Raw genomic sequence first — 219499 nt, forward strand, 5'->3', positions numbered from 1 at the left:
CCTGGCGACAGGGACGGCATGGCAAGCCCCGCCTGGAGCAAGACCGAATAGGGACCCCGCGCCGGCCTCGCGTCGGATAGGCCGTCACTGGCCGAGAGGGTCCGGGTAGGTCGCGAGAGCCGTCCAGCAATGGCCGGCCTAGAGGAATGATCGTCGCCGTCGCTTTCGAGCGGCGGAACAGAACCCGGCTTACAGATCATCTGGTCCCCATCCTCCCCGTCTGGCGGGGAGGCGACAGAGCGCGTTCACGCGCGGCGCATCCGAGTCTTCCTACGCGCGGGGAAAGGCCACGGCGCCTGAAGTTCACATCCAATGGGACGAACTGCGACGGCCCAAGGCGTTTGTGTGGTGAGTTCTGTGTATGTTCTGTTGATTAACTTCCGTGCTCCGTGAAGAAGGCGTGCGACATCTTTGAATTGTCGATGAAATGGCAGTTGGTGTCATTGTCTCCCAGTTCATCCCATGTTAACCCAATTCGCGTCGGGGCGAGGTGGTGGCAGCTCGCCGACCGGCTTGGGCTTGGGCGGGGTTGGCTTCAGTGTTTCTCTCGACGTTCGAGAAACAGCTCGACAGCAAGCGGCGCATCGTTGTGCCGCAGGAATTCCGCGCGGCCGTCTCCGGCCTGTTCGACGGCATCTTCTGCTTCCCCTCGATCGAGGCCGATTGCCTGGAAGCTGGCGGAAAAGCCTTGTTCGATCGTTACTTGGCGGTGATCGAGGAGATGCCGTTCGGAGATCCGACCCGCACCGCGCTGGAGACCAGCGTCCTGGGCGGCATGGCCAAACTGTCTTTTGATACAGCTGGTCGCATTACGCTCCCCGACCAGCTGTGCGAAATGTGCGGCCTCACGGATTGGGTAGCCGTCGTCGGTATGGGTGAGCGTTTTCAGATCTGGTCGCGCGAGGCCTTCCAGGCCCATCGCGCGACGCAGCGTGACTTGGCCAAGGAAGGTCTGGCGGCCCTGCGCGCCCAACAGCGCGTCGCCAAGTTCGGGGCTGCGTCGTGAGCGAAGCGCCGCACATCTCCGTCCTGCTGAATGAAGTGGTCGAGGCCCTGGGCGCGGGTCCGGGCGAGACCATCATCGACGGCACCTTCGGGGCCGGCGGCTATACCCGCGCGATCCTGGCCACGGGCGCGACCGTCGTCGGCTTTGACCGCGACCCGACCGTCCAGAAGTTCACCGAAGGCCTGCCGGCGGATCGCTTCCGCCTGATCCAGGACCGCTTTTCCCGGATGGCCGAGCATTTCGAGCCGCAGTCGGTCGACGGCGTGGTGCTGGATATCGGTGTGTCGTCCATGCAGCTGGACGAGGCCGAGCGCGGCTTTTCGTTCATGCGCGACGGCCCGCTGGACATGCGGATGAGCGATACGGGTCCGACCGCCGCCGACCTCGTCAACGAGCTCGACCACACCGAGCTGGCCCGCATCCTCTATGTCTATGGCGAGGAGCACGCCTCGCGCCGCATCGCCAGCTTCATCGTCAAGCGTCGCGAGGAGCGTCCGTTCGAGCGCACCCTGGACCTGGCGCACGTCATCGAACGCGCCCTGGGCGGCCGCAAGGGCGCCAAGGTCCACCCGGCCACGCGCTCGTTCCAGGGGCTGCGCATCGCGGTCAACGAGGAACTGGCCGAGCTGGAGGCGGGGCTCGCCGCCGCCGAGCGGATCCTGAAGCCGGGCGGCCGGCTGGCGGTGGTGACCTTCCACTCGCTGGAAGACCGCATCGTCAAGAATTACCTAGCCGAGCGGGCCGGGCGCACGCCGGGCGGCTCGCGCCACCTGCCGCAGGCGCCGACCGGCGCGCCGGCCAGCTTCCAACTGATCGCCAACAAGGCCATCGCACCGGGCGAGGCCGAGCTGGCCGTCAATCCGCGCGCGCGCTCGTCGAAGCTGCGCGCCGCCGTGCGCACGGCGGCTCCCGTTTGGGAGGCTTCCGCGTGACCAGCGTCGGCCTGTTCGATCGCCGAATCCGGGGCTTCCGCATCGTCGAGGTCGCGGGCATGGGCGTCCTGCTGACCCTGGTGACCAGCGTCTATCTGGCCAAGACCTTCGCGGGTCGCGAGCGCCAGGAGATCAGCCGCATCGAGCAGGAGATCGTCGACGAGGGCGTCCGCAAGCGTCTGCTGGAAGCCGAGGTCGCCCATCTGGAGCAGCCCCGCCGCATCGAGCAACTGGCGCAGATGATGCAGCTGAAGCCGATCGCGCCGGACCACGAGATCACCGAGGACGCCCTGATCGACGTCGCGCGCCGCCGCGAGCTGCCGCGCGCGCCGATCTCGGCCGCGCCGGTCGCACCCGAGGCCCTGGCCGCCGACGCGCCGGAAGCCGTGCCCGACGACATCCCGCCGCCCCCTCAAGCTGAAGGGGTCCAGCGATGAGCCTCTCCAATCTTGGTCCCGGCGGCTTCCAGTCGCCGCTGTGGCGGTGGCTGATCGAGCGCGTATGGCGGCTGGAGCACGCCTTCGAGCGCTCGCGCGCCGCGGCCAAGCCCGAGGATGACACGCGCATCCGCATCTTCCTGGTCATGGGCTTCTTCAGCCTGTGCTTCGTCGGCGTCGGCCTGGGCGCCGGCTGGGCGGCGCTGTTCTCGCACGCGGGGCAGGGTAACGGCTACGCCCAGGGCGCCGACGGCGCGCGCGGCGATGTGGTCGACCGCAACGGCAAGCTGCTGGCCGTCGACCTGGCTCACTACGCCCTCTATGTCGATCCGCGCGAGGTCTGGGACGCCAAGGAAGTGCGCCGCGCCCTGGGCAAGGCCCTGCCGCAGGTCCCGGCCAAGCGCCTGGACAAGGCCGTGTTCGGCGATCACCGCGCCTTCGTCCTGGGCGGCCTGACACCCGACGAAAAGGACGCCATCTTCAATCTGGGCCTGCCCGGCATCTCGTTCGAGGAGCAGGAGCGGCGGATGTACCCTCTGGGTCCGACGGCCGCGCACCTGATCGGCTTCGTCGACAGCGGCGGCAAGGGCCTGGCCGGCGCCGAGCGCGCCCTGGACGATCCGATCCGCAAGGCCGCCGGCGGGCAGGGCGGCCCGACCCAGCTGTCGATCGACATCCGCGTCCAGGCCGCGCTCGAGGACGAGCTGCGCAAGGCCGCCGCCGAGTTCACGCCCAAGGGCGCGGTGGGCCTGGTCACCAACGTCCACACCGGCGAGATCCTGGGCCTGGCCAGCCTGCCCGACTTCGACCCCAACAAGCCGGGCGAGGCGACCGACGAGCAGCGCCTGAACCGCGCCGCCGCCTCGGTCTACGAGATGGGATCGACCTTCAAGGCGTTCACGGTGGCCATCGGCCTGGATACCGGCGTGGCGACGCCCGCCTCGACCTTCGACGCGCGCGAGCCCTACAAGCTGGGCTATCGCACGATCCACGACTATCACGCCGCCAAGGCGATCCTGACCCTGGTCGAGGTGTTCAAGCACTCGTCGAACATCGGCACCGCCATACTGGCCGAGCGGATCGGCGGCGCGCGGCTCAGCCAGTATTTCACCAACCTGGGCCTCACCAAGCCGGCCAAGGTCGAGCTGATGGAGTCGGCCAGGCCGCTCACGCCGCGCAAGTGGGACGTGGACGCGGTGGCGTCCACCTCGTTCGGCCATGGTATGAACATCAGTCCGCTGGCCCTGGCCCAGGCGATGAACGCCTTGCTGAACGGCGGCGAAATGAGGCCCCTGACCATCCGCAAGCTGCCGTTGGGCGTGCGCCCGGAGGGCAAACGGGTGATCTCGGAAAACACCTCGGCCGAGATGCTGAAGATCATGCGGGCGAACGTCCTTCCCGGCGGCAGCGGCGGCAAGGCCGACGTGCCGGGCCTTTCGGTCGGCGGCAAGACCGGCACCGGCGAGAAATACGACCCCTCGATCCGCGGCTACAACCACCAGCGCCAGGTCTCGTCGTTCGCGGCGGTGTTCCCGACCGATGGCCCGCTGGAGGCGGACCGCTACTTCGTGCTGATCCTGATGGACGAGCCGCACGGTAACGCCAAGTCGTTCGGTTTCTCGACCGGCGGCTGGGTCGGCGCGCCGGCGGCCGGCAAGGTGATCGAACGCATCGCGCCGTTCCTGGGCGTGCAACGCAAGACCGAGCTGGTGACCATCGCCAGCCCCCAGAAGAGCGCCACACCGGAGGCGGGGCTATGACCAGACATCTGTCGGAACTGTTCAACCGTCCGTTCGCCAGTGACCCGGTGATCGCCGGCGTCACCGCCGACAGCCGCAAGGTCACGGCCGGCTGGCTGTTCGCCGCGCTGCCGGGGACCAAGGTCGATGGCCGCGACTTCGCGCCGGGCGCGGTGTCCAAGGGCGCCGCCGCCATCCTGGCGCCCGAAGACGGGCTGGAAGGCCTGGGCGTGCCGGTGGTCCGTTCCGAGGACGCCCGGCGCGCCTACGCCCTGGCCTCGTCCGCCTTCTGGGGTAAGCAGCCGGCCATGTGCGTGGCCGTCACCGGCACCAATGGCAAGACCTCGGTCGCCGGCTTCTGTCGCCAGATCTTCGCCAAGCTGGGCCACAAGGCCGCCAGCATGGGCACCCTGGGCGTCGTCGTGAGTGAAGCGGGCCAACCGGATCAGCAACTGACCCCGCCGGGCCTGACCACGCCGGACGCCGGCGACGTCGCCGAGATGGTCGCGCGTCTGGCCGAGATGGGCGTCACCCACCTGGCCCTGGAGGCCAGCTCGCACGGCGTCGACCAGCGCCGCGTCGACGGCGTCAAGCTGAAGGCCGCCGGCTTCACCAACTTCACCCAGGACCACCTCGACTATCACGGCTCGATGGAAGCCTATCGCGCCGCCAAGCTGCGTCTGTTCGACACGCTTACCCCCGGCGGGGCCATGGCGGTGCTGAACGCCGACAGCGAGGCCTTCCCGAATTTCGCCGCCGCCGCCGTCATCTCGGGCCAGAGCATTTTCTCGGTGGGCGAGGACGGCCAGGGCCTGCGCCTGATCTCGCGCACCCCGACCCCGGCCGGCCAGGACCTGGTGATCGAGGCAGACGACGTCGTCCACCACATCAAGCTGCCGCTGGCCGGCGCCTTCCAGGCCTCGAACGTGCTGGTCGCCGCCGGCCTGTGCGTCGCCGCGGGCGAGGACGTCGCCAAGGTGCTGAAGGCCCTGGAGAGCCTCGAAGGCGCCGCCGGGCGCCTGCAGCGTGTCGGGCGTGGTCCCAAGGGCGGCGAGGCCTATGTCGACTACGCTCACACGCCGGACGGTCTGCAGACCGTGCTGGAAGCCCTGCGCCCGCACACGCGCGGCAAGCTGATCGCCGTGTTCGGCGCGGGCGGCGACCGCGATCGCGGCAAGCGTCCGCTGATGGGCGCGATCGGCGCCAAGCTGGCCGACATCGCCATCGTCACCGATGACAATCCGCGCTCGGAAGACCCGGCCTCGATCCGCGCCGCTATCCTGGAAGCCGCGCCGGGCGCCCGCGAGATCGGCGACCGACGCGCCGCGATCCGCGCCGCCGTCGACCTGATGGGCGATGGCGACGTGCTGGTCATCGCCGGCAAGGGCCACGAGCAGGGCCAGATCGTCGCTGGCGTCGTCCACCCGTTCGACGACGTGGCCGAGGCCCTGGAAGCGTTGGAGGGCGTCGATGCCTGAAGCGCTTTGGACGGCTGACGAGATCGCGCGGGCCGTTGGCGGCGCGGTCGCTGGCGACTTCGCCGTGACCGGCGTCTCGATCGACACCCGCACCGTCGAGGCGGGCGACCTGTTCGTGCCGCTGGTCGGCGCGCGCGACGGCCACGACTTCGTCGCGCAGGCGGTCGCCAACGGCGCGACCGGCGTCCTGGCCGCCAAGGCCGTCGACGCGCCGGCCGTAATGGTCGAAGACACTTTCAAGGCGCTGGAGCGGCTGGGCGTCGCCGCTCGCGAGCGCGCGCCGCAGTGCAAGCGCGGGGCGGTGACCGGCTCGGTCGGCAAGACCAGCGTCACCCGCGCGGTCGAGGCGGGCCTGCGTCTGGCGGGCAAGGCCCACGCGTCGGTGAAGAGCTACAACAACCACATCGGCGTGCCGCTGACCCTGGCCCGGATGCCGCGCGACAGCGAGCGCGCCGTGTTCGAGATCGGCATGAACCACGCCGACGAGATCACGCCCCTGTCGGGCTTTGTCCAGCCGCACGCGGTGGCGATCACCACGGTCGGCCCGGTCCATCTGGAGAACTTCCCCGACGGCGAGCAGGGCGTTGCCCGCGCCAAGGCCGAGATCTTCGCCGGTCTGCGGCCGGGCGGGATCGCGGTTCTGAACGCCGACAACCGCTGGTTCGAGTTTTTGAAGGCCGAGGCCGAGAAGGCCGGCGCGACCGTCTGGAGCTTCGGGTCTTCACCGGACTGCACAGCTCAGCTCGTCTCTTTCTCGTCCGATCTCCCCGGCGAAAGCCGGGGCCCAGATGACAAGGCGACGGGCGCTCCGGATGAATCTGGGTCCCGGCTTTCGCCGGGAAGATCGGTGGCTAAGGCGGTCTTGCGTGGCGAACCCATCGAGATTGCCCTGCTGCAGACCGGGGTCCACTGGGGCCCCAACAGCCTGTGCGTCCTGCTGATGCTGGAAGCCCTTGATGTGCCGCGCGAGACGGCCTTGGCCGCCCTGGCGGCTTTCGCCCCGATCGAAGGTCGCGGGGCCGAGAAGACCGTCCGCATCGACGGCGGGACTTTCACCCTCGTCGACGAGAGCTACAACGCCAATCCGGTCTCGATGCAGGCCGCTCTGAAGACCCTGGGCGCGCGCAAGGTCGCCGGTCGCCGGGTCGTGGCGCTGACCGACATGCTCGAACTGGGCGAGGACAGCGACCGGTTTCACGCCGAGCTTGCAGGCCCGATCGACCATGCAAACGTTGACGTTGTTTTTGTCGCAGGCGTCCACATGAAATCGCTGTGGGAGGCGCTTCCGCCGACTCGGCGAGGCGGCTACGCGGAAGTTACTGAAAAGTTAACGGCGCAGCTGGCGGGGGCGATCCGGCCTGGCGACGTGGTGATGGTGAAGGGGTCGAACGGCTCCAAGGCCGGGGTTCTCGCCCGGGCCCTGGCGGCGCTCGACCTTGGGGAACAGGGCTGATGCTGTACTTCCTGTACGAATGGCTGGCGCGCTCGCAAGAGCATGTCCCGGCGCTGAACCTGTTGAAATACCTGACCTTCCGGTCCGGCATGGCGATGCTGACCGCCTATATCGTCGCCGTGGCCATGGGCTCGCGCTTCATTCGCTGGATGAAGGCCAAGCAGGGCAAGGGCCAGCCGATCCGCACCGATGGCATCGCCCGTCACGTCACCGAGAAGGCCGGCACGCCCACCATGGGCGGCTTCATGATCCTGGCCGGCCTGTTCGTCGGCGCCCTGCTGTGGGCCGACCTGCGCAACATCCACGTCTGGGTCGTGCTGCTGATCACCGGCAGCTACGGCCTGCTGGGCTTCATGGACGACTACGCCAAGGTCACCAAGCAGACCACGGCCGGCCTCTCCAGCGTCCAGAAGCTGGTCGCCCAGTTCGCCGTGGCCATCGTCGCCGCCGTGATCCTGATCCTGTGGGCGCCCAAGTCGCCGATGACACCGGGCATGGAGACCAGCGTGGTCTTCCCGATCTTCAAGGCGCTGGTGATCAATCTGGGCTGGTTCTACGTGGTGTTCGCCGCGGTCACGATCGCCGGCTTCTCCAACGCGGTGAACCTGACCGATGGCCTGGACGGCCTGGCCATCGTGCCGGTGATGTTCGCCGCCTCGACCTTCGGCCTGATCGCCTATCTCGTCGGCAACTACAAGTTCGCGGACTATCTGAACCTGCACTTCGCGCCAGGCGTCGGCGAACTGGCGGTGCTGTGCGGCGCGATCATCGGCGGGGGCATGGGCTTTCTCTGGTACAACGCCCCGCCGGCCAAGATCTTCATGGGCGACACCGGCTCGCTGGCCCTGGGCGGCGCGCTGGGCGCGATCGCTGTCTGCGCCAAGCACGAACTGGTCCTGGGCATTGTCGGCGGCCTGTTCGTGGCCGAGGCGCTGAGCGTCATGATCCAGGTCGCCTACTTCAAGAAGACCGGCAAGCGCGTCTTCCTGATGGCGCCGATCCACCACCATTTCGAGAAGCTGGGCTGGGCTGAATCCACCGTCGTGATCCGGTTCTGGATCGTGGCGATGATGCTGTCCTTCGTCGGCCTCGCCACGCTGAAACTGCGTTAGGGAGCCCGAGTATGATCCCCGTCCGCGGATTCGAGGACAAGACCGTCGCGGTGTTCGGCCTGGGCCGAACCGGACTGACGGCCGCGCGCGCCTTGATCGCGGGTGGGGCGAAGGTCGCCCTCTGGGACGAGAAGCCGGAGAGCCGCGAAGCCGCGGCCGCCGAGGGTTTCCCCGTCGTCGACCTGCAGGCCGCCGACTGGAGCCAGTTCGCCGCCCTGATGCTGTCGCCGGGCGTGCCGCTGACCCATCCCAAGCCGCACTGGACCGTCGGCAAGGCCAAGGCCGCCGGCGTCGAGATCCTGGGTGACGTCGAGCTCTTCGCCCGGACGGTCAACGCCGCGCCAGCGCACAAGCGCCCGAAGATCATCGCCATCACCGGCACCAACGGCAAGTCGACCACCACCGCCCTGATCGGCCATCTGTGCGCCTCGGCCGGCCGCGACACGCGGGTCGGCGGCAATATCGGCCTGGGGGTTCTCGGCCTGGAGGACATGCACGGCGGCGCGGTCTACGTACTGGAGCTGTCGTCCTATCAGCTGGACCTGACCTCGAGCCTGAAGCCCGACGCGGTGGTGCTGCTGAACATCTCGCCCGACCACCTGGATCGCCACGGCGGCATGGACGGCTATATCGCCGCCAAGCGCCGGATCTTCCTGAACCAGGGCAAGGGCGACACCGCGATCATCGGCGTCGACGATCCCTGGTGCCAGCAGATCTGCACCGAGATCACCGCCGCCAACCGCCGCACCATCTGGCCGATCAGCGCCGGCAAGGCGATGGGCCGGGGCGTCTACGCCCTGCAGGGCGTGCTCTACGACGCCACCGGCGAACGCGTGGTCGAGATGGCCGACCTCCTTCGGGCAAGAAGCTTGCCGGGCCGCCACAACTGGCAGAACGCCGCGGCCGCCTACGCCGCCGCCCGCGCCATCGGCATCCCCGCGCACGACGCGGTGGAGGGTCTGATGACCTTCCCGGGCCTGGCGCACCGGATGGAGACCGTCGGCAAGATCGGCAGGGTCCGCTTCGTCAACGACAGCAAGGCCACCAACGCCGACGCCGCCCGCCAGGCGATGTCCAGCTATCCGAAGTTCTACTGGATCGCCGGCGGCGTCGCCAAGGCCGGCGGCATCGACGACCTGAAGGACCTCTTCCCGCGCATCGCCAAGGCCTATCTGATCGGCGAGGCGGCCAACGTCTTCGCCGTGACCCTGGCCGGCAAGGCCGACGTGAAGATGAGCGGCACGCTGGAGAAGGCCGTGCAACAGGCCTATGCCGACGCCGCCGCCAGCGGCGAGGACGCCGTCGTCCTGCTCTCGCCGGCCTGCGCCTCGTTCGACCAGTTCAGCGACTTCGAGGCCCGGGGCGAAGCGTTCCGCGCCGCGGTCAACGGCCTGACGGCGAGCGGCGACAAGTCAGCGGTGGCGTGAAGGCCATCTGGCCGCAAGGCCGCGACTGACGCTCCACGATCTTCACGAGTCGCTCTCAATTCCATCGGGCTTGCCAACGCCCCTCGCCGCCGTCCGCGTGTCGGGCGCGGCGCGGCTGAACTTAGCCGTGCCTTCGGCGTTGAACCGTTCATGCGCCGCTAAGGGAGGTGGCGCGTCGTCTACGGAGCGAGCATGTCTGAAGCCAGGGTCGAGAGAGAAGGCGCCCGTGTCAGCACGGGGGTGTCTGGGCTCGACGACATCCTGGGCGGCGGTCTGACGCGCGATCGCATCTACCTGGTCGAGGGCACGCCGGGTTCCGGCAAGACCACCCTGGCATTGCAGTTCCTGCTGAAGGGGCGCGAACTGGGGGAGACCGGGCTCTACATCACGCTCTCGGAAACCGAGCAGGAACTCAAGGCGGCCGCCGCCAGCCATGGCTGGTCGCTGGACGGAATAGACCTGTTCGAGCTGGTCAGCGAAGAGGGGCTGGACCCCGACAGCGAGCAGTCGGTGCTGCATCCGTCCGATGTCGAGCTTGGCGAGACCACGCGCGGGGTGATGAGGCAGGTCGAGCAGACCAAGCCGCTCCGCGTGGTCTTCGACAGCCTGTCGGAGATGCGGCTGCTGGCCCAGAATCCGCTGCGCCACCGCCGGCAGATCCTGGCGCTGAAGCACTTCTTCGCCGCCCGCCGGTGCACGGTCCTGCTGCTGGACGACCAGACCGCCGAGGATGGCGACCTGCAACTGCACAGCATCGCTCACGGGGTGATCAGCCTACGGCGGATGACCCAGGAATACGGCGCGCAGCGTCGACAACTCGAGGTCGTCAAGATGCGGGGCATCAAGTTCCGAGGCGGCTTTCACGACTTCTCGCTCGACACCGGCGGCATCCAGGTCTTCGAGCGCCTGGTCGCCGCCGACCATCCCGCCACGTTCGTCCAGGAGATGGTGTCCACGGGCGCGCCAGGCCTCGACGCGCTGATGGGCGGCGGGCTGACGCGCGGCGCCAACACCCTGATCAGCGGGCCTTCAGGCGTGGGCAAGACCACCACCTCGGTGCGCTGCGCCCTGACCGCGCTCGAGCGAGGCGAGACGGTCGCCTACTATCTGTTCGATGAGGGCCTGACGACCCTGCTGACGCGCTCGAAGGCGCTGGGCATGGATCTGAAGCCCCATATCGACAACGGCCGATTGATCGTCCGCGCCATCGATCCGGCCGAGCTGTCGCCAGGGGAGTTCGCGTTCCACGTCCGAGACGCGGTGGAGCGCCAGGGCGCGCGGACCATCGTCATCGACAGCCTCAACGCCTATCTGCAGGCCATGCCGGGGCAGAAGTTCCTGCTGCTGCAGATGCACGAACTGCTGACCTATCTCAACCAACAGGGCGTGGTGACTCTGCTGATCCTGGGCCAGCATGGCTTCATCGGCGAAGTTCGCAGCGACATCGATCTCAGCTACCTCAGCGATGGCATCCTGCTATTCCGCTTTTTCGAGGCCGCCGGTTCGGTGCTGACGGCGGTCTCGGCGGTCAAGAGCCGCACGGCCGCGCACGAGAAAACCATCCGCGAGATCCGTCTGACCGGACACGGCATCGAGGTGGGGCAGGCGCTGACCGACTTCCAGGGCGTGATGTCCGGCCTGCCCTCGTACCAGGGCAAGATCGACATGCTGGGCGAGGAGAAGAGTCGGCTGGCGGATGCCTAAGCCGATCCTCATCTTGGCGCCACGAGGGCGGGACGCGGCGGTCATCGCCGAAACCCTGAGCCATGTCGGTCACGCCTCGCAGATCTGTGGCGACCTGGGCGAGCTGAGCCAGGCGCTGGGCGACGAGGCCGGCGCGGCGATCCTGACCGAGGAGGCGCTGGCCCAGGGGGCCTCGGACGCCCTTACGGACTGGCTGGCCCATCAGCCGACCTGGTCGGACTTTCCGTTCATCGTGCTGGTCACCAAACAGCCGGGCAAACGGACCCAGGCCGACGCCGAACGTCTCAAGGGCATCGGCAACATCGTGCTGCTGGAGCGGCCGATCAACGCCGAGACGCTGATCAGCGCGGCGCACTCGGCGATCCGCGCCCGTCATCGCCAATATCTCGCCCGCGATCACCTGCACGCCCAGACCAGGGCCGAGGAGCAGCTTCGCTTCGCCCTTGAAGCCGGCAAGCTGGGCGCCTGGGACCTGGATCTGGACAGCGGCGCGCTGACCACGTCCGCCGCGACGCGCGGCCACTTCGGCCATGCCGCTGACCAGCCGCTGACGCTGGCCGGCGTCGAGGCGGCCGTCCACCCGGAGGACGAGGCGCTGCGCGCCGCCGCGCTGAACGCCTCGATCGGGTGCGCCGAGGACTACGACGTCGAGTACCGGATCTTCTGGCCGGACGGCTCCCTGCACTGGGTGCAGGTGCGTGGGCGGCTCAACCGGATTCGGCCCGACGAGCCGCGAAGGATGTCGGGGATCAGCCTCGACATCACCGGGCGCAAAACGGCCGAGGCGGAACTGCGCCTGCTCAACGAGACGCTTGAACAGCGCATCGCCGACAGCGTCCGTGAGTTGCAGCGCGCCAACGAGCGCCTGCTGACCGAGATCAGCGAGCGCGAGCAGGCCCAGGCCGCCCTGGTCCAGGCTCAGAAGATGGACGCCATCGGCCAACTGACCGGCGGCATCGCCCACGACTTCAACAACCTGCTGACCGCCATCGTCGGCAATATCGACATGATCGAGCGGCGCAGCGACGACGAGCGCGTCAAGCGCATGGCCGCCAACGCCCGCGAGGGTGTCGAGCGCGCCACCAAGCTGACCGCGCAGCTTCTGGCCTTCTCGCGCAGCCAGCAGCTGGATCTGCAGCCCGTGGAGGTCGACGCGTTGATCACCGGCATGGACGACCTGCTGACCCGGACCTTGGGCCACACGGTAGAGGTCCGCATGGCGCTGGCCGCCGGCGCGGCGCGGGCCAAGGCCGACGCCAACCAGTTGGAACTGGCGATGCTAAACCTGGCCATCAACGCCCGCGACGCCATGGGCGATGGCGGCGTGGTGACCATCTCGAGCCGGATTTCCGACGAATGGCGCGAAGGCCTGCAGCCCGGCGACCACGTCGTGATCGCGGTCAGCGATACCGGCCACGGGATTCCCAAGGATCTGCTGCAAAAGGTGTTCGACCCGTTCTTCACGACCAAGAGTGTGGGCAAGGGGACGGGGCTGGGCCTCAGTCAGGTCTATGGCATCGCCACCCAGTCGGGCGGCACGGTGCGGATCGACAGCACCGTCGGCGTCGGGACGACGGTCGAGATCTGGCTGCCGATCACCGAGGCCGGTGATCGCATCCGGCCCAGCGACATTGCGCCGAACGAAACTCCGCTCAGCGAAGGCGAACGCGTCCTGGTGATCGACGACGACCCCAGCGTCCGCCGGTTTCTGGTCCAGTGCCTGCGCTCGCTGGGTTACCGCGTCACCGAGGCGTCGGGCGGGCAGGAGGGGTTGGCGCGCCTGGCCGAGGATCGCCCCGACCTGATGGTCGTCGACTTCGCCATGCCGGGCATGGACGGCGCCCAGGTCGCCAGGCGAGCGCGTCAGGTCATTCCCCAGCTGGGCATGTTGCTGATCACCGGCTACGCCGACGCTGGCGCGATCCGGGAACTGGTCAATTCCGAGGCCGTCCTGCGCAAGCCGTTCAAGGTCAGCGACCTGGCCGTCGCCGTCCGCAAGGCGTTGGGCGAGCGCGCCGCCGCCGTCGGATAGGGAAGCGTCGCCGCTCACTCCAGCGGCATGAAGGCGTCCACCTTGTCCAGCGCCGCCAGTGGCGAGCGGATCGAGCAGCGCAGGCCGTCGGCGCGGTAGTCCAGCGCCACCAGGCCGCCCAGTTCGTTGGGCAAGGCCGTTTCGACGATGCGAGAGCCGAACCCCCGCCGCTCCGGCGGTCGCACCGTGGGGCCGCCGCGTTCGGCCCATTCGATGATCAGCTGGTCGTTCGGATCGACCGACCAGCGGACGTCCACATGGCCGTCGGGGGTGGAGAGGGCGCCGTATTTCAGCGCGTTGATCGCCAACTCGTGGAAGGCCAGGGCCATGACCACGGCCGGTTTTGGCGAAACCTTCAGGTCCTGGCCCGTGATGGTCAGCTGGCCGGGCCTGGCGCTGTAGGGCGTCACCGAGCCGTCGACGATCTGGCGCAGATTGGCCGCCGACCAGTTCTGGTCGGTCAGTACGTTGTGGGTGGCGGCGATGGCCATCAGCCGGCCTTCCAGGGCGTCGCGCACCGTGGCCTCGACGCCGGCGTTGCGCAGCGACTGGTTGGTGATCGATTGGATCGTGGCGAGGGTGTTCTTGACCCGGTGGTTAAGCTCGTTGACCAGCAACTGGCGGTGCGCCTCCGCCCTCCGCTCGCCGGTGACGTCGCGCGAGGTGGCCAGCACACGGATCACCCGGCCGTGCTCCAGGATCGGCGAGACGGTGGTGTCCCACCAGCGCGGCGCGCCCCGCGCCGTGGGGCAGAAGGCGCGGAAGGCGACGGCGTGGCCGCCGAGGGCGGCGCGCAGAGACTGCTCGACGGTTTCGCGGCTTTCCGGCGGCCACAGGTCGGGCCAGTAGCGCTGGCGATTGCGACCGTCGAAATCGTCAATCTCGAACAGCGACTGACCCTGGGCGTTCATGTACTCGACACGGCCGTCGGCGCTGATCACGCGGATGCAGTCCGGGCTGGCCTCGACCACGCTGAGGAAATAAGCCCCGGCGCCTTCCAGAACGGCCTTATCGGATCCTTCGTCGGCCACGCGTCGCCCCTGCCATACGGTCCATGATCACTGGCTGACGGGCGAATTCAAGCAAAGCCTGTGCGACTCGGCGGACCTTCGCGCGTCTTGCGCACAGCGGAGCGTCCAACCATCTGAATTTACTTGAGTGCGCCCGGATGGAACGGCCACGCTTTTCGTGGCTGTTCCGACGTCAGGGCTTGAAGGAGTTTCGATGTCTCAGGTCGTCTGCGTCGCCTGCGGAGCCGGCAATCGCCTTCCGGAGGATCGCGATCCGCTCTCGGCCAAGTGCGGTCGCTGCAAGTCGTTGTTGTTCACCGGCGGTCCGACGGCCGTGACCGGCGCGGAACTGGATCGTCATCGCCGCATGACGAAAGGGACGGCCCTGCTGCTGGATGTCTGGGCGCCTTGGTGCGGGCCGTGCCGGAGCATGGCGCCGGCCTTCGCGGCCGCCGCGCGCCAGCTGGAGCCGGCCGTAAGGTTGCTGAAGCTCGATTCCGAAGCCGAACCTGCCGCCGCGGGCGCGCTGAACGTCAGCAGCATCCCGACCCTGGTGCTCTACAGGGACGGTCAGGTCGTCGCCCGGCAGGCCGGAGCCATGACCGCGCCACAGATCGTCGACTGGACGCGGCGCGCTTTGGTCTAGACTTCGTTCGACGGAGACGGGTCGTCCGAAGCGGGACGCTTGGCGGCGGCTTTCTCGGCGGCCTTGGCCGCCTTCTGGCGCTCGCGTTCCTTGCGCTCGAAATCGTAGTTGGGTTTGCGGGCCACCGGTCTAGTTCCGGGCCTTGCGGGCCGCGTAGCGCTGGTCGCGCTTGGCCTTGGCGTCGGCGGCGGACAGCGCCTTGCGTTCCTTGCGCTCACCGCGCTTGGCGGTCAGGGCCTCGGCGTCCAGAGCGGCTTGCGCCTCGATCCGCGCGGCTTCGGCGTCGGCGGTGGCTTGCTTGACGGCGGCCTTGGCGTCGGCGCGCAGCTTGCGGACCTGTGTCAGTTCCTGGGCGCGCAGCGTTTCACGCTGGGCGAACAACGGGTCGATGCTGGCGGCGCGCGGCTTGAACTTGGCCAGCAGCGCGGCCTTGGCGTCGGCGGCCGTCTTGAGGCGGTCCGAATGGCGGATGTCTAATGGATTCATGGTCGCTTTCGTATCCGGACGCGAAGTCGCGAGCCGGCGGGAAGATGAACGGACGACAGGCCCGGATGATCCATCCGGGCCTGTCTGAATCCTTAGGCGGCGGTCAGCTGACCAGCCGACATCTTGCCGCTGCGCTGGTCGCGCTCGAGTTCGAAGTTGACCTTCTGGCCTTCGTCGAGCGAGCCGAGGCCCGAGCGTTCGACGGCCGAGATGTGGACGAACACGTCAGCGCCGCCGTCGTTGGGTTGAATGAAGCCAAAGCCCTTGGTGGAGTTGAACCACTTCACGGTGCCGGTGGTCATGGATGTATTCCTTGCATGATAGGACGCGCGCGACTCGAGACGAGCCATGCGATCAAATTTTCGGAGAGGATTTGGAGAGGCTCGGGGCTCGATCCGAAGAGCAAGCATGGAGAGCGGCCGAACCAGTTCGATATTCGATGAAATATACCATGCGCCGACAGGCGAAATTCCGCAAGCGGTTTCTGAATATTATTCTACATCAGCCGGTTTCATTCTGTAATAATAGGGCATGTTTTTCAGTCTCATGCTTCGTATTCGATGCCAGTAACCAAGCTCCAGAAGCTTCCTCGCACCGGAAACGGCGTGCTGACGGTCACCCGCCAGGACAGCGCCGTGGCCTTCTCCCTGCTCGTCGCCAGCGGGCCTGCCGGGCGCAAGAGCGGCAAGGGCAGCCTCACGGGCGAGCCTGACATCCTGCGGCAGGCTTTCCGGGCTGGCGAATGCCGCCTGACCCTCGACGACGGCGAGGCGCTGAACATCGCCGTGGTCGCCCATACCGAGGGCGGCGAGGTGGCGTACTTCGAACTGCGCTGATCGCGACCAGCGGTTCGCACGCGCTTTTCGACGCATGTCCACCGGCGTAGAACGGCGCGGCAAGATTTGATTAACCCTGCGGTCCGACTCTCCGGCCATGGCCTCCAACGCGACACATGCCTTCGCCCGCACCGACCGCACCGCGATCGGCATCTGGTGGTGGACGACCGACCGCTGGCTGCTGGGCGCGACGGCCCTGCTGGCCACGCTCGGCATGCTGCTGTCGTTCGCGTCCAGCCCGGCCGCGGCCCAGCGGATCGGCATCGAGGACCAGTTCCATTTCGCCATCCGCATGTGCTTCTTCGCCAGCGCCTCGTCGGTGCTGATGCTGGCCGTATCGATGCTGTCGCCCAAGGGGATCCGGCGGGCGGCCTTCTTCATCTATATCGGCGCGATCGCGATCATGATCGCCCTGCCGTTTATCGGCCACAACGCCAAGGGCGCCACGCGCTGGCTGCAGTTCGGCGGTTTCACGCTCCAGCCCTCCGAGTTCATGAAACCGGCCCTCATCGTGCTGGTCTCGTGGATGTTCGCCGAGGGCCAGAAGGGCGAGGGGGTGCCGGGCGTCTCGATCGCCTTCTTGCTCTACTTCATCGCCGTGGCCCTGCTGCTGATCCAGCCGGACGTCGGCCAGACGGTGCTGATCACCATCGCCTTCGGAGCCGCCTTCTGGATGGCCGGGGTGCCGATCTCGTGGATCATGGGCCTTGGCGTGGTCGCCTTGGCGGGTCTTGCCTCGACCTACTTCCTGTTCGACCACGTGCATGCCCGGGTGCAAAAGTTCCTCAGTCCCGATCAGGCCGACACCCACCAGATCACCCGCGCCGCCGAGGCCATTCGCGCCGGCGGCTTCTTCGGGCGCGGCCCGGGCGAGGGCGTCATGAAGCGCCACGTGCCCGACCTGCACACCGACTTCATCTATTCGGTGGCCGCCGAGGAGTACGGGCTGATCTTCTCCTGGGCGCTGATCGCGATCTTCGCCTTCCTGGTGGTGCGCGGGCTGTACAAGGCCATGAAGCTGAACGACCCGTTCGAGCAGGTCGCGGCCGCCGGTTTGTTCGTGCTGGTGGGGCAACAGGCCATCATCAATATCGCCGTGAACTTGAACATGATCCCGACCAAGGGCATGACGCTTCCGTTCATCAGTTACGGGGGCTCCTCGATGCTCGCGATGGGTTTGACTCTGGGCATGGCCCTGGCCTTGGTGCGCAAGCGCCCCGGCGCCTATGGGGCGAGCGGCGAGTTCGGCCACGACGGCGCTTTCGCCTGAGATGAGCAAGCTGGCTGTCGTCGCCGCCGGAGGAACCGGCGGCCACATGTTCCCCGCCCAGGCGCTCGCCGAGGCCCTGACCGCGCGCGGCTGGCGTGTCGTGCTGGCCACGGACGATCGCGGCGCGCTGTACGCCGACAAGTTTCCGGCCGAAGAGCGGCTGGCGCTGTCGGCCGCCACGGCCAAGTCCAACGACCCGCTGGGCATGATCAAGGCCGGCTTCACGGTCATGCAGGGCGTGCTGCAGGCCCGCGCCGCCTTCAAGCGCCTGGACCCGGCCGTGGTCGTCGGCTTTGGCGGCTATCCCGCCCTGCCGGCCCTGCTGGGCGCGCTGAGCCAGAAGCGCCCGACGGTGATCCACGAGCAGAACGCGGTTCTGGGCCGCGTGAACCGCTTCCTGGCCCCGCGCGTCGACGAGGTCGCCTGCGCCTTCCCGACGCTGCAGATGGCCAAGCCCGCCGTGAAGGCCCGCGCCCATGTCGTCGGCAATCCCGTGCGCCCGCCGGTGCGCGCGCTCTACGACGTGCCCTACATCCCTCCCGAGGTGCAGCTGCGGATCCTGGTGACCGGCGGCAGCCAGGGCGCGCGCCTGCTGTCCGAGCTGATCCCCGAGGCGGTGGCCAAGCTGCCCGAGGACATGCGCTCGCGCCTCAAGGTCTTCCAGCAGGCCCGCGCCGAGAGCATGGAAAACGCCCGCAAGATCTATCGCAACGCCATGGTCGACTGCGAGGTCGCGCCGTTCTTCCGCGACATGGCCGGCTATCTGCGGCAGGCGCACCTGGTGATCGGCCGCTCGGGCGCCTCGACCTGCACCGAGCTGGCGGTCGCCGGCCGGCCGTCGATCCTGATCCCGCTGAAGATCGCCGCCGACGACCATCAGCGCTTCAACGCCAAGCTCCTGGAAGAGGCGGGCGGCGCGGCTGTGTGCCTGGAGGACGAGCTGACGGTCGACGCCATGGCCGGGGCCCTCAACGCCCTGCTCAAGAACCCGGAGCGTCTGGCGCGGATGGCCGAGGGCGCGCGCTCGGTGGCCAAGCCGAACGCGGCTGAGGAACTGGCGGATCTTGTGGAGCGCACGGCGCGGCGCTGACTTGAGCTTGCGCAAAGCTCTCCTGCGCGGACCGGCCTAAGGCGAACGCGCAGCGGCTGTGACCGCTCGCGCAGAGAAGGTTCGCCCATGTTCAGGACGTTGATTTTCGCCGGCGCCGTCGCGGTCGTCGCGCATGCTGGCTTCGCCTCGGCCGCCGAGCTCACGGTCAAGATGCGCAACCAGGGCGCCGAGGGGCCGATGGTGTTCGAACCCTCGACCGCCAGGCTGAAGGTGGGCGACACCATCCGCTTCATTCCCACCGATCCGGGCCACAACGCCGAGTCGATCCCGGAGCTGCTGCCGGCCGGCGTCGCGCCGGTGAGGGGCGTGATGGGCAAGGAAGTGGTGCTGAAGCTTACCAAGCCGGGCGTTTACGGCGTTAAATGCCTGCCGCACTGGAGCATGGGCATGGTGTTCGTCGCCAAGGTGGGCGACGCCAAGCTCGATCCGGCGACATCGAACAAGGTTCTGGCCTCCGCGCCGCCGCTGACCAAGCGCCGTCTCACCGCGGCGTTCAACGCGATCCGGTAGAGGCCGCGCGGCCCTACGGCTCGGCCCCCGTCTCGATCAGGGGGCGGCCGATCGCGACGGCCGCCTCGACGCTGTTCGCCACAGGAACCTTGGCGAAGGGTTTCCAGCCGTCGCAGACCACCTTGGCCACGGCCTCGTCCGTGCTGCCCGCGGGCAGGGGGGCGGCGGAGCGCAGATCGCCGGTCACCGGACCCTCGCGGCCTCTCGTCCGGATGCTGCCGAACCCGGCGTGGGCGATGGTCCGCGCCTTGCAGTCGATGACCTCGTGACGCCAGCCGCCCCAGAACTCTTCCGCGCCGGCCTTGAAGCCGCCCTCGGTGACCTGCAGCACGCGCAGCTTCGCCGTGCGGCCGCTCCACTGGACGCCGCCCATGTCGACGAAGCTCGCGAACCGACCGACATCGGCCAGGCGCAGTTCAAGCGGAGCGGGCGAGGGCTGCTGAGCGAGCGCAGGCGCTGTCCACACTAAGAGGATCAGGAGGACGTTTCGCGGCGCGCGGAATTGGTCTAATCGGCTTTTCATGATCCAGCGTCGACGTCCCGTCCCCTTCGAACTCGGCCCCGTGCACTTCATCGGCATCGGCGGCATTGGCATGTCCGGCATCGCCGAGATCATGCTGCGTATCGGCTACACCGTTCAGGGCAGCGACGCCAAGGCCAGCGCCAATACCGAGCGGCTGGAAAAGCTGGGCGCGCGCATCTTCATCGGCCACGAGGCCAGCCACGTCGAGGGCGCCTCGGCCATCGTCTATTCCACGGCCGTGAAGGCCGACAATCCCGAGATGGTCGCTGGCCGCGACAAGCGCCTGCCTCTGGTTCGCCGCGCCGAGATGCTGGCCGAGCTGATGCGCCTGCAGTTCTCGGTCGCCGTCGGCGGCACGCACGGCAAGACCACCACCACCTCGATGGTCGCGGCCCTGCTGGACGCGGGGGGCTTGGACCCCACCGTGGTCAATGGCGGCATCATCAACGCCTACGGCACCAACGCCAAGGTCGGCGAGGGCGACTGGATCGTCGTCGAGGCCGACGAGAGCGACGGCTCGTTCCTTCGCCTGAAATCGACGGTGGCCATCGTCACCAATATCGACGCCGAGCACCTGGACCACTGGGGCGACTTCGACGCGGTCAAGAAGGGCTTCCAGGACTTCATCCAGAACATCCCCTTCTACGGCTTCGCGGCGGTCTGCATCGACCATCCCGAAGTCCAGGCCCTGACCTCGCGGATCGAGAACCGCCGGCTCGTCACCTATGGGACCAATCCCCAGGCCGAGGTGCGGGTCTCCAACATCGAGATGGGGCCGGAAGGCGCGACCTTCGACATCATCGTCTCGCCGCGCGACGGCGAGGTCGTCCGCTATGACGGCCTGAAGATGCCGATGGCCGGCCACCACAACGTGCTGAACGCCACCGCCGCCGTGGCCGTGGCCCGCGAGCTCGGCGTCGACGCCGAGTCGATCCGCAAGGGCCTGGCCGGCTTCGGCGGGGTCAAGCGCCGCTTCACCACCACGGGCGTCGCCAACGGCGTCCGCGTCGTCGACGACTACGGCCACCACCCGGTCGAGATCGCCGCCGTGCTGAAGGCCGCCCGCGCGGTCTCGACGGGCAAGGTCATCGCCGTGGTCCAGCCGCACCGCTACACTCGCCTGCGCGACCTGATGACCGAGTTCAGCAGCTGTTTCAACGACGCCGACACGGTGATCGTCGCCGACGTCTACTCGGCCGGCGAGCAGCCGATCGAGGGCGTCGACCGCGACCACCTGGTCGAGGGGCTCAAGAAGTTCGGCCATCGCCGCGCCCTGCCGCTGGAGAGCCCCGCGGCCCTTCCGGCCCTGATCGCGGCCGAGGCGACCAGCGGCGATCTCGTCGTCCTGCTGGGCGCGGGCGACATCACCAGCTGGTCCTACGCTCTTCCGGGGCAGCTGGAAGCTTTGGCGAAGTGAAGATCAACCGCTGGATCGCGACCAAGGCCGCGATCGTCGTCGCGGTGATCGCGTACCTGGCTGGAAGCTGGTGGTTCACCAGGCTGCTGACGACCCAGCGTCCCAAGGCGCCCGACGGTCCATTCGTCGTGGCGCTGAAGCAGCCCGGCGGCGTCACCTATGTCACGCCGTTCGAGCACGGGGCGCATATCGGCCTGATCGTCGTCGGCATCCTGCTGGTCCTGGCCTGGTGGACGGTCGAGCACTTTGAGAAACGATCCAGGACGCGCTAGAGCCCCCGCATGAGCTGGAAAACCAATCTCCCGACCGTCCGCGGCAGGCTGCTGATCGACGAGCCCCTGGCGCCGTTCACCTGGTTCCGGGTCGGCGGTTCGGCCGACGTGGTGTTCCTGCCGGCCGACGAGCAGGACCTGTCCGATTTCCTCAAGGCCCTGGACCCGGCCGCGCCCGTGCTGGCGATTGGCGTGGGCTCGAACCTCCTGGTCCGCGACGGCGGCGTCGAGGGCGTGATCATCCGGCTGGGCAAGGGCTTCAACGGCGTCGAGCCGCTGGGCGGCAACCGCATCAGGGCCGGCTCGGCCGTGCCGGACGCCATCCTGGCCCGCAAGGCGGCCGAGGCGGGGATCGCTGGGCTGGAGTTCTATGCCGGCATCCCGGGCACGATCGGCGGCGCGGTGATCATGAACGCCGGCTGCTATGGCTCGGAAACCGTCAATGTCGTCAAGTCCGTCCGGGTGATGGATCGCGCGGGCGTGGCGCGGGAGCTGGCCGTCGAGGACTTGCGCTACACCTATCGCCATAGCGCCCTGCAGGATGGCGAGACCGTGATCGTGCTGGACGCCGTGTTCGAAGGGACCGCCGACGAGCCCGAGGCGATCAAGGCCCGCATGGCCGAGATCACCAGCCGCCGCGAGACCACCCAGCCGATCCGCGAGAAGACCGGCGGCTCGACCTTCAAGAACCCGCCTGGCCACTCGTCGTGGAAGCTGGTCGATGAGGCCGGCTGGCGCGGCAAGCCGTTCGGCGGGGCGATGTTCTCGCCGCTGCACAGCAACTTCCTGATCAACACCGGCGAGGCGACCGCCGCCGACCTGGAGGGCCTGGGCGAAGCGGTCCGCGCTGACGTCAAGGAAAAGACCGGCGTGCAGCTGGACTGGGAGATCAAGCGGATCGGACGCCCGGCTTAGCGGCGCCCGTTGGCTGTGTGACAGTTCAGCGCAATGCTGACTCCCCCCGGCGTGGAGCGGTGCTATGACTCCCGCGCCTTTGGGGAGAATCCTTGCTCATGTATCGTCGCTTACTGGCCGCCACCGCGGCGCTCGCTCTGCTTTCGGGCGCCGCCCACGCTGAATCTTCCAAGTCGGCCAAGGCCGCGGCCGTCGCGCCGAAGCCCGCCGATCCCGTCGCTACGGCCGAGGCCCTGCGCGACAAGGCGCTGCTGGACCGCACCGCCTGGGACGTCACCGAAGACCTGACCACCACCATCGGCCCGCGCCTCGTCGGCTCGCCGGCCATGGAGCGCGCCAAGGACTGGGGCGTGGCCAAGCTGAAGGCGCTGGGCTTCACCGACGTGAAGGTCGAGCAGTTCGCCAAGCCGTCTTGGACGCGTGGCGAGGAAAGCGCCGAGCTGGTCGGCCCTTATCCGATGAAGCTGTCGATCGTCGGCCTGGGCCGCACGGTCCCGACCCCGCCCGAGGGCATCGAGGCCGACGTCGCCCTGTTCCGAACCTTCGCCGAACTGATGGCCGCGCCGGAAAGCGCCGTGAAGGGCAAGATCGTCGTCATCACCCAGCCGATGGTCCGCACCCAGGACGCCTCGGGCTATGGCGTGGCCGGCATTTCGCGTCGCGCGGGCCCGACCGAAGCCGCCAAGCGCGGCGCCGTGGCCGTGCTGATCCGCTCGATCTCGACCTCGGACTCGACCGTCCCGCACACCGGCGTCACCGCCTTTGGCGACGGCGTCTCGACCGTGCCGTCGGCGGCCCTGGGCGTGCCGGAGGCCGAGCAACTGGAGCGCCTGGCCAAGAAGGGCCCGCTGCGCATCAAGCTGAAGCTGGCCTCGACCACCGATCCGAACGATGTCGCCTGGAACATCTCGGGCGAGATCAAGGGCTCGGAGAAGCCGGACGAGGTCATCGTCATCGGCGGCCACCTGGACAGCTGGGACGTCGGCACCGGCGCTCTGGACGACGCGACGGGCATCGGCATCACCACCGCTGTCGGCAAGCTGATCGGCGACCTGCCCAAGCATCCCAAGCGCACGATCCGCGTCGTGATGTGGGGCTCGGAAGAGAGCGGCGGTTCGTCGGAAGCCTACCTGGCCGCGCACAAGGACGAGGTCGCCAAGATCGTCCTGGCCGGCGAGAGCGACGAGGGCGCGGACAACATCTATTCGCTGAAGTTGCCGGCCGGCGCTCAAGGCACGCCGTTCGCGACCACGGTCGCCAACGTGCTGATGCCGCTCAAGATCATCGTCGCGCGCGAGCCCGCCCGCGGTGGCGGCGCCGACATCTCTGGCCTGGAGTCCGCCGGCGTGCCGTCGGTCGAGATGCGCCAGGACGCCAGCCGCTACTTCGACTACCACCACACGGCCGACGACACCCTGAACAAGGTGCGTCCGAACGAGCTGGCGCAGAACGTCGCCGCCTGGGTCAGCCTCATCTACCTGGTGGCCGAGACGGACGTGGATTTCCGCGCCCTGAAGGCCGCTGCGCCGGCCGCTCCGGCGGGGCGTTAAGCATCTAACTCCGCTCTTCCTTCCCCCTTGATGGGGGAAGGGTAGGGATGGGGGTGTTGGCAGGGCCTTTCCGCCTCTCTAGGAAGGGTTTTCAAGGCGTCTGACGCGGCGCCGCACCCCCACCCAACCCTCCCCCATCGAGGGGGAGGGCTCATAGAGCGCCTCCATGACCCAGCCGACTTCCAACGCCCCTTTGGCCGGCCGCCACATCGCCGTCCTGCTCGGCGGCCCTTCGTCGGAACGTGAGGTCAGCCTGGTGTCGGGCCGCGAATGCGCCGATGCGCTGGAGCGGCTGGGGGCCAAGGTCTCGCGCATTGACCCGGGCGTCGACGTCGCCCAGGTGCTGACAGCCACCAAGCCCGACATGGTCTTCAACGCCCTGCACGGCGAATGGGGCGAGGACGGCTGCGTCCAGGGCGTGCTGGAAACCCTGAAGCTGCCCTACACCCACTCGGGCGTCCTGGCCTCCGCGCTGGCCATGGACAAGGCCAAGGCCAAGGCCGTGCTGGCGGCCGCTGGCGTGATCGTTCCGGGCGGCGGGCTTTACAACCGACACGATGTCGCGCGCGACCATGTGTTGCAGCCCCCCTATGTCGTTAAGCCCAATGCCGAGGGTTCATCGGTCGGGGTGTTCCTGGTGTTCGAGGGCGCGAACCGTCCGCCGGAAGAACTTGCCTCTCCTACGTGGACTTTCGGCGAGGAAGTCATGGTCGAACCCTACATCCAGGGGTTGGAATTGGCCGTCGCGGTGCTCGGTGAGTCAAAAGGTCCCAGGGCGCTGGCGGTGACGGATATCCGTGCATCCACAGGTTTCTACGACTACGAAGCCAAGTACTCGGAAGGCGGTTCAATTCACGTCCTACCGGCCCCAATCCCTGATGGCGTAAGGGATCGCGCGATGCGGATGGCCGAGCTGGCCCATACCGCTCTTGGTTGCCAAGGGGTGACCCGGTCCGACTTCCGTTATGACGACATTAACGACATTCTGGTCCTTCTAGAGGTCAACACGCAGCCCGGCATGACGCCGACCTCGCTCGCTCCCGAGCAGGCCGCCCACGTCGGGATCCCGTTTGATCAGTTAGTTCTATGGATCGTGGAGGACGCCTATGCCCGCTGTAGTGCGGGGGGGACCGCCTAAGCCTAGGCGACCCCGGGCCGAAGCGCCCGCAAGTCCGAGCAAAGGCAAGCCGGCGCCCCGGGGGGCGCAGCCGGCCGCGAAGTTGCACGCCGCCAAGGGCGTGGGTTTGTCGCCCACGGTGGCCCTGAGCGTGGCGGGCGCGGCCTTGGGTCTCGGCCTTGTGATCATGCTGGCGACCGGTCATCGGGCCGAGCGCATCGGCGCGTCCATGGTTCATGGCGTCGACAACAGCTTCGCCTCGGCGGGCTTCAAGCTGAAGACGGTTCACATCCGCGGCGCCTCGGCGACCGCGCAAGGCGATATTCTGGCGGCCTCGGGTCTATACCTGAACCAGCCGACGCTGGGCATGGATCTGAACGATGTCCGCGCCCGGGTGCAGGGCGTCGGCTGGGTCAAGGACGCCAAGGTCGTGCGCATGCTGCCCGACACCGTGCTGATCGCGGTGGAAGAGCGGCCGGCCCTTGCCGTCTGGCAGAACCAGGGCCGCATGAAGGTGATCGACGGCGAGGGCCGGGTGATCAGCGAGGCCGATCCGGCCCGCTTCCCCGCGCTGCCGCTGGTGGTGGGGCAGGGCGCCGACCAGGCGGCCGGCCTGATCCTGCCGGCGGTGGCCTCGCGGCCGCGCCTGCGGGATCGTCTCGAAGCGCTGGTGCGCGTCGACGATCGCCGCTGGGACCTGAGACTGAAGGACGGTTCGCTGATCCAGCTGCCGGCCATTGACGAAGAATCCGCGCTGATTCAATTGGATCAGCTCGACCAACGACAGCGAATCCTCGACATGGGTTTTGCGCGGATCGATCTGCGCGACCCCGAAATGGTGGCTGTGAGACCTCGCGACGCGGCGCTGCCTGGGCAGCCCGTGGCCGGCGGGGCGTAACGAGTGATGACTGAGGTGACGATAGCGATGTCGCGATTGGAGGAACGGAAGCAGGCGCGTGAGGGCCTGAAGGCCACGCTCGTGCGCCAGCCCGCCATCGCGGCCGTCGACCTGGGCGCCTCCAAGGTCACCTGCTTCATCATGAAGGCCGATGGCGTCCACCGCGACAACCGCACCCTGACGACCGCGGGCGTGGGCTACGTCCAGTCGCGCGGCGTGCGCGGCGGTGCGATCGTCAACCTGGACGAGGCCGCCCAGGCGATCGCCCAGGCCGTGGAGCGCGCCGAGACCGTGGCCGGCGTCAACGTCCAGGGCGTGTCTGTCTGCACGGCCGGCGGCCAGCTGGGCAGCAACCGCGTCCACACCCAGGTTTCGCTGGGCGCCCGTCCGATCGGCGACGCCGACCTGTCGCGCGCCATCGCCGCGGCCCTGGCGCAGGTCCGTATTCCCGGCCGCAAGCCGATCCACCTTCTGCCGATCGCCTGGTCGGTCGACGGCCAGCGCGGCATCCGCGATCCGCGCGCCATGTTCGGCCGCTCGCTTGGCCTGGAGCTGCTGGTGGTCTCGGTCAACGAGAACATCTTCCACACCCTGGCCCACTGCGTCGAACGCGCTCACCTGTCCTTCGAGGGCGTGGTCGCCGCGCCGTTCGCCTCGGCCCTGGCGGCTCTGGAAGAGGACGAGATGGACCTGGGCGCGGTCTGCATCGACATGGGCGGCGGCTCGACCTCGGTGGCTGTGTTCAACAACGGCGCCCTGTGCCACGTCGACAGCCTGGCCGTCGGCGGCGGACACGTGACGCAGGACATCGCCCGCGGCCTGCAGACCTCGGTGGTCGGCGCCGAGCGCATCAAGACCCTGCACGGTTCGGCGATCGCCTCGGCCAACGAGGACCGCGAGATGATCGAGGCTCCGCCGCGCGGCGACGATCCGGGCGCGGGTCCGGTGATCGCCCCGCGCAGCCTGCTCAAGGGCATCATCCAGCCGCGCGTCGAAGAGACCCTGGAACTGCTGCGCGAGCGCCTGAAGGCCTCGGGCGCGCCGGTCGAGCCGGGCGCGGGCATCGTCCTGACGGGCGGCGCCAGCCAGCTGGCCGGCGTTCGTGAAGTCGCCGTGCGTGTGTTCGACCGTCCGGTCCGCCTGGGTCGTCCGCGCCGGGTGCCGCACCTGGCCGACGCCGCTTCCGGCCCCGCCTTCTGCGCCGCGGCCGGCACGCTGCACCGCACCGCCTTCGGCCCGCGCGAAGCGGTGTCCAGCAAGGCCCTGGCCGGCAACGTGTCGCGCAAGCGACCCCTGGACCCCAACGCCAGCCCGATGGCCAAGGCGGCCGCCTGGCTGAGGGACAACCTCTAACGGCGCCGCTGTTCCGACGCTCGAAGTTTAAAGCGTGAGTAACTCTACAGTTTAACTCTTTGGGCCCGGTCGAATGTCTCGACCGGGCCTTTTGCTTCCCGGCCGCGCCTATATTCGCCAGAATTGTCGTTCAGCGTCGTTCGGTCGCACGCGCCTGTGGATCCCCGGCGGAACCCTTGGTTCGCCAAGAGATTCTGTTGATAGACCACAATTTATCCCACGGTCGCGCTCGACCAGATCACGACTCAGATTATGCAGTTAACTGCCGATTAACGATGGTGGTTGTTCTGTTAACACGATCGTCGAGGCAATCCTGGGCGATCGGGTGTCGCCGAGGTCTAGTTCGACGATTTCGGCGTTAAGGACGCGAGGGTCCCATGGCTATTTCTCTTTCCGCGCCGCGTACGACTGAGCTGAAGCCGCGTATCGTGGTGTTTGGTGTCGGCGGCGCTGGCGGCAACGCTGTGAACAACATGATCGAGGCGGGCCTCGAAGGTGTCGAGTTCGTGGTGGCCAACACCGACGCGCAGCAGCTGCAGTTCGCCAAGACGGACCGTCGCATCCAGCTGGGCGTGCAGATCACCCAGGGCCTGGGCGCCGGCGCGCATCCAGAAGTCGGCATGAGCGCCGCCGAAGAGAGCTTCCCGGAAATCGGCGAGCACCTCGATGGCGCCCACATGGTCTTCATCACCGCCGGCATGGGCGGCGGCACCGGCACCGGCGCGGCGCCGATCATCGCCAAGTGCGCCCGTGAGCGCGGCATCCTGACCGTCGGCGTCGTGACCAAGCCCTTCCACTTCGAAGGTCGTCACCGCATGCGCCTGGCCGACAGCGGCATCCAGGAGCTGCAACGCTACGTCGACACCCTGATCGTCATTCCGAACCAGAACCTGTTCCGCGTCGCCAACGAACGCACGACCTTCGCCGAAGCCTTCGGCATGGCTGACCAGGTGCTGCACTCGGGCGTGCGCTCGATCACCGACCTGATGGTTCTGCCAGGCCTGATCAACCTCGACTTCGCCGACGTCCGCACGGTCATGACCGAGATGGGCAAGGCGATGATGGGCACCGGCGAGGGCGCTGGCGAAGACCGCGCCCTGATGGCCGCTCAGAACGCCATCGCCAACCCGCTGCTGGACGAAGTCTCGCTGAAGGGGGCCAAGGCCGTTCTGGTCAACGTGACCGGCGGTATGGACATGACCCTGCTGGAAGTCGACGAGGCCGCCAACGCGATCTCGGACCAGGTCGATCCTGAAGCCAATATCATCTTCGGCGCGGCCTTCGACCCGTCGCTGGAAGGCGTGATCCGCGTGTCGGTGGTCGCCACCGGCATGGACGGCGCCTCGATCGCCCAGATCGAGCCCAAGCCGGTCTCGCGCAACACCACGACCCAGCCGCTGATCGCCGACACCGCGCGCGCCCCGGCGCCGCAACCGGAACCGGCTCGTCCGACCGCTCGCTACGAAGCCGCCCGCCCGGCCGAGCGTCCGTCGTCGGCCTTCGCGCCCGAGCCCGCTCAGGAGCCTGAGGTCGTGATGTCCTCGCCTCAGGAGCCGGAAGCCGAGCTTTACTACGACGAACCCCGTGTAGCTGAAGAGCCGCGTATCGCCGCGCCCGCGGCCCGGACGGTGACCCGCATCGTCGACCCCATGGTCGATGACGTCGCCGCCGAGGAGCCGCTGTTCCCGGAGAACAACTACTACGAAGAGCGTCGCCCCCAGAAGCAGGGCGGCGGGTTCTTCTCGATGTTCGGCGGTGGCCGTCAGCGCTACGAGCAGCAGGCTTCGTCGGCTCCCCAGCCGCAGGCCCGTTCGGCCCAGAGCGCCCGCCCGCAGCTGCAGCCGATCGAGGCGCCGCAGGTTGACGACGGCGAGGACCTGGAAATCCCGTCCTTCCTGCGCCGACTGGCAAACTGAAAGGCGGCCCCAACAGGGGGACGCAAGACGTGATCGAGAGACGCCCCGGGTCATCCCCGGGGCGTTTTGCTTTAGGAATTTGGCGCACAGCAGAAGGCCGCCCATGACCCAGCGCATGAAGGAGATCGCCGACCAGATTGTCGGCCTCCAGGCGGAGCTCGACCGGGAAATCGAACGCCGCCGCAAGGTGCTGGGCTGGGCGCTCACCAATAAGATCGGCGAGTTTGAAATGGGCGTGGCGGCCGAGCATCGTCGGCTGCGATTGAACCTGGTCAAGTTCTTCGGTCGCACGTCGCCGGCCGTCGTCCTGACCGCGCCGGTGATCTATTCGCTGATCATCCCGCTGGTGATCGTCGACGCCTGGGTGAGCGCCTATCAGGCGATCTGCTTCCGGGCTTACGGCATTCCGCGGGTCCAGCGTCGCGACTACATCGCGTTCGACCGCGGTCGGCTGGGCTATCTCAATGTCATCGAACGTCTCAACTGCGCCTTTTGCGGCTACGCCAACGGGCTGGTCGCCTATGTGCGCGAGGTCTCCAGCAGAACCGAGCAATACTGGTGCCCGATCAAACACGCCGTGAAGGTCTCCGACCCGCACCGGCGCTACTACGAGTTCCTGGAATTCGGCGACGCCGAAGGCTATCGCGCTCGACTGGACGAATTCCGCGCGCGACTGCGCTCGGACCCTCCGACCACCTAGCATCGAGGGCTGCTCGGCGCCGTGAAATTCAGCTATATTGGCGCAATCTGCCAGTCTGAAGCTCGATCAGGTCACGATGAAGCTCACCCGCGCCGATCGGAAGATCCTGCAGATCCTGCAGGAAGACGGAAAGATCTCGAACGTCGATCTGGCTGAACGGGTGGGGCTGTCGCCCAGTCCGTGCCTGCGGCGGGTCAAGCAGCTGGAGGCGTCGGGGCTGATCAGCGGCTATGTCGCGCTGCTGGACCGGCGCAAGGCCCAGCTGGGCGTGCTGGCCTATGTCGAGGTGCAGGTCGACCACACCGAAGGCGCGGCCGAAGCGTTCAAGCAGGCGGTGCTGCGCGAGCCCGAGGTCGTCGGCTGCTACGTGATGACCGGCAGCTACGATTATCTGTTGCGGGTGGTGGCGCCGAACCTCGACGCCTATGGCGATCTGATGATGCAACGCCTGCTGAAGATGCCGGCGGTGAAGGACGTGCGCTCGGCGTTCGTTCTGGACACGGTCAAGGATTCCACGGCCCTGCCGCTGGACTATCTGGGCTGATCACATCTGGCCCGGTAGGGCGATTGGTTGGCATGATGTGACCGAATTGATGTTCATCAAGGTCATCATCGCCACGTTCTGACTTCAGCCTCGCGATAAGCTGCTTTCCGTCGTCCATCCGGAAAGCGCCATGACCTACTCCGTATTCACCGGCCTGACGCCCCAGGCCCCGGACTCCCTGCTGTCGCTGATCGGCCTGTATCGCCGCGATCCGCGCCCCGGGAAGATCGATCTGGGCGTCGGCGTATTCCGCGACGACCACGGCGCGACGCCGGTGCTGGAATGCGTCAAGGCCGCCGAACGGATCCTGCTGAACACGCAAGCCACCAAGTCCTACCTCGGTCCGGAGGGCGACATCGGCTTTCTGGACCTGCTGAAGCCGATCATCTTCGGTGATGCGGTCGACCACGAGGTGTTCGGCGTGCAGACGCCCGGCGGCACCGGCGCGGTGCGCCTGGCCTGCGAACTGCTGAAGGCGGCCAAGCCGGACATCCGCATGTTCATCGGCGCGGCGAGCTGGCCCAACCACACCCAGATCCTGGACCAGCTGGGCGTCGAGACCGTCACCTTCCGCCACTACGACCAGCGCGCCCAGCGCATCGGCTTCGACGACATGATGGCGGCGCTGGAGACGGCGAGGGCCGGCGACGCGGTGCTGCTGCACGCCTGCTGTCACAACCCGTCGGGCGCCGACTACAGCCTGGAGCAATGGGCGGCGATCGCCGAACTGGTGGCGCGCAAGGGGATCGTGCCGCTGATCGACCTGGCCTATCAGGGCCTGGGCCTTGGGCTCGAGGAAGACGCGGCGGGCATGCGCCTCGTTCTGGCGGCGGCCGAGGATGGCCTTCTGGCCTATTCCTGCGACAAGAATTTCGGCCTCTATCGCGAGCGGGTCGGCGCGCTCTACACGCTCACCCGCGATGCGGCGACCCTGGATCTGGCCGCCAGCAACATCCGGGCCCTGGCGCGCACCAACTGGTCGATGCCGCCGGATCATGGCGCCGCCACGGTGCGTATCATCTTGGAATCCGAGGCGCTGACCACGCTCTGGAGGTCCGAACTGGACGCCATGCGTGCCCGCGTCGCCGACCTGCGCCAGCGTCTGGCGACGGCGGTTCCGCTGCTGGCACCGCTGGCCGGACAGCACGGCCTGTTCGCCCTGCTGCCGCTGTCGCCGGCCCAGGTGGCCAGCTTGCGCGAGGACCACGCGATCTACATGGCGAGTTCGGGCCGCATCAATCTGGCCGGCCTGACCGTTGACACCATCGACACATTCGCGCGGGCGCTGAACGCCTGCCTGCAGGGAGAACCGGCATGACCGTGACCCAAGACAATCCCCTGGGCCTGGACGGCTTCGTCTTCGTCGAGTTCACCAGCCCCGAACCGGCCGCCATGAAGCGCCTGTTCGAGCAGATGGGCTTCGTCGCCGCCTCGACCCACCCGACCAAGGCCGTGACCCGCTACAAGCAGGGCCGCATCAACCTGCTGGTCAATGACGAGGCGACCGGCCAGGTGGCCGCGTTCCGCGCCGCCCACGGCCCGTCGGCCAACGGCATGGCGTTCGGCGTCGCCGATGTCGAGCAGGCCTATGCCGAGGCCCTGAAGCGCGGCGCCGTGGCGGCCTACGCCTCGGCCACGGTGCTGGGCGAGGGCGCGCGGGTGTTGGAAGGCATCGGCGGCTCGATGCTGTACCTGGTCGAAGGCGCGGACGCGGTGTTCGCTAGCTGGACCCCGGTGGCCGGCGCGGCGGAAGCGGAAAGCGCCAATAATGTCGGCCTCGACCTGCTCGACCACCTGACACACAACGTCAAGCGCGGCCAGATGCGAACCTGGTCGACCTTCTATCGCGACGTCTTCGGCTTCGAGGAGCAGAAGTATTTCGACATCAAGGGCCAGGCCACGGGTCTGTTCAGCCAGGCGATGATCGCGCCCGACAAGGCCATCCGCATCCCGCTGAACGAGAGCCAGGACGACAAGAGCCAGATCGAGGAGTTCATCCGCCAGTACAATGGCGAGGGCATCCAGCACCTGGCGCTGACCACGGACAATATCTACGACACCGTCGAGAAGCTGCGCGCCCGGGGCGTCAAGCTGCAGGACACCATCGAGACCTATTACGAGCTGGTCGACAAACGCGTGCCCGGCCACGGCGAGGATCTGGAGCGCCTGAAGAAGAACCGTATTCTGCTGGACGGCAATGTCGGCGAGGAAGGCTTGCTGCTGCAGATCTTCACCGAGAACCTGTTTGGCCCGATCTTCTTCGAGATCATCCAGCGCAAGGGCAACCAAGGCTTCGGCAACGGCAACTTCCAGGCCCTGTTCGAGAGCATCGAGCTGGACCAGATCCGCCGTGGGGTGATCACGGTCGACGCTTGAGCCTAGGGCTCGAAATTACCCTTCGTTGTCATCCCGGCCGAAGCGTAGCGTAGAGCCGGGACCCAGGGGCGACCGCAGTGCGCCAGCCCCTGGGTCCCGGATCGCCCTTTCAGGGCGTCCGGGATGACAAGAAAATTGGGTTCGGAACGCACATGGACCTCCGCTACCAAACCGGCTTCGGCGCCCACTTCGCCACCGAGGCCGTGGCCGGCGCGCTGCCGGTAGGCCAGAACTCGCCGCAACGCGTGCCATTCGGGCTCTATGCCGAGCAGTTGTCCGGCACGGCCTTCACCGCGCCGCGCCACGAGAACCGTCGCAGCTGGCTCTACCGTCTGAGGCCTAGCGCCGGGCACGGCCCGTACGCGCCCTACGCCCAGGACAAGCTGGTCTCGGCCTTCCATGGCCCGGTGACGCCCAACCGCCTGCGCTGGGATCCGCTGGAGATCTCCGCCGCGCCGACCGACTTCGTCGATGGCCTGGTCACCCTGGCCGGCAACGCCGACGCGGCGACGTTGAACGGCATCGGCGTTCACCTCTATCTGGCCAACGCGTCGATGAAGAACCGCGTGTTCTACGACGCCGACGGCGAGCTCTTGATCGTGCCGCAGCAGGGCGTGCTGACCCTGGTCACCGAGATGGGCGTGCTGACGGCGGGGCCGGGCCACATCGCGGTGATCCCGCGCGGCGTGCGGTTCCGCGTCGAGGTCGACGGCCCCTCGCGCGGCTATGTCTGCGAGAACTACGGCGCGGCCTTCAAGCTGCCGGACCTGGGGCCGATCGGCTCCAACTGCCTGGCCAATCCACGCGACTTCGAGACGCCCGTGGCGGCGTTCGAGGACGTCGACGAACCGACCCTGGTGATCCAGAAGTTCCAGGGATCGCTGTGGGCCGCCGAGTGGGACCACAGCCCACTGGACGTCGTGGCCTGGCACGGCAATCTCGCGCCCTACCGCTACGACCTGTCGCGCTTCAACACGATCAACACCGTCAGCTTCGACCATCCCGATCCGTCGATCTTCACGGTCCTGACCTCGCCCAGCGACACGCCGGGGACGGCCAATTGCGACTTCGTGATCTTCCCGCCGCGCTGGATGGTGGCCGAGCACACGTTCCGCCCGCCCTGGTTCCACCGCAACGTGATGAGCGAGTTCATGGGCCTTGTCCACGGCGCCTATGACGCCAAGGAGGGCGGCTTCTCGCCTGGCGGTTCGTCCTTGCACAACTGCATGAGCGATCACGGGCCCGACGTCGCCAGCCACAGCAAGGCGACCGAGGCCGAGCTGGGGCCGCACAAGATCGACGGGACCATGGCCTTCATGTTCGAAAGCCGCTGGGTGATCCGGCCGACGAAGTTCGCTCTGGAGACTTCCGCGCTTCAGGGTGACTATGACGCCTGCTGGACGGGCTTCCCCAAGGCCAAGCTGCCTTAGGAACGATGCCTGTCGTAACTAGAAGAAACAAGGAAGCGCCCATGAAGCTCGCGTCTCTCAAGGGCGGCCGTGACGGCCGGCTTGTGGTGGTCTCCAACGACCTGGCCTGGTTCACGGACGCCGGGACCATCGCGCCGACCCTGCAGGCCGCGCTGGACGACTGGGCGCGTTGCGGGCCGATGTTGCAGGGGCTGGCCGATAGCCTCGAGCACGGTTCGGTGCCGAAGGAGCGTTTCCACGAGCACGAAGCGCTGAGCCCGCTGCCGCGCGCGTTCCAGTGGGTCGACGGCTCGGCCTATGTGAACCACGTGCAGCTGGTGCGCCAGGCGCGCGGCGCGGAGATGCCCGAGAGCTTCTGGACCGATCCCCTGATGTACCAGGGCGCGTCGGACGGCTTCCTGGCCCCGCGCGACACCATCCCCCTGGCCGACGCCAGCTGGGGCTGCGACCTGGAAGGCGAGATCGCGGTGATCGTCGACGATGTGCCGCTGGGCGCGACCCGCGAGGAGGCCCTGGCCGCCATCCGCCTGGTCATGCTCTGCAACGACGTCTCGCTACGCAACCTGATCCCGGCCGAACTGGCCAAGGGTTTCGGCTTCGTGCAGTCCAAGCCCGCCAGCGCCTTCTCGCCGGTGGCGGTGTCGCCCGACGCGCTGGGCGAGGCCTGGAAGGACGGCAAGCTGCATGGCGCCCTGCTGGTCGAGCTGGACGGCAAGGACTTTGGCCGCGCCGACGCCGGCGTCGACATGACCTTCGACTTCGGGACCCTGGTCGCCCACGCGGCCAAGACCCGGTCGTTGAGCGCCGGCACGATCGTCGGCTCGGGCACCGTGTCGAACCGTGGCGAGGACGGCGGTCCCGGCAAGCCGATCAGCGAGGGCGGCCTGGGCTATTCGTGCCTCGCCGAACTGCGCACGGTCGAGACCATCCTGACCGGCGCGGCCAAGACGCCGTTCCTGCTGGGCGACGACACCATCCGTATCGAGATGAAGGACGCCAAGGGCCACTCGATCTTCGGCGCCATCGAGCAGACGGTCGAGCGGGTTTGAACGAAGAGACGGCCGCCGCGCCCGTAGGCCGGATCTGGGAAACGCGGGCCGGGATCGATCTCGGCCCGCTGGACCTGATCGCCGATGGGGCGGCGCGAAACTATGTGCTGCAAATTGGCGACAAGCGCTTCCACGGCTTCGTGGTGCGCCGAGGCGAGGCGGTGTTCGGCTATGTCGACCGCTGCCCGCACGCCGGCCTGCCGTTGGCTCAGGCGTTGGACCGCTACCTGACGCCCGGCGGAGACCTGATTATGTGCTCCTGGCACGGGGCGATGTTCACGGTGGAGGAGGGGGCTTGCGTCGGCGGTCCCTGCGTGGGGGCCAAGCTATCGCCCTGGCCGGTCGAAGCGCGCGAGGGACGGATCGTCACGGCCTGAGGGTTAACCCTGTTTGGTCAGGTCCGCTTAAGGCTTGCCGACCAGATTGCCTTCGATCCCGAAAGGAACTCGACGTGCAGGTTTCCGCCACCAACACCGCCCAGTACACGCCGCGTCCGGCGGCTTCGAGCGAAGCCGCCGCGGCGATCGTCGACCTGACCCAGCTGGCGGTGGCGCAGACCAACGCCAAGGCGACCGCTGCGGCCGGCGCGGCGCTGGGCCAGGCCACCGGCGAACTGACGGGCGTGCTGGTCAACATCTCGGCCTGAACCGAGCTTCAGACAAAAGAACGGCCGCCTTCCAGGAGAAGAAGGCGGCCGAGTCATTGGGAGGAAACGCCCGAAAGGGCTGATTTCCATATAGCCGTTTGAAACGCGCTTGACAACGTTGTCACGAAATTAATTTCGCGTAGCGATGAAATTGAAGCGCTCGGCTGGCCCTACTTCTTCTTGGCCGCCTGGACCTCGATCTCGACCAGCATGCCGTCGGCGACCAGCGAGGTGATCTGGCTGGTGATGCGCGAGGGCTTGTTGGGCTGGGTCGCGGTGCCGAAGTAGGTCTTGTAGCCCTCCATCATGCCGGCGAAGTCCATCTTGCCGCCCTTGGCCGGATCGCCGACCAGCAGGACCCGCATCATCACGACGTCGGCCATGGTCGCGCCCTGGGTCTTCAGCGCGGCCTCGATGCGGCCCAGCACGCCCAGGGTCTGGGTCTTGGTGTCGCCGAACTTGGCCACGCCCGTGGCTTTCTCGTCGATGACCGGGGGGGTCATGCCGCTGACATAGATGGTGTCGTAGCCGGCCGGAACGGTGACGACGCTGGCGATGGCCGATTTGGGATCGCCGCCACGGACGATCTCCTGGGCGTGGGCGGCGCCGGCGAGCGCGGCAATGCCGGCGGCGAGGGCGATGAGGCGTTTCATGAGGTCTTCTCCCTGTGGAATTCAAACATTGACGCGTGACGGGCGCCGAAACCGGTACCCACTTTCGGCTGTTACGCTTCGGCTAGTGAGCCTGCAGGCCGCGCGCCTTGGCGGCGGCCTTGGCGGCGTTGCGGGCGGCCACGACCTCGGCGGGCTTGATGGCCGAGGCCTTGTTGCCCCACGAACCGCGGACATAGGTCAGGATGGCCGCCAGGTCGGCGTCTGTCAGGTCGTCCTTGAAGGCCGGCATGCCCGCGCGGCCATTTAGCACCGTGGTTATGACGATCTTCGGATCGCCCTGCACCAGCGGCGAGCCGGCCAGGGCCGGGAAGGCGCCCTTGACGCCCTTGCCGGTCGCCTGGTGGCAGGCCGAGCAGTTGTCCATGAACTGCGATTGCGGCGTGGCGGCCGAGGCGAACGCCGGCGCGGCGATCGTCGCGACCAGCGCCAGGGCGGCGAAGCGGGAAGCTTTGGTCATCATCTTTTCTGGTCTCAGGCTTGCGACACGCGGGCGTGGATCTTGCCGATCTGCTGCCAGGCGGACTCGATGGCCCCGGCCTGCCAACCGCCCAGATAGCTGAGGTGCTCACCGGCCAGGTACAGGCGGCCGTCCGGTTCGCACAACGTCGGATAGCTGTTCTTGCGGCCGCCTTCGCCCCATTCGGCCCAGCCGCCCAGATTGTACTCGGCCAGGTGCCAGCTGAAGGAGAAGGCGTTGTCGAAGTTCTCGGCGTATTCCGGGAAGATCTTCTGGCCGGCCGCCACGGCGAAGGCGGCGCGCTCGGCCGGGGTCTTGGCGCTGATCCGCGCCGCCTCGCCGCCGAAGGCGTAGTAGCCCAGCAGCACGCCCTTCTGCCCCTGCCAGCCGTAGGAGGGCAGGGTGATCGAGTTGATCCCGGCGATGTCGTTGTAGATGTGACCGCCGTAGATGTGGTGGTTGTCCTCCCAGAAGCGGCTCTTCATCTGCAGGCCGATCTTGTTGACCGGCGCATAGGCCACGCCCTCCATCGCCGCCTTGAACGGGGCCGAGGCGTCCAGGTCGATCTGCTTCAGCACGCTGAGCGGGATGGTGCACAGGCAGTAGTCGGCGGTGACCTCGGCCTTCTTGCCGTCGGCGCCCTTGTACGAGACCGTGACGCCGGTGGGCGACTGCTTGATCTTCTCGACGACCGCCCCGTAGCGGATCATCGACCCGACCTGCTTCTCGAAGGCCTTGGCGATCTGGTCCATGCCGCCGATCGGTTGCAGCATGGTGCGCTGCTGCTCGTAGCCAGTGACCGAGCTCAGCACCCGCCAGGCGTTGCTGTCGAGCACATCCTTGAAGGCGAAGGGCGGCAATTCCTTGCCGGGGCCGGGATCGACGCCGGCGCCGGGATGGACGGAGAAGCCGCGCCCTTCGGTGCCCTTGTAGGCGAGGTCCTTGGACAGCCGGCCTTCGGTGACGAGGTAGGAGACGAACTTCTCGCGATCGATGCCGGTCAGCGGCGCGTCGAGCTGGCCCTGGCTTGCGGCCTTGGCGACCAGTTCGGCGGTGTAGCCGCGGATATCGGCGGCGATCTCACCCTTGCGCACCGGCTTGCCGGCCAGAGGCCCCGACGCCTTCTCGAAATAGACATAGGACGCGTCGTTGTCGTTGACGAAGCTCTCCAGCGGCACCCCGAATTTCTTGGTGTAGTGCAGGGTCGAGCGGTGGTGGTACGGGATCCGCCACGGGCCGTGGTTGATATACTGGCCCTCGTCGAACTCGCAGGTCTGCTCGTGACCGATCAGGTCGGTATGTTTGAAACCCTTGCGCGCCGTCTGGCAGCGGCCGCCGGCAAAAGATCGCGCCTCCAGAACCTGCACCTGATAGCCGGCCTTGCTCAGTTCGTAGGCGGCGGTCATGCCCGCCAGGCCCGCGCCCAGGATGACGATCTTGGTGTTCTTGGCCCCGCCGGTCAGCTCGGGCGGCAGCTCAGTGGCCGAGGCCATGCCGTAGCCCAGCGCCTCCATGCCCGATAGAACCAGCGACATGCCGCCGACCGCGGCCAGGCTTTCGAAGAACCGACGACGTGTAAGCACGCCACCCGACGAAGACGCGTCCAATCCACTCATAAACCAACCCCGCCCGTTCGTTATCGGTCGGCGCCCTGGGGCGTCGAACTCGAGGCCGGCGGGCCCTGCCGCGCCGGAACGCCGCCATCTCGAAATTACCGCCTCGCTGGCGCAATCCGTTTTCAGTCGAGACGGAGACTGACATGTTAGTCGCCTCGCCATTGGGCGCCTGAGGCGGTCGATGAGCGATCGGTGGGCGAGGGAACAACATTGTCCGACGTCATGCCGAATCCCTGTTTTCCGAGACCCCGGCCGCGCCGTGATGGAGACGTTATGAATTCGTCCAAACCTAGCCTTCGCCTGCGCCTGGCGCGTCCCGAGGACATGCCGGTCATGTCGGCCCTGATGGACCGCGCGATCGGCGAACTGCTGGGGGCGTTCCTGCCGCCGGAGGGTGTGAAAGCCTCGTTCGAGATCATGGGCCTGGACACCCAGCTGATCGCCGACGGCGCCTATTTCGTCGTGGAGGATGGCGACGCGATCGCCGGTTGCGGCGGCTGGAGCCGGCGCGCCACCCTGTTCGGCGGCGACCACTCGGCGGGGCGCGACGCGGCCTTTCTGGATCCGAAGACCGACGCGGCGCGGGTGCGGGCGATGTACACCCACCCTGACCATACGCGCAAAGGCGTCGGTCGGCTGATCCTTGACGCCTGCGAGGCCGCCGCCCGCGCCGAGGGCTTCAGCCGTGTGGAGATGGCCGCGACCCTGGGCGGCGCGCCCCTGTACCGTGCGTGCGGCTACCATGAGATCGAGCCGTTCGAGGCGGTGACCTCGAACGGCTACCGGGTGCCGCTGATCCGGATGGGGAAGGCGCTGTAGCCTCCCAGGGGTAGGAAAAGCAAAAGGGGCGGACCTCGCGGCCCGCCCCTCGCTTTTCAGTCCTGGCCCCAGCCTTAGAAGGCGTAGGTCAGTCGGCCGTAGTAGTAGCCGCCGTTGATGCCGTAGGGCGAGAAGCCGGGGTACTGGGTCACGCAGCCGCCGCCCGAAGCGATACAGGCGGTCTGGAACGCGGCCGTGAGCTTGTCCGGATACTTGTTGAACAGGTTGTTGGCCCCGATCGCGGCGGTGACGCCGACCGGGAACTTGTACGAGAGCTCGGCGTCGGTGATCGCCGCGCTGCTGGCCACGGTGTTCAGCAGCGGACCGGTGCCCGGGTCGGACAGGGCCGAGGCCTTGCCATAGAAGGTCTCGGTCAGCGACAGCGACAGCTTGCCGAAGGTGTAGAGACCGTTGAGGCCGATCTTGTACTTCGGCGCGGCCTTTTCGAGCAGCGAGGCGGCGTTGCCGGCGAACAGGACCTGGCCCGTCGGGAAGGCGGTGCTGGTGGTCGCCAGGGCGGTCGGGGCGGCCTTGACCTTGGTGATCTTGGTCTTGTTGAAGTTACCCGACAGCGTCCAGTCGATGCGGCCCATGCCGCCCAGGTCGGTCGGATAGGCGACCACGAAGTCGAGGCCCCGGGTGCGGGTGTCCAGACCGTTCGAGAAGATGTTGATGCCGGTGCTGGCCACCGTGCTGTCCAGCACGTTGCCGTTGGCGGCGATCGCGGCGTTGACGTTGGCGTTGACCACGACGCCGTTGCGCAGGCCGTAGACCGAGCTGGAACCGAAGATGCGGTTCTTCAGGTTGATCTGATAGGCGTCGATGGTCGCCGTCATCTTCGGGATCGGGTGAGCCACGATGCCGAGGCTGTAGTTCTTCGACTTCTCGGGCTTCAGCGCGTCGATACCCAGCAGGCGCGCGGCCGCCGAGTTCGGCGCCAGTTGCACGAAGGCGCTGGTCGGCGAGACGTTGGTGGCCGAGTAGTAGGATTCCGCCAGGGTCGGGGCGCGGAAACCGGTCGAGACCGTGCCGCGGATGGCGAACATCTCGCTGAAGTCGTAGCGGCTGGTCAGCTTGGCGACGGTGGTGTCGCCAAAGTCGCTGAACTTCTCGTAGCGGACGGCCGCGTCGATCTTCCACTCCGGAACCGGGGTGGCGGCGACGTCGCCGTACAGCGCCCAGCTGGTGCGGGCGTGGCCGCCGGCGTCGGTCTTCTGGAAGCCCGGATAGGACTGCGAGCCTTCCTTGTAGGTCGAGGCGGCGTCGCCCTGGCCGATGCGGTAGGTGTCGCGACGCTGCTCGTAACCGACGGCGACGTCCACCGGCGCCGACAGGCCGACGTCGAAGCCGCGACGCAGGTCGATGTTGTTGGTCCACTGGGTGGTGCGCCAGCTGCCGGCGTGGAACGAGGTCGGGCTGAAGCCCTTGGTCGTGGCGGTCGAGGTGTCGACATAGAGGCTGGCGTTGGCCGAATCCTCGACGCGAACCTCGATGTCGTCCTTGCCGTAGGTCGACGAGACGTCGAGGTCCCAGCCGGCCAGTTTGCCCGATACGCCCAGGGTCAGGGCGTAGTCGTCCTCGATGATCCGTTCACGCGGGCTGAAACCGTTGGGGAACGGCATGTCGAGGGCCGCGCCCATCTTGCCGATGATGCGGTTGTAGCGGCGGTAGTTCTCGTAGGCCGAGGCGTCCTTGTGGCCGAGGGTGCCGAACGAGTAGATCTCGAAATCGGCCGGCAGCTCGACGCCCGCGTTGAAGGCCAGGTTGTTCAGGCGGTACTCGGCGTCGCCCGAGATCAGGTTCAGGTTCGGATAGCCGGCGATCTTGCTCTCGACGGCGTTGTGGGCGGCCGAATAGCTGGGGCTGGCCGGGTTGGACACGCGCTGATCGGCCAGGCCGCGGTTGGAGAAGCCGTGGTATTTGCTCTCGACCGTCAGGTTCAGATAGCTGTTCTCGGTCGGCGCCATGCCGATATTGATCGAGCCACCGGCCGTCTTACCGCCGCCGTCGAAATATTCGCCGCCCGTGGCCGAGATCGAGCCGCCGCCTGGGTTCTTCTTCAGGATGATGTTGACGACGCCAGCGATGGCGTCGGTGCCGTACTGGGCTGCGGCGCCGTCCGTCAGCACCTCGATGCGGCCGATGCCGGCCATTGGGATGAAGCCCAGGTCCGCCGCGGCGGCGCCTTGATAGACGCCCGACAGAACGGCGAGGTTGCCGGTGGTGTGGCGGCGCTTGCCATTGACCAGCACCAGGGCCTGGTTAGGCGAAAGGCCGCGCAGACGGGCCGAGAGGGTCAGGTTGGCGGTGTCGCCGCCGAACGCCTGGGCGTTGAACGACGGAACCAGATTGGCGAGGCCAAGACGCAGGTCGACCGCGCCGGTGCGCTCCAGCGTGCTGGTGTCGACCACCTGGACGGGGGCGGGACTGTCGATGACGCGCAGGCCCGTCTGGCGCGTGCCGGTGACGATGATGGTGTCGATTTCAGTCTGGTCCGGCGCCTTGTCGGCCGCGTCAGCGGCATATGCCGTTATAGAGTAACCCAAAGTAACCGATAGCGCAGAAATACCCGCCAACAAGGCAGGTTTGAAACGCAGAGTCATTAATAGCCCCCTCTTTGTCTTTATGGACGCGTGATGAATCCCTTCTCCACGACGTTTTTCTCCCCGTTTTTATGATTTTTGACGCGGGTACTAAAAATATATCGGGTACTATCCGATCTATTCATGGGGATCCAAGTTGATGATTTCGGCAATGGCGCGCCGAAATAAATCGGCAACACAAAGGCCGGCGCCCTGTGGGCGCCGTTTTGCGCGGCGGCGGATCACGGATTTTGAGCAGATGGGCGCCGTTTTTCCGCACGCGGAGGCGGTGGAGGGGGCGGACGGCGCGGTCTGGTTCAGGCGACGAGGCGCATCGGCTCGGCCATTTCGTCGGTCTCTTCGGTCTCGAACAGGTCGAAAGCCTCTTCCCAGGCGGACATCCGAGAATCGCGCAGCTCTGCGTCGTCGGTAATGCGGACGATCTGATCCTCGCGATCGTTCCACACCAGGCCGATGTCAGTGACCCGCTCGGCGTCGCGGCCCAGCAGCAGGAAGATGTCGGCCCGCGCCGCGCGCTCATGGCTGATCCGGCGCAGGGTGCGGCCGCCGCCCAGGTCGCGATGGATGTCGGCGAAGTCGAGCACGGCCGAGATCATGGCCTGGTTCACGGGCGCGACGGTCCAAGGGGAGCAAGTAAAGCGCGACATACGAGGTTCCTTTGGGGCTTCTCCAGTCTCGACATCCGCAGAATGTGCGGGCATTGCGACAGAAACGGTCGTAAGTTGCGCGTCTGTTCGAGGAACGCATGAGACACGAAAAAGCGACCCGTCTGCTGGATCTGGCCCGCATGTTGGCGGGCTCGGCCGAGGGGCTGACTCTGGACGAGATGGCCCAGGCGCTGGATGTCGGGCGCCGAACCGCCGAGCGGATGCGCGACGCCGTCTGGGCCGCCTTCCCGCAGATGGAGGCGATCGACGATCCGCCGACCAAGCGCTTTCGCATCCCCTCGGGCCTGGACAGCCTGTTCCAGACTCCGACCGCCGAGGAGTTGGCGGCCCTGCGCACGGCGGCGGACTCATTGCGCGCCTCGGGCGCCGACAGCCGCGCGGCCTCGCTCTACGCCTTGGAGGCCAAGCTGCTGTCGGCCCTGCGCGGCTCGGCCCGCCGGCGGGTGGCCCCCGATGTCGAGGCTCTGGTCCAGGCCGAGATGATCGCGGTCCACGCCGGCCCGCGTCCTTTCGAGGAAGGGTCGGTGCTGGCGACCATCCGCACGGCGATCAAGGGTCTGTCGGCCCTGTCGTTCCGCTACGAGGGCGGCAGCACGCCGGGGCGGACCCGGGAGGTGACGCCGCTGGGCGTCCTGTTCGGCCGCAGCAACTACTTGGTGGCGCTTGAGGGCAAGGGCGGCAAGCCGCGCTCGTGGCGTCTGGACCGGATGAGCGACCTGAAGGCGCTGGACAAGCCCGCTCCGCCGCCCGAGGGCTTCTCCCTGCAGGCCTTCGCCGACGAGAGCTTCGGCATCTATCACGACGAGATCCAGGACGTGGTCCTGCGCATCACGCCAAAGGGGGCCGAGGACGCCCTGCGCTGGCGCTTTCACCCAACGCAGAAGGTGAGCCAGGAAGCGGACGGCTCGGTGACGGTCACCTTCCGCGCCGGCGGCATGCGCGAGCTGGCCTGGCACCTCTTTACCTGGGGCGACACCGTGGAGATCGTCGCGCCGCAGGTGCTGAAGGATAAGATGCTCGAAGAGCTTCGCGAGGCTGGTCGCGCCCACGGGGCGTGGTAGGGACGGGGCCATGAACTACCGCCACGCCTTCCACGCCGGCAACTTCGCCGACCTGCACAAGCACGCGATCCTGCTGGCCATGCTCTCGGCCCTGCAGGGGGAGAGCGAGGTGCTGACGGTGATCGACACCCACGCCGGGGCGGGGGGCTACGACCTCGGCGGCGAGATGGCGCGCCGCTCGGGCGAGGCGCAGGCGGGGATCTTCCGGCTGAAGGCGGCGAGCGACGCCCCGGCGGTGTTCGGCTCCCTGCTGAAGGCGGTCGCGCTCATGAACGGCGGATGCGATGGCGATCTCTATCCCGGCTCGCCGCTGCTGATGGCCCGCGCCCTGCGCAAGGCCGACCGCTATGTCGGCTGCGAGCTGCGGCCCGACGACGTGGCGCTACTGCGCGAGAGCTTGGCGCCCTATGCCAACGCCCAGGCCCTGGAGGCCGATGGCTACGCCGCCGCCGTGAACCAGACCGGCAAGGGCGGGCGCGCCTTCGTGGTCATCGATCCGCCGTTCGAGCGGCCGGACGATTACCAGCGGATCGTGGCGACGACTCGCGACGTCCTGGCTCGCGCCCCCGACGCGGCCCTGGCCATCTGGCTGCCGATCAAGGATTTGGAGACCTTTGACGCCTTCCTGCGCGGGATGGAAACTGTCACGCCAAAAACTGTCATGGGCGACCTGCTAGTGGCGGAACTCCGCCTGCGGCCGCTGACGGATCCCATGAAGATGAACGGCTGCGCGATGGTGATGGTCGGCGCGCCAGTCAGTGTCGAGGGCGCGGCCGGCGAGGCCGGCGACTGGATCGCCGCGCGGCTGGGCGAGGCCGGCGGCCGTTCGCGCGTCTGGCGGACGTGACGCGTAGCCAACCCAGCTTCGCCGAGGCCGTCCGTGTCTGGCTGAAGGTCGGGCTGCTGGGCTTCGGCGGTCCCGCCGGCCAGATCGCTCTGCTGCATCGGGAAGTCGTCGAAACCCGCGACTGGATCGACGACGACGAGTTCGCGCGCGCCTTGAGCTTCTGCATGCTGCTGCCCGGCCCCGAGGCCCAGCAGCTGGCCACCTGGCTGGGCTGGCGGATGCACGGGATTCGCGGCGGCGTGGCGGCGGGCCTGCTGTTCGTGCTGCCCGGACTGGCGGTCATGCTGGGTCTTTCGGCGCTCTATGTCGTCCATGGCCGCTCGGACTGGGCCGGGCCGGTGCTGCTGGGCCTGAAGGCGGCGGTGGTCGCCCTCGTTCTGCAAGCCCTGCTGAAGATCGGCCGGCGCACGATCAAGGACCGCGCCGCCGCCGCCGTCGCCGTCGCGGCCTTCGCGATGATGGCCTTCACGACCCTGCCGTTCCCGCTGGTGATCATCTGCGCCGGCGCCCTGGGCTGGCTGACGGCCAAGGGCGGGGAGGGGGCGGTTCCGCCGCCCGCCGCGCCGCCGAAGGGCCAGGCAAGGACGGCGTTGGCGTGCCTGGCGCTGTGGCTGGCCCCGATCGCTCTGGCTTGGTTGATCGCGCCGGGCTCCGTGCTGGCCTGGATGGGGCTGACCTTTGGCGGCCTGGCGGCGATCAGCTTCGGCGGCGCCTATGCGGCCTTGGCCTATATTGGTCAGACGGCCTCGGCGCTGGGCTGGCTGTCGGCGCCGCAGATGCTGGACGGCCTGGGCCTGGCCGAGACCACGCCGGGACCGCTGATCCTGGTCTTCGTATTCGTCGGCTTCGTCGGCGCCTTCCAGACCGCGCCGGTCGAGTGGGCCTGGGTCCTGGCCGTGCTGGGCGGACTGATGGCCGCCTGGACCACCTTCGCGCCGTCGTTCCTTTGGATCTTCGCCGGCGGGCCCCTGTTCGAGCGCTGGGGCCGGCGGCCCAGGCCCTCCCGCGCGCTCGCCATGATCTCGGCCGCCGCCGTCGGCGTGATCGGCCAGCTGGCCCTGTGGTTCGCCATCCACCTGCTGTTCCGCGGCGGCCAGACCATGGAGGTCGCGGGCCTGCTCAGCGTGATGCTGCCTGATCTCGGGAGCCTGAACGTCGCGGCCGTGGGTCTGACCGTCCTGGCCTTGGCGCTGACCTTCGCCACGCGCCTGCCGATGCTGGCTATGATCGCGGTCATGATCGTGGCGGGCGTGCTCTTGAAGATGGTTGGAGCAAGTTGACCTAAGGTTAGCATTTTTGCGCTTGCGAACGAATTTTCCGTGTTATGCTGCATTGCAATAGATCGTGATTGCCAGCCCAGCGGAGCGCGCCATGGTTTCGATCTTCAATTTCCTTCCCGACTACACGGCCGACAAGGCCGCGCCCGAGACAGCGCCTCGCCTGATGGTCGGCGCGGCCTCGCCGCTCTGGCTGATGTTCGGCGGCGCGGCCGCGGCCGGCGCCACCTATTGGTGGTGGGCCAATCGCTGGCGCGAAGCGGTCAATCTCGAGTCGCTGATGGCTCTGGCGCCCGAGCCCGTCGCCCCGCCGCTGGAGGCCGCGCCTGACGCGCCGCCTGAACCGGTGCTGGAAGCTATCGCCGAGCCCATCGTCGAGGCTGTCGCCCTGGTCGCCGAGACCGCCGAAACCGTCCTCGACGCCACGCAGGAAATCATCGAGGCCGCCGCCGAGCCGATCGTCGAGGCCACGGTCGCCGCCAACGAGGACACCGCCGAGGCGGTATCTGAGCCGGTCGCCGCGGCCGAACCGCTTGTGGCCGAAGCCGCGGACGCCGTCGCCGAAGCCGTGGAGGCGGCGCCCGACGCCGTCGTGGCCCCTCTCGACGACCTGACCAAGCTTGTCGGTGTAGGGCCCAAGCTGGCGGCCTCCCTGGCTGAGCTGGGCGTGACCAAGTTCAGCCAGATCGCCGCCTGGACGCCGGACGAACTGGCCTCGTACGACCAACTGCTGAACCTGAAGGGCCGCGCCGAACGCGAGGCCTGGATCGCCCAGGCCAAGCGCTTCTCGACGGACGCCTAGAGTCCGAACGCGGCCAGCAGCCGGTCCGCCGCCGCCGAGGCCGGAACCTCGCCGGCGCGCACGGCTGTCTCGAGTGCGGGGACCAGGGCCGCGACGGCCGGGTCGGTCTTGAAGGCGTCTTCCAGCCGGTCGCGGACCATGGCCCACATCCAGCGGGCGTCCTGGTCGGCCCGGCGAGCGGCCCGCGCGCCGTTCGCGGTCATGATGTCGCGATGACGCTGGATCTGCCGCCAGAGCACGTCGAGCCCCAGGCCCGTCAGGCCGGAGGCCGTCAGCACGGGCGGCGTCCAGTCCTGGTGGGCGGGCGTAAGAATGTGCAGGGCGTTGCGATAGTCGCGCGCCGAGCGCTCGGCCCGTTCCGGATCGGCGTCGGCCTTGTTGATCAGCAACAGGTCGGCCAACTCGATCAGGCCCTTCTTGATGCCCTGCAGTTCGTCGCCGCCGCCGGGGATCAGGACGGCCAGGAAGATGTCGACCATGTCGGCCACCACCGTCTCGGATTGTCCGACGCCGACGGTCTCGACGATGACGATATCGAAGCCGGCCGCCTCGCACAGCAGCATGGCCTCGCGGGTCTTGCGCGCCACGCCGCCCAGGGCGCCGCCGGACGGGGAGGGGCGGATATAGGCGTTGGGCTGGACGCTGAGCCGTTCCATCCGGGTCTTGTCGCCGAGGATCGAGCCGCCGTGGCGCCCGGACGACGGATCGACCGCCAGCACCGCCACCTTATGTCCGGCCTCGACGAGGTCGCAGCCGAAGCGCTCGATGGTCGTCGACTTGCCCGCGCCCGGCACGCCCGTGACGCCGATCCGCTGGGCGCGGCCGGTCAGGGGCATCAGGCGCGAGAGCAGGGCGCGCGCGGCGACCTGGTGGTCGGACCGGCGGCTCTCCACCAGCGTGATGGCGCGCGCCAGGGCGGCGCGGTCGCCGGCGACCAGGCGCTGTTCCAGCGTGTCGATGTCGAGCTTGGAGGTCACGTCCCGGGATTAGAGGACGACGGCCGTCCCGGAAACCGAAACCATCATCATCTGGGCGTTGGGGCCGACGGTATTGTAGTCGAGGTCCACCGCCAGGATGGCGTTGGCGCCGACCTTCTCGGCTTCCTTGACGAGGGCCTTCATGGCGTCCTCGCGGGCGCGGGCGAGCACGCGTTCGTACGACTTGGAGTGGCCGCCGATGAAGTCGCGGATGGCCGCCATCAGGTCGAGCACGACGTTCGCGCCCAGGATCGACTGGGCGTAGATCGCGCCCTTGTACTCCTGGACAGGGTGGCCCTCGATGAACGGCGTGGTCGTGATCAGCATCCGGGAATCCTGGCGCATCGTAGGGTTAACTTAGGCGCAAACGCCGCCGTTCGCGAGGGGCTCCCCCGAAAAGCGGTGCTTTCCATCACGCTGTTCGCCCGGTGGGGGAATCTGGCGGGTCAGCCCTTCCTGTGCGGCCGGGCTTCGGGCAGATTGCCCGCGTTTACCGCGTCCGGAGCCGCCTGGTGATCTTCGCGAAATCGCATGTCGAACTGCACAACATCCGCAACAACGTGGAGCGGGTGAGGAAGCTGTCCGACAACGTCGTGGGCGTCGGACCCCTGGGGATCGGCCTGGACGGCCTGCTGACCTGGATCCCGGGAGCGGGCGAACTCTACAGCTTGGGCGCGGGCGGCCTTATCGTTTTCGACGCCGTGCGGGCTCGCGCCGCGCCGATGATCGTCATCCAGATCTGCGCCATCATCCTGATCGACACGGTCGCCGGCTCGATCCCCGTGGCGGGCAAGGCGATCGACGTGCTGTTCACCGGCCACAAGTGGTCGGCCGACATGCTGACCAAACATATGGACGACACGATCTATTTCGAGGGCTCGCGCAAGGACGTGCAGGGCACCCAGGAGTACCGGGACCTGCTGGCCCGCATCCAGGCGGGCAAGGAAAAGCGCCGGGTCGTTTTCCTGGGTTAGAAACTCAACACAACCATTGGCGGGACGGAGCGTTCAGGGAAGCATGACCGACGACATCTCCGTCTCTTCCGCCTATGCGGACAGCCATGCGGGCCGCCGCGCCAAGGCCCATCGCGCCTGGCGATCGGCGGAGAGCATCAAGCGCATCTCCGACCGGCTGATCGGCATCGGCCCCATCGGCCTGGGGCTGGACGGCGTGTTGGCCTGGGTGCCGGGCGCGGGCCTGGTCTACGGCCTGGGGGCGGGCGGCCTGTTGATGTTCCACGCCGTCCAGGGGGGCGCGTCGGCGGGGACCTTGCTACGCATGGGCGCCTATCTGGCGATCGACAACGTTTCGGACACCGTGCCGGGTCTGGGCTGGGCGATCGACACCCTGTTCCCCGGCCACCTGATGGCCGCCAAGGCGCTGCAGAAAGACATCGAGGGCCGCCACGGCCTGCCCGAGGAGATCGCCTTCGAGCGCTCACAGAAGCGGCGCGGATTGTTCGGCCACAAGAAGGGCGGCTAGCGGATCGGCGGCAGGTCGGCCAGGCGCAGAGAGACGCTGGGCAGGACCAGGGAGGTCACCGTATCCTCGGCGACATGACGCGCGACGTCACGATAGACGCCGTCGATCGGATCGCGATGGATGGTGATCGTGTCGGTGTTCACGTCCACGACCCAATAGTCCCGCACACCGTGTTCAGCATAGAGCTCGGCCTTGAACGCGAGATCGCTTCGGATCGACGATTGAGCAACCTCGATGACGAGCCCGACATTCGTTCCATCCACGGCCCGTAGCGGAAGATCAGCGTCGTAGAGATAAAGGTCGGGATCCGGTGCATTGGTTGGCGAAAGCCGCAGCGTTGATTCCACCATCACCTGCACGGCCTCTCCGGCCGACAGAATGAAGCGCCTGGCGATCTGCATTTTTACACGTGAATGCAGGTCACCTTCAGAAGCCATCTCGACCAGAGCTCCATCGATCAACTCGACGCGAGCGCTCTCATCGAGGATGCCGGCCTCCTGCATGCGCAGCACATCGTCCAGCGTGAAGCGGTGCTGTTGCGAGGTCTCCAACGCTCGGACGAGGGCGTTCATGAGAGCTAGCGTACCATGCGGGCGACCACCCGCACAGCACTTCGCTAAGCCGCTTCCTGCGTGTAGCCCAGCTGGCGGTTCAACTTGTCCAGCAGCTCGATCGCCGCCTCGGCGATGACGGTGCCGGGCGGGAAGATCGCCGCCGCTCCCGCGTCGCGGAGGGCCTGGAAGTCCTGGGGCGGGATGACGCCGCCCACGACCATCAGGATGTCGTCGCGGCCCTGCTTGGCCAACTCGGCTTTCAGCTCCGGCGCCAGGGTCAGGTGGCCGGCGGCGAGGGAGCTGGCGCCCACGACGTGGACGTCGTTCTCCACCGCCTGGCGGGCGGCTTCGGCGGGGGTCTGGAAGAGGGGCCCGATGTCGACGTCGAAGCCGAGATCGGCGAAGGCCGTGGCGATGACCTTCTGGCCCCGGTCGTGGCCGTCCTGGCCCATCTTGGCGATCAGGATGCGCGGGCGGCGGCCATCGGCCTGCTCGAAGGCCTCGACCATGGCCTTGGCGCGGGCCGTCGTCGGATCGTTTCCGGCCTCCTTCATATAGACCCCTTGGATCGACTTGATCTCGGCGCGGTGGCGGCCGAACACCTTCTCCATCGCCAGGCTGATTTCGCCGACCGTGGCCTTGGCGCGCGCCGCGTCGACGGCCAGCGCCAGCAGGTTGCCGGTCCCGCGCGCGCCGTCCTCCAGCGCCTTCAGGGCCCGCTCGGTCTCGGCCGGATCGCGCTCGGCCTTCAGGCGGGCCAGCTTCTCCAACTGCTGGGCGCGAACCGAGCCGTTGTCGACCTTCAGCATCGGGATGTCGTCGGCGACCTCGGGCTTGTAGCGGTTGACGCCGACCACGCTCTGGCGATTGGCGTCGATGCGGGCCTGGGTCTTGGCGGCGGCTTCCTCGATGCGCAGCTTGGGAATGCCCTGCTCGATGGCCTTGGCCATGCCGCCGGCGGCCTCGACCTCCTCGATGTGGGCCAGCGCCTTCTGGGCCAGTTCATACGTGAGACGTTCGACGTAATAGCTGCCGCCCCACGGATCGGCGACGCGGGTCGTGCCGCTTTCCATCTGCAGGAAAAGCTGGGTGTTGCGGGCGATGCGGGCCGAGAAGTCGGTCGGCAGGGCCAGGGCCTCGTCCAGGGCGTTGGTGTGCAGGCTCTGGGTCTGGCCGTTCACGGCGGCCATGGCCTCGACGCAGGTGCGCGAGACGTTGTTGAACACGTCCTGCGCCGCCAGCGACCAGCCGGAGGTCTGGCTGTGGGTGCGCAGGGAGAGCGAGCGGTCGTCCTTCGGCTCGAACTCCCGCTTCATCAGTCGGGCCCAGAGCAGGCGCGCGGCCCGCATCTTGGCGACCTCCATGAAGTAGTTCATGCCGATCGCCCAGAAGAACGAGAGGCGTGGCGCGAAGGCGTCGACGGACATTCCAGCGGCGACGCCCGCGCGGACATATTCGACGCCGTCGGCCAGGGTGTAGGCCAGTTCCAGGTCGGCCGTCGCGCCGGCTTCCTGCATGTGATAGCCGCTGATCGAGATCGAGTTGAACTTGGGCATGTTCGCCGAGGTGTAGGCGAAGATGTCCGAGATGATCCGCATCGAGGGCGCGGGCGGATAGATGTAGGTGTTCCGCACCATGAACTCTTTGAGGATGTCGTTCTGGATCGTCCCCGACAGCTTGTCGGGCGAGACGCCCTGTTCCTCGGCCGCGACGATATAGAGCGCCAGGATCGGCAGCACCGCGCCGTTCATGGTCATCGACACGCTCATCTTGTCGAGCGGGATGCCGGAAAACAGCGTCCGCATGTCCAGGATCGAGTCGATGGCGACGCCCGCCATGCCGACATCGCCCTTTACCCGCTCGTGGTCGCTGTCATAGCCGCGGTGGGTGGCCAGGTCGAAGGCCACCGACAGGCCCATCTGACCGGCCGCCAGATTGCGGCGGTAGAAGGCGTTGCTGTCCTCGGCGGTCGAGAAGCCGGCGTACTGCCGCACCGTCCACGGGTTCGTCACGTACATGGTCGGGTAGGGACCGCGCACGTAGGGCGCGACGCCCGGATAGCCGCCCAGGAAGTCGAGGCCCGCCACGTCGTCGGCGTCGAACGCCGGGGCGACCGCGACGCCTTCGGGCGTGTTCCAGGCCGCGCCTTCCGGAGCGGGCGCCGAAGCGACCTCGGCGAAGTCGATCGTGGTGAAGTCCGGGAACTTGCTCATGGCTTACGCACCCTCGAACGCGGCGGCGAAGCGCACCGGCTTCAGGGCCGGGCAGTGGCTGTCTGGGCCGGGCAGGCGGACGTCGGGGCCGGCGACGGCGAAGGCGGCCGGATCGGGCGTCTCGACCTCCGGGACCTTGTCGTCGGCGTTGGGGAAGACCGTGACGCCCAGGATCTTGCGGGACTTATCGGCGAAGGCGGCCTCCTGCGCCGCCCGGGTCTTGGCCACCGCTTCGGCGACGAGGCCGTTCTCCAGCGCCTTGATGATCCCGCCGGCGCCCTCGATGGCCTGGAAATAATCCCAGGCGGCGCGGGCCAACTGGTCGGTCAGGCTGTCCAGGTACCACGCTCCCCCGGCCGGGTCGGCGACACGGCCCAGATTGCTCTCTTCCATCAGCACCAGCTGGGTGTTGCGGGCCTGGCGGCGGGCGAAGGCGGTGGGCAGGCCGATGGCGTCGGTGAAGGCGTCCAGCAGGATCGCGTCGGCCCCGCCGACGGCTCCCGCGAAACCGGCCGAGGTCAGGCGCAGCAGGTTGGTCCAGGCGTCGGCCTTGGCCAGCATCCGGCGCGAGGAGCGGGCCTCGATCCTCGGCGCGACGCTGACGCCACACGCGTCGGCCAGGCGCGCCCACATCGCCTTGGCGGCGCGGACCTTGGCGACGCCGGTGAAATATTCCCCGTCGAGGCTGACGCCCAGCACGATCCGACCGAAGGCGTCCTCCAGGGTCAGACCCGAGCGCACCAGGGCCTTGGCGTAGGCCAGGGCGCTGGCGATCATCACGGCCAGTTCCTCGGTGTTCGAGCCGCCAGCCTCATGCGCGGCGCGGCCGGTGGCCAGGAACAGGCTGGCCTTGGCGTAGGTTCCGGCCAGGCGCGAGGCGACCGTGGCGGCGTTGAAGACGTGGCTCTCGATCGGGCCGGGGCTGACGCCGGCGACCGCGAAGGCGGTCAGGGGATCCAGGTGAAAGGCCAGCGGCGCGTTGGGCGCCGCCTTGGCCAGAGCGCCCAGCCAGTCGGCCGCCTTCGGGCCCAGGAAGCCGGCGTCCAGGGCGACGGGGGCCAGGTCCAGCAGCACGCCCGACAGCGCCTTGGCCAGGTCGTCCGCCGAGCCGACGGCGACGCCGTCCACGCCCGCGGGATCGAGCCGCAGCAGCACCGAGGCCGCGCCGCCCTCGAGGTCGACCATGATGTCCTTGGCCGCGCGGGCCGGGTCGGGGTGAGCGGCGCGGGTGCGCAGGTCCCAGGGGCGTTCGGGATCGCGCGCGCGCAGGTCGCGGGCCACGGCGACGCCGTCCTCGGCGGTGTACAGCGGCTGGATCGTCAGGCCGTCGGGCGTCTTGACGGTCAGGGCGTCGTCGAAACTCTGACCTTTCAAGGTCTTTTCGACCAGGGCCATCCAGCGAGCGCGGGTCGCCGCGTCGCCTTGGGCGCCAAATTCCTCGGCCAGGGGCGTCGTCGCGACGGTCAAAGCGTCTGTCTCCTGCGGTGCAGCATTTCTTGTCTTTTGAACGGTGATGCGCTCCTGCCCTTAGGGCCGTCAAGCCATGCGCCAAGTCTTCTCTTCGCCTTGCATCCGAGCCAAACGCGCGTTTAATCTGATCGGTGATCACATATTCGGCGTCTCAAGCCGAACTCCAAAGGGGAGCCTTTCATGGCCTTGCCGCCTATCCTGCGTGACCGTCTGCGCCTGCCGGTCATCGCCTCGCCGCTGTTCATCATCAGCAATCCGGACCTGGTGATCGCCCAGTGCAAGGCCGGCATCGTGGGCTCGTTCCCGTCGCTGAACGCCCGTCCGATCTCGCAACTGGACGAGTGGCTGCACCGCATCACCGAGGAGCTGGCCGCCCACGACAAGGCCCATCCCGAAGCGCCCAGCGCGCCGTTCGCGGTGAACCAGATCGTCCACAAGACCAACAACAGGCTCGAGGAGGACATCGAGCTGTGCGTGAAGCACAAGGTCCCGGTGGTCATCACCTCGCTGGGCGCGCGTGAGGATCTCAACGCGGCGATCCACTCGTACGGCGGCATCACTCTGCACGACGTCATCACCGACCGCTTCGCCCGCAAGGCCATCGAAAAGGGCGCCGACGGTCTGATCCCGGTCGCGGCGGGCGCGGGCGGCCATGCCGGCACCCTGTCGCCGTTCGCCCTGATCCAGGAAATCCGCCAGTGGTTCGACGGGCCGGTGGCGCTGTCGGGCTCCATCGCCTGCGGTCGCTCGATCCTGGCCGCCCAGGCCATGGGCGCGGACCTGGCCTATATCGGCTCGGCCTTCATCGCGACCGAAGAGGCCAACGCCATTGAGGGCTACAAGCAGGGCATCGTCGAGGGCCGCGCCGACGGCATCGTCTATTCGAACCTGTTCACCGGCGTGCATGGCAACTACCTGCGGGCGTCGATCGTCGCCGCGGGCCTGGATCCCGACAACCTGCCGGTCAGCGATCCGTCCAAGATGAGCTTCGGCTCGGGCGGCAACCAGGAAGCCAAGGCCTGGCGTGACATCTGGGGCTCGGGCCAGGGCATCGGCGCGATCGACAAGGTGCTGCCGGCCGCCGAACTCATCGCGCGCTTCGCCGAAGAGTACGAGCAGGCCAAGGCCGAACTGGCGGCCAAGACGGCGCTGACGTCCGGAATTCACTTGGCTTTCGCCGCCGAATAGGCGGGCGAGGCACGGGGACGGAGCCGCTTCCGTCCCCGGCCTTCGCGACGAGGTGATGCTGGGAGCGACTTCAACTCGCTCTCGGAGCCGCCTCATGCCCGATCCTGTTTTCAGCGACGTCACGCCTCGCCTGGGCCTGCCCTATGTGGTGGCCGCCCAGGCTCAGAAACACATCCCGATCAATGAGAGCCTGGCCCGGCTGGATGGCCTTGTGCAGTTGGCCGTCGAGAGCCGGTCGGTTTCGGCCCAGCCAGCCAGTCCGGTCGCTGGCGGCGTCTGGATCGTGCCGGCCAGCGCCACGGGCGCGGCCTGGGCGAGCCAGCCCTCCGGCGTTCTGCTGCGCTTCGAGGCCGGCGCCTGGGAGCCCCTCGCGCCCGCCGAGGGCGTACTGGCCTGGGTCAAGGACGAGAACCAGATGGTCGCCTTCGATGGCGCGGCCTGGACGCCGCTGTCGGCGACGTTTCGCGGCACGACCGCCGCCCAGACGCCTAACCTCGCCAACACCCGCCTGGAGATCCTGGAGCAGGAAGTGACCTTGTCGGGCGCTTCGACCGCGACGGGCATCGCCATCCCCAACCGCGCCATCGTGCTGGCTGTATCGACCCGCACCACGGTCGCGGTGACCGGGGCGGCCTCGTACAACTGTGGCGTCTCGGGCGATGCGAGCAAGTTCGGCGGCTCGCTGGGCGTCGCCAGGAATTCCAGCAACATCGGCGTGGTCGGGCCGACCGCCTACTACGCCGACACCCCGGTGCTGATCAGCGCGGTCGGCGGCAGCTTCGTCACAGGCAAGGTGCGGGTGGCGATCCATGTCTTGCGCTTCGACCCGCCGGCTTCTGTCTAAGCCCTCCCCAGCGAGGGGGAGGGAAGATTGACCGGCCGTCCTCCCTCCGCTACACGCGCCTTACCTTTGGGGAGTAGCCGCCCGCATCTATCAGCGGGCCCCGCCGTCAACACACTTGCTGCTTCGGGAGCATGGCGCGGGGAATGGAAGCGATTTCGAGCTTCCTTGGCGAGACCAATGGCGCCGATTTTCATCCGGGCCGGGTGGACGTCGACGCTATTGGCATGCGCCCGGCCCGGAGGACTATTTTCAGTGGAAGCCCTGCTCGTCTCGACCCTGGTCGTGGCCATCGCCGAGATCGGCGACAAGACCCAATTGCTGGCCATCATCCTGGCCACGCGGTTCAAGAAGCCTGTCCCGATCATTCTTGGCATCCTGGTCGCCACCCTGGCCAACCACGCCCTGGCCGCTACCGCCGGCTACTGGGTGTCGGACTTCCTGAGCGGCGCCTGGTTCAAGTGGGCCATCGCCATCTCGTTCATCGCCATGGCCGCCTGGGCCCTGATCCCCGACAAGGCCGATGACGAGGAAGGGGCGAGCGCCGGTCGCTACGGCGTCTTCGTGACCACGGCCGTCGCCTTCTTCCTGGTCGAGATGGGCGACAAGACCCAGATCGCCACCGTCGCCCTGGGCGCCAAGTTCCACTCGATCTTCTGGGTCGCCGCCGGCACCACCCTCGGCATGATGCTGGCCAACGTCCCGGCCGTCTATCTGGGCGAGGCGGCGACCAAGATCGTGCCGCTGAAGTACGTGCGGATGGGCGCGGCGCTGATCTTCCTGTTGTTGGGTCTCTGGCAGGTGGCGGAGTTGACGGGCGTGCTCAAATAACCCCTAAACCGACTTCCCCGGCGAAGGCCGGGGCCCAGATCGTAAGGCTCCGCGTCGCCAGGCTTGGCGGATGCTCAGGCTGAACCTGGGTCCCGGCTTTCGCCGGTAGGATCGGATTTTGGGGATGTGGATGACCGCTCGCGACTGGGAATTCTGGATCGACCGCGGCGGCACCTTCACCGACATCGTCGCGCGGCGGCCCGACGGCGCGTTGGTCACCCACAAGTTGCTGTCGGAAAATCCCGAGCACTACGCCGACGCCGCCGTGGCGGGCGTGCGGGCGCTACTGCCGGAAGGCGCGGGCGTCGACGCGGTGAAGATGGGCACCACCGTCGCCACCAACGCCCTGCTCGAGCGTAAGGGCGAGCCGACGGTCCTGGCGATCACGGCGGGTCACGCCGACGCCCTGCGCATCGGATACCAGGCGCGGCCCAAGCTGTTCGAGCGCCACATCGTCAAGCCGGAAGCCCTCTACGACCGCGTGGTCGAGATCGACGAGCGGATGAGCGTCGAGGGACAGGTGTTGCGCCCGCTGGACGAGAGCGCCGCACGGGCGAGCCTGCAAGCGGCTTTCGACGAAGGCTTCCGCGCCATCGCCGTCGTGCTGCTGCACGGCTTCCGCTTCACCGACCACGAGGCGCGGGTCGCCGCGATCGCGCGCGAGATCGGCTTCAGCCAGGTGTCGGTCAGTCACGAGGTCAGCCCGCTGATGAAACTGGTCGGGCGCGGCGACACCACCGTGGTCGACGCCTATCTGTCGCCGATCCTGCGGCGCTATGTGGACCAGGTGGCCGACGCGCTGGGTCGCGACACCCGGCTGCTGTTCATGCAGTCGAACGGCGGCCTGACCGATGCACGGGCCTTCCGGGGCAAGGACGCCATCCTGTCCGGCCCGGCCGGCGGCGTGGTCGGCATGGCGCGGACGGCGGGCGAGGCCGGCTTTGATCGTGTCATAGGCTTCGACATGGGCGGCACCTCGACCGACGTCTGCCACTATGCCGGCCAGTACGAGCGGGCGTTCGAGACGGTGGTGGCTGGGGTGCGGATGCGCGCGCCGATGATGAACATCCATACCGTAGCGGCCGGCGGCGGCTCGATCTGCGGCTTCGACGGCGCGCGGCTGCGGGTGGGGCCGGCCTCGGCGGGCGCGGTCCCGGGGCCGGCGGCCTACCGTCGGGGCGGCCCGCTGACGGTCACCGACTGCAATGTCATGCTGGGCAAGCTGCGGCCTGAGTTCTTCCCCAAGGTGTTCGGCCCGAACGCCGACCAGCCGCTGGACGCCGATGCGGTGGCGGGCGGCTTCAGGGCGGTGTCGGCCCAGATCGAAGCCGCGACCGGCAAGGCCATGACCCCGCAGGACGTGGCCGAAGGCTTCGTCACCATCGCCGTCGAGAACATGGCCAAGGCCGTGCGGCAGATCTCGATCCAGCGCGGCTACGACGTCACCCGCTATGTCCTGGCCTGTTTCGGTGGCGCGGGCGGGCAGCACGCTTGTTTGGTGGCCGACGCCCTGGGCATGACCAAGGTCATGATCCACCCGTTCGCCGGGGTGTTGAGCGCCCATGGCATGGGCCTGGCCGACCTGCGCCTGATCCGCGAGGAGACGGTCGAGCGGCCGCTGGACCAGGCGGGCGACCTGGCCGATCGCGCGAAGGTGCTGGCCGCGGAAGCGGAAGCGGCCTTGCGCGCCCAGGACGTGCCGATGGCCTCGGTCGAGACCGTCGCCAGCCTGCGGGTGAAGTACGCCGGCACCGACACGCCCCTGGTCGTGCCGTTCGGGGATACGGTGCGTGAGGACTTCGAGGCGCTGCATCAACGCCGTTTCGGCTTCACCTCGCCGACGACGCCGCTGGTGGTCGAGACCCTGTCGGTCGAGGCGATCGGCCACTCGGACGCCGGTTCGGAACCGGATTTTGAGTCCGGCGCGTCCAAGGGCGAGCCCGAGCCGCTGGCGACGGTCGAAACCCGGATGGCGGGCGTGAGCCATACGACGCCGGTCTTCGACCGCGAGGCCCTGGCCGTCGGCGTCGAGATCCTCGGCCCGGCCATCATTCGCGAAGCCACCGGCACGACGGTCGTCGAGCCCGGCTGGCGCGCGACCGTGGACGCCCGTCTGAACCTGATCCTCGACCGCGTCGTCGCCCTGCCAGCCCGCAAGGCCATCGGGACCGAGGCCGACCCGGTCATGCTGGAGGTGTTCAACAACCTCTTCATGGCCGTGGCCGAGGAGATGGGTTTCGCCCTCCAGAACACCGCCTACTCGGTCAATATCAAGGAGCGGCTGGACTTCTCCTGCGCGCTATTCAGCCGCGACGGCGACCTGATCGCCAACGCGCCGCACATGCCGGTGCACCTGGGCTCGATGGGGGACAGCGTGCGGGCCATCCGTGAGGCGCGCGAGGGCGACGGCCGCGGCATGAAGCCGGGCGACGCCTATATGCTCAATGCCCCCTACAAGGGCGGCACCCACCTGCCGGACGTCACGGTGGTCATGCCGGTGTTCGACGCGGCGGGCGCCTTGCTGTTCTACGTCGCCGCGCGCGGGCACCAGGGCGACATCGGCGGCATCACGCCGGGCTCGATGCCGCCGACCAGCAAGACGGTCGAGGAAGAGGGCGTCTTGATCGAGAACTTCCTGCTGGTCGAGGGCGGCCGGTTCCTGGAGGGCGAGACCCGCGCCCTGCTGGCCTCGGGCAAGTGGCCGGCGAGAAATCCCGACCAGAACATCGGCGACCTCAAGGCTCAGATCGCCGCCTGCGCGCGCGGCGCCGAGGCCCTGACCTCCATGGTCGCCGAATTCGGCCAGGACGTCGTCGAAGCCTATATGGCCCACGTCCAGGACAATGCCGAAGAGGCCGTCCGTCGCGTACTGGCGAAGATGGAAGGCGGATCGTTCGCCTACGAACTGGACGACGGGGCGGTGGTCCGCGTGGCCATCACGGTCGACCGCCAGGCCCGCACCGCCCGCGTGGACTTCACCGGCACCAGCGACCAGGTCCCGACCAATTTCAACGCCCCGGCCTCGATCTGCCGGGCGGCGGCGCTGTATGTCTTCCGCACGCTCGTGGACGACGAGATCCCGATGAACGACGGCTGCCTGCGGCCGGTCGAGCTGGTCATTCCCGAGGGATCGATGCTGCGGCCGCGCTATCCGGCGGCGGTGGTGGCCGGCAATGTCGAGACTAGCCAGGTGGTGGTCGACGCCCTTTATGGCGCGCTGGGCGTGATGGCCGGGGCCCAGGGGACGATGAACAACTTCACCTTCGGCGACGCGCGGCGCCAGTACTACGAGACCATCTGCGGCGGCTCGGGCGCGGGACCGGACTTCGCCGGGACCGACGCCGTCCAGACCCACATGACCAACAGCCGCCTGACCGATCCCGAGGTGCTGGAGACCCGTTATCCGGTGCTGGTCGAGGCGTTCTCGATCCGGCGCGGTTCGGGCGGGGCGGGCGCGCATCGCGGCGGCGACGGCGTGGTGCGCAGGATCGGCTTCCGCGAGCCGATGACCGCGACCTTGCTGTCCAATCGCCGCCGCGTGCCGCCGTTCGGCCTGCGGGGCGGGGGCGCGGGCCAGGTCGGCAAGGCGTGGGTCGAGCGCGCCGACGGAACGGTCCAGCCCATGGCCGCCACCGATCTCGTGGAGGTCGGCGCGGGCGACGCGATCGTCATCGAGACGCCGGGCGGCGGCGGTTGGGGAGAAGCCTGATGGCCAAGGCCAGCGTACTGTTCGTCTGCATGGGCAACATCTGTCGCTCGCCCCTGGCCGAGGGCGCGTTCCGGGCGGAAGCCGATCGGCTGGGCCTGGAGGTCATGGTCGACAGCGCGGGCACTGGCGGCTGGCACAGGGGCGATCCGCCGGACCCCCGCGCCATCGCGGTGGCGCGGCGTAACGGCGTCGACATCGGCGGCCTGAAGGCGCGCCAGGTGAAGCCTGACGACTTCCGGACCTTCACCCACATCTACGCTCTGGACCACGACAACCTGCGCGGCCTGCTGCAGGTCGCGCCGTCCGATGCGACCGCCGAGGTCGGGCTGTTGCTGGATCTGGTCGAGGGGCATCGGGGGCGGGCCGTGGCCGATCCCTACTACGGCGACGACGCCGGGTTCGACGTGACTTGGAGTGACGTCGTGCAGGCGGCCCAGGCGCTGGCGCGGCGGTTGGTGGATGAGGGCTGGTCTCGGGCCTAGTGCAGCGTCGGTCGCCGCGCGTGCGAAACCATCACCTCCGGCTCATCGAACCGCATCGGCAGCGCCATGCCGTCATTGGCCAGGGCCGTGTTCAGGAACCGCGCCATCACCGTGACGCTCTCGGGGGTGATCACCAGGTCCTCGATCAGGCGGCCGGCGATCTCGGGCGAGGCGGGGCAGACGCCGCAGGCGGTGATCAGGCGCTGTTCGTCGTCCGCATAGCCCTCGCAGCAGGGCGCGGAGACGCAGAGCGGACGGCGGACCTGGCCTTCGATGGCGCTCATCATCAGGATGAAGGCGGTGGCCACGCGGGGCGAGACCAGGGCGCCGGCCTTTTTTGACAGGCGCTGACCTGGCTCTTCGCCCAGGACGCGGGCGGTGACCCATTGGCGGAGCATCCAGAGCAGGATCCGCTCGCCGTCGGCCAGGCCGACAGGGCCGCAATGGTTCAGGTGGGTCTCTGAGAAAGGGTCGGGCCGCACGCCGGAAATCTCCTCGCCAAGCAGGGGGCCGACACCCGCCGTGGCGAACCGATCTCGGTGAGCGGCCCGACGCGTTCTTGCGAACACATCGCAACTAGATGGGATGTCTAGTTGCGAGTCAATTGCAAAAGCGCGTCCGTCCGATCTAGCCGCCGAAACCGCCCTTATAGCTGCCGCTGCTGGCATAGCTGCGACCGCCGCCGAAGCCGCCGCGCGAGACCACGGAAGTGCGGGTCTGGACCTTGGGCGGGGCGTTGCGGATCGCGTCGGGCGGGTCGATGCTCTCGCGGCTGATGACCGTGCGGCCGGTGCTGTAGTCGCGGCCCAGGCGCCCCCCCCAGGTCGAATAGTAGCCGCCGCCATAGCGGTCGTCCTGGCGATAGAGGCCGGTGCCGCGATAGCCGCCGCCGTCCAGCATCCGGCCGATCACGAAGCCGGCCAGCAGGGGCGTGAAGAAGTTGCCGCCGTTGTTGTAGCTGCGCGGCACGCAGTTGCCGGCGCCATAGACCTCCTCGCACGAGGCCCGGGCCTCGTAGCGCGGGGCGTCCTTGGCGTCGTCCTTCTGGGCGGCGGCGTAGGAGGTGTCGCACTGGGCGTCGGAGACCTCGTTGGCCGCCTTGCACTCTTCCAGGGTCTTGTAGCTGAAGGCCTCGACCTGCTCGCCCTTGTTGGGATCCCAGCTGGCCTGGCCGGCGGGATCGTCGCACCCGGACAGGGTCAGGGCCGTGGCGCCGGCCAGCATGGTGGTCAGCTTCAGTGAGCTCGAGCGTTTGCGCGGGGTCATCGCTCAGGTCCTCAAGAGGTCATGCAGGCGGCGTTCAACAGGCCGACCGCGATCGAGATGCCGGCCAGATAGATGCCGATCGAGACCTCGTTGGCCTCGATCCGCGCCTTGACGTCGGGCAGGGCGATCAGGCGCACGCCGGTGAACGCGGCGATCTGGATAATCCCCGCCAAGGTCGCCCAGGCGGCGAGCTCCGGCAGGCTGACCGTGTGGCTCAGGGCCGAAGCCAGCGGCAGGGCGTAACCGATCAGCGCGCCGGCCAGGGCGATGGCCGCCGAGGTGTTGCCCGCCCGGATCAGGCTCTTCTCGTTGTAGGGCGTCACCCACTGGTAGATGTACTTAAAGGCGATCGTGAACAGGCCGGCCACGACGAAGGCCAGCAGGAACGCGGTCGCGCCGTCCTGGAAACTGGTGAAGTCGAACATCTGGGTTTGTCCCCTACCTAGGCCCTGAACTCACCCACCGACAGCGGCAGGCCGATCATCGTCTCGTGGCTGACGTCCTTGCTGTCCTCGGGCTCGAGGGTCAGGGCCAGAAGCAGCTCGCGCCCGTCGCCGCCGGCGAGGTCGCGATTGAACAGCATGGTGGTCTGGAAGAGGCGTCGGTCGGGCCGATCGGCGTCGCGGTTGTAATAGACGTCTTCCCAAAGGGTCACCGGATCCTGCTCCGCGGCCTCTTCGCCGAACCACAGGCGGGTATAGGCGGGCAGGCCCTCGGGCTGGAACGCGCGCCCGCGCAGGCGCTGGGCCCACAGGTCGCGATCGGCCCGGTCGGCCGGATATTCGCTGGTCCACGGCATGAAAACGGTGAAGTCGTTGGCCTTCTGGCCCTCGCGGTCGTCCGACACGACCTGGAACAGGATCTCGTCGTCCGTATAGAAGCGATGCACGAACGCGCCGTCGTTCAGCTGGATCAGGCCCTGGGCGGTGATCTCCAGCGTGTCGCGGTCGAGGGCGAACTTGGTCTCGGCTCCGAACCGGCGCCAGGCCAGCGGATCCAGCACCACGGTCCGGCCGATCGTGACATTGCGGATCACGGGCAGGGCGGGCCTGGCCTCGCCGCCTTTGTTGCCGAAAAGCTTTCCGAACATCGCGGTGCGCGTGCCCTCAAAAACCTGCTCGGGCCGCTTATCTGACAAGCGACGCCGAATTGCCCGACGGCGCGCTTGCCCCGGCCTTGTTCAAGGAACAAGGTCCGATCCAAGCGCACTGAGCGTGGCGAGCCACGCTCGGGGGGTGAACTAACTCGCAGGATGACGCCGAACGACGCCTTGTCAAGCGTACATGTTATGCGTACATGTAACGCATGCCTGCCAAACCGACCCGAAGCGCCCAGGCCGCTGAAAGAACCCGAGCGTGGCGCGAAGCCCGCCGGAACGCCGGCTTCGTGAAGATCGAGGTCTGGGCGCCGGCGGCGTGCAAGCCCGACATCCTTTCGGCCGTGCAGGCGATCGTCGTCGAGTCGGTTCGTGGCCCGAACCTGGCAACCAACCCCCATCCCCCCAAGGGCGTCAGACACATGGACTCCGTTATCGATACCGCCTGGACGATCCACTCGCTGCGCGACGCGCTGGTGGAAAGCGCCCTCGTGCGCGACGAAGAGATGACCGCCATCGTCGTCGAGGGCGTCGAGCCCGTGCTGCAGGTCACGATGCACGAGTTCGGCGATCTGCCGATCTATGTCAGCGGCGGCGAGCTGCAACTGGTCGTCTCGACCCTGTTGTGGCCCTGCGACGAGCAGAACGACCGCGCGGCCTTCAACGAGTTCCTGCTCAAGGCCCAGAAGATCGTGCCGCTGTCGAATTTCGGCATCACCAGCGTCGACGGTCGTGACTATTACGAGCTGATGGGCGAGATCTCGTCCAAGACCACCCTGCAGACGCTGATCATCGAGCTGCGCACCCTGGCCGACAACGCCATCGCCGCCGCCAGCGACCTGCGCGACACCTTCGAAAAAAGCCGCGCGTCGGCCGCCTAAGAATTCGGACCTGGAGACTTACTGATGTCGATCTGGAGCAAGCTCTCGGCCCTGTTCCGTGGGACCGCGCATGACGGCGCGCAGACCATCGTGGACGCCAACGCCCTGAGGATCCTGGACCAGGAAATCCGCGACGCCGACAACGCCCAGGGCAAGGCCCGGGACGAGCTGGCCAAGTTGGTCGCTCGCCGCCGTTCGCTGGAGACCGAGGTCGCCCAGCTGACCGACCAGTCGCGCAAGTACGAGTCCTCGGCCCGCGCGGCGATGAACAAGGGCGACCAGGCCCTGGCCCTGGAAGTCGCCCAGCGCATCGCCGACCTCGAGAAGGACGCCGGCCAGAAGGCCACGCAGATGACCGAGCTGCGCACGGCCGAGGACAAGCTGCGCACGATCATCGCCCAGACCGACACCAAGATCGAAGCCCTGCGCCGCGAGATCGAGATCGTGAAGGTCAACGAGAGCGTCCAGAAGGCTCAGGCCGCCGTGATCTCGCGCTCGGGGTCGGCCAGCGGCGTCGTCGGCTCGGCCGCCGACAGCCTCAAGCGCATCAAGGAGCGCCAGTCGGTCCGCGAGGAGCAATTCAAGCTGCACAACGAGTCCGAGGATCGCAAGACCGGCGCGGATCTCGACGCCAAGCTCGCGGCCGCCGGCATCCTGCCGGGCGGTGGCGGCGCCGAGGACGTGCTGGCCCGCCTGATGGCCCCGAAGGACGAGGCGCTGCCCGCTCCGATGCTGGCCATCGAGGACAAGGTGAAAGCCAACAAGGACGGCTCGGACGCCTGATGCGCCGTCTCACCCTGACGCCTCGACCGGACTGGAAGTCCAAGGCCGAGGCGGTCGGCTTCACCTGGCATCACGCGGACGGTCGTCGCTACTGGGACGAACGGGCCGCCTACGCCTTCACGCTGGAGGAGGTCGAGGGCCATCTGGAGCCCGCGACCGAGGCGCTGCACAAGCTGTGTCTCGATCTGGTCGACGACGCGGTGAAGAGCGACGCCCTGATGGCGCGTCTGCAAATCCCCGAAGCGTCTCGCGATCTGGTCGCCGCCTCGTGGGCGGCGCGCGATCCGTCGCTCTATGGCCGCTTCGACTTCTTCTACGACGGGGCGGGACCGCCCAAGCTCTACGAGTACAACGCCGACACCCCGACCAGCATCTATGAGGCCGGCGTGTTCCAGTGGCTGTGGCTGGAGGACCTGATCCAGCAAGGCCTGCTTCCGGAAACCACGGACCAGTTCAACAGTCTGCACGACCAACTGGCCGAGCGCTTCAAGGCGATCTTCCCGAACGGCGGCTTCGTCCATTTCGCCAGCGATCCGGACTTTGTCGAGGATCGCCAGACCGTGCGGTTCCTGGAGGATATGGCCCGGCTCGCGGGCCTGGAGCCGAAGTTCGTGCCGATGACGGCGATCGGCCTCGACGCCGACGGCCGCTTCGTCGACCAGGACAACTACATCGTCGGGGCGATGTTCAAGCTGTACCCCTGGGAGGACATGCTGCGCGAGCCTTACGCGGCCAACATCGCCAGCTCCAAGACCCTGTTCCTGGAGCCGCCGTGGAAGGCGGTGCTGTCGAACAAGGCGCTGCTGCCGCTGCTGTGGGAGCGCCATCCGGGTCACCCGAACCTGCTCGAGACCTATTTCGACGACGATCCCAAGGTGGAGCGGTTGGGTAATAGCTACGCCCGCAAGCCTCTGTTCAGCCGCGAGGGCGCCAATGTCGAGCTCTGGAAGGACGGCCGCAAGGGCCGGGTGCTGGACCAGGGCTATGGCGAGGAAGGCTGGATCCGCCAGGAACTTAAAGCCCCGCCCAAGTTCGGCGTGAACTATCCCGTGGTAGGTTCGTGGGTCATCGGCGACCAGCCGGCCGGGATCGGCGTGCGCGAGGACAGGGGCCGGGTGACGCGGGACCGCTCGCGGTTCATCCCGCACATCATCGAGGGCTGAGGGGCCGGACCTCGACCTGCGACAAGCTCAGGATGAGGACCAAGCGCGGCGCTCGCCATCTGTTTCAGAGGTCGCGGAGAATCCGCGCCGCTTCCGCGACGGCCGCCTCATCCGTGTCCCGCAGCTCCGGCGGCACGAAGCCCATCTCGCTGAGCTTCGATCCCGGAGCCGCTCCCGGAATCTGACCGCTGAACGAGCCGTGCACCTCGCGCACGCCGGTGCGTTTCACCAGTTCGGCCACGTTCGATGGCCGCACGCCAGCGCCGGCCAGGATGCCGATCCGGCCGTCGGCCTGCTGGACCAGCTCGGCGATCCGCTCCGCGCCCGCTTGCGCCGTCAGGGCGCCGCCCGAGGTCAGCACCCGCTCGAAGCCCAGGGCGATGGCCGCCTCCAGGGCCACGGACTGTTCGGGAACGAGGTCGAACGCGCGGTGCAGGCTCAGGCCCAGCCCCTGGCTATGCTCGACCAGCATTTCCAGCACATCCAGATCCAGCTGGCCGTCAGGGAGGTTGGCCCCGATGACCACGCCCGCGAGGCCGTATTCCCGCACCGCGTCGATGTCCCGCCGCATGTGATCCAGGTCGCCGGCGTCATAGCAGAAGTCACCATTCCGGGGACGGATCATCGGATAGATCGGGATGGGCGCGCTGGCCGCCTGGGCCATCAGGCCGGGGGCGGGGGTCAGGCCCTGTAGCGCCAGCACCGCGCAAAGTTCGATCCGATCCGCGCCGCCGGCGATCGCCGCCGCCAGTCCGGCGGGCGTGTCGACACAGACTTCCAGAAGAATGCGGGTGGCGGTCATGGTCCTGCTCCAGGTCGTGCTAGGGATTCGCGCGATCTTGTTGGAGCACACGAGCATGATGAATCGTAGAGGCCTGATCGGCGCCTCCCTGGTCGGATCGGCGATGCTGGGCGCCAAGGCGTCCGCTGCGGAGATCGTCACCAAGCTGGACGGGCCGTGCGTCATCTCCACCTGGGACTTCGGCGTCGCCGCTAACCAGGCCGCCTGGGCGGTGCTGTCCAAGGGCGGTCGGGCGCTGGACGCCGTCGAGGCCGGCGCGCGCGTGCCCGAGCAGGACCTGAAGAACCACAGCGTCGGTCGCGCCGGCTATCCGGATCGCGACGGCCACGTCTCGCTGGACGCCTGCATCATGGACGAGCTGGGCAACTGCGGCGCGGTCGCGGCCCTGGAGCACATCGCCCATCCGATCTCGGTCGCGCGAAAGGTCATGGAGAAGACCCCGCACGTGATGCTGGTCGGAGCCGGCGCCCTGCAGTTCGCGCTGGAGCAGGGCTTCCCGCGCGAGGAACTGCTGACCCCGGAATCCAGGATCGCCTGGGAGGCCTGGAAGAAGGAGGCCAAGTACCAGCCCACGGCCAACAGCGAGGTCGGCGACTACGGCAAGACCTCCGGCCAGTTGGGCACGCCGGGCGGGGCCAACAACCACGACACCATCGGCATGCTGGCCATCGACGCCAAGGGAAACATCGCCGGCGCCTGCACCACCAGCGGCATGGCCTGGAAGATGCGCGGCCGGGTCGGGGACAGCCCGATCATCGGCGCGGGCCTCTATGTCGACAACGAGGTCGGCGGCGCCACCTCGACCGGGGTCGGCGAGGAGGTGATCCGCAATGTCGGCAGCTTCCTGGTCGTGGAGCTGATGCGCCAGGGCCGCTCGCCCGAGGCCGCCTGCCGCGAGGCCGTCGAGCGCATCCTCAAGAAGAAGCCCAACGCCAAGGAATTCCAGGTCGGCTTCCTGGCCGTCAACAAGCGGGGCGAGGTCGGGGCCTGGGCGATCCAGAGCGGCTTCAGCTACGCCCTGTGCGACGGCAGGAAGCAGGACCTGCTGCTGCCCGGCAAGGCGACCTATCAGTTGGGCGCCTAAAGAGGGCCAGCAAGGCGACCCGTGAGGCGCCTTGGAAAGAGGGTATGCGGCAGGAGAACGCGGTTATAGCGTGCCGCTCCCATCATTCGGAGGAGACCGCCATGTGCGATGACGATATCCACCCAGGCCTCGTTCACGACCCCCGCCTTTCGCGCCGCGCCTTCGGCCTGCTGACAGTCGCGGCCACCGGCGTCGCCACGGTCGCCCGCGCCGACGACACGGTCGAGGAGAAGGACGTCGAGGTGAAGACGCCCGACGGCGTGGCGGACGCGGCGCTGTTCTATCCGAAGGCCAAGGGCAAATACCCGGCGGTGCTGCTGTGGCCCGACGTGATGAGCCTGCGTCCGGTGTTCCGCGACATGGGCCGCCGCCTGGCCGCGGCCGGCTATGTCGTGCTGGTCCCCAACCTCTACTATCGGGTCAAGAAGGCGCCGGTGGTCGAGGGAACGTTCAACTTCGCCAATCCCGACGACCGGGCCAAGCTGACGCCGCTGCGCGCCTCGGTGACCACGGAAGGCACGTTCAGGGACGCATCGGCCTATATCGCCTTCCTCGACGCCCAGTCGAAGACCGACAAGGCCAAGAAGGCCGGCGTGCAGGGCTACTGCATGGGCGGTCCGCTGTCGTTCCGCACGGCCGCCGCGGTCCCGGCCAGGATCGGCGCGGTCGCCAGCTTCCACGGCGGCGGTCTGGTCACGGACAAGGAGGACAGCCCGCACCTGCTGATCCCCAAGACCTACGCCAGCTACCTGATCGAGATCGCCGATAACGACGACAAGCAGGACCCGACCGCCAAGGACAAGCTGAAGGCCGGCTTCGAGGCCGCCAAGCGGCCGGCCCAGGTCGAGGTCTTCGCCGGCGCCGCTCACGGTTGGACCGTCAAGGGCAGCCAAGTCTACAACGAGGCCGCCGCCGAGACCGCCTGGAGCAACCTCCTGGCGCTGTACAAGAAGGCGCTGGGCTAAGGCGCTGGCGCCGCGCCTCTCCCCCTCGCTCCGAATGGGGGAGGCGCGGCGCAGCATCGAAATCGAGCAGCCAAACGGCAAGAACTGCTCCTGCCTGAATCGATTGCTCCATAGAGCGCGTCTTCGATGACGTAGAGCTTCAGCAAATCAGATTTGAAGGTCGATAGCGTCCAGTCATGATCCTACGATTGGAACTCCCGACCGCTGGAACCAAGGCCGTGAGACTACTGGCCGCCGTTCTCGCCGCGTTCGCCCTGGCGGGCGGCGCCCATGCGCAGGCTCCTGTCCCGATCAAGGTTAAGGTCTTCGTCGCCGCCATGTTCGAGATCGGCGAGAACACCGGCGACCGCGCGGGCGAGTTTCAGCCCTGGTACGAGCGCTACTGGCGTCAGAGCGCGCCCAGGACCGTGAGGGGGGCTCTCAAGCCCGTCTACTGCAACCCCGACGGGGTCTGCGGCTCGACCTTGGGCATGGGCAAGGTCAATGCGTCGGCCTCTATGCAGGCCATCCTGCTGGACCCGGCCTACGACTTTTCGCAGGCCTATTTCATCCTCAGCGGCGTCGGCGGGACGCCGCCTTCGCGCGGGACGATCGGCGACGTCTCCTGGGCCAGCTGGCTCGTCGACTATGACCTCGGCCATCGCTGGGCGCCGGCGGAGAACACGCCCGGCGCGCCGACCTTCATGCCGCGGGCCGGCTACGAAGAGTACCGCCGCTTCCAGCTCGACCCGACCCTGGTCGGCTGGGCCGTCCGCCTGTCCAAGGGCGCTCCTATGCAGGACAGCGACGACGCCGGCCGCTACCGTATGCGCTATGCCGACGCCCGTGCGCGCGCGGCCCCCTCGATCATGGTCGGCACGCACATGACCGGCGACACCTTCTTCCATGGCCCGGGCCTGTCGAAGGAGGCCCAATCCATCGCCAAGCTCTACGGCGCCGATGACTATGTGATCACCGAGATGGAGGCCGCCGCACTGGCCCTGGTGATCAAGCGCCAGTGGGGAACGGGGCGCATCCTCAGCCTGCGTGGGGCGGTCAATTTCGATCAGGGCGCGCCGGGGGAAACGACCCTGCAGCACCTCGACCCGGCGCCGGGGCAAACAGCCGGCGGCTTCGCCGAGACTGTCGCCAATATCGGCGCGGTCGGATCGCGCATTGTGGACCACATCGTCGCCGACTGGCCGCGCTGGCGGGACGGCCCGCCGCCTCTCTGAGCCCAACTCGCGACGGCTTCTCGGAATTCCCTGCGGCGCTCTTGCGACGGGATAGGTAGGATGCTATCTAATTTAGATAGGAAGCTACCTATTTAATTGACCTTCGTTCCATGACCGCCATTCGCACCCTCGATGAACGCGCCTTCGCCCAAGGCCTGCTGCGCCTGGCGCGGGTCTATCGGCGTGAGGTCAACCGCGCCCTGGCCGCCCACGGCATCTCGGACGCCAAAGCCATGCCGGTGTTGCACATCGCCCGCGCGGGCGGCGGCATGCGCCAGGGCATGCTGGCCGAGGAGATCGGAGTGGAGGGACCGTCCTTGGTCCGGATTCTCGATCAGTTGAGCCAGGCGGGTCTGGTCGAGCGCCGCGATGATCCTTCCGACAAGCGCGCCAAGACCCTGCATCTGACGACCGACGGTCAGGCGCTGGCCGCGGTGGTCGAGGATGCCGTGCAGGTGGTGCGGGCTCAGCTGCTGGCCGACGTCTGCGACGCAGATCTCGCCGCCGCCGTACGGACCTTCACCGCGTTCGAGGCCGCCTTGAACGCGGCTGCCGGGCAGGGGGCGTAGAGCGCTTCCACCATGTTCCCCAAGTTCGATCGGCATACGCTGCTGTTCTCGGCGAACAGCTTCGCGGCGGCGATGCTGGCCCTCTATATCGGCTTCGCCCTGGGCCTGCCGCGTCCGTACTGGGCGATGACCACGGCCTATATCGTCAGCCAGCCGCTGGCCGGGGCCGTGCGCTCCAAGGCGGTTTACCGCGTGCTGGGCACCGTGCTCGGCGCGGCCGCCGCCGTCGCCCTCGTGCCCAATCTCGTTAACGCGCCGGTGCTGCTGTGCCTGGCCCTTGCCCTGTGGGTGGGCGGTTGCCTGACCATCTCGCTGCTGGATCGCACCCCGCGCAGCTACCTCCTGATGCTGTCCGGCTACACGGCCGCGATCATCGGCTTTCCCAGCGTCAACCAGCCCGGCGCGATCTTCGACGTCGCCGTCTCGCGGGTGATCGAGATCGGCCTGGGCATTCTCTGCGCCACCCTGGTTCATAGCCTGGTCTTTCCGCGTCCGGTCGGAACGGTGCTGAAGCAACGCCTCTCCACCTGGCTGGGCGAGGCCGACCACTGGGCGCTGGACGTGCTGCACGGCGAGAACGGCGAGGCCATCGCCCGCGATCGCCGCCACCTGGCCGCCGCCGCCAGCGAGATCCAGATGCTGGCCGTCCATCTGCCGTTCGACACCTCGCGCCTGCGCGAGACCTCCGGCGTCGTCAGCGCTCTGCACGAGCGCATGCTGCTGCTGATCCCGCTGCTGTCGGGCCTGGCCGACCGCATGGAGGCCCTGCGCGAGGTTCGCGACGACCGCGTTCGCGCCGCCCTGAACGCCGTTACGGCCTGGATCGAGGCCGGCTCGCCCCGCGACCGGGGCCTCGACCTGATCGAGCGCCTGGACAGGCTGGCCGCCCATCGTCGCGGCGCGACGTGGTCGGCCCTGTTGATCGAGAGCCTCCTGGCGCGCCTGTCCGCGACCGTTCGGGCGCTGGCCGAAGGCCACGCCCTGATGGCGCGCCTCGAGGATCCGGACGCGCCGTTGTCGCCGGGCCTGGAAGCCTCGACCCGCGTCAAGGCTCAACGCGCGATGCACGCCGACCTGCCGCTGGCCCTGCTGTCGGGCGGGGCGGCGGCGATCGCCATCCTGCTCTCCTGCGCGACCTGGATCCTGGCCGGTTGGGGCGACGGCGCCGCCGCCCCGGTCATGGCGGCCGTGTTCTGCTGCTTCTTCGCGGCGATGGACGATCCGGTTCCGGCCATCAAGAGCTTCGGCGTCTACACCCTGCTCTCCCTGCCGCTGTCGGCGATCTACATGTTCGCCATCTTGCCCGCGATCGACGGCTTTCCGCTGCTGGTCCTGACCATGGCCCCGCCGCTGCTGTTCCTGGGCCTCTACATCCCCGACCCGCGCCGGGCTGGCGCGGCCCTGGCTGTGTTGATGGGCTTCTTCAACGCCCTGGCCCTGCAGGAGACGTTCAGCGCCGACTTCGCGAGCTTCCTGAACGGCAATCTGGGCCAGTTCGTCGGTCTGCTGTTCGCGATCATCGTCACGGCCGGTCTGCGCTCGATGGGCGTGGACGCCAGCGCCCGGCGCCTGCTGGTCCGCACCTGGAGGGGCCTGGCCCGCCTGGCTCGCGCCCGCCAGGCGCCGGAACCGGCCGCCTTCGCCGCCATCCTGGTCGACCGCCTGGGCATACTGACCCCCAAGCTGGCCGACGCCGGCCGGCGCCACGACTTCGTCGGCGTCGACGCCCTGCGCGACCTGCGGGTCGGCATGAACCTGGTCGCCGTCCAGACCGCCCGGCCGGACCTGCCGCCAGAGGGCAAGGACCGGCTGGACGCCGCGCTTGACGGCGTCGGCGACTATTTCGCCGCCCTGGCGGCCGGAGCCGTCCGGAAGCCCAATGATGACCTGCTGGTCCGCATCGACGCGGCCCTGCGCGGCCTGTTGAGCGTCCCGGCCGCCTCGGCGGTGCAGGGCGTGGCTGGCCTGGTCGGCCTTCGCCGCAACCTGTTCCCGGAGGCTCCCGCCTTCGTTCCGGAGATCGCCCGATGATCGGCGAGTTCGCTATCGACGGGGTCTTCCTGTCCTCCGTCCTGGTCTCGGCCGTGATCGCGCTAGTCGCGTCGTTCGTGCTGCGTCGCGTGCTGTCGAAGGTCGGGGCCTATCGCTTGGTCTGGCACCCGGCGTTGTTCGACACCGCCCTGTTCGTCATCCTCTGGGCCGTCGTCGTGGCGGTCCCTTCGCCCCTGAAATTCTGAAGTTCGGACCGCATGCCTCCGTTGAAGACCATTCTACCGACCACAGCCCGCGCCGCCGTCACCGGCGTCGTCGTCATCGCCGCCCTGGTCGGCGGTAAGGCGCTATGGACCCACTACCAGGTCGATCCCTGGACCCGCGACGGGCGTGTCCGGGCCGATGTCGTGCAGGTAGCTCCCGACGTCTCGGGCCTGGTCACCCGCGTCGACGCCGTCAACGACCAGACGGTCAAGGCCGGCCAGCCGCTGTTCTATGTCGACCGCGATCGCTACGCCCTGGCCCTGCGCCAGGCCGACGCCGCCGTCGACGCTCAGCGTGTGACCCTGGCCCAGGCCCGCCGCGAACTGGCGCGCAACCGAACCCTCGGCGAACTGGTCGCCGGCGAGGTCACCGAGCAGAGCCTGTCCAAGGTCGAGCAGAGCCAGGCGGCCCTGTCCCAGGCCCTGGCGGCCCGCGACGTCGCGGCGCTGAACCTGGAACGCACGGTGGTGTTCGCCCCGACCGACGGCTTCCTCTCGGACCTCACCCTGCGCACGGGCGACTACGTCACCGCCGGCAAGCCGGTTCTGGCGCTGATCGACTCCCGCTCGTTCCGGGTCGAGGGCTATTTCGAGGAGACCAAGCTGTCGTCCTTGCGCATCGGCCAGCCGGTGACCGTCAAGGTGATGGGTGACGAGCGACCGCTGAAGGGCCACATCCAGTCTATCGCCGCAGGCATCGAGGATCGCGACCGCGCCGCCAGCGGCAACCTGCTGCCCAACGTCAACCCCACCTTCAGCTGGGTGCGCCTGGCCCAGCGGGTGCCGGTGCGGGTGGCCTTGGACCAGACCCCGCGCGACCTGCGCCTGATCGCCGGCCGCACCGCCACGGTCGCGGTGGTGGGGGCCGGCCGATGAGCCCGCTCAAGGCCCTGGCGCTCGCCGGTTCGCTGCTGGCCCTGGCCGCCTGCACGGCGGTCGGGCCGAACTACAAGCTGCCCGCCGAGGCCAAGATCAACGCCCCGACGGCGCAGGGGCCGTTCCTGGGCGCGGCCTCGAGGGCGGTTAGCCAGGACCCTGTCCCAGCCGGCTGGTGGAAGCTCTATGACGACCCGGTGCTGAACGGCCTGGTCGAGGAGGCCTTGAGGGCCAACACCGACCTGCGCGTCGCCGCCGCCAACCTGGCGCGGTCCCAGGCCATCGCCGGCGAGGCCGACGACGCGGGCGGCTTCAAGCTCGGCGCCTCGGCGGCCGCCATGCATTCGCGGGAGTCCGGCGAGCAGTACCTCCTGACTAAACAGCTGCCGGTCGAGAACCTGGCCGATGTCGGGGTGAAGGTCTCCTACCAGGTCGACCTGGTGGGCCGGATTAAGCGCGCCGCCGAGGCCGCCCATGCCGACGCCGAGGCCAGCCAGGCCGCCCTTGACCTGGCTCGCGTCAGCGTCGCCGCCGACGTCGCCCGCGCCTATGTCGAGGCCTGCGCCAACGGCCACGAACTGGCCGTCGCTCAGCACACCGTCGACCTGCAGTCGCGCGGCCTGGACGTCACCCGCAAGCTGGTGAGGGCAGGCAGGGGCACGGCCGTCGACGTGTCCCGCGCCCAGGCCCAGCTGGATCTCTCCCGGGCCAGCCCGCCGACCTACCAGAGCCGGCGACGCGCGGCGCTCTACAGGCTGGCGACCCTGACCGGAAAGCCGCCGGGCGAGTTTCCCAAGGCGGTCGAGGCCTGCTTCCATCCGCCGATTCTGGCCCAGGCGATCCCGGTCGGCGACGGAGCGGCCCTGCTGAAGCGCCGGCCCGACGTGCGTCAGGCCGAGCGGACCCTGGCCGGCGCCACGGCCCGGATCGGCGTCGCCACGGCCGCGCTCTATCCGAATGTCACCTTGGGCCTCGGCGCGGGCTCGACGGGCCTCCTGGCCGACATCGGCCAGGCGCCGGCCAACCGCTGGGGCCTGACCTCGCTGATCACCTGGACCTTGCCGGGCGAGGCCGAGCGGGCCCGTATCCGTCAGGCCGAAGCCGGCGCCGATGGCGCGTTGGCCCGGTTCGACGGTGTGGTTCTGACCGCGCTGCGCGAGACCGAGACCAGCCTCGACGCCTACGCCCACGACCTGCGGCGCCAAGCCGCTCTGAAGGCGGCCCGCGACCAGGCCGCCCTGGCCGAGACCCAGGCCCAGACCCTCTACCGCGCTGGCCGCAGCCCGTACCTGGCCGGCCTCGACGCCCAGCGCGTCCTGGCCCAGTCGGAGGCGGCTCTGGCGGCGGCCGACAGCCAGGTGGCCGCCGACCAGGTCAACCTGTTCCTGGCTCTGGGCGGCGGCTGGGAACGATAGCGTGGTCTTGCGACTTTGGGCTAAGCATAGCCTTTCCCAAAGTTGAGTTCGTCCGTGCCGCTAGACGCCCCGCCGCCCTCGGTTTCCACGGTCGTCGTCGAGGCGCCGCGGCTGCTCCCGCTGGCCGGGCGGCAGGCCTTCTCCACCGCCTACTATGACGCCGCCGAACTGGGCGCCCAGGCGCGGCTGGACGATGCGCTGAAGACCACGCCCGGGGTCTCGCTGTTCCGCCGCACAGGCAGCGACGCGGCCAACCCGACCATCCAGGGGCTTTCGCTGCGCGCCATCGCCCCCTCGGGCGCGGGCCGGGCGCTGGTGACCCTGGACGGCGCGCCGCAGAACGATCCGTTCGGCGGCTGGGTGATATGGACGTCGCTGCCGGGCGAAGGTCTCTCGGGCGCCACCGTCGTGCGCGGCGCCGGGGCGGGTCCCTATGGCGCCGGCGCCCTGACTGGCGTCGTGGCTCTGCGCGAACGGGCGGCCGGCGGCGGCCTGACCAGCTTCACGGCCGAGGTCCGCGAGCGCGACGGCTGGCGCGCGGCCGGGACCTTCGGGACCGACCACCTGCTGCTGACCGCCAGCGGCTCGCGCACCGACGGCTATCGGCCGGTCAGAGGCTCGGCGGCGGGCGCGGCCGATACGCCGACGACCTTGGAGGATGGTTCGGTCGCCGCCCGGGTCCAGGGCGACCTCGGCGAGGTGCGTTGGGCGATCCGCGCCGGCGCTTATCAGGAGACGCGCGACGCCGGTCTGGTCGGCGCTCGATCGAACGCCACCGGCGCTTCGCTGGCCGCGACCGTGGCGGGCGACGCCTGGAGCGTGCAGGCCTGGCTGCGCAGAAGCGATCTCGAAAACACCTCCGCCGCCGTCGCCGCGGGTCGCGCCGGCGCGACTCCGGCCAACGACCAGTACTCGACCCCGGCCAGCGGCTACGGCCTCAACGCCGCCTGGCAGGGCGCGCTGGGGGAGTGGACGTGGGAACTGGGCGGCGACGCCCGTATGACCGAGGGCAAGACCCACGAGCTCTTTCGCTACATGGCCGGCGCCTTCACCCGCCAGCGCACGGCCGGCGGCCGGACCCTGGTGGGCGGGGTTTATGCCGAGGCCGCCTGGAACCGACCGGACTTCTCCCTGGTCGCCGGGGCGCGGCTGGACGGCTGGCGGTCTTATGACGGTGTCCGGCGCGAGCGGGACGCGGCCACCGGCGCCCTGACTCTGGACGCTCCTCCAGCCAACGCCTCGGGCGCGACGCCGACGGGCCGCATCGGCGTTCGCCAGCGCCTGTCCGGCGAGACCTGGATCCGCGCGGCGGCCTATGCCGGCTTCCGGCCGCCGACGCTCAATGAGCTGCACCGCCCGTTCCGCGTCGGCAACGACGTCACCGAGGCCAACGCCGCCCTGAAACCCGAAACCCTTCATGGCGTCGAGACCGGCATTTCGGGTGACGGCGTCGCGACGTGGAACCTCGGCGTCTTCTACAACCAGGTCCGGGACCCGATCACCAACGTCACGATCGCCATCGGTCCGGGGATCTTTCCGGTCGCCGGCTTCATCCCGGCCGGCGGCGTGCTGCGCCAGCGCCGGAACGCCGGACAGATCAACGCCTATGGCCTGGAGGGCGACGTCGCCGCCGACCTGTCGCCCGCCTGGACCGTGCGCGCGGCCTTTTCGGCGACCCATGCCCGTGTCGACGGCGGCGCGGCGGCCGCCCAGTTGACCGGCAAGCGTCCTGCCCAGGCGGCGGCCCTGACCGTCACCGCCGGCGCGCGCTGGCGGCCGTTGGAGCGCCTCAGCCTCGACGCGGACCTGCGATACGAGAGCAAGCGGTTCGAGGACGACCTGAACCAGCGCGTGCTGAAGCCCGGAACCAGCCTGGACCTGCGCGCCGGCTGGCGGCTATCGCCAGCGAGTGAGGTCTATCTGGCCGCTGACAATGCCCTGAACCCCGATCTGGCCGTCGGTCAGACGGCGGATGGCGTGACCAGTTTCTCGGCGCCGCGCACGGTGTATGTGGGCTTCGCCCTGAGACGTTGAGGCGCCGGGCGCTAGACCTCGCCGCCGATCCGCTCGATCTCGGCGGCCAGGGCAGGCAGGTCGAGGACGTATAGGGTGCGGCCGGTCTGGCGGACGATTTCCAGGCTGGCCAGGCGATTGAGCTCGCGGGTGACCGGCTCGCGCTGGCTGCCCAGCAGGGCGGCGAGCTCGGCGTGGGTAGGGCAGGGGTGGATGACGCCGGTCTGGCCGTCCTCGCTATTGGCCGTGGCGAGGCGCAGAATCTCGATATCGACGCGGCAGGCCACCGAGACGGCGGTCAATTCGAACAAGCGGTCCGTCAGCGAACGGGTCAGTCCGGCCATGTCCTCCAGCAGCGCCCGCATGAAGCGCGGCGAGTCCTCGAACAGGCGTCGGACCAGACTCTGGGGCAGGCGGGCGAGCCGGGAATCCTCGATCGCGACGATATTGGCCGAGCGCGGCAGGCCGTCGACGGCCGAAATCTCGCCGAAATAGCCGCCGGGCGTGATCCGGCGGTAGCCGACCTCGCGCCCCGACCTGGCGTACTGATTGGCCAGCAGCACGCCGTCCAGCAGCAGATAGATGCCGCCGTCCTGGTCGCGGCGTTGCAGGATCATCTCGCCCTTTCCGTAGGACCGATGCTCGATCAACGGCGCCAGCGCCTCGATCTCCTCACGCGACATGTGCCGGAAGATCTTGTTGGCGCGATAGTCTTTGGGCGGTTGCTCGAACATCGTATGGCTGACGGCACGCGGGGGCGATGATGGAATCACGGTCATCGGTTACGCTCCTGCCGTCGAGTGGGGCGACGCATGAACAGCCGACAGCGGTACAAGGCCTTTATCAGCTATAGTCACCGCGACCGCAAAGTCGCCGGGTGGCTGCATCGGACGCTGGAGACCTACCGCGCGCCGCGCGCCCTGGCGAGCGCCGGCCGGTCCTTGCGCCCCATATTCCGCGATCGTGACGAACTGAGCGCCTCGGCCAACCTCAACCAGGTCATTCGCGATGCGCTGGACCTGTCCGACGCCCTGATCGTGTTGTGCTCGTCCGCCTCCGCCGCCTCGCGCTGGGTGGACCAGGAGGTGGCGCACTTCCTGACAGGCGGGGGACCCGAGCGGATCCTCTGCGTGATCACGCCGGACACGCCGCCCACGACCGCGCTGGCCGAGATCCTGCCGCCGTCGCTGCGCGCGGCCCTGCCGGAAGGCGTCGAGCCCCTGGCCGTGGATCTGCGCCCCGACGCCGACGGCAAGCGCCTGGCGCGGCTGAAGATCGCCGCCCGCCTGCTGGGCGTCAGCCTTGACCGGCTGGTGCAGCGCGACGCCCGTCGCCGGCTGCGGGTGATGGCGGTGTTCACGACCGTGGCGATGGCCGTGACCGTGGGCATGGGCGCCATGACCGTGGTGACGCTGAAGTCGCGCCAGATCGCCCGCGAGCAGCGTGACGAGACCGAGGCCCTGGTGGCCTACATGCTGGGCGACCTGCGCCAGCAGCTGGAGCCCGTCGGTCGCCTCGACCTGCTGGACGGGGTCAGCGCCAAGGTGCTGGCCTACTACGGCAAGTCGCGCACCGACCGGCTCGACGACAAGGCCCTGGCCCAGCGCGCCAAGGCCCAGACCCTGCTGGGCACGATCCGCGAGCAGCGCGGCGACCTGGCGGGCGCCCAGGACGCCTTCGGCCAGGCGGCGGCCACCACCCACGCCCTGGCAGAGCGCGATCCCAAGAACGGCGACCGTGTCTTCGACGAGGCTCAGAACGTCTTCTGGCTGGCCTACGTGCAGTGGCGGCGTGGCGACTTCGCGAAGGCCGAACAAGGCCTCAAGCACTACGACGAACTGGCCCAGCGGCTGGTCAAGCTGGACTCCAACCGCGCGGAATGGCGGGTCGAGGTCGGTTACGCCCGCAGCAATCTCGGCACGCTGCTGTTCGAACGGGGGCGGCCCGAGGAAGCCCTGGCGGCCTTCCGGGGCGCCTTGGAGGTGTTCGGCGCGGAACTGGCCCGGGCGCCAAACGATAAAACCCGCATCGCCGACGCGACCAACAGCCAGGCCTGGGCGGCCGACTCCCTGCTGCGCCTGGGCCGGCCTCGCGAGGCCTTCGTCGAGCGTGAGCGAGCCGCCAACCTGCTGGCGCGGGCGGCGGCGGCCGATCCGGCCGACAAGCGCCTGGCGGCTAAGGACGTGACGATGCAGCTGGCGCTGGCGCGGCTAGAAGTGGATCTGGGGCGCTTGGCGCAGGCCCGCGCGCGGTCGGAGGCCAACCTGCGCCGCATCCATACCCTGTCGGCCCTGGACCCCAGCAATGCGCGCTGGCGTGAGTATCTGGTGGTCGGGCAACTGGACGCGGTCGAGATCGCCTGCTGGTCGGGCCGTCTGGCCGAAGCCCGCGCGGCGTACGCCGGGGCGGCGGCCAGCCTCGCCGAGCTGAACGCCAGCAAGAAGGAGAAGGTCTGGCGGGCTGACTTGGAAGGGCGTCTCGCCAGGCAGGCGATCATCCTGGCGCAGGAGAGCGGCGACCCGGGGAGGGCGCGCGACCTGGCGGCGGCGCTCCTGACTGCGCTGAAGGCCGGCAAACCGGAAGAGACCGCGGAGCTGGAAGGCTTCGCGCGGCTGGCGCAGGGGCAGGCCTCGGAGGCGGTGTCCGTGTTGACCCCGAAGCAGGCGTCGATGTCGCTGGCCAGCCGCGACGTACTGGCGCGCGCCTATCTGGCGACGGGCGCGCGCAGCCAAGCCGGAAGCATCCGTGCGCCTACTCAAAAAACAAGGCTACGAACACCCCGCCTTCCTTGCTTTTTGGCGAGATTCGCCTTCAGGTGGAATCTGAAGTCGGGAGAGAGTTAAATGTGCGAATCTGAACCTGAAAAGATCGTCAAACTGGTCATCGGCCTCGACGAACACTACAATTTTATGAATTTCGCCGATCCGGCCATGCCTACTCGGCTGAAACTGGACTTGACCGAGCGCTGCCTGCTCGTGTTTACGCTCAGCGATCAACTGATCAACGCCGGCTGGAGCTTCCAGCGTCGTCCGATCGAGATCGACCGTGACTACGGGGTGAACTTCTCCAGCTTTGTCTGGGTTCCCTACGGCATTGACGGCGAGGACAGCCCGCGCTCGCGCTTCAAGATCATCTACGAGTGCGCGCGGATGGGCGAATATACCTACAGCCTTTTGATGATGGACTCGCATGGCCAGCTGATCAATCTCGATCCGGTCATCGAGAACGGCACGGGCCACATCGAGAGTAGCAAGGCCTGATCGCCGGGGCGATGTTCGACCGGGACCAAGTCGCCGCGCTGATCCGGCGCGGCGAGATCCTGGCCGCCTACGACATCGCCCACGCCGCCCTCGAAGTCGGGGAAAGCTCACGTGAGATCGCCTATACGGCCGTGCTCTGTCTGGCGCGCGCCGGGGCTGTCGATTTCGCACGCGCCGAATATGTCCGCCTTGGCCTGGCCGAGGCGGAGGACCATGCGGACGCCGTCGCCTTGGGCGCGCGCCTTCTGAAGGATGTCGCCCTGGCGGCGCGCGGACCGCGCCGTATCGCTTTCGCCAAGGCCTCGCTCCGCCGCTACGAGGCCTTGTCCCGGCGCTTCGGCGGGCTCTACGGCGCCATTAACGCCGCGACCCTGACCCTGATGGCCGGAGACCGCGCCGGAGCCGCCGCCCGGGCCGCGACCGTGCTGGCGACGCCGCCCACGCCGGGCCTGGAAGGCGAGGGCGCCTACTACGAAGCCGCCAGCCGCGCCGAGGCCTGGTTCCTGGCTGGCGATCAGGACGCCGCGCGCGAGACCCTGGCGGTCGCCGTGGCGTCCGCGCCTCGCGCCTATGCCGCCCATGCCTCGACCCTGCGCCAACTGGAGATACTGTGCCGCGAGACCGGCGCGGATCCTGGCTGGCTGACGCCGTTCCGACCGCCGGTTTGCGCGCACTTCACCGGCCACATCACCAACCTGCCCGAAGATGCGCTGCGCCAGCGGATCGACCAGGTGCTGCGCGAGCAGCGCGTCGGCTTCGCCTATGGCGGCCTGGCGGCGGGGGCGGACATTCTCTTCGCCGAGGCGCTGCTGGACGCTGGCGGCGAGCTGCATGTCGTCCTGCCCGTGAGCCGCGCTTCGTTCGTAGAGGTGTCGGTGGCGCCGTTCGGCGAGGACTGGATCCCGCGCTTCGAACGCTGCCTCTCGCGCGCCACCTCGATCCGCTACGCCTCTCAGGACCCCTATCGCGGCGATGAACAGGTCTTCGCCTATTCCAGTCAGTTCGCCATGGGTTGCGCGGTGCTGCGCGCCGAGACCCTGTCGACCGAGGCGATCCAGCTGGCCGTCTGGGACGGCTACGCCGCGCCAGGCCCGGCCGGCGTCTCGGCCGACATGGCCTATTGGGCGGGCAGCGACCGGCGGCTCGTGGTCATCGAGGTCGAGCGTCCGCCCCCCTGTCCTTCGCGCTGGGCGTCGCCGTCGGCTGGGGCGGAGCGGCGGGCCATGAAGGCGATGCTGTTCGCCGACGTCCAGGGCTTCGGCGCCCTGCGCGACGATCAGATTCCGGCCTTCATTGAAGGTGTGATGGGGCGCATGGCCGATACGGTCGAGGGACTGGCCGAGCGGCCCTGTCACATCGAGACCTGGGGCGACGGCCTGTTCCTGGTCTTCGACCGGCCGATCGACGCGGCCCTGGCGGCGCTGGCGCTGCTGGAGGCCCATCGGTCGCTGGACCTCAAGGCCCTGGGCCTGCCGCGCGGCCTTGGCCTGCGCATCGGCGGTCACTACGGCCCCGTCCATCTGCGGACCAATCCGTTGACCAAGGCTCCGGCCGTGATCGGAGCCCACGTCGTGGTGGCCGCCCGTATCGAGCCAGACGTCGCGCCGGGCTCGGCCTATGTCAGTGAGGCCCTCGCCGGGGCGTTGGCGACCTTTCACGGCGACCGCGTTCGTTGCGGCTATGTCGGCCGCACTCAGGGGCGCAAGGGCTTTTCGGCGACCCCGATCTTCAGCCTGTCGCGCGCGCTCTAGGCGCGCTCGAGTTCAGCCGTTGCCCGCCTAAAGCGCGCCGCGCGCAATTGTAAACCTCCCCGGGAAAAACCGTAATTTTTCCCGATGTGCATATCCGCACATCCAGATCGCCCCCTCGGCGAACATGGTTCAACTGTCGACCGCGACAGGCAGCAACCCATTCCCTGGATCAAGCCTGTCGCCGGCCGCGTGAACCGACTGGGGACCCGGCCACCCGCCGGCTGGGTCCTCTTTTTCGAAGCCTCAACCAGGTCGGAGATCCGACCTCAGAACAGGAGCCGCGCCGTGCATTTCGACGACATCCTTTCCGACGCCCCGTCCAATCCGGAAACCGGCAGAACCTTCCTGCGTCACGCCCTGCGCGTCTGGGCCCGCGAGAACGGCGTGGCCGACGACCAACTGCCCGGCGTGGTCCACAACATCCTGGACTTCGCGGTCGGCTCCCTCCGCGGTCAGTCGCAGCAGGCCCTCGGCGCCTGACCTCCCGCCCGTCGGCGGCGCGACTTTGTCGTTCTCGCTGTGTGGGGCGTCGGGACGACAGGTCGACGGAGGCCCGGGTGTGCGGAACGCATGGGCCACTGTCGCGAAGGGCCCGAGCGGTGCGGCCGCTCGGGTCTTTCTCAACATCTGACCCGCAACTACCGGAGCCGAGACATGCTGGCCTTGCTGAGCCTTTTCGACAGCCCGATCATTCGCCTCCTCGCGGAGATCCTCGCCGTGGCGCTGCTGCCGACAGTGGCGTTCCTGGCCCTGCGGCTGTTGGGCGCCGAGGCGCGCCTGGTCCAGGCGCGTCGGATGGCCGTCGACCTCGCCGCCGACCGTGATCGCGTCCTGGCGGAGCTGGCTCTGAGCCGCGAGCGCCTGACCGAGACCCGCCAGGCGGCGGGCCGCGCCCAGGCCGAGGCCGCCGAGCGCGAAGTGCGGCTCAAGGCTTTGGCCAATGTCCATCGTGAGCTCGGCGAGCGCCGGACGATCGTCTCCAGCTTCCGCGACGCCGGAGCCTGACGCGCGCCAACCCGACGTTAACGCCGCCGGGCGCTATCTATCCGAGAGCGGGGATTGGACCGCGCGGGGGCGGCGGGTTGAACTGTCTTTGGAGCCTGGAACTGGACGGCTGCATTCGGCACATGAATGAGGCTGCGGAACTGTACGCCGGCGCCTCCCTGGCGGAGGCGCGTGGCAAGCCTTGGCGAGACCACTGGCCCGAGCAGAACCGCTTTTCCGTCGACCGGGCCGTGGCCTCGGCCGCCGAGGGACGGATCGCCCGCTTCCGCACCTTCGACGCCCGGCTCGGCGCGGCCCGCACCTATTGCGACACCACGGTCGCTCCGGTCTGCGACGCGGATGGGGCGGTGGCCTCGCTGGTCGCCGTCTCGAACGACGTGACCGCGGAGGTCGAGGCCGAGGCGCTGATGCGCTCGGTCGTCCAGTCGTTGCCGTCGCCGCTCACGGTGGCGTCGGCGCGGAGCCGCCGCTACGTGCTGTGGAACCGCGCGGCCGAAGCCCTTTTCCGCGTCGACGCTGACGACGCGCTGGGCCGCACGCCCGAGGAACTGTTCGATCCCGACCTGGCCAAGGCGGTCACGGTCGACGATCCCGAGGCCCTGCGGACAGGCGAGACCCACATCGCCGCGGGCGTCGTCATGCCGGAAGCCTTGGGCGGCGGGGTGTTCGACATCAAGTCGCTGGCCACCCTCGACGACCAGGGCCCGCGCCACGTCATCTGCCTGGGCGAGGACATCACCGAGCGGCTGGACCAGGCCAAGGCCCTGCGCGCCGCGCTGGACGCCGCCGAACGAGCCAGTCAGGCCAAGAGCGCCTTCCTGGCCAATATGAGCCATGAAGTCCGCACGCCGTTGCACGGCATCGTCGCCGGAGCCGACATGCTGGCCCGCGCCGCCCTCGACCCGAAGGGGCGCGAGTTGGTCGACATGATCCGCGACTCCGGCCGGACGCTGGAACGCCTGCTCGACGATCTGCTGGACGTCGTGCAGATCGAGGGCGACCGCGTCCGCATCGTCGACAGGCCGTTCCATCTGGGGGAACTTCTGCGGTCGATCGGGGCGATGGCGCAGCTGAGCCTGGGGGAGGTCGACGTCAGCTTCTCGATCGTCCTGCCGCCGGAGCTGAACGGCGAGCTGATCGGCGACGGCGTGCGCCTGGGCCAGGTGATCGGGAACCTCGTGCGCAACGCGGTCAAGTTCACCGAGCGCGGCGCGATCACGCTGACGGCGACGGCCGGGACGGGCGATCGGGTCCGCTTCGAGGTCGCCGACACCGGCATCGGCTTCGACGCGGCCGAGAAGGCGCGCCTCTTCGAACGCTTCCAGCAGGCCGACGCCTCGATCACCCGCCAATTCGGCGGCATGGGGCTGGGGTTGTCGATCTCCCGAGACCTCGTGTCGCTGATGGGCGGGGTCCTGGACTGCGAGAGCAGGCCGGGCGGGGGCGCGCGGTTCTGGTTCGAGCTTTCGCTGCCGCCCGCCTTGGACAGTGACGCGCACGGATCGGCGCCAGCGGTCCCGGACCGGGCGCTAAGGGTGCTGGTCGCCGACGACCACCCGGCTAATCGTCGCATCGTGGAGCTGATGTTGGCCGAGGCCGCCGAGGTCACCTGCGTCGAGAACGGCCTCGAGGCCGTGCGCGCCTACCTCGTCGAGCGGCCCGACGTGGTGCTGATGGATATGCAGATGCCGGTCATGGACGGCCTCTCGGCGGTCAGCGAGATCCGTCGCCTGGAAGCCGCCGGCGGCCAGGAACGCCGGCCGATCTTCATGCTGACGGCCAATGTCGGTGACGAGCACGTTCGCGCCAGCCTGGCGGCCGGAGCCGACCGTCACCTGCAGAAGCCGATCACCGCCGCCAGGCTCTTCGGCGCCCTGCAGGCCGTGCTGTAGGTGATCGACGGTCTCACCCCGCGTGGAAAAAAAGCCGCACGTTGCGGACACAATGTCGCAGCTCCAAGGGTTGTCGAGTTTACCCTAAATTAAGCTTGGTGGTTGCACCTTAGATAGTAGGTATAGATCCGTTCTTTTGACGGACTATATTTGTACGCGGGGGCGGCTGTGTCAGGCGAATTGCAAAGTTCAGTTGTCCGGTTTTCGGGCAGCGCCACTATCTCAAATATTTCGGATGCGCACGGTATTTTGCTCGCGGCTCTCGAGCAGAATAATTCCATCACAATTGAAATCGACGACCTCGAAGAAGTGGATCTGACCTTCGTTCAACTGATCGAGTCTGCTCGGCGCTCAGCCGCGGAGGGCGAACACTCGGTCGTGTTGCGAAGGGCCGCGCAAGGCGCGGTCCTGCAGGTCCTGCAGCGAGGCGGCTTCCTGGATCCCGAAGACCGGGACCGGGCGAACTTCTGGCTTCAAGGGGCGACTGAACAATGACCGCGATCCTCACCGTTGATGACTCGGCCTCCATTCGCGCGGCCATCAAGATCGCCCTGACCGGCGAAGGCTACAACGTCAGCGAGGCGGCCCACGGCGCCGAGGGGCTGGACAAGGCCTCGGCCGGCGGCTTCGACCTGATCGTCACCGACCTGAACATGCCGATCATGGATGGTCTGACCATGATCCGCGAGCTGCGCCAGCGGCCGGCCGGCGCGGGCGTCCCGATCCTGTTCCTGACCACCGAATCCGACGCCGACGTGAAGGCCCAGGCCAAGGCGGCCGGCGCCACCGGATGGCTGACAAAGCCCTTCGATCCAGAACAGCTGGTTCGCGTCGTCAAGAAGGTGCTCGCCAAATGAGCGGCCTGGATCCCATCGAGACGTTCCGCCAAGAGGCTCAGGAACTGCTGGAGCAGGTCGAACAGGGCCTGCTCGATCTGGCGCGTCGTCCGGGGGATCGCGCGCTGATCGACACCATCTTCCGGGGTTTGCACACCCTGAAGGGCTCGGGGGCCATGTTCGGCTTCGACGCCCTGGCCGCCTTCACCCACCACTGCGAAACCGCCTTCGACCGCGTCCGCAAGGGCGAGGTGCCGGCTTCGCCAAGCCTGGTCTCGGCCGTGCTGGCCGCCCAGGACCATATGCGCGCCCTGGCTGAGGGCGCCCCCGTCGTCGACGGCGCCGGTGAGGCGCTGCTGGCCGACCTGCAGGCCGCTATCGACGGCGGCGAGACGGCTCCGGTCGCCGCGCCGGCCGAGCCTGGCCTGAACATCTTCAGGATCCGCTTCAGCCTGCCGGCCGACGCCCTGATCAACGGCGCGCGCCCGCTGCCGCTGCTGGACGAGCTGCGCGACCTGGGCGAGGCCCGCGTGCGGGTCATCACCGACGACGTCCCGCCGCTGGACCAACTGGTCCCGGCCGAGTGCCGCCTGGCCTGGGAAGTCGTGCTGACCACCAAGCACGACCGGGACGCCATCGACGACGTCTTCATCTTCGTGATCGATGAGATGACGCTCGAGGTCGAGGACCTCACGGCGGTCGCCGTCGAGCCTGAAGTCACCGCGCCGGTTGTCGCGGCCGACGTCGTTCCGGAAGACCTGCCGGTCGCCGCCAACGCCCCGGCCGAGGCCGGCCGCGCCGGGCCCCAAGATACACGAGGCAAGTCCGGAGACACCGTCCGCGTTCCCGCCGAACGCCTCGACGAGCTGATGGACCGCGTTGGCGAACTGGTCATCGCCCAGTCGCGCCTGAAGCAACTGGCCGCCTCGTCGTCCGACGTCGCCCTGCGCGCCGTGGCCGAGGAAATCGAGCGTCTGGCCGGCGAGATGCGCGACACCATGATGGTCGTCCGCATGGTGCCGATCGCCCAGCTGTTCGGCCGCTTCCGGCGTCTGATCCACGATCTGGAGCGCGACACCGGCAAGCAGATCGAGCTGTCGACCGAAGGCGAGACCACCGAGCTGGACAAGACGGTGATCGAGCGACTGGCCGACCCGTTGATCCACCTGATCCGCAACTCCGCGGACCACGGCCTGGAAGGCGCCGAGCAGCGCGCCGCCGCCGGCAAGCCGACCGTGGGCAAGATCATGCTGGCCGCGCGCCAGTCCGGCGCCGAGGTGGTGATCACCATCACCGACGATGGCCGGGGCGTCGACCGCGACCGCGTCCGCGCCAAGGCCGAGGAGAACGGTCTGATCCAACCGGGTCAGGTGCTGAACGACAACGAACTGCTGCAGCTGATCTTCGCCCCTGGCTTCTCCACCGCGGCGGCGATCACCAACCTGTCGGGACGCGGCGTCGGCATGGATGTGGTCAAGAAGACCATCGAAGGCCTGCGCGGTTCGATCGAGATCAGCAGCACGCCCGGCGAAGGCTCGGTGGTGTCGCTGCGCATACCGCTGACCCTGGCCATCATCGACGGCCTGCTGATCCGTGTCGGCTCGGGCCGCTATGTGATCCCGCTGGCCACGGTCGAGGAATGCGTCGAGCTGACCCCGATCCAGGACCTGCGCTCCGCAGGTCGCAGCCTGATCACGCTTCGCGACGAACTGGTGCCGTTCATCCGACTGCGCGAGCAGTTCGCGACCGGGACCCAGCCCGACCCGCACCAGAAGATCGTCGTGGTTTCGACGGGCCAGGACCGGGTGGGCCTGGTCGTCGATCAGATCCTTGGCGACCACCAGACCGTCATCAAGCCGATGTCGGCCTTCCATGAAGACGTCGGCGCCTTCTCGGGCGCGACGATTATGGGCGACGGCGGCGTGGCCTTGATTCTGGACATCGCCGCCCTGGTCAGCCTGGGCCAACGCCACGACGCGCAAATGCGCGCGGCCGGGTGAGGGGAAAGACGATGACACAAGAAACCATCGAGGCTCTGACCTTCGACCTGCAGGGCGAGACCTTCGCCCTCGAGGCCGGCTATGTGCGCGAGGTCCTGGACCTGCTGCCCGAGACGCCGGTTCCCGGGGCCCCGCCGTTCGTCGGCGCCGTGATCAACTTCCGCGGCCGCGTGATCCCGCTCGTCGATCTGCGCATGGCCTTCGGCATGTCCGTCGGCGAGACCACGATCGACAACCGCATCGTCGTCATCGAGCACCCGCTGGACGGCGAACCGACCCTGATCGGCCTGCGCGCCGACAAGGTGCACGAGGTGACCTCGATCACCGCCGACTCTACCGAAGAGGTTCCGCGCGTCGGCATGCGCTGGCGGGCTGACTTCATCCGCCGCCTGGTGCGCCGCAATGGCGATGTGATCGTGCTGCCGGACCTGGACCAGATCTTCGCCACCCGGGGGCAGTCGGCCCCCGTGACGCCTATCCACACCGCCCAACGTTGATCGCCCGGAGTATCCCATGCGTCTGACCATCAAACTTCAGCTCGGCTTGGCCTTCGGGTTCGTGATCGCCCTGCTGCTCATCGGGAACGTCTTTGGCATCACCAATCTGTCCAAGACGAACAAGGCTCTCAATGACGTGGTGGACGGTCCGGCGATGCGCCTGGAAGCGGCCCAGCAGCTCAACATCCACCTGCTGAACGTCGTGCGCTCCGAAAAGAACATGATCCTCGTCGGCTCTCCCGAGGAGGTGAACAAGCTTGAAACCTCCATCGAAAAGGAGCGCCAGGCGTTCGACGCCCTGCTGACCAAGGCCGAAGGCCTGGCCACGGCCGAGGGCAGGCCGAAGTGGCAGGCTCTGGGCGGGGCCTTTGATCAGATGATGGAGGTCCATAGCCGCGTCCTGTCGATGGCGATCGCCGGCCATGATGTCGAAGCCTCGGCCCTGTCGATGGGCGAAGGTCGTAAGGTCGTGGTCGAGGCGGGCGCCCGCGTGGAGGAACTGGTCGAGCTGTCGCAGGCTCAGCTGGAAACCGCGACCGCCAAGGCCGACGCCGATTTCGCCACCACCCGTAACCTGCTGATCGGCCTGTCGGTTCTCTCGCTGCTCGGCGCGGTCGGCGCGGCGCTCTACATCTCGATGGCGGTCAGTAAGGGCCTTAGCCGCGCCTCGGAAGCCGTGAGGATGGTGGCCGATGGCGACCTGACCAAATCGGTCGAGATCACCACCCGCGACGAGATCGGCGACCTGCTGGGCCATGTGAACATCATGATCGAGCGCCTGCGCGGCGTGGTCGCCGACGCTATCGCCGCTTCCGAGAATGTCTCGGCCGGCAGTCAGGAACTTTCGGCGACCTCTGAGCAGATGAGCCAGGGCGCCACCGAGCAGGCTTCCGCCGCCGAGCAGGCCTCGGCCTCGATGGAAGAAATGGCCGCCAACATCAAGCAGAACGCCGACAACGCCACCCAGACCGAGAAGATCGCCCGCCAGTCGGCGATCGACGCGGAGACTTCGGGCGCCGCCGTCAGCAAGGCCGTCGACGCCATGCAGACGATCGCCGAGAAGATCACCATCGTGCAGGAGATCGCCCGCCAGACCGACCTGCTGGCCCTGAACGCGGCGGTTGAAGCCGCCCGGGCCGGCGAGCATGGCCGTGGCTTCGCGGTCGTCGCCTCGGAAGTGCGCAAGCTCGCAGAACGCAGCCAGACCGCCGCGTCCGAGATCAGCGCCGTGTCGTCCGACACCGTCAAGGCCGCCCAGTCGGCCGGCGAGATGCTGACCAGCCTGGTGCCGAACATCCGCAAGACGGCCGAGCTGGTCGCCGAGATCAGCGCCGCCTGCCGCGAGCAGGACATCGGCTCCTCGCAGATCAACGAGGCCATCCAGCAGCTCGACAAGGTCACCCAGCAGAACGCCAGCGCGTCCGAAGAGATGTCGGCCACCTCGGAAGAGCTCGCCGCCCAGGCCGAGGAGCTGCAGGCCTCGATCTCCTACTTCCGCACCGACATGAACGGCGGCCAGCGCGCCCCGGTCCGCAAGGCCGCCCCGGCTAGGCGCCCGGTCTCGGCCGGCCCGGCCCGCAAGGCGCCCGCCAAGCCGGCCACCCGTCCGGTCGCCGCCCAGCAGGCCCGCGTGGCCGGCTTCGCGCTGGACCTGACCAATGGCGGACCTGACGCCGACGACGCCGATTTCAAGCAATACGCCTGATCCTGGCCTGAACTCATGGACCGGCGGCTTACCGCGCCGGTCACCCTTTTCGATCCCAACCCAGTAAGCGCTTCAACATCTAACGCAGACGATCTCGAACAGACCCAGCGGACCGCGGCCAGTCCTCGGCGACCGTCATATGGATCTTGTCTTTTCAATCCTGAGCCGAAGCGGGGGCTTCTCCATGCGTGCAACTATCAAGATGAAACTGGCTGGCGCCTTCGCCACCGTCTTGCTGATCTTGGCGCTCATGGGCGTCGTCGGCATCATGAAGATGAGCTCGATCAACGAACAGTCGACGGTGATCTCTGAGAACTGGATGCCAAGTATAGATGCAATCCACAGCATCAATACCGCCACATCCGACCTGCGTGTTCAGCAATATGTCCACGTCGCGACGATCGACCCGACGGGTATGGCCAATGTGGACAAGGAAATCAGCGCAACGTTTGAGCTGATCAAGAAAGATCGCGCGCGCTATGAGAAGCTGATTTCCTCGGATAAGGAACGGGAGCTGTATGGGCGGTTTTCCGAAAAGTACGAAAAGTATATTCGCGACTCGGATCGCCTTCTTGTGTTGTCGCGAAGCAATCAGAATGCTGCCGCTGTCCAAGCCTTGAGTGACAGTAAGGCGCTGTACGACGATATGTCGGCGGACCTGCTCAAGCTGGTCAATCTGAACATCGATGGCGGCGCGGCCGCGAGCGCCGAAGGCGATAAGGTGTACGCCGATGCGCGAGCCTTGTTCATCGGACTGGTTGTCCTGGCGCTGGCCATCGGTTCGGTCGCGGCCTTGTGGATCTCCAGGACCGTCACGATGGGCCTGCGCAAGGTCAGCGTGGCCATAGATGCGGTGGCGGTCGGCGACCTGGAAAAGGACGTCACGGTGACGACCAACGATGAGATCAAGGATTTGGTCGATACGGTCAACCGGATGACCGCGAACCTGCGGGAGACCGCAGCGCTGGCGGACAAGGTCGCCGACGGCGATCTGACCGTGCGCCCCAAGCCCCTGTCGGACAAGGACACCCTGGGCATGGCGCTGGAGCGTATGGTGGAGCGTCTGCGCGGCGTGGTCGCCGACGCGGTCGCCGCCTCGGAGAACGTCTCGGCCGGCAGCCAGGAGCTTTCGGCGACCTCGGAGCAGATGAGCCAGGGCGCCACCGAACAGGCCACGGCCGCCGAACAGGCCTCGGCCTCGATGGAAGAGATGTCGGCCAACATCAAGCAGAACGCCGACAACGCCGCTCAGACCGAGAAGATCGCCCGCCAGTCGGCCGTCGACGCCGAGACCTCGGGCGCCGCCGTCAGCAAGGCCGTCGACGCCATGCAGACGATCGCCGAGAAGATCACCATCGTGCAGGAGATCGCCCGCCAGACCGACCTGCTGGCCCTGAACGCCGCCGTCGAGGCCGCCCGCGCCGGCGAACACGGCCGTGGCTTCGCGGTCGTCGCCTCGGAAGTGCGCAAGCTGGCCGAACGCAGCCAGACGGCGGCCTCCGAGATCAGCGCCGTGTCGTCCGACACCGTCAAGGCCGCCCAGTCGGCCGGCGAGATGCTGACCAGCCTGGTGCCGAACATCCGCAAGACCGCCGAACTGGTCTCCGAGATCAGCGCCGCCTGCCGCGAGCAGGACATCGGCTCCTCGCAGATCAACGAGGCCATCCAGCAACTGGACAAGGTCACCCAGCAGAACGCCAGCGCCTCGGAAGAGATGTCGGCGACCTCGGAAGAGCTCGCGGCCCAGGCTGAGGAGCTGCAGGCCTCGATCTCCTACTTCCGCACGGAGACCGCCGACCGTTCGACGCAGCGCCGGCCCGCCCCGCGCCCTGTCGCCGCCAAGCGCACGGCCGCTCCGGCCGCGCGCAAGCCGGCGCGGAATGCGGTGGCCGGCCAGCAGGCCCGCGTCGCCGGCTTCGCCCTCGACCTCACCAACGGCGGTCCCGACGACGCCGACGCCGATTTCAAGGAATATGCCTGATGAGCGGCTCGACCGAACAGTTCGTGACCCTGGGCCTGGGGGCCGAGGTCTTCGCGGTTCCCGTGGCCTATGTCCGCGAGATCCTCGACTACGCCAAGCCGTCCGGCATCCCCGACGGGCCGTCCTATCTGCTGGGCCTGACCGACGTGCGCGGTCGCGGCGCGCCGACCCTGGACCTGCGCCTGAAACTGGGTCTCCCCGCCGTGCCGCCTGATGGCGCGACGCGGATCCTGGTGGTCGACGTGCCGGTAGAGGACCGCATCCTGTCGCTGGGCCTGGTCGCCGACCGGGTGATCGAGGTGATCTCGTTCGCCGAAGGTCAGATCGAGGCCTCGCCCGACATCGGCGTGCCGTGGCGTTCGGACTACATCCGCGGTGTCGTGCGCCGCGACATGGCCTCGGGGAAGGGGGGCTTCGTGGTCATCTTCGACCTCGCCCGCCTGCTGACCAGCCAGGACGCCGCCTACATCGCTCAAGCCGCCTGATCGGATCCCTTAGTGTCGCAAGCCGCGCTCGCCCTCCAACCCGTCACGACCAGCGAACCGCTCAGCGCCCGCAACTTCACGCGGCTGGCCGAGTTCATCCACGGCTACAGCGGCATCAAGATGCCGTCGAACAAGAAGACCATGTTGGAGGGGCGCCTGCGCCGCCGGATGCGGGTCAATCGCATCGACAACGTCAACGACTACTGCCGCTTCCTGTTCGAGGACGGCGGCCTGGAAACCGAGACGATCCACCTGATCGACGCGGTGACCACCAACAAGACCGAGTTCTTCCGCGAGCCGGTGCACTTCGACTTCATGGAAAAGACGGTCCTGCCGCAGCTGGCCAAGACGCGTCGCCACATCAACGTCTGGAGCGCGGCCGCCTCGACCGGGGCGGAGCCCTACACCTTGGCCATGGTGCTGGACGAATTCTGTTCCGCGCGGCGCGGCCTGGACTATTCCATCCTGGGCACGGACATCTGCACCGAGGTGCTGCAGCAGGCGATCGCGGGCCGCTTCGTGGAGTCGATGATCCAGCCGGTCTCGATGCCCCGTCGCCAGCGCTACGTGATGCGGGCCAAGGACGCCTCGCGCGGCGAGGTGCGGATCGTTCCCGAACTGCGCAGCAAGGTCGCGTACGGCCGTCTGAACCTGATGGACGAGCGCTATCCCGTCGAACAGCAGATGGACATCATCTTCTGCCGCAACATCCTGATCTATTTCGATAAGTCGACCCAGGCCAAGGTGCTGGAGCGGCTGTGCCGCCACCTGGCGCCCGACGGCTATCTGTTCCTGGGTCACTCGGAGTCCATCGTGGGCATCGACCTGCCGCTGCGGCAGATCGCCAACACCGTCTTCCAGAAGGGCTAGGCCCTTGGCCGGCAAGATTCGCGTCCTGATCATCGACGATTCCGCCACCGTCCGGCAGACCCTGTCGGCCGTGCTGGAGTCCGACCCGCAGATTGAGGTGATCGGCGTCGCCTCCGACCCGTTCGTCGCCGCCAAGCGGATCCGCGACGATATCCCCGACGTCATCACCCTGGACGTCGAGATGCCGCGCATGGATGGCATCACCTTCCTGCGCAAGCTGATGAGCCAGCATCCGATCCCGGTGGTGATGTGCTCGTCGCTGATCGAGGCCGGCTCGGAGACCCTGCTGCAGGCCCTGGAGGCCGGCGCGGTCGACATCGTGCTGAAGCCGAAGATCGGGGTCGCCGATGCTCTGATGGAGTCGCGGATCCGTATCTGCGACGCGGTGAAGGCCGCCGCCAGCGCCCGCGTGGCTGGCGCTCGTCGCCCGCCCGTGGCCGTGCCGCGTCCGATCCACGAGCCGGAGAAGAAGCTTACCGCGGACGCCATGCTGCCCCCTCCGTCGGGGAGGGCCATGGCCAAGACGACCGAGGCCATCGTCTGCATCGGCGCCTCGACCGGTGGCACCGAGGCCCTGCGCGCGGTGCTGGAAGACCTGCCGCCGGATTCGCCGGGCATCGTCATCGTCCAGCACATGCCCGAGAAGTTCACCGCCTCGTTCGCCAAGCGGCTGGACAGCCTGTGCGCGGTCTCGGTCAAGGAGGCCGAGGACGGCGACACCGTCCTGCGCGGCCGGGTGCTGATCGCCCCGGGCAACAAGCATACGATCCTGGAGCGTAGCGGCGCCCGCTACTACGTCACGGTCAAGGACGGTCCGCTGGTCACTCGCCACCGGCCGTCGGTGGACGTGCTGTTCCGCTCGGCGGCGCGCTCGGCCGGCTCCAACGCCGTGGGCGTGATCATGACCGGCATGGGCGACGACGGCGCGCGCGGCATGAACGAGATGAAGCAGGCCGGCGCCTACACGATCGCCCAGGACGAGGCGACCTCGGTGGTGTTCGGCATGCCCAAGGAAGCCATCGCGCTGGGCTGCGTCGACCGCGTCGCGCCGCTGCACGCGCTGGCCAAGGAAATCCTGAAAGCTTCGAGCCGGTAGCACATAGATTCAGGTCCCCAACTGAACCTATGAACTTCGTCACTCCCACCCTGAAACGAGGGGAACACACCGACACTGGCAAAGGTCGGTCGCCGGCGCCCGGAAGCGGACATGGCGGTCATCTGTTCGGGGTGGAAGTTGGCCCCTATACACGGCGCCTCTACGGTCGTTCCCTGCCAAAGCTGAACAGCCCCAAAGCAGCCCTGACCTCGTTGAGCGTTTCCTGGGTTAGCGCCGCCCCACGCTCAGTGCCGCTTCGAACAAGATCCAAGACAAAGTCGGGCCGCTGGGCGAACGTAGCTCGCCGTTCGCGTATTGGAGCGAACAACGCCTGAAGGCGGGCATCCAGACGCCTCTTGAGGACCATGTCCCCGAGTCCGCCGCGCCGGTAATGCGCCTTTAGGTCCTCAAGCTCGTCGGGGCGGTCATCGAAGGCGTCGAGGTAGGTGAAGACGACGTTGCCCTCGACGCGCCCAGGATCGCTTACCCGTAGATGGTCGGGGTCGGTGAACATCGCCTGGACCGCCGAGCTGATCTCCTCAGGCTTAGCCGAGAGCGGAATGGCGTTGCCGGCGCTTTTGCTCATCTTGGAACGTCCATCGATCCCAGGGAGCCGACCCACGGATGACACGAGCGCCCGCGCCTCGGGCAACACCTCCCGGCCAACCTGGCGATTGACGCGGCGCACGATCTCATTCGTTTGCTCAATCATCGGGAGCTGGTCTTCCCCGACGGGCACCAGGCCCGCCTTGAAGGCGGTGATGTCGGCGGCCTGAGCGACCGGGTAGCAGAGAAAGCCGGCGGGAATGTCCCGCTGGAACCCGCGCTGTACGATCTCCTGCTTCACGGTTGGATTACGTTCCAACCGACTTACCGTGACGTAGTTCATGTAGAGCATCGTCAGTTCCGCGAGCGCCGGGAGACGCGACTGCACGCAGATCACGGACTTCTCAGGGTCTATTCCAACGGCGAGATAGTCGAGCGCGACCTCGATGACATTGCGCCGAATGCGTCCGGGATCATCGGCGTTATCGGTCAGCGCCTGGGCATCAGCAAGCAGCAGGAACTGGCGGTGATCGTCCTGGAGTGCGAGCCGGTTCTTCAGCGAGCCGACATAGTGACCGAGGTGAAGCGGTCCTGTCGTACGATCGCCGGTAAGGACGACAGGGCGGGTGTTGATGGCGGACATGACGGCTCTCCTGGAAAGGGGCGCCGCCAGACGGACCGGATCATCACGCATAACAAAGCGCCTAGGCCGGAAGTCCGGCGGCGCCGCGTGCGATGAAATGCGTGAACGACGGGCCGCTCCTTACGAAAAGGAGCGCCACCAGCAGCAGAAGGCGAGCGAGCGATCGTTCATGCGCGCCACATAGCATCCAGCCGACCAGGACGCTAGGCGGTCTCGCACGCGGTGAGCGTCCGCTCAGGGTCGAAGTTTGCCATAGGCTTCTGGCCCGTATCCGGACCTTCAGATCACCACCGCCAGGATTTGTCGGTCTCGGTGAACTCCCACCCTTGTGGCGGGAACCCCTCTATCCGCCGCAGGTGCGGGAGAGGCGGCTTGCGTCTTGTCGGCTGCGCCAGGGGCCGCCACAGGCGGGAATGACGGGGATTTTGGCGGCGGTGGCGCTCTAGGAGGTCGTCCTAGAACAGCAGGTCGTCGTCCTCGACGGCCTCGGTTTCCGCCGGCGCCTCGATCATCGCCAGGTCCAGCCCTTCCGTCAGCGCGGCGTGGACCTCACGTTCCTGGGCCATGGTGTAGCTGCGAGCCAGGTCGGTCAGCAGCGGCGACAGGGCGCCCATCAGGTCATCGACCTGGACGTCGCCGGACAGGCTCTCCAGCTCGGCGGCGGCCTGGTCGAGGTGGTCGCCGACCTGGCGCTGGAAGTCGAAGCGAGCGGCGGCGCGGCGGAGCATCTCGACGACGTCGGCGCCCTGGCGGGCGGCGTCGACGAGGCCGCCTTCGACGGCGTCGCCGGTCTTGCGGATACGGCCGACGGCCTCGCGCAAGGCGAGGGCTGCGCTGGCCGCGCCGTCCTGGCCGTTGGCTTGCGGCTGGGCGTCGGCCGAGGCCGAGAGCGACTGCAGCGCCGTCAGGGTGCGGGCGGCCGAGGTTTCCAGGTGACCGGCATGGGCGCGCAGCTCGACGGCGATAACGCCCAGCGGCTTGCCGGTCTCGCCGATGCGCGAGCACTTCAGCGTGGTGTTGAGCGCCATCATCTGCACGTCGGCGCGCATGTTCTGGATGCCGTGGATCTGGGCGGCCAGGTCGCGGGCTGAGCTGGCGGCCGAGTGGCTCACATCCGCGGCCTGGCGGGCGCCCGCGTCGATGTCGTCCACGAGCGCGAAGGCCTCGCCGACGCTGGTCTCCAGGCCGCGCAGGAAGCTGGTTTCGCCGTTCGACGAACCGCCCTGGGCATGGTCTCGCAGGCGCAGGATCTCGCTGGCGTCGCTGGCGATGGCGCTGACGCTCTGGCCGATGCGCGAGACGTCGCGGTGGAAGTCGTCGATGGTGGCGGTGAGTTGGGCGGCCAGCAGGCGGTGCACGAAGGCCTCTAGCCGCTCGCGCGCCTGCGCGGAGAGGGCGCGGGCCGGGGCCGAGGTTCGCAGCAGCGTCAGACCCTTCTGGACGTGCTCGATGCGCTGGCGGGTGATGTCGCCGATCTGCAGGGCGGCCAGGGCCGAGCCGATCTTCTTGCGGACGTCGCGGACCAGTTCGGCGACACGGGCGGTGATTTCAGCGATTTTCGCCTGGTGGTCGGCGATGGCGGCGGTCTGCCCGACCAGGGCGTCGGGCACGGCCGGCAGCAGGCCGTCGCAACGGCGGCGCAGCTCGTCCTCGTGGCCCAGGGCCGCGCGCAGGGCGCCGTCCATGCTGGAGAGGTCGTTGCGGAAGGTGTCCAGCTGGGTGCGGCCCAGCTCGATGCAGTCGCAGATCTCCTGGGCGAAGATCGCGAACTCCGGGCCGGCGGCGGCGATGCCGCCCGAGGTGATCTTGATGTTGACGCCGAAGACCCGGAGGTAGGCCAGGTGCTGGCGCATGTCCTCGATACAGGCGGTCAGGGCGTCGCCAGCGCTGACCAAGGCGCCCAGGCGGTCGCGGCGCGCGTGCAGGGCGGCGGGCAATTCCCGCAGCTGGTTGGAGGCTTCGCTCAGCTGGCGGGTCGCGGCGGCGACTTCCTGGCCTTCCAGGCCCTCGCGCATCCGGTCCAGGGCGGTGATCAGGGCGCTGGTCCCGTCCACGACCTGCGAAAGGACTTCGCCCACCTCCACGAAGCGACCTTCGATCGCGCCACGCGCGGTTTCCAGGCGCGCGTGAACCCCGCCGTCACCCGCATGGGAAGCTGAAAACGCCAGGGATGAGAGGGCCATGAGCTCGCCGTGTGAACCGTGGCCGACAAGATCATCCACAATGTGCGAATTTGGCGTAAAGGCCCGCCATGGTGGCGATTTTCCGTCCCCAAAAGAAAGACGGCGGACGGCCCGAAGGTCGCCCGCCGCGCGAGGTAGGAACGGAAACGCCTTACTTAGAAGGCCTTTTTGACGCCCAGTTCGATGGTCCGGCCCAACGGGTTGCCGGTCCACGGGTCGTAGCCGAACTCTTCCTGGGCCGGCGGCGGGTCGCGATCGAAGATGTTCGCGACCGTCGCGGTCAGGGCCATGTCGTCGCCCAGCTGCAGGCGGTAGGTGAAGTCGGTCGTCACCCAGGCCTTGCCGTCCTCGCCGTACTGGACGCCGGCCCGCTCATCCTTGACCGCAGAGACGTAGTTGACGCCCAGGCGGAAGTTCTGGCGGCCGAGGCCATAGTTGACGCCAAGGTTGGCGCGCAGCTTCGGGGCGGCCTGGGCGAACGTGGCGAAGTTCAGCGTGCCCAGCCGATCGTCGCCGGTCGAGATGGTCACGCCATCCAGGGTCGTCGGGCCGGTCTTCAGCTCGGTGACGCGGGTGGCGGTAAAGCTGACGTCTAGGTCACCGGGGCCGACCGGGAGACCGTAGGTCGCTTGAACGTCGAAGCCCTTGGTCGTCTGGCCCGGCCCGTTACCGTAGCGGGTGGAGACGGCGGAGAAGCTCCCGACGCCGCTCATGCCCACCGCGCAGCCGCTATTGAAGGTGATACGGGCCAGCAGGGGCTGCTTGGCGACATCGCAGGTGGTGATCGTGCCGCCGGCGCCGTTGAACACCAGGCTGGCGATCTGGTTCGGGTCGGCGACCTGGCCGATCTGGTCCTTCGTGCGAATGTCGAAGTGGTCGACGATCAGGCGGAACTTGTGATCGTCGAACAGGCCCCGGCTCTGCCAGATCGCGCCGATATTGGCGGTCTTGGCGGTCTCGGGCTTGAGGTCGGCGTCGGTGATGAACTGCGCCGCCAGCCAGTTGCTGGCCGCCACGGTGTAGGTGCGCGCGGCCACCGTGATGGCGCCCGGCGTCACGCCCAGCGGCGGGGTCTGGTAGTTGGTGCCGTACGAGCCGCGCAGGGTCAGGGGACCCCAGACGTTCCACTTGCCCGACACCTTGTAGACGGTGGCGCCGAGGTCATTGGAGAACTTTTCCTTGCGGGCCGCCAGCTGGATGTCGACGGTCGAGAACAGCGGCACCTGCAGCTCACCGAACAGCGAGTACTGGCTCTGGTCGGCCTGGACCGGGAGAGTCGGGGCGAACAGGACGAACGGCCCCGGCGCGTCGGGCGTGCAGCCCCGGAAGTTGGGATCGTTGGTCGCCAGCGGATTGGCCGGCAGGTTCGGCGAGCCCGGACCGTTGGCGCTGGTCGTGCCGGCGGGCCACTCGCACTGGACCGTCCCGTTGTTGAACGGGCTGGAGACGATCTGGCGGCTTTCGAACGAGCGGTACTGGGCGCCGAGCGCCCAACCCACCTCGCCGCCGGGCAGCTTCAGACCCGACAGGCCGTTGAACACCAGGTCAGCGGTGAAGTTGTTGCTCTTGGTCTCCACCGCGCGCGGATCGAACATCCAGAGGGAGAGATCCTCGGGGTTTTCGTGGCCGGCGATGTAGTTCGGGTTGGCCAGGCCGCGCACGGGTTGGCCCTTGAACGAACTGGAGAAGGGGTTCCAGTACTGGCAGCCGTTCTTGCCGGCGGCGGCGGCGTTCTGCGTGCCGAAGCGGGTCGGATCCAGGTCGGTGGCGTGGCAGTTCGAGCCGCCGAAGCCATTGAGGGCTTCCTGCAGGCGATAGCCGATGGTGTCGGCGTGGGTGTTGTAATTGTAGGCGTCGTTATAGGTCAGGGCGAAGTCGTAGCCGACGGCCTTGGCGAACGGCGCGAGGTCGCCCAGGTCGCCAGTGACGCCCGCCGAGACGCGCCAGACCTTGTTGGTGATCTTGTCAGCCACGCCGAAGCCGTCGCCGCCCGAATAGTAGGGATTACCGCCGTGGCCGAACAGTCGGTAGGTGATCGGCGTGAAGCCCGAGGCGCCGACGATGCCGTGGGCGGTGGCGAATTCGGCCGCGAACGGGTTGCTGATCGGCACGTAGAACTGGTTGACGGCGCCCGTCGTCAGGGCCGGGCCGCGCGACACTGGCTGGGCCGGCGAACCCATCACCTGCGGCAGGTCCACCTTGCCGTAGGAGGCGTCGGCGTGGAACTTCATGCTGTCGGTGATCTGCGCCTTCAACTGGGCGTAGAGCCGGTAGGTGTCCTGGTTCTCCACCAGTCGGTAGTACGGGATGTAGTTGTAGGCGCAGGTGTAGACGTTATCCATGCGGCCGCCGACGGCGGCGCAGCTGGCGGCGCTGAAGTCCGAGACGATGCCGCCCAGGTTCGCGCCCCACTCGCCGGTGTCCGTGGCGGTGGGCACGGCGGGCAGGGGACCGCGCGGCTGCCAGCCCGTCAGGTTGGTCAGGGTCGACCAGGGGGCGGGATTGTAGCCGGCTCCCGGCGTCAGCGAGGCCTTGGTGAAGTCGCGCTCCAGCGTGTTCAGGCGCGAGCGATGCTCGTACTCGGCCGAGACCAGCAGATTGACGCGGTCCTCGCCGATGCCGCCCATCACGCCGACCGAATAGTCGCCCTTCGAGCCCTTGATGTGCTTGTACTGGGCCTGGGCCTCCATCCCGACGAACCTGTCACGGGTGATGAAGTTGACGACGCCGCCGGTGGCGTCGGCGCCGTAGATCACCGCCGCGCCGTCCTTGAGAATCTCGGTTCGCGCCAGGGCGATCGAGGGCACGTTGGCGGTGTTCTGGTTCATCCGCCGGCCGTTCAGCAGCACCAGCGTCTTGTCGGCCCCGAGGCCGCGCAGATTGTAGTTCACCGAGCCGACCAGGGTCGGACCGCCGAAATAGTAGGACTCGCCGGTCGTCGGGCCCGAGATGGTCAGGCTCTTGGCGAACTCCAGCGCGGTCGGCGAGCCCTGCTTTTCCAGCTGCTCCTGAGAATAGACCTCCACGGGGAGGGCGGCGTCCAGCGCCGAGCCCCGGATGTTGGAGCCGGTGACGACGATCTCCTCGACCTGGGTGGAGGGATCGTTGGTCGTCTTTTCCTGACCCCTTAGTACTTGACTTTGGGCCGGGGCGCCCAGGCCCGCGATCCCGATCAACAGCGCGACGCCCGACGCGCTCATAAGCCCAATTCTCATGTGGCGAACCCTCCCGTTGAACGAGTCTCTAACGCTCATTCTCACAAGAGTGAGTATTGTAGCCTCACCGCGATGGCGTCAATGATCATTGTTCGACGACCTTGGAGCGCGGCTCTGACACGGCGATTGCCGTTAGGGGAACGATTGACAGGGGCGCGCCGGGCCGACTACGCGGCGGACGGTAGGACCAGGAGGACGGTTTGGCAGGAGCCACCGCGGAGGAGGCCAAGGAGCGCCCGCGCACCAAGGCCGAACAGCGCGCCCAGAGCCTCGAGCAGATTCTGGACGCGGCCGAGTACCTGTTCTCGCAGAACGGCCTCCACGGTGTGACGCTGCGCGACGTGGCCGTGCGGGTGGGCATCCACACCACGCTGCTGAACTACTATTTCAAGGACAAGACCAACCTGTTCGAGGCCGTGTTCGCCCGGCGGGCCGGGGTCACGTCCGGCCGGCGGATGATCGCCCTGGAGCAGTACGAGCAGTCGGTGGGCGACAGGCCGACCGTCGAGGGCGCGCTGCACGCCTTTCTCGATACCGACCTCGACCTCTACTACGAGGGCGGCGAGCACTGGATGAACTATGGCGCGTTCTGCGCCCGGGTCAGCAACACGCCCGAGGGCGCGGCGCTGATGGACGAGCACTTCGATCCGGTGGTCCTGAAGCTGGTCGGCATCCTCAAGCGCGCCCTGCCGGACTATGCCGACGAGGAGATCTTCTGGGGCTACCACTTCGTCTCGGGCGCGCTGATGAACACCCTGGCGCGGACGGGCCGGATCGACCGGCTATCCAGCGGCCTTTGCCACTCCGACGACTTTCCGGCGATCAAGAAGCGGATCGCGCGGTTCATGGCGGCGGGCTTCATCGCCCTGAAGGAATAAAGCCCGCGCGCGGTCTCTAGCTCTGCTCGGCCCGGCGGAAGATTCGGGCCAGCCACAGGAAAAGCCCGATCGCGATCACATAGAACGGGACCAGGGTGTAGAGCGCCATCTGCAGCGAATTGTGCGGATGGCTGGTTTTGAAGAAATCGCTGGCCGCGCCGACATAGGTCGGACCCAAGCCCAGGCCGATGAAGTTCATGACCAGCAGCAAGAGGGCGCCGGACATCACGCGCTGGTCGGGGCGCACTTCCTCCTGGACCAGCGCCACCGACGACGACAGGTAGAAGTAGTTCAGGAAAGTCGGGCCGATCAGCAGGGCCAGGGCCAGCGGCCAGGTCGGGGCCCAGACGAAGCCGATATAGAACGGGATCGCCAGGCTCAGGGAAATGACCGGGGCCATGGCGTAGACGACCTTCGACCTCTTGCGGAAGCGGTCGATCACCCGACCCGAGACAAAGATGCCGGCGCTCATGCCGATGCCGACGACCAGAGCGTACCAGACGGCGACCTCGTCGAGCGCCATGCCCTTCTCGCGCATCAGGAACAGGGTGGTGAAGTTGCCCAGGCCATAGGTCACGAACTGGGTCGCGCCGCTGCCCAGCGCGGCCAGCACCAGGGTGGGACGCGAGAAGAACATCTTCAGAGTCGACCAGAAGCCGGCCTTGGCGACCTTGATCTCGGTCCCGTCCAGGCCGCCGCGCGGCGGTTCCTTGACGACCAGCGGCAGGATCAAGGCGGCGGCCAGGCCGACGACGCCCAGGATCACGAAGGCGTAGCGCCAGTTGAACGCCGCGGCGATCGCCGCGCCGAAGGCGATGCCCAGCGCCGCGCCCACGGGCGGGCCAAGGTTGTAGATGCCCAGCGCCGTGCCGCGTCGGCCGGCCGGGAAATAGTCGGAGATGATCGCGTAGGAGGGCGGCACCCCGCCGGCCTCGCCGAAGCCGACCGTCATCCGGGCGAAGGCGAATTCGCCATAGCCGCGTGACAGGCCGCAGGCCACGGTCGCAGCGCTCCAGATTCCGCAGGCCAGGGACAGCACCGCCACGCGGTTGGTGCGGTCGGCCAGCCAACCGACCGGAATGGCGATGAAGCAGTAGAACATCGCGAAATAGAGGCCGCCGATCAAACCGAGCTGGCTATCGGAGACGTGCAGGGTGTCCTGGATCGGCTTGGCCAGGATCGACATCAGCTGCCGGTCCAGGAAGTTCAGCACATAGACGAACCACAGCATGCCCAAGACTAGCCAGGCGCGGCGGCCGGGGGCGGGGTGAGGGTGGTCTGGACGCGCGGACAAGGCCGCGGCGCCATCGCGCTCGAGGTCGTTCAAGGTTTCCTCCCAGCTGCCCGTTCTCGAGCCTTGCTTGCAGCGAGGATGACCTCAATACCGGCCTCGCGTCAATATTCACACGCGAGTGAGTGAGTGTTGACAGCGGCCCAGATCACCGCCACCGTGGGCTCACAACGTCGACGCAAACGATCGACGCTCGTTAGGGGAGTGAACGCCATGAAGGCTGGACTGCTTGCGTCGGCATGCGCCGTCGCGCTCGGCGTGTTTTCGACAACACAGGCGCTGGCCCAGGCGGCCGGCGGCGATCAGGGGAGGGGCGACCGCAAGGACGCCGATCTGGTGGGAGAAGTCATCGTCACCTCGACCCGCCGTCCCGAAAAGCTGCAGGACGTGCCGCTCAGCGTCACCGCCTTCGACCAGAAGGAGCTGACCGCCAAGGGCATCGTCGGCTTCGAGGGCCTGGCCCGTCAGACGCCCGGCGTGGTGTTGAACCGCGCCACCGCCAACTTCAACAACTTCACCGCCCGGGGCATCGCGACCAACGGCTACGGCGCGAACCTGCAGAGCACGGTGGCCGTCTATGTCGACGAACTGCCGATCTCGACGATCGGCAACACCACCGTGCTGGATCCCAACCTGTTCGACGTCGAGCGCGTGGAGTTCCTGCGCGGCCCGCAGGGCACGCTGTTCGGCTCGGGCTCGCTGTCGGGCGCGCTGCGCATCCTGACCAAGGCGCCGAACCTGTCGAGCCGCGAAGGGGCGGCCCTGGTCGACTTCGGTCTGACCGGCTCGGATTCCTTGCGCCAACGCTACAACGGCATGCTCAACATGCCGATCGTCCAGGACAAGCTGGCCCTGCGCGTGGTCGGCTTCTACCGGCACGAGGAGGGCTATCTCGATAACCTTGGCACCGGCGTCCACAACTCCAACACCCTGGTCGACTGGGGCGGCCGCGCGACGCTGCTGTGGAAGCCCAACGAGCGCCTGTCGGTGAAGGCGTTGTTCTCGTACGAGGACAGCAACCCGAAGGACTCGTCGATGGTCAATCCGGCCCTGGGCCGGAACAAGCGGGTCTCGGACCGGCCGGACCAGTTCGTGGGCGAGATGCGCAGCCACAACGTCACGGTCGACTACCAGTTCGACGGCGCGCACTTCACCAGCTCGTCGACCTATTCGAAGTTCGACCAGAAGTTCTATGTCGACCTGGCCGGCACGTTCGGCGGCGCGATCGCCTTCGCCCTGGACGCTGGCGGCTTCCAGAAGACCTTCGTCGAGGAGGCGCGTCTGGCGTCCGATCCCGGCGGCAAGCTCGACTGGGTGGTCGGGGGCTTCTATCTCGATCGCCGCCTGGACGTGGACTACTTCTACCGCTCCAATCCGGCCTTCCTGACCTCGCACGGCATCACCGGCCTGCCGGACGAGTACTACCAGCGACAGTACACCCACATAAATTCGCAGGAAAAGGCCGCCTTCGGCCAGCTGACCTATCACTTCAGCGACAAGGTCTGGCTGACCGGCGGCATGCGCTATGGCCGGGTCGAGGCCCAGGGCTTCACCGAGGCCGGCGGCTATAGCAGCGCCTATCTGACCAACGCCCTGTTCGGCATCCGCGGGCCGCTGACCCTGACGCCGTTCGCGGCGGCCAGCGGCGTCAAGGCGACGGGCAGCAAGCCCTCGTTCAAGGTCAGTCTGTCCTACAAGCCGTCGTCGACCCTGACGACCTACGCCACGGTGTCGACCGGCTTCCGCACCCCGGTGGTCAACGCCTTCGCCGGCCGGGCCAGCCTGGTCAATCCTAGCGACCTGATCATCCCGAACGGCGCCTCGTCCGACGACCTGACCAACTACGAGGTCGGGGCCAAGGGGCGGTTCCTGAATGGCCTCGTCTCGGCCAATCTCGCCGTCTACCTGATCGACTGGAGCAACATCCAGGTCCAGGCCAATCGCGTCTCCGACAGCGTCCAGTTCGCCACCAACATCGGCGCGGCGCGCAGCAAGGGGATCGAGCTGGAGCTGCTGGCCTTCCCGACCAAGGGCCTGACCATCGGCCTGAATGGCTCGCTCAACGACGCCAAGGTCACCGAGCTGACCCCGGCCGAGGCGGCGATCTCCGGCGCGGTGGTCGGCGCCCGCCTGGCCTCGCCCAAGGTGCAGGGCTCGCTGTTCGTCAACTACGGCTGGGACCTGACGCCGAAGGCCAAGGCCAACCTGTCGGTCGTGCTGCAGCACGTCGGCTCGTATCCGGGCTCGTTCCAACATGTGCCGGGCCAGCCGACCGTGACCAGCGCGACCTATGGCTTCACGGACTCGTATCAGAACGTCAACGCCACCTTCGCCGTGGCCATGGGCGACACGACGATCGGGGCCTATGTCGAGAACCTCTTCGACGACCACTCGATCACCTACGTCCACCCCGAGGCCTTCATCGCCAGCCGGTTCGCGACCATGCGGCCGCGCACGGCCGGCGTGCGCCTGGGCTATGCGTTCTAGGAGATGGGGATGAGCAGCTCGCGCAAACGTCTCCTGGTATCAGCCCTGGCTGTTCTGGCGATGGCTCCGGCCGTCGCCAGCGCCCAGGCCCCTGTCGTCAAAGCCCCGGCCGGCGCCGTGCGCGGCGTCGCTCAGGACGGCCTGGAGATCTTCAAGGGCATCCCCTACGCGGCGCCGCCGGTCGGCGCGCTGCGCTGGAAGCCGCCCGCCGCCCCGGCGACGTGGGGCGGCGTCCGCGACGCCCTCGACTTCGGCCCCTCGTGCCTACAGCCCAAGCCGCGTCCGGGCAGCATCTACGCTTCGCCCCTGAAGGCGTTCAGCGAGGACTGCCTGTCGCTGAACGTCTGGACGCCAGCCAAGGCCGCGAAGGCCCCGGTGCTGGTCTGGATCCACGGCGGGTCGCTGATCGGCGGCTCCAGCGCCGAGGGCCTGTACGACGGCGCGGCCCTGGCCAGGCGGGGCGTCGTCGTGGTGTCGATCAACTACCGCCTCGGCGTGCTGGGCTACATGGCGCATCCGGAGCTCAGCGCGGAATCGCCCGACCACGTCTCGGGCAACTACGGCCTGCTGGACCAGATCGCGGCGCTGAAGTGGGTGCGGACCAACATCGCCGCCTTCGGGGGGGATCCGGCCAATGTCACCATCGCCGGCGAGTCCGCGGGGGCCTTGAGCGTCATGTATCTGATGGCCTCGCCGCCGGCCCGGGGGCTGTTCAGCAAGGCCATCGCCCAGAGCGCCTACATGGTCTCGACGCCGGACCTGCGCGAGCCCAGGTACGGCCACATCCCGGCCGAGACCATGGGCGCGGCCACCGCCGCCAAGCTGGGCGCCAAGTCCCTGGCCGATCTGCGGGCCATGGACGCCGAGACCCTGACGACCAACGCCCTGATGGCCGGTTTCCAGACCTTCGGCGCGGTCGACGGCAAGGTGCTGCCCAAGCAGCTGGTCGACACGTTCGACGCCGGCGAGCAAGCCCACGTGCCGATCCTGGCCGGCTTCAACAGCGGCGAGATCCGCTCGCTGCGCTTCCTGGCCCCACCGCCGCCGGCCGATGGCGCCGCCTACGAGAAGGAAATCCGGGCGCGCTACGGCGACCTCGCCGACGATTTCCTCAAGCTCTATCCGTCCAGCGACGTCCCCGAGAGCGTGCTGCTGACCACCCGCGACGCCCTCTACGGCTGGACCGCCGAGCGGCTCGTGGCCAAGCAGACCGCCGTTGGGCAAGCGGGCTATTTCTACCTGTTCGATCACGGCTATCCGGCCGCCGAGGCCGCGGGTCTGCACGGCTTCCACGCCAGCGAGCTGCCCTACGTCTTCGGCTCCGCCAAGAGCGCGCCGCCGGCCTGGCCGAAGAACCCGGACACGCCCGAGGAGGCCAGGCTGACCGCCGCCATGGGCGACTACTGGGCTTCGTTCGCAAGGGACGGCGCGCCCAAGGCCGCCGGCCAGCCGGTCTGGAAACCGTACGGCGCCGAGCGCGCCTACATGGCCTTCACCGCGGCGCCCCAGCCGGGCGTGCATCTGCGCCCCGGCATGTACGAACTGAACGAGGCGGTGATGTGCCGCCGACGCGCCCAGGGCGACACGCCCTGGAACTGGAACGTCGGCGTCGTCGCGCCGCCGCTTCCCCCTGGAGTGACTCAGTGCCGATAAGTAGTGCGCCGACGATTGACGGCGAGATGCAGGCCTTCGCCCTGACGCTCGACAAGTTCCTGGACCACGCCGCCAAGTGGCAGCCCGACGGCCAGGTGGTGACCGCGCGCGAGGGCGGACGGATCGACCGGGTCGGCTACGCGGATCTGCGCGACCGCAGCCTTCGGGTCTCTTCGGTGCTCGCCGGGCTTGGCGTGCGCAAGGGCGACCGCGTCGCCACCCTGGCCTGGAACACCCAGGACCATGTCGAGGTCTGGTACGCGATCATGGGCATGGGGGCAGTGTGTCACACGCTGAACCCGCGCCTGACCGCCGAGCAACTGGCGGCGATGATCGTCCAGTCGCAGGCCCGCGTGCTGATCGCCTCGGCCGACCTCGCGCCCCTGGCCCGAGAGATCATGGACGCCGCGCCGGGCGTCGAACGCCTGCTGATCATCGACGGCGAGGCGTGGGAAGGCCAAGCCTTGGAGCCAATGATCGCCGCCGCCAGGCCGGACGCGATCTGGGGCCAGTTCGAGGAGACCGCGCCCAGCGGCCTGTGCTTCACCTCAGGCACCACGGGCGCGCCCAAGGGCGTGACCTATACCCACCGCTCCAGCTACCTGCACACCCTGCGGGCCCTTCAGGTGGACGTGATGGCGATCTCGGGCGCCGACGCGGTGCTGGCGGTGGTGCCGATGTTCCACGCCAATGCCTGGGGCCTGCCGTTCGCGGCCCCGGCGGTGGGCGCCAAGCTCGTCCTGCCCGGCCGTCACGCCGATGGCGCCAGCCTGGCCCGCCTGATCGCCGCCGAGGGCGTCACGGTCGGGGTCGGGGTGCCCACGGTCTGGCTGGGCCTGGTCGAGCATCTGGACGCCACGGGCGAGCGCCTGCCGTCGCTGAAGCGCATCATGGTCGGCGGCGCGCCGATGCCCCCGGCGCTGATGGAGCGGATCGAGCAGGGCCTGGGTGTCACCGTCCAGACCAGCTGGGGCATGACCGAGCTGTCGCCCTCCGGCACCGTCGCGCCGCTGCACGCGCCGTCGCAGGCCGCGCTGTCGGGCCGTCCGGCCGTGGGCGTCGACCTGCTGCTGACCGACGCCGACGGCGTGGCCTTGCCCCGGCAACGCGACGCCGAAGGTCACCTGCGGGTGCGCGGCGCGGCGGTGGTCGAACGCTATTTCGGCCACGAGGCCTCGGCCACCGACGCCGACGGCTGGTTTCCGACCGGCGACCTGGCCCGCATCGACGCGGCGGGCAACTTGATGATCACGGGCCGCGCCAAGGATCTGATCAAGTCCGGCGGCGAATGGATCAATCCGGCCGAGATCGAGGCGTTGGTCGCATCCTTGCCCGAGGTGTCGCTGGCCGCCGTCATCGGCCGGTCCGATCCCAAGTGGGGCGAGCGACCGATCCTGCTGGTCGAGACGCAAGGGGAGGTCAGCGACGAAGCGCTTCTGGGGGCGCTGCGTGGCCGGGTGGCGACCTGGTGGATCCCCGACGCCGTCTACCGCCTGCCGCGCATGCCCTTGGCGTCGACAGGCAAGATCGACAAGATAAGGCTGCGAACGGAATACGGCGGCGGTTGACGCTTCGTCCATCCACGCCTCTCGCCCAATGCCAGGAAGTCCCGCTCAGTGTCCGAAGCCGCCCCCACCCGTCGACGCACCACCAAGGCCGAACAGCGCGCCGAGAAGATGGAGCAGATCCTCGACGCGGCCGAGGAGCTGTTCTCGAAGCACGGGCTCCACGGCGTCACCCTGAAGGACGTGGCCAAGCAGGTCGGCGTGCATCACACGCTGATGAACTACTATTTCGACGACAAGAAAGCCCTGTTCGACGCGGTCTTCGCGCGCCGGGCGGTGGTGACCAGCGAGCGGCGGATGCGGGCGCTGGACGAGTACGAGGCGGCCTCGGCCGGCAGGCCGACGGTTGAGGGAGCCCTCCGGGCGTTCCTCGACACCGACCTTGATCTCTACATCGAGGGCGGGGAGGGCTGGAAGAACTACGCGGCCCTCGGCGCCCAGGTCGCCAACACGCCGGAGTGGGGCGCGTCGCTGATGGACGAGCATTTCGACCCTGTGGTGCTGCGCTTGATCGACCTGCTGAAGAAGGCCCTGCCGGGCTGTCCGGAGGCCGATATCTTCTGGGGCTATCACTTCGTGACGGGGGCCTTGATGCTGACCCTGGCCCGAACGGGCCGGATCGACAAGCTGTCGGGCGGGGTCTGCAAGTCCGACGACTTCCACGCCGTGAAGGAGCGGATGGCCGCGTTCATGGCCGCCGGCTTCATCGCGGCCTGCGAGCGGCGCAAGGCCCAGGCCTAAAGGCGGCTTGCCCTGGGCGGGACGGTTCTGTCAAAGATGTTCACTAACGAGATAGTGACTTGAGTGCGAGCTTCGGGCTCGTCGAGTTTTGGGGCGAGAAAAGGAAGAGTTTCATGATGCTGCAAGGACGCGTCGCGATCGTCACGGGCGCCGGTGGGGGGCTGGGCCGCGCTCACGCGCTGTATCTGGCCGGGCAGGGCGCCAAGGTGGTCGTCAACGACCTGGGCCAGGAGGCCGCCGACCGCGTGGCCGCCGAGATCGTCGCCCAGGGCGGCGAGGCGTTCGGCGTCGCCGCCTCGGTTACGGACGAGGCCGCCGTCAACGCCATGGTCGAGCAGGTCGTGGCCCGCTGGGGCCGGGTCGACATCCTGATCAGCAACGCCGGCATCCTGCGTGACAAGACCTTCGCCAAGATGAGCCTCGATGATTTCCGCCTGGTGGTCGACGTCCACCTGATGGGCGCGGCGGTCTGCGCCAAGGCCGTCTGGGGCCTCATGCGCGAGCAGGGCCATGGCCGCATCGTCATGACCACCTCGTCGTCGGGCCTCTACGGCAATTTCGGCCAGGCCAACTACGGCGCGGCCAAGATGGCGTTGGTCGGGCTGATGCAGACCCTGGCCATCGAGGGCGAGAAGTACAATGTGCGGGTCAACTGCCTGGCCCCGACGGCGGCCACGGGCATGACCGAGGGCGTGCTGTCGGCCGAGAGCCTGGCCTTGCTCGACCCCGTCTTCGTCAGCCCGGGCCTGCTGGCCCTGGTCCAGGACGACGCTCCGACCCGCACGATCCTGTGCGCCGGCGCCGGCCACTTCGCCACCGCCAACATCACCCTGACCGACGGCCGCTATATCGGCGGCGGCGCGGACGCGGGCGAGCAGGTGATCCGCCAGTGGGACGGGGTCAGCGACCGCGCGGGCGAGATCGTCCCGGCCTACGGTTTCACCCAGGCCGAGCGCGAGGTCGCCAGCGCGGGTCTGATCGCCAAGGCCGTCGGGGAACGCGCGTGATGCGCCAGGCCGTCATCGTCTCCACGGCGCGCACGCCGATCGGCCGCGCCTATCGCGGGGCCTTCAACGACACCCCGTCGCCGACCCTGGCCGGCCACGCCCTGAGCCACGCGGTGCGGCGCGCCGGCGTGGCTCCGGACGAGGTCGAGGACTGCATCCTGGGCTGCTCGCTGCCGCAAGGCTACCAGGCCACCATCGGCCGCACGGCGGCGCTGCGGGCCGGGCTGCCCGTCGAGGTCCCGGGCATGACCATGGACCGCCAGTGCTCGTCGGGCCTGATGACCATCGCCACGGCCGCCAAGCAGGTCATCGTCGACCGCATGGACGTCATCGTCGCCGGCGGCGTCGAGTCGATCTCCCTGGTCCAGACGCCGCAGCTGCGGGTCGACCAGGATCCCGAGCTCGTGGCCCTGCACGCCGACGCCTACATGCCGATGCTGGACACGGCCGAGACGGTCGCGGCGCGCTACGGGATCACCCGCGAGGTTTGCGATCTCTACGCCCTGTCCTCGCAGCAGCGCGCGGCGGTGGCCCAGGCGGCGGGTCGCTTCGACGCGGAACTCGTCCCGATGACCACCCGCATGAAGGTCGCCGACAAGGAGACTGGCGCGGTCTCGCATCGCGAGGTGACGTTGGCCCGGGACGAGGGTGTGCGTCCTGAGACCACGCTCGAAGGCCTGGCCGGCCTGAAAGCTGTGCGGCCGGGCGGTACGGTCACGGCCGGCAACGCCAGCCAGCTCTCGGACGGCGCCTCGGCCTGCGTGGTCATGGAGGCGGGGCTGGCCGAGAAGCGTGGCCTGCAGCCGCTGGGCCGCTATGTCGGCATGGCCGTGGCGGGCACAAAGCCGGACGAGATGGGTATCGGCCCGGTCTTCGCCATTCCGCGCCTCCTGGAACGGTTCGACCTCAAGATCGACGACATCGGCCTGTGGGAACTGAACGAGGCCTTCGCCTGCCAGGTCGTCTATTGCCGCGACCGCCTGGGCATCCCGGACGAGCTGCTGAACGTCAACGGCGGCGCGATCGCCATGGGCCACCCCTACGGCATGTCGGGCGCGCGCCTGACCGGCCACGTCCTGATCGAGGGCAAGCGCCGGGGCGCCAAGCACGTCGTCGTCACCATGTGCGTCGGCGGCGGCATGGGCGCGGCGGGATTGTTCGAGGTCTTGTAGCCCTCAGGCCTTCGTCCCGAACGCCGCCAGGAACGTCGCCACCGCCGCTTGGACCTCGGCGTCGACCTCGGCGAGGGAGGGCTCGCCGACATAGTTGACCAGCCGGGCCTTCAGCAGGCGGTTCTGGCAGAGGCCGATGAACTGGTGGGCGGCGGCCAGCGGGTCCTCGGCATGGATGCGGCCGTCGGCCTTGGCCCGCGCCAGATAGTCGCCGAGAATCTGCGCGCCGCGCATCGGTCCGGCCTCGTAGAAGGCGCGGCCCAGGTCCGGCGTACGCTCGGCGGCGGCGGTGATCAGCCGGAAGTGGCGCATGTTGCGGTCCGACAGCACATTGGTCAGGTAGCGGCGACCCACGTGGGTGAGGGCGGTCTTCAGGTCGCCGCCATCATCGAGCAGGCTGAACATCGCCTCGCGCTGCCAGTCGCAATAGCGCTCGATGTGAGCCTGGAAGATCTCTTCCTTGCTCTTGAAGTAGTTGTAGAGCGTGCTCTTGGAGCCGCCGACCTTCGACGCGATGGTCGACATCGAGGCTGCGTCGTAGCCCTCGGTCAGGAACACCTCGGCGGCGATGTCGAGGATCGCTTCGCGGCGGGCGTCGCGATCCAGGCGGGGCTTGATCTCGGGCAGCATGATTCTTTTCCGACCGTACCGTACGGTCGCCTTGACTATAGCGCAGGTGAAGCCTACTTGCACCGCACCATATGACTATACCGTACGGTCACATCAAGGCGCTCGTTCATGCCGACCCTCTCTCCCCGCCGTAGCGTCCCCGTCTTCGCCGCCGCCAGCGCCCTGGTGCTGGCCGCATGTGCGAGCCTGCCCCCCGCGCAGCCCGCCCGCGTGGCGAAAACCCCTCAAGCCTACGAAACCGCCCAGACCCTGGCGGCTCCGAACGCTGACTGGCCGGCCGACGCCTGGTGGACGTCTTATGGCGACGCCCAGCTGAACGCCCTGGAGGACGAGGCTCTGAAGGGCTCGCCGACCCTGGCCGCCGCCGAGGCCCGCCTGCGCCGCGCCCAGTCGCTGGTCGTCCAGGCTAGGTCCGCCGACCTGCCGCAGGTCTCGCTGGGGGCCTCGGCCGCCGAGAGCAAGCAGAGCTATAACGCCGGCATCCCGCCCGCCTTCGTGCCGCATGGCTATAACGACATCGGCCGCCTGGCCCTCGACTTCAGCTGGGAGCTGGACTTCTGGGGCAAGAACCGCGCGGCCGTCGCCGCCGCGACCTCGGAAGCCAAGGCCGCCCAGGCCGACGCCGCCCAGGCCCGCCTGACCCTGTCGACCGCGATCGCCTCGACCTATGCCGAGCTGTCGCGCCTCTACGCCCAGCGCGACGTCGCCGACCAGGCCGTACGCCTGCGCCAGCAGACCAGCGACCTCGTCTCCAAGCGCGTCGCCAACGGCCTCGACACCAAAGCCGAGAGCGAGCAGGCCGCGGCCGGGCCGCCGGCCTCGAAGGCCGAGCTGTCGGCCATCGACGAGCAGATCGCCCTGACCCGCAACGCCCTGGCCGCCCTGGTCGGCGCTGGTCCCGATCGCGGTCTCGCCATCGCCCGTCCGGCCAATGCGACGATCAAGCCGTTCGGCCTGCCAGCGAACCTGCCCGCCAACCTGATCGGTCGCCGCCCCGACGTGGTCGCCGCCAAGTGGCGGGCCGAGGCCGCGACCTCGCGCACGAAGCAGGCCAAGGCCGCCTTCTATCCGGACATCAACCTTTCGGGCTTCATCGGCGCCCAGTCGCTCTATCTCGACAAGCTGTTCTCCAGCGGCTCGGACATCGGCCAGGTCGGTCCGGCCTTGAGCCTGCCGATCTTCGAGGGCGGTCGCCTGCGGGCCGGCCTGCGCGGCGCCGAGGCCGACCGGGACGCCGCCGTGGCCAGCTATGACGGCGCCTTGACCCAGGCCCTGCGCGAGGTGGCCGACGTCACCGCCAGCGAGAAGGCGCTCACCAGCCGTCTGGCGGACGCCCGCGCGGCCCTGACCGCCAACGAGAACGCCTACCGCATCGCGCGCCTGCGCTACGAAGGCCAGCTGTCGACCTACCAGTCGGTGTTGCTGGCCGAGCAGTCGGTCCTGACCCAGCGCCGGGTCGTCGCCGACCTGGAAAGCCGCGCCTTCGCGCTCGATATCGCCCTGATCCGCGCCCTCGGCGGCGGCTTCACCGGCGCCTGAACCCAATCCCCAAAGCATCCGCTCGCTAGGACTTGCCCCTAATGTCCGATCAACAACCCGGCGCCTCCCAAGCCGCGGCGAACAACAAGCGCCGCCGCCAACTGACCCTGCTGGGCGGCGCCGTCGCCGTCGGCCTCGTGGGCTACGGCGCCTGGTGGCTTGTCTTCGACAGCCACTATGTCGAGACCGACGACGCCTATGTCGGGGCCGAGACCGCCCAGGTGACCGCCTTGTCGCCCGGCCCGGTGGCCAAGATCTTCGTGGTCGAGACCCAGGCCGTGAAGGCTGGCGACCCGCTGGTCATCATCGATGACGCCGACGCCCGCATCGCCGTCGCCCAGGCCGAGGCCGCCCTCGGTCAGGCCGAGCGCAAGGTGAAGGGCTACTTCGCCAGCGATACGGCCCTGGCCGGCCAGTTCGACGCTCGCCAGGCCGACGTCCAGCGCGCCGACGCCCAGATCGTCGCCGCCAAGGCCGATGTCGACCGGGCGCGCCTCGACCTCTCGCGCCGCCAGGCCCTGGTGGGGCAAGGCGCCGTCTCGGGTGACGAACTGACCAGCGCCCAGAACCGCTTCGCCAACGCCCAGGCCGCCCTCACGGGGGCTCAGGCCGCCCGCGCCCAGGCCCTGGCCAGCCGCGCGGCCGCCATCGGCACGCGCGAGGTCAACACCGTGCTGATCTCCGGCGTTTCGGTCACCGAGAACCCGGAAGTGAAGGCCGCGCAGGCCCGGCTCGACGCCGCCCGCTTGGCCCTGGCCCGCACCGTGGTCCGCGCCCCGACCGACGGCGTCGTCGCCCGCAAGTCGGTGCAGGTCGGCCAGCAGGTCGCCATGGGCACGCCGATGATGGCCGTGGTGCCGACGGCCCAGGCCTATGTCGACGCCAATTTCAAGGAAGTGCAGCTGGACAAGGTGGTCCCCGGCCAGCCGGTGGTCCTGACGTCCGACCTCTATGGCGGCGGCGTGAAGTTCCACGGCAAGGTCCGCGGCCTGGCCGGCGGCACCGGTTCGGCCTTTTCGCTGATCCCCGCCCAGAACGCCTCCGGCAACTGGATCAAGGTCGTCCAGCGCGTCCCGGTCCGCATCACCCTGGACCCCGCCGAACTGGCCAAGCATCCGCTGCGCGTGGGCCTGTCCATGAAGGCCAAGATCGACGTCGCCCAAGGCGGCCCCCAGACCGGCGCGCAGTAGTCCGTTACCAGGAGCCGCCCCATGGCGTCCGAACAATCCCAGGCGGCCGGTCCGCCGCCGATGACCGGCATCTTGCTGGCCGTCACCTCGATCGCCTTGGCGCTCGGCACCTTCATGCAGGTGCTGGACGGCACCATCGCCAACGTCTCGATCCCCACGATCGCCGGCAATCTCGGCGTCAGCTCCAGCCAGGGCACCTGGGTGATCACCGCCTTCGCCGTGGCCAACGGCGTCTCGGTGCCGCTGACCGGCTGGCTGATGGGCCGCTACGGGGTGGTGAAGACCTTCGTCGCCTCGGTGATCCTGTTCACCATCGCCTCGCTGCTGTGCGGCCTCTCCTGGAACCTGGAGTCACTGATCCTGTTCCGGATCCTGCAGGGCGCGGTGTCCGGGCCGATGATCCCCGGCTCGCAAGCCCTGCTGATCATGATCTTCCCGCCCAACAAGCGGGGGACGGCCCTGGCCATCTGGTCGATGACCACCCTGGTGGCCCCGATCTGTGGGCCGATCCTGGGCGGCTATATCTCGGACAACTTCTCCTGGCCGTGGATCTTCCTGATCAACATCCCCGTGGGGATCCTGTGCGGCGTCATCTGCTGGCGCAACATGGCCAGCCGCGAGACGCCGACCCGCAAGCTGCCGATCGACCGCACCGGCTTCATGCTGCTGCTGGTCTGGGTCGGCGCGCTGCAGGTGATGCTGGACACCGGCAAGGAAGCCGACTGGTTCGCCTCGCCGGCCATCGTCGTCGAACTGTGCATCGCGATCATCGGCTTCATCGCCTGGGTGATCTGGGAGCTGAACGAGAAGCACCCGATCGTCGACCTGTCGCTGTTCAAGTCCAGCAACTTCGTCATCGGCACGATCGTCTTCTGCCTGGCCTATGCGGTGTTCTTCGGCAACAACCTGTTGCTGCCGCTGTGGCTGCAGACCCGGATGGGCTACATCGCCACCTGGGCCGGCCTGGTGGCCGCGCCGAGCGGCGTGGTCGCCGTGTTCCTGACCCCGTTCATGGCCCGACTGATGAACAAGGTCGACGCCCGCTGGATGGCGACCCTGTCGCTGGCCGCCTTTGGCCTGTCGTTCTTCATGCGCTCGGGCTACACGCCCGACGCCAACTTCTGGGCGCTGGTCATGCCGATGCTGGTCCAGGGCGTGGCGATGAGCACCTTCTTCATCTCGATGGTGACCATCTCGCTGAACGGCATCCCGCCGAACCAGACGCCGGCGGCCTCCGGCCTGTCGAACTTCTCGCGGATCACCGCGGGCAGCTTCGCCGCCTCGCTGGCCACGACGATCTGGGATCGCGGCGAGGCCGTTCACCAGACCCGCCTGTCCGAGGTCATGAGCTCGGGCAGCCCGGCCTGGATCGATGCGGTGAACAAGCTGCAGGCCGCGGGCATGAGCCATCTGCAGGCGGTCGGGGCGGTCACCCAGCAGGTGATCAACCAGGCCTACCTGCTGGCGGCGCTGGACTTCTTCCGCGTCTCGGCCTGGCTGTGCGTGATCCTGATCCCGCTGATCTGGCTGACCAAGAAGGCTAACGCCAGCGGCGCGGCCCACGCGGCGGCCGACTAAAAATGAGGGGCGCTAGCCAAGCCGGCTAGCGCCCTTTTTCATTCCAGGCCGGAGCCTCTGTCGTCAGTTCAGGTCGAGGCGGTCGGCGTTCATGACCTTGGTCCAGGCCGCCACGAAGTCCTTTACGAACTTCTCCTGCGAGTCCGAGCAGGCATAGACCTCGGCGAAGGCCCGCAGCTCGGCGTGGGAACCGAAGATCAGGTCGACGCGGCTGGCGGTCCAGCGGGCCTCGCTGCTCTGGCGGTCGTGGCCGGCGAAGGCGTTGACCGCCGTCGGGGCCCAGGTCGTGCCCATGCTCAAGAGGTTGACGAAGAAGTCGTTGGTCAGCGCGCCGACGCGGTGGGTGAACACCCCGTCCTTGCCGCCGCCGGCATTGGCGCCCAGCACCCGGAGTCCGCCGACAAGCACCGTCATTTCCGGCGCCGACAGGCCCAGCAGATGGGCCCGGTCGACCAGGGCCTCTTCCGGGGCCATGAACTGCGTGCCGCTCTTGCGGTAGTTGCGGAAGCCGTCCGACAGCGGCTCCAGCGGCTCGAACGACTCCGCGTCGGTCTGCTCGGCCGAGGCGTCCATGCGGCCTGGCGCGAACGGGACCTCGACGGGCGTGCCGGCATCGGCGGCGGCCTTCTCGACGGCGGCGGCGCCCGCCAGCACGATCAGGTCGGCCAGCGAGACCTTCTTGCCCCCCGTCCCGTTGAAGCCCTGCCGGATGCCTTCCAGGGTGGACAGCACCTTGGCCAGGACCGGCGGGTCATTGACCTCCCAGTCCTTCTGCGGGGCCAGGCGCACGCGGGCCCCGTTGGCGCCGCCGCGCTTGTCCGACTTGCGGTAGGTCGAGGCCGAGGCCCAGGCGGTCGACACCAGTTCCGAGACCGACAGGCCCGAGGCCAGGATCTTGTCCTTCAGCGCCTTGGCGTCGGCGGCGTCGATCAGCGGGTGATCGACGGCGGGGATCGGGTCCTGCCAGATCAGGGTTTCCTTGGGGACCAGCGGGCCGAGGTAGCGGCTGATCGGACCCATGTCGCGGTGGGTCAGCTTGAACCAGGCGCGGGCGAAGGCGTCGGCGAACTGGTCGGGGTTCTCGTAAAAGCGGCGCGAGATCTTCTCGTATTCGGGGTCGAAGCGCAGGGCCAGGTCAGAGGTCAGCATCCGAGGGCGCTGGGTTTTCGACGCATCGAAGGCGTTCGGGATGTCGGCCGGCGCATTCTTGGCTTCCCATTGGTGCGCGCCGCCGGGGCTCTTGGTCAGCTCCCACTCGAACTTGAAGAGGTTGTCGAAGAAGTGGTTGCTCCACCGCGTCGGCGTCTGGCTCCAGGTGACTTCCAGGCCCGACGTGATCGCGTCGGCGCCGAGGCCCGTGCCGTGCTTGCTGCGCCAGCCCAGGCCGCCGTCCTCGATCTGGCCGCCTTCCGGTTCGGGACCGACGAACGAGGGATCGCCCGCGCCGTGGGTTTTCCCGAAGGTGTGGCCGCCGGCGATCAGGGCGACGGTCTCCTCGTCGTTCATCGCCATGCGGGCGAAGGTGGCGCGGATATCGCGGGCCGAGGCGAGGGGGTCGGGGTTGCCGTTCGGGCCTTCCGGATTGACGTAGATCAGACCCATCTGCACCGCGCCCAGGGCCGGATGCAGCTGACGCTCGCCACTGTAACGCTCGTCACCCAACCACGAGCCTTCCGGACCCCAGTAGAGCTCCTCGGGCTCCCACTGGTCGGCGCGGCCGCCGGCGAAGCCGAACGTCTTGAAGCCCATCGACTCCAGGGCGACGTTGCCGACCAGAACATAGAGGTCGGCCCACGAGATCTTGCGGCCGTACTTCTGCTTGATCGGCCACAGCAGGCGGCGCGCCTTGTCCAGGTTGGCGTTGTCCGGCCAGCTGTTGAGGGGGGCGAAGCGCTGCTGTCCGCCACCGGCGCCGCCGCGACCGTCCGAGGTGCGATAGGTGCCGGCGCTGTGCCAGGCCAAACGGATGAACAGGCCGCCGTAGTGGCCGAAGTCGGCCGGCCACCAGTCCTGCGAGTCCGTCATCAGGGCGTGCAGGTCGTTGATGACCGCGTTCAGGTCGAGGCTCTTGAATTCTTCGGCGTAGTTGAACGCCTCGCCCATCGGGTTCGATCGCGGCGAATGTTGGTTGAGACTTTCCAGGCGGAGATTCTCCGGCCACCAGTCGCGGTTGGCTCGTCCGCCCTTGCCACGCCCCATCGGGCATTGAGCTTGCACGCTGTCGTCGACCTTGGCGTCCATCGTCGTTTCCTCCGCGCTGCTCGCGCCTGGCTGTCGTTTCCCCCGACCGCACCCTAGGGAGCCGCCGTTTTCGGCCATTGGTAAAATTGATTGTTCCTATCATCGCGATAGGTAAAATCTTTGCCCTGACGTACGCGGACGAACTTCAGCTCGGGCGCGGGCGCTCAACTGGGCCTGAGTGTCGTGGCGTTCGGGCGCCGCATTAAAGATTGGACAGGATTGCGCAATGTCCGGGAAGTCCCCTGGCATCGCGCGACAATTCTTGTCAGAAATGTGTCCGACTCGGCTGGGCGAGCAGTAACATTACAAACAGTTCATGATAGCGCTGAGCAAGACTCGGTGGGGGCAAGTGCTCATCGGCGAGAACCACTGGAAAGATGCTGTTATCTCACAGCTTGAGGCCGGCGATGTCTTCCGCTTGGCTGAGCCTAGTGGGGCGCTCGCTCATGGCGGCAAGATCTATGTGGTGAGGCAAGCGCCCCAAGTCATCGCCCAGGAATGGCCGGCCGAGGGCGATGCGGTCGTGGTCGCGTTCAGCGCGAAAGCCGAACCGCGAACGGCGGCCATCCGGCCAGAGCGCCCAACGCCGCCGAGGTGAAGGCGCGGCTGGAAGCGTTGTCCCGTAAGTACGGCGAACGCTTCCAGCCGGCGGACGGCTGGTCCAAGCTGGAGGCATGACGGACCGCTTCACCGACTCCGAAGTCCTGGCAGACGCCATCATCGCCAAGGTCGGCCGCCGCATCGTTCTGGGTCTGCCGTTGGGCCTGGGCAAGGCCAACCATGTCGCCAACGCCCTGTTCGCTCGGGCCATGGCCGATCGGTCGCTGCACCTGCACATCTTTACCGCCCTGACCCTGGAGCCGCCCCGCCCCAAGTCGGAGCTGGAAGCGGCCTTCCTGGGGCCGGTGATCGCGCGCACCCTGGGTGGCTATCCGGCCCTAGCCTATGCCGAGGTCCAGCGCCGCGACGCCCTGCCGGACAACATCGAGATCGACGAGTTCTTCTTCCAGGCCGGCACGCGCCTCTCCGTCGAGAGCGCCCAGCGCAGCTACATCTCCGCCAACTACACGCACGCCGCCCGCTATCTGCTGGATCGCGGCGTCAGTGTCGTGGCCCAATTGGTGGCCAGGGACGGCGACCGCTACAGCCTGTCCTGCAACACCGACATCACCCTGGACCTGCTGGCCGCGCGGCAAGCCGGGAAGGCTCAATTCCTGTTGGTCGGCCAGGTCAATGACGAGCTGCCGTTCATGCCGGGTGACGGCGACCTGCCGGCCTCGGCGTTCAGCCACCTGTTGGACGGGCCCGCCGCCCAGTTCCCGCTGTTCGCCCCGCCCAAGGAGCCGATTTCCGACGCCCACTACGCGATCGGCTTCCATGCGGCCGGCCTGATCCCGGACGGTGGCACGATCCAGATGGGCATCGGCTCGATCAGCGACGCGGTGGCCCAGGGCCTGATCGTCAGGCACCGCGACCCGACAGGCTTCCGCGACACCCTCGGTCGCCTGTCGCCGGCCGCCTCGCCGCCTCGGCACGGCGCGCCGTTCGAGACGGGCCTCTACGCCGCCACCGAGATGTTCGTCGACTGTCTGCTCGACCTCTGGAAGGCCGGCGTGCTCAAGCGCGAGGTCGACGGGGCGGTGCTGCACGGCGGCTTCTTCCTGGGGCCGCGCGCCTTCTACGCGGCGCTGCGCGAGATGCCGGCGGCGGACCGCGCCAAGTTCCAGATGCGGGCCATCTCCGGGATCAATGAACTCTACGGCGACGAGGCCGCCAAGCGTATCGCCCGCGTCGATGCCCGCTTCATCAACACCGCCATGATGGTCACCCTGCTCGGCGCGGTGGTGTCCGACGGCCTGGAGGACGGCCGCGTCGTCAGCGGCGTGGGCGGGCAGTACAACTTCGTGGCCCAGGCCTTCGCGCTGGAGGACGCGCGGTCGGTGATCACCCTGGACGCCGTGCGCGGGGCGGGGAAGGCGGCCCGCTCGAATGTCCTGTGGTCCTACGGCCACGGCACCATCCCGCGCCACCTGCGCGACATCGTCATCACCGAGTACGGCGTCGCCGACCTGCGCGGCCGCACCGACCGCGACGTGATCGTCGCCCTGCTAAAGGTGGCCGACAGCCGCTTCCAGCCGGCGCTGCTGGAGCAGGCCAGGGCCGCCGGCAAGCTGGAGCGCGGCTACGTCCTGCCAGCCGAGGCCCGCGACAACACCCCCGAGCGCATCGCCGAGGCGCTGGCGCCGGCCCGTGCGAGCGGCCTGGCGCCGCTGCTGCCATTCGGCTCGGACTTCGATCCGCTGGAGGAGAGCCTGCTGCCGACGCTCGGCCGGCTGAAGGCGGCGCAGGCCGAGCCGAAGGCCCTGCTCGGCCTGATTCTGGACGGCCTGGGGGCCAGGAGCGACGATGGGCCGGTCTTGAAGCGCCTTGGTCTTGAGCGACCTCGAGGTCTCAGCCAGCGCCTGACCGCCCTGGCCGTGCGCGGCGCCCTGCGTCGCTAGAGGGTTTCGAGTACGGAACTTCGTCCTGCCGTCGAGCGCTTTGCGCGTCGGCTTCTAGGTCAGGTCGTGACCAACGTCGACGTCCAGACCGAGAAGATCGAGCGCCGAGGCGCCTCGGGGGTCTCACGACCGAGAGGTGTTAAGGCATTGCCGTTCTCAAGCGGATCTTGAGCGTGCGGTGGGGGCGCAAGCTGCTCCTTCGTGCCCAGGTTCGGCCGCCAGGGCGCGGATTCAATGAATTCGCGCCCTGGCTCGACCCTAGCCTAGCAGGCCGTCAGTAATCCCAGACAGTCGCGACCCAGCGGAACGCATCGCCGTTGACCGCCACCAGGATCTCGCCGCTCGCCGCCGCCTCGCGCATCAGGCGCAGGCGAACGCGAGTGGCCTCCTCGGGGTCATGCTCGAAGCCGTTCTGCCAGTCGGGATGGTCGAACGCGACCGGGAAGAGCGCGTCGCCCGCGAAGGTCAGCTGGTCGCCACCGGACGTCACGCGTACGATACTGTGCCCAGGAGTGTGGCCGCCGATGCGCTGGACAACCACGCCGGGCGCGACCTCGTACTGCTCCAGGAACGTCTGGATCTTGTCCCCAAAGTCTTCCGCGAATTGTTGGGCGGTCGACCGAAGAACATCCGGGATCGGCGGCGGCCGCCGGTGGAGTGGCCGACGTGGATGGCGTTCTTCAGGTTCAGGTGGGTGGTCAGCACGGCCAGATCGGCGGCATAGGTGTCCATGTCGTTGCCGGTGTCCGTCTGGGTCGAGCGTCCGTGGCCGCGACGGTCATGGGCGATCACGCGGTAGCCCTGAGCGAGAAAGAGCAGCATCTGGTTGTCCCAGTCGTCCGCCGACAGCGGCCAACCGTGGTGGAAGACGATCGGCTGGGCGGTCTTGGGACCCCAGTCCTTGTAGAAGATCTGCGTGTCGTCCTTGGTGGTGACGTAGCCGCTGCCCATGGTCTTGGTTCCTGACGTGCTTTGGGGGGAGGAGGGGGGCGCCTGCGCCGCGCCTTGGGCGGACCCCATCCGTCCCTTGGTCTGGGCAGCTAGAGCGTAGGTTGGGCGAGCCTATGCCGCGGTATAGGTCGGCCGCTGGATCGGCGAAGGCGCAACGGGTCGGCGCACGCCCCGCCTCTCTGAAGGGCGAGGGCGGGTGTCACCCGAGACCGACAATTGCTTGCGGGGGCGATCTGAAGGGATTCGGCGTCTGTGCTGATGGCTTCGCGCGACCCTTCACAGTCCTTCAAACGGTCCGCTATGCGGCCCCCTTCACCGCCGACAGCACCCCCTTGGCTGCATTGGCTCGGCGGACGATTTGGTTGAGGCCATCAACTCGCGTGCAGTGGACACACGCACACGTCAGTGTGTATTGATGCGCACTCCCATTGATGACGCCGTCAACGGTGTGTATATACACACATGAATAGCCGTGACGTCATTGCCTCGTTGGAAGCTGATGGCTGGTACGAGGTGGCTCTGCGCGGCTCCCATGCTCAGTTCAAGCACCCAACCAAGCCAGGCCGGGTGACTGTTCCTCATCCGAAGCGAGACCTTCCGGTCGGCACGCTTCGCTCGATCGAACGTCAGTCCGGCCTAGACCTGAGGTAACAGATGGCCAACTACATCGCCCTGATCCACAAGGACGCCGGTAGCGAATACGGCGTCTTGTTTCCAGATCTGCCGGGCTGCATCAGCGTAGGCGCGACGCTCGACGAAGCGCGAGCAAATGCCGAAGAGGCCCTGGCCCTGCACGTCGAGGGTATGGTTGAGGACGGCGAACCAGTCCCCGCCCCGTCAACCTTGCAAGAGGTCATGGCCCATGCGGAGAACCGCGACGGAGCCGTGATCGTTGTTCCGCTGAAGTCGACTGCCTCCAAGGTCGTTCGTGTCAACGTGACCATGCCTGAGAATGTTCTGGCGGAGATCGACGCCTTTGCCGAAGCTCACGGCTTCACCCGTTCAGGCCTGTTAGTCCAAGGGGCTAAACGGGTGATGGAAGCAGAGGCGGCCTAGCCGCCCTCTCCCTACCCCTTGGAGGGGTGAATCCTGCGCGTCATACGAGGAGGCCGCCCCCGTCAACGTGCAGCACCTGGCCCGTCACATAGGTCTGGCGAGTGAGATAGAGATAGCTTTGAGCGATCTCCTCGACGTCTCCAGGGTGACCCACAGGCAGGCGTGCGGCCTCGGAGGCGTAGAAGGCCGCCCGTGCGTCCTCGCCCATACCCGCCCAGAGGTCGGTCTTCACCACCCCCGGCGCGACGCAGTTCACGCGCAGCGGCTTGAGCTCCACGGCCAATGCCCGGGTAGGCATCAGGCTATCCTGTTTCGAGATCCTCAGTCGCGACGCCCGTTCACGTGGGAGTTCCAACGTGGCGGCAAGGCGGTCGAGGTTTCCGTCACCAGCCGACTTATGCTGGACGATCCTTCCGCAGCGCTGGCGGCCTGCGAAGCAGGATCGGGACTCTTCCAGAGCTTTGAACTCGGACTTGAGCCTTGGCTCGAGGGCGGCCGTCTGGTGACCGTGCTCGACCAATGGGCGGAGGAGCGCTTCCCGCTCTATGCCTATTACGCGTCTCGCCACCATTTGCCAGGCAAGGTGCGCGTCTTCCTGGATTTCCTCAGCGCGACAATGGCGCCAGCGTCCTGCAGGTGACCCCGATCAAAATCCAACTTGGACCGCGTTTGCGCTTTCCATCCTTTCCGGCGGGGCGGTAGGCGGGGCTGCGCCAATAGCTACCTCCGCCCCGCTTGCCGGAACGAGACGTTCGCTTAGGCGTGGTTACACAACGGTGGTCGGGACGAGCCCCTACCATCTCGGATAGCTTCCCCGGTCTACTCCGTGATCGACGGAAAAGTCATGATCACCCGCAACCCACCGAGCGGCGCGAGGTATAGGGCCACGCTCCCTTCGTAGAGCTCTACGAGGTCTCGGACGATCGATAGCCCCAATCCATGGCCGGGCGTTCGCTCATCGAGCCGTTCGCCAAGGCCAAAGACATGCTCGTAGGCTTCTGGCGGCAGGCCGGGTCCGTCATCGTCGACGACGATCTCCGCAAAATCGCCCCGACGCCGAACCAGGACCTCCGTTCTCGACCTCGCCCACTTTCCGGCGTTGTCGAGGACGTTGCCGACAATTTCGCTGAGGTCTTGGGCGTCGAGCGCGACGATTGGTTGGTCTTGGTAGGTCACGCTGAACACCACATCGCGGCGCGAATAGAGGCGCGAGAGCGCCGCGACGATCGGGTCCAGGCTTGAGCGCACATCAGCAGCGACACCTGGCGAGCGCTTCAACGCCACCGCGCGCGCCCTGGCGAGTTGATAGTCGATCTGGCGTCGCATCCGCTCGCATTGCAGCTCGATGACGTCGGCGGTCTCGTTTTGCCCAACAGCGCGCAGACGCCCAGCTTCGTCCGTCAGCACGGCGAGCGGCGTCTTGAGGGCGTGGGCGAGGTTGCCGGCCTGGGTGCGGGCTCGCCGCAGCATCTCGAGATTGCCCTCCAGCAGAGCGTTGAGGTCAATCGCCAGGGGGCGCACTTCACTGGGAAGATCCTCCGGCAAGCGGCTCGCCTTGCCCATACGGACAGCCGACAGCGCGTGACGCATACGGGTGAGCGGTCGCAAACCAAACCAGACCTGAAGCATCGCTGCCCCGATCAGACCGGACGCGACGATCGTCAGCGACAGAAAGAGCGTCCAGTTGAACCGTCCCAAAACCTCGTCGAGAAGGCGTTGGTCGACGCCTATTCCCAACCGCAACGGCGGCCCATGCGGATTGGCGACTGAACGCTCCACTAGACGGAGCTGTCCGGAGGGCCCTTCGACGAAGACATGGCGCTCGACGCCGGGGGCGGGAAGCGGATCCGGCAACGGAAGGTCTCGCCCAGCCAGGGACGGTGAGGTGATGGCCTGACCGCCCGCCGCTTCCACACGCCAATAGAAGCCCGAGTCCTTGGGCAGAAACCGGGGATCGCTGAGGCGGCGGTGCAGCGAGAGCTTGCCGTCAGGCCCAATGTCGATCAGCGCCGCCAGTTCGGCGGCATGGCCGTGCAGTTCGTCGTCGAACTGTTGCGTCACATGGGCCCTGAACAGCTCGGACAGCAGGACACCGCTTACGGTGAGTCCTGCGATGATCCAGATCGCGGCGCCCACGATCAGGCGGGTGCGGAAACTGGTCCAGAGCTGGCGCATCAGGCGAACTTGTATCCCAGGCCCCGGATCGTGCGGATGGCGTCCTTGCCCAGCTTCTTGCGCAGGCGGGCGACATAGACCTCGATCGTGTTCGACTCCCGCGTCTCATCCAGGCTGTAGACGTGGTCGATAAGCTCGCCCTGGGAAACCACCCGGCCGGCGCGGTGCATCAGATAGGCCAGGACCTTCAGCTCGCGGGCGGTCAGTTCGACGGCGTCGTCGCCCCGCTGGACAGTCCCCGCCTCGGGATCCAGCACAATGTCGCCGCGGCGCATGACGGACGACGAGCGGCCCGCCGAGCGCCGTGTCAGCGCCCGCAGCCGCGCCACCACCTCGGCGTTCTGGAAGGGCTTGCCCAGATAGTCGTCGGCCCCTGCGTTGAGGCCATCCACGCGGTCGGTCCAAGCGTCCCGCGCTGTAAGCACCAGCACCGGCATGTCGCGTCCTTCGCGCCGCCATTGCTTCAGAACCTCAAGGCCCGACAGGCGCGGTAGGCCAAGATCCAGCACCACGGCGTCGAAGTCGTTGGTTCGCCCCAGGAACAAGGCCGTCTCGCCATCGCTGGCCTGCTCGACAACAAAGCTGGCTTCCGCCAGCGCCGCAGCCAGGCGACGGGCGATCTCCGGATCATCTTCGACGAGCAGGATGCGAATGGCGGGTCTCCTCTGACTGACGTCCCAGCATAGCAGCACCGCCTGAAAGGAACCTGACACGGCGCTTTCAGGTTCGTTTCAGCTTCGCTTCAGGCAGGCTTCAGGCTGGCGGCGCATCAGGGCGGGATCAAGCCTTGCGAGACGCCCATGCCCCCCGCCCATCCTCTGATCGCCGCCGCGCTTGCGACCTGTGTTTTCAGCACCCCAGCCTTGGCCGCCGGTCCGATGGCGTTGAGCGCGGCGCAGGAGAAGGCCATGGGCATCGTTCTGGCCACCGCCAAGCCCGCGTTGGGCGCCCCCTTGGCCGCGCTTCCCGGCGCGATCACCCCTCCGCTCAACGACCGGCGGGTGGTCGCCGCCCCGTTCGCGGGAACGGTGACGCGGATCCACGTGCTCGAAGGCCAATCGGTCAAGGCCGGCGCGCCGCTGGTGACCCTGTTCAGCCGCGAGGCGCTGGCGGTGTCCTCCGAGCTCATCCAGAGCCAGGCTGAACTGCGTGTCGCCGAGGCCTCCGCAGGTCGCCTGCAGCAGTTGGCGCGTGAAGGCGTCATCGCCGGCGCTCGCGCCGAGGAAGCCCAGGCCCGCCTCGCCCAGGCTCGCGCCATGGTCAACGAGCGTCGCCGCCTGCTCTCCGGCGCCGGCGGGACGAGCGGCGAATATGTCCTGCGCGCCCCGATCGCCGGCCGCGTGGCGGCCGTTACCGCCCAGCCCGGCGGCGGCCTGGAGGCCATGGCGCCCGCCGTGACCCTGGACCGCGCCGATCGCCTCTGGGTCGAGGCGCGGGTGTCACCGGAGGTCGCGCGCAAGCTGAAGGTCGGCTATCGGGTCCGGGTCGGCGACATCGCTGGGCGCATCGTGGCCCTGGGCGCAAGCATAGACCCCAAGACCCGGTCGTTGCCCCTGCGCGCCGAACTCGACACCGCCACCGGGCTTGCGCCAGGCCAGACAGTCACGGTGACGGTTCTGAGCCCCGCCCCGACCGGCGCTCAAGCCATTCCCCGCAGCGCCCTGGCCCAGGACAGCGCCGGCGCACGCGTATTCGTCAAGACCGCCGCCGGATATGAAGCGCGGTCGGTGACCGTGGTGGGCGCGGCGGGCGCGGAAGCGGTCGTCACCGGGCTTCCCCCAGGCGCGCGCGTCGCGGCCTCGGGCGCCTCGCAGCTCAAGTCGGCGCTGGGCCACTAGGATGCGCAAGCTCATCGCCTTCGCGCTCTCGCAGCGCCTGCTGACCGCCGTGCTGGCCATCGCCCTGGTCGGTCTGGGCGCCAACGCGTTCCTGAAGCTGCCGGTCGACGCCTTCCCCGACATCTCGCCGACCCAGGTGAAGATCATTCTCAAGGCCCCAGGGATGACCCCTGAAGAGGTCGAGAGCCAGGTCATCACACCGCTGGAGATGGAGCTGCTGGGCATTCCGAGGCAGGCCATGCTGCGCTCGACGGCCAAGTACGCCATTGCGGACCTGACCATCGATTTCGCGCCAGGCACGGACGTCTATTGGGCTCGCCAGCAGACCGCCTAGCGGCTGTCAAACGCCCTTGGCGCTCTGCCGGACGGCGTCAGCGGCGGCCTGTCGCCGATCTCGACGCCCTTGTCCGACGTCTTCATGTTCACGATTGAAGGCGAAGGCCTGACGCTTGAGCAGAAGCGCACTCTGCTCGATTGGACCGTCCGCCCCGCCCTGCGCGGCCTGCCTGGCGTCGCCGATGTCAACGTGCTGGGCGGCCGGGCCAAGACCTTTGAGGTCTCGCCCGATCCCGCCGCCCTGGCCGCCTCGGGCCTGACCGCCCAGGCGATTATCGACGCCATCCCGGCTTCGAACCGCAACGACGGTTCGGGTCGTCTCAGCGAGGGCGAAGAGGCCCTGGTCGTGCGCGTGGCGGGCGCAATTACCAGTCTGAACGATCTGCGCGACACCGCGATCGCCTTGCCCAGCGGGGGCGTGGCCCGTCTCGGCGACCTGGCGCAGGTCAGCGAGGGCGCCCTGACACGCTATGGGGCGGTAACGGAGAACGGCCGCGAGGAAGCCGTCCAGGCGATCGTCATCGCCCTGCGGGGCGCCGACGCCAAGGCGGTCGTCCGATCGGTCGAAGCGCGGCTGAAGGAGCTTCAGCCGTCCCTGCCCAAGGGCGTGACGGTGAACCCATTCTATAATCGCTCCGACCTGATCCAGCGCGCGACGGGAACGGTCAACAAGGCCCTGGTGGAAGCCACCGTCTTGGTGGTCATTCTGCTGCTGCTGTTCCTGGGTGATCTGCGGGCCGCGACTGTTGTGGCGGTGACCCTGCCGCTGGCCGCGCTGACCACCTTCCTGCTGATGCGGACCTTTGGCCTGTCGGCGAACCTGATGAGCCTGGGCGGGCTGGCCATCGCCATCGGCATGCTGGTCGACGCCGCCGTCGTCGTGGTCGAGAACACCGTCGAGCGTCTGGACAACCCCAGCATCACCGGCTCGCGCCGGCTGCACGCGATCTATGAAGCCGTCGCCGAGGTCGCCGCGCCAGTCACGTCGGGCGTGCTGATCATCTGCCTGGTGTTCCTGCCCCTGCTCAGCCTGCAGGGCCTGGAAGGCAAGCTGTTCGCGCCGGTGGCTCTGACCATCGTCTTCGCCCTGGGCTCGTCGCTGCTGCTGTCGTTCACGGTGATCCCGGTCCTGGCCTCGCTGCTGCTGAAGGCTCATGCGCATCGAGAGTCCTGGATCATGCGCAGGATCGGACCGTTCTACGAACGTCAACTGGCCCGCGCCCTGGCCCGTCCCAAGCCGGTCTTTGCGGCGGCGGGCGGCGGCATGGTGCTGGCGGCGATCGCCTATGTGCTGATCGGCAAGAGCTTCATGCCGACCATGGACGAGGGCGCGATCCTGATGCAGCTGGCGAAGCTGCCCTCGATCAATCTCGACGCCAGCGCCAGACAGGACATGGCCGTGCAGCGCGCGATCCTGGCGCAAGTGCCGGAGGTGAAGCGGATCGTCGCGCGTGTCGGCTCCGACGAGCTTGGCCTTGACCCCATGGGCCTGAACGAGACCGACAGCTTCCTCGTGCTGGCCGATCGCAAAGACTGGCGCAGGAAGGACAAGGCCTGGCTGACCGAAGAGATCCGCAAGGTCGCGGCCCAGTTTCCTGGGGTGGAGGCCACCTTCACCCAACCCATCGAGATGCGGGTCTCGGAGATGCTGACTGGCAGCCGGGGGGACCTGGCCGTCAAGGTGTTCGGCCCGGATCTCCAGACGCTGGGCGATCTGGCCGGCCGTATCGAGGAGACCCTCAAGAAGACGCGGGGAGCCTCAGACGTCTACACCGTCGCCGGAGACAGCGTGACCTATCTGCAGCTGGACGTCGATCGGGCCGCCGCTGTGCGGGTCGGCCTGTCCGCTCAGGCTCTGCAGCAGGAACTGCGCGCCCAGCTGGAAGGCGCGCCGGCTGGCGTCGTCTTCGAACAGGGCAAGCGCACGCCGATCCTGGTCCGGGGGCCTCAGGCCCTTCGCGAGGATCCCGTCCTGTTCGAACAGGCTCAGATCGCCACGCCTGATGGCGGCGTCGTGCGCGCTGGCGACGTGGCGCGCGTGGAACGCCGGGAAGGTCCGGTCAAGATCGATCGGGAGAACGCTTCCCGCTTCGCCGTGATCCAGGCCTATGTCCAGGGGCGCGACCTGGTCGGCTTCGTCAAGGAAGCCCAGGCCAATGTCGCGCGCGATGTTCCGCTGCCGCCCGGCTATCGCATCGCGTGGGGCGGACAGTTCGAGAACCAGAAACGGGCCGCCGCGCGTCTCGGCGTGGTGGTGCCGATGGCGTTGGGCCTGATCTTCCTGGTCCTGTTCATCAGCCTGAAGTCCACCCGCCAGTCGCTGCTGATCCTGGCCAACATCCCGTTCGCGATGATCGGCGGTCTGGTGGCCCTGTGGATCTCGGGCGAGTACCTGTCGGTTCCGGCGTCGGTCGGACTGATCGCCCTGCTCGGCATCGCGGTGCTCAACGGCCTCGTCCTAGTCTCGCACTTCAATGAGCTGGTCCAGCGCGGCCGCGACGTGGCGACCGCTGTGACCGAGGGGGCGCGCCGCCGGCTGCGGCCCGTGCTTATGACCGCCAGCATCACGGCGCTGGGCCTTGTGCCACTACTGACCGCCACCGGCCCCGGCTCCGAGATCCAGCGGCCGCTCGCCATCGTCGTGGTCGGGGGTCTGGTGACCTCGACCCTGCTCACCCTGATCCTGCTGCCCATCCTCTATCGCCGCTTCGGCGTAGAGCCTGGGGCCTCAGTGCTGGAGGCTTCATCGTGAAGGCCATTCTTCTCGCCGCCGCGGCCGGGCTGGTCCTGGCCTCAGCCGCCACCGCCGCCGACACCGGCTGGACGCGCCCGGACTTCCTGCCGAGCGACGCGCTCATTCTGTCGGCGTTGGAGGGTTCGCCAGAGCTGGCGGAGGCCCGGGCCTTTCAGCGCGGCGCCGAGGCCGAACAGCGCGGCCTGGCCGCCGGCCCCTACGAGACAACGATCGGCCTCTCGAGCGACAGACGCCGGGTTCGGGGCGAAGGCGACTTCGCCGAATGGTCCTTGCAGGTCAGCCGGCCCCTGCGCTCGCCGGGGAAGCGTAACCTGGATCTTGCGGCGGGCGCGTCCGGCGCTCTAGCGGCGCGCGACAGCGTCGACGACGCGCGCCACCAAGCCTCCCTGCGCCTGGCCGGCCTCTGGATCGAATGGCTGGAAGCCGAGGCCCGCATCACGGTCGACCGTGACGAGATCGCCGTCGAGCAAAAAGAGGTCGCGGCGCTGCGGCGGCGGGTCGAACTCCGGGACGCCGCCTTGCTAGAGCTTGAACTGGCGCAAGCGGCCCTAGCCCGAGCCCATGCGACCCTGGCTGAAACCCAGGGACGCGCCGAGGCGGCGCGCTCGGCGCTCGACATGCTCTACCCAGGCCTGCCCCCAGCCCAGGCGCCGAGCTTGTCCGAGCCCGTGGCCCCAACCCGCGCTCTGGACGACTGGATCCCCGTAGTCGTCGCGCGCAGCCACGAGATCACCATCGCCAAGGCCCTCGCTGACCGCGACGGCGCGCTCGCCCGGCGAGCAAAACTCGACCAGCGCCCCGACCCAACCTTGGCGCTTCGCGTCTTCAATGAGCGGGGCGGCGCCGAAACGGGCGCAGGTTTCACCGTCAGTATCCCCTTCGGCGGCGGCGGACGATCGGCGACCGCTGAGCGTCAGGCCGCGTCGGCCTCCGCCGCGGAGGCGCGCTATCGCATGGTGGCGCGCAATGTCGAGGCCGAGGGACGCAACGACGTGGCCAAGGCCCGATCGGGGCTCACCGCCTGGGCGCGCAGCCGCGAAGCCGCCGCCGCCGCCGCTCAGGCCACTGATCGCGTGCAGCGCGCCTACGGGCTCGGCGAGCGGGACCTGACGGACCTGCTCGCGGCGCGTCGCCAGCTGTTTGACGCGCGCCGGACCGAGGTCTCGGCCCGCGCCGCCGCCCAGGGCGCGCTGCTGCGACTGGCGCTGGACGCCCATGAACTTTGGCTTTCGGAAGAGGAGGCGTCGCAATGATGGCCATGATCAGCTTCGCGCTCGCCCTGGCGCTTTCACAGACCGGACCGCGGCCCGACGTGGTGATCGGTGAGATCGGCAGCCGTGCGTTCGTTCTGAAGTCGGTTCACCTCGATCCACGTCCCGACAATCGCCCGGTGCTGCGCGGATGGATGTGCCGCCGAGCGGCTGGCGCATCTATCCGCCGTCTCGCCGTCGCGGCTGAAAACGCGTCAGGCGTGACGATTTGGAAGGGCGTCGTGGCGACGCCCAGCTTCGCCCCTGGCCGGACGCATGAATGCCGCGTTCTGAAGATCGACTTGCCGTCGGAGATCGCGCCTCAAGCCGTACGGTGGCGCCTGGAGCGCCCTTAACGGCGGACTACGACTTGCCGTCACCCGTTCTGCAAGAGACCGAACACGGTGTTCCCAGGGCGGCGCAACGATAGATGCAATACAAAAAACGGGTCATTGGCGACAAGCGACCGATTGTGTTGAAAAAGTCCGGTTGAGGCGGGGCCTGCGGCCTGATTCACTCCTGTTGTAGCAGGAGATCGCGGCCATGATGGGCGAGCGTCGGATCGAGCAGCCGGCCCTGTTCTACGAGTTCTCGCTCGATGGGCATGCGCCCCAGGATCACCTGCTGCGCGCCATCGATCGGTTCGTCGATCTGGACGGCGTGCGAGCGCATTTGGCGCCTTTCTACAGCGCGATCGGCCGGCCTTCGATCGCTCCCGGAGCTGATGATCCGGATGCTGCTGATCGGCTACTGCATGGGCGTGCGCCGGGAGGGAGGCTTGCAAGCGTCCCTAGCCCTGGGCCGCGCCCGCTATCCACCTCCCCTAGAGGGCGAGCTGATCCGTGTTGCGCATGGGCTTGCCCAGTGGCGCAGAGGCGCCGTACCACGGCCACCCGACTTCGCCTCACGGGGCGGCCAGGCTAGAAACAGGGGGCAAGCCTTGGGCCGGCGTATGTGGCGTCAGCCCTTTGGGGTTTACTCGTCGAAGGGCCCGTTGGCGATCACATCGACCCACGAGGGGGCTTTGTAGCCGGGAACCAGCCGCTCGCCGAAATCGCGGATGAAGGTGGCGCGGCGGCGGCCAGGATGTTGCGGCTCGAGGTTTCGAAGAACCGCATGGCCGTGGCGTCGTCGAAGGTCGGCGAATTGACGACATCGATGACGACCTGGGCGCCGACGAGCGCCTCCTCCAGTCCTTGGCCGGTGATGACGTCGACGCCAGTCCGCCGCGACGCGGCCGTCTTCGGAACCGGGGCGACCCACCTCAATGTCTATCTCAGCGACTATGCCGGCGCCAATCGAGCCAACGCCGTCGTCTGGTCGGTAGGCGACGAACTGGAGCTCATCGCGGCGGACCTGCGCGCCAAGGGGGGAGGCTCGAGGAATATCCCGAGGGCTTCGACAGGGTCGTTGAGGGCGTTCCGGTCGCCGGCGAACGTCGCAACGAGCCTCGATGAGAGAGCAGAGGCCTTGCTTCTCAGTCTGTGAGAGCAACGGGCAGGGCGAAAATCATGCGCTCACCCCTAAGCGCACCAAGGTCGGAAAAAGCAAACCTTTGCCCCGCGCTTCGCGAGACGATCGGCGCGTGGAAGCGCGCCCACGCGGCGTCAAACGCACGTTTGCTTACTATGTGCTTACTTGAGCGATTTCGATGATGTTCTCTTCGCGAGTGGTGGAGACCCAAAGCACTGATTTGCTTTGGGTCTCCATGGTGCCACGACAGGGACTCGAACCCTGGACCTCAGCCTTACCAAGGATGCGCTCTACCACTGAGCTACCGCGGCGAAGAGGAGGGGCGTATAGCGAGGTGAATCGCGAACGCCAAGCCCAAAATCGTCTTGACCGACGATCTTTGTCGCCGCACCCCCGACGCATGGCGATCAGCGACGACAAATCCACCCGCGAGGCCAGGCTGGCCGAGGCGCTCCGTACGAACCTTCGCAAGCGGAAAGCCGCCGCCCGTGGGCGTTTGGACGATTCCGCCCCTGCGATCACGGCGGCGGAGGCCGCGCCGAAGCCGTATAGCGTCGTTCGCAAACTGCTGGGGATAACTCATCGCGGCGGCGAGCGGGTCGAGCTGGCGATCGAGCTCTCCGCGCCGTTTCCGAATCCGGATGGTCAGGGTTGGGCGGTCGCGGTGCGGCTGACGGGCGACGGCGGACAGTTCGACACGGAGGTCGGCAAGGCCGCCTTCGGGCGCGATGGACTGGCGGCGACGCGTCAGGCGATCGAGCTGGCCCAGGTGGCTCTCGACCTCGCCAGCACGACCCATGAGCTGCGCTGGCCGGACGACGAGCGTCCCTACGATCTTTCGGCTCCAATTTAGAGGCGCAGCCCTTGCAAGCCCCCTTGCAACGGATAGAACCCGCCCCTCACATGTTGAACCGCGCGGCGACCCCCACCCCGCGCGTTCGAGGGACCTGAATGGATCGCATCGCCATCACCGGCGGCGCGCGGCTGAACGGATCGATCCCGGTCAGCGGCGCCAAGAACTCCGCCATCAAGCTGATGGCGGCCAGCCTGCTCACGGATGAGCCGCTGCGCCTGACGAACATGCCGCGCCTGGCGGATACGCGCTTCCTGGGCAAGCTGCTGTCGCGCCTGGGCGTCGAGGTGACCGAGCGCGACGGCGCCGACGGCCAGGAAACCGTGCTGCACGCGGCCGAGATCACCAGCGGTTTCGCGCCCTATGACCTGGTCCGCCAGATGCGCGCCTCGTTCAACGTGTTGGGCCCGCTGGTCGCCCGCTCGGGCCAGGCCAAGGTCTCGCTGCCTGGCGGCTGCACCATCGGCGCGCGTCCCGTGGATCTGCACCTGCAGGCGCTGGAGGCCCTGGGCGCCAAGATCGACCTGCACGAGGGTTATGTCTACGCTCAGGCCCCGCGCGGCCTGAAGGGCGCGGAGATCGTCTTCCCGATCGTCTCTGTGGGCGCCACCGAGCACGCCATGCTGGCCGCCGTGCTGGCCGACGGGATGACCGTGATCCAGAACGCCGCCTGCGAGCCGGAACTGGTCGACCTGCAGGAGTGCCTGAACGCCATGGGCGCCAAGGTCGAAGGCGCGGGCACGCCGACCATCACCATCACCGGCGTCGCCCGCCTGAAGGGCGCGACCCACGCGGTGATCCCCGACCGCATCGAAATGGGCACCTACGCCGTGGCCGCGGCCATGGCCGGCGGTGAAGTGCGCCTGACCAACGCCCGTCCCGGCCTGATCGACAGCCTGCTGGTCAAGTTGGAAGAGGCCGGCGCCGGCGTCGAGCACACCAACGACGGCTGCATCATCCGTCGCAACGGCCAGCGCCTGAACGCCGTCGACATCGAGACCGCGCCGTTCCCGGGCTTCGCCACCGACCTGCAGGCGCAGTTCATGGCCCTGATGACGACCGCGAAGGGCGAGAGCCGCATCCGCGAGACCATCTTCGAGAACCGCTTCATGCACGCCCCCGAGCTGATGCGCCTGGGCGCCGATATCTCGGTCTCGGGCGGCGAGGCCCGCGTGCGTGGCGTCGAGCAACTGGAAGGCGCCGAGGTGATGGCCACCGACCTGCGCGCCTCGGTCAGTCTGGTGATCGCCGGCCTGGTCGCGCGGGGCGAGACCACGGTCAGCCGCATCTATCACCTGGATCGGGGCTTCGAGCGCCTGGAAGAGAAGCTGGGCGCCTGCGGGGCCCAGGTCCGTCGCATCAAGGGCGACGGCGAGCCGGAGCTCTGAGGATGACCGAAACCGCAAAGCCGCTGCGCCTGCTGGCCCACGACGCCGACGATCTCGGCGTGCTGTCGGCCGCCCTGCAGGACGCGGTGGCCAAGATCGGCGACATCCGCTGGGACGCCCAGGGGCGCACCCTGACCATCGCCTGCAACCGCTTCCGCTGGGAGGCGGCCAAAGCCAAACGGGGCGAGCGCGTGCGTTCGGCTCTGCAGTTCGGTGACGTCACCGGCGTGCAGGGGCGCAACCTGCGTCGCGACGCCAGGGGCGCGGTGGTCGAGCTGCTGTCCATCGGCTTCACGCCGGGCGACGAAGCCCCGGCGGGTATCGTCACCCTGACCTTCGCGGGCGGCGGCGACCTGCGGGTCTGCGTGGACTGCCTGGACGTGGCCCTGGCCGATGTCTCGGATCCCTGGACCACGCCCCGGACGCCGGGGCACGCGGACTAGGTCTTCCTCGACCCAAGCTGCTGAATTAGGCGCCTGCTCAATCCCTGAGCGGCGCCTTTTTTCTGGTCTGTTGACGGGCAGGCGCTCCGCCCGGGATTCGTCCCACGCGGTAGTGATCGGTTGGCCCGTTCGCCTGCTGGGCGAGCAGTGTTAGGTTAACGCCATGCGCCCGACAGAGGCGTGCTCGTCAGGGAGGCCTTTGATGGCCAGAAGGACAGCCTATTCGACTGGGGAAACCCAGTCGGTTTTCTTCCGTGCATGTGACATCACCAAGCCCGAGCCGCCGGTGCTGCGCCATGGCGGTCCCTGCTTCGACTGGGGCCGCGCGACCCTGGTGGCGCTGTGCGTCGTGTTCTTCTCCGGACTGGCGACGCTGGCCTACGCCGCGTTGGGCTGATCGGCGGAACGGCGTTCGGTCGATTGCCTGGGACGGCCAAGCGGGCCTAAGCTTCGCCGCATGAGCACGCCAGGCAGCGACCTGTGGAACGAGGACCTGGCGCCAACCAGCCAAGCCCAACGCACCTGGCGCTGGCGGCACTTCGCGGCCCTGTGGCTGGGCATGGTGATCTGCGTGCCGGCCTACATGCTGGCCTCGGGCTTGATCGAGCAGGGCATGTCGGCCGGGCAGGCGGTGCTGACCGTGCTGCTGGGCAACCTGATCGTGCTGGTCCCGATGCTGCTGATCGGCCATGCCGGCGCGCGCTGGGGCGTGCCCTATGCGGTGCTGGCGCGGGCGTCGTTCGGCTGGAAGGGCGCGCGGGTCCCGGCCGTGGCGCGGGCCGTCGTCGCCTGCGGCTGGTACGGCATCCAGACCTGGATCGGGGGCGGCGCGCTGCTGACCCTGCTGGGCGTCATCGTCGGCCGGAAACTCGAGGGCGCGCCACTGCCGCTACTGGGCGTCGGCGCCGGACAGCTTTTGGCCTTCTTCGCCTTCTGGGCCCTCCAGCTGCTGTTCGTCACCAAGGGTCTGACCGCGGTGCGCAAGCTGGAGACCTGGACCGCGCCGATCAAGGTACTGATCTGCGGCCTATTGGTCTGGTGGGCGGTCAGCAAGGCCGGCGGCCTGGGGCCGATCTTCCACCAGCCCTCGGCCTTCGTCGAAGGCGGGGCCAAGGCCGGCCAGTTCTGGAGCGTCTTCGCGCCCGCCCTGACGGCCATGGTCGGTTTCTGGGCGACGCTGGCCCTGAACATTCCCGATTTTACGCGGTTCGCCCGGACGCAAGGCGACCAGATCATCGGCCAGGCCCTGGGTCTGCCCGCGCCGATGGGCCTGCTGGCCCTGGTCAGCGTGGTGACGACCTCGGCCACCGTCCTGGTGTTCGGCAAGGCGGTCTGGGACCCGGTGCAACTGGCCGGCGATATCGGCGGGATCGCGGTGGTCGTGGGCCTGCTGATCATCAGCCTGGACACCGTCTGCTGCAACATCGCCGCCAATCTTGTCGGACCGGCCTATGATTTCTCGGCTCTCTGGCCCAGCCGGATCAGCTATCGCACCGGCGGCTGGATCACGGCCGGCATCGGCGTGCTGATCATGCCCTGGAAGCTGCTGGAGACCACCCAGGGCTACATCTTCACCTGGTTGGTCGGCTATGGCGCGCTGCTGGGGCCGATCGCCGGAATCCTGATCGTCGACTACTGGATCGTGCGGAAGGCGGAACTGGCGGTGGATGACCTCTATGTCCGCGACGGCGCCTATGCCTACCGAGGCGGCTGGAACCCGGCGGCGATCGTCGCCCTGGTCCTGGGCGTGCTGCCGAACCTGCCGGGCTTCCTGGCGGCCGCGGCGCCGCATCTGTTCGGCGGCGTCGGGGCGTTCTGGACCGGACTCTACACCTACGCCTGGTTCGTGGGTCTGGCGATCGCGGCGGCGGCGTATGGGGTGATGATGCGCGGCAGGGCGGTTTAGGCTCCATCGCCGCCCTCCTCATCGCGAGGGAATACCAGGCTGAAAGGCCTTGCCTCCCGACGCAAAAGCCGCATTTAGACCCCATGCGCCGCTTCTCCTTCGCCGACCCCAGCTTCCCGGCCGCCTTCAAGGCCTTTCTCGACGAGCGTCGCGGCTCGCCGGCCGATGTCGACGCCGCCGTCGCCGAGGTGCTGGAGGCCGTGCGCACCAAGGGGCTCGAGGCGCTGCTCGACTACGCCCGCAAGTTCGACAAGGTCGATCTGACCGCCGAGACGATCCGCGTCACGGCCGAGGAGATCGAGCAGGGCGCGGCCGACACCCCCGCCCACGTTCGCGAGGCCATCGCCTTCGCCGCCGCCCGCATCCGCGCCTATCACAGCCGCCAGCGTCCGGCCGACCAGGCCTGGACCGACGAGGCCGGCGTCGAGCTGGGCTGGCGCTGGACGGCGCTGGAGGCCGTGGGCGTCTATGTTCCCGGCGGTCGCGCGGCCTATCCCTCGACCGTGCTGATGAACGCCGTGCCGGCCCAGGTGGCCGGCGTCGACCGCATCGCCATGGTCACCCCGCCCGGCAAGCTTCAGCCTGCGGTGCTCGCAGCAGCCAAGGAGGCTGGCGTCACCGAGATCTGGCGCGTGGGCGGCGCCCAGGCCGTCGCCGCGCTCGCCTATGGCGCCGGTCCCATCCAGCCGGTCGACAAGATCGTCGGCCCGGGCAACGCCTATGTCACCGCCGCCAAGCGTCGCTTGTACGGCGTGGTCGGCATCGACGCCCTGGCCGGCCCGTCCGAGATCGTCGTGGTGGCGGACAACCAGAACAATCCCGACTGGATCGCCGCCGACCTGCTGAGCCAGGCCGAGCACGACCCGGCCGCCCAGTCGATCCTGATCACTGACGACGAGGCCTTCGCCGCCAAGGTGGAGGAAGCGGTCGCCGCCCGCCTGAAGACCCTGGCCACCGGCGAGGACGCCGCCGCGTCCTGGCGCGACCACGGCGCGGTGATCATCGCCCCGCTGGACGAGAGCCCGGCCCTGGTCGACGCCATCGCCCCCGAGCACGTCGAGTTCGCGATGGACCATCCCGAGCGGCTGTCCGACCGCGTCCGCCACGCCGGCGCGATCTTCCTGGGCCGCGTCACGCCGGAGGCCATCGGCGACTATGTGGCCGGCTCCAACCACGTGCTGCCGACCAGCCGCGCGGCGCGGTTCCAGTCGGGCCTGTCGATCTACGACTTCATCAAGCGCACCTCGATCGTGAAGTGCGATTCGGCCTCGTTCGGCATATTGGGTCCCCACACCGTGGCGCTGGCCAAGGCCGAGGGACTGCCGGCCCACGCCTTGTCGGCGTCCATACGGTTGCCTTCGGGCGACTGACGCGCGAACGTCCGCGACAGATGAGCACCGCCGACTCCGCCAGCCACAAGATCAAGTCGATCGAGATCGACGAGGACAGCCTCGCGGCCGCCTCGCGCGACCAGGAACAGGAACGCCAGGTCGCGATCTTCGACCTGCTGGACGACAACTATTTCGAGCCCGCCGAGGCGTCGGGCGGGCCGTACGACATCAAGCTGTCGCTGATCGAGAACCGCCTGGCCTTCGACATCGTCGGCCAGGGCCCTGAAGGGGCGCGCTACGCCAAGCGGCATCTGCTGTCCCTGTCGCCCTTCCGAGGGGTGATCAAGGACTACTTCATGATCTGCGACAGCTACTATTCGGCGATCCGCGGCTCGACGCCGCAGCAGATCGAGGCCTTGGACATGGGCCGGCGCGGCCTGCACAACGAGGGCTCGAACCTGCTGCGCGAGCGCCTGGAAGGCAAGGTCAAGACCGACCTCGACACCGCCCGGCGCCTGTTCACCCTGATCTGCGCGCTGCACTGGCGGGGTTAGGGCGCGTTCCGTGAAAGTGGATCCGGTTTCGCGATGAGAACGCGCCCCAGCTTTAAGTTGGTAAAGCCTCCTTATCCCGATCGGACGAAGTCCGCTCGGGGGAGGCTTTAGCGTGGGCGAGCTACCCGACGCCGTCCTCTTCACCTGCAACTACAACCGCGTGCGATCGCCGATGGCCGAGGGGCTGTTCAAGCGATTCTACGGCACGCGGGCCTTCGTCGATTCCTGCGGGCTGAAGCCGGATCCGGCGGGGGAGGGGGTCGACCCCTTCGTCGTGGTGGTGATGGACGAACTGGGCCTGGACGTCTCGGGCCACAAGCCCAAGACCTTCGCCGAACTGGAGGACGACAGCTTCGACGTCGTCGTTTCCCTGACGCCGGAAGCCCAGCACCGGGCCGTCGAACTGTCGCGTGATCGCGCGGTCGAGATCGAATACTGGCCCACCCACGATCCGACGTTAACGGACGGTTCGCGCGAAGCCCGGCTGGAAGCCTATCGCCTGGTCCGGGACGCCCTGGCCGAGCAAATTAAACGACGTTTCGGGGCGCCATCGACGTTTGGGGGGTGAATGCGTTATAGAGGCGCCTCGCCGCGAAGGGTCGCGTGCTGACTCACTCGTCAGCGCGCCCTCGTGGCTATTCGATTCGCTCCATTTGAGAGGCCTGATGGCTAAGGAAGAACTGCTCGAGTTTCCCGGTACGGTCAGCGAACTGCTGCCGAACGCCACCTTCCGGGTGACGCTTGAGAACGCGCACGAGATCATCGCCCACACCGCCGGCAAGATGCGCAAGAACCGCATCCGCGTGCTGGCCGGCGACAAGGTCCTGGTCGAGATGACCCCCTACGACCTGACCAAGGGCCGTATCACCTACCGCTTCAAGTAGGACGCCCGTGGCTCCCGAGATGGCCGCCCGGCCATCGCTGGTCCTGGCCAGCGCGAGCCCGCGGCGCCTCGACCTGCTGGCCCAGGTCGGCGTTACGCCCGACCGGGTCGATCCCGCCGACATCGACGAAAGTCCGCTGCGCGACGAGACTCCGCGCCGCCACGCTCTGCGCCTGGCGTCGGAGAAGGCGCGCGTGGTCGCCGCGCGCGCGCCGGGCGACTTCGTCCTGGCCGCCGACACGGTGGTGGCCGTTGGCCGACGCATCCTGCCCAAGGCCGAAACCGAGGCCGACGTCCTCTATTGCCTCAAGCTGCTGTCCGGTCGGAACCACAAGGTGCTGACTGGCGTGGCCCTGATCGCGCCGGACGGCCGCATGGGCTCGCGCCTGGTCGAGACCAAGGTCGGCTTCAAGCGCCTGACCGACGCCGAGCGCGACGCCTATGTCGCCAGCGGCCAGTGGCGAGGCAAGGCGGGCGGCTATGGTGTCCAGGGCCTGGCCGGCGGCTTCATCACCGAGCTGCAGGGCTCATATCCCAGCGTCGTCGGCTTGCCGCTGTACGAGACCCTGAACCTGCTGGAAGGCCTGGGGTATCGCCCCAAAGGCGAGCCGGCATGAGCGAGCGCAGAGCTTATCTTCACAAGGGCGTCGGCGAGACCATCGGGGTGGTGACGCTGGAGGGCCGCCCCGAGCGCCTGTTTGTCGCCTGGCCCACCGACGACCCGCTGGACGCCGAGGGCGTGCGAGGCGTGGCCCGTATCAAGTCGATCGAGAAAGCCTTCAACGCGGCCTTCGTGGCCCTGCCGGGCGGACAGGACGTGATCCTGCCGCTGCGGCCCGACATGCCCAGGCTGGTCGAGGGCGGGCTCGTCGAGATCGAGATCAAGACCGCCTCTCGCGCCGACAAGGCGGCCGTGGCCCGCTTCGTCGCCGAAGGCGAGGGCGAGCCGCGGGTGCTGGAGGCCGCGCCGTCGGTCGAGGAGCGCCTGCGACACGCCGTGAAGGCCGGGTCGCCCACGACGGGTGACAAGGCTCTCCTCGCCGTCGAGGAGGCCGAGGCCGACGCCTTGACCACCGTCTTCGCTCTGCCAGGGGGCGGCGACATCGCCGTGGAGCCCACGCGAGCCCTGACGGCGATCGACGTCGACCTGGGTGGTCGCGAATCCGCCGATTCGAAGCGCGCCGCGCGCCAGGCCAACATGGCCGCGCTCGCCGTCGCGGCCCGCGTGCTGCGGTTGAAGGGGCTGGGCGGCATCGTCGTCTTCGATCTCGTCGGCCGTGGCCATGACGGTCAGGCCCTGACCACGGCCGCTCGCAACGCCTTCTCTCCGGATAACCCCGGTGTGGGAATCGGGGCGATCAGCAAGTTCGGCACGCTGGAGATGATCGTCCCGCGCCGCGCGCCGCCGATTCTCGACCGCCTGCTGACCCCGAATGGGGCCGCGAATCCCCGCTACGTGGCTCGTCGCCTGGCGCGAGCGTTGGAGCGCGAGGGGAGGGCGGACCCCGGGGGGCGGCTGACGGGTCGTTGCGCGCCCGCCGTGGTCGAAGCCTTCATGGACGAGTTGGACGCCGGCGTCGCCGAGCGCCTGGGTCGCCGTTTCGTCATCGAATCCCGATCGGACTGGCCGGTCGACCGTCTTGAGGTGTACGCCACATGAGCACGGGGTGCCCTACTTGCGGCAAGCCGGTCGATCCGGCTTTCCGTCCCTTCTGTTCCAAGCGTTGCGCGGACGTCGACCTTCAGCGCTGGCTAAGCGACCGTTACGTCGTCCCGGGCGGCGACGACGACGAGGAAAATCCTCTGTCCGAAGACATCCACAGAGAATGAAAAAGGGCGCTGGACATCCCATCCGGCCTCACTTATAGACCCGGCTCCTCGCTGCAGAGCGAGGTCGCCGAGGCGGTTTAGACCGCCGAACGCTAGATGCCTGGGTAGCTCAGTTGGTAGAGCAGCGGATTGAAAATCCGCGTGTCACTGGTTCGATTCCGGTCCCAGGCACCACTTCCCTTCGGAAGCCAGACTCCTTCTCAGACCGCCTGGATCCGGGTCGGTCGTCTTGTCGTTTTTCCGTCATGATGGCGGTTGACCCTCCCGCGAGACGCACCACCTGCTGAGAGGGCAGGCGCCTTTCTTCATCGACCGGCGTTTTATTGCTATGCTGCGGTGCAGCATGGTTTTTCTCGTTGTCAGGGAAAAACCGCCCCTTTTTCCGGAAAACCCTTTTGTGCGCTGCGGTGAGGCCGGGGGGGAAGGGCCGCCGGCGATGCATTTGTGCCCAAATGATCCCCTTGACGGTGCGAAAAGGGGTTGCCAAAGGACCACAGCCGCAATTCTAACATTGCGGTAAGACCGGAGCCCCAAAAGGGCGTCGGTTGCCCGCGCTTCGAAACGATCCTTCTGGAGGCCTTGGTCCTCGTGAGGGGCGTAACGGGTCGAGCGCAGCGAAGCGGGTCCGCCAGGTTGGAAGAGAAATCGACCGCCAGGTGGGCTATTCAGAGTTAGGGTGGAGACGCTCTCGCGCGACGACCCTCGGTCCAAACGTGCTAGACCAATCAGGAACTGGCGACAGATGCTCGACATTAAACGGAAGACCCCCCTCATCGCTCTCGTCGGCGCCATGGCGCTGATGGCGAGCGCCCCGGCTTTTGCCCAGGACGCCTCGGCTCCCGCCGCCGCCTCCTCCACGCAAGCCGCTCCCGCCGACGCCGCCGCTCCGGCCGCGACCCCGGCTCCGGAAGCTCCGCCGGCCGACACCGCCGAAGCTGAAGGCGAAAAGAAGGGCGGCCACTCGCTGACGCCCGTCGGCATGTTCCTCGCCGCTGGCGCCGTCGTTAAGGTCGTCATGATCGGCCTGCTGCTGGCCTCGGTCTTCTCGTGGGTGCTGCTGCTCACCAAGATTTTCGAGTTCGCTGGCCTGAACAAGCAATCGGACAAGTTCCTGGAAGCCTTCCGCGGCGCTCGCTCGATCGCCGACATCGCGCGCATCAGCTCGTCGGAAGAATTCGAAGGCAACCCGATGGCCGACATGGCCGCCGCCGCCTCGCAGGAAGTTGAACTGTCGCGTCAAGCCGGTCTCGCCGTCGCTGGCGAACACCGTGACTCGACGCTGGCTCGCGCCACCTACGCCATCAACGCGGTGCAAGCCTCGCTGGCCAAGCGCCTGTCGGGCGGCATGGTGTTCCTGGCCTCGGTCGGTTCGGCCGGTCCGTTCATCGGTCTGTTCGGTACGGTGTACGGCATCATGACGTCGTTCATCGGCATCGCGAACACCAACACGACCAACCTCGCCGTCGTGGCGCCGGGTATCGCTGAAGCGCTGCTCGCCACCGGTATCGGTCTGTTCGCCGCTATCCCGGCCGTTATCTTCTACAACTACTTCCAGACCCGCATCTCGGGTTACGGCACCCGCTCGGAAGGTTTCGTTGCTGAACTGATGAACGCCATCTCGCGTCAGCTCGACAAGGGGGCGTAACACCCATGGCCGCCAAACTTTCAGGCGGTGGGGGCGACAGGTTCAACGTCGAACAGAACAGCGACATCAATGTCACGCCCTTCGTGGACGTCATGCTGGTGCTCCTGATCATCTTCATGGTGGCCGCTCCGCTGGCCTCCGTGTCGGTCGAAGTGAACCTGCCGCCGGCGGTGGCGAAAGCATCTCCAAACCCGCCGAAGCCGGTTTACATCTCGATCAAACAGTCGGGGCAGATCTTCATTGGGGATTTCCCGACCACCGTGGACGAGATGGGACAGGACATCGCCAAGAACATTGGCCGACGTGATCCGTCCAAGGAGCGCATCTTCATCCGGGCCGACGAAAAGGTTCGCTACGGGGCTTTCATGGAGGTGATGAACACCCTCCAGGATAACGGCTTCTACAGCGTGGCTCTCGTTGGCCGGGATGATAGCTAAGGTAGGGGTGCTGCATGGCTGAACAAAATACGCCCGAGCATCGCCACTACGATCCGCTCACCTCGGACGGCCCGCGTCGCAAGAAGGGTATGGGGCCGTTCGGCGTCGCCCTGATCGTGGTCTGCGGTCTGCACGGATTGCTCTTCGCCTACCTGGCGAAGCAGAAGTTCGAAGCGGTGTTCCAGGAGTACTCGGACGAAGCCGTGGATGTGGAGTTGCCTCCGCCGCCGCCGCCGCCTCCGCCGCCTCCTCCGCCGCCGCCGCCGACCAACGAACCGCCGCCGCCTCCGGCAGTGGTCCAGCCGCGTCCCCCAGTGGCTCCGCCGCCGGACGTGACGCCGCCGCCGCCGCTGCCGATCCCGCCCGTTGAAAAACGGGTCGAGACCACGGCTCCGCCGGTGATCTCGGCGGTCCCGCCCGTGCCGACGGCTCCGCCGGCCCGCGCGTCGGTGATCACCCGTCCGGACTGGGCCCGCAAGCCCTCCGGCGATGACATGGCCCGGTACTACCCGGACCGTGCTCAACGGATGGAAGTCAGCGGTCGTGCGACGATCTCGTGCACCGTGACGGCTCGCGGTACGCTGGAAGGCTGCTCGATCGTCTCGGAATCGCCCGCCGACATGGGCTTTGGTGATGCAGCTATCAAGCTGTCGCGCCTGTTCCGGATGAAGCCGAAGACCCTCGACGGCGCGCCCGTCGACGGTGGCCAGGTGACCGTCCCGCTGGTGTTCCAAGTCCCGCAATAGGGCCTGGACGCGAGCGACACACAAAAGAAGCGCCCCGGAGTTTCGGCTCCGGGGCGTTTTTTTGCGCCAAATGAGATCGAGCGCGTTTCTTTGGAACGGCTCAAGAATGAACGAGCGCTTTCTTGTGAAAAGAGCGTGTTTCGGCGCTTGATCCGAGGAGCCTGTCCGACTAAAGACACTCCCTCGCGATGCGCCGCCTTAGCTCAGTTGGTTAGAGCGCTGGTTTGTGGAACCAGAGGTCCTCAGTTCAAGCCTGAGAGGCGGTACCATCGCAGACATGAAAGCCCGGGCTTGGTCCCGGGCTTTTTGCTTATCTATCCCCTGCGCAGAAAGGCCCGACGGGCCCCGCCTCCAAAATGTCATGGGGATGGGATCGAAACGGTCATGCTTCGCGTTCAGATCGCTAAGGGGGACTGGCGTATGGTCTTGGGCTTCCCGACGAGCCCCCTGGGGTGGACCCCTGGACGGCGCGCTTCGCCGTTGCGCGTCGTCGCGGCGGTGTGCGCGCTTTGCGCCCTGGCCAGCGTGGCCCAGGCCGGCGATCACCGCCCCGTCGCCCATGCCGAAGGCCGCAATCCGACCTACGCCATAAAGGCCGGCTATCTCTACAAGCTCACCGCGTTCGTCGGGTGGCCCGCCGCCGCCTTTGAGGGGCCCGCCAGCCCGTTCCGCCTGTGCGTCGCTGGGCGCGACCCGTTCGGGGGGATGGTCGATCACGCCGTGCGGGGCGCGCGGGTCGGCGAGCATCCGGTCGTGGTCGTCCGTATGCCGGCCGTGGCCAAGAGCACGCCCTGCCACATGCTGTTCCTGGCCGCCGCCCACACCCAGACCCCGCGGGAGATGCTGGCCATGATCGCCGGACGGCCGCTGCTGACGGTCGCCGACGAGGGCCTCGACGCGCCCGGCGCGATGGTCCAGTTCGTCACGGTCGACAGCCGCATCCGCTTCGCGATCCGCGCGGACGCCGCCCAGGCCGCCGGCCTGACCGTCAGCTCCAAGCTGCTGGCGCTGGCCGCCCAGCCCAGGGAGACCGGCCGATGACGTCGTCTTCCGGACGGCTGGCCTGGCGCCCCGTCCTGACCGTCTCCATGGCGATCGGGCTGGCGATCGCCATCGTCGCGGCCGCGTTCGCCCTGGCCGCCTACAACGAGCACCTGGGCCAGCAGGAGCGCTTCCGCCAGGCCGAGGTGCAACTGCGGATCCTGGCCGGCAGCATGGCCGCGCCCCTGGCCTTCGACGACCGCTCTGCGGCGCGCGAATATGTCGGGGCCCAGAGCTCCAACCCCGATGTCGAGGCGGTCGCCGCCTACGACATGCAGGGGCAATTGGCCGCCAGCTACGTCCGGGCCGGGGCGCCGCCTCCGCCGGCCCGCAACGTCCTAGGGCCGCCGCGCAACGACGGCGCGCGTCTGATCCTGACCTCGCGGGTCACCGAGGGCGAGACCGTGCTGGGTTCGGTCTATCTCCGCACGGTGCTGGAATCGCCTGGCCGCCGCGCCATGCGCTATGCGGGCTTCGCGTTGCTGATCGTCATGGCCGCCTTGCTGATCGGCGTGCTGGGCGCGGCCAACGCCCGCGAGGCCGAGGCCTATCGTCGCCTGAGCCGCGAGACGCGCGAACGCCAGAAGGCCGAGGAGGCCCTGCGCCAGTCGCAGAAGATGGAGGCCATGGGCCAGCTGACCGGCGGCGTGGCCCACGACTTCAACAACCTGCTGATGGTGGCCTCCAGCGGCATGGATCTGCTGGAGCGGACCACCGATCCGACCCGGCGCGAGCGTCTGCGCGCCGGCATCCGCCAGGCCATCGATCGCGGCGCAAGCCTGACTCAGCAACTGCTGGCCTTCTCGCGCCGCGCGCCGCTGAAACCCGAGGTTGTCGACATCGAAAAGCGCCTGAACGGCATGCACACCTTGCTGGACCGCTCCCTGCGCGAGGACGTGACGGTCGAGATCCGGCTGGCTCCGGACCTGTGGCGGGTCGAGGTCGACGCCTCGCAGCTGGAGGTGGCCGTGCTGAACATCGCCATCAACGCCCGCGACGCCATGCCCGACGGCGGCGTGATCACCATCGAGGGCCGCAACGAGCCATCCGGCAAACCTGACGGCCAGGGCGACATGGTGCGGCTGTCGATCCGCGACACCGGGGTCGGCGTGGCGCCCGAGGTGCTGAGCCGCCTGTTCGAGCCGTTCTTCACCACCAAGCCGGTCGGCAAGGGCACCGGCCTTGGCCTGTCGCAGGTCTATGGCTTCGCACGCTCGTCGGGCGGTGAGGCGGGGATCGAGAGCGTCCTGGGCGAGGGGACGACGATCTGGATGCGTATCCCGCGCTGTACCAAGGCCATGGCTCAGGAGACCGCGCCGGCCCTGCTGCGCAAGGCCGGTCCTCAGGCGCGACGCATCCTGATGGTCGAGGACGACGACAGCGTCGCCCAGCTGGTGGAGGAGATGCTGCGCGAGCTGGGCTACGAGGTCGTGCGGAACAGCGACGCCCTGTCGGCCCTGGAGACCCTGCGGCAGGACGTCGCCTTCGACCTGGTGTTCAGCGACATGGTCATGCCGGGCGATATCGGCGGGCTGGACCTGGCGCGCGACATTTCACGGCTGCGGCCCGATTTGCCCGTGGTCCTGACGACGGGCTACAGCGCCGCGGCGGCCGCCGCCGCCAACGAGGGTCGGCGGGTGCTGATCAAGCCCTATCGGATCGAGCGACTGGCCACGGAGCTGGACGCGGTGTTCTCGGGCGTCAGCGGGCGAGCCAGGGCTTAGGAGCCGTTCCGGCAATGTCCCAGGGGCGCCGTCCGGGTCGCTATCATGCGGTCGAATGTCGGCCGCCTGACACTATCCAGGCCCCGAAAACGCTTCTCGATTAAGAGTTTACCGCAGAGGGAACGCGAGCCGAGGCATGCGAGTTGGTTGGCGGTCGGGAGACATCCAAGGGAGACTTTCATGGCCGCCGCCGCCAAGACCACCGCCAAGTCCGCCAAGCCGCGCCGCACGCGCCGCACCGCTCGCCGCGATCCGCTGGCGATCAGCCTGCTGAAGAAGGACCACCGCGAGGTGGAAGGGATGTTCGACGAGTACGAACAACTGGAGAAGGACGCCGAGAAGCTGGCCCTGTTCAGCAAGATCGCCCTGGCCTTGAAGGTCCACACCCAGATCGAGGAAGAAATCCTCTATCCGGAGGAACGTGGCGAGGTGGACGATGACATGCTGGACGAGGCCTATGTCGAGCACGACGGGGCCAAGAAGCTGATCGCCGAGATCGAGGCCATGAAGCCCAGCGACGACTACTACGACGCCAAGGTCAAGGTGTTGAGCGAGTACATCAAGCACCACGTCAAGGAGGAGGAGCAGCCCGGGGGGCTGTTCTCGCAAGCCAAGAAGGGTGACGAGGATCTCGACGCCATGGGCGAACGCCTGAAGGCTCGCAAGGAAGAGCTGATGGCGCAGTATAGCGGTAAGGCCGTCAACTAAACGCCAGTTCTCGCCCCGGCGAACGCCCGGTCGAATGACCGGGCGTTTTGCCAAGTCCGCCGCGCCAGCCTTGGCCCCGCCGAGGATCCTCCACGAACGCCGTACAGGCCCGCGCCTTGGCGTTCGCGTCCGGCTTGCTCAGCGCGGCCGCGGCGCCCCGCATGGGCGTCCTGCGACGGCGCGTCGGCCGGAAGCGACTTTCTCGAACACCATCACCCGCTCGCGGCGCCAGGCCACGCAGGCGTCGGGTGCTTGGCGTCCGAGAGGATGGCGAGCTTGCGCCCGACATCGAGAACGGCCATGCGTGGCACGCTATTGTTCTCTATTTGTTCCGTAAAGTTTTCACGCGCGACAAGCGTATGGGTGCAATGTCGCGCGTGAAGGAAAGCGTCGAGAGGCGGACACTTTGCGGCGTCCGCCTCTCGCTGATGGATTAGCCGTTGACGGCGTCCTTCAGTTGCTTGGCCGGCGTGAAGGCGACCTTCTTGCTGGCGGCGATCTCGATGGTCGCGCCCGTGGCCGGGTTGCGGCCGGTGCGGGCCGGCTTGGCCTGGACCTTGAACTTGCCGAAGCCCGGGATCGAGACTTCTTCACCCTTCACGGAGGCGTCGGAGATCGCCTTGAAGACGCCATCGATGATGGCCTTGGCTTGGGTCTTGGTCAGCTTGTCGTCGGCGGCGACAGCGGCGTCGACCAGGTCGGAAACGTTCGTCATCTCTAAGCTCATTCCTGTGAATCAGGGAAATGTGAGCCTGACGAGACCGATCGCGTTTGTCACCCATTAGGGAAGGTTAAAAAGCCGATTCATGGGGGCAAAACGCCCATGGGACGGGGTTTTTTTCAGAATCGTCGTCTCCGGAACGGTCAAGTTTGGGGCAAAAGGCTTAATGATGGTCCCGCAAGTAGACCATGCAGCGCTTCACGCAGTCGGTGATTCTGCACGGGAAATGGGGCGGACCCCCGCCTAGGCGCGACCTTCGTCCTTCTCCCGTGAGCATCGGGCTTTGTCGAAACGGTATTTCTATTTGCCAACTCCGGACGCTGTCCGGCGCTCCGCGCCCCTTTCCATCCCTTCAGCGGCCAGATCGCGTGAAGCGGCGGAGCCGTATCCGCCACACCGATCGACAAGACCGGAACGCAGCCGACCTCCAATCATTTCTCCTGCAGGCACAGGAGAGACAGCCATGACCGACATCGACAACGGCTACGACGAGCAGGACGGCGCCGAGGCCATGGACGACGACGTGATCGGCAAGGATGGCGAGTTCCGCACCTTCGAGGAGCTGCCCGACGTGCTGGACGTCACCCAGGCCGAGGGTGACGAGGATGACGACGACGCCCTGACGGCTGAGGACCTCGACGACGATCAGATCGTCGACCTTGAGCAGGAGGCCGACGCCGGCGATGGCGTCGACGAGGACGACGACGTGCGCCCGCAAGTCTTCGACGGCGAATAAGCGATGGCCGCGCCGAAGCTGGCCGCCTACCAGGCCAAACGCGACTTCAAGCTCACGGCCGAGCCTTCTGGCGAAGCCAAGGTCGCGGCTTCGGCTCGGGCTCGGTTCGTCATCCAGAAGCACGACGCCACCCGGCTGCACTACGACCTGAGGTTGGAGCATGAGGGCGTCTTTCTCTCGTGGGCCGTGACCCGTGGGCCGTCGCGCGATCCGCACGACAAGCGCCTGGCCGTCCATGTCGAGGACCATCCGCTGGCCTATGGCGACTTCGAGGGCACGATCCCCGAAGGCCAGTACGGCGGCGGCACGGTGATGCTGTGGGATCGCGGCTGGTGGGCGCCCGAGCCGGGCTTCGACCTGGAGAAGGGGCTCAAGAAGGGCGAGATCAAGCTGGTCTTCGCCGGCGAACGGATGAAGGGCGGCTGGGTCCTGGTCCGGATCAACAACGACAAGTTCGCCAAGGAGAAATCCGGGGGCGGCAAGCGCGAGAACTGGCTGCTGATCAAGCACCGCGACGCGTTCGCTATCGAGGGCGACCTCGACTTCCTGGAGGATACGTCCTTCTCGATCGCCTCGGGCCGGACGATGGAAGACATCGCGGCCGGCAAGGGTAAGGCGCCGACGCCGTTCATGACCAAGGCCGGTCCGACGCCGGACGCGGTCTGGAGCAGCACGAACTCGCCCGAGGCCAGCGCCGAGAAAGCCGCCGAGGACGCTGGCGCGCCGAAGGGCAGGGCCCAGACCAAGCCGGCCGCCAAGGCGGTCAAGACGGCGACGCCCGAGGCGGCCATGCCGGACTTCATCCCACCGCAGCTGTGCAAACTGGTCGACCGCCCGCCCACCGGCGAAGGCTGGGTGCACGAGATCAAGTTCGACGGCTACCGGATGCAGCTGCGTATAGACGGCGGCGAGGCGAGCTTGCGCACCCGGACGGGCCTCGACTGGAGCCAGCGCTTCCCGCGACTGATCAAGGCCGCCACGGGCCTGCCCGACGCCCTGATCGACGGCGAGGTCGTGGCCCTGGACCAGGCCGGTTCGCCCAGCTTCGCGGGGCTGCAGGCGGCGCTGTCGGAGGAGAAGACCGACGACCTGATCTTCTTCGCCTTCGACCTCCTGCACGCCGACGGACAGGACTTGACCGACCTGCCATTGTCCGACCGCAAGGCCCGGCTGAAGATCTTGCTGCCCGCTGATGGTGAGCGCATCCGCTATGTCGAGCACTTCGCCAGCGGCGGCGAGGCGGTGCTGCGGTCGGCCTGCCGGATGTCGCTGGAGGGCGTGGTCTCCAAGAAGCTCGATGCGCCCTATCGCTCCGGCAAGGGCGCGACCTGGACCAAGGCCAAGTGCCGGGCCGGCCACGAGGTGGTGATCGGCGGGTGGACCACGACCGGCGACGCGTTCCGCTCGCTGATCGTCGGCATCTACAATGACGAGGGGGAACTGGCCCATGTCGGCCGGGTCGGCACGGGCTTCGGCCGCGACAAGGTGGCCAAGCTGCTGCCGGCCCTGAAGAAGCTGGCGCGGAAGACCTCGCCCTTCGGCGGCAAGGGCGCGCCACGGGGCGGGGCGGACATTCACTGGGTGGAGCCGGAGCTGGTCGCCGAGATAGAGTTCGCTGGCTTCACGGGAGACGGCTCGGTGCGACAGGCGTCGTTCAAGGGATTGCGCGAGGACAAACCGGCGAGGGCGGTCGAGGCCGAAGCGCCCGCGCCGGTCGAAGACGTCGCGCTGGCCCAGCCCGCGGCCGCCGGTCCCGCGCGCAAGGGCGGCAAGGCCTCGGTGCTAGGCGTGGCGATCTCCAATCCCGATAAGCCGCTGTGGCCGGACGCCGGCGATGGGACGCCCGGGACCAAGCTGGATCTGGCCGAATATTTCGAGGCCGTCGGTCCTTCGATGCTGGAGCACGTCAAGGGGCGACCCTGTTCGGTGATCCGTATGCCCGATGGCATCGGCCACGAGACCTTTTTCCAGCGCCATTCGGGCAAGGGCGTCTCGGCCCTGATCGACGAGGTCACGGTCAGCGGCGACCGCAAGCCGTACCTGGTCTTCAACACCGTCGAGAGCCTGGTCGCCGCCGCCCAGTGGGGCGCGACCGAGCTGCATCCCTGGAACTGCCGGGAGGGCGCGCCGGAGGTCCCGGGGCGCCTGGTGTTCGACCTCGACCCGGCCCCGGACGTCTCTTTCGACGTCGTGGTCGAAGGGGCGCGCGAGATCCGCGACCGGCTGGAAGCCCTGGGCCTGGTCCCGTTCTGCAAGACCACCGGCGGCAAGGGCCTGCACGTGGTCACGCCGCTGAAGGGAACAAAGGTGGACTGGGGCGCCGCCAAGGCCTTCGCCCGCGAGGTCTGCGCCCGGATGGCCGCCGATAGCCCGGATCAGTACCTGATCTCGATGGCCAAGAAGGATCGGGGCGGGAAGATCTTCCTCGACTACCTGCGCAACGACCGGATGAGCACGGCGGTGGCGCCGCTGTCGCCGCGTGGCCGACCAGGGGCGCCGGTGTCGTGGCCCGTGGCGTGGACGCAGGTGAGGAAGGGGCTGGATCCGACGCGGTTCAATATCCGCACCGTGCCGGGAATGGTGAAAGATCTCGACGCCTGGGACGCCTATGCGGAGAGCGAGCGGGACCTGGAGCCAGCGATCAAGAAGCTGGGGAAGGGGTGAGCTAGACCAACACCGATCTTCCCGGCGAAGGCCGGGATCCAGATCCATCCAGAGCCTTTGCGGTGTTCGCGCCTTACGCCGGCGCCAGGGTCTCGGTCGCCCTGGGTTCGATCTGGGCCCCGGCTTTCGCCGGGGAAAACGGAAGAAGGGCTAGCTGGCCTTCTTCCGCGCCGGAGCCTTGGCCGCAGGCTTCTTCGCCGGCGCCTTGCCCAGGCTGCTCCGCAGCGCCTCCATCAGGTCCACCACATTGGTGTCCTCCGGCTCGGCCGGCGCGGAGACCTTTCGCCCCTTGCCCTTCTGCTTTTCCTTGATCAGCGCCCGCAGCGCGTCCTCGTAGCGGTCGTTGAACTGCTCGGGATCGAAGGGGCCTTCCTTCTGCTCGATGATCTTCTGGGCGATCTGGATCATCGCCGCATCGGGCTTCTTGTCGGGGATGGCGTCGAAATAGGTCGCGGCGTCGCGCACCTCGCGGCGGTTGCGCAGGCTCCAGGCGACCATGCCGTTGTCGCGCGGCTCGATGGCCAGCAGGCGCTCACGCTGGTGCATGACGACGCGGCCCAGGGCGACCTGGCCCTCCTTGCTCATGGCCTCGCGGATCACGCCATAGGCCTCGGCGGCCAGCTTGCCGTCAGGAACCAGGAAGTACGGATTGTCCCAGTACAGTCGGTCGATGTCGGCCGCCGGTACGAAGGTCTCGATGTCGATGGTGCGGGTGCTTTCCAGGCGCACGTCGTCGATCTCGTCCTGGGTGATGACGACGTACTCGCCCTTCTCGTACTCGTAGCCCTTGACGATGTCCGAGCGCTCGATGGGGCCCAGGTCCGGATCGGTCGGGATCATCCGGATCCGGTTGTGGGTCTTCTTGTGCAGCATGTTGAAGTGCACGTCGCCGCGCGCATCGGTGGCGGTGTACATCGCGACGGGACAGGTCACGAGCGACAGGCGCAGGTGGCCTTGCCAGGTGGGGCGGCCGGCGGCCATGGGCGTTTTCTCCATTCGAGCCGACTCAACGGCGCTCGTCGCTGGGGCGTTCCGCTAAGCTTCGGCGCACGAGGCCTGGGCCGCTTCCAGGAAGCGGATGGTGGCCAGTTCAAAGGCGCGCTCCGACCGGCCCGGCTTCAGCGGCAAGACGCCTTGCTGATAGGATTCCAGCACCAGCGGATGGATGTAGGATCCGCGGCAGACGGCGGCGGTGTTGCCCAGCAGGCCGGCGACGGCCTTCACGCAGGTGTTGACGTTGCGCTTCGCCTCGGTGGCGCTGGTCGCCTTGGGGATCAGGCACAGGGCGCGCGCCGCGGCCAGGGTGCCGGCCCAGGTGCGGAAGTCCTTGGCCGAGAAGTCCTCGCCCATCGCCGCGCGGATATAGGCGTTGACGTCGGCGCTCTCGACGGTGCGGCGCTGAGCGTTCTCGTCGAGATACTGGAACAGCCGCTGGCCGGGGATGTCCTGGCAGGCCTTGACGATGCGGGCCAGGCGACGATCACGGAAGCCGGTCGTGTGGACCACGCCGCTCTTACCCTTGAACTGGAACGCGCCGCCGACGCTGGACAGCCTGGCGTGGCGATCGCGCAGGGTGGTCAGTCCGAAGCTCTTGTTCTCCTTGGCGTAGGCCTCGTTGCCCACGCGGATCAGGGTCAGTTCCATCAGCCGCACAACGGCGGCGACGACCTTGTCGCGGGGCAGGCCTCGGTGGGCGAGGTCCTTTTCGACCTGGGCGCGCAGCTTGGGCAGGGCTCGACCGAAGGCGATCATGCGGCCGAACTTCAGCCCGTCGCGGTCGCGCCGCCAGCCGTCGTGATAGCGATACTGCTTGCGGCCCCGCTGGTCGCGGCCGGTAGCCTGGATGTGACCGCGCGGCGAGGGACAGATCCAGACGTCGGTCCAGGCCGGCGGAATGGCCAGGGCGCGGATGCGGTCGAGCGTCCTGGCGTCGTCGACGCGGTCACCGTCGGGATCGCGATAGTCGAAGCCGTCGCCGCTCTTGATCCGCCGCAACCCGGGATCGTCGTCGTTGACGTAGAGAAGGCCGGGCGGGGCCGGCTGGAGATCGACCGTGTCGCGTGGCATGTCCTTGGCCTTGTCAGCGCTCCGTCGCCGGATCAACGATGGGCGTGAGGAGGCGGTTCCGAATGCGAAAAGGCCCGCGATTCGCACATCGCGGGCCTTTCGAAAGCGGTGCTGGGCGGAAGCCGTTTAGGGCGCGTCGTCGTCCACCATGGCGCGGACCAGGTCGACGACCCGGCGGCGCAGGCGGCGGTCCGACAGGCGCGGGAACAGGCTGGCCAGCTCCAGGCCTTCGGGCGTGGAGACGAACTCGGTCATACGCTGGGCGAAGCCGTCGTCGATACCACCGTCGGTGTCCTCGAGGCCCTCGAAGAAGTAGGAGACAGGCGCTTGCAGCAACTTGGCGGCATCATAGAGCTTGCTGGCGCTGATGCGGTTGGCGCCACGCTCATACTTCTGGATCTGCTGGAAGGTGATGCCCAGAGCGTCCGCGACTTGGGTCTGGGAAAGTCCCATCATCTTGCGACGAATTCTCAGCCGGGCGCCCACATAGAGATCAACGGGGTGGGCTGGTTCGACTGCGGGTCGATCGTTCATCCGCCTCTATTCCATCTGCGCCGCGCGGCGGCCTTCATGCCAATGTTAACGGGTATAGACACAGCTTGGCTGCATCGTCACGTCCGGACGTGCACGGAACGGGTCTTCGCGCCAAAGTGTCGCGCTCGATTTACTATCGTTAATGATGAATAGATCGAGTAACCAGCATGGTCATTCCGGACTTGACGTTCGCGCGCCTGGAAGGTGTTTGCGCGCCATGACAGTTCAATCAGGCGCGCGTATCGCCGTGGCTGGCGCCGGCGCTTTGGGATCCGCCGTGGCGCTGCGCCTGGCGCGAATAGGGTTCAAGGTCACGATCTTCGATCCGGCCGCGCCGGGTGACAATGCCTCCGGCGTGGCGGCCGGCATGCTGGCGCCGGTCAGCGAGGCGCTGTTCGATCCCGCCTCGCGCGGGCACCTCTCCATCATGCGCCGCGCCCGCGACCTGTGGCCGGCGTTCGCGGATGACCTGGGAATCGCCCTGACTCGCGCGGGCGTGCGGTTCGAGGGTTCCCACGCCTGGCGCGGTCAGGTCGGCGAGCGACTCGCGGCCCTTGGCTTGCCCGACGCCGACACGACCGCCGAGGACTGGCGCATCGAGGCGCAATCCGCGCTGGCGTCGATGCGCGCGGCGGCGCTAGCCGCCGGAGCGCGGTTCGAGACAGGAACGGTCGAGGCCTTCGCGCCCGGCGTCCTGACCTTGGCCGACGGTCGCACCGAAGCCTTCGACGCCCTGGTGCTGGCCACCGGCCCTGGCGTGCGAGATGGCCGCCTGGCGCCCGAGACCCAGGTCCTGGCGCCGATCAAGGGTCAGATCCTGCGAGTTTCCGCCGAGGCCGTTGGCGCGGTGGTGCGCGGCGAGGGCGTCTATCTGGCGCCGGGCGAGGATCTGGCCATCGGCGCGACCATGGAGGCTGGCCGCGACGACCTCGCGCCGGACGCCTCGGCGACACAGGGCCTGCGCGCGGCGGCCTGGGCTCTGAGGCCGGAGCTGGATCTCGACGCGGCCAAGGTCGAGGTCGGCGTTCGCGTCACCACGCCTGACGGCCTGCCGCTGGTGGGCTGGAGCCGGGCGCCCGGCGTCATGCTGGTCGTCGGCGCGCGGCGCAATGGCTGGCTGTTCGCGCCGCTTGTGGCCGACATGGTCGCGGCGTATCTGAATGGCGATAACCCGGGCCCGGACGCCGCTGTCATGGACGCGCGCCGTTTCGAGAAGTCCGAGGGCTGACAACGCAGGGGAGTAGGGCCGGATGTCCGGATTCTGGTTGACCGAAGAGCAGGAAGCCATCCGCGAGGGCGTGGCCAAGGTGTGCGCCGCCTTCGACGACGAATATTGGCGTCGCACGGACGAGACCGGAATCTTTCCCGAGGAATTCGTGGCCGCCATCGCCGAGGGCGGCTGGCTGGGCGTGGCCATGCCGGAGAGCGTCGGCGGGGCCGGCCTGGGCCTGACCGAGGCCGCCGTGATGATGCAGACCGTGGCCCAGTCCGGCGCGGGCTTCTCGGGCGCCTCGGCCATCCACCTCAACATCTTCGGTCCGATGCCGCTGGTGAAGTTCGGCTCGGACGAGCAGCGCGATCGCCTGCTGCCTCGGATCATCTCGGGCGAGGACAAGATGTGCTTCGCGGTGACCGAGCCGAACTCGGGCCTCGATACGTCCAGCCTGGAGACCCGCGCCGAGAAGGTCGACGGCGGCTATCGGTTGAACGGCCGCAAGATCTGGACCACCGGCGCCCAGCGCGCCAACAAGATCCTGATCATCGCCCGCACCACGCCCAAGGACCAGTGCGCCAAGCCGCACCAGGGCCTGTCCCTGTTCTACACCGACGCCGAGAAGATCGAGGCCAAGCCGATCCCGAAGATGGGCCGCAAGGCCGTCGAATGTAACATGCTCTTCATCGAGGACCTGTTCGTTCCGGCGCGGGATCTGGTCGGCGAGGAGGGCAAGGGTTTCGCCTACCTCCTGCATGGCCTGAACCCGGAGCGGGTGCTGTTCGCCGTCGAGGCCATCGGCCTGGGCCGCGCGGCGTTGGCCAAGGCCACCACCTACGCCAACGAGCGGATCGTGTTTGGCCGGCCGATCGGCAAGAACCAGGGCGTGGCTCACCCTCTGGCCAAGTCTTGGGCCGAGCTGGAGGCGGCCAACCTGCTCGCCTTCAAGGCGGCCGCTCTCTACGACCAGGGCAAGGACTGCGGGGCCGAGGCCAACGCCGCCAAGTACCTGGGCGCCGAGGCCGGCTTCCACGCCTGCGAGAACGCGGTCCTGGCCCATGGCGGCATGGGCTACGCCAAGGAATATGACGTCGAGCGCTACTTCCGCGAGGCGATGATCGCCCGCATCGCGCCGGTTAGCCGCGAGATGATCCTGAACTTCATCGCCGAGCGCGTGCTGGGACTGCCGAAGAGCTACTAGTTCCTCCTGTCATCCCGGGCGAAGACCCGGGACCGCAGCAAGCGCCGAGCTTTCCGCGGTCCCGGCTCTCCGCTGCGCTGCGGCCGGGATGACAGAAACTTCAGGCGCCCGCGCTGAACCGGATCGGGATGCGGACCGTGGCGCCGTCCACGGCCTGGCCGTCCTCCATCTGCGGCTTCATCCTGAAGAAGCGCGAAATCTTCAGCGCCGCATTGCCGAAGCCTTCGTCGGCGGGCGTTTCGGAGGCCACCACGCAATCGCGGACCGCGCCGTTGAGGGCGACCGTGCAGCTCAGCGTCGCCGAACCGGACAGGCCGCGCCGCTGGGCGTTTTCCGGATAGTAGCGCGAGACTTCGTCCGCCGAGGGCGTGCGCAGCCAGTTGGCCCGGGTGATCACCTTGGGCTGGGGCGCGGGCGGTGGCGTCGGCGCGGCCGGGACCGTCGGCAGCACGGGCGGACCATCGACGGCGGGGCCGGGTGGGATGTCCAGCGGCTTGACCGGCAGCGGATCGGGCGCGGGGAGCGGCGTCGGAACCGGCGTATGCAGAAGCAACTGGTTCCGCGGCGGCGGCTGGTCCGTCCGCGGGGGAGGGGGCGGCGGCTTCGGCGGCGTGTAGGGCAACTCCAGCCTGAAGCCCGGATCCTCCTGCGCCATCGGCAGGGGCGTGACGTATTTGGTGTAGGCCAGGTAGCCGATCAGGCCGAGGTGCGCGGCGGCCGAGACGGCGATGCCGATGACCAGCACCTTCGAGGGTTTGCGCGGGGTGTCGTCCAGGCCGGGGATGCCGGAGCCGCTAGGATGGAGAGCCAGGTTCATGTCGATCTCCTACGCTGGATTACAGTTGTAGGATCAGGTCAGCACGAACGCGCGTGGCTGTAAATTGACAATCGTAATCTCAGTGGCGATTTGTCTTACACTTGTAATAATGGGTGCGGCATGTCGTCATACGGGGGCAGCTGGTCAACGTGGTTAATCGCGAATTAACCATAGTCGCCGACTCCTGATGTCCATGCCCGCCGTCAGTTCCATCCGCAGCGTCGTCGAGTCGGCGATCCAGCGCGCGTCCAGCGCGACGGGGGTCGACTTCACGTTCCTGATGGGCACGGCCAAGCGCGAAAGCGGCTTCAACCCGGCCGCCAGAGCCCGAACCTCCTCGGCGTCGGGCCTCTTCCAGTTCGTCGACCAGACCTGGCTGTCCACGCTGAAGAAGCACGGCTCCAAATATGGTTACGCCCGCTATGCCGATCTGATCTCGCAGGGGCCCGACGGTCGCTATCGAGTCAATGGCGACGAAGCCCGCAAAGCCGTGCTGGGCCTCAAGGCCGATCCGCACGCCGCCTCGCTGATGGCGGGTGAACTGACCTCAGACCACGCTTCGTATCTGCGGGGGCGGGTGGGACGCGACCCGACCTCCGGCGAGCTATACGCCGCCCACTTCCTGGGTCCGGCGGGTTCGGCTCGGCTGATCCAGGCCGCCACGGCCTCGCCGGGCGCCAGCGCCGCGGCGATGTTCCCGGACGCGGCCCAGGCCAACAAGTCGATCTTCTACAAGGATGGCCGCGCCGCCACGGTGGGCGAGGTCTACGCCAACCTGACAAGGACCGGCGGCGCGACGCGCGTCACCGAGCAGCCGGACACGGTGCGTCTGCCCGAGGGCGACCAAGGCTTCATGCAATATGCCGGCGGCCGCCGTCTGGAGCGCATCCGCCAGCAGGAGGCGATGGTCGACCTGATCCTGCGCGGCTCGCAGGACGCCGCCAACCCGTTCGGCGGCTCGGGCGCCTCGAGCATGGGCGGCGGTCAGCGCCTGGCCAGTTCGATGTTCTCGGCCGAGATGCTGCGGGTGCTGGCCGAGGCCAACGACAAGGTCAAGCAGCGCTGAGTTTGGTTAGCTCAGATACCTGATCCTCGGACCAACCCAACTCTCTGAACACCGCCGCCGTGTCCGCGCCCAGCTTCGGCGCGGGTCCGCGCGGGCCGTCCTCCGCGCCGGGAAAGCGAGCCGGAGCGGCGGGCGCCTTGAACGTGCCGCCCGCGCCGTCGGGCGTGTCGACGAAGCAGCCGGCGGCTTCCGCCTGCGCATCCGCGGCCAGCTCGCGCGGGGTCTGATAGGGCGCCCAGGTGATGTCGCCGGCGTCCAGGGCTCCGGCGGCGTCGTCATAGGCCATGGCCCCGAAGGCTTCATCCAGGATGTCGACGAGCGCCTGGCCGTTCTCGCGGCGGGCCTTGGCGTTGGCGAAGCGGGGATCCTGGACCAGCTCTGGCCGACCGGCGGCGGCGGCGATACGCGGCCAGTCGACCGAACCCTGGCGGGGCAGCAGGCAGATCCAGCGACCGTCGGCGGTCTTGTAGAAGTTGGCCAGCGGCTGCACCGCCTCGCGCCGCCCCCGCGTCGAGGCCAGTTTCCCGAACCGCAGCTGGATCGCCATGTCCGAACCGATCGCGTAGACGCCCGTACGGAGCAGCGAGGTCTCGACCAATCGGCCAACGCCCGTGCGCTGTCTTTCGTGGACCGCCGCCAGGATCGCCGACACGGTGGCCAGCGAGGTGACGTGGTCACCCATGCCGGTGCGGATCGGGAAGGGTTCGGTCCCCTTCGGCGCGGTGATCGATCCCACGCCGGCGCGGGACCAGAAGGCCGCGACGTCCATGCCGGGCTTGTCACGATCCGGGCCCGTCAGGCCGTAGCCCGTCAGGCTGCAATAGATCAGGCGCGGATTGACCGCCTTCAGCGCCTCGTGGTCGAGGCCGGCGCGGGCCAGGGCGGCGGGGCGGACATTGGTGAGGAAGATGTCGGCCGTGGCGGCCAGGGCCTTCAGGGCGTCGCGGCCCAGGTCGGACCGGATGTCCAGCACCACCGCCCGCTTGCCGCGGTTGTCGAGCTCGAAGATCGGGTTGGCGTCCTGGTCGGAGCCGATGGTGTCGAAGAACCGCCGCATCGGATCGCCCTCGGGCGACTCGACCTTGATCACTTCGGCGCCCCAGTCGGCCATGATCCCGGCCGCGCCGGGGGCGGCGATATAGGTCGCCAGTTCGACGACTCGCAGTCCCTCCAGCATCGCTCTCTCCCTTTTCTCGTTGCGCGAGAGTGTGCGGACCGGGGCGGAGATTGGAAAGGCTTACCTGGCGGCAAGCCCTCCGTTCAGAACACGATGCAGCCGGGCGGTTCGACCTTGAGGATGCGCAGCGACCGCTCGTGACCGTCGCGATCGGGCCACTGGATCGACTGGCCGACGGAGAGGCCGATCAGGCCCGCGCCGACCAGGGACAGGACCGAGATCTTGCCGGCCGCGATGTCGGCCTCCTTCGGATAGACCAGCAGCACCGAGCGCGCCACGCCATGGGCGTCGTCCTCGAACCGGACGGTCGAGCGCATGCGAACGACGCCATCGGGCATATCGCCGTCGGGGCGGATCTCGGCGCGGTCGATCTCCTGCAACAGCATGTCGGCCGCGAGCGGCGCCGCCTGCTCCATCTGCAGGGCCAGGGTGGAAAGGCGGTCGACCTCGGTCTCGGCCATGATGATGCGCGGACGCGCCACGGCGTCCTCTTGCGGGGGCATGGAAAGCTCCTGGCGATGATGTGAAGACGCGACGGCGCGGGCGGCGCGCCGTCAGATGACGATGGGAGTGATGTTCGCCCCGAACGCCCGCGACGGATGCGCGGACGGTTCGGGGCTACGAGCCCGCGAGCAGGCTACCGCCGTGATGGCGAAAACGCCGAAAGGTCGAGCGCGAGAACATGCGTCATTCTCCACTCGCCGTCTGGCTTGTCAAACCGAAGCTCAGGCGGCTTCCGATCGAGCGGCGCGACGGTCGAGCGCGGCGGCGTCGGCCAGGGCGCGGGCGACACCGGCCACGCTGACCGGCTTGCGCAGCATGATGTCGGCGCCGGCCTCCAGGAAGCCGGTGGCCTCTTCGCCGTCGCCGTCGATGATGGCGACGATCGGGGCGTGTCGGTTGGGGCCTTCGCTGTCGCGCAGGCTGGCGGTGGCGGTGGGGCCGTCCATCACCGGCATGTGGTGGTCCAGCATGAGGAGGTCGAATTCGGCGATCTTGGCCAGGTCGGCGGCGCGACGCCCATTCTGGGCGTGGACCACCTGGTGGCCCAGTTGCTCCAGAATGGCGCGCAGCATCGCCGCGTTCAGGGCGTCATCCTCGGCGATCAGGATCCGTAGGGCGCGCGGCGCGCCCGAGGTGTCGGCGGCCGCGGCCTCCATCTCTTCGGCGTCGACCGCGTACTGTGCGTCCGGATCGAAGGGCAGGGTCAGGGTGAAGCAACTGCCGACGCCCACGGCGCTACGCGCCTCCAGGGCGCCGCCCATCAACCGGGCCAGCTGGCGCGATAGCGACAGGCCCAGGCCCGCCCCGTTGACGCCGGCGCCGGTGCGCTCGATGCGGCGGAAGGGCTCGAACGCCTGCTCGATCTCCTCGGTCGACAGGCCGGGGCCAGTGTCGGCGATCTCGATGGCGATCTGCCCGTCACGGGGTTCAAGACGAACCTCGATGCGACCGCGCACGGTGTACTTGACCGCGTTGCCCAGCAGATTGGCGATGATCTGGCGGGTGCGCAGGGCGTCGGCGACGGTCGCGCCCCTGTCGCGGATGCGCAGCAGCGGGTCGACATGGACCGTCAGCTCCAGGCCCTTGGCCGCAGCGTGCGGCTTATCCAGCAGGGCCAGGTCCTGGACCAGGCGGACCGGGTCGAACGGTTGAGCCTCGACGCTGAGGCGGCCGGACTCGGCGATCTCGGAATCGAGCGTGGCGTTCAGCACCGCGATCAGGTCCTGGGCCGCGTCGAGGGCGGCGTTCAGCTGTTCGCGCGAGGGCGCGGCGCGGCCGCCCTTGCCGGCGGCGGCGGCCAGCACGTGGGTGACGCCGGTCAGGCCGTTGCGGATCTCGTGGCTGAGGGTGGCGACGATGTCCGACTTGCTGCGCGCGGTGCGCTCGGCCGCCTCCAGCACCCGCAAGCGTTCGTCGACCAGGTGTTCGTGTCGGACGGCCAGGTCGTGCTGGCGGCGGAACATGCGGTTCAGGATCAGCGCCAGGGTCATCGCCAGGGCGATGGCGCCCCAGGTCAGCTCGCCCAGCTGGCGGTCGCTGGCGAAGGAGGCGATCAACGGGCCGGCCGCGGCGATCGGCGCGATGATCAGCAGGCCCGCCAGATAGGGCGCGGCGAAGAAGGCGCAGAGCACCGCGCCGGCCGTGGCCAGCATTAGCAGGGGCTCTCGCGCCGGTCCGGCGCCCAGCGCGAAGACCGAGACCTGCACCGAAGCCAGGGCCCAGAGCACGCCGCCCATCACCTGGACTCGTGCTCTGCGGTTAAGATCTTGCGACGCTTCGTCGCGCAGCCAGTTCACCACCGCGTAGAAGGCGCCCCAGTTGATCGCGAACACCGCGAAGCTGGCGGTCATCCAGACGCGGTTGGCGGCGAACGATCCGATCCATACGAACAGGGGCAGGCTGACCGCGAAAACCCCAAGCGCGTAAGGCAGCAACGCCGTCTGGGCGTCCAGGGCCTTGGCGAGGTGGGCGCCCTCTGTCGAGATATCTTGTGGGCGGCGCTCGGCGAGCAAGGTCGCGCTCCTCGTGATTGAGGACGCACCTTAGGGGAGCGTGGTTTGTACCCGGTTACGGGGTATCGTTAATCCACAGGTACAAAGTTCAAACAATCATTAAGCCTAACCGTCGAAGATGGGGCTCCAAGTCCCAGACTCTCGGCAGGCGACCATGGCCACCACACGCGCCGCTCTCACCGATTCCGACATCCGCATGCTCGTGAAGGGCGCGACGCCGGACGAACGGGCGCTGGCCGCGCACAAGCTGTGCCGCACCATCGACCGCGGCGCGCTCAGCGATGAGGACCGCCAGGTCGCGCACGAGATCCTGCGGGTGATGGCCGCCGACGCCGCCGAGCTGGTGCGTCGCGCCATGGCGGTGACGCTGAAGAATTCCATGGCTCTGCCGCCGGACGTCGCCAACCGCCTGGCCCGTGACGTCGAGAGCGTCAGCCTGCCGATCATCAGCTTCTCGCCGGTGTTCACCGACACCGACCTGGCCGAGATCGTCCGCGTCGGGGGCGCGGCGCGCCAGAAGGCGGTGGCCAGGCGTCCCAAGCTCTCCAGCCGTATCACCACCCTGCTGGTCGAGCAGGGGGACGAGGACGTGGTCGCCACGGCCTGCGCCAACGACAACGCCCGCTTCTCGGAAGTGACGCTGCAGAAGGCGCTGGATCGCTTCTCCAAGTCGGAGAGCGTGCTGCAGGCCGTCGCCTATCGCACGGCTCTGCCTCTGGCGGTCAGCGAGCGCCTGATCGACATGGTCGGCGAGCAGCTGCGCGACCATATCCTGACCAGCCACGCCCTGTCGGCCGAGCGCACGATGGAGCTGATCATCGGCGCCAAGGAACGGGCGACGATCGATCTGGTCGACCAGGCCGGCCGCGCCGGCGACCCGAAGGCTTTCGTGGCGCATCTCAGCAAGGTCGGCCGCCTGTCGCCGTCGCTGCTGCTACGGGCCCTGGCCCACGGCCACATGACCTTCTTCGAGTGGGCCGTCGCCGAACTGGCCGGCATTCCGCACCACCGCACCTGGCTGATGATCCACGACGCGGGCCCCCTTGGCCTGAAGGCGATCTGCGAGCGGGCCGGGCTGCCGCCGCGCCTCTACTCGGCCTTCCGCGCCGGCGTCGACGCCTTCCACGGCCTGGAGTTCGACGGTGGCGCGAACGACCGAGAGCGTTTCCAGGAGCGCATGATCCAGCGCTTCCTGACCTCGTCGCACACGGTCTCGCGCGAGGATAGCGAGTACCTGATGGACCGCATGGATCGCAGCGCCAACCGCCGTCGCGCCAATCGCGAGGATCAGGGCGCGGCCTAACAACTGTTCGAAAGAGGTATGGGCAAGCTCGCGCGGCGGCGCCAGACTTGCCGCATGTCCGACTCCTCGCAAGGCGCGATCCGCCTCGCCGCCACCGTACTGCTGCTTCGAGACGCGCCCTCGTTCGAGGTGCTGATGGTTAAGCGGCATCACCAGATCGACTTCGCCGCCGGGGCCCTGGTGTTCCCCGGCGGCAAGAGCCACCAGGGCGACAGCGATCCGCGATGGCGCGAGCTGGCCATCGGCTTCGACGAGGTGGGGCAAGACGGCGTGGCCCTGCGCATCGCCGCCATCCGCGAGGCCTATGAGGAAGCCGGCGTGTTGCTGGCCCGCGACAGGGACGGGGCCTTCTATGCCGGCGAGGCGGCCAAGGACGTCCGCGCGGCGGTGGCCGAGGACAAGGTGGCCTTTCTCGACGTGGTCGAGGACCTGGGCCTGAAGCTGGATCTCTCGGCCCTGACGGTGTTCGCGCGGTGGATCACCCCCAGGCTGATGCCCAAGCGCTTCGACACCTGGTTCTACGTCGCCCACGCGCCCCTGGCCCAGCAGGCGATCTGCGACGGCCACGAAGCGGTCGACGCCGAGTGGATCGCCCCGAGCCTTGCGCTCGACCTGGCGGCCTCGGGCGAGCGCAAGGTGATCTTCCCCACGCGCATGAACCTTCAACTGCTGGCCGAGAGCGCCAGTCCCGTAGACGCCGTGACGCGGGCCGAGGCCCGGGAGCTGGTCACGGTCGAGCCGTGGGTCGATGGCCGGGTCCTGCGGATCCAGGAGAACGCCGGCTATGGCGCGGTGACCGAGCCCCTGGAAGCGCTCTGAGCGCGCGCTCTAGGATTTGATGCCCGGTCCCGCCGCGTTGACCCAGCCCACCACGTCGCCCAGCACCTTGGCGACGGCCTGGTCATAGGCCGGCACGATGGCCGAGACGCGGTTGTCGGCGGCTTTCACCCTGGCCTCGAAGATCTGGTCGCCGACCAGGGCCCGGTCGCTGTTGCGGTTCAGGACGCCGCGCACGCGGACCACGATCTCGGGAGCGGCCTTGGGGCCGTTGACGTAGTCGGCCTCGAACTTTCGCACCTCAAGGCGCAGCACCAGGTCGGCCTTGGCCACCTCGCCTCGACCGATCAGGCGAGCGCGGCCCGGATCGTTGTCGAACGCGCGGGCGATGGCTTCCTCGAACAGGATGAAGGCCGGGGAAACCCACCGCGCGTCGGCGATATAGGCGACTTCGCCATTGGTCACGGTCAGGAGGCGGTCGCTCGCCGCGGCGCGGGTGAAGGCCGACGGAGCCTTCAGAACGCCGAACATCGCGCCGGGTGGACTCTTGGCGACGCTGAGGTCGGCGTCGCCGAAGCGATAGGTGGTCACCGGCTTGGTCTTCGGGAAGACGCTGATGCAGGCCGAGAGGCTGAACGCCACGGCCGAGACGGCCAGGACGCGTCCAAAGGTCTTGGCGACGTTGCGGATCATCGGGCTCACGGCTTGACCTCCACTTCCTTGGCTGGGGCCTTGCCGACCACGCCACGGGGGTTCTGTTCGACGTCGGCGACCAGGCGGTCCAGGGACTCGGCGGCCGACTGCAGGGTGACGATGGCCGCCGAGAGTTGGGGCAGGCCGGTGCTGGCGAAATCGCTGGTCGGACCTTCCAGCTTCGAGATCATCGAGCGGGCGTCCTTGGCGGCGGCCTTCAGTTCGGCGGCGGCGTCGCCGGCCTCCTTCAAGGTGCGCTTGGCGTCGCCATCGACCAGACCGTTGGCGCTGTTGGCCAGGTTGGTGATCGACTGGGCCGTCGCATCGATGCTCTGAAGCGCCTTCTGCGCGTCGGCGATGATTTCCTTGCGCTCGCGCAACTCGGCGGTGACCGCCTGGACGTCGCTGAGCGAGGCGCTGAAGGTCTTGATGTTCTTGTCCGAAAGCACGCGGTTGACGCGGTCCAGGGCCTCGATGGTTCGTGTCAGAACCGTGCCTCCGCCCTCGAGCAGGTCGGAGAGGGCGCTGCGCTGGCTGCGCAGGACGGGAACCTTGCCGTTCTTGACGGTGTCCTTCAGCAGCTCCTTGTTCGGCGAGCCGGCGGTGATCTGCACGTAGTTGACGCCGGTGATGCCTTGCGGCTCCAGCGTCGCGTAGCTGTCGACCTTGACCGGCACGTCCGAGGTCATGCGGACGCGGGCGATGACGCGGTTGGGATCGGTCTTGTCCAGCTCGATGCGGCTTACCTCGCCGACCTTGATGCCATTGAAATGGACCTCGCCGCCCGTCGACAGACCGCGCACCGGACCGATGAACAGGATGTCGTAGAGGTCGTAGTCCTTGCTGAAGCTGACCTTGGCCAGCCATACGACGAAGATCACCAGCCCCATGAACAGGGCGAGGGATATGGCCCCGACCAGGGCGTAGTTGGCGTTTCTTTCCATCAGACGTCCGTCCTTGCCTCGGCCGGAGCCTCGGCGGTCGCGGCGGCGCGTCCCCGGGGGCCCAGGAAGTATTGCTTGATCCAGGGGTGATCCGAACGCTCGAGTTCGCGAACGGGCGCCACCGCGACGACCTTCTTGTCGGCCAGGACGGCGACACGGTCGGTGATGGCGTAGAGACTGTCCAGGTCATGGGTGATCATGAACACCGTCAGGTCCAGGCTGTCCGACAGGTCCTTGATCAGAGAGTCGAAGGCCTCGGCCCCGATCGGGTCGAGACCGGCGGTCGGCTCGTCCAGGAACAGCAGTTCGGGGTCCATGGCCAGGGCGCGGGCGAGACCCGCGCGCTTGCGCATGCCGCCCGAAAGCTCGGCCGGCTTCAGGAGCGCGGCGCGGGCGGGCAGGCCGACCATGGCGATCTTCAGGTCGGCGATCTCCTCGATCTCGCGGCGAGGCAGCTTGGTGTGCTCATAGAGCGGCGCGGAGACGTTCTCGCGCACGGTCAAATTCGAGAACAGCGCGCCCTGCTGGAACAGCACGCCCCAGCGCCGCTCGACCGACGACCATCGCCGACGCGAGGCCGTGCGCATATCGCCGCCGAACAGCCGGACTGTGCCGCCGTCGGGGGGCTTCAGGCCGATGATGGTGTTGAGCAGCACCGATTTGCCGCTGCCCGAGCCGCCGACGACGCCCAGCACCTCGCCGCGCTCGACCTTGAGGTCAAGTCCGTCGTGGATAACGTTGTCGCCGAAAGCGGAGACCAGGCCCCGCACGTCGATCGGGTGCCTCTCGGCTTCGGCTGTGTCGACGAAGGGCTCGGATTCGGGCGCGTTCTGTGCGGAGCGGGTCAAATGTCCAGCTCCATGTAGACCAGGGCGAAGATCGCATCGATCAGGATGATGGCGAAGATGGCGTGCACCACGGCCGCCGTCACGCGTCGGCCCAGGGACTCGACGTCGTTGCCGACCTCCATGCCCTGGCGGCAGCCGATGGCGGCGATCACCGCGGCCATGACCGGCGCCTTGGACATGCCGATCCAAAAGTGGGTGGCGCCGACGAAGTCGATGATCCGCTGCAGGAAGAAGGTCGGCGACAGATCCAGCACGGCCCAGACCACCAGCATGCCGCCGGCCAGACCCGCGATCGTCGCCACGAAGACCAGCAGCGGAATGGTGAAGAGCAGGGCGGCGAAACGCGGCAGGACCAGCGCCTCGTAAGGGTCCACGCCCATGACCTGCATGGCGTCGATCTCCTGGTTCATCTTCATCGAGCCGATCTCGGCCGCGAAGCTGGAGGCCGAGCGGCCGGCCAGCAGGATGGCGGTGATCAGGATGTTGAACTCACGCATCACCGAGATGCCGATCAGCTCGACCGAATAGACCTGGGCCCCGAAGTCGGTGAGCATGTTGGCGCCCAACAGGGCCACCACCGCGCCGATGAAGAAGGTGGTGACCGCCACGATCGGCAGGGCGTCGAGGCCGGCGCGCTCGCAAAGGGCCACGATCGGCGCCCAGCGGATGCGGCGCGGGTCGACGACGCAGCGGCCCAGGGCGACCAGCAGGTGGCCCAGGAAGATCATGGTGCCGTAGCCGTCCTGGAACAGGCCGAAGACGCCGCGGCCGATCCGCTCAAGCAGGGCGTGGACGCCGCCTGGGCGAATCGTCGGCTCGGGCTCGACCTGGATGGCGGCGCGGACCAACTCCAGCAGGCGCAGCACCTCGCGGCGGGCCTGGACGTTCTGCGGCTCGAGGTTTTCGCCGCCCGCGCGCAGAATCGCGTAGGCGCCGGCGGTGTCGCAGCGATTGACGCCCGTGAGGTCCATGTCGAGCGCGTGCTTGCTGGAAAGGGCGCTATCCAGGCGCAGGCCCGCGTCGAGCAGCCCCCGTGCGGTCCAGTCCCCGGTCAGCACGGCAGTCGTGCGGCCGTCCTGGTCGGTCAAGGTGAAGTCCGCCGGTAAAGCCATGAAGTCCTGGGGGGCTCGTTTCCTGGTTATATCCAAGCCCCGCCATGGACCTGACAAGCCCAAAACGCGCCAAGGCGCAGCTTGTTGCTGGATAAGGCCCGCGAGCTCGAAAAAAGGCCGCGTGCTCGCCACGTGACATAGTGGTGCAGCACGGCCGCGCGGGGGGATGAACTTTAGTCTTGGTTAACGGATTCCCTTCACGAACATGGCCGACGAATTCCTATGTGCCGGACTGGAGTACTAACGCATGAGCGCGCACGCCAAGCTTGATCAGCGAATGGCTTTCATGCGTTTCGACGAGCGTTCGCGGTCGGCTCTGCGAGGCCTCAAGCCCGTGATCGACGCCGAGATCAACGGCGCGCTGGGCGCGTTCTACGCCCAGGTTCGGGCCTTCCCCGAAACGCGCGCCAAGTTCCGCGACGACGCCCACATGGCCGGCGCCGAACGCGCCCAGGCCGCGCACTGGCGCAGGATCGTCCAGGCCGACTATAGCGACACCTATGTTCGCGATGTCGAGCGGATCGGTCGCGCTCACGTCAACGCCGATCTGCAGCCGCGGTGGTATATCGGCGGCTACGCCCTGGTGGCCGAGGCGCTGATCCGCGCCGTCGTCGCCAAGCGCGCCAAGGGCCTGTTCAGCAACGCCGCCAAGTCGGACGCCGACCTGGCCGACGGCCTCTCGGCCCTGACCAAGGCCGTGTTCCTCGACATGGAACTGGCCATCTCCAGCTATCTCTCGCTGCTGCAGGAAGAGCGCGAGGCCCTTGAGGTCGAGCGCGAGGCCGCCGAGCAACGCCAGGCCCAGGCCGTCAAGGCGGTCGGCGAGGCCCTGTCGCGCCTGGCCGCGGGCGACCTGTCGGCCCGCGTCGAGGGCGACCTGGCGCCCGAGTTTCAGGGCCTGAAGGTCGACTTCGAGCAGGCCGTCGGCGCGCTGGGCGATGCCATGCGCTCGGTCGAGCACTCTGCCGGCGGCATTCGCTCGGGCGTCGAGGAGATCGCCCGCAGCGCCGAGGACCTGTCGGAACGCACCAAACGGCAGGCCGCCACGCTTGAGCAGACGGCCGCCGCCGTCGAGCAACTGACCGGCGCCGTCGGCAGGACCGCCAAGAGTGCGCGCGAGGTCTCCTCGCGGATCAGCGAGGCCTCGACTGAGGCCGAACGCTCAGGGGACATCGTCACGCGCGCCGCGGAGGCCATGACCAAGATCGAGGCCCAATCCTCGCAGGTGAACCAGATCCTGGGCATGATCGACGAGATCGCCTTCCAGACCAACCTGCTGGCCCTGAACGCCGGCGTCGAAGCCGCTCGCGCCGGTGATAGCGGCAAGGGCTTCGCCGTCGTGGCGCAGGAGGTGCGGGCCCTGGCCCAGCGCTCGTCGCAGGCGGCCAGCGAGATCAAGTCGCTGATCACCGAATCGAGCCGTCAGGTCAGCGAGGGCGTCGACCTCGTCGGCCAGACGGGCGCTGCGCTGCGCGGCATCCATGAGAAGGTTGGCGGCATCGACGAACTGGTCAACGCCATCGCCGCCTCGGCCAGCGAGCAGGCCACGGCCTTGGGCCAGGTCAATTCGGCCGTGAACCAGCTGGATCAGGTGACCCAGCGCAACGCCGCCATGGTCTCGCAATCGACCGAAGCCACCCATGCCCTGCGCGTCGAGGTCGCCGACCTGTCGAACCGCGTCGGTGTCTTCCGCCTGGACGGCCGTCCGCAGAGCTTCCAGCCGGCTCACCGCGAAGAGTCCGCCGAGAACCCGGTCCACGCCGCCCGGGCGCGCGTCGCCGCCTTCGCTCGTCCGGGTCGCTAAGGTCTACTTCGGCGGCGGGGCCGTCGAGGCGCGATGGATCAGTTCGAACGGCAGGAGCTCGTCCACTGGTCGTTCGGGCGGATCGTTGCTCCTGGCTTGAGCGATCAGCAGCTTGGCCGCCACCGATGACATCTCCGCCACGGGCTGACGCACGGTCGTCAGCTGAGGGCGGCTGAAGCGTGAGCTGGGGCTGTCGTCGAAGCCCGCCACGGAGACATCGCCCGGCGTCATCAGCCCGGCCTCGGCGATCGCCGCGATGCAGCCCAGCGCCATGTCGTCGTTGCTGGCGAAGATCGCAGTCGGGCGCTCGGGCAGGGCCAGCAGCGCCTTGGCCTGCTCCAGGCCCGACTGGAAGGTGAAGTCGCCCTGGCGCACCCAGTCGTCGAGCACAGGCAGGCCGCGCGCCTTCATGGCCTCAAGATAGCCTTGCCGTCGCGCCTGGCTGGCGCCGTAGCGCGGCTCGCCGACGATAAAGCCGATCCGTTCGTGGCCGAGGGCGGCCAGGTGCTCGGTCATCTCGCGGGCGGCGGCGACGTCGTCCATGTGCACGCGGGGGCCAAGGCCTTCGGCGCGTTCGGGGCCGACGCGAACATAGGGCGTGCCGGTCTTGTCGAGGATTTCCAGCACGCCGGGATTGTCGGAGGAGGGCGGGGTCAGGATCACGCCGTCCGGCTTCAGCGCGGCGATGAAGCCGGCCACGTCCTGGCGCACATTCGGGCCGTCGTTGTCGATCAGCTCGATCAGCAGGTGATAGCCGGCCTCGCGGCAGCGCAGGGTCGCGCCTAGTTGGATACGGCTGAGATAGTCGGCCCCGCGCTCGCTCTGCCAGTGGTCGATGGTCAAGGCCGCGTCGACGAAGACGGCGATCACGAACGAGCGCGAGCCGGCCAGGCTGCGCGCCGACAGGTTGGGGCTGTAACCAAGCTCGCCAGCCGCCTCCAGGACACGATCGCGCATGGCGGGCCGTACGTTCGGCTCCTTGTTCATCACCCGCGAAACGGTCTTGATCGAGACGCCCGCCCGCGCGGCGACGTCGTAGATCGTCACCGAGGCCATCAGACCGTCCCGATGCTGTTCTGACTCATGCTCATACGGCCAACCTAGAGCGTCCCCGCGCGATAGGGAAACTCCCTGCTTAACCACACGCGACCCCTTGTGCCGCAACGAAGGCGCGGCCACTGTCCGGACCGGACGCGGCGAAAGACCGCGACGAGCCCGTTGAAAAGCGGGTTCTATCAAAAGCGTTCGGGAGCGTGGCGTTCGCCGTGTTCCTGGGGGAGGTGATGATTGCGGCCTGACGATGGGGCCCGGCCCAAGGAGCCGGTGCGCGCGAACTTCATCGCCGCCTATACCCTCGCCCAGATCGGGGCCTTTGTTTCGTTTCAGCCGCTTCTGCAAGTCCTGCTGCCGCTGAAGGCCGAGTCGATCGACGCGGCTTCCAAGGCGGTGGTGCTGAGTCAGGTCGCCTTCTATGGCGCGATCGCCGCCAGCATCGCCAACCTGCTGGCCGGAGCGATCAGCGACCGCACCACCTCGCGCTTTGGTCGCCGGCGGCCCTGGATGGTGGTCGGCGCGATCGGCGCGTCCCTGGCCTATCTGGCGATCATGAACGCCAAGACGCCGCTGGCCCTGATCGGCGGCGTTATCCTGTTCCAGCTGACCTTCAACCTGTGTTTCTCGGCCCTGGTGGCCGTCATGCCCGACCGGGTGCCCGACACCCAAAAGGGCATGGTGGCGGCTTTCCTCAGCCTGGGGAACCCAATCGGCACGGCCGCCGGCGCGGTGATCATCGGCGGCCTGCTGGTCGTCGAGTGGCAGCGCTACGCGGTGATCTCGGCGGCGCTGCTGTTGGGCCTGGCGCCCTTCGTGCTGCGCCTGAAGGACCCGCCTCTGGCGAAAGCCGATGTGCCGCCGTTCCACCTGCGGGAGTTCATCGCCGGCCTGTGGGTCAGCCCGCGCGAGCATCCCGACTTCGCCTTCGCCTGGGCGGGCCGGTTCATGGTGCTGGTCGCCCTGAGCCTGGTGCAGAGCTACATGCTCTACTTCCTCCAGGACGTGGTGGAGTATCCGCGTCTCTTCCCGGGTCATCGCTCGGAGGAAGGCCTGGCGATCCTGGCGACGGTCTCGACGGTCTTCAACGTCGCCTGCGCCATGGTGGGCGGGGTGCTGTCGGACCGGATGCAACGGCGCAAGCTGTTCGCCTTCGGCGCCGCCCTGACCATCGCCGCGTCGATGGTCGTGTTCTCGCTGACCTCGGACTGGAACGTGCTGCTGGCCGCCTATGTCGTCTATGGCTGCGGGGCGGGCTGCTACTGCGCCGTCGACATCGCCCTGGTCACCCAGGTGCTGCCTTCGCAGCGCGATGCTGGCAAGGACCTGGGCGTGATCAACCTAGCCAACACGCTGCCTCAGGCCTTGGCGCCGGCCCTGGCCGTATGGAGCCTGGGGCCGACCCACGGGAACTTTCAGCTGTTCTTCCTGATGGCCGCGGGGCTGGCTTTGGCTGGCGGTCTGGCGATCCTGCCGATACGAGGGGTGCGCTAACCACCGCCTCAGGGATCGCCTTGCCCCAGTTCCGCGTCGTCACCGATCCCGAAGATCCCGCCGTCGCCCCGTTCCGGGCGATCAAGGAGCGGGACCTGGTCGGGCGCGAGGGCCTGTTCATCGCCGAGGGCGAGACGGTGCTGCGGGCCTTCGTTCGCGATGCGCCGCGGCGCGTGGTCTCGCTGCTGATCGATCCGAAGCGCAAGGACAAGCTGGCCGACGTCTTCGCGTGCCTGCCGGAGGACGTCCCCGTCCACCTCGCCGAGCAGGCGGTGGTCGACGCCATCGCCGGCTTTCATCTGCATCGCGGCGTGCTGGCGGTGGGGCGCAAGCCCGATCCGATCCCGGCGCGCGACCTGCTGGCCGGCCTGCCGGCGCGAGCGATCGTGCTGGTGCTCTGCGGCATCGCCAATCACGACAACATCGGCGGCATCTATCGCAACGCCGCCGCGTTCGGGGCCGACGCGGTGATCCTCGACGCCGATTGCTGCGATCCGCTGTATCGCAAGGCCATCCGCGTTTCGGTCGGAGCGGCGCTGTCGATCCCCACCGCCAAGCTGGACCGCGGCGAGGACATCGCCGACCTGCTGGCCGCGACGGGTTTCGAAGGTTTGGCGCTGAGCCCCTCGGCGACCGAGATCCTGGCGCGGCTGACGCCCGCGCCCCGGACAGCGGTGCTGCTGGGCGCCGAGGGGCCCGGCCTGACGCCCGAGGTCATGGCGCGGGCGAGGACCATCGGCATCCCGATGGCGGGCGGCTTCGACTCGCTCAACGTCGCTACGACGAGCGGAATCGTGTTGCATCACTTGCGGTTCGCGCAGGGCTAGGAAACCGGTTTCCCAGGCTCTAGGGTCTCGCCAGAACATCCCGTCAGAAGGCTAGATCCATGCTGAACCGTCGCGGCGCCCTGGCGACCTTTGTCACCGGCTTCCTCGCTTCGCTGGCGGCCAAGAGCGTCGAGGCCGCGCCCGTGGATCAGGATCCGACCGAAACCATCGTCCTGTGGTCAGCCGGCGCGCCGGGCGGCGAGGCGGTTACCGTCACCGAGCAAATCCTCGAGCGCGGCGATCCCAACGGCGTGCGCGACCGGGCCATGGCCCATACCCGCAAGCCGGTGCTGATGGTGTTCCGGCCCAAGACCTCGAACGGCGCGGCGGTGATGCTGATCCCCGGCGGCGGCTATGTGCGGGCGGTGCTGGACAAGGAGGGCTACGAGATGGCCCGCTGGCTGAACCAGCGCGGCTACACCTGCTTCGTCCTGTTCTACCGCATGCCGGGCGACGGCTGGACGGCGGGCGCCGACACGCCGCTGCAGGACGCCCAGCGCGGCATCCGACTGATCCGGTCGCGGGCGGCCGAGATGGGCTTCAGTCCTGACCGGGTGGCGATCATGGGCTTCTCGGCCGGCGGCCACCTGGCGGCCAGCCTGACCACCCGCTTCGCCGACAAGACCTACGCGCCGGTCGACGCCGCCGACGACCTTTCGGCCAAACCCAACCTTTCGGGTCTGATCTATCCGGTGATCAGCATGGACCCGTCCATCGCCCACGCCGGTTCGCGCAAGGAACTGCTGACCGCCGACGCCTCGCCCGAGCGGGCGGCGGCGATTTCCCCCGAGCGCCTGGTGACGACAGGCCTCTCGCCGGTGTTCCAGTTGCACGCCGCCGACGACAAGTCCGTGCCGGTGGCCAACAGCCTGGTGATGTTCGCGGCGCTGAGGGCCAAGGGCGTGCCGACCGAGATGCACATCTTCGAGGAAGGCGGTCACAGCTTTGGCCTGCGCGGCACGCCCGGTAAGCCCGTGGCGGCCTGGCCCAGCCTGTTCGAGACCTTCGCCAAACGGCACGGGATCTAAGAGCGCCTCAGCAGTCCGCCTTTTCCTTCAGCTTCCAGGCGGCGATCTCGGCGTCGCGGAACTTGATCCACTCGCCGCGCAGCACCGCCGGCCGTTTGCCGTGGCGTTCCTCCAGGAACTCCGCGCCGACCACGCGATCGGTGCGGAAGGTGCGGAACGCCTCGCGCAGTTCGCACCAGGCGATGATCATGCGGATCGTCTCGCGATAGCCAACGGTGACCGGCCAGATCACCCGCGCGCTGACCGCGCCGGCCCCGTCGCTGTAGTCCAGGCGGATCTTGCGGCCGGCGTGGATCCAGGCGCGGACCTGGGCGACGTCGATGCGGTCGGTTTCGGGCTTCCAGGCCGGTGAGGCGCCGATCGCCGGCTCCAGCACATAGGGCCGCAGACGATCGGGCACGGCGGAGGCGATCTTGCTGATCAGGTCGTTGGCGGCCTTGGCCAGGACCGGATCGCCGCGCCCGGCCACCCACTGCGCGCCCAGCACCGCCGCCTCGATCTCGTCGGGGGTCAGCATCAGGGGCGGCATGTCGAAACCGGCCTCCAGCACGTAGCCGATCCCGGCCTCGCCACGGATCGGCGCGCGCTGGCCCACCAGGGCGGCGATGTCGCGATAGACGCTGCGTTTCGACGTCTCCAGTTCGGTGGCGATGGCGTCGGCGGTCACCGGCGCGCGACTGCGGCGCAGGATCTGGATGATCTGGAAAAGGCGTTCGGCGCGTCTCATGGGCTCGAATATCGGCGATCGCTACTGACAGCATGCTGGCAGTAGCCTGGCGGTAGCAAGTCGTCACCACGACATTCGTGATGGAGAGGGACGATGATCACGCTATTCGCCGCCGGAGCCGGGTTCGGGCTGCCTGAGATCAGCCCCTATGTGACCAAGACAGAGGTCCAGCTGATGATGGCTGGTCTCGACTACAAAAAGACCAAGGGCAGTCGCGAGACCGCGCCCAAGGGTCAGTTGCCGTGGATCGAGGACGCCGCCGTGGCGATCGGGGACTCGACCTTCATCCGCGCTCACATCGAGCAGAAGTACGCGATCGATCTCGACATCGGCCTGTCGGGCAAGGAGCGCGCCCAGGCGTGGGCGATCGAGCGCATGATCGAGAACCAGCTGGGCTGGGTGTCGGCCTATTTCCGGCACCTCGATCCGGCCAACTTCGCCAAGGGCGCCGCACGGTGGTTCGACGAGGCGCCGGAGCATGTGCGGGAAGACCTGAGGCGCGGCCTGCAGGAAGCGATCGCCGCCAATATCCGCGCGGTCGGCGTCGGCCGTCATCTGCGCGAGGAGGTCGTCTGGCTGGGCGGCCTGTCGCTGCGCTCGCTGGATGAACTGCTGGAGGACAAGGCCTATCTGATGCGCGACAGCCATCCGGTCGGCGTCGACGCCACGGCCTTCGCCATGCTGGCGGGGATCATGACGCCGCACTTCGAGTCGCCGTTGCGTCGCGAGGCCGAAAGCTATCCGCGTCTCGTCGACTATGTCGGCCGGATGATGGCCCAGTTCTATCCGGCTCATCCCTGGGGCCTGAAGCAGGCGGCGTGAGGCATGTGACGGAGCCAATTGGTCGTATGATCTAGCTTGTTGCCGCTTAACTGGTCAGGCCATTTTTGGTTGCGTGGCTGGCCAATTCGGCTAGGTTGAGCGGGCGCGACGAGCGGGGCTCCATCCTTGCTTGGTCGCTTGCTCGTCGACCACAGGCGTTGCGTACCTTGCGCCAACCTCCTCCCGGGGCGGCCGACGATGGCGGCCGGAGTCCTCCCTCCGGTCGCTCCGCCGGGATTTATGGTAAGGCCACTCGAGCTTCGTCGGTCCGCGAGCGCTTGTGAGCCAGGGGCGCGCGCGCTAGTCCTGTGTGACGCGCCGATCGTGGCGCCTGTCCGTGGCCGTTCGTGATGTCGACCTCTTCGCCGGATTCAAGGCTCTATCAGCAGGTCGCCGCGACGATCAGCGGCGCGATCGCCGACGGCGTCTATCAGCCGGGCCATCGCCTGCCGTCCGAGCGCGACCTGGCCGACGAGTTCGGCGTCTCGCGTCCCACCGTCCGCCGCGCCGTCATCGCGCTGGAGATGCGCGGGCTGCTGGAGGCCCGCCAGGGCTCGGGCGTCTATGTTCGTCTCGACCAGCCGCCGCCGCCGGTGAAGGACCTCGACATCGGAGCCTTCGAGCAGGCCGAGGCGCGTCGTTTGTTCGAGGGCGAGGCCGCGGCCCTGGCGGCCACCCTGATCACCGACGAGGAACTGGCCTATCTTGAGACCCTGGTCGCCGAGATGAACAGCGACGCCTCGACCAAGGAACAGTCCGAACTGGCCGACCGCCAGTTCCACATCTCCATCGCCCAGGCCACGCGCAACAACGCCGTGGTGCGGATCATCGAGAGCGCCTGGGACCTGCGCTACCGCTCGCGCCTTTGCATGCAGATGCTGGAGAAGGCCCGCCACGTGCGCAAGCGGCCGCTGAAGGACGAACACCAGGAGATCGTCGAGGCCCTGCGGACGCGCGATCCCAAGGCCGCGCGCGCCGCCATGCAGACCCACCTGGGCGGGCTGATTGAGAACCTGCTGCTGACCGCCGAACTGGAGGCCATCGAGCGCACCCGCGAGAGCCTGGCGGCCAAGCGCGAAGAGATCGCCCTCCGGGCGGCCAGCGCCGCGAAGTAGGGAAGAGCGCGGCTAGCGCCGCGAATTCGACCCTGCGCCCTCCACAAAAGCAGGCTGATCCGCGGCGGGTGCGGAGTGCGCGGCGGTCGACGTGGAGGCGAGCAGCGGATGCCGCGGGCTCATTGTTGACCACATATTGGTATGCCCAAATAATAGCGAATGGTCAGGCTGCTTATCGAGAGGCGCCGTTTCGCGAGCGGATTTGGCCTGGGTGGCTGCCTTCGCTGTCCAATCCGAAGGATGGTTGGGGGTGCATGAGCTAGTGACAACGTTAGCATAGAATCGGGCGCGTTCAGCCTTTACGGCTTTACGATCAAATTGGTAATGTCAGTTTCGCAACCAGTGAGACGGGGGATGGATGCGCGTCTTGGAGCGACCGCCGGTGAAGGCGGCGACCGGCCAGCAACCTTCCCGAAGTGGAGGCCAGTTCGGCCGATGAGCGTTCAGATGGACTATCGTGAGAGCACCGATCGCGCCGGCATGAGCCGCATGACGGTGCGCGAGCTGCGCGACACCTTCGTGATCGACAGGCTGTTCCGGCCGGGCGAGCTGTCGCTCAGCTATCTGGAGATCGAGCGGGCGGTGGTCGGTTCGGCGACGCCGACCGATGCGGCCCTGAGCTTGCCGACCCACAAGGAGCTGGCCTCGCGGTTCTTCTGCGAGCGTCGCGAGGTGGGCGTGATCAACATCGGCGGTCCCGGTAGCGTGACCCTGGACGGCGAGCGCTTCGACCTGGCGCGGCACGACAGCCTCTATATCGGCCGTGGAACCGAGGTCGTCAGCTTCGAGAGCGACGATCCGGCCGATCCGGCCAAGTTCTACTTCGTCAGCTATCCAGCTCACGCCAACTACCCCAGCAAGCGGGTGCGGCGCGACGAAGCCAGGACGATCCAGGCGGGGGAGGCGACAACCGCCAACCGCCGGGTGATCCGCCAGTCGATCCGCCCCGGCATCGTCGACACCTGCCAGCTGGTGATGGGCTTCACCGAGCTGGCCGACGGCAATGTCTGGAACACCATGCCGCCGCACACCCATCGCCGGCGCAGCGAAATCTACATGTACTTCGACACCGACCCTGGCCGGGTCATGCATTTGATGGGGGAGCCGTCCGAGCCGCGCGCGGTGTTCATGGACGAGGGCGAGGCGGTGTTCTCGCCCAGCTGGTCGATCCACAGCGGGGTCGGCACCTCGAACTACACCTTCGTCTGGTCGATGGGCGGGGAGAACCTGGAGTTCGACGACATGGACGTCCTGGCGGTCTCGGATCTCGGCCCGAATATCTAAGACCAAGCGCCTAGACGAAACGCATAAGAGCAAGACGGGAGGAAACGCATCCATGACCCTCAAGACGCTTCTGAAGGCAGTCGCGGCCGCCGCGATCCTGGCCGGCGGCGCGGCGCCGACCATTGCCGCGCCCCGAGCGGCTGGGAAGGCCGCCGTCGTCAGCGTCCCGGCCTCGTCGGTCGACGCGGCCGGCCGCAAGGTGGCGGCCTGGCAACTGGCCCACATGGACAACTTCGACTACGTGCCGGTCACGGCGTTCCGAAAGGACACCGAGGCGCCCCGCGACTGGATCCAGGCGGCCTTCTATATCGGCCTCTACACCTTCGCCGACGCGACCCAGGATCCGTATCTGACCACCGCGATCCTCAAGCACGGCGAGGCCGAGCAGTGGGGCTTCGACCACCGTCCGCGCCACGCCGACGCCGACGCCACCGGCGCGGTCTGGGTCTGGGCCGCTGGCCGCACCAAGGACCAGAGCAAGCTGACGCCGATCCGCGCCCGCTTCGACGCGGTGCTGGCCGACCCGTCCAACGTGTCGCTGGATTTCGAGCCGAAGCCGGCCAAGGGCGACCCCTATTGCCAAGCCCGCTGGTGCTGGAGCGACGCCATCTTCATGGCTCCGCCGGCCTGGGTCAGCCTCTCCAAGGTCACCGGCGACAAGCGCTACCTGGAGCACGCCGACAGCGAGTTCTGGGCGACGACCGACTATCTCTACGATAAGACCGACCACCTCTATTTCCGCGACAGCCGCTTCATCAACCGGCGCAGTGACGCGGGCGCGAAGATCTTCTGGGGGCGCGGCAACGGCTGGGCCTATGCGGGTATCGCCCGGATCCTGCAGGACCTGCCGGCGGGCCACCCGAGCCGCCCGAAGTACGAGGCGATCTTCAAGCAGATGTCGGCCAAGATCGTGACTCTGCAGGGCGCGGACGGCTACTGGCCCGTCTCCCTGCTGGAGCCGCAGAAGACACCGGAGACCAGCGGCACGGGCTTCTTTGTCTACGGCCTGGCCTGGGGCGTGAACCACGGCCTTCTGCCGCGCGCCAAGTACGGCCCGGCGATCGACAGGGGCTGGAAGGCGCTGGACGCGGCGATCGAGCCGGACGGCCGCCTGGGCTGGGTGCAGCGCGTCGGCGTCGCGCCCGACCAGGTGGGCCGCGATGACACCCAACTCTACGGCGTCGGCGCGTTCCTGCTGTCGGCCAGCGAAGTTCGCAAGCTGGCGCAAGGCTCCGCTTCCAAAGGTCAGACCTCGCGTTAAGATGGACCCGCTCCATTCTAAGCGAGGTTTGATGCGCGCGGCGCAGGATCCCCAGAAGCTCTACCAGCAGGTGGCCCGCTCGATCGCGGCCTCGATCGCGGAGGGACGCTATGTTCCGGGCGACCGTCTGCCATCCGAGCGGGGACTGGCCGACTCGTTCGGCGTCAGCCGGCCGACGATCCGCGACGCGATGATCGCCTTGGAGTTCCAAGGGCTGGTCGAGGCGCGGCAGGGCTCCGGCGTCTACGTCACCGCCCAGGTCAAGCCCGAGGAGGACGCCACCGAGGCCGAGGTCAGCGCTCTGGAGCTGACCGAGGCCCGCCGACTGTTCGAGGGGGAAGCCTGCGCCCTGGCCGCCGCCGCCGTCAATGACGAGCAGATCTCTGGGCTGGAGCGGATCGCCCGCGACCTGGACGCCCTGGCAGCAACGGAGGATGGCGAGCGGCTGGAGCACGACTTCCACCTGGCGGTGGCCCACGCCACCCGCAACGCCGCCATCGTCGCGGCGGTCGAGGAGATCTGGACGCTGCGCCGGCAGTTTCCCGACTGCTCCGGTCAGTTGCGCCGCGTGCGGCTGGCTGATCCGAGAAGCTTCGCCGAGGATCACCACCGCATCGTCGCCGCCTTGCGCGACCGCGATCCCAAGGAAGCGCGGCGGGTGATCCACGATCACCTGAACCGCACGGTCGAGGCTCTCCTGTCGATGGCGGAGCGCGACGCGCTGGAGCGGACCCGCCGCGAGATGGCCGAACGCCGAGACGAATTGTTGCGTCGGACCACCATCTGACGTTGTTTCCGACGGTCGCTGTCCTGCCGCGATAATTCGCCGCACAAATCAAGGGCTTGCCGTCACGGGGCGGCGCGTGCTCACGTCCCCTTAAGGGAATCAGGGGGTACTGATGTCGGATAAACTCGCGCCTGCGAGCGTTGAAACGGTGCTGAAGGCGATCTCGACCGAGATGTCGATCGCCGCGGTGGCGTGCGGACATCTGGACGTCGCCCTCGGCAAGATCCTGGAAGTCGTTCCGGACGAGCATCGCTTGTCGGTGATGCAGGAACTGCACACGGTCGACCTGCTGGCTCAGCACATCACGGCCATCACCGACTTCACCGGCAATCTGTCGCAGCAGCACGGCCAGGGCGTTCTCGAGGTCAACGACTCGCTCAACGCCATCACCCTGGGCGACGTCGCCACCCGCCTGCGCGCCTCGATCTCGGCCGAGTAGGGTTCGCGGCGGGCGACCGTCGTATCAGGCCGCTATATCAAGGTTGCGCCGGGATGGTGTTGATCATCCACGGGATGCCGAACTTGTCGGTGAAGCTGCCATAGCCCGGCGACCAGAAGGTCGCGGCGAAATCCATGCCGACCTTGCCGCCTTCCGAGAGCGCGTCGAACACGCGGCGCGCCTCGGCGGGATCGTCCGTATGATAGGTGACGTCGAAGCCGTTCTTGGGCTTGTCGATGTTCGGGGCGAACTCGGGCGGCATGTCCGCGCCCATGATCGCCTGGTCGCCGACCTCCAGCCAGGCGTGCATCAGCCAGTCCTTGTACTGAGGATCGACCGGCATGTCGGGCGGGCCGTCGCCGAACGGGTAGGCGGCGGTGACCTTGCCGCCCAGGACCTGGGCGTAGAAATCGAACGCCTGGCGGCATTCGCCCTTGAAGCTGAGGCTGGTGACGATCTTCACGGTAGTCTCCTCGCTGTGTCCTGGGCGCTAGGACGGCCCTTTGTGGCCAACCCTAGCGCAAGACCATGACGGGAGACAGACAGGCTTACGCGGCCCCGATCTTGTTGCCGTAGCCGATGACGATGGTCGCCAGGATCAGCAGGGCGATGCCGCCCCAGACCGTGGCCTTCACGCCCGGGCGGGCGTCCTTCCACTCGCGCAGGGCAAAGCCCCAGACGGTGCCGAAGATGATGATCGAGGCCATGTGCAGGGTCCAGCTTGAGAAGCCGAACTTGCCCATCTGGCTCTCGCCCATCGTGTAGAAGAAGAACTGGAAGTACCAGGCCGTGCCCGCGAGAGCGCAGAGCAGGTAGTTGGCCAGTAGTGGCGGCCTGGCTTCGCCAGACTCTTTGGAAGCGGTCTCTTCGGACGGCGCCGCGCCGCCCAACCACTGGCCGGCGCTCTTGTTGCGGACGATCAGGAAGCCGCACCAGACGCCGTTGGTCAGCAGGCCGCCGAACATGACGAGGCACAGCACCGGCAGGCCGGTCCACAGCGGGCCGGTGCCAGCCGCGGCCGACAGCGCCTTGATCGGCTCGCCAGCCGCCAGACCGAAAGCGAAGCAGGCCGACATGATCCCCGAGAAGATCGCCACGGCGACGCCCTTCTTGAAGTCGAATTCGGCGATGACGGCCTTCTTGGCGTCCTCGGAGAGGGCGGCGTCCTTGCGCGCGCCCGCCAGGGCCACGACGACGATGCCGGCCAGGGTGATGACGAGGCCCAGCAGGATGATCCGGCCCGAGGCGTTGTTCAGCAGCTTCTCGGCGAAGTCGCCCTGGACGATCGGCGGGATCAGCGTCCCGAACACCGTGCAGAGACCCAGGACGACGGCCATGCCCAGCGACAGGCCAAGGTAGCGCATCGTCAGGCCGTAGGTCAGGCCGCCGAAGCCCCAGAGCACGCCGAACAGGACGCAGAGGCCGGCGATATTGCCCGGCACCTGGCTCATCACGCCCATCAGGTCGCGGGTCTGGATCGCCGCGAAGAACCACGGGGCCAGCAGCCAGGAGAAGATGCCCCCGGTCAGCCAGAAGATCTCCCACGACCAGCGGCGCACGCCGCGATAGGGCACGTAGAAGCTGGCCGAGGCCAGGCCGCCCAGCCAGTGGAACAGCACGCCGAGCAGCGGATTGGGCGTCATGGTCTTCTCCCGTTCTTGTCTTCGTTATGGGCGGGTCAGGCGAGGTGGAACAGGGTGGCCAGCGGAACGCTGACCGGCGATTTGTCCGGATTGACTTCCATCAGCGGCGCCATGGCTTCCCACCAGCGCCGCATCACCGGATGGGCGGGCAGGTCGTCGAGTCTCTCGGGCGTGGCGCACCACATCACGGCGAACAGGGCGTTCGTCTCGGGATCGTGGTGGATCGAATAGTCGGAGATCCCACAGCTTTTCAGCAACGCCTCGAGCTCCGGCCACAGGGCGTCGTGCCGGCGGCGGTACTCGTCCAGCCGGCCGGGTTTCAGCCGCATGCGGGCGGCGATCTTGCGCATCAAAGGTCCAGGCCCAGGCGGTAGAGGCGGTTGGTGTTGCGGCCGAACAGGTCGCGGCGTTCGTCCTCGCTGAAGCCGGCGGTGATGGCGGCATAGGCGGTCAGGTGCCTGTCCAGGCTGCCGAACAGCTTGTCGGTCGGTACGTCGCTGGCGAACATGCAGCGATCGGTCCCGAAGATCTCGATGGCTTCGAGAATGAGGGGCTGGATCTGCTCTTCCGTCCACTGACGGTGGACGAAGCCGAAGCCCGACAGCTTGGTCGAGACATGGGGTAGGGCGGCCAGGGCCTTCATGCCCTCGCGCCATTCGGTTTTGTCGGCGTCCACGGGCATGCCGGCGTGGTTGATCATCACCAGCGTGTCGGGATGGCCGGCGAACAGGTCGACCAGGCCCAGCATCTGCCCGGGATAGCACTGAAGGTCGAAGGACAGGCCGTACTTGGAAAGCAGGCCAAAGCCCGCGCGCCAGGCCGGATCGCCGGTTACGTCGCGCGCTGTGTAGGTGCGCTTGGTGTCGGCGTGCCAGTTGACGATGTGGCGGACGCCCCGAACGCTGCGATGGGCGGCGTGAGCCTCCAGCAGCCCCTCGACATCCGGCGCGTCCAGGGCGGCGAAGGCGACGAGGCCGCTAGGCAGGCCGCGCTCGTCCGACAGCGCCTGCAACCAGCGGGTCTCGTCCAGCGCCGAGGCGCCTTCCGCGCCCGCGTCCACATGCACCGCCCCGACGACGTTCCAGGCCTTGGCGTCGGCCAGGTAGTCGTCGAGCAGATAGTTACGCGCGATCGCCTCGACGCTGCCGTTCGGACCGTTGTCGTCGAACGGCGGCGTCAGCCAGGGATAGCGGATGCGCTCCAGGTCCCACAGGTGGATGTGCGCATCGACGAAGGGCAGGGCGCCCATGGGTGTCCTCTCCTAACTCGCGCCCGGCGTTCCGGGTCGCGCGGCGATCAGAAGGTGGTCCGGCCGCCGGAGGTGTCGAAGGTCGCGGCGGTCGTGAAGCTGCACTCCTCGCTGGCCATGAAGCAGACCATGGCCGCGCTCTCGTGGATCTCGCCCAACCGGCCCATCGGGATCTTGCCGCGCATGTAGTCGACCTGGCTCTTGGGCAACTGCTCCAGGATCGGGCTTTCGAAGGTGGCGGGGGTGAGGGCGTTGGCGAGCACGCCCTTGGTGGCCAGCTCCTTGCCCAGCGACTTGGTCAGGCCGATCACCCCGGCCTTCGACGCCGAATAGGCGCTGGCGTTGGGATTGCCTTCCTTGCCGGCCACGGAGGCGACATTGACGATCCGGCCATAGCCGCCCGCCAGCATGAACGGAACCACTTCGCGGCAGCAGTAGAACAGGCCGTTCAGGTTGATGTCGATCACCCGCTTCCAGCTGTCGAGCGGGTACTCATGCACCGGCGCCGTGGCCCCGGTGATCCCAGCCGAGGCGACCAGGATGTCGATCTTGCCCAGGGCCGCGTCGGCGGCTTTGGCGGCGGCCGCGACGGCGGCCTGGTCGGAGACATCCAGGGCCGCGATGTGCGAGGCGCCCACCTCGGCGGCGGCGTCCTTCAGGCTTTCGGCGTCCAGGTCCCAAAGGGCGACCTTGCCGCCCTCGGCGACGATGCGGGCGGCGACGGCCTTGCCCAGGCCCGAGGCACCGCCGGTGATGACGGCGGTGCGGCCCGCGAAACGATTGGCGTAGGGAGCGCTCACGCGACGCCTTCCTGGGTCCAGGCCACGACGGTTTGCTGTTGTTCGCCCAGCTTCTCGATGCCCAGGCGCATGACGTCGCCGGCCTTCAGGTAGATAGGCTCGGGCTTCTGGCCCATGCCGACGCCGGGCGGGGTGCCGGTGGTGATCAGGTCGCCCGGCTCCAGCGTCATGAACTCGCTGATGTACGAGACCAGCTTGCTGATCGGGAAGATCATGGTCTTGGACGAGCCGTCCTGCTTGCGCTGGCCGTTCACGTCCAGCCACATGCCGAGGTCCTGCGGGTCGCCGACCTCGTCCGAGGTGACCATCCACGGGCCGACCGGGCCGAAGGTGTCGCAACCCTTGCCCTTGTCCCAGGTGCCGCCGCGCTCGATCTGGAAGGCGCGCTCGGAGACGTCGTTGATCAGGACGTAGCCGGCCACGTAGTCCAGGGCCTCGGCTTCCGAGACATAGCGGGCGCGCGTGCCGATCACGACGCCAAGCTCGACTTCCCAGTCGGTCTTCAGCGAGCCCTTGGGGATCATCACCGGATCGTTCGGGCCGGTCAGGCAACTGACGGCCTTGGTGAACAACACGGGCTCTTCCGGGATCGGCAGGTTCGACTCGGCGGCGTGGTCGGCGAAGTTCAGGCCCACGGCGATGAACTTGCTGACGCCGTTGACCGGCACGCCGTAACGGGGCGAGCTCTCGACGATCGGCAGCGAGGCCGGGTCGATGGCGGCCAGGGCTTTCAGGCTGGCCGGCGACAGCTGGGCGCCGGTGATGTCGGCGACATGGCCCGACAGGTCGCGGATCTGGCCCTCGGCGTCGAGCAGACCAGGTTTTTCGGCGCCCTTGGGGCCGTAGCGAAGCAGTTTCATGGGTCTACGCTTTCGAGAGGATCAGCGGGCGTAAGGACGGTGCAAGCCGACCTCGCGATTGAGTTCGACGCCGAAGCCGGGCGCGTCGGAGAGCTTGAGCTTGCCGTTCACCGGCACGGGCTCGCCGATCAGTTGAGGGTGGAACATCGGGACCACCTCGTCGGCCTTCGGGGCCATCATCAGGAACTCGGCGAACGGGCTGTTATGGCGCGTGATGACGAAGTGGTAGCTGTAGACGCTGGAGCCATGCGGGATGCAGAGCACGCCGCGGCTGTCGGCCAGGTTCGAGATCTTGATGATCTCGGTCATGCCGCCGCACCAGCCCACGTCGGGCTGGATGATGTCGCAGCACTCCATCTCCAGCAGCATGCGGAAGCCCCAGCGGGTGGCTTCGTGCTCGCCGGTGGTGACCAGCATGCCCTTGGGGGCGTTCTTCTTCAGGTCGCGATAGCCCCAATAGTCGTCGGGGCTCAGGGCTTCCTCGATCCACTTCAGGCCATATTCGTGGGCCTTGTGGGCCAGCTTGGTGGCGTAGTTGAGGTCCAGCGCCATCCAGCAGTCGAACATCAGCCAGAAGTCCTCGCCGCAGCGCTCGCGCATCGTCGCCAGCTCTTCGAGGTTCTTGCGCAGCCCTTCCTCGCCCTCGGCCGGGCCGTGGTGCAGGGGCATCTTGCCGCCGATGAAGCCCATCTGCTTGGCCAGGTCGGGGCGCGCGCCCGTGGCGTAGAAGGTCAGCTCGTCGCGGACCTTTCCGCCCAGCAGAGCGTAGACCGGCTCCTGGCGCAGCTTGCCCAGCAGGTCCCACAGCGCCAGGTCGACGCCGGACAGGGCGTTCACGACCAGGCCCTTGCGGCCGTAGTACTGGGTGGAGAAGTACATCTGGTCCCAGATCTTCTCGACCTCGGTCGGATCGCGGCCTTCCAGGAAGCGGGCCAGATGCTTCTCGACGATGTATGCCGCCGGCTCGCCGCCGGTGGTCACCGCGAAGCCGATCGTGCCGTCGGCGGCCTCGATCTCCACGACCAGCGTGCCCAGCACGTTGATGCCGAAACTCTGGCGGCTCTGGCGATATTCGGGGTAGCGCGACATCGGCGTGGCGATGTGATCGTCGATCCAGTGGCCGTCACCCTGGTCGTGATAGTCGGCCCCGCCGCCCCGAACGACATAGGCCCGCACGGCGCGGATCTTCGGAAAACTCATCGGCGTCGACTCCCCGAGGCAGGCTCTGATTTCGCCCGAATGCACGCTAGTCCCATATTTCGGGAACGCTCTGGCTATTCACGGCCGTGATCTGCAAACTGACGTCCAAAATGAAGGTCCGAAGGAGTGGACTTTCACAATGTGAGAGGTATGTCTAGAGAATGGAACAAGAGGCGTCAATCAAGCGCGGCGATGCGGATGGGGACGGAAAGCCGTCGGGCAGCCAGACCCTTCTGCGCGGCCTGGACGTGATCGAGGCTGTCGCCAACGGCCCGATCGCCCTCACCGAACTGGCCGAGACGCTGGGCCTGACCCGCAGCACCACCCACCGCCTGGCGGCCGCCCTGGTCGATCGGCGGATGCTGACCTTCCGTCCGCGCGAGGGCTATGCGCTGGGGCCGAAGCTGCTGGAGCTGGGCTATGCCGCTCGCGAGCAGATGCACCTGCCGCAGGTCGCCCGTCCGCACCTGGAGCAACTGTCCAACGCCACCAGCGACACCGTCCACCTGGGCGTGCTGGAAGGCGACCTGGCCCTCTATCTGGACAAGGTGCCGGGCCGCCGACGGGTCGAGATCGGTTCGCGCATCGGCGAGCGCCAGCCGCTGTCGTCGACGGGCCTGGGCAAGGCGCTGATCCTTGATCTGGGCGAAGAGCGCTGGAAGCAACTGTTCACGGCCGAGACCGGTCCGCGCGCGCTCGGCCTGCCGGTCTGGCTGGAGCGGATGCGCGGCTACGCCGCCGCCGGCCGCGCCTTCGACCTTGAGGAAAACGAAGACCAGATCCGCTGCGTCGCCGCGCCCATCCGGGGCGTCGACGGCCAGACGGTGGGCGCCATCAGCCTCTCCAGCGCCGCCCAGTACATGGACGACGCCCGGATGGAGGCGCTGTCGGACGACGTCCGCAACACCGCCGACGCCATCAGCCGCGAGCTGGGCTGGAGCGAGCGGTCCGCGCGCAAGAAGTAACGAGTAACGGGCCAGCCCCGGGAAGGAAGCCTATGCTGTTGAAGGACAAGGTCGTGCTGGTCACCGGCGCCTCTGGGGGCATCGGCAAGGCCGCGGCCATCGGCTGCGCCCAGCACGGGGCGGACGTCGCGATCAATTACCACTCGGACGAGGCGGGCGCGGCGGACGCGGTGCGCGAGATCGAGGCCTTGGGCCGTCGCGCGATCGCCGTGAAGGGCGACGTGGCCGAGGCCGCTTCCGCTCCGGCCTTCGTCCAGGCGGCGGTCGAGGCGTTCGGCAAGGTCGACGTCTTCGTCAACAACGCCGGCATCTGCCCCTTCCACACCTTCCTCGACATGCCCGCCGAGGTCATGGAGCGGACGATGAAGGTCAATCTGTTCGGCGCCTATTACATGGTCCAGGCGGCGGCCAACCAGATGGTCAAGCAGGGCCACGGCGGCGCGATCATCGCCGTCAGCTCGATCAGCGCCCTGGTCGGCGGGGGCATGCAGACGCACTACACCCCGACCAAGGCCGGCGTGAACTCGCTGATGCAGTCGACCGCCATCGCGCTGGGTCCCTACGGCATCCGCTGCAACGCGGTGCTGCCGGGTACGATCGAGACGGCGATCAACAGGGAAGATCTCGCCGACCAGAAGAAGCGCGACTACATGGCCGGCCGCATTCCGCTGGGCCGTCTTGGCGAGCCCGATGACCTGGCCGGCCCGATCGTGTTCCTGGCCTCGGACCTGGCCAAGTACGTCACCGGCGCGGCCCTGCTGGTCGACGGCGGCGCCTTCGTGAACCTGCAGTAGCGATGACCATCGTCTCCTCGACCACGGACTTCCGGGAGGCGGCGCGTCGTCGCCTGCCGCGGTTCCTGTTCGACTATATCGACGGCGGCGCCTATGCCGAGCGGACCCTGGCGCGCAACGTCGCCGACCTCGCGGACCTGTCGCTGCGCCAGCGGGTGCTGAAGGACGTCTCGCGGGTCTCGACCAAGGCCACCCTGTTCGGCGTCGAGCAGGCCATGCCGATCGCCCTGGCTCCCGTCGGCCTGACGGGCATGTACGCTCGGCGCGGCGAGTGCCAGGCCGCCCGCGCGGCCGCCAAGAAGGGCGTGCCGTTCTGCCTGTCGACCGTCGGCGTCTGCGACGTCGACGAGGTGGCCAGGGCCTCCAGCGCGCCGATCTGGTTCCAGCTCTATGTGCTGCGTGACCGGGCCTTCATGCGCGACCTGCTGACCCGCGCGGCCGGGGCCGGCGCGACGACTCTGGTGTTCACCGTCGACATGCCCGTGCCCGGCGCCCGCTATCGCGACGCCCACTCCGGCATGAGCGGCCCCAACGCCGCCGCCCGTCGGCTGATGCAGGCGGTGTTCAAGCCCGACTGGGCCTGGGACGTCGGTGTCATGGGCCGTCCCCACACTCTGGGTAACGTCGCACCGGTGTTGGGCGCGAACTCGGGGCTGGAAGATTTCATGGGCTGGCTGGGGGCGAACTTCGACCCGTCCATCCAGTGGAAGGACCTGGAGTGGATCCGCGAGCTCTGGAAGGGCCCGTTGGTCATCAAGGGCGTGCTGGATCCCGAGGACGCCAAGGCCGCCGCCGATATCGGCGCGGACGGCATCGTGGTCTCCAACCACGGCGGCCGGCAGCTGGACGGCGTGCTGTCCTCGGCCCGGGCGTTGCCGGCCATCGCCGAGGCGGTGGGCGACCGGCTGACGGTGCTGGCCGACAGCGGCGTGCGCTCGGGCCTCGATGTCGTGCGGATGCTGGCCCTGGGCGCGCATGGCGTGCTGCTGGGCCGCGCCTGGGTCTACGCCCTGGCCGCTCGAGGCGAGACTGGCGTGACCCAACTGCTCGACCTCTTCGAGAAGGAAATGCGCGTGGCCATGGCCCTGACCGGGGTCAACAGCGTGGCCGAGATCGACCGTTCGATCCTGGCCTGAGCGCCCGCGACAACAAGACGATTGGGAGTAGACGATGAAGCGCGTTCTGATGGCCGGCCTCGCGGCCGTGTGCCTCTCCACATCCGCCTTCGGCCAGCCGATCGACCGCCACGCCCTGGTCAGCCGGCATGACGTCAGGCTGACCACCGTCGATCCCAGCTCGCCGCTGATGGTCGGCAACGGCCAGATCGGCTTCACCGCCGACATCACCGGCCTGCAGACCTTCCCCGAGGCCTACAGCAAGATCGCGCCGCTGCTGACCGAGGCCCAGTGGGCCTGGCACGCCTTCCCCAATCCGAACCACTACACCTATGCCGACGGGACCGTTCCGATCGACGTGCGCGGGACGAAGCAGCCCTACGCCTACATGGCCGACTGGAACGAGGGCGAGAAGCGGCCGGCCCTGCTGTGGCTGCGCGAGAACCCGCACCGCTTCTCGCTGGGGCGCGTGGCGCTGGACCTGCGCGACACGGCGGGTAAGCCCGCCAAGTTCGAGGACCTGAAGCAGACTGAGCAGACGCTGGATCTGTGGAGCGGCGTCCTGACCAGCCGCTTCACCTATGACGGCGAGACCGTGACGGTGCGCACGCGCGTGCATCCGACGCTGGACATTATCGTGGTCGACGTGGACTCGACGCTGGTCGAGCAGGGCCGCCTGAAGCTGTCGGTGAAGTTCCCCGGCGTCTCCAAGAACCTCAATCCAGACCCGTCGGATTGGGACCATCCAGAGCTTCACACGACCAAGGTGACCGGGGAGGGCGCGACCCGCCTGGACGTCTCGCGCCAGTTGGACGAGACCCGCTACGTCGCCGCCTTGCAGGCCGACCGCGCGGTCGACTTCACCGCCGCTGGCCCGCACGCCTTCGTCGTCGCGCCCAAGGCCAAGGGGCGGACCCTGGGCCTGGAGGTCGCCTTCTCCCGAGCGGCCCTACCGAAGCAGCTGCCGACTGTCACCGTCGCCGACCAGGCCACGCGGGCGCATTGGAAGCGCTACTGGACGCAAGGCGCGGCCGTCGACTTCTCGGGCAGCACCGACCCGCGCGCCGCCGAGCTGGAGCGTCGCGTGGTGCTGTCGCAGTACCTGATGGCCCTGAACGCCGCGGGCGAGGTCCCGCCGCAGGAGGAGGGGCTGTTCTCCAACAGCTGGAACGGCAAGTTCCACCTCGAGATGCACGCCTGGCACGCGGGCCACTTCGCGCTCTGGAACAAGCCCGAATACCTTGAGCGCAGCCTGCCCTGGTATATGAGCCACCTGAAGGACGCCAAGGCCCGCGCCGCCAGCCACGGGCTGAAGGGCGCCTGGTGGCCGAAGATGGTCGGCCCCGACGGCGTCGACAGCCCCAGCAAGGTCTCGCCCTTCATCATGTGGCAGCAGCCGCATCCGATCTGGATGTCCGAGCTGATCTGGCGCGACAAGCCGACCAAGGCGACCCTGGCCAAGTACGGCCAACTGGTCTCCGAGACCGCCGACCTGCTGGCCAGCTTCCCGCACAAGGACGATAAGGGCCGCTTCATCCTGGGGCCGCCGATCATCCCGGTGCAGGAGAACTACGACCCGCTGACTACCTTCAACCCGGCGTTCGAGCTGGAATACTACCGCTGGGGCCTGGAGACGGCGCAGCAATGGCGCACCCGCGCCGGCCTGAAGCGCAAGCCCGAGTGGGCCGCGGTGATCAAAGGCCTGGCTCCGCTGGCGACCAAGGACGGTCTCTACCTGCCCGCCGAGTCCGTGCCGGACTTCTGGGACCTGGCCAAAAGCGCCGCGTGCTCCAGGCATGCCGTCGATCCCAAGTGCATGAACCGCGACCACCCCTCGTTGCTGATGGCCTACGGCCTGATCCCGGGGAAGGCTGATCCGGAGACCATGCGGCGCACGCTGCGCGCCGTGGAGACCGACTGGGACCTGCGCCAGACCTGGGGCTGGGACTATCCGATGGTCGCGATGACCGCCGCCCGTCTGGGCGAACCGGACAAGGCCGTCGACTGGCTGTTTTACGACGCCAAGAACAACAAGTTCGGCGTCTCGGGCATGACGCCGCGCGTGCACCAGGACGAACACGCCCAGGCCTTCGTGCCCACGACCGTGGTGTCGGGCGGCCAGATCGTGCCGGCGGGCGAGGCGGTCGGCCCCGACGGACCGGGCTATCGCCGCGCGGCCGAGACCTACTTCCCGTCGAACGGCTCGCTGCTGGCGGCCGTGGCGATGATGGCGGGCGGCTGGGACGGCTCGAAGGGACCGACGCCGGGCTTCCCGAAGGACGGCCAATGGACGGTGAAGGCCGAGGGCTTCAAGCCGTTGCCGTAGAAAAGCTCACCGATCTCCCGGCGAAAGCCGGGGCCCAGATCGTATGGCTATGAGGCGCATGCAAAACGCCCGCGACCCCTTCCAGGGTGCGGGCGCTCTTGCATCTGGGTCCCGGCTTTCGCCGGGAAGATCGGGTTTGAAAATAGGTCGGCTACTACTTCACCAGCCCGTTCACATATTCCTCGATGTTCGTGTAGCCGTCGCCGTCACGATCCTTGGCCGCATCAGAGGCGTCCTTCGGGTTCAGCTTGTGGGCCGTCTCCCAGGCGTCGGGCATGCCGTCGCCGTCGGTGTCCTTCGGTGAGGCGGTCGAGGAGGCTTCGAACCAGCCGCCGACCTCCTTCTGGCTGTTGATGATCTTGCCGGTGCGGTCGACCACGCTCTTGATCACGCGGGCGTCGATCGGGTCGCGCTTGCGCGAGGCGCCGGCCTTGGCCAGCACGGCCTTGTAGGCGTCGGGCGCGCTCTGGGTGACGACGGCGCCGAACGGGAAGGGCGTGTCGACCACGTGCTCGCCGGGAGCGTTGGACGAGGCCAGGACCAAGGTCTTCTGATCGGCGACCAGCTTGTCGTCCATGTAGTTGCCGGCGAAGTGGGTCAGGCCGCTCTTGTTGCGGATATAGAGGGCCAGCGGACCGCCGGTGTTGGCTCCCTGGATGTAGTAGTTGCCCACGAAGTTGGAGTGGGTGGTCGAGTTGGTGTTGAGGTCCTCGCCCGCGGCGAACTTCGAGGCGTTGTCGGGACGGCCGTAGAACGGGTCCATCGAATAGCCGCGGCTGACGCCCGGCTCCCAGTTGTAGAAGTCCGTCGTGGCGCCCTGGCCCCAGTTATAGAAGACGTTGTTGCGGAAATCCAAGGTGATGCCCTCGGCGTCGTCCTTTGCGCCGGCATAGTTGCCGATGCGGGGCATCCGCGCCTCGTGGTGGGCCCACAGATTGTGGTGGAAGCTGTACTTGGCCCCGAACGAGCCCTGGATCAGGCTGCCATAGCCGTGCTCGCCCTTCTCGTGGATCGAGTGGTTCAGGCTTTCGGCGATCAGCGACCATTGGATCGTGACATTGGTCAGGTGCTTGACGTCGGGCGTGACCTTCTGGGTGACCGACAGGCTCTCGTCGATCGACCAACCGGACGAGATGTGGTCGAGGATGATGTCAGAGCCGCCGCCCAGCGAGATCGAATCGTACTCCTTGCCGGCCACATCGCCGACGCGGACGTGCAGGTAGCGGACGATCACGTGGTTGGCGTGGATCAGGAACTGGGCGTCGCGCAGGGTGACGCCATAGCCCGGCGCCGTCTGGCCGGCGATGGTGATGTGGTCATTGGCGATCTTCAGGTCGCTCTTCAGGCGGATCACGCCGCCGACGTCGAAGACCACGATGCGGGGACCGTCGGCCTCGACGGCGGCGCGCAGGGAGCCGGGGCCTGAATCATTCAGGTTGGTGACCTTGATCACCTTGCCGCCACGGCCGCCCTCGGCGAACCGGCCAAAGCCCTCCGCGCCGGGAAACGCCAGCGGCCTCACCACTTCGGCCGCCATTGCCGAATTGGTAACTCCAGCCAGAAGGCCAGCAAAAACAAACACCTTTTGCCAGTTCATGGTCGTTTCCTCGTTTCACCTAGTTAGCCGGATGCTCTGAAACGCATCGGATTGGTAATACCAGAGTTGCAGGTTTTCGCGATATGTTGCAAGGTATGAGCAACAGTTCCACATTTTGATATTTTGTGGAGCGTCAAACGATACCGGTGTCAAACCGGTTGAGGGGAGCGAACATGACCTCGACCACATTCCGCAAACGACTGATGGCCAGCGGCGCTTTGGCCGTTTCGCTGCTCGCCGCCGCCGGCGCGCATGCTCAGGACGCCGTGGCTGCCGCGCCGCAAAGCGCCCCCGCCGCCGAAGGGGCCTCCGAGGTCGAGCAAATCGTCGTCACCGGCTACCGCTCCAGCCTGAGCAAGGCCCTGGGCGTGAAGCGCACCAGCATCGGCGCCGTCGACGCGATCCTGGCCGAGGACATCGCCGCCTTCCCGGACCAGAACCTGGCCGAAGCCATCCAGCGCCTGCCGGGCGTGACCATCGACCGCGTCGGGGGCGAAGGCCACCAGATCACCGTCCGCGGCCTGAACGCCGACTTCACCCGCGTCCGCATCAACGGCGTCGAGGCCATCGCCACGGGCGGCGGCAACCGCAGCCGCGGCTTCGATTTCAACGTCTTCGCCTCGGAGCTGTTCAACAGCATCACGGTGCGCAAGACCCAATCGGCCGACATCTCGGAAGGCTCGCTGGGCGCCACGGTCGACCTGCAGAGCGGTCGCCCGTTCGACTACAGGGGCTTCAAGGCCGCCGCCTCGGCCGAGGGCAGCCTGAACAGCATCACCGACCGCATCCTGCCGCGCGTCGCGGGTCTGCTGAGCTGGTCCAACCCCGACCAGACCTTCGGCGTCCTGGCTTCGGTGGCCTATTCGAAGCGCCAGCCGGTGGCCGAGGGGTTCAACACCACGCGCTGGCAGGGCGCCGACGCCACGGACAACTTCGCCAGTTGCTCCAAGTGCGCGTCGCCGGAAGAACTGGCCAAGGTGCAGAACGCCTTCTATCCGCGCATCCCGCGCTATACGGGCTCGCTGATCGACTCCAAGCGCCTGGGGATCACCTTCTCGACCCAGTGGCGTCCGAACTCGAAGTCGGAGCTGTCGCTGGACGTCCTCTATTCGGACCTGAACCAGTTCACCGAAAGCCCCAACCTGGAGGCGATTTCGTTCAGTCGCTCGAACGCCGCCGGCGTCGGTTCGACCATCGTCCGCGACTACGCGCTCAACGATCGCAACACCTTCACCTACGGCGTCTTCGACAAGGTCGATGTCCGTTCGGAGAATGGCGCCCAGCGCGACCACACGACCTTCACCCAGGTCACCTTCAGCGGGAAGTATGAGTTCACCGACCGCCTGCGCGGCAACATGCGCGTCGGCGTGGCCAATTCCGACTACCGCATGCCCGAGCAGATCTCGTTCCAGCTCGATCGCAACGACGTCAATGGCTACGTCTACGACGCCCGCGCCAACGACCGCACGCCGATCATCACCTACGGCTTCGACGTCGCCAATCCGGCCAATTTCACCCTGACCGAGATGCGCTCGCGCGAGAGCACGGCGCTGAACATCGTGCGCACCGTCAATGGCGCGCTGGAGTTCGACGTCGATGAGCACCTGAAGCTGCGGGGCGGCGTCGACGCCCAGCAGTACGTCGTCAAGTATCGCGACGCGAGCCGCAACCAGACCCTGACCGGCGCCAACCAGATCGTCGGCGTCGGCGCGTTCTCGAAGATCGTCTCGTTCGGCCGCGACTTCCCGTTCCCGGGCGGCGACCGCAGCTATGTGGTGGCCGACATCGACAAGGCCGTCGCCTACACAAAGCTGCTCAGCTATCCGCTGATCGTGCAGACGGGCGACACCCGTGACGTGTCCGAGGACGACCTGAGCGGCTTCGGCCAGGCGGTGGTCGACGCCACCATCTTCGGCGGCATGGCGCTGCGCTCGGACTTCGGCTTCCGCGTGGCCCACACCAAGGTGACGGCCGGCGGCTTCGTCAACACCAACACCAACTACGTCACGATGAAGAACGACTACACGGACGTTCTGCCGTCGATGAACATCACGCTGGAGCCGCGCGACAACTTCGTCCTGCGCGGCGGCATCGCCAAGGTCATGGCCCGTCCGACCCTGGGCAGCCTGACTCCGGGCGGTTCGGTCAGCGCCACGACGCGGACGGTGAACTTCGGCAACCCGGACCTGGAGCCGTTCCGCGCCACCAACTTCGACCTGGCGGCCGAATGGTATTTCGCGCCGGAATCGCTGCTGTCGGTGGCGGTCTTCTACAAAAAGATCGACAGCTTCATCGCCAGCCAGACCAGCCGCGCCGTCTACAACACGCTGGGCTTGCCGGAGAGCATCATCACCAGCGCCGGGGCCGTGGGCTCCGACATCTTCGACGTGACCCGTCCCTACAACGGCGACGGCGGCTGGCTGAAGGGCGTCGAGTTCCAGTACCAGCAGCCGTTCAACTTCCTGCCCGACTACCTGCGCGGCTTCGGCTTCATCGGCAACTTCACCTATGTCGACTCCGAGGTGAACTACGGCACCAAGGCCGCGCCGAAGTACAACACCCTGACCGGGCAGTCGAAGACCACGGCCAACGCCACGATCTATTTCGAGCGCGGCAAGTTCAGCGCCCGCACCTCGCTGGCGAAGCGGTCGAAGTTCTTGACGGCCTTCCCCGGGTCGAACGGCAACAACATGGGCGGCACCCACGGCAGCACGTATTACGACTTCTCGTCGAGCTACAAGCTGCGGGACAACCTCGTCATCACCCTGGAAGGCATCAACCTGGGCGACAAGTTCACCGACGCCTATGTCGACACCGCCAACCGGATCAGCGACTACCGTCACACTGGCCGCGAGATCCTGCTCGGCGTCCGCTGGACCTACTGACCGCTTCCTCTTTCCCGGCCTCCTCCTAGGGCCTGGGGCGGTCCTTTCCCCGCCCCAGGCCCATCTTTTTTGGAGCATTCGACGTGATCGATCGCAGAAGCATCCTGGGCCTGGCGGCGGCTGCCATGGCCACGCCGGCGCTGGCCGGGCAAACGGCCGGCGCGCCGACGCCCGCGCCGACAGCCAATCCTCCGAAAGACTGGATCGACCCCAAGACCGGCCACCGCATCGTGCGGCTGTCGGAGGAGGGGGGCAGCAAGAACCTCTATTTCCACCAGAACGGCTACACGCCGCAGGGCGACAAGCTGGCGATCACCACGCCAGCGGGCATCGCCCTGGTGGACCTCAAGACCTTCAAGCTGACGCCGCTGGCCAAGAGCAAGGACGCCGACCTGCTGTTCTTCGCCCGCGCGTCGCGGCGGCTCTACTACGCGGTCACCGCGCCGGGCGAAGGCCAGCCGGTGGACCGCGCCAAGACGATCTATGCGCTCGATATCGACAGCGGCAAGGCCAAGGTCGTGGGCAAGCTGGCCCAGGGTCAGATCGTCTCGATCAACGCCGACGAGACGCTGTTGCTGGGCGTCGTCACGTACGGCGGCAAGCCGCTGCAGCCCAACACCGCTGACGACCGCAAGCGTTTCGGCCAGGCCGAGTACGCGGCCAACGGCCCGGACGGCAAGCCGCTGTCGTTCGCCAAGGCCAAGGGCGTGCGGATGACCGAGCGCTTCGAGACGCCGACGCCGATGGAGATCTTCACGCTCGACCTGAGGACCGGCGACCGCAAGGTGGTCCACGCCTCGGACAAGTGGCTGGGCCACGCTCAGTTCTCGCCGACCGATCCCACCCTGGTGATGTTCTGCCACGAGGGGCCGTGGCACCGGGTGGACCGCATCTGGACCATTCGCACCGACGGCTCGGCCCTGACCAAGATCCACACCCGGACCATGAACTTCGAGATCGCCGGCCACGAGTTCTTCGGCGCCGACGGCAAGTGGATCTGGTACGATCTGCAGACCCCGCGCGGCCAGGTGTTCTGGATCGGCGGCTACGAGATCGCGACCGGCAAGCGCCTGTGGCGTCGGGTCGAGCAGAACGAGTGGTCGGTGCACTACAACGTCTCGCCCGACGGCACGCTGTTCGCGGGCGACGGCGGCGACGCCGACATGGTCGCCCACGCGCCGGACGGGAAGTGGATCTATGTCTTCAAGCCCGAGACCCCGCGCGACGCGGCGACTCAGTACTACACCGACGACCTGATCACGCCGGAGAAGATGGCCTCCGAGCGCCTGGTCGACATGTCGGCCCACGACTATCGCCTGGAGCCGAACCTGACCTTCACGCCAGACCAGAAGTGGATCGTCTTCACCTCGAACATGCATGGCGCGAACCATGTGTATGCGGTCGAGGTGGCCAAACATTAGAGGCTGTCATCCCGGCCAAGCGCGTAGCGCGCCGAGCCGGGACCGCCTGAAGCTCTGAGTCTCTAGCGGTCCCGGGTCTTCGCCCGGGATGACAAGAATAGCTACAGCCCGACCACGCCCGAGGACTCCACCACCTCGGGCTTCTTGCCGTCCAGGGTGTCGATCCGGCAGCGGGTGAAGCGCCAGTCCTTGGCGTCGGCGATCCTGCCGGCGGCCTGGACGTCGAGATCGAGGTCCTCGAACGCGAAGCGCTCCAACGGGGCTTCGGCGAAGGCGGCGACCTCGAAGGCGGTCTTGGCGCCGACCGACCTGATCTTGCTGACCCGCACATCGCTCAGGCGGCACAAGCCCCGTGCGCGCGGCACGGGCTGAGTCATGACCCTCCAATAGGGCGGCACGTCGGTCATGCCCGCCGGGATCTCGGCGTAGCTGTAGGACGGGTTCCAGTTCAGGTTCACGCGGAAGACGGTCGGCACGTCCTGCAGATGCATGTCGCTGATGTCGATGTTCGAAATCGTCCCACCGCGCGTGTGGGCCGACTTGAACAGGATGCCGACGGGCGTGGGATGATGCACCTTCAGGCCCGAGACCTTGATGTCGTGGAAGCCGCCCGAGGTCTCGCTGCCGAAGGTGATGCCGGCCGAGGCGTCACGGATCACGCAGTCGCGGATGACGATGTCGCGGGTCGGCCGCGCCACCCGCAGCCCGTCGGCGTCGCGGCCGGCCTTGATGCACAGGGCGTCGTCGTTGCAGGCCACGTCGACCCGTTCGACCAGCACGTCATGCGAGGAGTCGATGTCGACGCCGTCGGTCGACGGACCGCGCCCGCCTTCGTTGTTGCGGATCTCCAGGTCGGCGATGTGGATGTCGTGCGAATAGCAGACGTGCACCGTCCAGAAGCCGGCGCGGCGCAGGCGCGGCCCGGCCAGCTCGATCTCTTGGCTGTCGAAGATCTGGATCAGGCGCGGGCGCTTGCAGTCGTAGTCGGCGGCCCAGCGCAGGCCCTTGGGGTCGTACTTGCGGCGCAGGGCCCAGTAGCTGTCCCAGAACACCTTGCCGTCGCCGTCGACCGTCCCGTCGCCGACGATGCGGACGTTCTTCTGCTTGTAGACATTGATCAGCGCCGCCGGCCAGGTCAGCTCGACGCCCGCCACACGGGTGGGGATTTCCGGATAGTCAGCCAGGTTCGTCGAGCCTAGCAGCGTGACGCCCTTGTCTAGCCGCAGGGTGACGCCGGACTTTAGGAAGATGGAGCCCGTGCGGTAGACGCCGGGTTTCAGCGCGACCGTCGCGCCGGTCTTGGCGGCCTCGTCGATGGCGGCCTGGATGGCCTTGGTGTTCAGCGTCGTTCCGTCGCCGACCGCGCCGTGCGCGTTGGCCAGGATCGCCTTGCCGGCGGCCAGCGCCAGGGTGGGCGCGGAGGCGGCGACGAGGCCGAGCTGGAGGAGGGCGCGTCTCTGCATGGAAGGCCTCAGGCGCTGAAGGTGAAGGTGTGCGCGCCCGAACCGATCTCGACGACGCGAGCGGGCAGCTCGACGCGAGCGGTGGTGTTGGGCGGGATGGCGACGTCCAGTCGGACGCCCTCGGCCGTGCGTTTCCAGGCGATGGAGATGCGGCCGACCACGGACTCGTAGTCGCCGCGAGCGCCGGGCAGGCGCGGGTCGAACAGAGGGCGGATGGCGATCTTGCGGAAGCCGGGCTCCAGCGCGTCGATGCCGATGATCCGTCGCCAGATGAAGCCGCAGACGGCCCCGAACGCGTAGTGGTTCAGCGAGCCGGTGACGACGCCGTCCTTCAGTCCGTCCCAGCGCTCGAACACCGTCGTCGCCCCCTGGCCGACCTGGTAACCCCACGAGGGCAGATCGGTCTGCAGCAGCAGGCCATGGGCGAGGTCGGCGTGGCCGTGGTCGGCCAGGGCGTCGAGGATGTAGGGCGTGCCGATGAAGCCGGTCGAGAGCTTGGTTCCGCGTCGGCGGACGTCGGCGGCCAGGCGGTCGGCCGAGGCCTGGCGTAGGGCTGGCGGGACAAGGCCAAAGCGCAGGGCCAGGATGTGGCTGGTCTGGCTGTCGTTGCCGATCCCGCCATCGGGGCGAACGAATTCGCGGGCGAAGGCTTCGGCGATCTTGGCGTGCAGGGTGGCCAGACGAAGGGCGTCACCGTCGCGGCCCGCGGCCTTGGCCATCTGGGCCAGCAAGTCCGTCGAGTAGGCCCAATAGGCGGTCGAGACCAGTTCCTTGGGCGTGGTGATGTCCGAGCGGCTCGTGGCGTCGACCGACAGCCAGTCGCCGTAGTCCATGCCCCGCGCGTTGCGCCAGACGTGGTCGGGATTGAGGGCCAGCAGCCGCCGGCTCCAGCGGTCCATGGCATCCCAGTTTTCGCCGATGATGCTGGTGTCGCCGTACCGTCGCCAGACCGTCCAGGGCAGGATCACCGCCGCGTCGGCCCAGCCGGGGGTGTTCTGGCCCAGGGCCCAGAAGGGCGCGGTGTCGGGCATCTCGCCGGTCGGCGCCTGGCCGGCCCGTACGTCGCCCATGAACCGGCGGGTGAAGGCGTCGAGGTCCATGTTGAAGGCCGCCGCATCCCAGAAGATCTGGGCGTCGCCGGTCCAGCCCATGCGCTCGTCCCGCTGCGGGCAGTCGGTGGGGATGCCGAGGAAGTTGCCGCGCTGGCTCCACAGGGTGTTGTTGACGATCGACTGCACCAGCGGATGGTCGATGCGCGCCGCGCCGGTCAGGGCCGCGTCGCTGTGCAGGACGACACCCTCGATCTCGGTCAGCGGGCCCGTGACCTCGACATGGCGGAAGCCATGGAAGGTGAAGCGTGGTTCCCACGACTCGCCGGTCGGGTCGCCCTTAAGAACGTAGGTGTCGGTCTGCAGCGCCCGACGGTTGGACGTGGTGTTCAGCGTCCCGTCCGGCGTCAGCGCTTCGGCGTGGCGTAGGATGACCGTGTCGCCGGCCGCGCCTTTCGCGCGGATGCGGCACCAGCCGGAAAAGTTCTGGCCGAAGTCGACGATGCGGACGCCGGGCTTGGGCGTGGTGATCTGGGTCGGCTTCAGGACCTGGATCGCGCGGATGCCGGGACCAGGCTGGGCGGCGACATGAACCGGCGGCGCCTCACCCTTGCGCGCCCAGGCCCAAGCACGATCGTCAAAGCCCGGTGCGTCCCAGCCTGTCTCGTCCAGGCGCGCATCGTGGGTCTCGCCGTCATAGATCTCGGCCTTCAGCACGGCCGAGGGGGCCAGCTTCCAGCCGTCGCCTTCGGTGGCGATGCGAGTCGTCGAGCCGTCGGGGTGAGTGACCTCCAGCAGGCCCGAGAACCGACGCGGCGGTGGTCCGAAGGCGTAGCGCAGGTCCAGGAACCCGAACGGGCTGCCGAACCAGCCGTCGGCGACCAGGGCGCCCAGCACGTTGTCGCCGGCCTTCACGAGGTCGGTGACGTCATAGGCCTGGCTGAGGGCGCGGCCGCGGAAGTCGGTCGACTCCGGCGTCAGCAGGCGGTCGCCGACCTTCTTACCGTTCAGCCGAGCCTCGTAGCCGCCCAGGGCGGTGGCGTAGAGGCGAGCGCTGGCGACGGGCTTCTCTAGCCGGAAGGCCCTGCGCAGGCGCACGACTGGGCCGGTGACCCAGGGATGGCAGGGCGGGATCGTTCGCGCTGGAATAGTCGCCGGCCAGGCCGTGTCATCGAAGCTCGTCTCGCGCCAACCATCGGGCGCGTTGAGCGTCGTGCGCCAGCCGTCTTTGGCGTGGATCCGCGTCACCGAACCGTCGGCCTTGGTGAGGGTCAACCGCGCGGCCAGGGCGCCGCCCAGCACGGGGCGCGGCTCGTCCAGCCGCAGGCCGACCTCGACCGCCAGCACATGCGGACCAGGCGCCAGACGGGGCAGGGCGAAGCTCGGGCCCTGGCCCCAGGCGGTGCGGTCGCCGGGTTTGATCAGGCTCGCGCCGTCGACCCACAGGCCGTTCAAGCCGTCCTTGGCGCAGACGCTGACGACGGCCGAGACCACGTCCGCCGGCATGTCGAAGCGCCAGCGGAATCGGCGAGGTTTCGCGTCATCGGTGTCGCCCCAGACCCAGCGCATGCCCTCCAGACGCTGTTCGCGCATGGCCGGGGTCTCGGCCTCCAGCCAGCCGGCGGACCAGGGCTCCAGCTGGCCCATCTCGAACCAGGCGGGCGCGGAGCCGCGGATCGGCTTGCCCGCGCCGTCCCACGCCTCGACGCGCCACCAGCAGCGCTGGCGCGAGGCCAGGGCCGGGCCGGCATAGGCGATGTCGAAGGTGGCGTCGGACGCGACCTTGCCGTTGTCCCACAGGAACGGACCGCCGGTCAGCGCCGCCCGGCTGGCGGCGACGCGGATCCGGTGGGCGCTCTGCTTCACATCTCGCGCGCCGGCGGCCTCGATCGTCCAGGAGAAGCGCGGCGCCCCGTTGTCCAGCCCCAGCGGGCTTTCGATCTGGTCGACGCGCGGCGCGGCGATCCGGGCCGTCCCCCGAGCGGCGGCTTTGGCCGCGCCGGCGGTCAGGCTCGCGCCGGCGCCCGCGACGGCCAGGAACTGGCGGCGGTCCATGGCCTAGTGGCTCGGGTTGAAGTCGGGCTTCTGCGCGAAGACATAGGTCTCCCAGTCGGCGCGCGTGTGGAAGTCGAGGCCTTTGTCCCAGGCCGCGCCCATATAGTAGACGAACGGCTTGCCCGGCTCGACCGTGACCAGCACCAGCCAGTCGCTGTCGGTCTCGGTCACCCCGACGATCTGCTTGGGATCGACCAGCAGGGCCACGCCCATCGTGCCCTTGTCGGGATCGGTCACATCCCAGAACGAGAACACGCCCTTGGCCTTGTCGGCGCGCAGGTCGCCGGCCTGCTTGGCGGTCGGCTTCTTGGTGACGCCCAGGGCCACGGTGATCGGCCCCTTGGCGTTCGAGCCGAAGGTCGAGACCATCCGCGTGAAGTTCGTGCCCATCGGCAGGGTGAAGGTCCGGCTTTCCCAGACCTCGCGCTTTTCCGCGACCTTCCAGGGAGCGTAGCTGACCTTAAACGAGGCTACGTCTGGGCCGTCCTTCAGGATCCTGTAGTCCTTCCAGTTGCGCGACACCCACAGCTTGCCGCCGTCCCAGACGCCCAGGCCGCCCGCGCCGCGGAAGGTCCCGACGTTGTAATAGTCGATGCCTTCGCCGTGATAGGCGTGCTGGTCGCCGGTGCGCAGCTGGCGGGTCATGAAGGGGTAACGGACGCTTTTGCCCCAGGCGTCGATCCCGGAGGTCGAGGGCGGCTCGAACTGCTCCAGGGCAGGGCCGTAGATGCGGTGGGCCGTGCGGTCGTTCTCCCACAGGATGTCGTCATAGCGCTCGGGCGCGTAGCGGACGGTTGCGCGTGGCTTGTCCTGGCCGGCCGGCGGCGGGGCCATGCGGTAGATCATCTTCGGCGGCGTCGGCTGACCCGGCGCGGCCGGCGGGACCTGGGCGGGCGCCAGGCCCGGCCCCTCGATCGCCGGATCGTAGGCGAGGGCGGCGACGGCCTTCATCTCCGTGGCGTGGCGCGCTTCCTCTTCTGGACCCCGAACGGTGCGCGGCACGGGCGGGACGGGCGTCGAGGCGGCCACGAAGTCGGCGGGGTCACGCGACGGCTCGGCCAGGGGCAGGGCGGTGACGGGCTTGCCGAGGTTCATCACCTCCAGCCCGGCCAGCAGGAATGCGCCCGTGCCATAGGGACCGATGTCGTTCGCGACCGTCGGCACCGGCTGGTCGCCGGTCTTCTGCACCGCCCCGATCATGCCGCTGGGCAGCACCTGCTTTTGCAGACCGGTCCAACCCTTCACGACCACGGGCTGATAGGTCGCGCGGTCCAGGATCCCGTGATTGATCCCCCAGGCCAGGGCGTAGACGAAGAACGACGAGCCCGAGGCCTCGGCCTCGGGGAACTTCTCCGGCTGCATCAGGCTGGACGCCCACAGGCCGTCGGCGCGCTGCAGGCCGGCGACCCGCTTGGCCATGGCCTGGAAGATCGCGACGTAGCGGGGCCGCGAGATGTAGTCGGCCGGCATCGATTCCAGCACCCGGGCGGTCCCGGCCATGACCCAGCCGTTGCCGCGCGACCAGAAGAGCTTGCGGCCCTGCTCGTCCCGGCGATCGATGAAGCGCTCGTCGCGGAAATAGAGGCTGTCGTCCGGGCTGTAGAGGCGCGCGAAGGTGCGCCACCACTGCTTGTCCATGGCGTCGAGATACTTCTTGTCGCCGGTCTGCGCGCTCATCCGCGCCAGCACGGGCGGGGCCATGAACAGCGCGTCGCTCCACCACCAGACCAGATGCTCGGGGATCGGCTGGCGGGCCAGGTGCGGCAGGGCCCAGTCCAGGCGCTGGCGCAGGGGCATGATCACGCCCTCCTGGCCGCGACGGGCGTAGAGCTCCTCATAGAGGTCGCCAATCGCCATCTCGTCGGCGTTCAGCATGGCCTTGCCGTTCTTCGCGCCGCGCAGGGCGTAGTTGTAGTGCTCGGCCGCGTCGGTCAGGAACTTCAGCGTCTCGACGTCGCCGGTCGCCCGCGCTAGGCGCGCGGCGCCGACATAGTAGGTCGCCGACACCCAGTTCGAGGACATTTCGCGCACCGCCCCGCCGGTGGAGACGGGGATTGGCTCGGCCCGCATGGCGTCGATCTGAGCCTTGTTGGCCCGGTTCAGCACCGCGAGCACCTCGGCCGGCGCGGGCAGTTGCGTGGCGACGGCCGCTGGGCGCTTCGGCGCGCCAAGGGCCGGCGCTCCAACGGCGCACAAGGCCGTGGCGCACAGCAGGGCGGCCATGCCGGCCTGACGGAGGGGCTTCGAACGCGGGGTCATGGGCACTGGCGATTCCTCGGCGCGCCGACACTCATGGGGTCAGCGACGTTCATTATTTGGAATAGAATGTCAGATTTTGAAAGGTTGTCTACCGGGAGCGGCGGTCGGCGCCACCGGTGTCGCACCATAGGCGCACCCGCCCATTATTGCGCTTGTGGGCTTGCAAAAAATGGAAACCGATCGCAGCATGTGAAGATAATGATACCGGTGTCATCAAGAACACCAAACCTGGGAGGGTACGAGATAATGGCTTCATCCAAGAGTTTTGCCCTGCGTGATCGCCTTCTGACCGGCGCCGCGGGTCTGGCCGTCATGCTAGCCGCGGGCGCCGCCCAGGCGCAGCAGGCCGCTACGGCCCCGGCGGCTGATGACACGGTCGAGGCGGTGGTGGTCACCGGCTTCCGCAACAGCCTGCAGCAGGCCCTGAACGTCAAGCGCTCCTCGGCGGCGGCGGTCGACGCCATCTACGCCGAGGACATGGCCAAGTTCCCCGACCTGAACCTGTCCGAATCCATCCAGCGCATCCCAGGCGTCGCGATCTCGCGTGACGCCGGCGAAGGCCGCCAGATCTCGGTCCGCGGCCTGGGCGCCCAGTTCACCCGCGTGCGCATCAACGGCATGGAAGCCCTGACCACTTCGGGCGGCACCGACGCCTCGGGCGGCACCAACCGCAGCCGCTCGTTCGACTTCAACGTCTTCGCCTCGGATCTCTTCAACCGCATCACGGTGCAGAAGACCGCCTCGGCCGAGACGGAAGAGGGCTCGCTGGGCGCGACCGTCGACCTGAACACCGCCCACCCGTTCGACAAGCGCGGCTTCAACTTCGCGGTGTCGGGCAAGTACGGCTACAACGACCAGGCCAAGAAGGCCTCGCCGCGCGTGGCGGCCTTGATCTCGAACACCTGGCGCGACGACACCATCGGCGCTCTGTTCTCCATCGCCTATTCCAAGCGCGACCTGCTGGACGAAGGCACGAGCACCGTGCGCTGGCAAACCGGCACGGCCGCCGCGCCGGGCTTCCGCGGCGTGAAGGGCGTGACCTGCGCCACCAACGCCGCCGCCTGCGCCGAGGCCAATGGCGCGGTGCACCCGCGTATCCCGCGCTTTGACTGGTACAAGAACAAGCAGGACCGCCTGGGCATGACCGGGTCGCTGCAATGGGCGCCGGACGACAAGACCACGGTCTCGTTCGACGTGCTGTACGCCGACTTCAAGGGCGAGCGTAACGAGGACTTCCTCGAGACCTTCACGCCCCAGACCGCCGGCGCCTGTACGGCGACCTCGGCGCCCTCGTGTGGCATCAACCAGGTGGATGTCGTCGACTACACCGTGACCAAGCCGCGTTCAGGCCTCTCGGTCATGACCAAGGGCGTATGGAACAATGTCGATCTGAAGACCGAGCAGCGCCGCGACGAACTGGAGACCGAATTCCGCCAGTTCACCCTAGCTGGCGAGCACCAGTTCACCGACAAGTTCAAGGCCAAGGGCGTGATCGGCTTCTCCAAGTCGACCTTCTCCAACCCGGTCCAGAACACGGTCCAGTGGGACCAGTACAACGTCCAGGGCTACAGCTTCGACTACAGCGGCGGCGACGCCTATCCGGTAATCAAGTACGGCACCGGCGACACCGTCAACGCCGACGCCTGGACCCTGGCCGAGATCCGCATGGTCCAGGGCTATGTCGACAACAGCTACAAGACCGGCCAGTTCGACCTAGCCTATGACTTCAGCGACGCCTTCAAGCTGAAGGGCGGCCTGTCCTACAAGGCCTATGGCGTCGAGAGCACGGCCTTCGCCCGCTCGAACGGCACGACCTCGAACATCAATCCGATCAGCTCGACCGACCTGAAGACCGTGCCGCGGTCCAGCTATGCGGAGACGATCGACTTCTCGAGCCTGAACATCCCGGCCGGCAACGTGTCTTCATGGATCACGCCGGACCTGAACAAGGCCCTCGCGGCCCTGCACATGGACGACGTGAACTACGGCAAGACCGTCACCACCACGCCGGGCACGGTCTGGGTCAGCCCGTTCGGCAATTCGTGCTTCACCCAGGGCTGCGGCATCTACAACCTGGGTCGCGAGCCAAGCCTGGGCAGCAACTACTCGATCGATGAGTGGGACACGACGGGCTACGTCCAGGGCGACTTCAAGTTCGACGTCGGCGGCGTGCCGGTGCGCGGCGATGTCGGCGTCCGCTATGTGAAAACCCGCCAGAAGGCGCTGGGCTACGGCGTGGTGCCCTCGACCGTCAACGGCGTGAACTACCAGACGATCTCGGCCACCACCGCCACGCGCGCCTATACCGACGTGCTGCCGGCCATGAACGTCGTCGTCGAGCCGCGCGAAGATCTGCTGCTGCGCTTCGGCGCCGCCAAGGTCATGTCGCGGCCGAACCTCGGCTCGCTGACGCCGGGCGTCAACATCGGCACCGGTTCCACCAAGTCGGTGACCTCGGGCAACCCGTTCCTGGATCCATATCGCGCCAAGACCGCCGACGCCGCCGTCGAGTGGTACTTCCAGCCGGGCGGCCTGCTGTCCTTCGCCTACTTCTACAAGGACATCTCGACGTTCGTGCAGAGCTACACCTCGGCGCTGTCGACCTTCGACCAGAACCCGTTCGGCCTGCCGGACAGCGCGGCGGTCGCGGCCTGCGGCACCACCCCGGGCTGCTCGCCCAGCCTGCCGGTCTGGCAGTTCAGCACCTCGGTCAACACGCCGGGCGGTCCGCTGAAGGGCTTCGAGATCAACTACCAGCAGCCCTTCACCTTCCTGCCGGCGCCGTTCGACAAGTTCGGCTTCCTGGGCAACTACACCCATGTGACCTCGAACGTGACGTACCTGTCCTCGACCGGCGCGGTAGCGGCCATCGGCCCGCTGACCAACCTCTCGAAAGACAGCTACAACGCCACGCTCTACTTCGAGAACAAGAAGATCAGCAGCCGCGTCTCGGCGGCCTATCGCTCCAAATATCTGACCCAGATCCCGGGCCGTAACGGCTCGGACGTCGAAGGCACCAAGGCGACGCTGAACTTCGACGCCTCGCTGACCTACACCTGGACCAAGAACCTGGCCTTCACGCTCGAGGCGGTCAACCTGACCAACGAGAAGCAGGACCAGTACTACGACAGCAGCCAGTTGGTGTCGTTCTACCACGAGACCGGGCGCGAGTTCTTCGCCGGCTTCCGCTACACCTTCTAAGCCTCAAGCGCGGCGCGGTTCTTCGGAGCCGCGCCGTGTCGCTTTGCGAGGGTTCCCGATGTCCTATCTCTTCGATCGGCGGTCGCTGCTGCTGACCGGCGCGGCGGCCGCTTTCGCCGCCAGCCCGGCCCTGGCCGCTTCCCGCGCCGCCTTCGACGCCGTCGTCTCGACCGACGGAAAGACCCGTGGCGTCACCAAGACCTACGCCACCCTCACCGAGGCGCTCGAGGCCGCGCCAGCTGTCGGCGACCGACCGTTCCGCATTCTCGTGACCGCTGGGACCTGGCGCGAGAAGGTGACGGTGACCAAGCCGAACGTCTGGCTGATCGGCGAGGGCCGCCAGGCCACTACCATCGTCCATGACGACTATGCCGGCGCCCGTCGTCCCGGCGGTCCGCCCGAGATCGCCACCCTGGTTGTCACCGCGCCCGGCTTCCGGGCCGAGCGGATGACCATCGCCAACGACTTCGACTATCCCCGCCACATGCCGCCCGAGGTCGACTACGATCGCACCGGCGCCAGCGGGGCGCAGGCCACGGCGCTGAAGCTGGGCCAAGGCTCGGACAAGGCCTATTTCGAGGACGTGGCCCTGACCGGCTGGCAGGACACCCTGTTCGCGGACGCAGGCCGCAGCGTGTTCCGCGAGTGCTATGTCAGCGGCTGCGTCGACTTCATCTACGGCATGGGCTTGGCGGTGTTCGACCATTGCGAGATCCGCTCGCGCACCAGGCCGGGCAAGGACTTCCACGGCTTCATCGCCGCGCCGGACACCGACCGCCGCCAGCCCTACGGCCTGATCTTCCTGGACTGTCGCCTGACCCGCGATGCGGACATGCCCAGGCGCACGATGGCGCTGGGCCGGCCCTGGCGGCGCACCATGAGCTTCCCGGACGGTCGCTACGGCAACCCGGACGCCGTGGGGCAGGCCGCCTTCATCCGCTGCTGGATGGACGACCATATCGTCCCCGAAGGCTGGTATCCGATGCACTACAATCTGAAGGGCGGCCGGCGGGCCATGTACCAGCCCGAGGATGCGCGCCTGTTCGAATACGCCAGCAAGGGACCGGGCGCGGGCAAGCCTTCCCAGCGTCGCCGCCAGCTGTCGGCCGCGGAGGCGCGCGACTATACGATCCCGAAGCTGATGTCGGGCTGGAATCCGGTTTGAGGAGCGAAGCGATGGGCGGTTGCGGACGACGCGAAGTCCTGGTCGGCGGAGCCGCCCTCGCTGGAGGGCTGCTGGCCGGCGAGGCTCGGGCGATGACCAGGCTCCCCGGCCAGACCCGCTGGGTCTTCGACCGCCTGTCGAACATTGGCGGCGCCGACACCAGGGTCGAGGGCGACCCGATCCTGGTCGACAGCCCCTATGGCAAGGCCGTTCAGTTCGACGGCGTCGACGACCGCCTGGTCATCGGCAAGCATCCGCTGGCGGGCATGGGCCAGTTCACCTTCGAGGCTCTGTTCCGTCCCGATGGCGGGGCTTTCGCCCAGCGCTGGTTCCACCTCAACGAGGAGGATCCGACGCCCGGCGCGCCGCGCTCGGTCACGCGCGTCCTGTTCGAGATCCGCGTCAAGGACGGCGCCTGGAGCCTGGACGCCTTCGCCACGGGGCAGGGCTACAAGCAGACCCTGCTGTTCCTGGACAAGACCTTCCCGATCGGCCCCTGGTACTGGGTGGCCCAGAGCTATGACGGCAAGACCTACCGGTCGTTCGTCAACGGCGAGCTGCAGGGCGAGGCCGACATCGCCTACCAGCCGCAAGGCCAGGGCCGCAGCTCGATCGGGGCCCGCATGAACAAGGTCGACTACTTCAAGGGCGCCGTCCGAGAGGCCCGCTTCACGCCCCGCGCCCTGGCGCCGCAAGCGCTGCGGAAGACGCGCTGACGGGCGCTTGATCGCCGCACCGGCCTGGGGCGCGCCGAAATCCTCGGCGCGCGCCCGTACGCGCGCGTCGCGACCCGCGAGCGGTCGCGCTGGCCTCTGGTCTCAAAGGAAAGGAGAGAAATGGTGGATGCGAACCAACAGGAGCTTCAAGCGTATCACGGCCCTACACCACATCGAAGCCAGCTTCCGTCAGGCCATAGGTTAGGTGCTGGGTCAGCGTGCCGGCCTCCAGTCCAACCTGGTGGATCGGTTCGCCGAACGCGCGCAGACAGCGGACCAGGTCCGGAACCTCGGAGGGCGCGGACCTCTCCAGGCGCACCTTGCCGTTCTGGTCGATGATGCAGATCGCCACCGGCCGCAGCGACACATCCAACGCAGCGTAGAACATCGTCGTCTCCCTTCGTCTCGGCTAGAACCGAGACCTTACTGGGAGCTCGACCCTTCAGGGGTCTGCCCGAATACGCATGCTATTGGCGCTAGTCGCGCTTTGAACCTGGGAGGCGCGAACGTTCGAGGCTCAGCGCCACGCCGGCGTTTCGCCCAGCGAGGGTGGCCACGCGGTATTCGGCGGCTACGCCGAGAACCAGCGAGGCCTCCGAGGTGCTGAGGGCATAGTCCTGCGCAAGCCATTGGACCATCGCGGCTGTCGCCGCTCGAACGGCTTCGTCCAAGGAAGAGCCCTGACCCAAGACACTGATCCGTTGATCGGTCTCTATTCGCGGGCTGGCGAGCGGTCGCGGCGAAAGGAGCGTGACGCTAAACTCCACGTCGAGCGACGTCTCCAGCGCCCATTGGGTCGTTTCTCCGTCGCCCTGCCGTGCATGGCCGTCTCCGAGAAACAGCATGGCGCCTGGCTGGAACACCGGCAGATAAACCGTGGCGCCTTCCACGACCCCGTTGAAGTCCATGTTGCCGCCCCAGCGCCCGCTATCGCCGGCCGATTGCGGTGGAAAGCCGAAGTCGGGCGCGACGCCCAGGCCGCCCAACATCGGGCGAACAGGAATGGCATATTCCTTGAGGTGGTCGGGCGCGTCCTCCAGGCTAGCTAGGCCTGCCGCGCGGTCGAGTCGCCAGCGCACCCGTTTGCCAAGGCCGGGCGCCTTCGCGGCCAAGCCCAGCGACATCGCTCGCCCCGTGATGCCATCGAGGCTGTCGGCATAATCGCGATTGAGCGACAGACGACGGATGTGAACCGCCAGCACGTCTCCTGCTTTCGCGCCCGCGACAAAGAACGGTCCGGTCTGCGGATTGCCGTAGAGCGCGACGACGCGCCCCCGTTCGTCGACGCCGCCGGAGTCGATCGTACGCGTCGAAACGATATCCCCCGGTCGGATGACTAGGGCTGGCGGCAAGTCGGCGGTGAAGGTGTTCGGAAACTGCTTTGGTTCATAGGTCACCCGGCGGACTGGGCCCTCCGGAATGTCCAGTCGCTGGCCGCTGAAGGCGTGACGCACGCGTTGGGTATTGCTGGTGTCGGGATAGTCCGCCCACCCCGTCCAGCGATCACCGCGCGCGGTCGCCTCGAAACGAAAGCGCGCGCCATGACTGTCGACTGCCTCAAAGGTCAATCGGTCCCCCTCAGCACGTCCGATTACAGGCCAGCCGTCGAGCGACCCCGAAAGTGTCTTTCCCGCGGTCGCCCAGGTCAGGACGCGATGCTCGGCGTTTCCCCATCGGTCCACCGCGAGAAGCCAGGTCTCGGGCGCGGCAGAGGCTGACGAGGCGACGGCGAGAACAGCGAACAACAACAGCAGGGCGCGCATGAGTTTTCTCCGGACGGCCGACGCAAGTTCGACAATGAGGTCGTCGGTGACAAATGAAGCTTCTGAAAGGTTGGCCCTCTCACTATCCAGCCGACGTGCTCTGATCTTCTCGTTGGCATCAGCGCCGAGACAAGGCAAACGTCCGATGCTTGGCGGCGCGTCAACGGCAGCTTCTGGCGCGTCCCGGCCTGCGACACAGACCTTCGGATCGGCCGGGAAGGGTGGGATTGAGTCGTTGGGACCCGATCGAAGGGGGGGGCCGTTCGGTTCGTCCGGAGTCGGCGCCAACGACCGCTTTCGATCCCCGCGGACCTTCGTGCCAATCCGACATCTAAGGCTTCGGTTACCGAAATTTCACTGCGGTTGGCGTCTGCAGGCCTTTAGCGTCGCTCCAGTTCCTGGAGAAATGCGCATGCGCGTCGCCTTAGCGTCGCTACTGGCCGGCTTTGCCGCCCGCGTCGCGAGCGGCGAGGCCGCGGCCCATCGCTGACATTTGGAGGGGCCGCTTGCTGATTGTGACGGAGACTGGCGCAATAGACGTACCCTCGCGCCTTCTAACCCTCGCGCCTTCTAGAATTCGCGGCGCCGCTAGGGCGGACCTTGAGGATCACTGCTGAGACTTGTTCCGCTATCTTTTCGGACAGCCAATTGACGGGGTTTTCGCCCGGCCTATCGCGGCTTGAAACCCATACGGCGACGCACGTGATAGCGAACAAGCAGGCCGGTCCGCCAACGGTGACCACCGCCGGCAAATGCGTCGCTGCGGTCATGGCTTGGCCAAGGACCATCGACGTTCCAAACATGAAGAGCAGCAGGCCGCCCACGACCATGAGGCCGACATAGTGCGGTACGAGCGTCACCAGGAGTTCGGTGAAGAGCTTGAAGTCTGGGTCGTCTGAGACAGCACCGAGAACGACCGCATCAGCCGCTCCAGCAAGAACATGACCATTGTGCTGACCAGTACGGCGGACATTGGCGTTAATGTCCGCCGGAGTAGATACGCACCCCAGCGTCCAATGTGCTTTGCAGGTGGCCGACCAGGCGGCTGAAGGACTTATTTGCTCCATCCAGGGTGTAGTTGTAGTTCCCGGAGAACAAAGTGATGCGTGGCGGCCTCCTGAAACGGGTGGCCACCATTCTATTCTTTTCCATGTCTGTCCCCGTACAGTGGCCTCAGTTTTTAATTCAGACGACGCGCGCGCCGCGCCACCACACGGATTTTGAAAATCTTTTGAGGCGTGCGTCGACGTATGCCGTCTTTCTGTGAAAGCGCCCCGCGAGCCCCCGTCGCGCGGATGTCTAGGCGGTGCGGTACGGCGGATCTCTGAGGTTTCGAAGCGCGATGCGGATAGTGGATGTCGCCGAATTCTATTCGCCGACCGGCGGGGGCGTGCGGACCTATATCGACCGTAAACTGGAGGCGGCCGCTCAGCTTGGTCACGAGCTTTTCGTGATTGCGCCGGGCCCGCGGGATGCCTTCGAAAAGCGCCAGGCCGGCGGGGTGATCCACCTCCGGTCCCCGAAACTGCCATTCGACGCCAACTATCACATGTTCTGGGATGCGGGGCCGGTGCACCGCTGGCTAGATCGACTGGCGCCCGATCTGGTCGAGGCGTCCTCGCCCTGGCGCGGCGCGTGGATCGTCGCCCGTTGGGGCGCTCCGGTCCCGCGCGCGATGTTCATGCATGCCGATCCCGTGGCCTCTTATCCCCAGCGCTGGCTTGCCCCTTTCGCCAGCCCACAGCGCATAGACCAGCTATTCGCGTGGTTCTGGCGTTACCTCCGCCAGTTGACCGGGCGCTTTGCGTCCGTTGTCACCGGAGGGCCTTGGCTGGCCGATCGGCTGACGGGGCAGGGGATCGACGCGGTGGCCAGCGTTTCGCTAGGCATCGATCGCCAGGCCTTCTCGCCCGACATGCGCGACGCGGGGCTTAGGTCTCGTCTGTTGGCCGCCTGCAATTGCCCGGACGAGGCGAGACTGGTGCTCGGCGTCGGCCGTTTCCATCCTGAAAAGCGCTGGCCGATGGTCATTAAAGCGGTGAAGCGCGCCCGATGCGCCGCGCCGCTCGGCCTGGTTTTGATCGGCGACGGCATTGACCGTGCGCGCGTGGCCCGCGCCGCCGCCGGGGATCCCCACGTTCATATCCTGCCACCGATCCGCGATCGGACGCTCCTGGCCACGCACTTGGCGAGCGCCGACGCTCTGGTGCATGGCTGCGAGTCCGAAACCTTCGGGCTGATCCCGGCCGAGGCGATGGCCAGTGGCCTGCCCGTTGTCGGGCCTGATCGCGGTGGGTTCGCGCATATAGCTCGGTTGGAGACCTGCGAAATCTATCGCGCCGGCGACACTGTCGCCGCCGCGACCGCCATCGAACGTCTTTTCGCCCGAGACCCGCTCGCTTTGAAGAGCGCCGCGATCAAGGCATCGGTTGGCGTGCGGCGCGACATCGACCATTTCGCCGAGCTTTTTGAGCACTACGGCGCCGTCGCGGCCGGAGTTCGGACATGACCGGAGGCGCGGAGGCCGACGGTGTCGACCAAGCCGCCTTGCGCGCGGCCGGCGGACGGACCCGACGGCCATGGGTGTGGCTTGGCGGGCTTCTGTCGGTCGGAATGGTCGCGGCCATTGTCCTGCAGCTGGACGGCGCGACCGCGGAGGTGCTGGCCACTATCGGCCGCTTGCCGCCGCTGGTCTGGCCAGCGCTCCTGCTGCTGTACCTCGTCCAGACGATCTTCGATTTCGCGATCTTTCGGCGGTTCTGGAACATGCCCCTCGCGGGCTTCGAGGCTCTGCTGCGCAAGAACGTCATCAATGAAGTGGTGCTGGGCTACAGCGGCGAGGCCTATCTATATGTCTGGGCGCGACGGGCGGCGGGCGTCATCGCCGAGCCTCTCGCCGCCATCAAGGACGCCAACATCGTCTCGGCCTTGCTTGGCAACCTGTTGACGTTGGTTCTGGCGGCCGTCAGCCTGACGCAGCTCCGCGAGATGGATTTCGCTCGGCGGATGGGGCCAGCCCTGTGGTCGGGGATCATCCCGCTCGCCATCTCGCTAGGCGTCCTGCTCTTGGGGCGGCGAGTATTCTCGCTGCGCCCGTCTCAACTGACCTATGTCGGCCTTATCTGCTGTCTGCGCCTTGGGGTGTGGACCGCGCTGACCATCCTGGTCTGGCGTCTGGCGATGCCGGACGTGCAGCCTGGCCTGTGGATCGTCCTGCTGGCGATCCGCTACCTGATCTCGCGTATCCCGCTGATCTCCAACAAGGATCTGGTGTTCGGCAACTTGATGCTGCTGCTGTTGGGCGCGCATTCGACCGTTGCCGTGTTGCTGGCGGCGCTCGCCCTGGTCACGCTGGTTCTACATCTGTCCGTGATCGTCGGGCTGGGCGCGCTCGATCTGACGCGTAGTTTGCGCCGCGCGAGCGGGGCGTCCTCGATCAAGGCCGGGGGTGTCCATGACTACTGATTGGCGCGCACGGATTCCTGGACGAGACATCTGGCGCGTGGGGCTGGTCCAGGCGCCGATCGCCCAGATTGCTCGGCTCGGTTTTTCCTCCGCCCCTCAGGTCCACTGGCTGGCCGAGGAGGCGAGGCTTAAGTTCCTGGCCGATCCCTTCGGCCTTTGGCGCGATGGGCGCCTGTACCTGTTCGTCGAAGCCTATGACTACCGAACTCGCCACGGCGTCATCGAGGTGATCGAACTTGGGTCGGACTTTTTGTCCCATCGACGGTCCGTGGTCCTGCGCGAGCCCTGGCACCTGTCCTATCCGCAGGTCTTCGAGACCGACGGGCAAATTTGGATGCTCCCCGAGGGCCACCGATCGGGCGGGCTCACGCTTTACCGAGCGGCCGCGTTTCCCGACGTTTGGGAGCCGGTGACGCGTTTCGAACTGGACACTCCCGCGATCGACGCCACCCCGTTCCGACACGGCGGGCTGTGGTGGCTGGCCTATTCTCCGATCGGCCCGCAGCGTTGGAAGCAGGGGCGCCTACACCTGGCCTTCGCCGAGCGTCTGACCGGGCCATGGCGCCCCCATGCCGGCAATCCCGTGCGCGACAGTCTGGCGTCATGCCGGCCTGGCGGCACGGTCTGGATGGAGGACGCCGCGCCGGTCCTGCCAGTGCAGGACTGCAGGCACACATACGGCGGCGGCGTCCGACAGTTGAAGATTTTGGAGCTGCGCCCTGATCGCTTCGAGGCCGAAGCCAGCGCACCGCTTGCGCCGCCGCCTGGCGTGGGGGACTATTCGATGGGACTGCACACCCTGTCGGCCTGTGGTCCGGTCACCCTGTTCGACGTCAAGCGCATCGATCGCTCGCTGTGGGCGCCGCGCCGAGAGCCTGCGCCTTGCGCGTCCTGACCTTCTTGCACAGCTTCGAGCCTGGCGGCGTCGAGCGTATCGCGCTGCGGATGGTGCGTTATTGGCGCGAGCAGGGTGTCGATGCGCCGCTTTTCATGGGACGTCTCGAAGGGGGCATGCGCGACGACGTCGGCGCCGGCCTTGATCCGATCTCTCCGCCGGGCGCTGGTCCAGGCGTGGCCGGGATGGAAACGTTGTGGATGATCTGGACGCTTCCCAAGGTCGTGCGGCGGCTGCGTCCCGACGTCCTGTTCTGCGCGGGCAATACCTACGCGGTCATCGCGGTCGCGCTGAAGGTCCTACTGGGCCGCGACTGCCCGCCCATCGTGGTCAAGATCAGCAACGATCTCGACCGACGCGATCAGCCGCGCTGGTTCCGCTTCGTCTATCGCCTATGGCTCAAAATCCAGGGACGGCGCCTAGACCACTTCATCGGCATGGAAGCGCCGATGGCCGAGGAGATCGGTGACTGTCTGGGCGTGTCGGCTGACCGCGTCACGATCATTCCGGATCCCGCCCTGTCCGGACCGCTGATCGCCAGGTTGCGGGCAAGCCGGCAAGCCCCGCGAACCAATGGCGCCGGCCGCTGTTTCGTTTGCGTCGCCAGGCTCACGCCGCAGAAGAATATCGCCCTGATGTTGCGCGCCTTCGCGCGTGGAGCGCTCGCGGCCGATACGCTGACGATCATTGGTGATGGGCCCGAACGCGGAAAGCTCGAGCGTCTCGCGGTGGATCTTGGACTGAAAACGCGCGTGGTGTTCCGAGGTTACCTTCCAGATCCGGTCAACCAGCTGACGTCGTTCGATATCCTGCTGTTGTCGTCAGACTATGAAGGCGTGCCCGCGGTCGTCCTGGAAGGGCTGGCCGCTGGGCTTGCGATCGTGGCCACAAACTGCGGTCGAAGCATGAAGACCTTGCTAGGCCATGGCGACTTGGGTCTGCTTGTCGAGGTTGGTGATGAGCGGGCCCTTGCCGAGGCGATCGCGACGGTCCGGCCAGGATCTCAAGACGCGCAGAAAAGCCTGGCCTTGGTCCAGCGTTTTACAATCGAATCCGCCTGCGAAAACTATTTGTCCACCATGTCCCGACTTTGCCTCGCTCAGGTGACGAACGATGCTCGATAACGATTTTAAGAACGAGCTGGACGATGAAACCGGGGAGGCCGTCCAGGTTTCATTACGGCGGGTGCTGTCGCTATTTAGTCCTTATCGACACCGCATCGCGGCGATAGCGGCGCTCATCACCTTAGGGGCGGCAGTCGGCCTGACGACCCCGTTCCTGCTGCGCGCGATCATCGATAACGCGTTGCCCAACGGGGATATGGGTCTGCTCAGCCTCCTCGTCGCGGCCTTGATCGGCGTCGGGGCGATATCCGCGGTGATCAACGCGACCCACGCCATACTGTCCTCGCAGATCGGCCAAGCGGTCATGCATGACTTGCGTGTGCGGGTTTACGGACATCTCCAGTCACTCTCGCTGGGCTTCTTCACCCACGCCCGCGCCGGCGAAATCCAGTCGCGTATCGCCAACGATATCGGCGGGCTGCAATCCCTCGTCACCAACACCGCGCACGAACTGGCCCGCAATCTCAGCCTCGTGATCATGACCAGCGTCGCCATGGTGTTGCTCGACTGGCGGCTGGCGCTGTTCTCGATGACGGTCATTCCGATCGTCGTGCGCCTGAGCGATCATGTCGGTCAGAAGCGCGAGGCCTACACCCATCGGCAGCAGGAGCGGATGGCTGACCTTTCGTCGACGGTGCAAGAGACGCTTTCGATCTCGGGCGTCATCCTGGCCCGAACCATGGGGCGGAGAGATTTTCTCGTCCGACGCTTCGCCCGAACCTCGGCAGATGTCGGCGCGCTCGAGGTACGCTCCAGCACGGCGGGTGAGTGGCAGTGGCAGCTCATCTATCTGCTGCTCCAGGCGCTACCGGCTCTGACCCTTCTCCTGGGCGGCTGGCTGATCAGCCGTGATGTGACGATCACCATCGGCACGCTCGTGGCGATGATCGCCCTGCAGGAGCAACTGCTCTGGCCCCTCGAGGAGGTTTTGCGCACGGGACTCGAAATTCGGACCACCCGAGCCCTATTCGCGCGCGTGTTCGATTATCTTGATCGGCCCGTGGAAATCGTCGAGCGCCCCGATGCTGTTGCGCTCCCGGTCGATCGCATGCGCGGCGCCGTCGCGATCGAGAATGTGAGCTTCGCCTACGACAAGGGTGGCGAGCCCACGCTGCGCGACGTCTCCATCGACATTCCCGCCGGATCGCACGTCGCCATCGTGGGCGCGACGGGGTCGGGCAAGACGACGCTCGGCTACCTTCTGGCGCGGTTGTATGACGTCGATCATGGGGCGATCCGGTTCGATGGCGTCGACATCCGGGACCTCAAACTCGCTTCGCTTAACGAAATGCTCGGCGTCGTGACGCAGGAGCCCTATCTGCTGAATGCGAGTATCGCCGACAATCTGCGCTTCGCCAGGCCCGACGCCACCGATGCGGATCTTGTCGCGGCGGCCCGCGCCGCACAGATCGCGGCGCAAATCGAGGCGTTGCCGGAAGGTTACGACACCGTCGTCGGGGAGCGCGGCTATCGCTTTTCGGGCGGCGAGAAACAGCGCCTCGCGCTTGCTCGCACCATCCTGCGCGACCCGCCGATCCTGCTGCTCGACGAGGCGACCAGCGCGCTCGATACTCAGACCGAGCAGGCGATGAGCGCGGCGCTGGCGGCGCTGTCGAAGGGGCGGACCACCATCACGATCGCTCACCGGCTCTCCACCGTTCGCTCGGCGGACTTGATCGTCGTGATGAAACGCGGCCAGGTCGTTGAACGTGGGACGCATGACGGGCTCATGGCGCGGGGCGGCGCCTATGCAGCCCTGCTGCGGCCTGAAGAAGACTAGGCCACGGACTCATTAAATCGCAGCCAAATGCGTACTGAGGCGAGTTTGACGCCGGCGAGATAGTTGTCGGCGC

195 protein-coding genes, 3 tRNA genes, 1 other RNA gene and 4 pseudogenes (1 of these 203 running past the window's edge) are annotated in these 219499 nt (G+C 67.9%); 143 read left to right on the forward strand and 60 right to left on the reverse strand.

What is annotated here, in order from left to right; all coding sequences use genetic code 11:
• From rnpB to AC1RJ9_RS16010, 11 genes are all read left to right on the forward strand, one after another.
• Positions 1–208, forward strand: an RNA gene (rnpB, locus tag AC1RJ9_RS15960) — RNase P RNA component class A; it begins 175 nt to the left of the window's first position.
• A gap of 330 nt (positions 209–538) precedes the next feature.
• Entirely contained in the window at positions 539–1006 is a 468-nt protein-coding gene (locus AC1RJ9_RS15965) for a division/cell wall cluster transcriptional repressor MraZ (RefSeq protein ID WP_492837878.1), read from the forward strand.
• Entirely contained in the window at positions 1003–1938 is a 936-nt protein-coding gene (gene rsmH / locus AC1RJ9_RS15970; protein WP_492837879.1) for a 16S rRNA (cytosine(1402)-N(4))-methyltransferase RsmH, read from the forward strand. The genes AC1RJ9_RS15965 and rsmH overlap by 4 nt, the downstream gene beginning before the upstream one ends.
• A complete protein-coding gene (ftsL, locus tag AC1RJ9_RS15975; RefSeq protein WP_492837880.1) occupies positions 1935–2375 on the forward strand; it encodes a cell division protein FtsL in 441 nt (146 codons plus the stop codon). Before rsmH ends, ftsL begins: the two co-directional genes overlap by 4 nt.
• The gene (locus AC1RJ9_RS15980; RefSeq protein WP_492837881.1) at positions 2372–4135 is read left to right on the forward strand and encodes a peptidoglycan D,D-transpeptidase FtsI family protein; all 1764 of its coding nucleotides are present in this window, start codon (positions 2372–2374) and stop codon (positions 4133–4135) included. Before ftsL ends, AC1RJ9_RS15980 begins: the two co-directional genes overlap by 4 nt.
• Complete coding sequence (locus AC1RJ9_RS15985; protein ID WP_492837882.1) at positions 4132–5592, forward strand: UDP-N-acetylmuramoyl-L-alanyl-D-glutamate--2,6-diaminopimelate ligase; 1461 nt, start codon at positions 4132–4134, stop codon at positions 5590–5592. Before AC1RJ9_RS15980 ends, AC1RJ9_RS15985 begins: the two co-directional genes overlap by 4 nt.
• Positions 5585–7045: a UDP-N-acetylmuramoyl-tripeptide--D-alanyl-D-alanine ligase gene (locus AC1RJ9_RS15990; protein WP_492837883.1), complete on the forward strand. Its 1461-nt coding sequence runs from the start codon at positions 5585–5587 to the stop codon at positions 7043–7045. Before AC1RJ9_RS15985 ends, AC1RJ9_RS15990 begins: the two co-directional genes overlap by 8 nt.
• On the forward strand, positions 7045–8157 hold the full coding sequence (gene mraY, locus AC1RJ9_RS15995; protein ID WP_125159455.1) for a phospho-N-acetylmuramoyl-pentapeptide-transferase: 1113 nt from the start codon (positions 7045–7047) through the stop codon (positions 8155–8157). Before AC1RJ9_RS15990 ends, mraY begins: the two co-directional genes overlap by 1 nt.
• An 11-nt stretch (positions 8158–8168) precedes the next feature.
• Positions 8169–9584 (forward strand): UDP-N-acetylmuramoyl-L-alanine--D-glutamate ligase, encoded by a 1416-nt coding sequence (gene murD / locus AC1RJ9_RS16000; protein ID WP_492837884.1) that lies wholly within the window; start codon positions 8169–8171, stop codon positions 9582–9584.
• 192 nt (positions 9585–9776) lie between these two features.
• Positions 9777–11288 (forward strand): ATPase domain-containing protein, encoded by a 1512-nt coding sequence (locus AC1RJ9_RS16005; RefSeq protein ID WP_492837885.1) that lies wholly within the window; start codon positions 9777–9779, stop codon positions 11286–11288.
• On the forward strand, positions 11281–13320 hold the full coding sequence (locus AC1RJ9_RS16010; protein WP_492837886.1) for a hybrid sensor histidine kinase/response regulator: 2040 nt from the start codon (positions 11281–11283) through the stop codon (positions 13318–13320). The genes AC1RJ9_RS16005 and AC1RJ9_RS16010 overlap by 8 nt, the downstream gene beginning before the upstream one ends.
• Before the next feature lie 14 nt (positions 13321–13334).
• Here AC1RJ9_RS16010 and AC1RJ9_RS16015 read toward each other — a convergent pair whose 3' ends face one another.
• A complete protein-coding gene (locus AC1RJ9_RS16015) occupies positions 13335–14351 on the reverse strand; it encodes a sensor histidine kinase (RefSeq protein WP_492837887.1) in 1017 nt (338 codons plus the stop codon).
• A gap of 193 nt (positions 14352–14544) precedes the next feature.
• Here AC1RJ9_RS16015 and AC1RJ9_RS16020 point away from each other — a divergent pair, with 193 nt between their 5' ends.
• Positions 14545–14976, forward strand: coding sequence for a thioredoxin domain-containing protein (locus tag AC1RJ9_RS16020; RefSeq protein ID WP_492837888.1), 432 nt, complete (start codon positions 14545–14547; stop codon positions 14974–14976).
• Here the strand turns inward: AC1RJ9_RS16020 and AC1RJ9_RS16025 are convergent.
• The 3 genes from AC1RJ9_RS16025 to AC1RJ9_RS16035 form a co-directional block, all read right to left on the reverse strand.
• Positions 14973–15101: a hypothetical protein gene (locus AC1RJ9_RS16025; protein WP_492837889.1), complete on the reverse strand. Its 129-nt coding sequence runs from the start codon at positions 15099–15101 to the stop codon at positions 14973–14975. The two genes, AC1RJ9_RS16020 and AC1RJ9_RS16025, sit on opposite strands and share 4 nt — an antisense overlap.
• 4 nt (positions 15102–15105) lie before the next feature.
• Positions 15106–15462, reverse strand: a complete 357-nt coding sequence (locus tag AC1RJ9_RS16030) for a DUF6481 family protein (RefSeq protein WP_492837890.1) — start codon at positions 15460–15462, stop codon at positions 15106–15108.
• Between the two features lie 92 nt (positions 15463–15554).
• Positions 15555–15764 carry a cold-shock protein gene (locus AC1RJ9_RS16035; protein WP_125159448.1) on the reverse strand — a complete coding sequence of 70 codons (210 nt, stop codon included), beginning with the start codon at positions 15762–15764 and terminating at the stop codon, positions 15555–15557.
• A 303-nt stretch (positions 15765–16067) separates the two neighbouring features.
• Between AC1RJ9_RS16035 and AC1RJ9_RS16040 the strand changes: the two genes are divergently transcribed.
• From AC1RJ9_RS16040 to AC1RJ9_RS16055, 4 genes are all read left to right on the forward strand, one after another.
• Positions 16068–16298 (forward strand): hypothetical protein, encoded by a 231-nt coding sequence (locus tag AC1RJ9_RS16040; RefSeq protein WP_492837891.1) that lies wholly within the window; start codon positions 16068–16070, stop codon positions 16296–16298.
• A 97-nt stretch (positions 16299–16395) separates the two neighbouring features.
• Positions 16396–17568, forward strand: a complete 1173-nt coding sequence (gene ftsW, locus AC1RJ9_RS16045) for a putative lipid II flippase FtsW (RefSeq protein ID WP_492837892.1) — start codon at positions 16396–16398, stop codon at positions 17566–17568.
• 1 nt (position 17569) lies between these two features.
• On the forward strand, positions 17570–18658 hold the full coding sequence (gene murG, locus AC1RJ9_RS16050; RefSeq protein ID WP_492837893.1) for an undecaprenyldiphospho-muramoylpentapeptide beta-N-acetylglucosaminyltransferase: 1089 nt from the start codon (positions 17570–17572) through the stop codon (positions 18656–18658).
• A gap of 87 nt (positions 18659–18745) precedes the next feature.
• Positions 18746–19189, forward strand: a complete 444-nt coding sequence (locus tag AC1RJ9_RS16055) for a pseudoazurin (RefSeq protein WP_492837894.1) — start codon at positions 18746–18748, stop codon at positions 19187–19189.
• Between the two features lie 13 nt (positions 19190–19202).
• Here AC1RJ9_RS16055 and AC1RJ9_RS16060 read toward each other — a convergent pair whose 3' ends face one another.
• Positions 19203–19712, reverse strand: a complete 510-nt coding sequence (locus AC1RJ9_RS16060) for a hypothetical protein (protein WP_492837895.1) — start codon at positions 19710–19712, stop codon at positions 19203–19205.
• Here AC1RJ9_RS16060 and murC point away from each other — a divergent pair.
• From murC to AC1RJ9_RS16145, 17 genes and pseudogenes are all read left to right on the forward strand, one after another.
• Positions 19711–21129: a UDP-N-acetylmuramate--L-alanine ligase gene (gene murC, locus AC1RJ9_RS16065; protein ID WP_492837896.1), complete on the forward strand. Its 1419-nt coding sequence runs from the start codon at positions 19711–19713 to the stop codon at positions 21127–21129. The two genes, AC1RJ9_RS16060 and murC, sit on opposite strands and share 2 nt — an antisense overlap.
• Positions 21126–21401 carry a hypothetical protein gene (locus AC1RJ9_RS16070; RefSeq protein ID WP_492837897.1) on the forward strand — a complete coding sequence of 92 codons (276 nt, stop codon included), beginning with the start codon at positions 21126–21128 and terminating at the stop codon, positions 21399–21401. The genes murC and AC1RJ9_RS16070 overlap by 4 nt, the downstream gene beginning before the upstream one ends.
• Positions 21402–21410: 9 nt before the next feature.
• Positions 21411–22316: a UDP-N-acetylmuramate dehydrogenase gene (gene murB / locus AC1RJ9_RS16075; RefSeq protein ID WP_492837898.1), complete on the forward strand. Its 906-nt coding sequence runs from the start codon at positions 21411–21413 to the stop codon at positions 22314–22316.
• Positions 22317–22408: 92 nt separating this feature from the next.
• On the forward strand, positions 22409–23866 hold the full coding sequence (locus AC1RJ9_RS16080) for a M28 family peptidase (protein ID WP_492837899.1): 1458 nt from the start codon (positions 22409–22411) through the stop codon (positions 23864–23866).
• A 166-nt stretch (positions 23867–24032) separates the two neighbouring features.
• Complete coding sequence (locus AC1RJ9_RS16085; RefSeq protein ID WP_492837900.1) at positions 24033–25004, forward strand: D-alanine--D-alanine ligase; 972 nt, start codon at positions 24033–24035, stop codon at positions 25002–25004.
• Positions 24973–25881 (forward strand): cell division protein FtsQ, encoded by a 909-nt coding sequence (gene ftsQ, locus AC1RJ9_RS16090; protein ID WP_492837901.1) that lies wholly within the window; start codon positions 24973–24975, stop codon positions 25879–25881. The genes AC1RJ9_RS16085 and ftsQ overlap by 32 nt, the downstream gene beginning before the upstream one ends.
• Positions 25882–25908: 27 nt before the next feature.
• On the forward strand, positions 25909–27234 hold the full coding sequence (gene ftsA / locus AC1RJ9_RS16095; protein ID WP_492837903.1) for a cell division protein FtsA: 1326 nt from the start codon (positions 25909–25911) through the stop codon (positions 27232–27234).
• A gap of 275 nt (positions 27235–27509) precedes the next feature.
• A pseudogene (locus tag AC1RJ9_RS16100) lies at positions 27510–27576 on the forward strand (hypothetical protein).
• Between the two features lie 35 nt (positions 27577–27611).
• Positions 27612–29150, forward strand: a complete 1539-nt coding sequence (gene ftsZ / locus AC1RJ9_RS16105; RefSeq protein ID WP_492837904.1) for a cell division protein FtsZ — start codon at positions 27612–27614, stop codon at positions 29148–29150.
• A 103-nt stretch (positions 29151–29253) separates the two neighbouring features.
• Positions 29254–29850 carry a hypothetical protein gene (locus AC1RJ9_RS16110; RefSeq protein ID WP_492837906.1) on the forward strand — a complete coding sequence of 199 codons (597 nt, stop codon included), beginning with the start codon at positions 29254–29256 and terminating at the stop codon, positions 29848–29850.
• Between the two features lie 76 nt (positions 29851–29926).
• Positions 29927–30394, forward strand: coding sequence for an Lrp/AsnC family transcriptional regulator (locus AC1RJ9_RS16115; RefSeq protein WP_492837907.1), 468 nt, complete (start codon positions 29927–29929; stop codon positions 30392–30394).
• A 130-nt stretch (positions 30395–30524) separates the two neighbouring features.
• The gene (locus tag AC1RJ9_RS16120; protein WP_492837909.1) at positions 30525–31712 is read left to right on the forward strand and encodes an amino acid aminotransferase; all 1188 of its coding nucleotides are present in this window, start codon (positions 30525–30527) and stop codon (positions 31710–31712) included.
• On the forward strand, positions 31709–32770 hold the full coding sequence (gene hppD, locus AC1RJ9_RS16125; protein ID WP_492837911.1) for a 4-hydroxyphenylpyruvate dioxygenase: 1062 nt from the start codon (positions 31709–31711) through the stop codon (positions 32768–32770). Before AC1RJ9_RS16120 ends, hppD begins: the two co-directional genes overlap by 4 nt.
• A 152-nt stretch (positions 32771–32922) precedes the next feature.
• Positions 32923–34200, forward strand: coding sequence for a homogentisate 1,2-dioxygenase (hmgA, locus tag AC1RJ9_RS16130; protein ID WP_492837912.1), 1278 nt, complete (start codon positions 32923–32925; stop codon positions 34198–34200).
• Between the two features lie 41 nt (positions 34201–34241).
• Positions 34242–35249 (forward strand): fumarylacetoacetate hydrolase family protein, encoded by a 1008-nt coding sequence (locus AC1RJ9_RS16135; RefSeq protein WP_492837913.1) that lies wholly within the window; start codon positions 34242–34244, stop codon positions 35247–35249.
• Positions 35246–35626, forward strand: a complete 381-nt coding sequence (locus AC1RJ9_RS16140; protein ID WP_492837914.1) for a Rieske (2Fe-2S) protein — start codon at positions 35246–35248, stop codon at positions 35624–35626. The genes AC1RJ9_RS16135 and AC1RJ9_RS16140 overlap by 4 nt, the downstream gene beginning before the upstream one ends.
• Before the next feature lie 74 nt (positions 35627–35700).
• Complete coding sequence (locus tag AC1RJ9_RS16145; protein WP_492837916.1) at positions 35701–35895, forward strand: hypothetical protein; 195 nt, start codon at positions 35701–35703, stop codon at positions 35893–35895.
• 170 nt (positions 35896–36065) lie between these two features.
• Here AC1RJ9_RS16145 and AC1RJ9_RS16150 read toward each other — a convergent pair whose 3' ends face one another.
• The 3 genes from AC1RJ9_RS16150 to AC1RJ9_RS16160 form a co-directional block, all read right to left on the reverse strand.
• Positions 36066–36548: a RidA family protein gene (locus AC1RJ9_RS16150; RefSeq protein ID WP_125159424.1), complete on the reverse strand. Its 483-nt coding sequence runs from the start codon at positions 36546–36548 to the stop codon at positions 36066–36068.
• 82 nt (positions 36549–36630) lie between these two features.
• A complete protein-coding gene (locus AC1RJ9_RS16155) occupies positions 36631–37026 on the reverse strand; it encodes a c-type cytochrome (RefSeq protein ID WP_492837918.1) in 396 nt (131 codons plus the stop codon).
• A gap of 14 nt (positions 37027–37040) precedes the next feature.
• Entirely contained in the window at positions 37041–38642 is a 1602-nt protein-coding gene (locus tag AC1RJ9_RS16160; protein ID WP_492837919.1) for a flavin monoamine oxidase family protein, read from the reverse strand.
• A 273-nt stretch (positions 38643–38915) separates the two neighbouring features.
• On the opposite strand from AC1RJ9_RS16160, the gene AC1RJ9_RS16165 reads away from it, so the two are divergent.
• On the forward strand, positions 38916–39461 hold the full coding sequence (locus tag AC1RJ9_RS16165; RefSeq protein WP_492837920.1) for a GNAT family N-acetyltransferase: 546 nt from the start codon (positions 38916–38918) through the stop codon (positions 39459–39461).
• 74 nt (positions 39462–39535) lie between these two features.
• Here the strand turns inward: AC1RJ9_RS16165 and AC1RJ9_RS16170 are convergent, their stop codons facing one another.
• Both AC1RJ9_RS16170 and AC1RJ9_RS16175 read right to left on the reverse strand, forming a co-directional pair.
• Positions 39536–42007: a TonB-dependent receptor plug domain-containing protein gene (locus AC1RJ9_RS16170; protein ID WP_492837921.1), complete on the reverse strand. Its 2472-nt coding sequence runs from the start codon at positions 42005–42007 to the stop codon at positions 39536–39538.
• Between the two features lie 353 nt (positions 42008–42360).
• Positions 42361–42711, reverse strand: a complete 351-nt coding sequence (locus AC1RJ9_RS16175; RefSeq protein WP_492837922.1) for a hypothetical protein — start codon at positions 42709–42711, stop codon at positions 42361–42363.
• A gap of 98 nt (positions 42712–42809) precedes the next feature.
• On the opposite strand from AC1RJ9_RS16175, the gene AC1RJ9_RS16180 reads away from it, so the two are divergent.
• The 4 genes from AC1RJ9_RS16180 (at position 42810) to phaH (ending at position 46719) form a co-directional block, all read left to right on the forward strand.
• Positions 42810–43793 (forward strand): helix-turn-helix transcriptional regulator, encoded by a 984-nt coding sequence (locus tag AC1RJ9_RS16180; RefSeq protein WP_492837923.1) that lies wholly within the window; start codon positions 42810–42812, stop codon positions 43791–43793.
• Between the two features lie 10 nt (positions 43794–43803).
• Positions 43804–44640, forward strand: coding sequence for a 23S rRNA (adenine(2030)-N(6))-methyltransferase RlmJ (gene rlmJ / locus AC1RJ9_RS16185; RefSeq protein ID WP_492837924.1), 837 nt, complete (start codon positions 43804–43806; stop codon positions 44638–44640).
• Entirely contained in the window at positions 44637–45920 is a 1284-nt protein-coding gene (gene chrA / locus AC1RJ9_RS16190; RefSeq protein ID WP_492837925.1) for a chromate efflux transporter, read from the forward strand. Before rlmJ ends, chrA begins: the two co-directional genes overlap by 4 nt.
• Positions 45921–46011: 91 nt before the next feature.
• The gene (gene phaH, locus AC1RJ9_RS16195) at positions 46012–46719 is read left to right on the forward strand and encodes a phasin PhaH (protein ID WP_492837926.1); all 708 of its coding nucleotides are present in this window, start codon (positions 46012–46014) and stop codon (positions 46717–46719) included.
• Here the strand turns inward: phaH and meaB are convergent.
• Positions 46716–47696, reverse strand: coding sequence for a methylmalonyl Co-A mutase-associated GTPase MeaB (gene meaB / locus AC1RJ9_RS16200; RefSeq protein ID WP_492837927.1), 981 nt, complete (start codon positions 47694–47696; stop codon positions 46716–46718). The genes phaH and meaB overlap by 4 nt on opposite strands.
• Before the next feature lie 9 nt (positions 47697–47705).
• Complete coding sequence (locus AC1RJ9_RS16205; protein ID WP_492103672.1) at positions 47706–48023, reverse strand: heavy metal-binding domain-containing protein; 318 nt, start codon at positions 48021–48023, stop codon at positions 47706–47708.
• 182 nt (positions 48024–48205) lie between these two features.
• On the opposite strand from AC1RJ9_RS16205, the gene AC1RJ9_RS16210 reads away from it, so the two are divergent.
• Both AC1RJ9_RS16210 and AC1RJ9_RS16215 read left to right on the forward strand, forming a co-directional pair.
• Positions 48206–48670 carry a DUF4112 domain-containing protein gene (locus AC1RJ9_RS16210; protein ID WP_492838075.1) on the forward strand — a complete coding sequence of 155 codons (465 nt, stop codon included), beginning with the start codon at positions 48206–48208 and terminating at the stop codon, positions 48668–48670.
• 43 nt (positions 48671–48713) lie between these two features.
• A complete protein-coding gene (locus AC1RJ9_RS16215; RefSeq protein WP_492837928.1) occupies positions 48714–49178 on the forward strand; it encodes a DUF4112 domain-containing protein in 465 nt (154 codons plus the stop codon).
• Here the strand turns inward: AC1RJ9_RS16215 and AC1RJ9_RS16220 are convergent.
• From AC1RJ9_RS16220 to AC1RJ9_RS16230, 3 genes are read right to left on the reverse strand one after another with little or no spacing between them, the layout of a single operon-like run.
• Complete coding sequence (locus AC1RJ9_RS16220) at positions 49175–49750, reverse strand: Uma2 family endonuclease (protein ID WP_492837929.1); 576 nt, start codon at positions 49748–49750, stop codon at positions 49175–49177. The two genes, AC1RJ9_RS16215 and AC1RJ9_RS16220, sit on opposite strands and share 4 nt — an antisense overlap.
• 44 nt (positions 49751–49794) lie before the next feature.
• Positions 49795–51945 carry a methylmalonyl-CoA mutase gene (scpA, locus tag AC1RJ9_RS16225; protein ID WP_492837930.1) on the reverse strand — a complete coding sequence of 717 codons (2151 nt, stop codon included), beginning with the start codon at positions 51943–51945 and terminating at the stop codon, positions 49795–49797.
• 3 nt (positions 51946–51948) lie between these two features.
• Positions 51949–53340 carry a methylmalonyl-CoA mutase subunit beta gene (locus AC1RJ9_RS16230; RefSeq protein ID WP_492838077.1) on the reverse strand — a complete coding sequence of 464 codons (1392 nt, stop codon included), beginning with the start codon at positions 53338–53340 and terminating at the stop codon, positions 51949–51951.
• 255 nt (positions 53341–53595) lie between these two features.
• Between AC1RJ9_RS16230 and AC1RJ9_RS16235 the strand changes: the two genes are divergently transcribed.
• The 5 genes from AC1RJ9_RS16235 to AC1RJ9_RS16255 all read left to right on the forward strand — a co-directional run bounded on the left by AC1RJ9_RS16235 (position 53596) and on the right by AC1RJ9_RS16255 (position 60466).
• Entirely contained in the window at positions 53596–54603 is a 1008-nt protein-coding gene (locus tag AC1RJ9_RS16235) for an NAD(P)H-dependent flavin oxidoreductase (RefSeq protein ID WP_492837931.1), read from the forward strand.
• Positions 54604–54697: 94 nt separating this feature from the next.
• Positions 54698–55447, forward strand: coding sequence for a DUF2793 domain-containing protein (locus tag AC1RJ9_RS16240; RefSeq protein WP_492837932.1), 750 nt, complete (start codon positions 54698–54700; stop codon positions 55445–55447).
• 252 nt (positions 55448–55699) lie between these two features.
• Entirely contained in the window at positions 55700–56275 is a 576-nt protein-coding gene (locus tag AC1RJ9_RS16245; protein WP_492837933.1) for a TMEM165/GDT1 family protein, read from the forward strand.
• A gap of 130 nt (positions 56276–56405) precedes the next feature.
• Positions 56406–59984, forward strand: a complete 3579-nt coding sequence (locus AC1RJ9_RS16250) for a hydantoinase B/oxoprolinase family protein (protein ID WP_492837934.1) — start codon at positions 56406–56408, stop codon at positions 59982–59984.
• Entirely contained in the window at positions 59969–60466 is a 498-nt protein-coding gene (locus AC1RJ9_RS16255) for a low molecular weight protein-tyrosine-phosphatase (RefSeq protein WP_492837935.1), read from the forward strand. Before AC1RJ9_RS16250 ends, AC1RJ9_RS16255 begins: the two co-directional genes overlap by 16 nt.
• Here AC1RJ9_RS16255 and AC1RJ9_RS16260 read toward each other — a convergent pair.
• The 4 genes from AC1RJ9_RS16260 to AC1RJ9_RS16275 all read right to left on the reverse strand — a co-directional run bounded on the left by AC1RJ9_RS16260 (position 60463) and on the right by AC1RJ9_RS16275 (position 62822).
• A complete protein-coding gene (locus tag AC1RJ9_RS16260; protein ID WP_492837936.1) occupies positions 60463–60948 on the reverse strand; it encodes a hypothetical protein in 486 nt (161 codons plus the stop codon). The genes AC1RJ9_RS16255 and AC1RJ9_RS16260 overlap by 4 nt on opposite strands.
• 145 nt (positions 60949–61093) lie before the next feature.
• A complete protein-coding gene (locus tag AC1RJ9_RS16265; RefSeq protein WP_492837937.1) occupies positions 61094–61732 on the reverse strand; it encodes a DUF1190 domain-containing protein in 639 nt (212 codons plus the stop codon).
• 11 nt (positions 61733–61743) lie between these two features.
• On the reverse strand, positions 61744–62157 hold the full coding sequence (locus AC1RJ9_RS16270; RefSeq protein ID WP_492837938.1) for a DUF350 domain-containing protein: 414 nt from the start codon (positions 62155–62157) through the stop codon (positions 61744–61746).
• A gap of 17 nt (positions 62158–62174) precedes the next feature.
• Positions 62175–62822: a YjfK family protein gene (locus AC1RJ9_RS16275; RefSeq protein WP_492837939.1), complete on the reverse strand. Its 648-nt coding sequence runs from the start codon at positions 62820–62822 to the stop codon at positions 62175–62177.
• A 215-nt stretch (positions 62823–63037) separates the two neighbouring features.
• On the opposite strand from AC1RJ9_RS16275, the gene AC1RJ9_RS16280 reads away from it, so the two are divergent.
• The 3 genes from AC1RJ9_RS16280 to AC1RJ9_RS16290 are packed head-to-tail and all read left to right on the forward strand — an operon-like array spanning position 63038 to position 65655.
• Positions 63038–63709, forward strand: a complete 672-nt coding sequence (locus tag AC1RJ9_RS16280; protein WP_492837940.1) for a YjfI family protein — start codon at positions 63038–63040, stop codon at positions 63707–63709.
• A gap of 24 nt (positions 63710–63733) precedes the next feature.
• Entirely contained in the window at positions 63734–64492 is a 759-nt protein-coding gene (locus AC1RJ9_RS16285; protein ID WP_492837941.1) for a PspA/IM30 family protein, read from the forward strand.
• The gene (locus AC1RJ9_RS16290) at positions 64492–65655 is read left to right on the forward strand and encodes a glutathionylspermidine synthase family protein (RefSeq protein ID WP_492837942.1); all 1164 of its coding nucleotides are present in this window, start codon (positions 64492–64494) and stop codon (positions 65653–65655) included. The genes AC1RJ9_RS16285 and AC1RJ9_RS16290 overlap by 1 nt, the downstream gene beginning before the upstream one ends.
• Positions 65656–65719: 64 nt before the next feature.
• Here AC1RJ9_RS16290 and AC1RJ9_RS16295 read toward each other — a convergent pair whose 3' ends face one another.
• Positions 65720–66457 carry a copper homeostasis protein CutC gene (locus AC1RJ9_RS16295; RefSeq protein ID WP_492837943.1) on the reverse strand — a complete coding sequence of 246 codons (738 nt, stop codon included), beginning with the start codon at positions 66455–66457 and terminating at the stop codon, positions 65720–65722.
• A 55-nt stretch (positions 66458–66512) separates the two neighbouring features.
• Between AC1RJ9_RS16295 and AC1RJ9_RS16300 the strand changes: the two genes are divergently transcribed.
• The 9 genes from AC1RJ9_RS16300 (at position 66513) to AC1RJ9_RS16340 (ending at position 76869) form a co-directional block, all read left to right on the forward strand.
• On the forward strand, positions 66513–67541 hold the full coding sequence (locus tag AC1RJ9_RS16300; protein ID WP_492837944.1) for a glycosylasparaginase: 1029 nt from the start codon (positions 66513–66515) through the stop codon (positions 67539–67541).
• Positions 67542–67642: 101 nt separating this feature from the next.
• Positions 67643–68506, forward strand: coding sequence for a dienelactone hydrolase family protein (locus AC1RJ9_RS16305; protein WP_492837945.1), 864 nt, complete (start codon positions 67643–67645; stop codon positions 68504–68506).
• Positions 68507–68682: 176 nt separating this feature from the next.
• Complete coding sequence (locus AC1RJ9_RS16310; RefSeq protein WP_492837946.1) at positions 68683–69720, forward strand: purine-nucleoside phosphorylase; 1038 nt, start codon at positions 68683–68685, stop codon at positions 69718–69720.
• 110 nt (positions 69721–69830) lie between these two features.
• Entirely contained in the window at positions 69831–70289 is a 459-nt protein-coding gene (locus tag AC1RJ9_RS16315; RefSeq protein ID WP_492837947.1) for a MarR family winged helix-turn-helix transcriptional regulator, read from the forward strand.
• Between the two features lie 12 nt (positions 70290–70301).
• On the forward strand, positions 70302–72320 hold the full coding sequence (locus AC1RJ9_RS16320) for an FUSC family protein (RefSeq protein ID WP_492837948.1): 2019 nt from the start codon (positions 70302–70304) through the stop codon (positions 72318–72320).
• Positions 72317–72526, forward strand: coding sequence for a DUF1656 domain-containing protein (locus tag AC1RJ9_RS16325; protein ID WP_492837949.1), 210 nt, complete (start codon positions 72317–72319; stop codon positions 72524–72526). The genes AC1RJ9_RS16320 and AC1RJ9_RS16325 overlap by 4 nt, the downstream gene beginning before the upstream one ends.
• A 12-nt stretch (positions 72527–72538) precedes the next feature.
• On the forward strand, positions 72539–73420 hold the full coding sequence (locus tag AC1RJ9_RS16330) for an efflux RND transporter periplasmic adaptor subunit (RefSeq protein ID WP_492837950.1): 882 nt from the start codon (positions 72539–72541) through the stop codon (positions 73418–73420).
• Positions 73417–74835, forward strand: coding sequence for an efflux transporter outer membrane subunit (locus AC1RJ9_RS16335; protein WP_492837951.1), 1419 nt, complete (start codon positions 73417–73419; stop codon positions 74833–74835). The genes AC1RJ9_RS16330 and AC1RJ9_RS16335 overlap by 4 nt, the downstream gene beginning before the upstream one ends.
• A 54-nt stretch (positions 74836–74889) precedes the next feature.
• On the forward strand, positions 74890–76869 hold the full coding sequence (locus AC1RJ9_RS16340; protein ID WP_492837952.1) for a TonB-dependent receptor: 1980 nt from the start codon (positions 74890–74892) through the stop codon (positions 76867–76869).
• An 11-nt stretch (positions 76870–76880) separates the two neighbouring features.
• On the opposite strand, the gene AC1RJ9_RS16345 is transcribed toward AC1RJ9_RS16340, so the two are convergent.
• Positions 76881–77627: a Crp/Fnr family transcriptional regulator gene (locus AC1RJ9_RS16345; RefSeq protein WP_492837953.1), complete on the reverse strand. Its 747-nt coding sequence runs from the start codon at positions 77625–77627 to the stop codon at positions 76881–76883.
• A gap of 33 nt (positions 77628–77660) precedes the next feature.
• Here AC1RJ9_RS16345 and AC1RJ9_RS16350 point away from each other — a divergent pair, with 33 nt between their 5' ends.
• The 15 genes from AC1RJ9_RS16350 (at position 77661) to AC1RJ9_RS16420 (ending at position 94226) form a co-directional block, all read left to right on the forward strand.
• The gene (locus AC1RJ9_RS16350) at positions 77661–79691 is read left to right on the forward strand and encodes a toll/interleukin-1 receptor domain-containing protein (RefSeq protein ID WP_492837954.1); all 2031 of its coding nucleotides are present in this window, start codon (positions 77661–77663) and stop codon (positions 79689–79691) included.
• Positions 79692–80108 carry a hypothetical protein gene (locus tag AC1RJ9_RS16355; RefSeq protein WP_492837955.1) on the forward strand — a complete coding sequence of 139 codons (417 nt, stop codon included), beginning with the start codon at positions 79692–79694 and terminating at the stop codon, positions 80106–80108.
• An 11-nt stretch (positions 80109–80119) separates the two neighbouring features.
• Positions 80120–81859: a nucleotidyl cyclase domain-containing protein gene (locus AC1RJ9_RS16360; RefSeq protein ID WP_492837956.1), complete on the forward strand. Its 1740-nt coding sequence runs from the start codon at positions 80120–80122 to the stop codon at positions 81857–81859.
• A gap of 285 nt (positions 81860–82144) precedes the next feature.
• Positions 82145–82339: a hypothetical protein gene (locus tag AC1RJ9_RS16365; RefSeq protein ID WP_492837957.1), complete on the forward strand. Its 195-nt coding sequence runs from the start codon at positions 82145–82147 to the stop codon at positions 82337–82339.
• 174 nt (positions 82340–82513) lie between these two features.
• Entirely contained in the window at positions 82514–82864 is a 351-nt protein-coding gene (locus AC1RJ9_RS16370) for a hypothetical protein (protein WP_492837958.1), read from the forward strand.
• A gap of 77 nt (positions 82865–82941) precedes the next feature.
• The gene (locus AC1RJ9_RS16375) at positions 82942–84756 is read left to right on the forward strand and encodes a PAS domain-containing hybrid sensor histidine kinase/response regulator (protein WP_492837959.1); all 1815 of its coding nucleotides are present in this window, start codon (positions 82942–82944) and stop codon (positions 84754–84756) included.
• A gap of 168 nt (positions 84757–84924) precedes the next feature.
• A complete protein-coding gene (locus tag AC1RJ9_RS16380; RefSeq protein ID WP_492837960.1) occupies positions 84925–85251 on the forward strand; it encodes an STAS domain-containing protein in 327 nt (108 codons plus the stop codon).
• On the forward strand, positions 85248–85613 hold the full coding sequence (locus tag AC1RJ9_RS16385; RefSeq protein WP_492837961.1) for a response regulator: 366 nt from the start codon (positions 85248–85250) through the stop codon (positions 85611–85613). The genes AC1RJ9_RS16380 and AC1RJ9_RS16385 overlap by 4 nt, the downstream gene beginning before the upstream one ends.
• Positions 85610–87592, forward strand: coding sequence for a chemotaxis protein CheA (locus AC1RJ9_RS16390; protein WP_492837963.1), 1983 nt, complete (start codon positions 85610–85612; stop codon positions 87590–87592). Before AC1RJ9_RS16385 ends, AC1RJ9_RS16390 begins: the two co-directional genes overlap by 4 nt.
• An 11-nt stretch (positions 87593–87603) precedes the next feature.
• Positions 87604–88089 carry a chemotaxis protein CheW gene (locus AC1RJ9_RS16395; protein WP_492837964.1) on the forward strand — a complete coding sequence of 162 codons (486 nt, stop codon included), beginning with the start codon at positions 87604–87606 and terminating at the stop codon, positions 88087–88089.
• Positions 88090–88105: 16 nt separating this feature from the next.
• On the forward strand, positions 88106–89794 hold the full coding sequence (locus AC1RJ9_RS16400; protein WP_492837965.1) for a methyl-accepting chemotaxis protein: 1689 nt from the start codon (positions 88106–88108) through the stop codon (positions 89792–89794).
• A 184-nt stretch (positions 89795–89978) separates the two neighbouring features.
• Positions 89979–91775: a methyl-accepting chemotaxis protein gene (locus AC1RJ9_RS16405; protein ID WP_492837967.1), complete on the forward strand. Its 1797-nt coding sequence runs from the start codon at positions 89979–89981 to the stop codon at positions 91773–91775.
• Positions 91775–92260 (forward strand): chemotaxis protein CheW, encoded by a 486-nt coding sequence (locus tag AC1RJ9_RS16410; RefSeq protein WP_492837968.1) that lies wholly within the window; start codon positions 91775–91777, stop codon positions 92258–92260. The genes AC1RJ9_RS16405 and AC1RJ9_RS16410 overlap by 1 nt, the downstream gene beginning before the upstream one ends.
• A gap of 12 nt (positions 92261–92272) precedes the next feature.
• A complete protein-coding gene (locus AC1RJ9_RS16415) occupies positions 92273–93130 on the forward strand; it encodes a CheR family methyltransferase (protein WP_492837969.1) in 858 nt (285 codons plus the stop codon).
• Between the two features lie 4 nt (positions 93131–93134).
• Positions 93135–94226 carry a protein-glutamate methylesterase/protein-glutamine glutaminase gene (locus tag AC1RJ9_RS16420; RefSeq protein ID WP_492837970.1) on the forward strand — a complete coding sequence of 364 codons (1092 nt, stop codon included), beginning with the start codon at positions 93135–93137 and terminating at the stop codon, positions 94224–94226.
• A 160-nt stretch (positions 94227–94386) separates the two neighbouring features.
• On the opposite strand, the gene trpS is transcribed toward AC1RJ9_RS16420, so the two are convergent.
• The 3 genes from trpS to AC1RJ9_RS16435 all read right to left on the reverse strand — a co-directional run bounded on the left by trpS (position 94387) and on the right by AC1RJ9_RS16435 (position 100813).
• Positions 94387–95415, reverse strand: a complete 1029-nt coding sequence (trpS, locus tag AC1RJ9_RS16425) for a tryptophan--tRNA ligase (RefSeq protein ID WP_492837971.1) — start codon at positions 95413–95415, stop codon at positions 94387–94389.
• Between the two features lie 455 nt (positions 95416–95870).
• Positions 95871–97598, reverse strand: a complete 1728-nt coding sequence (locus tag AC1RJ9_RS16430; RefSeq protein WP_492837972.1) for a methyl-accepting chemotaxis protein — start codon at positions 97596–97598, stop codon at positions 95871–95873.
• Positions 97599–97753: 155 nt separating this feature from the next.
• Positions 97754–100813, reverse strand: a complete 3060-nt coding sequence (locus tag AC1RJ9_RS16435) for a TonB-dependent receptor domain-containing protein (RefSeq protein WP_492837973.1) — start codon at positions 100811–100813, stop codon at positions 97754–97756.
• Positions 100814–101013: 200 nt separating this feature from the next.
• On the opposite strand from AC1RJ9_RS16435, the gene AC1RJ9_RS16440 reads away from it, so the two are divergent.
• Positions 101014–101691, forward strand: a complete 678-nt coding sequence (locus AC1RJ9_RS16440; protein ID WP_492837974.1) for a TetR/AcrR family transcriptional regulator — start codon at positions 101014–101016, stop codon at positions 101689–101691.
• A gap of 16 nt (positions 101692–101707) precedes the next feature.
• On the opposite strand, the gene AC1RJ9_RS16445 is transcribed toward AC1RJ9_RS16440, so the two are convergent.
• Positions 101708–103018, reverse strand: coding sequence for a spinster family MFS transporter (locus tag AC1RJ9_RS16445; RefSeq protein ID WP_492837975.1), 1311 nt, complete (start codon positions 103016–103018; stop codon positions 101708–101710).
• Between the two features lie 177 nt (positions 103019–103195).
• On the opposite strand from AC1RJ9_RS16445, the gene AC1RJ9_RS16450 reads away from it, so the two are divergent.
• From AC1RJ9_RS16450 to AC1RJ9_RS16475, 6 genes are all read left to right on the forward strand, one after another.
• Complete coding sequence (locus AC1RJ9_RS16450; RefSeq protein WP_492837977.1) at positions 103196–105469, forward strand: TonB-dependent receptor; 2274 nt, start codon at positions 103196–103198, stop codon at positions 105467–105469.
• A gap of 9 nt (positions 105470–105478) precedes the next feature.
• Positions 105479–107122 carry a carboxylesterase/lipase family protein gene (locus tag AC1RJ9_RS16455; RefSeq protein WP_492837978.1) on the forward strand — a complete coding sequence of 548 codons (1644 nt, stop codon included), beginning with the start codon at positions 105479–105481 and terminating at the stop codon, positions 107120–107122.
• A gap of 26 nt (positions 107123–107148) precedes the next feature.
• A complete protein-coding gene (locus tag AC1RJ9_RS16460; protein WP_492838079.1) occupies positions 107149–108690 on the forward strand; it encodes an AMP-binding protein in 1542 nt (513 codons plus the stop codon).
• 108 nt (positions 108691–108798) lie between these two features.
• A complete protein-coding gene (locus AC1RJ9_RS16465) occupies positions 108799–109428 on the forward strand; it encodes a TetR/AcrR family transcriptional regulator (RefSeq protein ID WP_492838080.1) in 630 nt (209 codons plus the stop codon).
• A gap of 113 nt (positions 109429–109541) precedes the next feature.
• The gene (locus tag AC1RJ9_RS16470) at positions 109542–110435 is read left to right on the forward strand and encodes an SDR family NAD(P)-dependent oxidoreductase (RefSeq protein WP_492837980.1); all 894 of its coding nucleotides are present in this window, start codon (positions 109542–109544) and stop codon (positions 110433–110435) included.
• Positions 110435–111607, forward strand: a complete 1173-nt coding sequence (locus AC1RJ9_RS16475) for an acetyl-CoA C-acyltransferase (RefSeq protein ID WP_492837982.1) — start codon at positions 110435–110437, stop codon at positions 111605–111607. The genes AC1RJ9_RS16470 and AC1RJ9_RS16475 overlap by 1 nt, the downstream gene beginning before the upstream one ends.
• 3 nt (positions 111608–111610) lie before the next feature.
• On the opposite strand, the gene AC1RJ9_RS16480 is transcribed toward AC1RJ9_RS16475, so the two are convergent.
• Positions 111611–112237, reverse strand: coding sequence for a TetR/AcrR family transcriptional regulator (locus tag AC1RJ9_RS16480; RefSeq protein ID WP_492837983.1), 627 nt, complete (start codon positions 112235–112237; stop codon positions 111611–111613).
• A 108-nt stretch (positions 112238–112345) separates the two neighbouring features.
• On the opposite strand from AC1RJ9_RS16480, the gene AC1RJ9_RS16485 reads away from it, so the two are divergent.
• From AC1RJ9_RS16485 to AC1RJ9_RS16495, 3 genes are read left to right on the forward strand one after another with little or no spacing between them, the layout of a single operon-like run.
• Positions 112346–113776, forward strand: a complete 1431-nt coding sequence (locus tag AC1RJ9_RS16485) for an efflux transporter outer membrane subunit (protein ID WP_492837984.1) — start codon at positions 112346–112348, stop codon at positions 113774–113776.
• Between the two features lie 41 nt (positions 113777–113817).
• The gene (locus AC1RJ9_RS16490; protein ID WP_492837985.1) at positions 113818–114966 is read left to right on the forward strand and encodes an HlyD family secretion protein; all 1149 of its coding nucleotides are present in this window, start codon (positions 113818–113820) and stop codon (positions 114964–114966) included.
• 21 nt (positions 114967–114987) lie between these two features.
• Complete coding sequence (locus AC1RJ9_RS16495; RefSeq protein WP_492837986.1) at positions 114988–116544, forward strand: DHA2 family efflux MFS transporter permease subunit; 1557 nt, start codon at positions 114988–114990, stop codon at positions 116542–116544.
• A 63-nt stretch (positions 116545–116607) separates the two neighbouring features.
• Here the strand turns inward: AC1RJ9_RS16495 and katG are convergent, their stop codons facing one another.
• A complete protein-coding gene (gene katG / locus AC1RJ9_RS16500) occupies positions 116608–118785 on the reverse strand; it encodes a catalase/peroxidase HPI (protein WP_492837987.1) in 2178 nt (725 codons plus the stop codon).
• A 674-nt stretch (positions 118786–119459) separates the two neighbouring features.
• Between katG and AC1RJ9_RS16505 the strand changes: the two genes are divergently transcribed.
• A complete protein-coding gene (locus tag AC1RJ9_RS16505; protein ID WP_492837988.1) occupies positions 119460–121286 on the forward strand; it encodes an acetyl-CoA hydrolase/transferase C-terminal domain-containing protein in 1827 nt (608 codons plus the stop codon).
• Positions 121287–121560: 274 nt separating this feature from the next.
• Here AC1RJ9_RS16505 and AC1RJ9_RS16510 read toward each other — a convergent pair whose 3' ends face one another.
• Complete coding sequence (locus AC1RJ9_RS16510) at positions 121561–121923, reverse strand: MBL fold metallo-hydrolase (protein WP_492838081.1); 363 nt, start codon at positions 121921–121923, stop codon at positions 121561–121563.
• Positions 121924–121931: 8 nt separating this feature from the next.
• Positions 121932–122237: pseudogene (locus AC1RJ9_RS16515) on the reverse strand (alpha/beta fold hydrolase); the annotation flags it as partial.
• A gap of 462 nt (positions 122238–122699) precedes the next feature.
• On the opposite strand from AC1RJ9_RS16515, the gene AC1RJ9_RS16520 reads away from it, so the two are divergent.
• Both AC1RJ9_RS16520 and AC1RJ9_RS16525 read left to right on the forward strand, forming a co-directional pair.
• Positions 122700–122888 carry a type II toxin-antitoxin system HicA family toxin gene (locus tag AC1RJ9_RS16520; RefSeq protein ID WP_492837989.1) on the forward strand — a complete coding sequence of 63 codons (189 nt, stop codon included), beginning with the start codon at positions 122700–122702 and terminating at the stop codon, positions 122886–122888.
• A gap of 3 nt (positions 122889–122891) precedes the next feature.
• Positions 122892–123293, forward strand: a complete 402-nt coding sequence (locus AC1RJ9_RS16525) for a type II toxin-antitoxin system HicB family antitoxin (protein ID WP_492837990.1) — start codon at positions 122892–122894, stop codon at positions 123291–123293.
• Between the two features lie 40 nt (positions 123294–123333).
• On the opposite strand, the gene AC1RJ9_RS16530 is transcribed toward AC1RJ9_RS16525, so the two are convergent.
• Positions 123334–123591, reverse strand: coding sequence for an SDR family oxidoreductase (locus tag AC1RJ9_RS16530; RefSeq protein ID WP_492837991.1), 258 nt, complete (start codon positions 123589–123591; stop codon positions 123334–123336).
• A gap of 9 nt (positions 123592–123600) precedes the next feature.
• Between AC1RJ9_RS16530 and AC1RJ9_RS16535 the strand changes: the two genes are divergently transcribed.
• Positions 123601–123933 (forward strand): LysR substrate-binding domain-containing protein, encoded by a 333-nt coding sequence (locus tag AC1RJ9_RS16535; protein WP_492838082.1) that lies wholly within the window; start codon positions 123601–123603, stop codon positions 123931–123933.
• A 179-nt stretch (positions 123934–124112) separates the two neighbouring features.
• On the opposite strand, the gene AC1RJ9_RS16540 is transcribed toward AC1RJ9_RS16535, so the two are convergent.
• On the reverse strand, positions 124113–125468 hold the full coding sequence (locus AC1RJ9_RS16540; RefSeq protein ID WP_492837992.1) for an ATP-binding protein: 1356 nt from the start codon (positions 125466–125468) through the stop codon (positions 124113–124115).
• Positions 125468–126181 (reverse strand): response regulator transcription factor, encoded by a 714-nt coding sequence (locus AC1RJ9_RS16545; protein WP_492837993.1) that lies wholly within the window; start codon positions 126179–126181, stop codon positions 125468–125470. Before AC1RJ9_RS16545 ends, AC1RJ9_RS16540 begins: the two co-directional genes overlap by 1 nt.
• Before the next feature lie 87 nt (positions 126182–126268).
• On the opposite strand from AC1RJ9_RS16545, the gene AC1RJ9_RS16550 reads away from it, so the two are divergent.
• The 6 genes and pseudogenes from AC1RJ9_RS16550 to AC1RJ9_RS16575 all read left to right on the forward strand — a co-directional run bounded on the left by AC1RJ9_RS16550 (position 126269) and on the right by AC1RJ9_RS16575 (position 133135).
• Complete coding sequence (locus AC1RJ9_RS16550; RefSeq protein ID WP_492837994.1) at positions 126269–127306, forward strand: efflux RND transporter periplasmic adaptor subunit; 1038 nt, start codon at positions 126269–126271, stop codon at positions 127304–127306.
• A gap of 1 nt (position 127307) precedes the next feature.
• Positions 127308–130394 (forward strand): annotated as a pseudogene (locus tag AC1RJ9_RS16555) (efflux RND transporter permease subunit).
• Complete coding sequence (locus AC1RJ9_RS16560) at positions 130391–131650, forward strand: TolC family protein (RefSeq protein WP_492837996.1); 1260 nt, start codon at positions 130391–130393, stop codon at positions 131648–131650. Before AC1RJ9_RS16555 ends, AC1RJ9_RS16560 begins: the two are co-directional and overlap by 4 nt.
• Positions 131647–132003, forward strand: coding sequence for a hypothetical protein (locus AC1RJ9_RS16565; RefSeq protein ID WP_492837997.1), 357 nt, complete (start codon positions 131647–131649; stop codon positions 132001–132003). Before AC1RJ9_RS16560 ends, AC1RJ9_RS16565 begins: the two co-directional genes overlap by 4 nt.
• A 187-nt stretch (positions 132004–132190) precedes the next feature.
• Positions 132191–132455 (forward strand): annotated as a pseudogene (locus AC1RJ9_RS16570) (transposase); the annotation flags it as partial.
• A 146-nt stretch (positions 132456–132601) separates the two neighbouring features.
• Positions 132602–133135 (forward strand): hypothetical protein, encoded by a 534-nt coding sequence (locus tag AC1RJ9_RS16575; RefSeq protein WP_492838085.1) that lies wholly within the window; start codon positions 132602–132604, stop codon positions 133133–133135.
• Between the two features lie 221 nt (positions 133136–133356).
• Here AC1RJ9_RS16575 and AC1RJ9_RS16580 read toward each other — a convergent pair.
• Positions 133357–133431: transfer RNA gene (locus AC1RJ9_RS16580), tRNA-Thr, on the reverse strand.
• An 89-nt stretch (positions 133432–133520) separates the two neighbouring features.
• Between AC1RJ9_RS16580 and AC1RJ9_RS16585 the strand changes: the two genes are divergently transcribed.
• From AC1RJ9_RS16585 to AC1RJ9_RS16680, 20 genes are all read left to right on the forward strand, one after another.
• Entirely contained in the window at positions 133521–133973 is a 453-nt protein-coding gene (locus AC1RJ9_RS16585) for a hypothetical protein (protein ID WP_492837998.1), read from the forward strand.
• A gap of 98 nt (positions 133974–134071) precedes the next feature.
• Positions 134072–135361 carry a UDP-N-acetylglucosamine 1-carboxyvinyltransferase gene (gene murA / locus AC1RJ9_RS16590; protein WP_492837999.1) on the forward strand — a complete coding sequence of 430 codons (1290 nt, stop codon included), beginning with the start codon at positions 134072–134074 and terminating at the stop codon, positions 135359–135361.
• Between the two features lie 2 nt (positions 135362–135363).
• On the forward strand, positions 135364–135804 hold the full coding sequence (locus AC1RJ9_RS16595; RefSeq protein ID WP_492838000.1) for a DUF2948 family protein: 441 nt from the start codon (positions 135364–135366) through the stop codon (positions 135802–135804).
• A gap of 202 nt (positions 135805–136006) precedes the next feature.
• Positions 136007–136201 carry a hypothetical protein gene (locus AC1RJ9_RS16600; RefSeq protein WP_492838001.1) on the forward strand — a complete coding sequence of 65 codons (195 nt, stop codon included), beginning with the start codon at positions 136007–136009 and terminating at the stop codon, positions 136199–136201.
• 60 nt (positions 136202–136261) lie between these two features.
• A complete protein-coding gene (locus AC1RJ9_RS16605) occupies positions 136262–137710 on the forward strand; it encodes an NCS1 family nucleobase:cation symporter-1 (RefSeq protein WP_492838002.1) in 1449 nt (482 codons plus the stop codon).
• Positions 137711–137793: 83 nt separating this feature from the next.
• Complete coding sequence (hisD, locus tag AC1RJ9_RS16610; RefSeq protein WP_492838003.1) at positions 137794–139080, forward strand: histidinol dehydrogenase; 1287 nt, start codon at positions 137794–137796, stop codon at positions 139078–139080.
• A 20-nt stretch (positions 139081–139100) separates the two neighbouring features.
• The gene (locus tag AC1RJ9_RS16615) at positions 139101–139595 is read left to right on the forward strand and encodes a UPF0262 family protein (RefSeq protein ID WP_492838004.1); all 495 of its coding nucleotides are present in this window, start codon (positions 139101–139103) and stop codon (positions 139593–139595) included.
• Positions 139596–139707: 112 nt separating this feature from the next.
• Positions 139708–140163 (forward strand): arsenate reductase ArsC, encoded by a 456-nt coding sequence (locus AC1RJ9_RS16620; RefSeq protein ID WP_492838005.1) that lies wholly within the window; start codon positions 139708–139710, stop codon positions 140161–140163.
• A 97-nt stretch (positions 140164–140260) separates the two neighbouring features.
• The gene (infA, locus tag AC1RJ9_RS16625; protein ID WP_035044427.1) at positions 140261–140479 is read left to right on the forward strand and encodes a translation initiation factor IF-1; all 219 of its coding nucleotides are present in this window, start codon (positions 140261–140263) and stop codon (positions 140477–140479) included.
• 19 nt (positions 140480–140498) lie between these two features.
• Complete coding sequence (locus AC1RJ9_RS16630) at positions 140499–141095, forward strand: Maf family nucleotide pyrophosphatase (protein WP_492838083.1); 597 nt, start codon at positions 140499–140501, stop codon at positions 141093–141095.
• Positions 141092–142138 carry a ribonuclease E/G gene (locus AC1RJ9_RS16635; protein WP_492838006.1) on the forward strand — a complete coding sequence of 349 codons (1047 nt, stop codon included), beginning with the start codon at positions 141092–141094 and terminating at the stop codon, positions 142136–142138. The genes AC1RJ9_RS16630 and AC1RJ9_RS16635 overlap by 4 nt, the downstream gene beginning before the upstream one ends.
• Positions 142135–142308, forward strand: a complete 174-nt coding sequence (locus AC1RJ9_RS16640) for a DNA gyrase inhibitor YacG (RefSeq protein ID WP_492838007.1) — start codon at positions 142135–142137, stop codon at positions 142306–142308. Before AC1RJ9_RS16635 ends, AC1RJ9_RS16640 begins: the two co-directional genes overlap by 4 nt.
• A gap of 98 nt (positions 142309–142406) precedes the next feature.
• Positions 142407–142482, forward strand: a tRNA-Phe gene (locus AC1RJ9_RS16645).
• A 568-nt stretch (positions 142483–143050) separates the two neighbouring features.
• The gene (locus tag AC1RJ9_RS16650; protein ID WP_492838008.1) at positions 143051–143953 is read left to right on the forward strand and encodes a MotA/TolQ/ExbB proton channel family protein; all 903 of its coding nucleotides are present in this window, start codon (positions 143051–143053) and stop codon (positions 143951–143953) included.
• 5 nt (positions 143954–143958) lie between these two features.
• Positions 143959–144390, forward strand: coding sequence for a biopolymer transporter ExbD (locus AC1RJ9_RS16655; RefSeq protein WP_125158817.1), 432 nt, complete (start codon positions 143959–143961; stop codon positions 144388–144390).
• Between the two features lie 14 nt (positions 144391–144404).
• Positions 144405–145136 (forward strand): energy transducer TonB, encoded by a 732-nt coding sequence (locus AC1RJ9_RS16660; RefSeq protein WP_125158816.1) that lies wholly within the window; start codon positions 144405–144407, stop codon positions 145134–145136.
• Between the two features lie 192 nt (positions 145137–145328).
• Positions 145329–145405, forward strand: a tRNA-His gene (locus tag AC1RJ9_RS16665).
• A 211-nt stretch (positions 145406–145616) separates the two neighbouring features.
• The gene (locus AC1RJ9_RS16670) at positions 145617–146177 is read left to right on the forward strand and encodes a TOL_0243 family YfiR-like periplasmic protein (RefSeq protein WP_492838009.1); all 561 of its coding nucleotides are present in this window, start codon (positions 145617–145619) and stop codon (positions 146175–146177) included.
• Positions 146174–147901, forward strand: coding sequence for an ATP-binding protein (locus tag AC1RJ9_RS16675; protein WP_492838010.1), 1728 nt, complete (start codon positions 146174–146176; stop codon positions 147899–147901). The genes AC1RJ9_RS16670 and AC1RJ9_RS16675 overlap by 4 nt, the downstream gene beginning before the upstream one ends.
• Positions 147902–148081: 180 nt before the next feature.
• A complete protein-coding gene (locus AC1RJ9_RS16680) occupies positions 148082–148609 on the forward strand; it encodes a hemerythrin domain-containing protein (protein WP_492838011.1) in 528 nt (175 codons plus the stop codon).
• Between the two features lie 433 nt (positions 148610–149042).
• On the opposite strand, the gene AC1RJ9_RS16685 is transcribed toward AC1RJ9_RS16680, so the two are convergent.
• Positions 149043–149324, reverse strand: a complete 282-nt coding sequence (locus AC1RJ9_RS16685) for an HU family DNA-binding protein (protein WP_477070256.1) — start codon at positions 149322–149324, stop codon at positions 149043–149045.
• Between the two features lie 469 nt (positions 149325–149793).
• On the opposite strand from AC1RJ9_RS16685, the gene AC1RJ9_RS16690 reads away from it, so the two are divergent.
• Positions 149794–150066: a hypothetical protein gene (locus AC1RJ9_RS16690; protein WP_492838012.1), complete on the forward strand. Its 273-nt coding sequence runs from the start codon at positions 149794–149796 to the stop codon at positions 150064–150066.
• A 3-nt stretch (positions 150067–150069) separates the two neighbouring features.
• Complete coding sequence (gene ligD / locus AC1RJ9_RS16695) at positions 150070–152730, forward strand: DNA ligase D (protein ID WP_492838013.1); 2661 nt, start codon at positions 150070–150072, stop codon at positions 152728–152730.
• Positions 152731–152880: 150 nt separating this feature from the next.
• On the opposite strand, the gene ku is transcribed toward ligD, so the two are convergent.
• From ku to AC1RJ9_RS16710, 3 genes are all read right to left on the reverse strand, one after another.
• Positions 152881–153711 (reverse strand): non-homologous end joining protein Ku, encoded by an 831-nt coding sequence (ku, locus tag AC1RJ9_RS16700; RefSeq protein WP_492838014.1) that lies wholly within the window; start codon positions 153709–153711, stop codon positions 152881–152883.
• 54 nt (positions 153712–153765) lie between these two features.
• Complete coding sequence (locus AC1RJ9_RS16705) at positions 153766–154797, reverse strand: DNA topoisomerase IB (RefSeq protein ID WP_492838015.1); 1032 nt, start codon at positions 154795–154797, stop codon at positions 153766–153768.
• A gap of 126 nt (positions 154798–154923) precedes the next feature.
• Complete coding sequence (locus tag AC1RJ9_RS16710) at positions 154924–155331, reverse strand: helix-turn-helix domain-containing protein (protein WP_099576434.1); 408 nt, start codon at positions 155329–155331, stop codon at positions 154924–154926.
• A gap of 217 nt (positions 155332–155548) precedes the next feature.
• Between AC1RJ9_RS16710 and AC1RJ9_RS16715 the strand changes: the two genes are divergently transcribed.
• On the forward strand, positions 155549–156559 hold the full coding sequence (locus AC1RJ9_RS16715; RefSeq protein WP_492838016.1) for an NAD(P)/FAD-dependent oxidoreductase: 1011 nt from the start codon (positions 155549–155551) through the stop codon (positions 156557–156559).
• Between the two features lie 22 nt (positions 156560–156581).
• The gene (locus AC1RJ9_RS16720; RefSeq protein ID WP_492838017.1) at positions 156582–157745 is read left to right on the forward strand and encodes an acyl-CoA dehydrogenase family protein; all 1164 of its coding nucleotides are present in this window, start codon (positions 156582–156584) and stop codon (positions 157743–157745) included.
• 100 nt (positions 157746–157845) lie between these two features.
• On the opposite strand, the gene AC1RJ9_RS16725 is transcribed toward AC1RJ9_RS16720, so the two are convergent.
• Complete coding sequence (locus AC1RJ9_RS16725) at positions 157846–158562, reverse strand: energy transducer TonB family protein (RefSeq protein WP_492838018.1); 717 nt, start codon at positions 158560–158562, stop codon at positions 157846–157848.
• 193 nt (positions 158563–158755) lie between these two features.
• Between AC1RJ9_RS16725 and AC1RJ9_RS16730 the strand changes: the two genes are divergently transcribed.
• A complete protein-coding gene (locus AC1RJ9_RS16730) occupies positions 158756–159628 on the forward strand; it encodes a lytic transglycosylase domain-containing protein (RefSeq protein WP_492838084.1) in 873 nt (290 codons plus the stop codon).
• On the opposite strand, the gene AC1RJ9_RS16735 is transcribed toward AC1RJ9_RS16730, so the two are convergent.
• From AC1RJ9_RS16735 to AC1RJ9_RS16745, 3 genes are all read right to left on the reverse strand, one after another.
• A complete protein-coding gene (locus AC1RJ9_RS16735; RefSeq protein WP_492838019.1) occupies positions 159615–160805 on the reverse strand; it encodes a CaiB/BaiF CoA transferase family protein in 1191 nt (396 codons plus the stop codon). The two genes, AC1RJ9_RS16730 and AC1RJ9_RS16735, sit on opposite strands and share 14 nt — an antisense overlap.
• 83 nt (positions 160806–160888) lie before the next feature.
• Positions 160889–161308 (reverse strand): nucleoside diphosphate kinase regulator, encoded by a 420-nt coding sequence (gene rnk, locus AC1RJ9_RS16740; RefSeq protein ID WP_492838020.1) that lies wholly within the window; start codon positions 161306–161308, stop codon positions 160889–160891.
• A gap of 222 nt (positions 161309–161530) precedes the next feature.
• Positions 161531–163321: a hybrid sensor histidine kinase/response regulator gene (locus AC1RJ9_RS16745; RefSeq protein ID WP_492838021.1), complete on the reverse strand. Its 1791-nt coding sequence runs from the start codon at positions 163319–163321 to the stop codon at positions 161531–161533.
• A gap of 154 nt (positions 163322–163475) precedes the next feature.
• Between AC1RJ9_RS16745 and spbR the strand changes: the two genes are divergently transcribed.
• Together spbR and AC1RJ9_RS16755 are read left to right on the forward strand one after the other, a co-directional pair.
• The gene (gene spbR, locus AC1RJ9_RS16750; protein ID WP_492838022.1) at positions 163476–164624 is read left to right on the forward strand and encodes a pole-localized protein SpbR; all 1149 of its coding nucleotides are present in this window, start codon (positions 163476–163478) and stop codon (positions 164622–164624) included.
• A 54-nt stretch (positions 164625–164678) separates the two neighbouring features.
• The gene (locus AC1RJ9_RS16755; protein ID WP_492838023.1) at positions 164679–165443 is read left to right on the forward strand and encodes an NUDIX hydrolase; all 765 of its coding nucleotides are present in this window, start codon (positions 164679–164681) and stop codon (positions 165441–165443) included.
• A gap of 9 nt (positions 165444–165452) precedes the next feature.
• Here AC1RJ9_RS16755 and AC1RJ9_RS16760 read toward each other — a convergent pair whose 3' ends face one another.
• From AC1RJ9_RS16760 to AC1RJ9_RS16775, 4 genes are read right to left on the reverse strand one after another with little or no spacing between them, the layout of a single operon-like run.
• Positions 165453–166103, reverse strand: a complete 651-nt coding sequence (locus tag AC1RJ9_RS16760; protein WP_492838025.1) for an ABC-type transport auxiliary lipoprotein family protein — start codon at positions 166101–166103, stop codon at positions 165453–165455.
• The gene (locus AC1RJ9_RS16765; RefSeq protein ID WP_125158792.1) at positions 166100–167038 is read right to left on the reverse strand and encodes an MlaD family protein; all 939 of its coding nucleotides are present in this window, start codon (positions 167036–167038) and stop codon (positions 166100–166102) included. Before AC1RJ9_RS16765 ends, AC1RJ9_RS16760 begins: the two co-directional genes overlap by 4 nt.
• Entirely contained in the window at positions 167038–167886 is an 849-nt protein-coding gene (locus AC1RJ9_RS16770; RefSeq protein ID WP_492838026.1) for an ABC transporter ATP-binding protein, read from the reverse strand. Before AC1RJ9_RS16770 ends, AC1RJ9_RS16765 begins: the two co-directional genes overlap by 1 nt.
• The gene (locus AC1RJ9_RS16775; RefSeq protein WP_492838027.1) at positions 167883–168998 is read right to left on the reverse strand and encodes an ABC transporter permease; all 1116 of its coding nucleotides are present in this window, start codon (positions 168996–168998) and stop codon (positions 167883–167885) included. Before AC1RJ9_RS16775 ends, AC1RJ9_RS16770 begins: the two co-directional genes overlap by 4 nt.
• Before the next feature lie 247 nt (positions 168999–169245).
• On the opposite strand from AC1RJ9_RS16775, the gene AC1RJ9_RS16780 reads away from it, so the two are divergent.
• Positions 169246–170802, forward strand: a complete 1557-nt coding sequence (locus AC1RJ9_RS16780) for a methyl-accepting chemotaxis protein (protein WP_492838028.1) — start codon at positions 169246–169248, stop codon at positions 170800–170802.
• A gap of 3 nt (positions 170803–170805) precedes the next feature.
• Here the strand turns inward: AC1RJ9_RS16780 and AC1RJ9_RS16785 are convergent, their stop codons facing one another.
• Positions 170806–171858: a LacI family DNA-binding transcriptional regulator gene (locus AC1RJ9_RS16785; protein ID WP_492838029.1), complete on the reverse strand. Its 1053-nt coding sequence runs from the start codon at positions 171856–171858 to the stop codon at positions 170806–170808.
• Between the two features lie 231 nt (positions 171859–172089).
• Between AC1RJ9_RS16785 and AC1RJ9_RS16790 the strand changes: the two genes are divergently transcribed.
• The 3 genes from AC1RJ9_RS16790 to AC1RJ9_RS16800 are packed head-to-tail and all read left to right on the forward strand — an operon-like array spanning position 172090 to position 175201.
• Positions 172090–173346, forward strand: a complete 1257-nt coding sequence (locus AC1RJ9_RS16790) for an MFS transporter (RefSeq protein ID WP_125158787.1) — start codon at positions 172090–172092, stop codon at positions 173344–173346.
• A gap of 20 nt (positions 173347–173366) precedes the next feature.
• A complete protein-coding gene (locus AC1RJ9_RS16795) occupies positions 173367–174173 on the forward strand; it encodes a TrmH family RNA methyltransferase (protein ID WP_492838030.1) in 807 nt (268 codons plus the stop codon).
• Between the two features lie 59 nt (positions 174174–174232).
• A complete protein-coding gene (locus AC1RJ9_RS16800; protein WP_492838031.1) occupies positions 174233–175201 on the forward strand; it encodes an alpha/beta hydrolase in 969 nt (322 codons plus the stop codon).
• Positions 175202–175208: 7 nt separating this feature from the next.
• Here the strand turns inward: AC1RJ9_RS16800 and AC1RJ9_RS16805 are convergent, their stop codons facing one another.
• The gene (locus AC1RJ9_RS16805; RefSeq protein ID WP_492838032.1) at positions 175209–175928 is read right to left on the reverse strand and encodes a helix-turn-helix transcriptional regulator; all 720 of its coding nucleotides are present in this window, start codon (positions 175926–175928) and stop codon (positions 175209–175211) included.
• Between the two features lie 93 nt (positions 175929–176021).
• Between AC1RJ9_RS16805 and AC1RJ9_RS16810 the strand changes: the two genes are divergently transcribed.
• The 6 genes from AC1RJ9_RS16810 (at position 176022) to AC1RJ9_RS16835 (ending at position 181636) form a co-directional block, all read left to right on the forward strand.
• Positions 176022–176750 (forward strand): glutathione S-transferase family protein, encoded by a 729-nt coding sequence (locus AC1RJ9_RS16810; protein ID WP_492838034.1) that lies wholly within the window; start codon positions 176022–176024, stop codon positions 176748–176750.
• Between the two features lie 350 nt (positions 176751–177100).
• Complete coding sequence (locus AC1RJ9_RS16815; protein ID WP_492838035.1) at positions 177101–177865, forward strand: FadR/GntR family transcriptional regulator; 765 nt, start codon at positions 177101–177103, stop codon at positions 177863–177865.
• A 435-nt stretch (positions 177866–178300) separates the two neighbouring features.
• Positions 178301–179149: a 5-dehydro-4-deoxy-D-glucuronate isomerase gene (gene kduI / locus AC1RJ9_RS16820; protein WP_492838036.1), complete on the forward strand. Its 849-nt coding sequence runs from the start codon at positions 178301–178303 to the stop codon at positions 179147–179149.
• Positions 179150–179201: 52 nt separating this feature from the next.
• The gene (locus AC1RJ9_RS16825) at positions 179202–180410 is read left to right on the forward strand and encodes a glycoside hydrolase family 88/105 protein (RefSeq protein WP_492838037.1); all 1209 of its coding nucleotides are present in this window, start codon (positions 179202–179204) and stop codon (positions 180408–180410) included.
• 31 nt (positions 180411–180441) lie between these two features.
• On the forward strand, positions 180442–181197 hold the full coding sequence (locus tag AC1RJ9_RS16830; RefSeq protein WP_492838038.1) for a FadR/GntR family transcriptional regulator: 756 nt from the start codon (positions 180442–180444) through the stop codon (positions 181195–181197).
• Positions 181198–181309: 112 nt separating this feature from the next.
• Entirely contained in the window at positions 181310–181636 is a 327-nt protein-coding gene (locus tag AC1RJ9_RS16835; protein WP_492838039.1) for a DUF8776 family protein, read from the forward strand.
• Between the two features lie 37 nt (positions 181637–181673).
• Here AC1RJ9_RS16835 and AC1RJ9_RS16840 read toward each other — a convergent pair whose 3' ends face one another.
• The 7 genes from AC1RJ9_RS16840 to rhmD all read right to left on the reverse strand — a co-directional run bounded on the left by AC1RJ9_RS16840 (position 181674) and on the right by rhmD (position 187388).
• A complete protein-coding gene (locus AC1RJ9_RS16840; protein WP_492838040.1) occupies positions 181674–182099 on the reverse strand; it encodes a VOC family protein in 426 nt (141 codons plus the stop codon).
• A gap of 85 nt (positions 182100–182184) precedes the next feature.
• A complete protein-coding gene (gene rhaT, locus AC1RJ9_RS16845) occupies positions 182185–183279 on the reverse strand; it encodes an L-rhamnose/proton symporter RhaT (RefSeq protein ID WP_492838042.1) in 1095 nt (364 codons plus the stop codon).
• Between the two features lie 35 nt (positions 183280–183314).
• Positions 183315–183629, reverse strand: a complete 315-nt coding sequence (locus AC1RJ9_RS16850; protein ID WP_492838044.1) for an L-rhamnose mutarotase — start codon at positions 183627–183629, stop codon at positions 183315–183317.
• Positions 183629–184528: an amidohydrolase family protein gene (locus AC1RJ9_RS16855; protein WP_492838045.1), complete on the reverse strand. Its 900-nt coding sequence runs from the start codon at positions 184526–184528 to the stop codon at positions 183629–183631. The genes AC1RJ9_RS16850 and AC1RJ9_RS16855 overlap by 1 nt, the downstream gene beginning before the upstream one ends.
• A 47-nt stretch (positions 184529–184575) precedes the next feature.
• Positions 184576–185328 carry an SDR family NAD(P)-dependent oxidoreductase gene (locus tag AC1RJ9_RS16860; protein ID WP_492838046.1) on the reverse strand — a complete coding sequence of 251 codons (753 nt, stop codon included), beginning with the start codon at positions 185326–185328 and terminating at the stop codon, positions 184576–184578.
• Complete coding sequence (locus AC1RJ9_RS16865) at positions 185325–186188, reverse strand: 2,4-didehydro-3-deoxy-L-rhamnonate hydrolase (RefSeq protein ID WP_492838047.1); 864 nt, start codon at positions 186186–186188, stop codon at positions 185325–185327. Before AC1RJ9_RS16865 ends, AC1RJ9_RS16860 begins: the two co-directional genes overlap by 4 nt.
• Positions 186189–186209: 21 nt before the next feature.
• Positions 186210–187388: an L-rhamnonate dehydratase gene (gene rhmD / locus AC1RJ9_RS16870; protein WP_492838048.1), complete on the reverse strand. Its 1179-nt coding sequence runs from the start codon at positions 187386–187388 to the stop codon at positions 186210–186212.
• 161 nt (positions 187389–187549) lie between these two features.
• Between rhmD and AC1RJ9_RS16875 the strand changes: the two genes are divergently transcribed.
• From AC1RJ9_RS16875 to AC1RJ9_RS16890, 4 genes are read left to right on the forward strand one after another with little or no spacing between them, the layout of a single operon-like run.
• Positions 187550–188353, forward strand: coding sequence for an IclR family transcriptional regulator (locus AC1RJ9_RS16875; protein ID WP_492838050.1), 804 nt, complete (start codon positions 187550–187552; stop codon positions 188351–188353).
• A 32-nt stretch (positions 188354–188385) separates the two neighbouring features.
• Positions 188386–189147, forward strand: coding sequence for an L-rhamnose 1-dehydrogenase Lra1 (lra1, locus tag AC1RJ9_RS16880; RefSeq protein ID WP_492838051.1), 762 nt, complete (start codon positions 188386–188388; stop codon positions 189145–189147).
• 2 nt (positions 189148–189149) lie between these two features.
• Entirely contained in the window at positions 189150–190283 is a 1134-nt protein-coding gene (gene lldD / locus AC1RJ9_RS16885; protein ID WP_492838052.1) for an FMN-dependent L-lactate dehydrogenase LldD, read from the forward strand.
• A gap of 34 nt (positions 190284–190317) precedes the next feature.
• Positions 190318–192588, forward strand: a complete 2271-nt coding sequence (locus AC1RJ9_RS16890; protein ID WP_492838053.1) for a hypothetical protein — start codon at positions 190318–190320, stop codon at positions 192586–192588.
• A 154-nt stretch (positions 192589–192742) separates the two neighbouring features.
• Here AC1RJ9_RS16890 and AC1RJ9_RS16895 read toward each other — a convergent pair whose 3' ends face one another.
• A complete protein-coding gene (locus AC1RJ9_RS16895) occupies positions 192743–194185 on the reverse strand; it encodes a pectate lyase (RefSeq protein WP_492881655.1) in 1443 nt (480 codons plus the stop codon).
• A gap of 173 nt (positions 194186–194358) precedes the next feature.
• Here AC1RJ9_RS16895 and AC1RJ9_RS16900 point away from each other — a divergent pair, with 173 nt between their 5' ends.
• Together AC1RJ9_RS16900 and AC1RJ9_RS16905 are read left to right on the forward strand one after the other, a co-directional pair.
• Positions 194359–197070, forward strand: coding sequence for a TonB-dependent receptor (locus AC1RJ9_RS16900; RefSeq protein WP_492838055.1), 2712 nt, complete (start codon positions 194359–194361; stop codon positions 197068–197070).
• 83 nt (positions 197071–197153) lie between these two features.
• On the forward strand, positions 197154–198491 hold the full coding sequence (locus AC1RJ9_RS16905) for an oligogalacturonate lyase family protein (protein WP_492838057.1): 1338 nt from the start codon (positions 197154–197156) through the stop codon (positions 198489–198491).
• Positions 198492–198592: 101 nt separating this feature from the next.
• On the opposite strand, the gene AC1RJ9_RS16910 is transcribed toward AC1RJ9_RS16905, so the two are convergent.
• From AC1RJ9_RS16910 to AC1RJ9_RS16920, 3 genes are read right to left on the reverse strand one after another with little or no spacing between them, the layout of a single operon-like run.
• Positions 198593–199954 (reverse strand): glycoside hydrolase family 28 protein, encoded by a 1362-nt coding sequence (locus AC1RJ9_RS16910; protein WP_492838058.1) that lies wholly within the window; start codon positions 199952–199954, stop codon positions 198593–198595.
• An 8-nt stretch (positions 199955–199962) separates the two neighbouring features.
• Complete coding sequence (locus AC1RJ9_RS16915; protein WP_492838059.1) at positions 199963–203058, reverse strand: alpha-L-rhamnosidase; 3096 nt, start codon at positions 203056–203058, stop codon at positions 199963–199965.
• 3 nt (positions 203059–203061) lie between these two features.
• Positions 203062–205317: a glycoside hydrolase family 88 protein gene (locus tag AC1RJ9_RS16920; protein WP_492838060.1), complete on the reverse strand. Its 2256-nt coding sequence runs from the start codon at positions 205315–205317 to the stop codon at positions 203062–203064.
• Between the two features lie 246 nt (positions 205318–205563).
• Between AC1RJ9_RS16920 and AC1RJ9_RS16925 the strand changes: the two genes are divergently transcribed.
• The 3 genes from AC1RJ9_RS16925 (at position 205564) to AC1RJ9_RS16935 (ending at position 210399) form a co-directional block, all read left to right on the forward strand.
• Positions 205564–208518, forward strand: a complete 2955-nt coding sequence (locus tag AC1RJ9_RS16925; protein ID WP_492838061.1) for a TonB-dependent receptor — start codon at positions 205564–205566, stop codon at positions 208516–208518.
• Between the two features lie 58 nt (positions 208519–208576).
• On the forward strand, positions 208577–209683 hold the full coding sequence (locus AC1RJ9_RS16930; RefSeq protein WP_492838062.1) for a pectinesterase family protein: 1107 nt from the start codon (positions 208577–208579) through the stop codon (positions 209681–209683).
• Between the two features lie 92 nt (positions 209684–209775).
• The gene (locus tag AC1RJ9_RS16935; protein ID WP_492838064.1) at positions 209776–210399 is read left to right on the forward strand and encodes a LamG-like jellyroll fold domain-containing protein; all 624 of its coding nucleotides are present in this window, start codon (positions 209776–209778) and stop codon (positions 210397–210399) included.
• Between the two features lie 163 nt (positions 210400–210562).
• Here the strand turns inward: AC1RJ9_RS16935 and AC1RJ9_RS16940 are convergent, their stop codons facing one another.
• Together AC1RJ9_RS16940 and AC1RJ9_RS16945 are read right to left on the reverse strand one after the other, a co-directional pair.
• Complete coding sequence (locus AC1RJ9_RS16940; RefSeq protein WP_492838065.1) at positions 210563–210787, reverse strand: hypothetical protein; 225 nt, start codon at positions 210785–210787, stop codon at positions 210563–210565.
• Positions 210788–210875: 88 nt separating this feature from the next.
• On the reverse strand, positions 210876–212162 hold the full coding sequence (locus AC1RJ9_RS16945) for an acetamidase/formamidase family protein (protein WP_492838066.1): 1287 nt from the start codon (positions 212160–212162) through the stop codon (positions 210876–210878).
• A gap of 1342 nt (positions 212163–213504) precedes the next feature.
• On the opposite strand from AC1RJ9_RS16945, the gene AC1RJ9_RS16950 reads away from it, so the two are divergent.
• From AC1RJ9_RS16950 to AC1RJ9_RS16970, 5 genes are read left to right on the forward strand one after another with little or no spacing between them, the layout of a single operon-like run.
• Complete coding sequence (locus AC1RJ9_RS16950) at positions 213505–214671, forward strand: glycosyltransferase (RefSeq protein ID WP_492838067.1); 1167 nt, start codon at positions 213505–213507, stop codon at positions 214669–214671.
• On the forward strand, positions 214668–215627 hold the full coding sequence (locus tag AC1RJ9_RS16955) for a hypothetical protein (RefSeq protein ID WP_492838068.1): 960 nt from the start codon (positions 214668–214670) through the stop codon (positions 215625–215627). The genes AC1RJ9_RS16950 and AC1RJ9_RS16955 overlap by 4 nt, the downstream gene beginning before the upstream one ends.
• Positions 215628–215664: 37 nt before the next feature.
• Positions 215665–216522, forward strand: coding sequence for a glucosamine inositolphosphorylceramide transferase family protein (locus tag AC1RJ9_RS16960; protein WP_492838069.1), 858 nt, complete (start codon positions 215665–215667; stop codon positions 216520–216522).
• Entirely contained in the window at positions 216510–217646 is a 1137-nt protein-coding gene (locus tag AC1RJ9_RS16965; RefSeq protein WP_492838070.1) for a glycosyltransferase, read from the forward strand. Before AC1RJ9_RS16960 ends, AC1RJ9_RS16965 begins: the two co-directional genes overlap by 13 nt.
• Positions 217636–219426 (forward strand): ABC transporter ATP-binding protein, encoded by a 1791-nt coding sequence (locus tag AC1RJ9_RS16970; protein WP_492838072.1) that lies wholly within the window; start codon positions 217636–217638, stop codon positions 219424–219426. The genes AC1RJ9_RS16965 and AC1RJ9_RS16970 overlap by 11 nt, the downstream gene beginning before the upstream one ends.
• The last annotated feature ends 73 nt before the right edge of the window (positions 219427–219499 follow it).

The organism is Caulobacter sp. GW822-FHT07D08, assembly GCF_058798735.1.

What these genes read in the sequence shown, in the direction of transcription:
- AC1RJ9_RS15980 (WP_492837881.1), top strand. Translation starts at nt 2,372, where the DNA reads ATGAGCCTCTCCAATCTTGGTCCCGGCGGCTTCCAGTCGCCGCTGTGG.
- AC1RJ9_RS15985 (WP_492837882.1), top strand. Translation starts at nt 4,132, where the DNA reads ATGACCAGACATCTGTCGGAACTGTTCAACCGTCCGTTCGCCAGTGAC.
- AC1RJ9_RS15990 (WP_492837883.1), top strand. Translation starts at nt 5,585, where the DNA reads ATGCCTGAAGCGCTTTGGACGGCTGACGAGATCGCGCGGGCCGTTGGC.
- mraY (WP_125159455.1), top strand. Translation starts at nt 7,045, where the DNA reads ATGCTGTACTTCCTGTACGAATGGCTGGCGCGCTCGCAAGAGCATGTC.
- murD (WP_492837884.1), top strand. Translation starts at nt 8,169, where the DNA reads ATGATCCCCGTCCGCGGATTCGAGGACAAGACCGTCGCGGTGTTCGGC.
- AC1RJ9_RS16005 (WP_492837885.1), top strand. Translation starts at nt 9,777, where the DNA reads ATGTCTGAAGCCAGGGTCGAGAGAGAAGGCGCCCGTGTCAGCACGGGG.
- AC1RJ9_RS16010 (WP_492837886.1), top strand. Translation starts at nt 11,281, where the DNA reads ATGCCTAAGCCGATCCTCATCTTGGCGCCACGAGGGCGGGACGCGGCG.
- AC1RJ9_RS16020 (WP_492837888.1), top strand. Translation starts at nt 14,545, where the DNA reads ATGTCTCAGGTCGTCTGCGTCGCCTGCGGAGCCGGCAATCGCCTTCCG.
- AC1RJ9_RS16030 (WP_492837890.1), bottom strand. Translation starts at nt 15,462, where the DNA reads ATGAATCCATTAGACATCCGCCATTCGGACCGCCTCAAGACGGCCGCC.
- AC1RJ9_RS16035 (WP_125159448.1), bottom strand. Translation starts at nt 15,764, where the DNA reads ATGACCACCGGCACCGTGAAGTGGTTCAACTCCACCAAGGGCTTTGGC.
- ftsW (WP_492837892.1), top strand. Translation starts at nt 16,396, where the DNA reads ATGGCCTCCAACGCGACACATGCCTTCGCCCGCACCGACCGCACCGCG.
- murG (WP_492837893.1), top strand. Translation starts at nt 17,570, where the DNA reads ATGAGCAAGCTGGCTGTCGTCGCCGCCGGAGGAACCGGCGGCCACATG.
- AC1RJ9_RS16055 (WP_492837894.1), top strand. Translation starts at nt 18,746, where the DNA reads ATGTTCAGGACGTTGATTTTCGCCGGCGCCGTCGCGGTCGTCGCGCAT.
- murC (WP_492837896.1), top strand. Translation starts at nt 19,711, where the DNA reads ATGATCCAGCGTCGACGTCCCGTCCCCTTCGAACTCGGCCCCGTGCAC.
- AC1RJ9_RS16060 (WP_492837895.1), bottom strand. Translation starts at nt 19,712, where the DNA reads ATGAAAAGCCGATTAGACCAATTCCGCGCGCCGCGAAACGTCCTCCTG.
- murB (WP_492837898.1), top strand. Translation starts at nt 21,411, where the DNA reads ATGAGCTGGAAAACCAATCTCCCGACCGTCCGCGGCAGGCTGCTGATC.
- AC1RJ9_RS16085 (WP_492837900.1), top strand. Translation starts at nt 24,033, where the DNA reads ATGACCCAGCCGACTTCCAACGCCCCTTTGGCCGGCCGCCACATCGCC.
- ftsQ (WP_492837901.1), top strand. Translation starts at nt 24,973, where the DNA reads ATGCCCGCTGTAGTGCGGGGGGGACCGCCTAAGCCTAGGCGACCCCGG.
- ftsA (WP_492837903.1), top strand. Translation starts at nt 25,909, where the DNA reads ATGTCGCGATTGGAGGAACGGAAGCAGGCGCGTGAGGGCCTGAAGGCC.
- ftsZ (WP_492837904.1), top strand. Translation starts at nt 27,612, where the DNA reads ATGGCTATTTCTCTTTCCGCGCCGCGTACGACTGAGCTGAAGCCGCGT.
- AC1RJ9_RS16110 (WP_492837906.1), top strand. Translation starts at nt 29,254, where the DNA reads ATGACCCAGCGCATGAAGGAGATCGCCGACCAGATTGTCGGCCTCCAG.
- AC1RJ9_RS16115 (WP_492837907.1), top strand. Translation starts at nt 29,927, where the DNA reads ATGAAGCTCACCCGCGCCGATCGGAAGATCCTGCAGATCCTGCAGGAA.
- AC1RJ9_RS16120 (WP_492837909.1), top strand. Translation starts at nt 30,525, where the DNA reads ATGACCTACTCCGTATTCACCGGCCTGACGCCCCAGGCCCCGGACTCC.
- hppD (WP_492837911.1), top strand. Translation starts at nt 31,709, where the DNA reads ATGACCGTGACCCAAGACAATCCCCTGGGCCTGGACGGCTTCGTCTTC.
- hmgA (WP_492837912.1), top strand. Translation starts at nt 32,923, where the DNA reads ATGGACCTCCGCTACCAAACCGGCTTCGGCGCCCACTTCGCCACCGAG.
- AC1RJ9_RS16135 (WP_492837913.1), top strand. Translation starts at nt 34,242, where the DNA reads ATGAAGCTCGCGTCTCTCAAGGGCGGCCGTGACGGCCGGCTTGTGGTG.
- AC1RJ9_RS16150 (WP_125159424.1), bottom strand. Translation starts at nt 36,548, where the DNA reads ATGAAACGCCTCATCGCCCTCGCCGCCGGCATTGCCGCGCTCGCCGGC.
- AC1RJ9_RS16155 (WP_492837918.1), bottom strand. Translation starts at nt 37,026, where the DNA reads ATGACCAAAGCTTCCCGCTTCGCCGCCCTGGCGCTGGTCGCGACGATC.
- AC1RJ9_RS16160 (WP_492837919.1), bottom strand. Translation starts at nt 38,642, where the DNA reads ATGAGTGGATTGGACGCGTCTTCGTCGGGTGGCGTGCTTACACGTCGT.
- AC1RJ9_RS16165 (WP_492837920.1), top strand. Translation starts at nt 38,916, where the DNA reads ATGAATTCGTCCAAACCTAGCCTTCGCCTGCGCCTGGCGCGTCCCGAG.
- AC1RJ9_RS16175 (WP_492837922.1), bottom strand. Translation starts at nt 42,711, where the DNA reads ATGTCGCGCTTTACTTGCTCCCCTTGGACCGTCGCGCCCGTGAACCAG.
- AC1RJ9_RS16180 (WP_492837923.1), top strand. Translation starts at nt 42,810, where the DNA reads ATGAGACACGAAAAAGCGACCCGTCTGCTGGATCTGGCCCGCATGTTG.
- rlmJ (WP_492837924.1), top strand. Translation starts at nt 43,804, where the DNA reads ATGAACTACCGCCACGCCTTCCACGCCGGCAACTTCGCCGACCTGCAC.
- phaH (WP_492837926.1), top strand. Translation starts at nt 46,012, where the DNA reads ATGGTTTCGATCTTCAATTTCCTTCCCGACTACACGGCCGACAAGGCC.
- AC1RJ9_RS16205 (WP_492103672.1), bottom strand. Translation starts at nt 48,023, where the DNA reads ATGCTGATCACGACCACGCCGTTCATCGAGGGCCACCCTGTCCAGGAG.
- AC1RJ9_RS16215 (WP_492837928.1), top strand. Translation starts at nt 48,714, where the DNA reads ATGACCGACGACATCTCCGTCTCTTCCGCCTATGCGGACAGCCATGCG.
- AC1RJ9_RS16220 (WP_492837929.1), bottom strand. Translation starts at nt 49,750, where the DNA reads ATGAACGCCCTCGTCCGAGCGTTGGAGACCTCGCAACAGCACCGCTTC.
- scpA (WP_492837930.1), bottom strand. Translation starts at nt 51,945, where the DNA reads ATGAGCAAGTTCCCGGACTTCACCACGATCGACTTCGCCGAGGTCGCT.
- AC1RJ9_RS16230 (WP_492838077.1), bottom strand. Translation starts at nt 53,340, where the DNA reads ATGGCCCTGGTCGAAAAGACCTTGAAAGGTCAGAGTTTCGACGACGCC.
- AC1RJ9_RS16235 (WP_492837931.1), top strand. Translation starts at nt 53,596, where the DNA reads ATGGCCTTGCCGCCTATCCTGCGTGACCGTCTGCGCCTGCCGGTCATC.
- AC1RJ9_RS16240 (WP_492837932.1), top strand. Translation starts at nt 54,698, where the DNA reads ATGCCCGATCCTGTTTTCAGCGACGTCACGCCTCGCCTGGGCCTGCCC.
- AC1RJ9_RS16250 (WP_492837934.1), top strand. Translation starts at nt 56,406, where the DNA reads ATGACCGCTCGCGACTGGGAATTCTGGATCGACCGCGGCGGCACCTTC.
- AC1RJ9_RS16265 (WP_492837937.1), bottom strand. Translation starts at nt 61,732, where the DNA reads ATGACCCCGCGCAAACGCTCGAGCTCACTGAAGCTGACCACCATGCTG.
- AC1RJ9_RS16270 (WP_492837938.1), bottom strand. Translation starts at nt 62,157, where the DNA reads ATGTTCGACTTCACCAGTTTCCAGGACGGCGCGACCGCGTTCCTGCTG.
- AC1RJ9_RS16275 (WP_492837939.1), bottom strand. Translation starts at nt 62,822, where the DNA reads ATGTTCGGAAAGCTTTTCGGCAACAAAGGCGGCGAGGCCAGGCCCGCC.
- AC1RJ9_RS16280 (WP_492837940.1), top strand. Translation starts at nt 63,038, where the DNA reads ATGCCTGCCAAACCGACCCGAAGCGCCCAGGCCGCTGAAAGAACCCGA.
- AC1RJ9_RS16285 (WP_492837941.1), top strand. Translation starts at nt 63,734, where the DNA reads ATGTCGATCTGGAGCAAGCTCTCGGCCCTGTTCCGTGGGACCGCGCAT.
- AC1RJ9_RS16290 (WP_492837942.1), top strand. Translation starts at nt 64,492, where the DNA reads ATGCGCCGTCTCACCCTGACGCCTCGACCGGACTGGAAGTCCAAGGCC.
- AC1RJ9_RS16295 (WP_492837943.1), bottom strand. Translation starts at nt 66,457, where the DNA reads ATGACCGCCACCCGCATTCTTCTGGAAGTCTGTGTCGACACGCCCGCC.
- AC1RJ9_RS16300 (WP_492837944.1), top strand. Translation starts at nt 66,513, where the DNA reads ATGATGAATCGTAGAGGCCTGATCGGCGCCTCCCTGGTCGGATCGGCG.
- AC1RJ9_RS16305 (WP_492837945.1), top strand. Translation starts at nt 67,643, where the DNA reads ATGTGCGATGACGATATCCACCCAGGCCTCGTTCACGACCCCCGCCTT.
- AC1RJ9_RS16310 (WP_492837946.1), top strand. Translation starts at nt 68,683, where the DNA reads ATGATCCTACGATTGGAACTCCCGACCGCTGGAACCAAGGCCGTGAGA.
- AC1RJ9_RS16315 (WP_492837947.1), top strand. Translation starts at nt 69,831, where the DNA reads ATGACCGCCATTCGCACCCTCGATGAACGCGCCTTCGCCCAAGGCCTG.
- AC1RJ9_RS16320 (WP_492837948.1), top strand. Translation starts at nt 70,302, where the DNA reads ATGTTCCCCAAGTTCGATCGGCATACGCTGCTGTTCTCGGCGAACAGC.
- AC1RJ9_RS16325 (WP_492837949.1), top strand. Translation starts at nt 72,317, where the DNA reads ATGATCGGCGAGTTCGCTATCGACGGGGTCTTCCTGTCCTCCGTCCTG.
- AC1RJ9_RS16330 (WP_492837950.1), top strand. Translation starts at nt 72,539, where the DNA reads ATGCCTCCGTTGAAGACCATTCTACCGACCACAGCCCGCGCCGCCGTC.
- AC1RJ9_RS16335 (WP_492837951.1), top strand. Translation starts at nt 73,417, where the DNA reads ATGAGCCCGCTCAAGGCCCTGGCGCTCGCCGGTTCGCTGCTGGCCCTG.
- AC1RJ9_RS16345 (WP_492837953.1), bottom strand. Translation starts at nt 77,627, where the DNA reads ATGACCGTGATTCCATCATCGCCCCCGCGTGCCGTCAGCCATACGATG.
- AC1RJ9_RS16350 (WP_492837954.1), top strand. Translation starts at nt 77,661, where the DNA reads ATGAACAGCCGACAGCGGTACAAGGCCTTTATCAGCTATAGTCACCGC.
- AC1RJ9_RS16355 (WP_492837955.1), top strand. Translation starts at nt 79,692, where the DNA reads ATGTGCGAATCTGAACCTGAAAAGATCGTCAAACTGGTCATCGGCCTC.
- AC1RJ9_RS16360 (WP_492837956.1), top strand. Translation starts at nt 80,120, where the DNA reads ATGTTCGACCGGGACCAAGTCGCCGCGCTGATCCGGCGCGGCGAGATC.
- AC1RJ9_RS16370 (WP_492837958.1), top strand. Translation starts at nt 82,514, where the DNA reads ATGCTGGCCTTGCTGAGCCTTTTCGACAGCCCGATCATTCGCCTCCTC.
- AC1RJ9_RS16385 (WP_492837961.1), top strand. Translation starts at nt 85,248, where the DNA reads ATGACCGCGATCCTCACCGTTGATGACTCGGCCTCCATTCGCGCGGCC.
- AC1RJ9_RS16390 (WP_492837963.1), top strand. Translation starts at nt 85,610, where the DNA reads ATGAGCGGCCTGGATCCCATCGAGACGTTCCGCCAAGAGGCTCAGGAA.
- AC1RJ9_RS16395 (WP_492837964.1), top strand. Translation starts at nt 87,604, where the DNA reads ATGACACAAGAAACCATCGAGGCTCTGACCTTCGACCTGCAGGGCGAG.
- AC1RJ9_RS16400 (WP_492837965.1), top strand. Translation starts at nt 88,106, where the DNA reads ATGCGTCTGACCATCAAACTTCAGCTCGGCTTGGCCTTCGGGTTCGTG.
- AC1RJ9_RS16405 (WP_492837967.1), top strand. Translation starts at nt 89,979, where the DNA reads ATGCGTGCAACTATCAAGATGAAACTGGCTGGCGCCTTCGCCACCGTC.
- AC1RJ9_RS16410 (WP_492837968.1), top strand. Translation starts at nt 91,775, where the DNA reads ATGAGCGGCTCGACCGAACAGTTCGTGACCCTGGGCCTGGGGGCCGAG.
- trpS (WP_492837971.1), bottom strand. Translation starts at nt 95,415, where the DNA reads ATGTCCGCCATCAACACCCGCCCTGTCGTCCTTACCGGCGATCGTACG.
- AC1RJ9_RS16430 (WP_492837972.1), bottom strand. Translation starts at nt 97,598, where the DNA reads ATGGCCCTCTCATCCCTGGCGTTTTCAGCTTCCCATGCGGGTGACGGC.
- AC1RJ9_RS16435 (WP_492837973.1), bottom strand. Translation starts at nt 100,813, where the DNA reads ATGAGAATTGGGCTTATGAGCGCGTCGGGCGTCGCGCTGTTGATCGGG.
- AC1RJ9_RS16450 (WP_492837977.1), top strand. Translation starts at nt 103,196, where the DNA reads ATGAAGGCTGGACTGCTTGCGTCGGCATGCGCCGTCGCGCTCGGCGTG.
- AC1RJ9_RS16455 (WP_492837978.1), top strand. Translation starts at nt 105,479, where the DNA reads ATGAGCAGCTCGCGCAAACGTCTCCTGGTATCAGCCCTGGCTGTTCTG.
- AC1RJ9_RS16460 (WP_492838079.1), top strand. Translation starts at nt 107,149, where the DNA reads ATGCAGGCCTTCGCCCTGACGCTCGACAAGTTCCTGGACCACGCCGCC.
- AC1RJ9_RS16465 (WP_492838080.1), top strand. Translation starts at nt 108,799, where the DNA reads ATGGAGCAGATCCTCGACGCGGCCGAGGAGCTGTTCTCGAAGCACGGG.
- AC1RJ9_RS16470 (WP_492837980.1), top strand. Translation starts at nt 109,542, where the DNA reads ATGATGCTGCAAGGACGCGTCGCGATCGTCACGGGCGCCGGTGGGGGG.
- AC1RJ9_RS16475 (WP_492837982.1), top strand. Translation starts at nt 110,435, where the DNA reads ATGCGCCAGGCCGTCATCGTCTCCACGGCGCGCACGCCGATCGGCCGC.
- AC1RJ9_RS16480 (WP_492837983.1), bottom strand. Translation starts at nt 112,237, where the DNA reads ATGCTGCCCGAGATCAAGCCCCGCCTGGATCGCGACGCCCGCCGCGAA.
- AC1RJ9_RS16485 (WP_492837984.1), top strand. Translation starts at nt 112,346, where the DNA reads ATGCCGACCCTCTCTCCCCGCCGTAGCGTCCCCGTCTTCGCCGCCGCC.
- AC1RJ9_RS16490 (WP_492837985.1), top strand. Translation starts at nt 113,818, where the DNA reads ATGTCCGATCAACAACCCGGCGCCTCCCAAGCCGCGGCGAACAACAAG.
- AC1RJ9_RS16495 (WP_492837986.1), top strand. Translation starts at nt 114,988, where the DNA reads ATGGCGTCCGAACAATCCCAGGCGGCCGGTCCGCCGCCGATGACCGGC.
- katG (WP_492837987.1), bottom strand. Translation starts at nt 118,785, where the DNA reads ATGGACGCCAAGGTCGACGACAGCGTGCAAGCTCAATGCCCGATGGGG.
- AC1RJ9_RS16505 (WP_492837988.1), top strand. Translation starts at nt 119,460, where the DNA reads ATGACGGACCGCTTCACCGACTCCGAAGTCCTGGCAGACGCCATCATC.
- AC1RJ9_RS16520 (WP_492837989.1), top strand. Translation starts at nt 122,700, where the DNA reads ATGAATAGCCGTGACGTCATTGCCTCGTTGGAAGCTGATGGCTGGTAC.
- AC1RJ9_RS16525 (WP_492837990.1), top strand. Translation starts at nt 122,892, where the DNA reads ATGGCCAACTACATCGCCCTGATCCACAAGGACGCCGGTAGCGAATAC.
- AC1RJ9_RS16530 (WP_492837991.1), bottom strand. Translation starts at nt 123,591, where the DNA reads ATGCCTACCCGGGCATTGGCCGTGGAGCTCAAGCCGCTGCGCGTGAAC.
- AC1RJ9_RS16540 (WP_492837992.1), bottom strand. Translation starts at nt 125,468, where the DNA reads ATGCGCCAGCTCTGGACCAGTTTCCGCACCCGCCTGATCGTGGGCGCC.
- AC1RJ9_RS16550 (WP_492837994.1), top strand. Translation starts at nt 126,269, where the DNA reads ATGCCCCCCGCCCATCCTCTGATCGCCGCCGCGCTTGCGACCTGTGTT.
- AC1RJ9_RS16565 (WP_492837997.1), top strand. Translation starts at nt 131,647, where the DNA reads ATGATGGCCATGATCAGCTTCGCGCTCGCCCTGGCGCTTTCACAGACC.
- AC1RJ9_RS16585 (WP_492837998.1), top strand. Translation starts at nt 133,521, where the DNA reads ATGGCGATCAGCGACGACAAATCCACCCGCGAGGCCAGGCTGGCCGAG.
- murA (WP_492837999.1), top strand. Translation starts at nt 134,072, where the DNA reads ATGGATCGCATCGCCATCACCGGCGGCGCGCGGCTGAACGGATCGATC.
- AC1RJ9_RS16595 (WP_492838000.1), top strand. Translation starts at nt 135,364, where the DNA reads ATGACCGAAACCGCAAAGCCGCTGCGCCTGCTGGCCCACGACGCCGAC.
- AC1RJ9_RS16600 (WP_492838001.1), top strand. Translation starts at nt 136,007, where the DNA reads ATGGCCAGAAGGACAGCCTATTCGACTGGGGAAACCCAGTCGGTTTTC.
- AC1RJ9_RS16605 (WP_492838002.1), top strand. Translation starts at nt 136,262, where the DNA reads ATGAGCACGCCAGGCAGCGACCTGTGGAACGAGGACCTGGCGCCAACC.
- hisD (WP_492838003.1), top strand. Translation starts at nt 137,794, where the DNA reads ATGCGCCGCTTCTCCTTCGCCGACCCCAGCTTCCCGGCCGCCTTCAAG.
- AC1RJ9_RS16615 (WP_492838004.1), top strand. Translation starts at nt 139,101, where the DNA reads ATGAGCACCGCCGACTCCGCCAGCCACAAGATCAAGTCGATCGAGATC.
- infA (WP_035044427.1), top strand. Translation starts at nt 140,261, where the DNA reads ATGGCTAAGGAAGAACTGCTCGAGTTTCCCGGTACGGTCAGCGAACTG.
- AC1RJ9_RS16630 (WP_492838083.1), top strand. Translation starts at nt 140,499, where the DNA reads ATGGCCGCCCGGCCATCGCTGGTCCTGGCCAGCGCGAGCCCGCGGCGC.
- AC1RJ9_RS16635 (WP_492838006.1), top strand. Translation starts at nt 141,092, where the DNA reads ATGAGCGAGCGCAGAGCTTATCTTCACAAGGGCGTCGGCGAGACCATC.
- AC1RJ9_RS16640 (WP_492838007.1), top strand. Translation starts at nt 142,135, where the DNA reads ATGAGCACGGGGTGCCCTACTTGCGGCAAGCCGGTCGATCCGGCTTTC.
- AC1RJ9_RS16650 (WP_492838008.1), top strand. Translation starts at nt 143,051, where the DNA reads ATGCTCGACATTAAACGGAAGACCCCCCTCATCGCTCTCGTCGGCGCC.
- AC1RJ9_RS16655 (WP_125158817.1), top strand. Translation starts at nt 143,959, where the DNA reads ATGGCCGCCAAACTTTCAGGCGGTGGGGGCGACAGGTTCAACGTCGAA.
- AC1RJ9_RS16660 (WP_125158816.1), top strand. Translation starts at nt 144,405, where the DNA reads ATGGCTGAACAAAATACGCCCGAGCATCGCCACTACGATCCGCTCACC.
- AC1RJ9_RS16675 (WP_492838010.1), top strand. Translation starts at nt 146,174, where the DNA reads ATGACGTCGTCTTCCGGACGGCTGGCCTGGCGCCCCGTCCTGACCGTC.
- AC1RJ9_RS16680 (WP_492838011.1), top strand. Translation starts at nt 148,082, where the DNA reads ATGGCCGCCGCCGCCAAGACCACCGCCAAGTCCGCCAAGCCGCGCCGC.
- AC1RJ9_RS16685 (WP_477070256.1), bottom strand. Translation starts at nt 149,324, where the DNA reads ATGACGAACGTTTCCGACCTGGTCGACGCCGCTGTCGCCGCCGACGAC.
- AC1RJ9_RS16690 (WP_492838012.1), top strand. Translation starts at nt 149,794, where the DNA reads ATGACCGACATCGACAACGGCTACGACGAGCAGGACGGCGCCGAGGCC.
- ligD (WP_492838013.1), top strand. Translation starts at nt 150,070, where the DNA reads ATGGCCGCGCCGAAGCTGGCCGCCTACCAGGCCAAACGCGACTTCAAG.
- ku (WP_492838014.1), bottom strand. Translation starts at nt 153,711, where the DNA reads ATGGCCGCCGGCCGCCCCACCTGGCAAGGCCACCTGCGCCTGTCGCTC.
- AC1RJ9_RS16705 (WP_492838015.1), bottom strand. Translation starts at nt 154,797, where the DNA reads ATGCCACGCGACACGGTCGATCTCCAGCCGGCCCCGCCCGGCCTTCTC.
- AC1RJ9_RS16710 (WP_099576434.1), bottom strand. Translation starts at nt 155,331, where the DNA reads ATGAACGATCGACCCGCAGTCGAACCAGCCCACCCCGTTGATCTCTAT.
- AC1RJ9_RS16715 (WP_492838016.1), top strand. Translation starts at nt 155,549, where the DNA reads ATGACAGTTCAATCAGGCGCGCGTATCGCCGTGGCTGGCGCCGGCGCT.
- AC1RJ9_RS16720 (WP_492838017.1), top strand. Translation starts at nt 156,582, where the DNA reads ATGTCCGGATTCTGGTTGACCGAAGAGCAGGAAGCCATCCGCGAGGGC.
- AC1RJ9_RS16725 (WP_492838018.1), bottom strand. Translation starts at nt 158,562, where the DNA reads ATGAACCTGGCTCTCCATCCTAGCGGCTCCGGCATCCCCGGCCTGGAC.
- AC1RJ9_RS16730 (WP_492838084.1), top strand. Translation starts at nt 158,756, where the DNA reads ATGCCCGCCGTCAGTTCCATCCGCAGCGTCGTCGAGTCGGCGATCCAG.
- AC1RJ9_RS16735 (WP_492838019.1), bottom strand. Translation starts at nt 160,805, where the DNA reads ATGCTGGAGGGACTGCGAGTCGTCGAACTGGCGACCTATATCGCCGCC.
- rnk (WP_492838020.1), bottom strand. Translation starts at nt 161,308, where the DNA reads ATGCCCCCGCAAGAGGACGCCGTGGCGCGTCCGCGCATCATCATGGCC.
- spbR (WP_492838022.1), top strand. Translation starts at nt 163,476, where the DNA reads ATGGCCACCACACGCGCCGCTCTCACCGATTCCGACATCCGCATGCTC.
- AC1RJ9_RS16755 (WP_492838023.1), top strand. Translation starts at nt 164,679, where the DNA reads ATGTCCGACTCCTCGCAAGGCGCGATCCGCCTCGCCGCCACCGTACTG.
- AC1RJ9_RS16765 (WP_125158792.1), bottom strand. Translation starts at nt 167,038, where the DNA reads ATGGAAAGAAACGCCAACTACGCCCTGGTCGGGGCCATATCCCTCGCC.
- AC1RJ9_RS16775 (WP_492838027.1), bottom strand. Translation starts at nt 168,998, where the DNA reads ATGGCTTTACCGGCGGACTTCACCTTGACCGACCAGGACGGCCGCACG.
- AC1RJ9_RS16780 (WP_492838028.1), top strand. Translation starts at nt 169,246, where the DNA reads ATGAGCGCGCACGCCAAGCTTGATCAGCGAATGGCTTTCATGCGTTTC.
- AC1RJ9_RS16785 (WP_492838029.1), bottom strand. Translation starts at nt 171,858, where the DNA reads ATGGCCTCGGTGACGATCTACGACGTCGCCGCGCGGGCGGGCGTCTCG.
- AC1RJ9_RS16800 (WP_492838031.1), top strand. Translation starts at nt 174,233, where the DNA reads ATGCTGAACCGTCGCGGCGCCCTGGCGACCTTTGTCACCGGCTTCCTC.
- AC1RJ9_RS16805 (WP_492838032.1), bottom strand. Translation starts at nt 175,928, where the DNA reads ATGAGACGCGCCGAACGCCTTTTCCAGATCATCCAGATCCTGCGCCGC.
- AC1RJ9_RS16810 (WP_492838034.1), top strand. Translation starts at nt 176,022, where the DNA reads ATGATCACGCTATTCGCCGCCGGAGCCGGGTTCGGGCTGCCTGAGATC.
- AC1RJ9_RS16815 (WP_492838035.1), top strand. Translation starts at nt 177,101, where the DNA reads ATGTCGACCTCTTCGCCGGATTCAAGGCTCTATCAGCAGGTCGCCGCG.
- kduI (WP_492838036.1), top strand. Translation starts at nt 178,301, where the DNA reads ATGAGCGTTCAGATGGACTATCGTGAGAGCACCGATCGCGCCGGCATG.
- AC1RJ9_RS16825 (WP_492838037.1), top strand. Translation starts at nt 179,202, where the DNA reads ATGACCCTCAAGACGCTTCTGAAGGCAGTCGCGGCCGCCGCGATCCTG.
- AC1RJ9_RS16830 (WP_492838038.1), top strand. Translation starts at nt 180,442, where the DNA reads ATGCGCGCGGCGCAGGATCCCCAGAAGCTCTACCAGCAGGTGGCCCGC.
- AC1RJ9_RS16835 (WP_492838039.1), top strand. Translation starts at nt 181,310, where the DNA reads ATGTCGGATAAACTCGCGCCTGCGAGCGTTGAAACGGTGCTGAAGGCG.
- rhaT (WP_492838042.1), bottom strand. Translation starts at nt 183,279, where the DNA reads ATGACGCCCAATCCGCTGCTCGGCGTGCTGTTCCACTGGCTGGGCGGC.
- AC1RJ9_RS16850 (WP_492838044.1), bottom strand. Translation starts at nt 183,629, where the DNA reads ATGCGCAAGATCGCCGCCCGCATGCGGCTGAAACCCGGCCGGCTGGAC.
- AC1RJ9_RS16855 (WP_492838045.1), bottom strand. Translation starts at nt 184,528, where the DNA reads ATGGGCGCCCTGCCCTTCGTCGATGCGCACATCCACCTGTGGGACCTG.
- AC1RJ9_RS16865 (WP_492838047.1), bottom strand. Translation starts at nt 186,188, where the DNA reads ATGAAACTGCTTCGCTACGGCCCCAAGGGCGCCGAAAAACCTGGTCTG.
- rhmD (WP_492838048.1), bottom strand. Translation starts at nt 187,388, where the DNA reads ATGAGTTTTCCGAAGATCCGCGCCGTGCGGGCCTATGTCGTTCGGGGC.
- AC1RJ9_RS16875 (WP_492838050.1), top strand. Translation starts at nt 187,550, where the DNA reads ATGGAACAAGAGGCGTCAATCAAGCGCGGCGATGCGGATGGGGACGGA.
- lra1 (WP_492838051.1), top strand. Translation starts at nt 188,386, where the DNA reads ATGCTGTTGAAGGACAAGGTCGTGCTGGTCACCGGCGCCTCTGGGGGC.
- lldD (WP_492838052.1), top strand. Translation starts at nt 189,150, where the DNA reads ATGACCATCGTCTCCTCGACCACGGACTTCCGGGAGGCGGCGCGTCGT.
- AC1RJ9_RS16890 (WP_492838053.1), top strand. Translation starts at nt 190,318, where the DNA reads ATGAAGCGCGTTCTGATGGCCGGCCTCGCGGCCGTGTGCCTCTCCACA.
- AC1RJ9_RS16895 (WP_492881655.1), bottom strand. Translation starts at nt 194,185, where the DNA reads ATGAACTGGCAAAAGGTGTTTGTTTTTGCTGGCCTTCTGGCTGGAGTT.
- AC1RJ9_RS16900 (WP_492838055.1), top strand. Translation starts at nt 194,359, where the DNA reads ATGACCTCGACCACATTCCGCAAACGACTGATGGCCAGCGGCGCTTTG.
- AC1RJ9_RS16910 (WP_492838058.1), bottom strand. Translation starts at nt 199,954, where the DNA reads ATGCAGAGACGCGCCCTCCTCCAGCTCGGCCTCGTCGCCGCCTCCGCG.
- AC1RJ9_RS16915 (WP_492838059.1), bottom strand. Translation starts at nt 203,058, where the DNA reads ATGGACCGCCGCCAGTTCCTGGCCGTCGCGGGCGCCGGCGCGAGCCTG.
- AC1RJ9_RS16920 (WP_492838060.1), bottom strand. Translation starts at nt 205,317, where the DNA reads ATGACCCCGCGTTCGAAGCCCCTCCGTCAGGCCGGCATGGCCGCCCTG.
- AC1RJ9_RS16925 (WP_492838061.1), top strand. Translation starts at nt 205,564, where the DNA reads ATGGCTTCATCCAAGAGTTTTGCCCTGCGTGATCGCCTTCTGACCGGC.
- AC1RJ9_RS16930 (WP_492838062.1), top strand. Translation starts at nt 208,577, where the DNA reads ATGTCCTATCTCTTCGATCGGCGGTCGCTGCTGCTGACCGGCGCGGCG.
- AC1RJ9_RS16935 (WP_492838064.1), top strand. Translation starts at nt 209,776, where the DNA reads ATGACCAGGCTCCCCGGCCAGACCCGCTGGGTCTTCGACCGCCTGTCG.
- AC1RJ9_RS16940 (WP_492838065.1), bottom strand. Translation starts at nt 210,787, where the DNA reads ATGTTCTACGCTGCGTTGGATGTGTCGCTGCGGCCGGTGGCGATCTGC.
- AC1RJ9_RS16945 (WP_492838066.1), bottom strand. Translation starts at nt 212,162, where the DNA reads ATGCGCGCCCTGCTGTTGTTGTTCGCTGTTCTCGCCGTCGCCTCGTCA.
- AC1RJ9_RS16950 (WP_492838067.1), top strand. Translation starts at nt 213,505, where the DNA reads ATGCGGATAGTGGATGTCGCCGAATTCTATTCGCCGACCGGCGGGGGC.
- AC1RJ9_RS16955 (WP_492838068.1), top strand. Translation starts at nt 214,668, where the DNA reads ATGACCGGAGGCGCGGAGGCCGACGGTGTCGACCAAGCCGCCTTGCGC.
- AC1RJ9_RS16970 (WP_492838072.1), top strand. Translation starts at nt 217,636, where the DNA reads ATGCTCGATAACGATTTTAAGAACGAGCTGGACGATGAAACCGGGGAG.